Source organism: Shimia sp. (genome assembly GCF_022448905.1).
Taxonomy (GTDB): Bacteria; Pseudomonadota; Alphaproteobacteria; order Rhodobacterales; family Rhodobacteraceae; genus Shimia.
The window spans coordinates 1-181,810 of record NZ_JAKVCW010000010.1; the positions used below are offsets into that span (position 1 = coordinate 1).

173 protein-coding genes, 1 tRNA gene and 2 pseudogenes are annotated in these 181,810 nt (G+C 58.7%); 101 read left to right on the forward strand and 75 right to left on the reverse strand.

What is annotated here, in order from left to right; translation table 11 throughout:
• From MK208_RS13060 to MK208_RS13090, 7 genes are all read left to right on the forward strand, one after another.
• A partial coding sequence (locus MK208_RS13060) for a NosD domain-containing protein (RefSeq protein WP_294117181.1) occupies nt 1-571 on the forward strand: 571 nt, incomplete at its 5' end.
• Nucleotides 564-1,454 (forward strand): ABC transporter ATP-binding protein, encoded by an 891-nt coding sequence (locus MK208_RS13065; protein WP_294117183.1) that lies wholly within the window; start codon nt 564-566, stop codon nt 1,452-1,454. The genes MK208_RS13060 and MK208_RS13065, both read left to right, overlap by 8 nt.
• Complete coding sequence (locus MK208_RS13070) at nt 1,454-2,272, forward strand: ABC transporter permease subunit (protein WP_294117185.1); 819 nt, start codon at nt 1,454-1,456, stop codon at nt 2,270-2,272. The genes MK208_RS13065 and MK208_RS13070 overlap by 1 nt, the downstream gene beginning before the upstream one ends.
• Nucleotides 2,273-2,325: 53 nt before the next feature.
• A complete protein-coding gene (locus tag MK208_RS13075) occupies nt 2,326-2,790 on the forward strand; it encodes a nitrous oxide reductase accessory protein NosL (RefSeq protein ID WP_294117186.1) in 465 nt (154 codons plus the stop codon).
• Nucleotides 2,787-3,680 (forward strand): FAD:protein FMN transferase, encoded by an 894-nt coding sequence (locus MK208_RS13080; protein WP_294117189.1) that lies wholly within the window; start codon nt 2,787-2,789, stop codon nt 3,678-3,680. The genes MK208_RS13075 and MK208_RS13080 overlap by 4 nt, the downstream gene beginning before the upstream one ends.
• 302 nt (nt 3,681-3,982) lie before the next feature.
• Nucleotides 3,983-5,479 (forward strand): globin-coupled sensor protein, encoded by a 1,497-nt coding sequence (locus tag MK208_RS13085; RefSeq protein ID WP_294117191.1) that lies wholly within the window; start codon nt 3,983-3,985, stop codon nt 5,477-5,479.
• Between the two features lie 169 nt (nt 5,480-5,648).
• Nucleotides 5,649-6,833, forward strand: a complete 1,185-nt coding sequence (locus MK208_RS13090) for an NnrS family protein (protein ID WP_294117193.1) — start codon at nt 5,649-5,651, stop codon at nt 6,831-6,833.
• Here MK208_RS13090 and MK208_RS13095 read toward each other — a convergent pair.
• The 6 genes from MK208_RS13095 to MK208_RS13120 all read right to left on the reverse strand — a co-directional run bounded on the left by MK208_RS13095 (nt 6,830) and on the right by MK208_RS13120 (nt 14,432).
• A complete protein-coding gene (locus MK208_RS13095) occupies nt 6,830-7,666 on the reverse strand; it encodes an NAD(P)-dependent oxidoreductase (protein ID WP_294117195.1) in 837 nt (278 codons plus the stop codon). The two genes, MK208_RS13090 and MK208_RS13095, sit on opposite strands and share 4 nt — an antisense overlap.
• 2 nt (nt 7,667-7,668) lie before the next feature.
• Entirely contained in the window at nt 7,669-8,433 is a 765-nt protein-coding gene (locus tag MK208_RS13100; protein WP_294117196.1) for an HpcH/HpaI aldolase/citrate lyase family protein, read from the reverse strand.
• Nucleotides 8,433-9,650, reverse strand: a complete 1,218-nt coding sequence (locus tag MK208_RS13105; protein ID WP_294117198.1) for an FAD-binding oxidoreductase — start codon at nt 9,648-9,650, stop codon at nt 8,433-8,435. Before MK208_RS13105 ends, MK208_RS13100 begins: the two co-directional genes overlap by 1 nt.
• Nucleotides 9,650-11,356 (reverse strand): hydantoinase B/oxoprolinase family protein, encoded by a 1,707-nt coding sequence (locus MK208_RS13110; RefSeq protein ID WP_294117199.1) that lies wholly within the window; start codon nt 11,354-11,356, stop codon nt 9,650-9,652. The genes MK208_RS13105 and MK208_RS13110 overlap by 1 nt, the downstream gene beginning before the upstream one ends.
• A complete protein-coding gene (locus tag MK208_RS13115) occupies nt 11,353-13,440 on the reverse strand; it encodes a hydantoinase/oxoprolinase family protein (protein WP_294117201.1) in 2,088 nt (695 codons plus the stop codon). Before MK208_RS13115 ends, MK208_RS13110 begins: the two co-directional genes overlap by 4 nt.
• A gap of 92 nt (nt 13,441-13,532) precedes the next feature.
• A complete protein-coding gene (locus tag MK208_RS13120; RefSeq protein WP_294117203.1) occupies nt 13,533-14,432 on the reverse strand; it encodes a LysR family transcriptional regulator in 900 nt (299 codons plus the stop codon).
• Nucleotides 14,433-14,643: 211 nt separating this feature from the next.
• On the opposite strand from MK208_RS13120, the gene MK208_RS13125 reads away from it, so the two are divergent.
• Nucleotides 14,644-15,888: a glycerate kinase gene (locus MK208_RS13125; RefSeq protein WP_294117204.1), complete on the forward strand. Its 1,245-nt coding sequence runs from the start codon at nt 14,644-14,646 to the stop codon at nt 15,886-15,888.
• Nucleotides 15,889-15,950: 62 nt separating this feature from the next.
• On the forward strand, nt 15,951-16,667 hold the full coding sequence (locus MK208_RS13130) for an SDR family NAD(P)-dependent oxidoreductase (protein ID WP_294117207.1): 717 nt from the start codon (nt 15,951-15,953) through the stop codon (nt 16,665-16,667).
• Nucleotides 16,668-16,708: 41 nt separating this feature from the next.
• On the opposite strand, the gene MK208_RS13135 is transcribed toward MK208_RS13130, so the two are convergent.
• From MK208_RS13135 to MK208_RS13165, 7 genes are all read right to left on the reverse strand, one after another.
• The gene (locus tag MK208_RS13135; RefSeq protein ID WP_294117209.1) at nt 16,709-17,533 is read right to left on the reverse strand and encodes an aldo/keto reductase; all 825 of its coding nucleotides are present in this window, start codon (nt 17,531-17,533) and stop codon (nt 16,709-16,711) included.
• Nucleotides 17,534-17,610: 77 nt separating this feature from the next.
• Nucleotides 17,611-18,966, reverse strand: coding sequence for a hypothetical protein (locus MK208_RS13140; RefSeq protein WP_294117210.1), 1,356 nt, complete (start codon nt 18,964-18,966; stop codon nt 17,611-17,613).
• A gap of 43 nt (nt 18,967-19,009) precedes the next feature.
• Nucleotides 19,010-20,020: an ABC transporter ATP-binding protein gene (locus tag MK208_RS13145; protein WP_294117211.1), complete on the reverse strand. Its 1,011-nt coding sequence runs from the start codon at nt 20,018-20,020 to the stop codon at nt 19,010-19,012.
• A gap of 11 nt (nt 20,021-20,031) precedes the next feature.
• Nucleotides 20,032-20,859, reverse strand: coding sequence for a carbohydrate ABC transporter permease (locus tag MK208_RS13150; RefSeq protein WP_294117212.1), 828 nt, complete (start codon nt 20,857-20,859; stop codon nt 20,032-20,034).
• Nucleotides 20,856-21,821, reverse strand: coding sequence for a sugar ABC transporter permease (locus MK208_RS13155; protein WP_294117213.1), 966 nt, complete (start codon nt 21,819-21,821; stop codon nt 20,856-20,858). Before MK208_RS13155 ends, MK208_RS13150 begins: the two co-directional genes overlap by 4 nt.
• A gap of 82 nt (nt 21,822-21,903) precedes the next feature.
• Nucleotides 21,904-23,178: an ABC transporter substrate-binding protein gene (locus tag MK208_RS13160; RefSeq protein ID WP_294117215.1), complete on the reverse strand. Its 1,275-nt coding sequence runs from the start codon at nt 23,176-23,178 to the stop codon at nt 21,904-21,906.
• Nucleotides 23,179-23,360: 182 nt separating this feature from the next.
• Entirely contained in the window at nt 23,361-24,389 is a 1,029-nt protein-coding gene (locus MK208_RS13165) for a substrate-binding domain-containing protein (protein WP_294117217.1), read from the reverse strand.
• Nucleotides 24,390-24,555: 166 nt separating this feature from the next.
• Between MK208_RS13165 and MK208_RS13170 the strand changes: the two genes are divergently transcribed.
• From MK208_RS13170 to folD, 18 genes are all read left to right on the forward strand, one after another.
• Nucleotides 24,556-25,242, forward strand: a complete 687-nt coding sequence (locus MK208_RS13170) for a D-lyxose/D-mannose family sugar isomerase (protein ID WP_294117220.1) — start codon at nt 24,556-24,558, stop codon at nt 25,240-25,242.
• 10 nt (nt 25,243-25,252) lie between these two features.
• Nucleotides 25,253-26,182 (forward strand): carbohydrate kinase, encoded by a 930-nt coding sequence (locus tag MK208_RS13175; RefSeq protein ID WP_294117222.1) that lies wholly within the window; start codon nt 25,253-25,255, stop codon nt 26,180-26,182.
• A gap of 58 nt (nt 26,183-26,240) precedes the next feature.
• Entirely contained in the window at nt 26,241-26,867 is a 627-nt protein-coding gene (locus tag MK208_RS13180; protein WP_294117224.1) for a hypothetical protein, read from the forward strand.
• A gap of 143 nt (nt 26,868-27,010) precedes the next feature.
• Nucleotides 27,011-28,543, forward strand: a complete 1,533-nt coding sequence (locus tag MK208_RS13185; protein WP_294117225.1) for a glutamate synthase-related protein — start codon at nt 27,011-27,013, stop codon at nt 28,541-28,543.
• 132 nt (nt 28,544-28,675) lie between these two features.
• Nucleotides 28,676-29,929 carry a mechanosensitive ion channel family protein gene (locus tag MK208_RS13190; RefSeq protein ID WP_294117227.1) on the forward strand — a complete coding sequence of 418 codons (1,254 nt, stop codon included), beginning with the start codon at nt 28,676-28,678 and terminating at the stop codon, nt 29,927-29,929.
• A 72-nt stretch (nt 29,930-30,001) separates the two neighbouring features.
• Complete coding sequence (gene ybgC, locus MK208_RS13195; protein ID WP_294117229.1) at nt 30,002-30,388, forward strand: tol-pal system-associated acyl-CoA thioesterase; 387 nt, start codon at nt 30,002-30,004, stop codon at nt 30,386-30,388.
• 112 nt (nt 30,389-30,500) lie between these two features.
• Nucleotides 30,501-31,178, forward strand: coding sequence for a protein TolQ (gene tolQ / locus MK208_RS13200; RefSeq protein ID WP_294117232.1), 678 nt, complete (start codon nt 30,501-30,503; stop codon nt 31,176-31,178).
• A gap of 3 nt (nt 31,179-31,181) precedes the next feature.
• Nucleotides 31,182-31,673, forward strand: a complete 492-nt coding sequence (tolR, locus tag MK208_RS13205; protein ID WP_294117234.1) for a protein TolR — start codon at nt 31,182-31,184, stop codon at nt 31,671-31,673.
• Nucleotides 31,674-31,682: 9 nt separating this feature from the next.
• Nucleotides 31,683-32,768 (forward strand): hypothetical protein, encoded by a 1,086-nt coding sequence (locus MK208_RS13210; protein WP_294117236.1) that lies wholly within the window; start codon nt 31,683-31,685, stop codon nt 32,766-32,768.
• Nucleotides 32,765-34,090: a Tol-Pal system beta propeller repeat protein TolB gene (gene tolB, locus MK208_RS13215; RefSeq protein WP_294117238.1), complete on the forward strand. Its 1,326-nt coding sequence runs from the start codon at nt 32,765-32,767 to the stop codon at nt 34,088-34,090. Before MK208_RS13210 ends, tolB begins: the two co-directional genes overlap by 4 nt.
• Nucleotides 34,091-34,199: 109 nt before the next feature.
• On the forward strand, nt 34,200-34,709 hold the full coding sequence (gene pal, locus MK208_RS13220; RefSeq protein WP_294117239.1) for a peptidoglycan-associated lipoprotein Pal: 510 nt from the start codon (nt 34,200-34,202) through the stop codon (nt 34,707-34,709).
• Between the two features lie 3 nt (nt 34,710-34,712).
• On the forward strand, nt 34,713-35,552 hold the full coding sequence (ybgF, locus tag MK208_RS13225; RefSeq protein WP_366011021.1) for a tol-pal system protein YbgF: 840 nt from the start codon (nt 34,713-34,715) through the stop codon (nt 35,550-35,552).
• Between the two features lie 59 nt (nt 35,553-35,611).
• Complete coding sequence (tilS, locus tag MK208_RS13230) at nt 35,612-36,769, forward strand: tRNA lysidine(34) synthetase TilS (RefSeq protein WP_294117242.1); 1,158 nt, start codon at nt 35,612-35,614, stop codon at nt 36,767-36,769.
• A 100-nt stretch (nt 36,770-36,869) separates the two neighbouring features.
• Nucleotides 36,870-38,789 carry an ATP-dependent zinc metalloprotease FtsH gene (gene ftsH, locus MK208_RS13235; RefSeq protein WP_294117245.1) on the forward strand — a complete coding sequence of 640 codons (1,920 nt, stop codon included), beginning with the start codon at nt 36,870-36,872 and terminating at the stop codon, nt 38,787-38,789.
• A gap of 181 nt (nt 38,790-38,970) precedes the next feature.
• Entirely contained in the window at nt 38,971-39,570 is a 600-nt protein-coding gene (locus MK208_RS13240; RefSeq protein ID WP_294117247.1) for an MOSC domain-containing protein, read from the forward strand.
• A gap of 184 nt (nt 39,571-39,754) precedes the next feature.
• Nucleotides 39,755-41,431: a formate--tetrahydrofolate ligase gene (locus MK208_RS13245; protein ID WP_294117532.1), complete on the forward strand. Its 1,677-nt coding sequence runs from the start codon at nt 39,755-39,757 to the stop codon at nt 41,429-41,431.
• Between the two features lie 59 nt (nt 41,432-41,490).
• Entirely contained in the window at nt 41,491-41,787 is a 297-nt protein-coding gene (locus MK208_RS13250; protein WP_294117249.1) for a chorismate mutase, read from the forward strand.
• Nucleotides 41,788-41,858: 71 nt separating this feature from the next.
• Nucleotides 41,859-42,761: a bifunctional methylenetetrahydrofolate dehydrogenase/methenyltetrahydrofolate cyclohydrolase FolD gene (gene folD, locus MK208_RS13255; RefSeq protein ID WP_294117251.1), complete on the forward strand. Its 903-nt coding sequence runs from the start codon at nt 41,859-41,861 to the stop codon at nt 42,759-42,761.
• Between the two features lie 154 nt (nt 42,762-42,915).
• Here the strand turns inward: folD and gndA are convergent, their stop codons facing one another.
• From gndA to bhcR, 3 genes are all read right to left on the reverse strand, one after another.
• Entirely contained in the window at nt 42,916-44,316 is a 1,401-nt protein-coding gene (gene gndA / locus MK208_RS13260; protein ID WP_294117252.1) for an NADP-dependent phosphogluconate dehydrogenase, read from the reverse strand.
• Between the two features lie 82 nt (nt 44,317-44,398).
• Entirely contained in the window at nt 44,399-44,953 is a 555-nt protein-coding gene (locus MK208_RS13265; protein WP_294117254.1) for a gluconokinase, read from the reverse strand.
• Nucleotides 44,954-45,001: 48 nt separating this feature from the next.
• Entirely contained in the window at nt 45,002-45,844 is an 843-nt protein-coding gene (gene bhcR / locus MK208_RS13270) for an HTH-type transcriptional regulator BhcR (protein ID WP_294117256.1), read from the reverse strand.
• A 169-nt stretch (nt 45,845-46,013) separates the two neighbouring features.
• Between bhcR and bhcA the strand changes: the two genes are divergently transcribed.
• From bhcA to guaD, 6 genes are all read left to right on the forward strand, one after another.
• Nucleotides 46,014-47,204 carry an L-aspartate--glyoxylate aminotransferase BhcA gene (bhcA, locus tag MK208_RS13275; RefSeq protein WP_294117258.1) on the forward strand — a complete coding sequence of 397 codons (1,191 nt, stop codon included), beginning with the start codon at nt 46,014-46,016 and terminating at the stop codon, nt 47,202-47,204.
• Nucleotides 47,204-48,175, forward strand: a complete 972-nt coding sequence (gene bhcB / locus MK208_RS13280; RefSeq protein WP_294117259.1) for a beta-hydroxyaspartate dehydratase BhcB — start codon at nt 47,204-47,206, stop codon at nt 48,173-48,175. The genes bhcA and bhcB overlap by 1 nt, the downstream gene beginning before the upstream one ends.
• A 37-nt stretch (nt 48,176-48,212) precedes the next feature.
• Nucleotides 48,213-49,376, forward strand: coding sequence for a 3-hydroxy-D-aspartate aldolase BhcC (gene bhcC, locus MK208_RS13285; RefSeq protein WP_294117260.1), 1,164 nt, complete (start codon nt 48,213-48,215; stop codon nt 49,374-49,376).
• Nucleotides 49,377-49,486: 110 nt separating this feature from the next.
• Nucleotides 49,487-50,452, forward strand: coding sequence for an iminosuccinate reductase BhcD (gene bhcD / locus MK208_RS13290; RefSeq protein WP_294117262.1), 966 nt, complete (start codon nt 49,487-49,489; stop codon nt 50,450-50,452).
• Nucleotides 50,453-51,000: 548 nt separating this feature from the next.
• Nucleotides 51,001-52,581, forward strand: coding sequence for a xanthine/uracil/vitamin C permease (locus tag MK208_RS13295; RefSeq protein ID WP_294117265.1), 1,581 nt, complete (start codon nt 51,001-51,003; stop codon nt 52,579-52,581).
• 86 nt (nt 52,582-52,667) lie between these two features.
• The gene (gene guaD / locus MK208_RS13300; protein WP_294117268.1) at nt 52,668-54,026 is read left to right on the forward strand and encodes a guanine deaminase; all 1,359 of its coding nucleotides are present in this window, start codon (nt 52,668-52,670) and stop codon (nt 54,024-54,026) included.
• 34 nt (nt 54,027-54,060) lie between these two features.
• Here the strand turns inward: guaD and MK208_RS13305 are convergent, their stop codons facing one another.
• Nucleotides 54,061-54,819 (reverse strand): sulfite exporter TauE/SafE family protein, encoded by a 759-nt coding sequence (locus tag MK208_RS13305; RefSeq protein WP_294117271.1) that lies wholly within the window; start codon nt 54,817-54,819, stop codon nt 54,061-54,063.
• A 181-nt stretch (nt 54,820-55,000) separates the two neighbouring features.
• On the opposite strand from MK208_RS13305, the gene uraH reads away from it, so the two are divergent.
• Both uraH and MK208_RS13315 read left to right on the forward strand, forming a co-directional pair.
• Complete coding sequence (gene uraH, locus MK208_RS13310) at nt 55,001-55,354, forward strand: hydroxyisourate hydrolase (protein WP_294117273.1); 354 nt, start codon at nt 55,001-55,003, stop codon at nt 55,352-55,354.
• A gap of 191 nt (nt 55,355-55,545) precedes the next feature.
• Entirely contained in the window at nt 55,546-56,781 is a 1,236-nt protein-coding gene (locus MK208_RS13315) for a urate hydroxylase PuuD (protein WP_294117274.1), read from the forward strand.
• Nucleotides 56,782-56,841: 60 nt separating this feature from the next.
• Here the strand turns inward: MK208_RS13315 and MK208_RS13320 are convergent, their stop codons facing one another.
• The 3 genes from MK208_RS13320 to MK208_RS13330 form a co-directional block, all read right to left on the reverse strand.
• Nucleotides 56,842-57,363 carry a hypothetical protein gene (locus tag MK208_RS13320; RefSeq protein ID WP_294117277.1) on the reverse strand — a complete coding sequence of 174 codons (522 nt, stop codon included), beginning with the start codon at nt 57,361-57,363 and terminating at the stop codon, nt 56,842-56,844.
• Between the two features lie 219 nt (nt 57,364-57,582).
• Nucleotides 57,583-57,659, reverse strand: a tRNA-Arg gene (locus MK208_RS13325).
• A 108-nt stretch (nt 57,660-57,767) separates the two neighbouring features.
• Nucleotides 57,768-58,523: a DeoR/GlpR family DNA-binding transcription regulator gene (locus MK208_RS13330; protein WP_294117279.1), complete on the reverse strand. Its 756-nt coding sequence runs from the start codon at nt 58,521-58,523 to the stop codon at nt 57,768-57,770.
• A gap of 144 nt (nt 58,524-58,667) precedes the next feature.
• Between MK208_RS13330 and glpD the strand changes: the two genes are divergently transcribed.
• The 5 genes from glpD to MK208_RS13355 all read left to right on the forward strand — a co-directional run bounded on the left by glpD (nt 58,668) and on the right by MK208_RS13355 (nt 63,830).
• Nucleotides 58,668-60,251: a glycerol-3-phosphate dehydrogenase gene (gene glpD, locus MK208_RS13335; RefSeq protein WP_294117282.1), complete on the forward strand. Its 1,584-nt coding sequence runs from the start codon at nt 58,668-58,670 to the stop codon at nt 60,249-60,251.
• Between the two features lie 180 nt (nt 60,252-60,431).
• Nucleotides 60,432-62,648: an NADP-dependent isocitrate dehydrogenase gene (locus MK208_RS13340; protein ID WP_294117284.1), complete on the forward strand. Its 2,217-nt coding sequence runs from the start codon at nt 60,432-60,434 to the stop codon at nt 62,646-62,648.
• A gap of 154 nt (nt 62,649-62,802) precedes the next feature.
• Entirely contained in the window at nt 62,803-63,015 is a 213-nt protein-coding gene (locus MK208_RS13345; protein ID WP_294117286.1) for a hypothetical protein, read from the forward strand.
• 228 nt (nt 63,016-63,243) lie between these two features.
• Entirely contained in the window at nt 63,244-63,516 is a 273-nt protein-coding gene (locus MK208_RS13350) for a helix-turn-helix transcriptional regulator (protein WP_294117288.1), read from the forward strand.
• A 188-nt stretch (nt 63,517-63,704) separates the two neighbouring features.
• Entirely contained in the window at nt 63,705-63,830 is a 126-nt protein-coding gene (locus MK208_RS13355; protein ID WP_294117290.1) for a hypothetical protein, read from the forward strand.
• A 673-nt stretch (nt 63,831-64,503) separates the two neighbouring features.
• Here the strand turns inward: MK208_RS13355 and MK208_RS13360 are convergent.
• Complete coding sequence (locus MK208_RS13360) at nt 64,504-65,007, reverse strand: Lrp/AsnC family transcriptional regulator (RefSeq protein WP_294117293.1); 504 nt, start codon at nt 65,005-65,007, stop codon at nt 64,504-64,506.
• Between the two features lie 147 nt (nt 65,008-65,154).
• Here MK208_RS13360 and MK208_RS13365 point away from each other — a divergent pair, with 147 nt between their 5' ends.
• The 6 genes from MK208_RS13365 to MK208_RS13390 all read left to right on the forward strand — a co-directional run bounded on the left by MK208_RS13365 (nt 65,155) and on the right by MK208_RS13390 (nt 70,240).
• Entirely contained in the window at nt 65,155-65,571 is a 417-nt protein-coding gene (locus tag MK208_RS13365; protein WP_294117296.1) for an acyl-CoA thioesterase, read from the forward strand.
• A 28-nt stretch (nt 65,572-65,599) separates the two neighbouring features.
• Complete coding sequence (locus MK208_RS13370; RefSeq protein WP_294117299.1) at nt 65,600-66,652, forward strand: pyridoxal-phosphate dependent enzyme; 1,053 nt, start codon at nt 65,600-65,602, stop codon at nt 66,650-66,652.
• A complete protein-coding gene (locus MK208_RS13375; protein ID WP_294117302.1) occupies nt 66,645-67,802 on the forward strand; it encodes a Xaa-Pro peptidase family protein in 1,158 nt (385 codons plus the stop codon). Before MK208_RS13370 ends, MK208_RS13375 begins: the two co-directional genes overlap by 8 nt.
• Before the next feature lie 5 nt (nt 67,803-67,807).
• Nucleotides 67,808-68,551: an Asp/Glu racemase gene (locus MK208_RS13380; protein WP_294117304.1), complete on the forward strand. Its 744-nt coding sequence runs from the start codon at nt 67,808-67,810 to the stop codon at nt 68,549-68,551.
• 82 nt (nt 68,552-68,633) lie between these two features.
• Nucleotides 68,634-69,581, forward strand: a complete 948-nt coding sequence (locus MK208_RS13385; protein ID WP_294117305.1) for an NAD(P)-dependent oxidoreductase — start codon at nt 68,634-68,636, stop codon at nt 69,579-69,581.
• 71 nt (nt 69,582-69,652) lie between these two features.
• The gene (locus MK208_RS13390) at nt 69,653-70,240 is read left to right on the forward strand and encodes a hypothetical protein (protein WP_294117307.1); all 588 of its coding nucleotides are present in this window, start codon (nt 69,653-69,655) and stop codon (nt 70,238-70,240) included.
• Between the two features lie 129 nt (nt 70,241-70,369).
• Here the strand turns inward: MK208_RS13390 and MK208_RS13395 are convergent, their stop codons facing one another.
• From MK208_RS13395 to MK208_RS13405, 3 genes are all read right to left on the reverse strand, one after another.
• Nucleotides 70,370-71,284 carry a tyrosine recombinase XerC gene (locus tag MK208_RS13395; RefSeq protein WP_294117308.1) on the reverse strand — a complete coding sequence of 305 codons (915 nt, stop codon included), beginning with the start codon at nt 71,282-71,284 and terminating at the stop codon, nt 70,370-70,372.
• Between the two features lie 7 nt (nt 71,285-71,291).
• Nucleotides 71,292-72,002: a DUF484 family protein gene (locus MK208_RS13400; RefSeq protein ID WP_294117310.1), complete on the reverse strand. Its 711-nt coding sequence runs from the start codon at nt 72,000-72,002 to the stop codon at nt 71,292-71,294.
• Between the two features lie 187 nt (nt 72,003-72,189).
• Nucleotides 72,190-73,818 (reverse strand): AMP-binding protein, encoded by a 1,629-nt coding sequence (locus MK208_RS13405; RefSeq protein WP_294117313.1) that lies wholly within the window; start codon nt 73,816-73,818, stop codon nt 72,190-72,192.
• Nucleotides 73,819-74,226: 408 nt separating this feature from the next.
• On the opposite strand from MK208_RS13405, the gene MK208_RS13410 reads away from it, so the two are divergent.
• The gene (locus MK208_RS13410; protein ID WP_294117315.1) at nt 74,227-74,832 is read left to right on the forward strand and encodes a Hint domain-containing protein; all 606 of its coding nucleotides are present in this window, start codon (nt 74,227-74,229) and stop codon (nt 74,830-74,832) included.
• Between the two features lie 67 nt (nt 74,833-74,899).
• Here the strand turns inward: MK208_RS13410 and MK208_RS13415 are convergent, their stop codons facing one another.
• From MK208_RS13415 to MK208_RS13445, 7 genes are all read right to left on the reverse strand, one after another.
• Complete coding sequence (locus MK208_RS13415; RefSeq protein ID WP_294117317.1) at nt 74,900-77,098, reverse strand: 3-hydroxyacyl-CoA dehydrogenase NAD-binding domain-containing protein; 2,199 nt, start codon at nt 77,096-77,098, stop codon at nt 74,900-74,902.
• Nucleotides 77,099-77,122: 24 nt separating this feature from the next.
• Nucleotides 77,123-78,334 carry an acetyl-CoA C-acetyltransferase gene (locus tag MK208_RS13420; RefSeq protein ID WP_294117320.1) on the reverse strand — a complete coding sequence of 404 codons (1,212 nt, stop codon included), beginning with the start codon at nt 78,332-78,334 and terminating at the stop codon, nt 77,123-77,125.
• 25 nt (nt 78,335-78,359) lie between these two features.
• Nucleotides 78,360-78,998, reverse strand: coding sequence for a glutathione S-transferase family protein (locus MK208_RS13425; RefSeq protein ID WP_294117322.1), 639 nt, complete (start codon nt 78,996-78,998; stop codon nt 78,360-78,362).
• A 37-nt stretch (nt 78,999-79,035) separates the two neighbouring features.
• On the reverse strand, nt 79,036-79,248 hold the full coding sequence (locus MK208_RS13430) for a hypothetical protein (protein WP_294117323.1): 213 nt from the start codon (nt 79,246-79,248) through the stop codon (nt 79,036-79,038).
• Nucleotides 79,249-79,309: 61 nt separating this feature from the next.
• On the reverse strand, nt 79,310-81,085 hold the full coding sequence (locus MK208_RS13435) for an acyl-CoA dehydrogenase C-terminal domain-containing protein (protein WP_294117325.1): 1,776 nt from the start codon (nt 81,083-81,085) through the stop codon (nt 79,310-79,312).
• A 48-nt stretch (nt 81,086-81,133) separates the two neighbouring features.
• On the reverse strand, nt 81,134-81,535 hold the full coding sequence (locus MK208_RS13440) for a MerR family DNA-binding transcriptional regulator (protein ID WP_294117327.1): 402 nt from the start codon (nt 81,533-81,535) through the stop codon (nt 81,134-81,136).
• A gap of 226 nt (nt 81,536-81,761) precedes the next feature.
• Nucleotides 81,762-82,139: a MerR family DNA-binding transcriptional regulator gene (locus MK208_RS13445; RefSeq protein WP_294117328.1), complete on the reverse strand. Its 378-nt coding sequence runs from the start codon at nt 82,137-82,139 to the stop codon at nt 81,762-81,764.
• Between the two features lie 116 nt (nt 82,140-82,255).
• Here MK208_RS13445 and MK208_RS13450 point away from each other — a divergent pair, with 116 nt between their 5' ends.
• The 33 genes from MK208_RS13450 (at nt 82,256) to MK208_RS13610 (ending at nt 113,222) form a co-directional block, all read left to right on the forward strand.
• A complete protein-coding gene (locus MK208_RS13450; RefSeq protein ID WP_294117329.1) occupies nt 82,256-82,678 on the forward strand; it encodes a PaaI family thioesterase in 423 nt (140 codons plus the stop codon).
• 2 nt (nt 82,679-82,680) lie between these two features.
• Nucleotides 82,681-83,190 (forward strand): PaaI family thioesterase, encoded by a 510-nt coding sequence (locus MK208_RS13455; RefSeq protein ID WP_294117331.1) that lies wholly within the window; start codon nt 82,681-82,683, stop codon nt 83,188-83,190.
• A complete protein-coding gene (locus MK208_RS13460; RefSeq protein ID WP_294117333.1) occupies nt 83,183-84,517 on the forward strand; it encodes an MATE family efflux transporter in 1,335 nt (444 codons plus the stop codon). The genes MK208_RS13455 and MK208_RS13460 overlap by 8 nt, the downstream gene beginning before the upstream one ends.
• Before the next feature lie 159 nt (nt 84,518-84,676).
• Nucleotides 84,677-85,840, forward strand: coding sequence for an isovaleryl-CoA dehydrogenase (locus MK208_RS13465; RefSeq protein ID WP_294117335.1), 1,164 nt, complete (start codon nt 84,677-84,679; stop codon nt 85,838-85,840).
• A gap of 95 nt (nt 85,841-85,935) precedes the next feature.
• On the forward strand, nt 85,936-86,442 hold the full coding sequence (locus MK208_RS13470) for a lysozyme inhibitor LprI family protein (protein WP_294117336.1): 507 nt from the start codon (nt 85,936-85,938) through the stop codon (nt 86,440-86,442).
• 39 nt (nt 86,443-86,481) lie between these two features.
• Nucleotides 86,482-88,089, forward strand: coding sequence for a carboxyl transferase domain-containing protein (locus MK208_RS13475; RefSeq protein WP_294117339.1), 1,608 nt, complete (start codon nt 86,482-86,484; stop codon nt 88,087-88,089).
• 81 nt (nt 88,090-88,170) lie between these two features.
• A complete protein-coding gene (locus MK208_RS13480; protein ID WP_294117341.1) occupies nt 88,171-90,120 on the forward strand; it encodes an acetyl/propionyl/methylcrotonyl-CoA carboxylase subunit alpha in 1,950 nt (649 codons plus the stop codon).
• Complete coding sequence (locus MK208_RS13485; protein WP_294117343.1) at nt 90,117-90,788, forward strand: glutathione S-transferase family protein; 672 nt, start codon at nt 90,117-90,119, stop codon at nt 90,786-90,788. Before MK208_RS13480 ends, MK208_RS13485 begins: the two co-directional genes overlap by 4 nt.
• A gap of 2 nt (nt 90,789-90,790) precedes the next feature.
• Entirely contained in the window at nt 90,791-91,654 is an 864-nt protein-coding gene (locus tag MK208_RS13490; RefSeq protein ID WP_294117345.1) for a hydroxymethylglutaryl-CoA lyase, read from the forward strand.
• 11 nt (nt 91,655-91,665) lie between these two features.
• Entirely contained in the window at nt 91,666-92,451 is a 786-nt protein-coding gene (locus MK208_RS13495; protein ID WP_294117348.1) for a crotonase/enoyl-CoA hydratase family protein, read from the forward strand.
• A 401-nt stretch (nt 92,452-92,852) separates the two neighbouring features.
• Nucleotides 92,853-93,218 carry an NADH-quinone oxidoreductase subunit A gene (locus MK208_RS13500; RefSeq protein ID WP_283427194.1) on the forward strand — a complete coding sequence of 122 codons (366 nt, stop codon included), beginning with the start codon at nt 92,853-92,855 and terminating at the stop codon, nt 93,216-93,218.
• Nucleotides 93,209-93,742, forward strand: coding sequence for an NADH-quinone oxidoreductase subunit B (locus MK208_RS13505; RefSeq protein ID WP_164644800.1), 534 nt, complete (start codon nt 93,209-93,211; stop codon nt 93,740-93,742). The genes MK208_RS13500 and MK208_RS13505 overlap by 10 nt, the downstream gene beginning before the upstream one ends.
• On the forward strand, nt 93,739-94,344 hold the full coding sequence (locus MK208_RS13510) for an NADH-quinone oxidoreductase subunit C (RefSeq protein WP_294117363.1): 606 nt from the start codon (nt 93,739-93,741) through the stop codon (nt 94,342-94,344). Before MK208_RS13505 ends, MK208_RS13510 begins: the two co-directional genes overlap by 4 nt.
• Nucleotides 94,344-95,567, forward strand: coding sequence for an NADH-quinone oxidoreductase subunit D (locus MK208_RS13515; RefSeq protein WP_294117365.1), 1,224 nt, complete (start codon nt 94,344-94,346; stop codon nt 95,565-95,567). The genes MK208_RS13510 and MK208_RS13515 overlap by 1 nt, the downstream gene beginning before the upstream one ends.
• Entirely contained in the window at nt 95,564-95,836 is a 273-nt protein-coding gene (locus MK208_RS13520; protein ID WP_294117368.1) for a hypothetical protein, read from the forward strand. Before MK208_RS13515 ends, MK208_RS13520 begins: the two co-directional genes overlap by 4 nt.
• The gene (locus MK208_RS13525; RefSeq protein ID WP_294117372.1) at nt 95,836-96,990 is read left to right on the forward strand and encodes an NADH-quinone oxidoreductase subunit E; all 1,155 of its coding nucleotides are present in this window, start codon (nt 95,836-95,838) and stop codon (nt 96,988-96,990) included. Before MK208_RS13520 ends, MK208_RS13525 begins: the two co-directional genes overlap by 1 nt.
• A 3-nt stretch (nt 96,991-96,993) precedes the next feature.
• Nucleotides 96,994-97,221, forward strand: a complete 228-nt coding sequence (locus tag MK208_RS13530; RefSeq protein ID WP_294117373.1) for a DUF5337 domain-containing protein — start codon at nt 96,994-96,996, stop codon at nt 97,219-97,221.
• 4 nt (nt 97,222-97,225) lie between these two features.
• Nucleotides 97,226-98,524 (forward strand): NADH-quinone oxidoreductase subunit NuoF, encoded by a 1,299-nt coding sequence (nuoF, locus tag MK208_RS13535; protein ID WP_294117375.1) that lies wholly within the window; start codon nt 97,226-97,228, stop codon nt 98,522-98,524.
• Between the two features lie 9 nt (nt 98,525-98,533).
• Complete coding sequence (locus tag MK208_RS13540; protein WP_294117376.1) at nt 98,534-98,917, forward strand: hypothetical protein; 384 nt, start codon at nt 98,534-98,536, stop codon at nt 98,915-98,917.
• Nucleotides 98,918-99,020: 103 nt separating this feature from the next.
• The gene (locus MK208_RS13545) at nt 99,021-99,425 is read left to right on the forward strand and encodes a DUF5333 domain-containing protein (RefSeq protein ID WP_294117378.1); all 405 of its coding nucleotides are present in this window, start codon (nt 99,021-99,023) and stop codon (nt 99,423-99,425) included.
• Nucleotides 99,426-99,428: 3 nt separating this feature from the next.
• Nucleotides 99,429-101,441 (forward strand): NADH-quinone oxidoreductase subunit NuoG, encoded by a 2,013-nt coding sequence (gene nuoG / locus MK208_RS13550; protein WP_294117379.1) that lies wholly within the window; start codon nt 99,429-99,431, stop codon nt 101,439-101,441.
• A gap of 96 nt (nt 101,442-101,537) precedes the next feature.
• On the forward strand, nt 101,538-101,867 hold the full coding sequence (locus MK208_RS13555; protein ID WP_294117534.1) for a hypothetical protein: 330 nt from the start codon (nt 101,538-101,540) through the stop codon (nt 101,865-101,867).
• Nucleotides 101,868-101,873: 6 nt separating this feature from the next.
• Nucleotides 101,874-102,914, forward strand: coding sequence for an NADH-quinone oxidoreductase subunit NuoH (nuoH, locus tag MK208_RS13560; RefSeq protein ID WP_294117380.1), 1,041 nt, complete (start codon nt 101,874-101,876; stop codon nt 102,912-102,914).
• 1 nt (nt 102,915) lies between these two features.
• Nucleotides 102,916-103,410: an NADH-quinone oxidoreductase subunit NuoI gene (gene nuoI / locus MK208_RS13565; protein WP_294117382.1), complete on the forward strand. Its 495-nt coding sequence runs from the start codon at nt 102,916-102,918 to the stop codon at nt 103,408-103,410.
• 17 nt (nt 103,411-103,427) lie between these two features.
• Nucleotides 103,428-103,835 (forward strand): carboxymuconolactone decarboxylase family protein, encoded by a 408-nt coding sequence (locus MK208_RS13570; RefSeq protein WP_294117384.1) that lies wholly within the window; start codon nt 103,428-103,430, stop codon nt 103,833-103,835.
• On the forward strand, nt 103,832-104,440 hold the full coding sequence (locus tag MK208_RS13575; RefSeq protein ID WP_294117386.1) for an NADH-quinone oxidoreductase subunit J: 609 nt from the start codon (nt 103,832-103,834) through the stop codon (nt 104,438-104,440). The genes MK208_RS13570 and MK208_RS13575 overlap by 4 nt, the downstream gene beginning before the upstream one ends.
• Before the next feature lie 37 nt (nt 104,441-104,477).
• The gene (nuoK, locus tag MK208_RS13580) at nt 104,478-104,783 is read left to right on the forward strand and encodes an NADH-quinone oxidoreductase subunit NuoK (RefSeq protein ID WP_294117387.1); all 306 of its coding nucleotides are present in this window, start codon (nt 104,478-104,480) and stop codon (nt 104,781-104,783) included.
• A 6-nt stretch (nt 104,784-104,789) separates the two neighbouring features.
• Nucleotides 104,790-106,922 carry an NADH-quinone oxidoreductase subunit L gene (gene nuoL, locus MK208_RS13585; protein WP_294117388.1) on the forward strand — a complete coding sequence of 711 codons (2,133 nt, stop codon included), beginning with the start codon at nt 104,790-104,792 and terminating at the stop codon, nt 106,920-106,922.
• Nucleotides 106,922-108,466: an NADH-quinone oxidoreductase subunit M gene (locus MK208_RS13590; protein ID WP_294117390.1), complete on the forward strand. Its 1,545-nt coding sequence runs from the start codon at nt 106,922-106,924 to the stop codon at nt 108,464-108,466. The genes nuoL and MK208_RS13590 overlap by 1 nt, the downstream gene beginning before the upstream one ends.
• Before the next feature lie 14 nt (nt 108,467-108,480).
• Nucleotides 108,481-109,923 (forward strand): NADH-quinone oxidoreductase subunit NuoN, encoded by a 1,443-nt coding sequence (gene nuoN / locus MK208_RS13595; protein ID WP_294117392.1) that lies wholly within the window; start codon nt 108,481-108,483, stop codon nt 109,921-109,923.
• Nucleotides 109,924-110,006: 83 nt separating this feature from the next.
• Nucleotides 110,007-110,759, forward strand: coding sequence for a biotin--[acetyl-CoA-carboxylase] ligase (locus MK208_RS13600; protein ID WP_294117393.1), 753 nt, complete (start codon nt 110,007-110,009; stop codon nt 110,757-110,759).
• 25 nt (nt 110,760-110,784) lie between these two features.
• Nucleotides 110,785-111,561, forward strand: coding sequence for a type III pantothenate kinase (locus MK208_RS13605; protein ID WP_294117395.1), 777 nt, complete (start codon nt 110,785-110,787; stop codon nt 111,559-111,561).
• The gene (locus MK208_RS13610; protein ID WP_294117397.1) at nt 111,558-113,222 is read left to right on the forward strand and encodes a ribonuclease J; all 1,665 of its coding nucleotides are present in this window, start codon (nt 111,558-111,560) and stop codon (nt 113,220-113,222) included. The genes MK208_RS13605 and MK208_RS13610 overlap by 4 nt, the downstream gene beginning before the upstream one ends.
• A 46-nt stretch (nt 113,223-113,268) precedes the next feature.
• Here the strand turns inward: MK208_RS13610 and MK208_RS13615 are convergent, their stop codons facing one another.
• The 6 genes from MK208_RS13615 to MK208_RS13640 all read right to left on the reverse strand — a co-directional run bounded on the left by MK208_RS13615 (nt 113,269) and on the right by MK208_RS13640 (nt 119,522).
• Nucleotides 113,269-113,496, reverse strand: a complete 228-nt coding sequence (locus MK208_RS13615) for a DUF2798 domain-containing protein (RefSeq protein ID WP_294117400.1) — start codon at nt 113,494-113,496, stop codon at nt 113,269-113,271.
• A complete protein-coding gene (locus MK208_RS13620) occupies nt 113,493-114,920 on the reverse strand; it encodes a DEAD/DEAH box helicase (RefSeq protein ID WP_294117402.1) in 1,428 nt (475 codons plus the stop codon). The genes MK208_RS13615 and MK208_RS13620 overlap by 4 nt, the downstream gene beginning before the upstream one ends.
• Nucleotides 114,921-115,089: 169 nt before the next feature.
• Nucleotides 115,090-116,040 carry a glycosyltransferase family 2 protein gene (locus MK208_RS13625; RefSeq protein WP_294117404.1) on the reverse strand — a complete coding sequence of 317 codons (951 nt, stop codon included), beginning with the start codon at nt 116,038-116,040 and terminating at the stop codon, nt 115,090-115,092.
• Complete coding sequence (locus MK208_RS13630; protein ID WP_294117406.1) at nt 116,037-116,792, reverse strand: hypothetical protein; 756 nt, start codon at nt 116,790-116,792, stop codon at nt 116,037-116,039. Before MK208_RS13630 ends, MK208_RS13625 begins: the two co-directional genes overlap by 4 nt.
• 47 nt (nt 116,793-116,839) lie before the next feature.
• Nucleotides 116,840-118,447 (reverse strand): peptide chain release factor 3, encoded by a 1,608-nt coding sequence (locus MK208_RS13635; protein ID WP_294117407.1) that lies wholly within the window; start codon nt 118,445-118,447, stop codon nt 116,840-116,842.
• A 52-nt stretch (nt 118,448-118,499) separates the two neighbouring features.
• Entirely contained in the window at nt 118,500-119,522 is a 1,023-nt protein-coding gene (locus MK208_RS13640; RefSeq protein WP_294117409.1) for a Hint domain-containing protein, read from the reverse strand.
• Nucleotides 119,523-119,670: 148 nt separating this feature from the next.
• Here MK208_RS13640 and MK208_RS13645 point away from each other — a divergent pair, with 148 nt between their 5' ends.
• From MK208_RS13645 to MK208_RS13660, 4 genes are all read left to right on the forward strand, one after another.
• On the forward strand, nt 119,671-120,450 hold the full coding sequence (locus MK208_RS13645) for an SDR family oxidoreductase (RefSeq protein WP_294117411.1): 780 nt from the start codon (nt 119,671-119,673) through the stop codon (nt 120,448-120,450).
• Nucleotides 120,451-120,504: 54 nt separating this feature from the next.
• Nucleotides 120,505-121,623, forward strand: a complete 1,119-nt coding sequence (locus tag MK208_RS13650) for a hypothetical protein (RefSeq protein WP_366011048.1) — start codon at nt 120,505-120,507, stop codon at nt 121,621-121,623.
• Between the two features lie 91 nt (nt 121,624-121,714).
• On the forward strand, nt 121,715-123,100 hold the full coding sequence (locus MK208_RS13655) for a sodium:proline symporter (protein ID WP_294117414.1): 1,386 nt from the start codon (nt 121,715-121,717) through the stop codon (nt 123,098-123,100).
• A gap of 52 nt (nt 123,101-123,152) precedes the next feature.
• A complete protein-coding gene (locus MK208_RS13660) occupies nt 123,153-124,250 on the forward strand; it encodes an ABC transporter ATP-binding protein (protein ID WP_294117417.1) in 1,098 nt (365 codons plus the stop codon).
• A gap of 12 nt (nt 124,251-124,262) precedes the next feature.
• Here the strand turns inward: MK208_RS13660 and MK208_RS13665 are convergent, their stop codons facing one another.
• Entirely contained in the window at nt 124,263-124,928 is a 666-nt protein-coding gene (locus tag MK208_RS13665; RefSeq protein ID WP_294117420.1) for an HTH domain-containing protein, read from the reverse strand.
• 189 nt (nt 124,929-125,117) lie between these two features.
• Here MK208_RS13665 and MK208_RS13670 point away from each other — a divergent pair, with 189 nt between their 5' ends.
• The 4 genes from MK208_RS13670 (at nt 125,118) to MK208_RS13685 (ending at nt 127,745) form a co-directional block, all read left to right on the forward strand.
• The gene (locus tag MK208_RS13670; RefSeq protein ID WP_294117423.1) at nt 125,118-125,333 is read left to right on the forward strand and encodes a twin-arginine translocase TatA/TatE family subunit; all 216 of its coding nucleotides are present in this window, start codon (nt 125,118-125,120) and stop codon (nt 125,331-125,333) included.
• Between the two features lie 15 nt (nt 125,334-125,348).
• Nucleotides 125,349-125,870, forward strand: coding sequence for a Sec-independent protein translocase protein TatB (tatB, locus tag MK208_RS13675; protein WP_294117425.1), 522 nt, complete (start codon nt 125,349-125,351; stop codon nt 125,868-125,870).
• Nucleotides 125,867-126,787 carry a twin-arginine translocase subunit TatC gene (locus tag MK208_RS13680; RefSeq protein ID WP_294117427.1) on the forward strand — a complete coding sequence of 307 codons (921 nt, stop codon included), beginning with the start codon at nt 125,867-125,869 and terminating at the stop codon, nt 126,785-126,787. The genes tatB and MK208_RS13680 overlap by 4 nt, the downstream gene beginning before the upstream one ends.
• A gap of 118 nt (nt 126,788-126,905) precedes the next feature.
• Entirely contained in the window at nt 126,906-127,745 is an 840-nt protein-coding gene (locus tag MK208_RS13685; RefSeq protein WP_294117430.1) for an ATP-binding protein, read from the forward strand.
• Nucleotides 127,746-127,870: 125 nt separating this feature from the next.
• On the opposite strand, the gene MK208_RS13690 is transcribed toward MK208_RS13685, so the two are convergent.
• The 22 genes and pseudogenes from MK208_RS13690 to MK208_RS13795 all read right to left on the reverse strand — a co-directional run bounded on the left by MK208_RS13690 (nt 127,871) and on the right by MK208_RS13795 (nt 151,732).
• Nucleotides 127,871-129,076, reverse strand: a complete 1,206-nt coding sequence (locus tag MK208_RS13690) for a LysM peptidoglycan-binding domain-containing protein (protein WP_294117433.1) — start codon at nt 129,074-129,076, stop codon at nt 127,871-127,873.
• Between the two features lie 127 nt (nt 129,077-129,203).
• On the reverse strand, nt 129,204-129,860 hold the full coding sequence (locus MK208_RS13695; protein ID WP_294117435.1) for a protein-L-isoaspartate(D-aspartate) O-methyltransferase: 657 nt from the start codon (nt 129,858-129,860) through the stop codon (nt 129,204-129,206).
• Nucleotides 129,857-130,639: a 5'/3'-nucleotidase SurE gene (surE, locus tag MK208_RS13700; protein ID WP_294117436.1), complete on the reverse strand. Its 783-nt coding sequence runs from the start codon at nt 130,637-130,639 to the stop codon at nt 129,857-129,859. The genes MK208_RS13695 and surE overlap by 4 nt, the downstream gene beginning before the upstream one ends.
• A gap of 112 nt (nt 130,640-130,751) precedes the next feature.
• A complete protein-coding gene (locus tag MK208_RS13705) occupies nt 130,752-131,426 on the reverse strand; it encodes an SDR family oxidoreductase (protein WP_294117438.1) in 675 nt (224 codons plus the stop codon).
• 95 nt (nt 131,427-131,521) lie between these two features.
• Complete coding sequence (locus MK208_RS13710; RefSeq protein ID WP_294117439.1) at nt 131,522-131,779, reverse strand: pilus assembly protein PilZ; 258 nt, start codon at nt 131,777-131,779, stop codon at nt 131,522-131,524.
• Between the two features lie 139 nt (nt 131,780-131,918).
• On the reverse strand, nt 131,919-132,482 hold the full coding sequence (locus tag MK208_RS13715; RefSeq protein ID WP_294117442.1) for a DUF2199 domain-containing protein: 564 nt from the start codon (nt 132,480-132,482) through the stop codon (nt 131,919-131,921).
• A 4-nt stretch (nt 132,483-132,486) separates the two neighbouring features.
• Nucleotides 132,487-134,016 carry an amidophosphoribosyltransferase gene (gene purF / locus MK208_RS13720; protein WP_294117444.1) on the reverse strand — a complete coding sequence of 510 codons (1,530 nt, stop codon included), beginning with the start codon at nt 134,014-134,016 and terminating at the stop codon, nt 132,487-132,489.
• Between the two features lie 252 nt (nt 134,017-134,268).
• The gene (locus tag MK208_RS13725) at nt 134,269-134,544 is read right to left on the reverse strand and encodes a GlsB/YeaQ/YmgE family stress response membrane protein (protein ID WP_294117447.1); all 276 of its coding nucleotides are present in this window, start codon (nt 134,542-134,544) and stop codon (nt 134,269-134,271) included.
• A 22-nt stretch (nt 134,545-134,566) separates the two neighbouring features.
• Nucleotides 134,567-135,829, reverse strand: coding sequence for a TAXI family TRAP transporter solute-binding subunit (locus tag MK208_RS13730; protein WP_294117448.1), 1,263 nt, complete (start codon nt 135,827-135,829; stop codon nt 134,567-134,569).
• Between the two features lie 135 nt (nt 135,830-135,964).
• Nucleotides 135,965-136,519, reverse strand: a complete 555-nt coding sequence (locus tag MK208_RS13735) for a CvpA family protein (protein WP_294117454.1) — start codon at nt 136,517-136,519, stop codon at nt 135,965-135,967.
• Nucleotides 136,520-136,577: 58 nt separating this feature from the next.
• Complete coding sequence (gene radA / locus MK208_RS13740; protein ID WP_294117456.1) at nt 136,578-137,945, reverse strand: DNA repair protein RadA; 1,368 nt, start codon at nt 137,943-137,945, stop codon at nt 136,578-136,580.
• Between the two features lie 17 nt (nt 137,946-137,962).
• Nucleotides 137,963-138,397 carry a paraquat-inducible protein A gene (locus MK208_RS13745; protein ID WP_294117457.1) on the reverse strand — a complete coding sequence of 145 codons (435 nt, stop codon included), beginning with the start codon at nt 138,395-138,397 and terminating at the stop codon, nt 137,963-137,965.
• A gap of 144 nt (nt 138,398-138,541) precedes the next feature.
• On the reverse strand, nt 138,542-139,720 hold the full coding sequence (locus MK208_RS13750) for an HlyD family efflux transporter periplasmic adaptor subunit (protein WP_294117458.1): 1,179 nt from the start codon (nt 139,718-139,720) through the stop codon (nt 138,542-138,544).
• A gap of 134 nt (nt 139,721-139,854) precedes the next feature.
• Nucleotides 139,855-141,978 (reverse strand): annotated as a pseudogene (locus tag MK208_RS21085) (ATP-binding cassette domain-containing protein).
• Between the two features lie 7 nt (nt 141,979-141,985).
• Entirely contained in the window at nt 141,986-144,388 is a 2,403-nt protein-coding gene (locus tag MK208_RS13760; protein ID WP_294117462.1) for a calcium-binding protein, read from the reverse strand.
• A gap of 112 nt (nt 144,389-144,500) precedes the next feature.
• Nucleotides 144,501-145,247, reverse strand: a complete 747-nt coding sequence (locus tag MK208_RS13765) for an ATP-binding cassette domain-containing protein (protein WP_294117464.1) — start codon at nt 145,245-145,247, stop codon at nt 144,501-144,503.
• Complete coding sequence (locus tag MK208_RS13770) at nt 145,244-146,029, reverse strand: ABC transporter permease (protein ID WP_294117466.1); 786 nt, start codon at nt 146,027-146,029, stop codon at nt 145,244-145,246. Before MK208_RS13770 ends, MK208_RS13765 begins: the two co-directional genes overlap by 4 nt.
• A complete protein-coding gene (gene alr / locus MK208_RS13775) occupies nt 146,026-147,063 on the reverse strand; it encodes an alanine racemase (RefSeq protein WP_294117468.1) in 1,038 nt (345 codons plus the stop codon). The genes MK208_RS13770 and alr overlap by 4 nt, the downstream gene beginning before the upstream one ends.
• Nucleotides 147,064-147,278: 215 nt before the next feature.
• Complete coding sequence (locus tag MK208_RS13780; RefSeq protein ID WP_294117470.1) at nt 147,279-148,769, reverse strand: replicative DNA helicase; 1,491 nt, start codon at nt 148,767-148,769, stop codon at nt 147,279-147,281.
• A gap of 194 nt (nt 148,770-148,963) precedes the next feature.
• Complete coding sequence (locus MK208_RS13785; RefSeq protein WP_294117472.1) at nt 148,964-149,644, reverse strand: orotate phosphoribosyltransferase; 681 nt, start codon at nt 149,642-149,644, stop codon at nt 148,964-148,966.
• A gap of 27 nt (nt 149,645-149,671) precedes the next feature.
• Nucleotides 149,672-150,715 carry a dihydroorotase gene (gene pyrC, locus MK208_RS13790; protein WP_294117474.1) on the reverse strand — a complete coding sequence of 348 codons (1,044 nt, stop codon included), beginning with the start codon at nt 150,713-150,715 and terminating at the stop codon, nt 149,672-149,674.
• A 72-nt stretch (nt 150,716-150,787) separates the two neighbouring features.
• Complete coding sequence (locus MK208_RS13795; RefSeq protein WP_294117476.1) at nt 150,788-151,732, reverse strand: phosphoadenosine phosphosulfate reductase; 945 nt, start codon at nt 151,730-151,732, stop codon at nt 150,788-150,790.
• A 206-nt stretch (nt 151,733-151,938) separates the two neighbouring features.
• Here MK208_RS13795 and MK208_RS13800 point away from each other — a divergent pair, with 206 nt between their 5' ends.
• The 7 genes from MK208_RS13800 to MK208_RS13830 all read left to right on the forward strand — a co-directional run bounded on the left by MK208_RS13800 (nt 151,939) and on the right by MK208_RS13830 (nt 160,113).
• Nucleotides 151,939-152,847: a MoxR family ATPase gene (locus tag MK208_RS13800; protein ID WP_294117478.1), complete on the forward strand. Its 909-nt coding sequence runs from the start codon at nt 151,939-151,941 to the stop codon at nt 152,845-152,847.
• Between the two features lie 60 nt (nt 152,848-152,907).
• On the forward strand, nt 152,908-154,164 hold the full coding sequence (locus tag MK208_RS13805) for a VWA domain-containing protein (RefSeq protein WP_294117481.1): 1,257 nt from the start codon (nt 152,908-152,910) through the stop codon (nt 154,162-154,164).
• A gap of 89 nt (nt 154,165-154,253) precedes the next feature.
• A complete protein-coding gene (locus MK208_RS13810) occupies nt 154,254-155,222 on the forward strand; it encodes an XdhC family protein (RefSeq protein ID WP_294117484.1) in 969 nt (322 codons plus the stop codon).
• Nucleotides 155,219-156,205, forward strand: a complete 987-nt coding sequence (locus MK208_RS13815) for a molybdopterin-binding protein (RefSeq protein ID WP_294117486.1) — start codon at nt 155,219-155,221, stop codon at nt 156,203-156,205. The genes MK208_RS13810 and MK208_RS13815 overlap by 4 nt, the downstream gene beginning before the upstream one ends.
• Nucleotides 156,206-156,348: 143 nt before the next feature.
• A complete protein-coding gene (locus MK208_RS13820; RefSeq protein WP_294117489.1) occupies nt 156,349-156,834 on the forward strand; it encodes a (2Fe-2S)-binding protein in 486 nt (161 codons plus the stop codon).
• Between the two features lie 100 nt (nt 156,835-156,934).
• Nucleotides 156,935-159,298, forward strand: coding sequence for a xanthine dehydrogenase family protein molybdopterin-binding subunit (locus tag MK208_RS13825; RefSeq protein WP_294117491.1), 2,364 nt, complete (start codon nt 156,935-156,937; stop codon nt 159,296-159,298).
• Nucleotides 159,299-159,312: 14 nt separating this feature from the next.
• The gene (locus MK208_RS13830) at nt 159,313-160,113 is read left to right on the forward strand and encodes a xanthine dehydrogenase family protein subunit M (RefSeq protein WP_294117493.1); all 801 of its coding nucleotides are present in this window, start codon (nt 159,313-159,315) and stop codon (nt 160,111-160,113) included.
• Nucleotides 160,114-160,166: 53 nt separating this feature from the next.
• Here the strand turns inward: MK208_RS13830 and MK208_RS13835 are convergent, their stop codons facing one another.
• Both MK208_RS13835 and infC read right to left on the reverse strand, forming a co-directional pair.
• Complete coding sequence (locus MK208_RS13835) at nt 160,167-160,700, reverse strand: hypothetical protein (RefSeq protein ID WP_294117495.1); 534 nt, start codon at nt 160,698-160,700, stop codon at nt 160,167-160,169.
• 150 nt (nt 160,701-160,850) lie between these two features.
• A complete protein-coding gene (gene infC / locus MK208_RS13840; protein WP_366011073.1) occupies nt 160,851-161,396 on the reverse strand; it encodes a translation initiation factor IF-3 in 546 nt (181 codons plus the stop codon).
• 195 nt (nt 161,397-161,591) lie between these two features.
• Here infC and MK208_RS13845 point away from each other — a divergent pair, with 195 nt between their 5' ends.
• Entirely contained in the window at nt 161,592-162,281 is a 690-nt protein-coding gene (locus MK208_RS13845) for a hypothetical protein (protein WP_294117500.1), read from the forward strand.
• A 68-nt stretch (nt 162,282-162,349) separates the two neighbouring features.
• On the opposite strand, the gene MK208_RS13850 is transcribed toward MK208_RS13845, so the two are convergent.
• From MK208_RS13850 to MK208_RS13870, 5 genes are all read right to left on the reverse strand, one after another.
• Nucleotides 162,350-163,198 (reverse strand): ferredoxin--NADP reductase, encoded by an 849-nt coding sequence (locus tag MK208_RS13850; RefSeq protein ID WP_294117502.1) that lies wholly within the window; start codon nt 163,196-163,198, stop codon nt 162,350-162,352.
• Nucleotides 163,199-163,315: 117 nt separating this feature from the next.
• Nucleotides 163,316-163,723 carry a DUF934 domain-containing protein gene (locus tag MK208_RS13855; RefSeq protein WP_294117504.1) on the reverse strand — a complete coding sequence of 136 codons (408 nt, stop codon included), beginning with the start codon at nt 163,721-163,723 and terminating at the stop codon, nt 163,316-163,318.
• Complete coding sequence (locus MK208_RS13860; RefSeq protein WP_294117507.1) at nt 163,720-164,517, reverse strand: phosphoadenylyl-sulfate reductase; 798 nt, start codon at nt 164,515-164,517, stop codon at nt 163,720-163,722. Before MK208_RS13860 ends, MK208_RS13855 begins: the two co-directional genes overlap by 4 nt.
• Nucleotides 164,507-166,174, reverse strand: a complete 1,668-nt coding sequence (locus MK208_RS13865) for a nitrite/sulfite reductase (protein ID WP_294117509.1) — start codon at nt 166,172-166,174, stop codon at nt 164,507-164,509. Before MK208_RS13865 ends, MK208_RS13860 begins: the two co-directional genes overlap by 11 nt.
• A gap of 35 nt (nt 166,175-166,209) precedes the next feature.
• A complete protein-coding gene (locus MK208_RS13870) occupies nt 166,210-166,533 on the reverse strand; it encodes a DUF2849 domain-containing protein (protein ID WP_294117511.1) in 324 nt (107 codons plus the stop codon).
• A gap of 141 nt (nt 166,534-166,674) precedes the next feature.
• On the opposite strand from MK208_RS13870, the gene MK208_RS13875 reads away from it, so the two are divergent.
• Nucleotides 166,675-167,136 (forward strand): Lrp/AsnC family transcriptional regulator, encoded by a 462-nt coding sequence (locus tag MK208_RS13875; protein ID WP_294117512.1) that lies wholly within the window; start codon nt 166,675-166,677, stop codon nt 167,134-167,136.
• A 168-nt stretch (nt 167,137-167,304) separates the two neighbouring features.
• Here MK208_RS13875 and MK208_RS13880 read toward each other — a convergent pair.
• The 6 genes and pseudogenes from MK208_RS13880 to MK208_RS13905 form a co-directional block, all read right to left on the reverse strand.
• Nucleotides 167,305-167,474: pseudogene (locus MK208_RS13880) on the reverse strand (IS5/IS1182 family transposase); the annotation flags it as partial.
• 226 nt (nt 167,475-167,700) lie between these two features.
• Nucleotides 167,701-168,396 carry a DUF1629 domain-containing protein gene (locus tag MK208_RS13885; protein WP_294117514.1) on the reverse strand — a complete coding sequence of 232 codons (696 nt, stop codon included), beginning with the start codon at nt 168,394-168,396 and terminating at the stop codon, nt 167,701-167,703.
• Between the two features lie 340 nt (nt 168,397-168,736).
• Nucleotides 168,737-169,453, reverse strand: a complete 717-nt coding sequence (locus MK208_RS13890; RefSeq protein WP_294117516.1) for a DUF1629 domain-containing protein — start codon at nt 169,451-169,453, stop codon at nt 168,737-168,739.
• A gap of 258 nt (nt 169,454-169,711) precedes the next feature.
• Entirely contained in the window at nt 169,712-170,890 is a 1,179-nt protein-coding gene (locus MK208_RS13895; RefSeq protein WP_294117517.1) for an MFS transporter, read from the reverse strand.
• Nucleotides 170,887-172,113: a sigma-54 dependent transcriptional regulator gene (locus MK208_RS13900; RefSeq protein ID WP_294117519.1), complete on the reverse strand. Its 1,227-nt coding sequence runs from the start codon at nt 172,111-172,113 to the stop codon at nt 170,887-170,889. The genes MK208_RS13895 and MK208_RS13900 overlap by 4 nt, the downstream gene beginning before the upstream one ends.
• Entirely contained in the window at nt 172,110-173,876 is a 1,767-nt protein-coding gene (locus tag MK208_RS13905) for an ATP-binding protein (protein ID WP_294117521.1), read from the reverse strand. The genes MK208_RS13900 and MK208_RS13905 overlap by 4 nt, the downstream gene beginning before the upstream one ends.
• A 194-nt stretch (nt 173,877-174,070) precedes the next feature.
• On the opposite strand from MK208_RS13905, the gene MK208_RS13910 reads away from it, so the two are divergent.
• Genes MK208_RS13910 through MK208_RS13920 form a run of 3 tightly spaced genes read left to right on the forward strand, consistent with a single transcriptional unit; the run spans nt 174,071 to nt 177,626 of the window.
• Complete coding sequence (locus tag MK208_RS13910) at nt 174,071-175,246, forward strand: M20 aminoacylase family protein (protein ID WP_294117523.1); 1,176 nt, start codon at nt 174,071-174,073, stop codon at nt 175,244-175,246.
• 22 nt (nt 175,247-175,268) lie between these two features.
• Nucleotides 175,269-176,432 carry a M20 aminoacylase family protein gene (locus MK208_RS13915; protein WP_294117524.1) on the forward strand — a complete coding sequence of 388 codons (1,164 nt, stop codon included), beginning with the start codon at nt 175,269-175,271 and terminating at the stop codon, nt 176,430-176,432.
• A 27-nt stretch (nt 176,433-176,459) separates the two neighbouring features.
• Entirely contained in the window at nt 176,460-177,626 is a 1,167-nt protein-coding gene (locus MK208_RS13920; RefSeq protein ID WP_294117526.1) for a M20 aminoacylase family protein, read from the forward strand.
• A gap of 55 nt (nt 177,627-177,681) precedes the next feature.
• Here MK208_RS13920 and MK208_RS13925 read toward each other — a convergent pair whose 3' ends face one another.
• Complete coding sequence (locus tag MK208_RS13925; protein WP_294117527.1) at nt 177,682-180,120, reverse strand: response regulator; 2,439 nt, start codon at nt 180,118-180,120, stop codon at nt 177,682-177,684.
• Nucleotides 180,121-180,322: 202 nt separating this feature from the next.
• Here MK208_RS13925 and MK208_RS13930 point away from each other — a divergent pair, with 202 nt between their 5' ends.
• Complete coding sequence (locus tag MK208_RS13930) at nt 180,323-181,621, forward strand: glycosyltransferase N-terminal domain-containing protein (protein WP_294117528.1); 1,299 nt, start codon at nt 180,323-180,325, stop codon at nt 181,619-181,621.
• 9 nt (nt 181,622-181,630) lie between these two features.
• Here MK208_RS13930 and MK208_RS13935 read toward each other — a convergent pair.
• Nucleotides 181,631-181,810, reverse strand: a 180-nt coding sequence (locus MK208_RS13935; RefSeq protein WP_294117529.1) for a hypothetical protein, incomplete at its 5' end; no start/stop codon positions are given.

Genomic DNA, 181,810 nt, shown 5'->3' on the forward strand with positions numbered 1-181,810 from the left:
TCTCTTAGTTCACGCCGCTTTTGGTTCCAAAAACTTTGACGACGGACAGCTGAACTACGCCAACCGCAGCGAGATCACCGGGAATTATGTGAAGGGGGCGAAAGAGAAATGCACCTTCTTGTATAATTCCAACAAGAACGACTTCTCCGACAACTGGTTTGAGGGCTGTGGTATTGGCATCCACTTTACCGCCGGGTCGCAAGACAACCGGATTGTTGGCAATGCCTTTGTGGGCAACCGCACGCAGGTGAAATTTGTCTCTACCAAGTGGCATGAGTGGTCCGAGGAAGGCCGTGGCAACTACTGGAGTGACAATGCGGCCTTTGACGTAAACGGCGATGGGTTTGCTGACAGCCCCTATCGACCAAACGATTCAATGGATCATGTGCTCTGGAGCCAACCGGCGGCGAAGATGCTGCTGGGGTCTCCGGCGGTGCAGATGGTGCGGTGGTCGCAATCGGCTTTTCCGGCGTTGTTGCCGGGCGGTGTGGTGGACAGCCACCCTTTGATGAAACCCAGTCGGCCCCCAGCTGCAATTAGGGCGGCCGAGAAGGGGAACCAAGATGGATAAGATCCTAGAAATCCAAGGCCTCGTAAAAGATCGGGGCAAGACGCGCGTGTTGCATGGCGTGGACCTAACGGTCTCTGCCGGGGAGCGTGTGGCGCTGCTCGGCCACAATGGCGCGGGCAAGTCGACACTGATCAAGACGGTGTTGGGCTTGACCAAACTGGGCGGCGGCAGCGTGAAAATCGCGGGCCACAAACCGGGCAGCGGTGCGGCGCGGGCGGATACGGCGTTTTTGCCGGAGGCGGTGAGTTTTCATCCGGCTCTCACTGGCCGCGAGCAATTGACACTGTTTGCGCGGCTTGCAGGGCAGAAGGCCGATATTCCCGGACTTTTGGAGCGTGTGGGGTTGGCGGATGCGCTGGACCGGCGCATTGGCACCTATTCCAAAGGCATGCGGCAGCGGCTTGGTTTGGCACAAGTGCTGCTAGGCAAACCTAAGCTGGCTTTGCTGGATGAACCGACGAGTGGCTTGGACCCGATTTCGCGCCAAGACCTCTATGCCATCATTGATGAGCTGGCAGCGGGCGGTTGTGCGGTGCTGATCGCGAGCCATGCACTGACTGAAGTGGAAGCACGCACGGATCGGATTGCGATCATGCGCAAAGGGCATCTGGTGGCGGATGACACGCTTGCGGGCCTGTCTGCCAAAGCGGGGCTGCGTACCAAGATGCGGGTGCGGGCGACCTCGGATGCGGACGCGCTTGTGAAAGTTACGGGGGGACGGCGCATGAATGGCGCCTCGGTGGAGATAGAGATTGATGCGGCGGGCAAGATGGACATGCTCCAGAAAATCGCGGCCATGGGGGGCGCGGTTGCAGATGTGGACATCACCCCGCCACGGCTTGAGGATCTCTATCGTCATTACGCCAAAGAGGGGATGCACTAATGCGGTTCTTGGCTATTGCACAGGCGGAAATGCGCATTCTGGCGCGCAACCGTTGGCTCTTTATGGCAACTCTGATCATGGTGCTGTTTGCGCTGGCGTTGACCTTCGCAGGCAGCGCGCCCACCGGCACCTTGGGTGTGGACATGCTGACGGTCTCCGTGACGTCGATGATAACGTTGTCCGTCTATTTGGCGCCTCTTCTGGCGCTGATGATGTCCTTTGACGCCGTGGCGGGGGATGCAGAGCGGGGCTCCCTGGGGTTGCTGCTGAGCTATCCGGCAGGGCGCGGAGAAATTCTGCTGGGCAAATTTGCCGCGCATCTCGCAGCACTGACCATTGCGATGACCGTGGGTTTTGGCAGCGCCGGAGCGATTGCCGCCTATATGGGGGGTGCGGGGCTGGAGAGCGTCTTTGCGCTGCTCCGCCTGATTGGCACCTCCGTTTTGCTGGGCGGCGTGTTCTTGACGTTGGGCTATATGGTGTCTTCGCTGGCGAAGTCCGCAACTTCTGCAGCGGGCATGGCCGCTGGGCTGTGGCTGATCTTTGTGGTGCTTTACGATCTGGGCCTTTTGGGCGCAGTGGTGATGGACAGCGGCGGTTGGTTCACCGAAACGCTCTTCCCGTGGCTGATGGTGGCCAACCCGGCGGATGCTTTCCGCCTGTGGAACATTGCCAGCTCTGAAAGCGTGGCCTTGGCCAGCGGCATGGTTGGGGCGGCTTCAGCCTTGCCAAGCTGGGCGGCACCTTTGTCACTGGCGATCTGGCCGCTCTTGGGCTTTGCCTTCGCTCGGCTGGCCTTCCGGAGGGTAGAGCCATGAGGATTGCCCTTGTTGCCGCAGCGCTGCTGGTACTGGCCGCCTGCAAAGAAGAGGTGGCGGAAGCGCCGCCGGATCCGGTGCCTTTGACTGAAGAGGCGTTAAGCTTTTTTTGTCAGATGAATGTGGCGGAGCATGGTGGTCCTAAAGGTCAGATCCATCTGGAGGGCTATCCCGCACCGCTGTTCTTTGCGCAAACCCGCGATATGGTGGCTTATCTCAAAAGCCCCGAACGGGACGCAAAAATCATCGGTGTTTACGTGAGCGACATGGGTGCCGCGCCAAATTGGGCGCAACCGGGAATCAATAATTGGGTGCTTGCAAAGGACGCCCATTTTGTTGTTGGGGCCAAAGTTGCCGGTGGAATGGGCGCTCAGGAGGTGGTTCCGTTCAAAGAAGTGCAAGATGCTGCAAATTTTGCGGCTCAATGGGGTGGGCAAATAATGCAAATCGATGCTATTCCCCCCGAAGCAGTCCTTGGACCTATAGATTTAGATCAGACGTTGGAGACCCCGTCATGACCCGTTTGAACCGTCGCCGTTTTCTGACCATCGCCGCAGCCAGCGCCGCTGTGCCGGCTGGCATGGCTTTGGCCGCTACTGAAACCGCCACCTGGTCGGGCATCGCGCTGGGCGCACCGGCGCAAATGAAGATTGCCGGCATGAGCGCTTCTGAAGCTGCACCGATCTTTGCGGCAGTCGAAGCCGAGCTGTCCCGTCTGGAAGGCATCTTCTCTTTGTACCGCGACAGCGCGCTGACCACGCTGAACCGTGACGGTGTTCTGTCCGCTCCGGCACCAGAGCTGCTCGAAGTGCTGAGCCTGAGCGACAGCATCAACAAAGCCAGCGGCGGCGCATTTGACCCATCCGTGCAGCCTTTGTGGCTGGCCAAAGGTGGCAAAGGCGACGTTTCTAACGCGCAGGGCCTCGTGGGTTGGCAAAACGTTCAGTTTGACACTGCAGCGGTGAAGTTTGACGCCGACGGCATGGCGCTGACCCTAAACGGCATCGCGCAGGGTTACGTGACCGATCGCGTTGTGGCGCTGATGAAAGACGCGGGCCTGACCAACGTGCTGATGGACATGGGTGAAGTTGCGGCGCTGGGCACCAAAGCAGATGGCGCTGGCTGGAAAGCTGGTGTGTCCACTCCGGAAGGCGACATCGTGGCCCGCGTGACCCTGACCGATCGTGCGCTGGCAACCTCCGCACCGTCGGCCACTGTTCTGTCCGGCACCGAAGGCCACATCTTCCTGCCAAACGGCGCAGCAAGTGTTCATGCGCTGGCCTCTGTATCCGCACCTAAGGCCGCTGTCGCCGACGCGCTGTCCACTGCGCTGTGCCTGATGGATGAAGCCGCTGGCCGCGCCATGGTGGACCAGTTTGAAGGTGCGCGCATCGAAGCGCTGGCTTAAGCCACAAGGGCAATTGCCCACAGAATTTGGGCCTCTCGCACGGGTGTGCGGGGGGCTTTTTTGTGTCTTTTTAAGCTGTATGCGGGTTGCACTCTTCATGCGGAGCGCGTGATTGGACTGGTTTTGAATTCTGTGCCTTTAGGCCAAAATTCAGGATCCAATATGTGAAATCCGTGCCTAAGTGCCTCAGAAAAAATAGTAAAATTTACCAGTTTACCAGTGTGTAGGCGGCGTTATGGGGAGCGTAAGGGATCCGTTAACGATCATTTCCCTAGATTGGTATCGGAATTCTATACCAGGGAATGAAGGTACTATTAACGATGACGACTACTTTGGCTGCCACCGTGACGCACTTTGGACTGGATGGCAAAGACGGCGAGATACTCGCCCGGGCCGGGGTCAAGGTGACCAAATGGTTGGACGAGGTTCTTGACCACTTTTACGACTTTGCGACGGCGCAGGAACAGGCGGCGAGCTTCTTTAAATCTGAAGAGATGTTGGCGCATGCGCGCAGCCAGCAGAAGAAACACTGGACCAAGCTTCTCAATGGCGAATTCGATGAGGATTTTGCCGCCGCAGCCAAGACCATTGGCGAGGTGCATTTCCGGATTGAACTGCCATTTGAACTCTATCTGGCCGGATATGCGCGGGCGACATCCTTTATCCAAGCACTGCTGGTGGCGCGGGCTGGCAAAGTGATTGGCCCGGTGGGCAAGTCGCAGCTGTCCAAACAGCTTTCTGCGCTGGACCGTGCCTTCACCTTGGATATGAACTTGGTGATTGATGCCTATTTCCACGCGCAACAGGCGGAGCAGGCACGGGCGTTCAAGTATCTGCAAGATGGTATGCAGCGGATGGCGCAGAAGGACCTGTCCCAGGAGATTCCTGGCCCAGACCGCAGCGATTTTCCGGCACGACATGATGACATGCGCAAAGGGTTCAATCAGTTGCAAAGCGACATGGGGGAAGTGATGCGCTCCATCAAGATGGCGACCGATGACCTTGATCTGACCGCAGCCGAAGTCAACTCGGGCGCCGATGATCTGGCCCGACGCACGGAAACGCAGGCGGCGACATTGGAGCAGACAACACAATCGGTGGAGGAGATTACCAAAAGCGTGCAGTCGTCCTCCAGCGCCACGCAGGAGACCGATGCGATGATGTCCCAAACCCATCAGAAGGCCAAAACCGGTCAGGAGGTGATGGCGGATACTGTGGCGAAAATGCAGGAGATTGCCGAGTCGTCGTCACAGATTTCCCAGATCACCGGGGTGATTGATGACATCGCTTTCCAGACCAATCTGTTGGCGCTGAATGCGGGTGTTGAGGCGGCGCGGGCCGGGGACGCGGGGCGTGGCTTTGCGGTTGTGGCTTCAGAAGTGCGTGGTTTGGCGCAACGGGCTGCGGAGTCGGCGGCGGAGATCAGCGATTTGATCAAGGCGTCTTCTGATCTGGTGGAAAACGGCGTGGAGATGGTCGATCAGGCCGGGCGCGTGTTGGGTGATATTGTCCAGAAGGTGGAGACTGTGGCCGGGCTGACGTCACAAGTGGCCAACTCCTCTAAAGAACAGTCGGAAGGGTTGAGCCAGATTTCCAGCAGCCTGTCGCAGTTGGATAATGTGACCCAACAGAATGCCGCCATGGTGGAACAAACCGCCGCCGCCGTAGGTTCGATGCAGCGTGATACCATCTCGATGGCGCATCTGGTGAGCGAGTTTGAATTGGCAGAGCTAAATGCGCAGGCCGGTGCGGGCTCCGACTTAGAAGTGGAAGCGCCGGCGGATCAGGTCGCGGCGTAACTGCAGCTTCTTGAGACACAAAGGAGGGCCGGAGCGCGGATGCGTTTCGGCTTTTGATTTTTGTGCTGCGACTTTTTCCCGCTTTGTTGAAACGGCTTGGGTTTGGTCAAGTGGCACCGGCCTGCTTCGGCCTAGGGTGGCGGTGAACAGGTTGTGCAATAGGTGACTGATGGCTGCGATTTGGCGTTTGTTTTCAGAAGGTTTTCGCATTTTCTTCCTTGCGGCAGGCGTGTTTGGCGCTGGTTCGGGGATTCTCTGGACCTTGCCACTGGCGGCCGGCGGGGCGGGCATGGATGCGCTGTCCATGGCGCCAAGCCAATGGCACGCGCATGAGATGATTTTCGGCTACGGGGCGGCGGCAATTGGCGGGTTTTTCCTGACAGCCGTGCCAAACTGGACCGGCACCAAAGGCGCGCGTGTAGGCTATATCGCGGGCGTATTTGCGCTTTGGTTGATTGGTCGGACAGCGCTGTGGCCCCTGGGGGTGGTGTCGCCGATGACAGCGATGGTGGCGGATTTGTTGTTCATTCCGGTTTTGGCGTGGAAAATCTTCAGCCAACTGCTGAAGCGGCCCAAGCCGCAGAATATGGTGCTGCTCACGATGTTGGTGGCACTGTGGGTGAGCAACCTTTTGATGCATCTGGAGTGGACGGATTTGACCGATGACACTGCCCGGCAGGGATTGCTGGGCGGGTTGATGACTTTGGTTGGATTGATTGGCGTGCTGGGCGGTCGGGTGACGCCAGCGTTTACGCGCAATGCGATGAAGCGGGTCGCGGTGCCAGAAGTGGACTGGCCGCATACGCCCGAGTTGCTCAACAAGGCCGCGATAGCAACTTCGCTGGTGCTGCCTTGGGCGGCGATGAGCGGCGTGGATGTGCTTTTGGCAACGGTCGCCTTGATCGCCGGGGCCGTGCATCTTGCGCGGCTCAGCGGGTGGAAAAGCCTTTGGACCGCCGGTCAGCCCATCTTGTGGTCGCTGCACATTGGCATGGCGTTTCTAGCGCTGGGCCTGATCCTCTGGGGGCTGGCCGGATTTGGCATCGGGCAGGAAGTGGCCGCGATCCATGTGTTGGGTATTGGCTGTGTTGGCGGCATGACGCTGGCGGTGATGAGCCGCGCGGCTTTGGGCCACACAGGGCGGACACTGATCGCGCCGGGTCCAGTGGCCTGGGCCTATGGCGTGATGGCCTGTGCCGCGCTGATACGTTGGGTCGGCCAGAGCGTTTTGATGGCGGTCTATGACTTTACGTTGATGTTGTCCGGGGGGCTGTGGGTGGCGGCGATGGTGTTGTTCCTGATCGCGATTTACCCGATGGTGATTGCCCCCCGCGTCGACGGGAAAAGCGCCTAAGCCTTTTTGCTGTCATCCACGATGGTCATTTTTGCGAGGCCGCTTTCCCCCAAAGGAATGGTGGCAAAAGGTCCGCCGATGGTCATCTGCGCAAGATCGGTGGGATCGGCTGGCGGTGCGTCGGCAAGGATGGCCTCGGCAAACTGTTCCGCGTTGTCTTGCGGTTTGTAGCCTATGTGGCCTGCGCCGGTGTTGTGTACCGGGGCGCGGTCGTTGTTGGAGATGCCGTAGACAATGGAAAAGCCTACGGTTTGTGCGGTGATCGCGGCGGTGACCATGCGGATAAGATCATCATAGCTGAGCCATGTGGAGAGCGAGCGCGGGGCCACGACCGGCGCGCAGGAAAAGATGCGCATGTGCACACTTTCCACACCGCGTTTGTCCCAATACATGCGGCCCAGATCTTCGGCAAAGCACTTGGCGAGGCCGTAGAATGTGTCCGGACGGTGCGGCGCGTCGATGCCGATGTTGTCGGCGATTTTGTGCATGCCCACAGCGTGAACGGAGCTGGCGTAGACCACCCGTTTCACACCATTGCGGTAGGCGGCTTCCCAGACGTTATGCGCGCCAATGATATTGGGGCCGAGGATTTCCTCAAACGGGGCCTCATCGCCAATGGCGCCAAAATGCACCACCATGTCGGCGTCTTTCAGCACCTCAATCATGGCCGCCAGGTCAGCCAGATCGGCCTGCACATAGCGTTCGCCGGCATAGAGCGTGCCAATGTCCTCAGCGATGTCGGTGGAAACCAGTTCATCTGCCAGTTTGGTCAGTGGCTCCCGCAGGTAAGAGCCAAGGCGGCCAGCGGCGCCGGTGAGGACAAGTTTCTTCATGGTCAGGGAGCTTTCACGTCTTCTAGTAAAGTGTCTGCGGCGTGGGCCAAAAGACCGGCGTCTGAGCCACAGGCGACAAAGGTGAATCCCGCGCTCAACAGGCGGCGGGCAAAGGACACGTCGCGCACCAGGGTGCCGACGGGGATTTTCTTGGAAATCAGGCGCATGGCGGCGGGCAGGATTTTGGCCCAGACCTCGTCATGCATGGCCTGGCCGAGGTAGCCCATGTCGGCGGCAATATCGGCGGGTCCAAAGAAGACGCCATCGACGCCCTCGGTGGTGGCAATGGCTTCGACATTTTCCAGCGCATGCAGGGACTCGACTTGCACCAGTACGGCGGTTTGGTCGTCCACAGTTGGTGTATAGCACTTGTCGCGGCCAAAGCCGGTGGCGCGCGTGGTGCCGCCATAGCCGCGGACGCCTTTGGGCGGGTAGCGCGTGGCGGCGACCGCGGCGGCGGCTTCTTCGGCGTTTTGCACCATCGGGAACAGCAATCCCGGCGCGCCCATGTCCATTAGACGTTTGATCTTCGCGGGATCTGTCCAGTCTGGGCGCACAATGGCGGTGCTGTCATAGCCTTTGATGACCTGCAGTTGCGCCTGCACATCGGCCAGCTCCCCCGCGCCATGCTCCATGTCCAGCAGCAGCCAGTCATACCCCGCGCCTGCGACCACTTCGGTGGTCAAGGGGTCGCCAAGCGAGACCCAGAGGCCAATTTGCGGTTTGCCATCGCGGATTGCGGTCAGGAATGGGTTGGATTGCACCATCAGATCACGGCCTTCTCAACTATAGGGTCATTGTTGAGGACACGTTCAAACGTAAAGGGCGCCATGTCTAGGGTGCGGAATTCCCCGTAGGTCAGCAATTCTGCCACGGCGCGGCCCATGGCGGGGCTTTGTTGCAGCCCGTGGCCGGAGAAACCGTTCTGGAAGATGAAGTTGGTGATCTCGGGGTGGGCGCCCAAAATCGCGTTTTGATCCAGGGTGTTATAGGCGTAATGGCCGGCCCACTCGGTGACCACTTTGATGGCTTCAAACTGTGGAATACGCGTGGCGATGATCGGCCAGACGTGATCCTGCCAGCGGTTGTGATCCATGTGGAAATCGTCAAAAGCCACGGCTGGGTCCGGATCCGGCGCGGCGCCCGCGAGGTAGGTGGTGGGGCCATCTTGGCGGACATGCACGCCGGAGGGATCAATGGTCAGCGGCAGGTCCATCGCTAGTGGCTGTTCAGCCGAGAAAATCCAGGTGAAGCGCTTGCGCGGTTCCACGGGCATGTGGATGCCCGCCATTTCAGAGGTGCGCGCGGCGCGCGGGCCGGAGGCGTTCACCACCTGACCGCAATGTACTACGTTGCCAGAGGCCAAAGTGACCGAGGTGACCTTGCCGCCATCGCGTGCCATGGCGACCACTTCGCCCTGCACATATTCCACGCCACGTTCGCGGGCGGAGCGGCGGAACCAGTCAAACACCACGCCGCCGTCCCAGTAACCTTCATCTTTGGTGTTGATCGAGCCCAGAAGAATGTCGTCCACATTGTAGAACGGATAGCGCGCGGCGATGTCCTCGGCAGTCAGGAGTTCGGTTTCGGCCCCGGCGGCAAGTTGCACCTTTTGGTTGTCGCGCAGGGTTTGGGCAAAGCCCTCGTTGTCCGCCAGATAGAGGTAGCCGTAGCTTTGGATATCAACGTTTGGCACGCGGTCGTCATCGCCCATGCGCGCGCGCAGGTTTTTCACAAAGTCGGCGGCAAATTGGGAAATCCGCACGTTCAGCGTGTGGGAAAACTGCTGTCTTATGCAAGAGTTGGTGTGGGCGGTCGAACTGAACTCGTAGGTCGGGTCTTTCTCAACCACCAGAACCGAGCCGCTAAAATCCGGGTTGTCAGACAAAAACCACGCGGTGGAGGATCCCATGATCGCCCCACCGATGATTACCACGTCGTAAGATGTTTTGGTTGGCTTGGTGGCCATTGCGCCTGCTGCCATTAGACAATCTCCCCCCGTTTGGCCCGCGAAAGGGCCTCGGCAATCTCGTCTGCCGATATGTTGTAATGCTCTGCGGCGTGCTCCGGGGTGATGTAGCCAAGCGCAACATCGCGTTTGACACGCGCCGGATCACGACGGTTTGGGTTACCGTAGCCTGCGCCGCCGGGGAAGCCCATTTGCACCACCGTGCCGTGGGGGATGAATTGTTTGCCCTTGCCGCGCACCGCCGCGCCATCAGACCGGGCCAGACGGGTTGCGCCACCGGCACCGCCCTCGCGGCGGCCTTGGGCCGGGTGGTCCACGCGGTCCAGCATCAGGGAGATATCAAACTCGTGGCCCTCACGTGCGCCGACGTCCATGTATTGGCCCAAACCGCCGCGGAATTCGCCTGCACCGCCACTGTCCGGGCGCAGCTCTTTGCGCCAGATCAGCACCGGGCCAACCTGTTCGGTGGCCTCCACCGGCATGGTCATCACGCCCGAGGGGAAGGCGGTGGCATTCATGCCATCCAAGGTGGGCCGTGCGCCGGAGCCGCCGGAGTTGAAGGTCAGCACTTCGGCGCGCACAGCATCTTCTGGCGCGTCGCCATCCATGCGGGGGCGCAGGGAAACCTGGAAGTTACACAAACACCCGGCGCCTTCGGCTGGCACGGTGTTGGGCAGCAGCTTGTCGAGCGCGTTGTAGACCGTGTCAGGTACCATATGGCCAATCACGTGGCGCAGCGCGACGGGGGCCGGGAACTTGGCGTTCACAATGCTGTTTTCCGGTGCGGTGATCTCAAACGGGGCCAACGAGGCGGCGTTGTTGGGGATCTCCGGCGCGATGGCACATTTCAGCGCGTAGCAGGCGTAGGCTTTGGTGTAGACCAGCGGCACGTTGATGCCTTTTTTGTCCAAACCGGAAGTGCCGTCCCAATCGCTCAAAATGCGGTCTTTCTCGATGGTCAGCGTGACATGCAGGTCGATGGGCGTGTCGTAGCCGTCGATGCGCAAGTGCCCGCTGGCGCTGCCCGGTGTGAGCGCGTTGATGCGCGCCAAAGTGGCTTCGCGGGAGTTGGTCAGGATGAAATCGGAGATGCCTGTGAGATCGGCCAGTCCAAATTCTTCGACCATGTCGATCAGGCGGCGGTGGCCAATCTCGTTACAGTTTGCCAGCGCGTAGATGTCCCCGACCAGTTGGTCGGGCTCCCGCACGTTGCCCCGGATCAGCGCCAGCAGGGTTTGATCCACCGTGCCGCGATCCGCAAACTTCATGATCGGCAGATAGAGCCCTTCTTCGTGCACGTCATTGGCATCCGCGCCAAAACCGCGCCCGCCGATGTCGGTGACATGGGCCGTGCAAGCAAAGAAACCGATCAGCGCGCCGTTGTGGAAAGAGGGCGTCACAACAGTGATGTCATGTTTGTGGCCGGTGCCTTCCCAAGGATCGTTGCTCAGGTAGACATCGCCCTGAAACATGTTGTCGCGTCCGATGCGGCGGATGAAATGGCCCACGGCGTCGGCCATAGCGTTCACATGGCCCGGCGTGCCGGTCACCGCTTGGGCCAGCATGTCTCCGGCCTCGTTGTAGACGCCTGCTGAGAGGTCGCCTGCCTCGCGTACGGAGGTGGAAAAGGCCGTGCGAACAAGCGCTTGCGCCTGTTCTTCCACGACGGAGATCATGCGGTTCCACATGACCTGATAGGCAACTTTGCTGTGCTCGGTCATTGGGTGGTCTCCTTTGTGCGCACGTCGAGCGTGCCGTCGGCGTGGGTCAGCACTTCGCGGCTGGCGGGCACAACCACGGTGGTCTCGTCTTCGGTCACCACAGCAGGGCCTTGGGCGATGTGGCCGGTTGGCAGCTCAGCGCGGGCGATGACGGCGGCGTCCACAGTTCTGGCCAAAGCCGGATCAAACAGCGGGCGTGTCGTCGTTGGGGCGAGGGATGTCAGTGTGCCAGTGTCTGCAAGGGGCGTGGTGGCTTCCTGTGCGGTGTAGGCGTTCACGCTCCAAACAGTGATTTCCACCTCCATGCCGTCCACGGCACGGCCAAAGAGCGCTTTGTAGTCGGTCTCAAACAGGCGCAGGAATGTGGCCTCATCGGGGTTTGCAGCTTGTTCTGGGGTGAGGGCGATAGGGATTTCCCAGCCCTGTCCGGCGTAGCGCATGTAGATTTTGTGGTCGCGCAGGATGTCGGCATTGGCATCACAGGAGCGCACAAAGCGGGTGGCTTCGTCTGACATGTCGTCAAACAGGGCTTTGACTTTGGCGGGGTCAAAGTCGCTCAGCCGCATGAAGACAGAACGGTTGGCCTCAAAGCTAAACGGTGCGCGCAGGAAGCCGATGGCCGAGCCAACACCCGCGCCTTGCGGCACAAGACAACGGGAGACACCGAGTTTTTCGCACAGCCGGGCGGCATGTAGGGGAGCGGCACCGCCAAAGGCGATCATGGTGTACTCAGACAGGTCTTCGCCGTTTTCCACGGCGTGCACGCGGGCGGCGTTGGCCATGTTTTCATCGACTACTTCGGCAAGGCCAAAGGCGGCCTCGGTGGCGTCCATGTCGAGCGTGTTGCCAATCACGGTGTCCAGCGCCTTGGCCGAATTGTGGGGGTGCAGGGGGATGGATCCGCCCGCGAAGTTGTTGGGATCAAGCTTGCCTAAGATCAGGTCGGCGTCCGTTACGGCGGGGGTGTCACCGCCACGGCCATAACAGGCTGGTCCGGGTTCAGATCCGGCGCTTTCCGGGCCAACGCGGATTTGGTTCATCGCGTCCACATGTGCCAGCGAGCCACCGCCAGCGCCAATCTCCACCATGTCGATCACCGGGATCGAGATCGGCATGCCAGAGCCTTTTTTGAAACGATAGGTGCGGGCAACCTCAAACACGCGGGCGGTTTTGGGAGTCTGGTCTTTGATGAGGCAGATTTTGGCGGTGGTGCCGCCCATGTCAAAGCTGAGCACTTTGGAAAGCCCGTGTTTGGCGGCAATGTCGGCGGCAAAGATCGCGCCGCCCGCTGGGCCACTCTCCACCAGGCGCACCGGGAAGTCCGCCGCGCTTTCGAGCGACATGATGCCGCCGCCGGAGTGCATCAGAAACACCGGGCAGGCCGCGCCTTCGTTGGCCAGCCGGTCTTTCAGGCGGCCAAGATAAGACTTCATCAGCGGCTTGACATAGGCGTTGGCGATGGTGGTGTTGAACCGCTCATATTCGCGCATCTGGGGGGAGACTTCGCAGGAGAGCGAGACCATCACGTCCGGCAGTTTTTCCGCCAGCACCTCGGCGATCAGACGTTCGTGGGCGTCGTTCACATAGGAGTGCAGGAGGCCGACGGCGATGCTTTCGTAGTTGGCGTCGGCCAGCTCGTCGGCCAGTGCCTCAATGTCGGCGCGGTCCAGCGGGATCAGCGCTGCGCCGGTGGCGTCCATACGTTCGCGCAGCACATAGCGGCGGTTGCGCGGCAAAAGCGGCTCCGGAAGGGTGAGGTTTAGATCGTACTGTTCAAACCGGCTTTCGGTGCGCATTTCGATCACATCGCGAAAACCTTCGGTGGTGATCAGCGCGGTTTTAGCGCCGCGCCGCTCGATCAGCGCGTTGGTCGCCAGCGTGGTGCCGTGGATGATTTGATCGATGGCGGCGGGGGAGACACCGGCTTTGGCGCAGACCTGATGCATGCCGTCGACAATAGCGTTTTCCGGCGCGGCGTAGGTGGTCAACACTTTGCTGGAAAAGCGCTTTTGATCTATTTCCAGCACCACATCGGTGAAGGTTCCGCCGATATCGACGCCCAAACGGGTCCTGTGTGATGGCATCTGATCGCGCCTCCTTCTCTCTTGTGAAGGAAGGTAGAGCGCACACTTCATGAAATCCAATTATTAGATTTCATGAATTGAATTGAGAAAATTTATCCTGTGGCGTGGGCCTGCGCCACTTGCTGCGCCAGGCCGGCGGCAGCCCCCACAAAACTTGGGCAGGTATCAGCGTCATAGCGGGCGTAGAAGTGTAGCGCGTCGGGAACCCAGAGGTAGCGCAGGGTGTCCAATGTGCCGTTGGCCAGGTCTTCACGGACCATGGCTTCGGGCAGGCAGGCCACACCCAAACCATCGCGGGTCATTTGGTGGCAGGCGGCCAGATTTGACGAAGACACATGCCGCACGGAGACATCGGAGAAGGCGGCAAAGTGATCTTGCATCTGGTTGTAAGGAATGGTGCCGCGGGCGTGAGTCAGGATTGGGTGTTGTGCTAGTTCATGTAGGCTAAGCACCTTATCGGACAGGCCGAGTTTGGGGCTGCCGACCCACAGCATCGGCAGCGGTCCTAGATCGGCGTTGCCACTGATTTGCCGCTCAAACGGGGCACTTTGCAGGGCAAGGTCAATCCGCCGCTCCATCAGGGCGCGGGACAGATTTACCGACAGATCCACGGTCAGGTCCATGTCGATGTTGGGGAACCGCTCTTTGAGCGCGGTGAAGAACTCGCCGAGCCACGTGTGCACGATCATCTCGGTCACCCCAATGCGCAGGGTGCCATCAAACAGGCTGTCGTCGGCCGCTGTGAGCAGAAAACGGTCCATTGCCAGAAGCACGATGCGCGCCTCTAGCAGGAGTTTTTCGCCCATGGGGGTCAGCCGCACGGAGCCCGCATCGCGGGTCATCAGCGAATGGCCAATTTGCGTTTCCAAGCCTGCGATGCGGGTGGAGATGTTGGGCTGCGTGGTGTTCAGCCGGTCCGCCGCGCGGCGGAAGCTTTGCAGGTCGGCAACCGCCACAAAGGCTTGAAGCTGTTTCAGGCTGATTTGGGCCATGGGGCGCTCTTGGTCTACGAAAGTCGCGGCACAGTAGGGCAGGTTGAGTGGCTTGGAAAGACGGGCGTGTCGGCGCCGCCAAGGCGTTGGCTTGCTCCGCCTGTAAAACTGTGCATGTTAGCGGAAACATCTCCTTTGGTGCAGTTTCTGATACGCATGTGGTCGGGTGCCAAAGGGCGGGAGAACATGTGCATTTGGGGGGAGTATCAGTATGGACATCAATCCAGACAGGTTTTTGCGGGAGTTGTTTGCCAAGGCAGTGGCCGTGGCGGATCCGATGGCGGCTTTGCCGGAAGTCTTGGGCAAAAAAACAGCAGGCCGGTTGATTGTGGTCGGCGCGGGCAAGGCCAGTGCACGTATGGCGGAAGCCTTGGAAAGCGCCTGGGGGCCGTGTGAGGGGCTGGTCATCACGCGTTACGGCTATGAGCGGCCTTGTCAGGGCATCACCATCAAGTCGGCGGCGCACCCGGTGCCGGATGCGGCGGGCGAAGCGGCGACGCTGGAAATGTTGGAATTGATGCGTGGGCTGGCTGCGGATGACACCGTGGTGTGTTTGATTTCTGGGGGGGCGTCGTCACTGCTGACTGCGCCGGTACCGGGCGTGACGCTGGACGAGTTGAAGCAGGTGAATGCGGATCTGTTGGCGTCTGGTGCGCCGATTTCGGCGATGAACGCGCTGCGCAAACATCTGTGTCAGGCAAAAGGCGGACAGTTGGCAGCGGCGGCCTATCCCGCCAAAGTGGTGAGCTACTTGATTTCGGACGTTCCGGGTGATGATCCGGGTATGATCGGCTCTGGTCCCACGGTGGCGGAACCGGAATGTCTGGACAGTGCTCTGGCGGCCTTGGCACCGTTTGGGGTGACTTTGCCGGCGCATGTTGAGGCGGCGGCGCGGGCGCATGCCGGTGTGGTGATGCCGGGTGACGAACGCTTGTCGACCACGGAAAACATCTTGTTTGCCTCGCCGTTGCAATCGTTGCAGGCGGCGCAACAGGTGGCTGAGGCGGCCGGACTGCGGGTGGAAATTCTTGGTGATGCTCTGGAAGGCGAGGCGCGGGATGTGGCGGGCGAGCAGGCTGACTTGGCGAAAGCCAAAGTAGGGCGCGGACCTCGGGTGCTTCTGTCTGGTGGCGAGCTGACCGTGACACGGCGTGGGGATGGCGTAGGTGGGCCAAACGCGGAGTTTGCGCTGGCCTTGGCGCTGGCGTTGGAGGGAGCCGAAGGTATCCATGCGATTGCCTGTGACACCGATGGTGTTGATGGCGCGGCAGAGGTGGCCGGTGCGGTGATTGGGCCGAACACGCTGGCGACCGCTGAGGCGAAGAGTGTGGACGCAGCTTTGGCTTTGGCAGAAAATGACGCCCATAGTTTCTTTGAAAAGATCGACGCACAGGTCGTGCCGGGGCCGACGCTCACGAATGTGAATGACTTTCGGGCCATTCTGATCACCAAGTAATTGCAGCCTGCGGTGAAAGCCGCGTAAAGGTGGTTCACAAATTAACTTGTGGGAGCAAGAGAATGAAAAAGGCGATTATCTCCGGCCATTCCAAGGGGCTTGGCGCAGGCATGGTGTCTTGCCTGATCGCGGCGGGTTATGAAGTTTTGGGTCTGTCGCGTTCAGGTATCGGCTCTGAGATGGCAGGCTTGAGCGAAGTGGCGCTTGATCTGGGCGACACGGCGGCGGTGAGCGCCTTCGCCACAGGCGCGGAGTTTGCCAATTTCCTGGAAGGTGCAAGCCAAGCCGTGTTGATCAACAACGCTGGCATTGTGGAGCCGATCGCGCCGATTGGCCGTCAGGATGCGGGCAAGATTGCACAGTCTTTGGCGGTGAATGTCACAGCGGCGCTGATCCTGAGCGACGCGTTTGTGGCGGCGACAGAAGGCGCGGACCGTCGTGTAGCGCATATCTCCAGCGGCGCCGGGCGCAATGCCTACACCGGTTGGAGTGTGTACTGCGCCACCAAGGCCGCGATGGACATGCATGCCCGCGCGATGGTGGAAGATGCGGTGGCGGGTTTGAAGGCCGAAAGCATCGCACCAGGTGTGATTGACACCGGAATGCAGGCGACCATTCGCTCTGCGCCGGAAGAGGACTTTGCTTTGCTGGATCAGTTCAAATTGATGAAAGCCGAGGGCGGTTTGGCCAAAGCGGAGGACACGGCGGCGAAAATTTGTGCCCACATTCTCAGCGATCGGTTTGGCGCAGAAACAATCACGGACGTGCGCACTTTCTAAAACAAAGAAGGCCCTCGCAGACGTTGCGAGGGCCTTCTTCTTTAGGCGTCGTGATAAGTGTCCGGGGCAGGGCCACAGCGGACGCCTTCTTCCAAGGTCGCCATTGCGGCCATGTCTTCTGCGGTCAGTTCCGCTTGCAGAATTGCAAGGTTTTCGGCAAGTTGTACTTCGGTTTCAGCCCGTGGGATCACGGAAATCCCGAGTTGAAGCTCCCATCGTAAGATCACTTGAACAGGTGAGAGGTTCGTGCGTTTGGCGATGTCCAGCACGACCGAGGCGTCAAAAGACGCGCCGTTGCCCAGCGGGGTCCAGCCTTGGGTGACAATGCTACGCTTTTGGTTTTCGGCTCGCATTGCGATTTGCTGCATACGGGGATTGACTTCGATCTGGTTCAGTACCGGGTTTACCCCAGTTTCCCCTATGATGCGGTCCAGGTGATCGGGCGCAAAGTTGGAGGTGCCGATGGAGCGGACCTGACCGTCTTTCTGTGCGTCTATGAAAGCGCGCCAAGTGTCGACATAGGTGCCAAAATCGGGACAAGGCCAGTGGATCAGGCAGAGGTTCAAATACTCGAGGCCCATCCGCTTGAGGCTGCCCTCAATGGCGCGGCGGGTTTTGTCGTAGCCTTGCTCGCAGTTCCAGACTTTGGAGGTGAGGAAGACGTCTTCGCGGTCCACTTCAGCGGCGCGGAAGCCTTCGCCGACGGCGGCTTCGTTTTCGTAGATGAAGGCGGCGTCGATCAGTTTGTAGCCTTGGGTAAGTGCGCTGCGCACCAAATTGACGGTTTCGTCTTGGGGGATTTGCCACACGCCAAAGCCAAAGGCCGGAATGGCATGGCCATCATGAAAGGGGATCATTGGGGTCATCAAAACACCATGTTGCAGAAAAAGAAGCCCCCCAAAGACAGCGCTTTGGGGGGAGTTGGGGATAATTGGACAGTGATTTACTTGAGGTAGTCCAGCCACGGGCTTTGTTCGGCGATCATGTGATCGACCAGCGCGCCCATACCTTGGGATTTTGTCACAACAGGATCGACCAACAGCGCCTGCACCACCAGATCGCGGCTGCCTTGCAGGATTGCCTCAGCCGTCATGTCGTGCACACCAATCTGGTTGGATAACAGACCACGCACACCCGCAGGGACATCCACTGCTATGCCGTGGAGACCATTGGTGTCAATGTTGGCAGGCACCTCAACCGCAATCCAGTCCGGCAAGTTGGCGATGAAACCTTTGTTCGGAATGTTGACCGCGTACTCTTCGTAGGTTGGCGCGCCGAGCAGGGCTTCCATGATGGGTACCACGCGCTCTTTCAGCACAGGTTCGATCACCGGATCCACCTTGCCGAGGAAGTTGCGGTAGTAGGTGTAGAAATCCAGAATGCCCTGGTGGTCGGAACAGTCATGCGCCCATTGGATGTATTCACCAAAGTGGCTGTCATAGGTGATTGGCAGCGCGCCGAATTTCTCCAGCACCTCGGCAAAGAGCCAACGGTCAGACCATGGGCGAATGGTTTCAATGGAACTCAGGTCCACATCCATCCAACCTTCGGTCTCAATCGAAGTGCCGTGTTTGCGGCTGGCTCGCAGGATTTCGGAATACCCTGGCTTGTTGCCAAAATAAGCCTCCGCCTTGGCCTTCACATCCGGATAGGCGTCGGAGCCATCTTTGGTGTAGGTACAGTCGGTCATCACCGAGAAGTGGTTCAAACCACCCGCGCGGTAGAAGATCTCGTCGCGCTCAACGCCCAGCAGCGGCGCGAGGTGACGCTCGAGGCTGGCGATCTCGTGGCACATGCCGACAAATTCCAACTCAGGGAATTTGCGGTGCACGGTGGTACAGATGCGCGACATCGGGTTGGAGTAGTTGAACACGGTGGCGTCTGGACAGACGTCCATGACCTGCTGACAGATGTCCAAAATTGGCGGGATGATACGCAAGCTGTGGAACAACCCACCGGGGCCGCCGTTCTCGCCATAGACCTGCTGAATGCCGTATTGCTGCGGGATTTTCCAATCCATGTCCCAAAGCGCAAAGCGGTCGCCCACTTCGATGGAGATCACCACAAAACGCGCGCCTTGCAGGGCGGCTTTCAAATCAGTGGTGGCTGAAATGGATTGCTTGAGGCTGTTGGTGCTGATGTAGTCCTCCGCCACTTTCAAAGTGCGCTGGGCCGCCTCAAGATTGATGTCATGCAGCACGAACTCTGCATCGGTGAGATGCGCGCTTTGAAAGACGTCACCAAGCATGCCGGTGCCGAACTGGAGGCTGCCCGCCCCCACAAGAACGATCTTAGTCATTGTGTTTGTCCTGTATTGCGCCCCTCTGGCGCGGTTGCAGATTTCAGTTCCGAATGGCGCGGTCTGCGCCGTCAAAGCGATGGGCGTGTTCGGATTGGGGCTTCAGGCCAATCTCCGTTCCCAAGGCTGTGAATTGCTTGCCCGGCTGGCGCACCACAAGGGGCTCGCTCACGCCGATGTCGACAAAAAGATAGTGATCCGCGCCAAGGTTTTCAGCGTGCACCACGGAGCCTGTCCAAGTGGCCTCATCCTGGGCGCAGATATCAATGTGTTCCGCCCTTATACCATAGGTCGCGCAGTCGTAGGGTTTGGCGTGCTCTCCGGTGAGGAAGTTCATCTTCGGCGCGCCGATAAAGCCTGCGACAAAGACCGAATTGGGCGCATCATAGAGTTCGGCCGGGGTGCCGACCTGTTCGACCAACCCGTCACGCAGCACACAGATGCGGTCCGCCAGTGTCATCGCCTCAACCTGATCGTGGGTTACGTAGATCATGGTCACGTCGTTCATGTCGTGATGCAGCTTGGCGATTTCCAGCCGGGTCTGCACGCGCAGGGCGGCGTCGAGGTTGGAAAGTGGTTCGTCAAATAGGAACACACGTGGGTCGCGCACAATGGCGCGGCCGATGGCGACGCGCTGGCGTTGGCCGCCGGAGAGTTCTTTGGGTTTGCGCTCCAGCAGGTGATCAATTTGCAGCATCTTGGCGGCGTCCACCACCCGCGCTTCGCGCTCTTCTTTGGTGGACCCGGCGAGTTTCAGGCCAAAGGCCATGTTCTCCATCACGTTCATATGCGGGTAGAGCGCATAAGATTGGAACACCATAGCGATGCCACGTTTGGAGGGGATGGTGTCATTCACCCTCACCCCGTCAAACATCAGGTCGCCATCACTGATTTCTTCCAGACCGGAGATCAGCCGCAGCAACGTGGATTTGCCGCAGCCGGACGGGCCGACAAAGACCATAAATTCGCCTTTGCGCACCTCAAGGTCGACGCCTTTGATGACCTCCAGCCCGCCGAAGGACTTGCGCAGGTTTTTGAGTTCGATTTCAGCCATAGCGGGCTCCGTTATCCTTTGACGCCGCCAGCGGTCAGGCCGGCCACAATTTTACGTTGGAAGATCAAGACAAGCGCGATGAGTGGCACGGTCACAATCACCGAGGCCGCCATGAGCACGCCCCAGGGGATTTCAAATTCACTGGCCCCGGACAGCAGCGCGATGGCGACTGGCACGGTGCGTTGGCTTTCGGATGCGGTGAAGGTCAGGGCAAAGAGGAACTCGTTCCAGGCACCGATGAAAGCTAAGAGGCCAGTGGTGACAAGCGCGGGCCACATCAGAGGTAGAAAGACCTGCGTGATGATCACCCAAGGCGTGGCGCCGTCGATGATCGCCGCCTCTTCGATTTCCACTGGAAGGTCACGCATGAACGTGGTCAGCACCCAGACCGTGAAGGGCAGGGTGAAGATGGTGTAGGACAGGATCATCGCCCAAGGTGTGTTGTAAATGCCAAGCGCGCGGATCAGTTCAAACAGACCCGCTAAGACGGCGATCTGTGGGAACATGGACACCGCCAGGATGCAAATCAGCAAAAGACCCCGACCTTTGAAGCGCACACGAGCAAGCGCATAGGAGGCGGTGACCGCAAGGAACATGGCAAAGCCAACGGTGCTGGCCGCGATCAAAACCGAGTTCCAGACAGAGCGCATGAAATTCGGGCTGGAGAGCACGTTGATGTAGTTGGAGAAGTCGAGTTTCGTGATGAAATAGTCGACTTCAAACAGCGCGGTTCCGGTTTTGAAGCTGGTGATCACCGCATAGTAGAATGGGAAGACCGAGACGCCGACAATGACGAACACCAGCGCATAAAACAGAGTGGCATTGAGAAACTTGCTCATTTGCTGTGCTCCCCGGAGAGGTCGACTTTGCCGAGCCAGATATAGGCAGAGACAAAGATCGCAATCAGCGCGAACAACAGCGTGGACTGGGCCGAACCATATGCGAACTTGTCGAAGTCGATGAGATTTTCTCGCGCAATCACGGACATGGTCTTGGTGGCTTTAGAATTTGGCGTCAGGACGTAGATCAGGTCAAAAATTCGCAAGGCGTCCAGCATGCGGAATATGACCGCGACCATCAGGGCAGGGCGGAGGAGGGGCAGGGTCACCTTGAAAAACACGCGGATCGGGTGGACGCCGTCCACTTTGGCGGCTTCGTAGATGTCTTTGGGGATCATCTGCAGGCCTGCCAAACAGAGCAGCGCCATAAAGGGCGTGGTTTTCCAGACGTCCACGGCGAGTACGGCCAACATGGCGGTTTCTATATTGGCGGTCCAGGCGATCTTGGTCTCGATCAAACCGATGTTGAGCAGGATGTCGTTGATGATGCCAAACTGATCATTCAGCATCCAGCCCCACATGCGCGCAGAGACGATGGTCGGGATCGCCCAGGGGATCAGTACGGCGGCACGGACCCAGCCGTGGCCTTTGAAATTCTGGTGCAGCACCAAGGCCACGATCAGACCCAACACGGTTTCCAATGCCACGGAGACCACCGAAAAGCGGACGGTGTTCCAGACCGCGTTCCACCACGCCGGATCGGCCAGCGTTCCGCGCCAGATCACCCGGCCAGAGGACAGCTTGCGGTAGCTCAGATAGTTGTCAAACCCAATCCACTTGCCGTCATACAGCGAGGTCAGCGTGGTGTTGGTGAACGAGAAATAGATGGTGCGCAGAAGCGGCCAGGCGGCCACACAAAAAAGCGCAATCAGCATGGGGGCCAGAAACCACATGGCGGCGCGGCGACGTTGCGCGCTCAGACTGTGGCGGGACGACATGCCTGAAGGGGGCGAAGAGGGCATCGCAAGTGTCCGGTGCGTGAGTGGGGTAAATAAGAGTGGTGGATTGGGCACACCCGCAGGCCCGCCCAATCCCGGAGGAACCTTACCAGCCGGAGCCTTTGAGGTCGGTCAGGTCAAGCTCAAGCAGTTCCAGGTTTTCTGCGGCGGTGCCGTCCCCAGACAGGGTGTTGTGCACAGCGGACCAGAACTTGTTGGACACTTCGTTGTACGCACCTTTGGTTGGTGCGGATGGACGTGGCACCGCCTGCAGGAAGACGTCTTTCCACTGAGGAATGATCGGCACTTCGCGCGCAATGTCGGCGTCTTCATAGAGCGACACGACGGTTGGCAGGTTGCCGGAGTTCAGCGCACGCAATTTTTGCGCCTCGGGGCTGGCAAGATACATGGCCAGAGACAGGGCTGCGTCCTGGTTCTCAGAATACTTGGACAGGGCAATGTTCCAGCCGCCCAGCGTGGCCGCAGAGGTGTCATGCCCACCGCCTGTCGGCAGGGTGGTCACGCCAAACTTTCCTTTAACAGCACTGTCATCCCCACTGCCGAGACGGTAGGCGTAAGGCCAGTTGCGCATGAACACAGCGTTGCCGGTCTGCCAAACACCACGGGCTTCTTCTTCCTGGTAGGCCAATACACCGTCAGGCGAAATTGTGCCCGGCCATTGGGAGACAAGCTCAAGCGCTTTCACGGCGTTTGCATTGTTGATTGAGATGTCGCCGTTTGGCTCCACAATCTGGCCGCCGCCGAAGGATTTCACCCACTCCAACGCGTTGCAGGTCAGGCCTTCGTATGCATTGCCCTGCCAAACAAATCCCCAAAGGTCGTCATTGCCTTCGGCACGCTCCGCATCCTGCACCATCTGCGCGGTTTTGGTCAGCTCTTCCCATGTGGTTGGGACGGATGCGCCATGCTTTTCCAGCAGGTCGGTGCGGTAATAAAGCGCTGGGGCGTCGGTGTAGATTGGCAGTGCCACCAGCTTGTCGCCGACTGTCTGGCTTTCCACGATGGACGGGAAGTGGCTTTTCATCAGCTCGCCGGCTGGCTCAGACAGGTCAACAAATTGGTCGGCCAGTTGCGGTGCCCAGATCACGTCGGTCTGATACAGATCGATGTCCGCATTGCCTGCAGCAAGCCACAAACGGTATTGGCCAAATTGGTCCGTGGTGGACGACGGCATCGGCACCAGAGTTGCTGTGTGGCCAGTGGCCTTTTCCCAAGGGGCGACGATCAGCTTGAAGTTTTCGACGGCGTTGCCGGTGATGCCGGATGCGAGGGTAACCTCGTCCGCAGTTGCGGTCTGGGCCATGGCGCCGAGGGCAAGCACCGCACAGATGTGGCGGGCGTGGTGCATGGGTTTTGTCAATTTTCTTCCTCCTGTTGGGGCGGGTCTCCTTCCCGCCCGTAACGTTTCGGAATCAATTTTGACGCAATCCGAAACGTTTCGGATTTATGGGAGCTGCATGGCGCAGCTGTCAAGTGGATTTCATTAGGAGGTGGTAGGCAAGGGCGCATGAGGTGGCGGCTGCGCGCCGTTAAACCTGTTGTTTATTTGGGGGCAGGGCCGGTCGAGGCGCGCTCAATAAACTCGACCTCAGCCACATGTTGGTGCGGTGGCGCGGTAGGGTTTTGAATGGCGTTGCAGAGAATTTCGGCCAAATGGGACCAGCTGTTTGCGAAGGGAGACCGACTCACTGTGAGGGCCGGGTAGAAGGCTGAGCCGCGAATGTTGTGGAGGACGTCATCATGGGAGACCACCGAGACATCCTCGGGGATGCGGTATTCCATTGCGCCAAGCGCCGTGTAGGCGCCTTTCGCCAAAAGAATGTTGCCGCAGATCAGTGCGGTGGGTCGGTGCACCTTGTCCTCAAACAGGCGCGCGGTGGCGATCATACCGTTACCCTCGGTCATCTGCTCCGACACCAGCAGGGCGGGATCAAACGACACGCCGGCTTCCTCCAGGGCCTTTTGGTATCCTTGAAGTCGATACTCTGAATAGGCGTAACCACGTGGGCCATTGAGCAGCGCGATGCGGGTGTGTCCTAAGGCAAGAAGGTTTTTGGCGTGGGTGTAGGCAACCTGATGATTGTCGATGTCGTAGTAGTTATGATCCGCAGCCGGATCTGAACGGCCGTGGACGACAAATGGCACGCCCATTTCCGTCAATAGCGCCACGCGTGGATCGTCACGCCGAGTGTCGATAAGCACAAAGCCGTCAAAGCTGCCGCTGGTGGCGGCGCTTTGGTAAACCGGCATCGGATCGGTGCCAGGCGGCATGATATTGAGTAGAAATTGCATGCCGCGTTTGTGGAACTCACCGGATAGGCCGGAAATGGTTTCCAAGACACTCATGTCTGCGGGCCCGGACAAGGCGCCGGGGCGAATCAGGATCACCATCCCGGATTTGCCGGTCACCAGGGAGCGCGCCGAGCGGTTCACCGCATAGCCCAATTCCTTGGCGGCCTCCCGCACGCGTTCTTTGGTTTTTTGGCTCACGTCGGCATGATCATTGATCGCCCGGCTGACTTGCGTCACCGAGAGGCCGAGGTGTTTGGAAAGGTCTTTGAGCGTCGCCATGGCGCCTAGCCATGGCACAGGATTGCAGAAAATGAAACGGTGCGCGCAGATACAGCATAAATTTGTTGCTCCGACGTTAGGGGTTTGTCATAGACAGGCCAACGTGGTTGTTAGCGCTAAAATGAGCGCTTCTATTGATGCTTACGCCTTTTCTGAGGAGGATGAAATGAAACGCTCTACGATCAATGACATCATGGCGTCTGCGGATGAAATGATTCAGTCTTTTGGTTTCAAATTGCCTCCCTTTGCCTACTGGACACCAGAGGAGTTCAAAGCACGTGCCAAAGAGGCCGAAGCACTGATTCAGGCGCGCTGTGGCTGGGACATCACCGATTACGGCGCCCGGCGTTTTGATGAAATGGGGTTATTCTTGTTCACCCTGCGCAACGGACGTCTGGCCGATCTGCAGCGCGGTGGCGGCATGTGCTATGCGGAAAAACTACTGATCTCGCGTCAGGATCAGCTGTCGCCAATGCATACCCATGTGATCAAAGCGGAAGATATTATTAACCGTGGTGGGGCCACTATGGTGGTGGAGCTGTTTGGCTCTGATGACGATGGTAACTTTGCTGAGGACCGCGGTGGAATGGTGATGTGTGATGGCATTCCGCGCACCTTTGCGCCGGGAGAGAAGCTCAAGTTCGCGCCGGGGGAAAGCCTGACCCTGATGCCGGGGGACTGGCACGCCTTCTGGGGCGAGGGCGGCGACGTGCTGATTGGCGAGGTCTCCACCGTGAATGATGATGAAACAGACAACATCTTCCGCGAGCCGATTGGCCGGTTTGCCGAGATCGAAGAAGACGTCACGCCCACCCATCTGCTGGTGAGCGACTACGCCAAATGGCTGGCCTGAGGAGGCTCTGATGATCCTGTGTTGTGGCGAAGCGCTGATTGATATGATTCCTCGTGAGACCGTCGAGGGTGGCACCGGCTTTGTGCCCCACGCCGGCGGCGCGGTGTTCAACACCGCCGTGGCGCTGGGCCGTTTGGGTGCCCGTGTCGGCCTGGTCAGTGGCATCTCCACTGACAGTTTTGGCGACATTCTGATGACCGAACTGGTGGCGAGCAACGTCAGCACTTCGGCGCTGATCCGTGCGAAACGCCCGTCCACGATGGCCTTTGTGCATTTGAGCAGCGGACACGCAACCTATTCGTTTTATGATGAAAACACCGCCGGTCGCATGATCCAGCCGTCTGATCTTGTGTCTGTGGAGCCCAAAGTGAAAGCGCTGTTCTTTGGCGGTATCAGTCTGGCTGTGGAGCCCTGTGCAGACACCTATGCCGAATTGCTGGATCGTGAAGGCGCCGGCCGAGCTGTGATGATTGACCCAAACATTCGGCCCGGCTTCATCGCCGATGAGAAGGCCTATCGCGCGCGGTTGGCAAAGATGTTTGCCAAGGCTGATATTGTGAAAGTGTCGGACGAAGATTTGCAGTGGATTGTTCCGGGTGACGACACGATGGACGAACGCGCCATGAAAATCATCGACCAAGGTCCGGCACTTGTGCTGCTGACCCGAGGCGGTGAGGGCGCGGATGCGTATGTGACCAGTGGCCACAAGCTGTCCGTGGCGGCGGAAAAAGCCGAGGTGGTGGATACCGTGGGCGCCGGCGATACGTTTAACGCGGGCGTTTTGGCGAAGCTGGCAGAGCTTGGTGTGTTGACCAAAGCCAAGGTGCGCAACCTGTCTCTGGAAGATGCGGCGCTGGCTTTGGCCTTTGGTGCCAAGGTGGCAGGTGTGACCGTGGCGCGGGCCGGGGCCAACCCGCCCTGGGCCAGCGAGTTGACCTAGGGGCTTGCGTTATAGGCGTCAGAGCGGCACATAGCGGGCGATCTGACAGGAGCCGCACATGACACCGCAGGACGTTGAAGCCCTTTTTACCCGCCACGACGGCAGCTATGGTTTTGCCCGCTGGGGCCGCCCGATTGCGCCGGTGGTCTTCGGGGTGGAAGACGCCACGCTGCAAACTGTGAAAGGCGCGCTGGAGGCGGTGGTCACTTTGGTGGGCCACCAGATGGCGGAGACCGATCCTGAGTTTGGCAGCAACCTGATGATGTTTTTCTTCCGAGAGTGGGGGGAGCTTCTGGAGGTGCCGGACCTGGAGCGTTTGATCCCGGACCTGAAGGCGCTGGTGGGCCGTTTGCAAGACGCCGACGCCACCCAATACCGCGCTTTCCGCTTTGACAACGACGGCGGGATTCAAGCGGCGTTTGTCTTCCTGCGCATGAATGACGCTATGGCGAAAATCCCCGCCGAAGCCTTGGCGCTGGGCGAAGCGGTGCAAACCATCGTCGCTTGGGGCCCAAAAGCCTTTGCCGAACACTCCCCCTTGGCTGTGGTTCCGGAAAGTGGCGCAACCGTTCTACGGCCGGAAATCGCCGCTGTGATTGCTGCCGCCTATGACCGGATGATGCCGGTGGCGGCCGAAGACACAAGCCACGCATTGCGCCTCTTTGCGCGACTGCGATTCGACTAGCTCTCGCAATTTCGCACCTCAGCCCGCTCGTTCCCGCCTTCATGTGCATTTGTGCGGCGCTGCCTGTGCAGCCGCACCTGTTTTGTGACTCCGCCATTTGCGGCACTTTGTTTGCGTAGCCAAACGCGAACAAGGAGAGTGACATGGCAGGTGATGTGCCCATCATTGCGGCGACCCGACCCGTCAAAGTGGAGCTGGAAGAAGGCAAAACCTATTTCTGGTGCAGTTGCGGGAAATCCAAAAATCAGCCGTTTTGTGACGGCAGCCACGCGGGAACAGAGATGAAACCGCAGAAATTCACCGCCGAGAAAAGCGGTGATGCGTTTTTGTGCCAATGCAAAGCCAGCGCCAACGCGCCGTTTTGCGACGGGGCGCACACCCGTATGGGCGACGCTAAGGTGGGCGACCCGGCGCCAAAACCGCAATCGGATGTGCCGCAGGCTGTGGCCACGCCGGAAGAGCCTACTGTGGCGCGCATTCACGAATTGGCCCGCGATGGGCTGAGCAAGCTCGGCCATCACGGCGAGATGGGCTCCATGGGCGTGCCGCGCAAAGACCTGCCGCAATGGGATGACATTCAGATCCTGCCCGCCCAGGTGGCGCGCAAGCCGCTGTTGGATGATGCGCCGGTGGATACTTCGGTGGTGATTGGCCCACGGGCGGCCAAACCGTTGCAATTGGACATTCCGCTGTTTGTCTCAGACATGAGCTACGGCGCGTTATCTGAGGAAGCCAAAACCGCACTGGCGCGTGGCGCAGAGCTGGCCGGCACCGGGATTTGCTCCGGTGAAGGGGGCATGTTGCCGGAAGAGCAAGCGGAGAACTCGCGCTATTTCTATGAGCTGGCCTCGGCGCAGTTTGGCTGGAAGCCCGAGCTGGTGGAGCGCGTGCAGGCCTTCCACTTCAAAGGGGGGCAGGGGGCCAAAACCGGGACTGGCGGGCATTTGCCCGGCGAGAAGGTGCAAGGCAAGATCGCCGAAGTGCGTGGCTTGGAACCAGGGCAAAGCGCGGTGTCGCCGTCGACATTCCCCGAACTGCATACGCCGCAGGACTTTGCCCGCATTGCGGACGAGGTGCGCGAACGCTCTGGGGGTATTCCCATTGGCTTCAAACTCTCGGCCAACCACATTGAAGCGGACATCGATTTCGCGCTGGAGGCTGGGGCGGATTATATCATCCTTGATGGCCGTGGCGGCGGTACGGGCGCAGCGCCGTTGATCTTCCGCGATCACATCTCGGTGCCGACCATTCCGGCCTTGGCCCGGGCGCGGCGGCATCTGGATGCCAAAACCGGTGGCGAGGTCTCTCTGGTGATAACCGGTGGTTTGCGCGTGGCGGAGGATTTTGTGAAAGCCATGGCGCTGGGTGCGGATGCGGTTGCGGTGTCCAATTCCGCCATGCAGGCGGTCGGCTGCATCGCGGCGCGCATGTGCAATTCTAACAATTGCCCGGTGGGCATTGCGACGCAAAAGCCCGAGCTGCGCAAGAAGCTGGATGTGCAAATCGGGGCCGAGAAACTTGCCCGCTACTTTGGCGCCAGTGTCGAGTTGATGCAGGTGCTGGCACGCGCCTGTGGCCACAGCAGCCTGTCGGATCTGAACGCCGATGACATCACCACCTGGAAGCGTGATATGGCCGACCTAAGCGGCGTGCGCTTTGCCGGTGTCGGGCGTTAGGACAATAGTTCTCAATCAATAAGTGAGCGGCCAAAAACCTTGAGTTTTTGGTCGCTTGCAGGAACAGTGTCTGAAGCTTCCCGCATTTGAAGAGGCTTTGACATGAGACTTTTGCACAAACCACTTTCTTTGATGACCTATCTGGCCGTCTGCCTGGTGGTGGGGCTTTGGGCCGCGATAGCACAGGCAGCCTCCGAAGAGATGATGGCCAAAGCCAGAGATGTGACCGTGCCTTCCGAAAGTTTGGAGCTTTACGTTGTTCCGCTGACAACAGCGCAACTGTCTGAACTCGCGGACGTTTGGCAGGGGCACATGTCAGATATTATGGCGCGGTTCGTTGACCTGAATGTTCAGCTGGAAACATTGTCCGGAAGCGAAGCTGAAGCGACGCGCATGCAAGTGGCCAGTATTTCTGACGAACAAGCGCGTATCGGGGCCAACTACAGAGCCATATTGGCGAGTTGGACCGCAAAAGGTGGCGCAACTGAAGAGATTACACCGCACCAAAAGTTTCTGACCGCGATGGCAGGTGCAACGTTGATGGCCACTGATGCGCGTACCTTGGTGGCCATTGTGGTTGGCTGGCTTGGGTCCCGGGATGGCGGTGTTGGCTTGTTGATGCAGGTCGGGGTGTTCCTGATCGCGCTGTTTATTCTGCTGTTTATCGCCCGCTTTGTGCGCAAGTTCGCGGCGCGTGGGCTCCGACGTCTGCCTGCGATGTCGAAGCTTCTACAGGGGTTTGTTCTCACCGTGGTCTATTGGATCACAATTGTTGTCGGACTGATGGTGGCTCTGGGTGTTGCGGGCGTGAACGTTACGCCTTTGTTTGCAGTGTTCGGCGGCTTGAGCTTTATCCTTGGCTTTGCCTTGCAGGACACCTTGGGCAATCTGGCGAGCGGGTTGATGATTATGGTGCTCAAGCCGTTTGACACCGGCGACTACATTGAGGTCTCAGGCGCCAGCGGGGTGGTTGATGACATGTCCGTGGTGTCCACCCAAATTCGTACCTTCGATAACCAGATCGTTGTGGTGCCGAACTCCAAAATTTGGGGTGATGTGATCACCAATGTGAGTGCGGCCAAAACCCGGCGGGTCGATCTGGTGTTTGGCATTGCCTATTCGGACAACGCGCCTGCCGCTGTAGAGGTACTTAAAGCCTTGGTGGCGGCTGATCCGCGCTGTCTCAAAGATCCGGCGCCGGAAATATTTGTGGGCGAGTTGGGGGACAGTTCGGTTAACTTGTTTTGCCGCCCATGGGTGGTCACGGAGGATTATTGGAACGTGTATTGGGGGCTCACCGGTCAGGTCAAAGAGCGTTTTGACGCCGAGGGCATTTCGATACCTTTCCCACAGCGCGATGTGCATTTGGTCCCAGTCGACAGCTGACCCAAAACGGGTGTTGCTCCACGGCTGTTTTCGCCCTACGCCTGTCTCAAGCTGATTTCAGGAGACCTGCCAATGCCTTACACCTTGCCGATCCGCGTCTACTACGAAGACACCGACATGGCGGGCATTGTCTATTATGCCAACTACCTCAAATTCATCGAGCGCGGCCGCAGCGAGTGGGTGCGTGAGATTGGCATGGATCAGCTTGAAATGAAGGCCGAGGGTATCGTTTTCGCGGTGCGTCGGGTAGAGTGTGATTATCTGGGCAGCGCTGTTCTGGACGATCTGCTGACCGTGGAAACCGAAGTGGCCAATGTCACTGCCGCGCGGCTGGTGATGGAACAACGGGTGAAGCGCGGCGATGAGGTGCTGTTTCACGCCATGGTCACGGTTGTGTGTATGAACGAAGCGGGCCAACCGGTGCGTTTACCGGCAAATATCCGCCAAATGGTGCACTAAAGCGGGCAAATTCCCGCGAGCGACGCCAATTTATTGGCTTTCCCCGTAGAAACCCGTTACGTTTGCTTTCAAACAAGGCTCCGACAGAGGGCCACAGAGCAGAGCAGGCTATATGGAACACGCAGCAGTCGATTTCTCGATGTGGGCGCTTTTTGCGCGCGCCACTCTAACCGTAAAACTGGTGATGGTGATGCTGATCGTGGCATCCTTCTGGTCTTGGTCGGTGATTGTCCAAAAACACATAATGTACCGCAAGGCACGGCGCGAGGCGGCTCGGTTTGACCGGGCCTTCTGGTCTGGCGAACCGCTGGACCAGCTGTTTGAGGAGCTGGGGCCAGAGCCCAAGGGCCGTTCTGAGCGGGTGTTTGCCGCAGGCATGGTCGAGTGGCAACGCAGCCACCGTCAGGATGGTGGGCTGATCGCCAATGCCACCAGCCGGATTGACCGGTCGATGGATGTGGCGATCGCCAAAGAAGCGGATGAGCTGCAACACGGTCTGCCGATCCTCGCCACCGTCGGCTCGACTGCGCCGTTTGTGGGCCTGTTTGGTACCGTCTGGGGCATCATGAACGCGTTTATCGAGATTGCCGCGCAGCAAAATACCAACCTCGCCGTAGTGGCGCCGGGCATTGCCGAGGCGCTGCTGGCCACCGGCCTGGGGCTTCTCGCGGCGATCCCTGCCGTGATCTTCTACAACAAACTCAGCGCGGACAGCGACCGCATCGTGTCGGGCTATGAGGCCTTTGCAGACGAGTTTGCCACCATCCTCAGCCGCCAGTTGGACGCCTGATCCATGGGCGCGGGTGTGATGAAATCGGGCGGAGGAGGCGGCAAACGCCGCCGCCGCAATCGCCGCAGCAGCCAGCCGATGAGCGAGATCAACGTCACACCCTTTGTGGATGTGATGCTGGTGCTGCTCATCATCTTTATGGTCGCCGCGCCGCTGTTGACGGTGGGCGTGCCGGTGGAGCTTCCCAAAACCGCCGCCAACCCGCTGCCTGGTGAGCAAGAAGAGCCGCTGACCATCACGATTGATGCCAATCTGGGCATCACCATTATGACCACGCCGGTGGCGGCCGAAGACCTGATCCCGAAGTTGCGCGCCGTGGCGGCAGAGCGCGAGTCGGATCGTGTGTATCTGCGCGCAGACGGCGCCATTCCCTATGAGGCGGTGGTTCAGGTCATGGGCGCGCTCAATGCGGGCGGCTTTAGCGACGTGGGCCTGGTGACCGATGTGGGTGGCCCGGCGCTGGACGGCACGGATGCTGGCGGGACGGACAACTAGGGCGCGCGCGTGCATATCGGCCATTATATCTCGGGCGTTGCCCACACCGGCCTGATTGGCTGGGTGTTGTTGGGCGGGGTGTTTGACTCCGATCCGCCACCTATGGAGGTGGTGGACATCGCGATGATTTCATCCGCCGAGTTTGATGCGCTGACCCAAAGCCAGCTTGCGCCGGAAACCTCCACCGAGATTGCTCTGCCGCAGCCGCCCGAGGAAACAGAGCCTGCACCAGAGGTGGTCGCGCTGGAAGATGCGGTGGTGCCGCAGCCGGAGCCGATTGAACCGATTGAGGCAGAGCCAGAAGTCGTGCCGGATGTGGCGGATATCGCTGAGCCAACCCCGCCGGAGCCGGAAGTCGCGCCAGACCCGACTCCGCAGTTGCCCACGCCTGAAACCGACACCGCTGTAATCGTTCCAGATGCGCCGGTTGAACCCGTGCCCGCACCGGTGGAGCGCGTCGCGCCTGAGCCTGTAGCACAGCCTGAGCCTGACACAGCCATTGCCGACGCCTTGCAAGAGGCAACCAAACCCGATGAAGCCGGTGAGGCGGCAGAAGAAGTGAAAGAAGACACAGCCCCTGAGGCGGCCTCCACCGAAATCGCCACGGAGCCAAAGCAGGAAGAGGTCGCCAGCGCGGCACCAACGCGCTCCCTGCGTCCGCGTATCCGTCCAAATGCTGTGGCTGAACCCCAGCCCACTCCGGCGGAAGACGCTATCGCGGCCGCCTTGTCGGAAGCGGCGGCCCCAACCCAGTCCACATCCTCTGCGCCCTCCGGTCCGCCTCTCACCCGGGGTGAGAAGGACGGCTTGCGCGTGGCGGTGCAGCAGTGCTGGGTGGTGGATGTTGGCTCTCGCGCTGCGGATGTGACCGTGGTGGTGGGCTTGAGCCTGGACCAGAACGGCAAAGTTCAGGGTGACATTCGCATGTTGAGCTACGAAGGTGGCGATGAAGCCGCCGCCAAAACCGCCTTTGCGGCCGCCCGACGCGCGGTTTTGCGCTGCCAAAAGACTGGTTACGACCTGCCTGCCGAAAAATATGACCATTGGCGGGATGTTGAGATTACATTTAACCCGGAGAAAATGAGGTCCAGATGATGAGACTTTTTGCGACCCTAGTGATCGGGATCCTGACGGTGGGCCATTTTGCCCATCCGGTTGCGGCCCAAGGCCAACCATTGCGCATCGAAATCACCGATGGTGTGATCGAGCCGATGCCCTATGCGGTGCCGGATTTTGTCGCGGAAACCCCGGGCTCCAATCAGGTGGCCAAAGACATCAGCCGCGTGATTGCGGCGGATCTCAACGGCACAGGGCTGTTCCGGGAAATCCCGGCCAAGGCGCATATCTCCTCGATCACCAATTTTGGCAGCCCGGTGCAATTTGCAGACTGGAAAGCGGTGAACGCCCAAGCGCTGATCACTGGTGGGGTGTCCGTCAGCGGCAACCAGCTTGAAGTGAAGTTCCGCGTCTATGACGTGTTCGCCGGCACCGAGCTGGGCAATGGTCTGCGGTTCAAAGGCACCACGGATGGTTGGCGCCGCATGGCGCACAAAGTGGCCGACGCAGTCTATGCGCGGATCACAGGCGAAGGCGGCTATTTTGACAGCCGTGTGGTCTATGTTGCGGAGACCGGCCCAAAGAACAATCGCAAGAAACGTCTGGCGGTGATGGATTATGACGGCGCAAACCTGCAGTATCTGACCGACAGCAGCTCCATTGTGCTTGCCCCGCGCTTCTCCCCGACAGGCGACCGCGTGCTCTACACCAGCTATGAAACCGGCTTCCCGCAGGTTTATGTGCTCGACGTTGGCTCTGTACGTCGCAAAGTGCTCTCAAATGAAAGCGGCACCATGAGCTTTGCCCCACGGTTCAGCCCGGATGGCAAAAGCGTGGTGATGTCGGTGACTGAAGGCGGCAACACCGACCTCTACAAAATGGACATCGCTTCCGGAAAACGTCAACGTCTCACATCAACACCGTCCATCGAGACGGCCCCGAGCTACAGCCCGGATGGCAGCAAGATTGTGTTTGAGAGCGACCGGTCCGGCACGCAGCAGCTTTATGTCATGTCCGCATCCGGTGGAGAAGCCACCCGGATCAGCTTTGGCAAAGGCCGCTACGGCACGCCGGTTTGGTCCCCGCGGGGCGATCTGATTGCCTTCACCAAACAGAACAAAGGTCGCTTCCACATTGGCGTGATGCGCACCGATGGCAGCGATGAACGCCTGCTGACCGCGTCGTTCCTGGACGAGGGCCCAACCTGGTCTCCCAACGGGCGTGTGATCATGTTCACCCGTGAAACCCGTGGCGCTGGCGGTGCGGCCTCGCTCTATTCGGTGGATGTGTCTGGACGTAATTTGAAACCGGTGAAGATCAACGGCGGCGGCTCTGATCCCGCGTGGTCCCCATTGCAATAAGGTAAGAAACCCCCGCGTTTTGCTTGCGCAGAAGCTTGTGATAAGACAGCGTCATTAGAAGAGCACAAAATGCAATTGAGGCGACGGGTATAGAGGCGAGGCAATACTCATGAAAACATGGACAAAAGCGGTGCTGACTGTGGCCGCACTTTCCTTGGCGGCCTGCTCGAATACGGGCGGTTTTGGCAACGACGATGACTTTGGCACCGGCACAGGGGCTGACAGCGGTCTGGGCAGTAGCGCCGATCCAACCTCGATCGCCTACTTTCAGGAAGCTGTCGGTGACCGCGTGTTGTTCCTGGTGGATCAGTCCACCTTGAGCGAGCAGGGCCGTCTGACCGTGCTGGCGCAGGCCAACTGGCTAATGCAGAACCCGGACTACATCGCGGTGATCGAAGGCCATGCCGACGAGCAGGGCACCCGCGAATACAACCTCGCACTTGGCGCGCGCCGCGCCAGCGCCGTTCAGGAGCTTCTGGTGACGCAGGGTGTGGCCTCAAACCGCATCCGCACCGTGAGCTACGGCAAAGAGCGGCCGATTGAGATTTGTTCGGAAGAAAGCTGTTATGCGCAAAACCGCCGTGCGGTGACCGTGCTGACCGCCAACCTGTCGGGGTAAGACATGATGCGAGCGCAAGTATTTGCTTCCTTGAGCGCCCTTGCGCTTGTTGTGGCGCCGATGATGGGCGCTGCCCAAACCCGTAATGAAACGCTGGCAGACATTCGCCAGCAGTTGTCTGTGCTGTACGTTGAAATGCAGAACCTAAAGCGGGAGCTGTCCACCACAGGGTCGGCGGGCACCATTGTGACCGGGGCCACGACGCTGGAGCGTGTGGACGTGATTGAACAGCAGCTGCGGGTGCTCACAGGCAAAACCGAAGAGCTGCAATACCGCGTCGAGCGCATTGTGGCCGATGGCACCAATCGTATTGGTGATCTGGAGTTCCGGCTGGTGGAGCTGGAAGGCGGCGATCTGAGCCAGTTGGGCGAAACCACCACCCTGGGCGGAGATGTGGAAACCTTGCCGTCCACCGGTAGCGACGACACCGGCTCCGGTGATGGCGCGCCAACCGAATTGGCCGTGGGCGAAGAGACGGATTTCAACCGCGCGATGACCGCCTTGGATGCGGGTGAGTTTGGCGCAGCGGCGGATCAGTTTGCCTCCTTTGTGCAGACCTATCCCGGCAGCCCGCTTGAGGCCGAGGCGCATCTGCGTCGGGGCCAAGCGCTGGAAGGCAAAACCGATCTGACCGGCGCCGCGCGCGCCTTTCTGGAAGCTTATTCGGGCGCGCCCCAATCCGGCACCGCGCCAGAGGCGTTGTTCCGACTGGGTAAATCGCTTGGCGCTTTGGGACAGACTAACGAGGCCTGCGTAACGCTCAACGAAGTTGGTGTGCGCTATCCCGGCGGTGCTTTTGTGACCGAAGCTCAGGCGGAAATGGTCAACCTGCAGTGCTCCTAACCCAGCTTTCAAACGCCCTTGATCGGGCGTTTGGCACGGATGTTCCCACAAAACTTGGCGTGGCCGTCAGCGGTGGCGGCGACTCCATGGCACTGCTCGACCTTCTACGCCTATGGGGTAAGGCGGAGCTGGCTGTGGTCAGCGTGAACCATGGTTTACGCACCGAAGCGGCTGAGGAACTGGGGTTGGTTGCAAGCTACGTCGCGCAGCACGACCTTTCGCATGACATTTTGCAGTGGCACTGGGACCGCACGGGAAACCTCCAGAACGCCGCGCGCGAGGGGCGGCGGACGGCGATTGCCGATTGGGCCAAAGCGAATAAACTGCAGCACGTGGCTTTGGGCCACACCCAAGATGATCAGGCCGAGACCTTTTTGATGCGCCTGTCGCGCGGGTCCGGTGTCGACGGGTTGGCCTGCATGTCGGAGCTTCGCAATCGCGATGGCCTGACCTGGCTGCGTCCGATGCTGGAGATCTCTCGCGAGGATTTGCGCCAGCATCTGCGCGACAATGGGATCCTTTGGGCGGACGATCCCAGCAACGAAGACCCGCGCTTTGACCGCGTGAAGGCGCGGCAGATGTATGAAACCCTGACGCCGCTTGGCCTGACCACAGACCGGTTGGCACAAACCGCCGCGCATATGGGGCGCGAAAGAGACGTGCGTGATTGGGCGCTCAATACAGCGGCGCAAAACTATGCTACACTGGACGCCGGTGACGTGGTTTTGGAGGCAGAAGCGCAGAAGGCGCTGCCGGAAGCCCTGTATTCGCGTTTGATGGCTGAAGCGTTGTCGGCTGTGTCTGGCGCGGAATACAAACCGCGGTTCCGTGCCTTACGTGCTGCAATCGAAGCGGGTCAGCCAATCTCGCTCCACGGGTGCTTGATCTTGCCGTCAAAACAGTCGGTGCGCATCACGCGGGAGCTTGCGGCCATCCAAGAGACGCGGTGCCACGTATCTGAGATATGGGATGGCAGATGGCGGTTCGTACCACCGGAGGGCCTTGATGTGACGGAGATGGAGATTGCAGCCCTTGGCGAGCAGGGGCTCCGGGAGATTGACGACTGGCGGTCGCTTGGACGCCCAAGGCCTTCGGTGCTTGCCTCGCCGGCGGTGTGGCACGGTGAAAAATTGATCGCAGCGCCGTTGGCTGGCCTCAAGAATGGCTGGCATGTGAGGCATTTGCCCCACACCAGTGTTTTTGGCACGACTTGTTAGAGCCTTTGCCAATTCGCACATTGATTACGGCCTCGCGATCTCTATTTAACTCTGTACGCCCTCGTGATAGGTCACGGGCGTTCTGAAAGGGAGACTTGCCTTGGGCAATGCGAGAAATGTAGCTTTCTGGGTCGTGCTGTTTTTGCTGATCCTGGCTTTGTTCAACTTGTTCAGCGGAGACAGCAGCTCGCTGCAAAGCCGTGAAAGCAGTTATTCGGACTTTGTGGCTTCGGTGGAAGCCGGGCAGGTCCAGAATGTGGTCATTGATGGCGAGAAACTGCGCTATCAGACACAGGATGGCTCGACCAGTTCGACCATTTTGCCTCGGGACGCAGAGGTGACACAGCTTCTGACCGAAAAAGGCATTGATGTGCGCGCCGAGAGCCAGGAAACCTCCGGCCTGCAAGCCTTCCTGATCAGCCTTTTGCCTTTCCTTCTGTTGATCGGTGTCTGGATCTACTTCATGAACCGCATGCAGGGTGGCGGCAAAGGTGGCGCGATGGGCTTTGGCAAATCCAAAGCCAAGATGCTGACCGAAAAGCATGGCCGCGTGACCTTTGACGATGTGGCTGGCATTGATGAGGCCAAAGAAGAGCTGGAAGAGATTGTTGAATTCCTGCGCAACCCGCAGAAGTTCTCCCGCCTTGGCGGAAAAATCCCGAAAGGCGCGCTGCTTGTGGGCCCTCCCGGCACCGGTAAAACCCTTCTTGCCCGCGCGATTGCTGGCGAAGCAGGTGTGCCGTTCTTCACCATCTCCGGGTCCGACTTTGTTGAAATGTTTGTGGGTGTGGGTGCCTCCCGTGTCCGTGACATGTTTGAGCAGGCCAAGAAAAACGCGCCTTGTATCGTCTTTATCGACGAGATCGACGCCGTGGGTCGTCATCGTGGTGCTGGCTACGGCGGTGGCAACGACGAACGTGAACAGACCCTCAACCAGTTGCTGGTGGAGATGGACGGCTTTGAAGCCAACGAGGGTGTGATCATCCTCGCGGCGACCAACCGTCGTGACGTGCTCGACCCTGCGCTGCTGCGTCCGGGCCGTTTTGACCGCAATGTGACCGTGGGCAACCCGGACATCAAAGGCCGTGAAAAAATCCTCGGCGTGCACGCCCGCAAAACCCCGCTGGGCCCAGACGTAGACCTGCGCATCATCGCGCGTGGTACGCCTGGTTTCTCGGGTGCCGATCTGGCCAACCTCGTGAACGAGGCCGCGTTGATGGCGGCGCGTGTCGGTCGTCGCTTTGTCACCATGGAGGATTTTGAATCCGCCAAAGACAAGGTGATGATGGGCGCAGAACGCCGCTCGATGGTGCTGACGCAGGATCAAAAAGAGAAAACCGCCTATCACGAAGCGGGCCACGCGCTGGTGGGCTTGAAGCTGCCAGAATGTGATCCGGTCTACAAAGCGACGATCATCCCGCGTGGTGGTGCGTTGGGGATGGTTGTGTCTCTGCCCGAGATGGACCGTTTGAACTGGCACAAGTCCGAGTGTGAGCAGAAGCTGGCGATGACTATGGCGGGTAAGGCGGCCGAGATCATCAAATACGGTGACGACCACGTGTCCAACGGCCCTGCCGGTGACATTCAGCAGGCGAGCCAACTGGCGCGCGCCATGGTGATGCGCTGGGGCATGTCGGATAAAGTGGGCAACATCGATTATGCCGAGGCGCACGAAGGCTACCAAGGCAACACCGGTGGGTTCTCCGTATCGGCACACACCAAAGAGCTGATCGAAGAAGAGGTGAAGCGCCTCATCCAGGATGGCTACGACGCCGCGCACAAATTGCTGACTGACTACAACGAAGAGTGGGAACGTCTGGCGCAGGGACTTCTGGAATATGAGACCTTGACCGGTGACGAAATCAAGCGTGTGATGGACGGAGAGCCGCCGCACTCTGATGACAACAACGGCGATGATACGGACGAAGGCAACGCCCCAAGCGTGACCGCGATCCCGAAAACAAAGCCGCGCAATAAGCCAAGTGGGGACGGCGGACTGGAGCCGGAACCCACGGCCTAACCTGAGGGATAGGCCCAAGACCATGAAACCCCGGAGCGTGAGGGCGCTCCGGGGTTTTTCTTTTGGGAGGTCCAAATTGGATGGCTCACAGATGCTGAACACCCTCATCACCCATCTTTGATTGTCAGCCAGACTCTCGACCTCTAGGTATCTGCCAAGCACTGTGACGAGGGAGCGCAAAATGCCTGCATTAAAACCAACAACCTTTGAAGCCGAAGTGGTCTGGCTGGGCCGGGTGGCCAATTCGGAAGAAAACCTAAGCGCCGCGCCGGTGCCGTCGTTGGATCTGGCTTTGGGAGGCGATGCGGGCGAGTTTCACTCGGGCATCACACGGCCGTCCTGTGTGCGCGTCAAAGCGCTGTATGAGCGGGGCACCGAAATCATGAACGTGCGCCAGCTGTCGGTCTTGTCTCAGGAAGAACTCGACATGATCGCCAAAGACATGGGGCTTGAAGCCGTGGACCCGGCCTGGGTGGGCGCGTCGATTGTGCTCAAAGGCATTCCGGATTTTACTCATGTGCCGCCAAATTCTCGCCTGCAAGGGCCGGACGGGGTGACCATCACCGTGGACATGGAAAACCGCCCCTGTGTGTTGCCCGGCCGGGTGATCGAGGGCGCCCATCCCGGCCATGGGCCCAAGTTCAAAACCGCCGCCACCGGCAAACGCGGTGTGACCGCTTGGGTGGAGCGGGCAGGCACGCTGTCCGTGGGCGATACCATGCGCTTGTTTGTGCCGGACCAGCCGGTCTGGAGCCATCTGGAGCGCGCCCGCAAATCCTGAGTGTGCAGACATTCCACTAAGGGTGGTCCTTGTGCCCGATCCTGACGTAACGTCTCCAAAACGAAACCGGCGCCTCTTATGCCGACGCTAGAAGCGTCGGATATGTCGGAAACGCATCTCATTGCCGTTTTTTCGGCGCTACAAATGAGGTGAGAGAGCGTCAAATTTTATGACAGGGACCACCATGAGCTTCAAAACCGATATTGAAATCGCCCGTGAGGCAAAGAAACAACCTATCCAGGAGATTGGCGCAAAGCTGGGTATTGGCAGTGAGGATTTGCTGCCCTACGGCCACGACAAAGCCAAGATCAGCCAGGAGTTCATCAACTCCGTGCAGGACCGTGAAAACGGCAAGCTGATTCTGGTGACCGCGATCAACCCAACCCCTGCGGGCGAAGGCAAAACCACCACCACCGTCGGCCTGGGCGACGGTCTGAACGCGATTGGCAAAAAAGCCGCTGTGTGTATCCGCGAGGCCTCCTTGGGGCCAAACTTCGGCATGAAGGGCGGCGCCGCGGGCGGTGGCTACGCGCAAATCGTGCCAATGGAAGAGATGAACCTGCACTTCACGGGCGACTTCCACGCAATCACCTCTGCGCACAACCTGCTGTCGGCGATGATCGACAACCACATCTACTGGGGCAACGAGCTGGAAATCGACGAACGCCGTGTGACTTGGCGTCGTGTGCTCGACATGAACGACCGCGCGCTGCGTGACACCGTGACTTCGCTTGGCGGCGTTGCCAACGGCTTCCCACGTCAGACCGGCTTTGACATCACCGTGGCCTCCGAGGTTATGGCGATCCTGTGTCTCGCCAACAATCTGGATGACCTGCAAAAACGTCTGGGTGACATGATTGTGGCCTACCGCCGTGACCGCAGCCCGATCTATGCGCGCGACATCAAAGCCGACGGCGCAATGACCGTTTTGCTGAAAGACGCGATGCAGCCGAACCTGGTGCAGACGTTGGAGAACAACCCGGCCTTTGTACACGGCGGCCCATTCGCCAACATCGCCCACGGCTGTAACTCCGTGATCGCCACCACCACCGCGCTGAAGGTTGCGGATTATGTGGTGACCGAAGCGGGCTTTGGTGCCGATCTGGGCGCCGAGAAGTTCATGAACATCAAATGCCGCAAAGCGGGCCTTGCGCCGGATGCGGTTGTGCTGGTGGCCACCATCCGCGCGATGAAAATGAACGGCGGCGTTGCCAAAGCAGACCTCGGCGCGGAAAACGTCGATGCGGTGAACGAAGGCTGCGCCAACCTGGGCCGTCACATCGGCAACCTGAAGCAGTTCGGCGTGCCAGTTGTTGTGGCGATCAACCACTTTGTCTCCGACACAGACGCCGAAGTACAGGCAGTCAAAGACTATGTCGAAGGCCAAGGCTCTGAAGCCATTCTTTGCCAGCACTGGGAGAAAGGTTCCGAAGGCACCAAAGAACTCGCAACCCGTATTGCAGAAATCGCCGACGCCGGTGTGAGCCAGTTTGCGCCACTCTACAAAGACGAGCTGCCGCTGTTTGAGAAAATTGAGCGCATCGCAACCTCGATCTACCGCGCGGATGAGGTGCTGGCGGATAAGAAAATCCGTGATCAGCTCAAGGCCTGGGAAGACGCGGGCTACGGCCACCTGCCGGTCTGTATGGCGAAGACCCAGTACAGCTTCTCCACCGACCCAAATCTGCGTGGTGCACCAACCGGCCACTCCGTGCCAGTGCGTGAGGTGCGCCTGAGCGCTGGCGCCGGCTTCATCGTGGTGATCTGTGGGTCGATCATGACCATGCCTGGCCTGCCACGCCACCCGGCGGCGGAGAATATCCGCATCAATGACGAGGGACTGGTCGAAGGCCTGTTCTAACGCATTGCGGTTTGGACTGAGGCGGGGTAGGGCATGCGCAACACTTGCGAGAGGATGCCATGCTGAGCCCCGCCGATTGTCCTGACATGCCCACCCTGCGTGCGCAGATCGATACGCTGGACCGTGAATTGGTCCGCCTGCTGGCGCTGCGCACCACTTACATTGACCGCGCCGTTGAAATCAAAAGCGGCGTGGGGCTTCCCGCCAAAATTCCCGCCCGTGTCGAAGACGTTGTGGCCAAGGTCAAAGCGACCGCGACAGAAGAAGGGCTGGACACCGAGATCGCCGAGGCTCTGTGGCGCCAGTTGATTGACTGGTCCATCGCTCGGGAAGCCAAAACCATCAAGTTAGACTGACGCGCAAGGAGCGGCGCGTGTGAAAGCACCCACCGGGGCGCGCCCCCGGGCAGATCATAAAGGGGAGCGTGATGAGCGCACAGATTATTGACGGCAAAGCCTTTGCGGCCACAGTTCGCGAGAAAGTGGCGGGCCATGTGGCACGTCTGAAAGAGGAAAACGACATCACACCCGGTCTGGCCGTGGTGCTGGTTGGCGAAGACCCAGCCTCGCAGGTCTATGTGCGCTCCAAAGGCAAACAGACCGTCGAAGTCGGCATGAACTCCTATGAGCACAAGCTCGATGCTGACACCTCCGAAGCAGACCTGCTGGCCCTGATCGACAAGCTGAACAACGATCCTGCGGTGCACGGCATACTGGTGCAACTGCCACTGCCCGGCCATCTGAACGAAGATCTGGTGATCAACTCGATCGATCCGGCCAAAGACGTGGATGGTTTCCACATTTCCAACGTGGGCCTTCTAGGCACGGGGCAGAAATCCATGGTGCCCTGCACACCGCTTGGCTGTCTGATGATGCTGCGCGACCATCACGGCTCGCTGTCCGGCATGGATGCGGTGGTGATCGGCCGCTCCAACATCGTGGGCAAGCCAATGGCGCAGCTATTGCTGGGTGACAGCTGCACCGTGACCATCGCGCATTCCCGCACCAAAGACCTGCCAGACGTGGTACGCCGTGCCGACATCGTCGTGGCGGCTGTGGGGCGTCCTGAAATGGTGCCAGGAGACTGGATCAAAGAAGGTGCCACTGTGATCGACGTGGGCATCAACCGCATCGACGCGCCAGAAAAAGGCGAAGGCAAAACCCGTCTGGTGGGCGACGTGCACTTTGAAAGTGCCGCGGCTGTGGCCGGTGCGATCACACCGGTGCCGGGTGGCGTAGGTCCAATGACAATCGCCTGCTTGTTGGCCAACACCGTAACGGCGTGCTGCCGTGCCAACGGCCTGGCCGAGCCGGAAGGTTTGACGGCGTAAGGCGATCGCTGAGATGAAACTGGAAAGGGTCGCTTTGGCGGCCCTTTTTATTTTCTCCTTTGCCAAATCCCTGATTTGGCAGCGCCCGAACCGCCCCCACGGGGCGGGCGCTTCGCTTCCAGCCCCTCGGTTCGGGCGCGATGGCTTTCTACTGTCAGTCAGCCCATGGCCCGTGATGGCCGCTGCCCCCATCGACCCGCGCAAAGCTGTGGCGGCCAAAGAAATCGCGCTGCCCTTGAATCAGATCCGCGGTGCCGCGCGATTGTGTCATGCCGTCAAACCATGCCAACGCGGCCGTCATCACCGGCACTGGATGCCCGGCGGCGATGGCGGCGCCCACCACAGCGCGCAACGCTGGAACCGCGTCTTTAAGCGTCGCCGCCATCTCCGGCGCATAGGCCAGAAGGCCAGCCGGTGGCGCGTTGCGGAAGGCGTCCGCAATGCCGCTGAGCAATTCAGACCGAATGATGCAGCCCGCCCGCCAGATCTCTGCACAGCGCGACAGGTCCAAATCCCAGCCAAACTCGTCAGACGCGCTAGACAACAGGTCAAACCCCTGACTGTGACCGATAATGCGTGTCGCCAAGGCTGCTTGTTCTATTTGCGCTGTTGTCACCGCAACCGTACCTCGCGTTGGCGCAAAAATCTCTTCGCCAACGGCGCGTGCCTCACGACCTGCGGACCAAACGCGCGCGCCCACCGCAGCCTCAACCGTATTGGCAGCCACGCCCAGTTTCTGCGCTTCAATCGCGGTCCAGCGGCCAGTGCCTTTTTGGCCAGCGGTGTCGACAATCACATCCACCAGCGGCTTGTCTGTCTTGGGATCAATCGTCTGAAGAACTTCGGCGGAGATCTCCGCGAGATAACTGCGCATCGGCCCATTGTTCCAGCGCTCAAACTCCGCGCCAATCTCCGCTGGCGATATCGTCAAACCATGGCGCATCAGGCCATAGCTCTCCGCCAAAAGCTGCATGTCGGCATATTCAATGCCGTTGTGCACCGTCTTCACAAAATGCCCGGCACCATCCGGCCCGACATGATCGACACAAGGTTCACCCTCAAACTTGGCCGAGATCGCTTCCAGCATGGGGCGCATTGCCTCCCAAACCGAGGCTGTGCCGCCCACCATCATCGACGGGCCAGTGCGCGCACCAAACTCGCCGCCGGACACGCCCATGCCCATATAGGCCAACCCGCTGGCCTCCAGGTCGGCGGCGCGGCGGCGGGTGTCCTGAAAATCAGAGTTGCCTGCATCAATCAGCACATCTCCGGGCTGCATGTGCGGGCGGGCTTGGGCAATGGCCTCTTCCACAGCCTGACCCGCAGGGATCAGGAAAATGATCGCGCGGGGGGCGGGCATGTCCCGTACCATGTCGGCCAGGCTGTCGTGGCCGGTGAAATTTCCTTCAAAGGCAGGTGCGTTAGCCACAAAACTGTCCATATCGACTTTGCGATAGGAGGCCACATGAAGATTAAAACCGTTTTCGGCGATGTTATGCGCCAGGGCGGTGCCCATTGTACCAAGTCCGTAGAGGCCAAAATTTGCAAGCGTCATCGGTTTGCTCCTTGTCATCAAGGCAATTAAGTGAGTTGGCCGTGCCGCCCGAAACCGCGGTGCGCTGCCCCTATGTCATGCGCTAACAGAGGGATGTCAATCGGTCGTTGGTCGATAACGCCAAAAGCGTTTCTTTGATTTGGCCCACGGATATGTCGGGAGGCAAGCTGGCGTCAACGGTCACGCAGGTCTCATCCGGGGTCGGGGGCTCTAATGTCTCCAGTTGGCTATCAAGCAGGCTTGGCGGCATAAAGTGGTCCGCTCTGCCGGTGATACGTGCGCGGATCGTGTCAGGATCCGCCGCGAGATAGACAGTGATAGCGTCAGGGTTCCTGGCGCGCAAAATATCCCGATAACTGCGTTTGAGCGCAGAACAGGCTACCACCACAGGCGTATCCGGCCGAGCTGTCCGCGCCTGCTGCATTGCGCCCGCCAACGCGTCCAGCCAGGGGTGCCGCATTGTGTCCGTTAATGGCGTACCAGCCGCCATGGCAGCAATGTTGTCCGGGGGATGATATTCATCCGCTTCAATGTAGCGCCCGCCGATCTGTTCCGCCAAAGCCTGCGCCACCGTGGTTTTGCCTACCCCGCTGACACCCATTACGATGAGTGCCCGGCCGCTTATGTCTTGGGTCATGTCGCGCCTCCCTCTCTGCCTCCACATAAATGGTAGCGCAAACATTTTTCAAGGTGCCGTGGCCTCCCCGCCAATCGCAAGGGTCAATTCCCGAGCCGCCGCGGTCACGGCCTTCGCCAGACGGTCAGTTTCCGCCGCACTCACACGACTTGCGGGGCCCGACACGGAAATGCCCGCCACCGCCTCGCCGTTAAAGTCAAACACCGGAGCTGCGATACAACGCATGCCCATGTTGCGCTCCTCGTCGTCTACAGAGTAACCACGCTCCCGAATGGCAAGCAGGTCTTCAAGAAGCGCATCCACATCGGTGATGGTGCGCTCGGTGAATGCTGTGAGCTCTTCGGTGGCCAAAAGCCGATTGCGCCGACCTGCTTCCATTTGTGCCAACAAGGCCTTGCCAATGCCGGAGGCATGCATCTGCGAGAGGGTGCCAGGTGGGAAAAACGCCCGGATGGTGGCGTGTGTTTCCACTTGGCTGAGGAAGAGTACCTGTCCTTCGCGCTCCACGCCAAGGTTGGCGGTTTCCCCGGTCAGCTCCATCAGCTTGCGCATCACAGGCCGCGCGCGGTCCACCAAACTGGTGCGCCGCAAGAAACGGGCACCAATGATGAAGGCGCGGGGGCCAATGTGCCAAAGCTGCTCGCGGTTCTCAAATTCGACCAGCCCACGGGTCTCCAGTGTCACCAGAATGCGGTACACCGTGGCTGGAGATTGCCTCATCTCGTCGGCAATCTGCGACAAGGTCTTGCCCTGTGCCTCGCTCAGATACTCAAACACCCCCATCGCGCGATCGAGTGATTTGATGGTGTTTTGCGCGGTCTTGTCATGCCAGTCACGCGGACGACCACGCGCCTTTGGACCGCCATTTTCGCCATTCCTTTGAGAAACCATAAACAGCCCCTTCGAAATTATTGAAAAGAGCATTCACAATATGAAAAAATCAAGCATCTGACAATATTGAATAATTTCGACATTTTCATTTCTGAAATCATTCTTCAAAAAAATTTCCCGCCGCAAGTTGCCCCGCTATGGTCGTCTCAACGCTTGAAGGAGACCTGCCATGAGCTTCCAAAACCCTGTCTTTATTCCCGGTCCAACCAACATTCCGGAAAGCCTGCGCAAGGCTTGCGACATGCCCACCATCGACCATCGCTCGCCGCTGTTTGGTCAAATCCTGCACCCGGCCCGCGAAGGTGTGCGCAAAGTGCTCAAAAGCGAGAGCGCAGAAGTGTTCATCTTCCCATCCACCGGCACCGGCGGCTGGGAAACCGCACTGACCAACACGCTGTCCGCAGGCGACAAAATCCTCGCTGCGCGCAACGGCATGTTCAGCCACCGCTGGATCGACATGTGCCAGCGTCATGATCTCGACGTGCAGGTTGTGGAAACCCCTTGGGGCGAAGGTCTGCCAGCGGACCGCTACGAGGAGATCCTAACCGCAGACACCAACCATGAAATCAAAGCCGTTCTGGCCACCCACAACGAGACGGCCACCGGTGTGAAATCCGACATCGCCGCCGTGCGTCGCGCTTTGGACGCCGCAGGCCACCCGGCACTGCTGTTTGTCGATGGCGTGTCCTCGATTGCCTCCATGGACTTCCGCATGGATGAGTGGGGCGTGGATGTTGCCGTGACCGGCTCGCAAAAAGGCTTCATGCTGACCGCTGGCCTCGCCATCGTGGGTTTCAGCGCCAAAGCCATGGCCGCAACTGAGACTGCCAAACTGCCGCGCACCTTCTTTGACGTGCACGACATGGCCAAAGGCTACGCTGCCAACGCTTACCCTTACACGCCCGCCGTGGGGTTGTTGAATGGCCTGAACGAAGCTTGCACCATGCTGCTCAACGAAGGTCTGGACAACGTCTTTGCCCGTCACTCCCGCATTGCCGAAGGCGTGCGCGCCGCTGTGGGTGCTTGGGGGCTGGAACTCTGCGCCGCCAACCCGTCGGTTTACTCGGACACCGTGAGTGCGATCAAAACACCGGAAGGGTTTAACGCCACCGACATCGTCACCCATGCGGCGGAGAAATACGGCGTGGCCTTTGGTGTGGGCCTTGGTGAGGTGGCTGGCAAAGTCTTCCGGATCGGTCACCTTGGCAGCCTGACCGACGTGATGGCGCTCTCCGGCATCGCCACTGCAGAGATGTGCATGGTGGACCTTGGCCTGGACATCAAACTGGGCAGTGGCGTGGCCGCCGCACAAGATTTCTACCGTGGCAACACGGCGTCGGTGCAGAAGGACGCGGCCTGATGTTGGACAGCGATATGTATATCCCAACCTATGAGGACATGCTGGAGGCGCACGCGCGCATCCAGCCCCACATCCGCCGCACCCCGGTGCGCGTGTCGGACTACCTCAACGAGCTGACTGGCGCAGAACTGTTCTTCAAATGTGAGAACTTCCAAGAGCCGGGTGCCTTCAAAGTGCGCGGCGCGGCCAATGCGGTCTTTGGACTGGATGAGGAGCAGGCCAAACGCGGCGTCGCCACCCATTCCTCCGGCAACCATGCGTCTTGCCTGAGCTATGCGGCCATGAAACGTGGCATTCCGTGCAACGTGGTCATGCCGCGCACCGCGCCGCAGGCCAAAAAAGACACCGTGCGCCGCTATGGCGGTAGGATCACCGAATGTGAACCTTCCACCACCTCGCGCGAGGCGACCTTTGCCGAAGTGCAAGCGGCCACCGGGGGCGATTTTGTGCATCCTTACAACGATCCTCGCGTGATTGCGGGGCAGGGGACCTGCTCCAAAGAATTCATCGAGCAGACCGACGGTCTGGACATGGTGGTTGCGCCCATTGGTGGCGGTGGCATGATCTCTGGCACCTGCCTGACGCTCGCCACCTTGGCGCCGGAAACGCAGGTGATTGCGGCGGAGCCAGAGCAGGCGGACGACGCCTACCGCAGCTTCAAGGCGGGGCACATCATCGCCGATGACGCGCCCAAAACCATTGCTGACGGGCTGTTGGTGCCGCTCAAAGAGCGCACTTGGCACTTTGTCTCCAACCACGTGAGCGAGATTTACACCGCGTCCGAGCAAGAAATCATTGATGCGATGAAGCTCACCTGGAAGCATCTCCGCATCGTGATGGAACCTTCCTCCGCGGTGCCTTTGGCGACAGTTCTCAAGAACCCCGACGCTTTCAGAGGCAAACGCGTGGGGATGATCATCACCGGTGGCAACGTTGATCTCGATAAGCTGCCCTGGTTGCCAACCACCTGACACACAGACAACTCTATTTTCGACAGAGGATGAGGACATGAAAGACATGACCAATCTCGACACCTATGAAGTGGGCTATGACATTCCGGCCAAGCCGGGCATGGACGCCGCAGACATTCAAACCCCGGCCTTGGTGCTGGACCTTGATGCGCTGGAGCGCAACATCAAGAAGATGGGCGATTACGCCAAGGCCCACGGCATGCGCCATCGCGTGCATGGCAAGATGCACAAATCCGTAGATGTGGCCAAGCTGCAGGAAAAACTTGGTGGTGCCGTAGGCGTCTGCTGTCAGAAGGTCTCGGAGGCCGAAGTCTTTGCCCGTGGCGGCATTAAGGACATTCTGGTTTCCAACCAGGTGCGTGACCCGGCGAAAATCGACCGCCTGGCCCGTCTGCCCAAATTTGGCAGCCGCACGATTGTCTGCGTGGATGACGTTGCCAATGTGGCGGACCTCTCTGCTGCGGCCGTGCTGCATGGCACGGAGCTGGAGATCTTTGTCGAAATCGATTGTGGCGCGGGCCGCTGTGGTGTGACCACCACCGAAGCCGTGGTGGAGATTGCCAAGGTTGTTGAAGCGGCGGACAACCTCAAGTTCACCGGTATTCAGGCCTATCAGGGCGCAATGCAGCACATGGACAGCTACGAGGACCGCAAGGCCAAGCTCGACGTGGCGATTGCCCAAGTGCAGGACGCTGTGGACGGCCTTAAAGCCGAGGGTATTTCCTGCGAATTGGTCTCCGGCGGCGGCACTGGCTCCTATTACTTTGAGAGCAACTCCGGCGTGTACAACGAGCTGCAATGTGGCTCCTACGCCTTCATGGACGCAGACTACGGCCGCATCCTGGACAAAGACGGCAACCGCATCGACCAAGGCGAGTGGGAAAATGCCTTCTTCATCCTGACCAGCGTGATGAGCCATGCCAAAGCGGACAAAGCCATCGTGGACGCAGGTCTGAAAGCGCAGTCTGTCGACAGCGGCCTGCCAGTGATTTTTGGTCGCGACGATGTGGAATACATCAAATGCTCAGACGAGCACGGCGTGGTCATGGACCCAACCGGCGTGCTGAAGGTCAATGACAAGCTCAAGCTGGTGCCGGGCCACTGTGACCCAACCGCCAATGTGCACGACTGGTACGTCGGCGTGCGCGACGGCAAAGTTGAATGCGTCTGGCCTGTGTCGGCCCGCGGCCGTGCCTACTGATCTTCGATAAAAAACCACCTCCGGCGTATGGGGCGCCGGACTTGTGCCCACGTGCTGTCTTACCCTTCCGGCATTGCACGTGGGCACGCAAATTCTAACGTGAGAGCACCATGCTGATAGTACCTGAACGCGAAATTGCCGACCTGATGACCCGCGAGGCGGCGTTTGATGCGGTTGAAAAAGTTTTTGCCGCCATGGCCGCGCGCGATGCGTATAACTTCCCGGTGGTGCGCGAAGCCATTGGCCACGAAGACGCGTTGTATGGGTTCAAAGGCGGCTTTGATCAGGCGGGGCTGACGCTGGGCCTGAAGGCGGGCGGCTACTGGCCCAACAACCTGGAAAAGCGCGGCCTGATCAACCACCAGTCCACCGTGTTCCTGTTTGATCCGGACACTGGCAAGGCCAAAGCCATGGTGGGCGGCAATCTGTTGACCGCGCTGCGCACCGCTGCCGCGTCGTCCGTTTCGATCAAACATTTGGCCCGCGAAGATGCCAAGGTCATCGGCATGATTGGCGCAGGGCATCAGGCCACCTTCCAACTGCGCGCCGCCTTGGAGCAGCGCCAGTTTGAGAAAGTTATCGGCTGGAACTACCACCCGGACATGCTGCCAAACATTGAAAAAGTCGCCACCGAAGCTGGCTTGCCATTTGAGGCCGTGGAACTGGACGGTATGAAACAGGCTGACGTGATCATCTCGATCACCTCCGCCTTTGCCCCCTCCTTGATGGCGGATCATGTCTCCCCCGGCACGCACATCGCCTGCATGGGCACCGACACCAAAGGCAAACAGGAGGTCGAAAGCGCGCTTTTGGCGAAAGCCTCTGTCTTCACCGACGAGGTGGCGCAATCGATCACCATCGGCGAGGCGCAGCACGCGGTGGCCGAAGGGCTGATTGAAGTCAGTGATGTGGCCGAAGTCGGCGCGGTGATCAACGGCACCAACCCGGGCCGCACCTCGGCAGAGCAGATCACCCTGTTTGATGGCACCGGCGTTGGCTTGCAGGATCTTGCGGTGGCCGCGGCCGTCGTCGATCTGGCTGTCGAAAAAGGCATCGCCATCGAGGTCGATTTCTAAGTTCCTCTAACCGCTTGGAAACACACGCCTCCGTTGCTTCTTGGCTGCGGAGGCGCTTTGTTTTTGGCGTTTGCTGCTCCCAACCTTACGCGACGTTTTATTCAAAAATCCATTGAAAGTATCTCCCGATTTGCGCCGTTTTGCGCCGTAGTCACAGCCGGTAAAACCAAGGCCACACGCGCGCGATACCCGCGCGAAAGGGGAGGCCAGATGGCACATTGCTTGGATAGGACGGCTCAGAAAGACAGCGCCCACGCGCGGTCTGATGTCGATCTGTCCCAGTCTCCCTCACGCACCCAATACCGCGACGGCCTGTCTGTCGCGCCCTTGATCTGCCCCTCGTGGGCAGGCGGTAGCCGCACACTGCGGCCTGCTGGGATCGCCGCGCACCGCGTGGCTGAAGTGGCCCCAGCGCTGACCTCTGAAACTGCCGCAACTCCCCAACTTCGGGGCACTGGACCGCATATCGCAGCCCAGTGAGTTCACGCCAAGAGATGTCGCCTAGAGGAGAGGGCGGCATCCCTTCGGTTAGCAAATGGAGGTCCCACATGAGGGATGGTAGCTATACCTACAAGCTGTTTGATCGCAGCGATTTTAGTGCCTTTTGGGCGCTGTTCACCGACAATTTGATCAACCTGATGGTGCTGGCTGGCGTCTGTCAGTTTGTGTTCCAGATGCCTGCCGAGATTGTCTATGGCCGCATCGTGCCGGGCGCGGCCGTGGCCATTCTGGCCGGGATCGCCGTCTATGTGGGCTTGGCCAAACGCGCCGCCGCCCAACATGGCCGTGACGTGACCGCGCTGCCCTACGGCATCTCGACCCCGGTGATGTTTGTCTATCTGTTTGGCGTGATTGGCCCGATTTACTGGTCCACCAATGACCCAATGCTGGCCTGGCAGGTCGGTATCGGCGCTGGCTTCATGGGCGGCATCGTCGCTGCGCTGGGCGCGGTGATTGGCCCATGGCTAAAACGTGTGACCCCGCGCGCCGGTATGCTGGGCACGCTTTGCGGCATCGCGCTGGTGTTCATCGGCACCGTGCCCCTAGCGACCGTGTTTGAAAACCCATTCATCGGCTTTGCCTCGATGATCATCATCCTCTGGGGCCTCGTGGGCCGCTTCCGCCTGCCATATAACATCCCCGCCGGTCTGCTCGCGCTGATTGTCGGCACCGTGGTGGCCTTTGGCATTGGCGAAGCCAAGCTCAGCCTGGATGGCGTCGGCTTCTACCCACCTCTGCCCTATATCGGTGACCTGCTCGCAGGCATCCAGTATCTGTTTGCCAACCCGGAACTGTTCCTCGTGCTGGTGCCGGTGCAGATCTACAACTTCATCGAGACCATGAACAACGTGGAAAGCGCCGAAGCGGCGGGCGACCATTACCCTGTGGCCACCTGTCAGATCACCGATGGCGTGGGCACCATGGTGGGCGCGGTCTTTGGCTCGCCTTTCCCAACCACCGCCTACATCGGCCATCCGGCTTATAAGCGCATGGGTGCACATGCCGGCTACATCATTGGGGTCGGCGCGGTGATCCCGCTGGCGGCCTTCTTTGGTCTGTTGGCCTTCCTCAACAACCTGATCCCGACCGCAGCCGCGGCCCCGGTGCTGGTGTTTGTTGCGCTCAGCCTGATCACCAACACCGCGCATTCGGTGAAAACCGACCACATGGCCGCTGTGACCATCGCGATGATGCCACATGTCTCGGCTTTCCTGATGGTGAAATGGGGCTCACTGATGGGCGCATTGGGGGCCGTGGGTGTGGCAGGTCTGCCAAATCTTGGTGACGAGGCCTTGACCGCCGCGCTGTTGCAGCAAGGCGCGCATTTCGAAGGCCACCTGGCCCTCTCGCAAGGCGCCATCTTGACCGGTCTGATCTGGGGGGCCATTGTCGCCAGCGTCATTGATGGCCGCTTCCGCAATGCTGGTGGCTTTGCTCTGGCCGCCGCCGTGATGTCCGCTCTGGGCATCATCCATGGCGCCAGCCTGCACATGCCGGAACTCTCCGGTGTGACCTCCGGCTACCTGATCGCGGCCGCCTTCCTCTACATCTACCCGCTGTTTCACAAAGAGGATGACCTCGTGAACGAAAACGCGGTGGTGGACGAGGCTCCGGCACCCGCCGAATAACGTCCACTTCCCCGGACGCCCTTGTGCGGGCCAGCCTTGTCCTTCGGCGGCCCGCACCTTTTCATTCCTCCACATTGGACCCGACCATGTCACACACAGAGACTCAAACGCTCCTGCGGGGCCGTATTCTGGATTTCCACGCCGCCCCAACAGATGAGATGGACACCGACGCCTATACCTACATCAAGGACGGCGCGATCCTAATCGAAGATGGCAAGATCAAAGCCACCGGTGTCTATCAAGACATTGCTGCGCGAGCGCCACAAGCCACGGTCAAAGACCACCGCCCAAATCTGCTGCTGCCCGGTTTCATCGACACCCATGTACATTTCCCGCAGGTGCAGGTGATTGCCTCCTGGGGAGAGCAGCTTCTGGATTGGCTGAACAACTACACCTTCCCCGAAGAAACCCGCTTTGAAGACCCTAATCACAGCACGGCGATGGCGGGCCATTTCTACGACCTGCTGACCAGCCATGGCACCACCACGGCAGTGTCTTACTGCTCGGTGCACACCGCGTCCGTGGAGGCCTATTTTGCCGAGGCCGAACGGCGCAATATGTGCATGATTGGTGGCAAGGTCATGATGGATCGCAACGCGCCGGATGCGCTGCGCGACACGCCACAATCCAGCTATGACGACAGCAAAAAGATGATTGCCAGGTGGCACGGCAAGGGCCGTGCGCACTACGCCATCACCCCGCGCTTTGCGATCACCTCAACGCCAGAGCAGATGCAGATGGCGCAGGCTTTGGTGGCGGAACACCCGGAGTGTTTTGTGCAGACCCACCTGAGCGAAAACCACGACGAAATTGCCTTCACCAAAGAGCTCTACCCAGATGCGCCGGACTATCTTGGTGTCTATGAAGGCTACGGTCTGCTGACGCCCAAAACCTTGCTAGGACACTCTATCCACCTGACCCCACGCGAGATTGACGTGCTGGCCGAAACGCAGGCGAAACCGGTGTTCTGCCCAACCTCTAACCTCTTCTTGGGCAGCGGTCTGTTTGACGACGGCGGGCTGCGCGCCCGCGGCATTCAGAACGCCATCGCCACCGACATCGGGGCAGGGACCAGCTACTCTATGCTGCAAACCCTCAACGAGGGCTACAAAATTCTGCAATTGCAGAAGCAGAAACTGCACCCGCTGCGCGCCTTTGACTGGATCACCCGTGGCAACGCCGAGGTGCTGGGCCTGTCGGACAAGATCGGCACGCTGGCGGTAGGTTCGGATGCGGATGTGGTGGTGTTGGATTCCCACGCGACCCACGCCATGGACCTGCGCATGCAGCGCGCGGAAAGCCTGTCCGAAGAGCTGTTCATCCTGCAAACATTGGGCGATGATCGTGCTGTGTCAGAGACCTATGTCGCTGGCGTGGCACAGAAAAACGGCGCGGCGACCATTGCAAACAAGCCAGCTCCAGCGCCGGTTCTCAAGTCCGCCTGATTTCCGAAAACTCTGTCAGCTGGTTCCAATCGGGTCAGCTGACAAACAACCGCGCCAGAAACACCGCGCTCATGCCGTAGCCGATCACGACCACGATCCAGCGCACCACGGAAGCCGGAATGGCCTTGGCGACAAAAGCCCCGCTGTAGCCACCTAAGACCGCAAACGCCATCATCAGCACCGCCATCGGCCAAACCACCAGACCTGCCACTGCAAAGGTGACCACCGAAATGGCGGACAGGGCAAACGACAGCCCGTTTTTCACTCCGTTCATCAGGTGAATGTCGCGCCAGCCCCACATGGCAAACAGCGCCAACAACACAATGCCCAAACCGCCGTTGAAATAGCCGCCGTAAACGCTCACCGAAAACAGCCCCACAGCGCCTTCCGGCTTGAACCATTTGGCCTTTTGCTGTGACCAGACCTGCAGTTTTGCGCCGAGCAAAAACGCCGTGGTGGCAAACATCAGCAGAAACGGCACCACATAGGAAAACACCTCGTTGGAGGACACCAGCAATAACAACGACCCCGCCAATCCGCCCGCCAGCGTGATGGCGGTGAGCCGGATCATCTGAGCGCGTGACAGGGTTTTGAGTTCTGACAGAAACCCAATGGCCCCGCCCAGATAGCCGGGGAACACCGACACCGCGCTGGTGGCATTGGCCGCCACCGGCGGCACCCCGGCCCAGACCAGCGCCGGGAAGGTCAAGAACGTCCCGCCCCCCGCAATGGTGTTGACAACGCCAGCGCCAAATCCGGCCAAAGCCAGCACACAGAGTTCCAGGATCGTCATCGGGGTCTTTCTTTATCAAATTGGGTCTGGCGGTCCGCGCACCGTAAGGCGCATTGCTGGATATGCCAGATAATCGCGCTTGTTTTTCAAGAAAAAGCGGAAAGTGCATCGTCTCAGACAGGCTTTGCCTCCAACGCCCCAACCAGACTAAAACCAATACAAACAATCAGGAGACACATCCATGACCGGCTATCTGACCACCCATGTTCTGGACACCGCCCGTGGCTGCCCTGCTGAGGGCCTGAAAATTGATCTCTACCGGATCGAGGGCGAGACCCGCACCAAACTCAAATCCTTGGTCACCAATGATGACGGCCGCACCGACGAGCAAATCCTGCCCGCCGCAGAATTTGCCACCGGTGAATATGAGCTGATCTTCCACGCCGGGGCCTATCTGGACGCCTGCGGCACCCCGCCGGAAGAGCCACGTTTCCTTGATGTGGTGCCGATCCGCTTTGGCATGTCGGAAGCCTCGCACTACCACGTGCCGCTGCTGCTCTCCCCGTTTGGTTACTCCACATATCGCGGCAGCTAAGGCTCTCGAAAAAAACAGTTTTGCAAAGGCGCGCTCCGGTTTCGGACGCGCCTTTATTCTATGCGACCTGAACTAACATGGCGGGTTTTTATTGTTCTGAATTTTTTGATACTGCTTGGCATTTAGAGGGAATTACGAACAAAGGCCCGGTCGCGTAGACTGTACCAAATACGAATCTAGGGGAGACCGCCATGTACGATATGGCAATTTTGTGGGACTGGATCGCGTTCTCGGTGCGCTGGCTACACGTCATCACCGCCATGGCTTGGATTGGCGCGTCGTTCTATTTCATCGCATTGGATCTGATGCTGAAACCGGCCAAACACCTGCCCGAAGGTGCTTATGGTGAAGAATGGGAAGTGCACGGCGGCGGCTTCTATCACACCGTAAAATACCTCGTGGCCCCGTCTGAGATGCCGGAGCACCTGACCTGGCACAAATGGCAGAGCTACACCACATGGCTCTCTGGCGCGGCGCTGTTGATGATTGTCTACTGGGTCGGCGGTGAGCTCTTCTTGCTGGACCCAACCAAAGCAGACCTGAGCCTGTTCCAGGGCATCCTGATCTCCGGCGGCTCCTTGACTATTGGTTGGCTAGCCTATGATTTTATGTGCAAATCCAAGCTCAGCGAGCAGCCAACCCTGCTGATGCTGCTGCTGTTTGCCATCCTCGTGGTGATGTCCTGGGGCTACAACCAGATCTTCACCGGCCGTGCCGCGCTGCTGCACCTGGGGGCCTTCACCGCCACCATAATGACCGCAAACGTGTTCTTCCAGATCATGCCGAACCAGCGCATTGTGGTGGACGATTTGAAAAACGGCCGCACGCCGGATGCCAAATACGGCAAGATCGCCAAGGTGCGGTCCACCCACAACAACTACCTGACCCTGCCGGTGGTGTTCCTGATGCTGTCCAACCACTACCCGCTGGCCTTCGCCACTGAGTACGCTTGGATCATCGCCAGCCTGATCTTCTTGACCGGCGTCACCATCCGCCACTACTTCAACACCATGCATCGTACTGGCAAAGGCCCGCTCTGGACCTGGCTGATCACCGCGCTGCTGATGGTGGCCATCGCCTGGCTCTCCACTGCGCAAACTGGCGAAACCTACGAGGAATCCGAAGCCCGCGAACTGACCGCGTATGAGCAAAAGTTTGCCTCGGCAGAGGCCTTTGAGGAAGCATACTACGCTGTGCTCGGCAACTGTTCTATGTGCCATGCGCGTGAGCCCTCGTGGGAGGGGTTGCACTGGGCTCCCAAGGGGGTGGTGCTGGAAACCGAGGCCGATGTGGCGCGCCATGCCGAGCAGATCTATCTGCAAGCGGGCCGCACCCACGCCATGCCACCGCCCAACGCGATCGAGATGGATCAGGAAAGCCGTGATTTGATCGTCGCCTGGATCAAGGAGGTTCGTAACGGCGGGTGAGGTCAGACGAATGTATCGGGTAGAAATGGGCGCGCTGTGCGCCCTTTTTTGTGTGAAACGCTATCGGTTTGTTACGGTCGAGCAAGGGGACGGGAAGTCAATGACGTGACCATAGTCGCTTGGCTTTAAGCTCACGCCGACCATCACAAATTCGATTGTGTCCCGGTCGCCAGCCATTGGGAGGTAGAGTTCGGATGTGCTGCGAAAAGATGTGAGCGGACCGGTGTAGGGCAAAGCAATGTGGAGCGGCAGCGGATCTGTCGCAGCCAGCACAAAAGCCCCCCACATTTTTGAGCCGGGTCCTTTGCCGGGGTGGTCGGACAGCTTTGTTCCGGTAAAGACCTTACTCAGCGTCTTTTTGAGTTTGCTGCGTACATAGAGTCCTTTGAAGTCAATTGGTTCCCCGGTGCGGGAGCGCAGTACTTCGTAAATCGATAAGATGCCTGGTTGGGTTTGCGGACATGGCAATCCGATGTTCTTGAGCCGCGGCATTGCAGCACCCAGGGCCGCATCGCGCCAGATGAAATACAGTTGTTTCAGCTCGGGTTCGAGCCTTGCAACCGAGAAGTTGGAGCCTGTCATGTGCTGTGTGGTCTCTTTTTGGTGGTCCTTTTTCTGTCACGCGAACGATGCGCCCTCCCAAAACCCCGGACGCACGCGAGGAATCCCCTTCCTGCGTTGATGTAGCGTAGCACAAAAATGCATCACGCGGACTTTGGAGCGAAATCACATCCGCAACTCTTTGTGAACATTGAGAAAAGGAGGCGGCGAGACCAGCTTACACTGGTCAGTGCTCATAAGTGGCGACCCCTGAAGGACTCGAACCCTCAACCTGCTGATTAGAAGTCAGCTGCTCTATCCAGTTGAGCTAAGGGGCCATCGCCAAACGGCCAGCAGGTCGCCCTGCGCCGTCACCTTTCTAATAGCCGCGCCAGCTTGTCAACGGCGCGGGAAGGAAAAGTGGAAAACCAGTGCCGCAGGCCCTCTTATCCCGGCAACACTTCGGTGCCTTTGCTGGCGCAGACCTCGGCCAATGTGTCAGGGATTTCATCCGTGTAGAGCCGGGCGACGTCGGCAAAATCCAAGATCTTCGCCGGGGCGTTGCGTTGGAACTTGGAGTGATCCGCCAAGAGCCAGGTTTCCCGCGCACCAGCCAGAGCGGCGTGGGACACAGCAATCTCGTCGATGTCAAAATCATAGGCCACGCCGGTCTCCGACACCGCAGAACAGCCGAGGATGGCATAGTCAAAGGCAAAGTCGCGCACCATGCGCGCCGCCACAGGACCTACCAGTCCGCCGTCTTCCGCGCGGGGGCGCCCACCGGTCAAAAGCACGTTGCACCGCGCGTTGCCGGACAAAATCCGCGCCACATTGAGGTTGTTGGTCACCACCAATAACCCATCGTGGCCCAGCAATGCGCTGGCCAGTGCCTCGGTGCTGGTGCCGATGTTTATGAACAGAGCGGAGCCATTGGGGATGTCCGCCGCACAGCGGGCCGCCATCGCTGCCTTGGCATCCGCGTTCACGCGCCCGCGTTCTTCATAAGCAATGTTGCGCACACCGGAGGGCAAAACCGCACCACCATGTACCCGCTCCAGCCGCCCGGCATTGGCCATTTCATTGAGGTCGCGGCGAATGGTCTGCACGGTCACATCAAAATGCGCCGCCAGACCTTCGACGGTAACTTTGCCCTCGCTGCGGGCGATTTCGAGGATTTCTCTCTCGCGAAAACTGCTCAGCATGTTCGTTACTTTTCGTTTGTGCTCCCCCTCAGTGGCAGGCGGATGGCACGTTTTCAACGAAAATTATCCATACCACGCGGAATTTCCTTGACCGAATGCGCGTTTTGGGTTCGTAAAGGTGCGAAAATGTTCGAAGGTGTTCTTATGGAAGCGCAAACAGAAAATCCGGTGGATCTTTTTGTCATTGGTGGCGGTATCAACGGCTGTGGCATCGCGCGGGACGCGGCCGGGCGGGGGCTCTCGGTGGAGCTGGCCGAAATGAACGATCTGGCCTGGGCCACATCCTCGGCCTCGACCAAGCTGTTCCACGGTGGTCTGCGGTACCTCGAGTATTTCGAAGTCCGTTTGGTGCGTGAGGCGCTGATTGAGCGCGAAACCCTGCTGCGCGCCATGCCCCACATCAGCTGGCCGATGCGCTTTGTGCTGCCGATGCACAAGGACATGCGCTTTGAAAACGACACGCCGACCTCCAAACTTCTAAGCTTGGTCATGCCGTGGATGAAAGGCCGTCGTCCCAGCTGGCTGATCCGCATGGGGCTTTTCATGTATGACCACCTCGGTGGCCGCAAAATCCTGCCCGGCACCCGCACGGTGGATCTGACAATCGACGAAGCAGGCGCACCGCTGCAGGAGAAGTTTGTGAAAGCCTTTGAATACTCCGACTGTTGGGTCGAGGACAGCCGTCTTGTGGTGTTAAACGCCCGGGATGCAGAGGCGCGTGGGGCCACCATCCGCACCCGCACCAAGGTGATCTCCGCGCAACGTGGCGACAACTTCTGGCACATCGAGATGGAGGACGTCGACACCGGCGCGCGTCGCACCATCCGTGCCAAGGCGCTGGTCAATGCGGGTGGCCCCTGGGTGGCCGATGTCATTCGCGGCGTGATCCAGCAGAATTCCTCCGCTGGCGTGCGTTTGGTACGCGGCAGCCACATTGTCACCAAACGCCTGTTTGACCACGACCGCTGCTACTTCTTCCAAGGCAGCGACGGCCGCATCATCTTTGCCATTCCCTATCAGGAAGACTTCACCCTCATCGGCACCACCGATCAGGAACACACCCACGCCGACGTGGCCCCAACCTGCACCGATGAAGAGGCGCAGTACCTCTGCGACTTCGCGTCTAACTACTTCAAGAAGCCGGTCACCATGGAAGACATCGTCTGGCGCTACTCTGGTGTGCGCCCACTCTATGACGATGGAGCATCTTCGGCACAGGCAGCCACCCGTGACTACGTCTTGAAACTGGACGAAAGCGGCGCCCCGGTGCTCAACATCTTTGGCGGCAAGATCACCACCTACCGCAAGCTGGCCGAAGCGGCGATGGAAAAGCTTACGCCATTCTTCCCAGAGGCCGCAGCCCCCTGGACTGCGGGCGTAGCGATGCCCGGCGGGGACTTTGAAGTGCATCAGGTGGGTGACAAGATTGCCGAGTTGCAACGCGACTACCCCTTCCTGACCGATGCCTGGGCCAAGCGTTTGATCCGTGCCTACGGCACCGAAGCGCCTGAGATGCTCGGAGCCGCAAAATCTGCTGCTGATTTGGGCGCAGACTTTGGCGCAACCCTGACCGCCGTCGAGGTCGACTGGCTCATGGCGAAGGAATACGCGCGCGCCGCTGCCGATGTGGTTTGGCGCCGCTCCAAGCTCGGTCTACGCCTCAACGCGCAGCAAATTGCTGCCATCGACAGCTATATGGCTGCGGCGCGGCAAAAAGCCTCCGCCTGAGGCCCAACCGAGAATTGATCTTTGCGCCTCATCGGCCTATACGAAGCCCGCACGATGCTGTTGTGCGGGCTTTTGAGTCTGCGCGAGGGCGGAGGAGAACCATTCGGATTTTGTCAGGTCATCCCGACCTGATCCCGCAAGTCACAGAACACCCCTGACGCAAAAAAGGTAGTGAGAAACATGGCTGATAAAAAATCGCCCGACATATTGTATACCATTGTAGACGAAGCGCCTGAGCTGGCCTCCGCCTCCTTCCTGCCGATCATTCGCAAGTTTGTTTCCGCCGCTGGTATCACCGTTGGCACCCCGGACATTTCCCTTGCCGGTCGCATCATCGCCACCTTCCCGGAAAACCTGACCGACGATCAGCGTCAGTCTGACGATCTGGCCGCGCTGGGCGAACTGGTGAAGACCCCAGACGCCAACGTCATCAAGCTGCCAAACATTTCCGCTTCCGTGCCACAGCTGGTTGCGGCCATCGAAGAGCTGCAAGGGCAGGGCTACAACATCCCGTCTTACCCGGAAGACCCGCAGTCTGACGAAGAAAAAGCCATCCGCGCACGTTACGACGGCATCAAAGGCTCCGCCGTGAACCCGGTGCTGCGCGAAGGCAACTCTGACCGCCGCTCCGCCCGTGCGGTGAAGAACTTCGCCCAAAACAACCCACACTCCATGGGCGCATGGGAAGGCACGTCGAAGACCAAAGTGTCTTCCATGCCGGGCAACGACTTCTACGCAAACGAAGTTTCCGCCACCATCTCCGCCGAACAGGAGGGTGACGCGAAGATCGAATTTGTCGCCAAAGACGGCGCCGTGACCGTGCTCAAAGACAGCTACCCGCTGGAAGAAGGCACTGTGGCTGACGCGACCTTCATGTCCGCTTCTGCACTGGGCAGCTTCCTTGCAGACGCGATTGAAGACACCAAATCTGACGGCACCATGTTCTCCCTGCACATGAAAGCCACCATGATGAAGGTCTCCGACCCCATCATCTTCGGCCACGCGGTGAAAGCATGGCTCGGCCCAGTTTGGGACGCACACGGCGAAGCCATCGCAGCCGCTGGCGGCTCCCCGAACTCCGGTCTGGGTGCGGTTCTGGCCGCGATCGATACTCTGGACAACGCCGACGCCATCAAAGCCGAGATCGCCGCGCTGGACCGTCCGTCCATGTACATGGTCGACTCGGACCGCGGCATCACCAACCTGCACGTGCCCTCCGATGTGATCATCGACGCCTCCATGCCGGCTGTGATCCGCGCAGGCGGCAAAGGCTGGGACGAAGCGGGCAACAAGGGTGACACCAACTGTGTGATCCCAGATCGCTGCTACGCGTCCGTCTATGATGAAACCATCAACTTCTTCAAAGCCAACGGCGCGCTCGACGTGACCACCGCAGGTTCCGTGGCCAACGTGGGTCTGATGGCGCAGAAGGCTGAAGAGTACGGCTCTCACCCAACCACGTTTGAAGCCCCAGCAGCGGGTTCCATCCGCATCGTTCTGGAAAACGGCGACGTGCTGCACTCCCACGATGTAGAGACAGGCGACATCTGGCGCTCCTGCACCGTGAAGAAAGCCCCAATCGAGAACTGGATCGAGCTGGCGATGGACCGTCAGCGCCTGACCGGGTCCGAGGCGATCTTCTGGCTGGACGCAAACCGCGCCCATGATGCCGAGCTGATCAAATACGTGACTCCGGCGCTCGAGGCGGCTGGCAAAGCCGACCTGTTTCAGATCATGGCGCCTCGCGAAGCCACCGCGCAGTCGCTGAAAACCATCACCGCAGGCAACGACAGCATCGCCATCACCGGCAACGTGCTGCGTGATTACCTGACCGACCTCTTCCCGATCCTCGAGCTGGGCACCTCTGCCAAAATGCTCTCCATCGTGAAGCTGATGAAAGGTGGCGGCCTGTTTGAAACCGGCGCTGGTGGTTCGGCGCCAAAGCACGTGCAGCAACTGGTCGAAGAAAACCACCTGCGCTGGGACTCCATGGGTGAGTTCTGTGCCCTTGGTGAAAGCCTGAACTTCCTCGCGGACGTCAAAGGCAACGCCAAAGCCGGTATTCTGGGTGTCGCTGCCGAAGCCGCGACCCAAGGCATTCTGGACGACAACCGTTCGCCATCGCGCAAAGTCGGCCAGCCGGACAACCGCGACAGCCACTACTGGTTCGCCCGCTACTGGGCCGACGCGCTGGCAGCACAGTCTGACGACGCCGATCTCGCAGCGGAATTCGCAGGCGTGGCCAAAGCCTTGGCAGACGGCGAAGAGGCTATCCTGGCCGAACTCGCAGCGGCCCAAGGCCCAGCAGCCGACATCGGCGGCTACTTCCGCCCATCGGTGGAGCTGAAAGCCAAAGTCATGCGCCCAAGCGCCACCCTGAACGCGATCATCGGCTAAGGCCGACGCGTTAGGTTGACACAAGGAAGCCGCCCTGAAAGGGGCGGCTTTCTTATGCGCTTTGTCATCTCCGTATGGACTTCCTGATCTGCAAGTGCATCCTTGCCCTACTCAGGCCATTGGCCCCAAGCGGAGTATCGAGTTGCGTCACCTCTTGAGCGGCATTCCTTATTTGGTTGTTTTTCCGGTGCTGGTCTTTGCCGCGACCGGTGTCCTCACTCTAATGTTGATGAAGTTTGATGTCGCGATGCAGGATGCCCTGTTGTCCCCGATGTGGTTGCCCATTCTCGCGGTCTTATCCTTCGGCTTGTTTTTCGGCTGTTGGCGGTGGTGTCTGGAATGGGTGAAGCTTACGAAGCGCTTTTGATGCGCCTCAACAGGGCCAGCGCCCGACTGCGGGTGTGCGCACCGAATCCGCAACCTGTCGCTTAATCCCAGCCAAACGCATCCAAGGTTTCACCCTGTCACGACACGCACAAAAGCGCACGCCCATCTGGTCGGTCGTACGCTGGCTGGGCGGGACACGCCTCTCTTCCAATCCCCCAACATTCCCTCTATGAAACACTATAACACCCCCCATCAGGACCCCACGCCCATGACCACGCTCACCATCGACCCGCAACGCCTCAAAACCGTGCGCAAGGCGCGTAAGCTGGGCCGTCCGAAACTCGCGAAACTGATAAACCTCACCGAGCGCCAGCTGACCAAGCTGGAAACCGCCAAAACCGCGACTCTGCCGGAACCCGCCGTCCTACGCCTCGCCACAGCACTGCAAATCCCGACGCAGGCCCTCACAGGCGAGCTACCCCTGATTGAAGACGACCTCAAACCTGTGCAACACACCTGCACCAGCGGCTGTTGCGGGTAATCTCAAGCATCAAAATCGCTTTGCGCGCGTGACAGGGACATCTCCAGAGTCCTTAGATTCTCGCCCCCACCAAAATATCTCGCACAATGCGCCATTGTCGCCTCTGCTGAATACTTTGACGGGAATTCTGAAGGCGGATTGTGTCGGCGCTACCATGTTTGTTCTGTAACCATTGTGCGAGAACAGACATGAAACAAATAAGAGACTACTGCCGCCGGCATTCCTGGTGTGGCGACCTCAAAGTCGCTGCTGTGTTTCTGGGACTTGCCGCACTCGCCGCACTCATCGTGCTGCAAACCGTGCCGTCAACTTGATCGGCAATTGACACCAAAGCAAAAGGGGCGTTCTGTGCGCCCCTTCGCCTTTTGAGGCGGTGCATTAGCTTGCGATAGTCCTTCGCCACTACTGCAACTTCCGGTTCTGGGGAGAGGGCCGCGTGCATTCCCATGTCGCAAAATTCCGAAAACCGTCATGATCTTCAAAACATGTCCGGCGTGGCCGCTTGCTGCAAGTCAGGCATGAAGGCAGGCACTATCGAGCAGGACCTTACTTGGGACAACTAAAAGCCTTTTGCGACAAACACGCGTGGTGTCGTGGCGTCCTGTTGGCCGCCCTGTTTTTCGGCATCGCTTACGGCGTGGCCTCGTTGGTGATTTACGCAGTACCAAATACTGTAGACAGCCCACCCTAAAGCGCCTCGTGTCCACAAATCACCGAACCTTGTCTTTGGCAAAGCTCCCCCAAACTCTGTCCTCTTCGCAAAATGCAATCTCCGCATTCGCCGCCATCTCTTGTCTGTAGCCACAACGCGAGGACAGACATGAAAAGGATGAAAAACTACCTACAAAGACAATCTTGGTGGGGCGATCTGAGGGTCGCCCTTGTGTTTTTAACAATTGCAGCAGGCGGCGCTTTATTGGTGCTCAAGTCATTTCCAAATACTTTGGCCACCGCGCCATAGCGCCAAGGGAACCCGGCACGTCGCCCCTACACCGGCACCTGTAGCCCAGCCTTCACCCGATCAATCACCACATTGCTGTGAAACCTGCGGATGTTGGGATTGTCGTTGAACACCCGGCGACTGAACTCCTCATAAGCGGTCATATCCGGCGCGGTGACCACCAGAATAAAGTCGGCCTGACCGGTGACGTAGTAGCACTGCTGCACATCATCGAGCTTGAGCATCGAGCGGCGGAACTCATCCAGCAGGTCCGTGCGCTCGCGCTCCATCTCTACCTCCACCACAAAGGTCATGGGCCGCCCCACCGCCTTGGCAGAAACCACGGCAATATCCGCCTCCACAATCCCCTCGTCGCGAAACCGCTTAAGCCGCCGTTGTACCGCAGAGCGCGAGATACCCGCAATCTCGCCCAACTCATCCGCCGTCAGCCGGTTGTTCTTCTGAATGGCGGTGAGCAGACGGCGGTCGATTTCGTCGAGATTTTCGGTCATCTGTATTTCTTTGGTGAGAACTAAGGGCAATTCGCTCATCTAAGGGCAATTTCAGAACATTTTGCCCAAATCTTTGCGCTAGCATTTGGCTCTAAACCCTCTCCTGTCAACCCTGCACAGCCCATTGCCTTTCCCCGCAACCCCGCCCACTCTGGTCAACAAAGAAGCTTCAGTTGGACCCACGCCATGCCTTTCACTTTCGAGAACCACCACAATGTTGTCTTTGGCGACTGTGATCCGGCGGGCATTGTCTACTACCCCAACATCTACCGCTGGATGGACGGCACGTTTCAGCGCTTCCTGCAGCAATACGGCGGCCACGCCGCAGTTTGTGAACACCTCGACGCCGTGGGACTTGGACTGATGGAAACCCATGCCAAATACCGCCGTCCGCTTAAGGATGGCGACGCGCTGACCATCCGCATGGAAATTGCCGAGTGGTCCGCCAAATCTTACCGGGTGATCCATCGCGGTTATGTTGTCGATGATTTGGCCTTTGAAGGCACCGAGGTCCGTGCGCTGTTTGAACAGCGCGACGGTCGCATGCGGGCAGGGGAGGTCACCCGCCTCAAATCCCTTCTGATGTCTCACTCAGAGCCCTGACCCCCTGCGCCACTAGCAAAGGCAGCTTATGACCGAAACACTTCATAATCCCCACCGCGGCACCGGCCTGCCGACCCGCCAATCTGACACGATGCCCAGCCGCGATGCCGCCGCCGTTGCAAAGTTGCTCGCCCTGTGCCCGGCTCATGCAGAAACCCCACTGCGCGACATGACAGACCTCGCCGCCACATTGGGCGTGCACAGCTTCCACATCAAAGATGAACGCTCCCGGATGGGACTTGGCTCTTTCAAAGCCCTTGGCGCCGCTTACGCCATCGCTTTTGACGCAGCCCGCACGGCCCCTACCGACTGGGCCACCGCCTTGACCGGCCGCACCTATGTCACCGCCTCGGCGGGCAACCACGGCATGTCCGTCGCCGCTGGCGCGCGGGTGTTTGGCGCCAAGGCCGTGATCTACCTGTCCCACACCGTGCCAAAAGCCTTTGGCAAACGTCTGGAAGCCCAAGGCGCCTCAGTGGCCTGGGCCGGAGATAACTACGAGGCCAGCATGGAGGCTGCAGCGCAAGCCGCCAAGGACAACGGCTGGACGTTGCTGTCCGACAGCACTTGGGCCGGCTATGAGGACAGTGGCTACCGCGTCATGGAGGGCTATCTGCAAATGGCCTCTGAAGCTGCCACGCAAATCCCTGCGCCACCCACGCATATCTTCTTGCAGGCGGGCGTAGGTGGTCTCGCCGCCGCTGTCGCCGCCTTTGCCCGCGTCACGTGGGGCGACGCACCGCAGATCACCGTGGTCGAACCCGAAGCCGCCCCCGCGCTCATTGAATCCGTCCGCGCAGGCCAATTGGTCGACACCACCGGACCTGTGTCCGACATGGGGCGACTGGATTGCAAAACCGCCTCCATGGTCGCGTTCAACGGTCTTGCCATGGATGCGGACAGCTTTGTGACCATCTCCGAACAAGAGGCGCAGGACGCAGTGGGCGCGCTCAAATCCCACGGCATCGCCAGCACGCCTTCCGGTGTGGCCGGTGTTGCCGCCGCGCTCCTGAAACGCCCCGATCTGCCGTCTGACGCCCGCATCCTGTGCTTCGTCTCCGAAGGTCCCGAAGATGCTTGATCGTGGTTTCCCACCGGAAAAGTTCCGCACCCGCGTCACCCGCCTGCAATCCGCCATGGCAGACGCAGGCGAAACAGCACTCCTGCTGACGTCGCAGGCTGACATCTTCTACACCACCGGCTTCCTCACCCGCTTCTGGGAAAGCCCCGCCCGCCCGTGGTTTGTGATCGTCCCGGCGCAAGGCGACCCCATCGCCGTGATTCCCTCCATCGGCGCGGACCTGATGTCCAAAACCTGGGTAACCGACATCCGCACCTGGGACGCGCCTTGTCCCGGAGACGACGGCGTCAGCCTGCTCACCCAAACCCTTGCTGACATCGTGCCCGAGACTGGCACCATCGGCCTACCCATGGGCCTCGAAACCCACCTGCGCATGCCGTTGGGGGATTACCTTCAACTCACCAACAACCTCGCCCCGCGCCGTTTCGTTGATGCGACCAACACGGTGCAACGCACCCGCGAAATCAAATCTGATGGCGAAGTCGCCAAAATCCGCGCCGCCTGCGCCGTGGCCGACCGCGCCTTCTCTCGCATTTCCGAATACGCCTCCGAAAACACCTCTCATGGACAGGTCTTCCGAGACTTTCAGCGTATTTTGCTTGAGGAAGGCGCCGATTGGGTCAGCTACACCGCAGGCGGCGCAGGGCAGGGCGGTTACGGCGATGTGATCTCCCCGGCGACAGATCAACGCCTCACCGCAGGCGACATCTTGATGCTCGACACCGGCGCGGTGCTGGACGGCTACTTCTGCGACTTTGACCGCAACTTCGCCATCACCCAGGCCGACGCCGCCGCCAAACGCGCCTATGATCAGCTCTATCAAGCCACCGACCACGTGCTTGCCACGCTACGGCCCGGTCACAAGGCGAGCGATGTGCACGCCATGTTTGTCGACAGCCTGACCAAGCAAGGCGCCACCCCTGGCAGTGGCCGTCTCGGCCACGGCCTTGGCATCACGCTCACGGAATGGCCCAGCTTCACGCCGCATGACCACACCGAACTGCGCGCGGGTATGGTGCTCACGCTGGAACCGAGCGTCGAGATCGCGCCCGGCCTGTTTCAGGTGCACGAAGAAAACATCGTCCTGCGCGCGGATGGTCCGGAGCTCCTCTCCTCCCGTGCCGCCGCATCCCTGCCCATTCTGAGGTAACGCCCATGGAGACCGTCCCTTTCACCCTTGGCACCCCGGCGTCCGGCCGGGCCGCCTTGGGCCTGATTGTGCTCAAGTTTGACGAAACGCTGGAACAGGACTTCCGCCGACTGTTCCCGTCCCGTGATCTCTCAATTTACACCAGCCGCGTGCCCTCTGACTCAGAAGTCACCCAAGACACGCTGCTGGAAATGTCCAAAACCCTGCCAGCCAGCGCATCCCTTTTCCCACCCGCAGCAAACTTCGACGTCGTAGGCTATGGCTGCACGTCCGGCACCACCATGATTGGCGCCGATAAAGTGGCCGAGCTTGTCAAACAAGGCGTACAAACGCCTGCCGTGACCGATCCACTGACCGCCGCCATCGCCGCCTGTCACGCGCTGGGGATCACCCGCCTTGGCATGGTCACGCCCTATGTCGAAAGCGTCTCCCTGCCGGTCAAACAAGCCTTTGAGGCCGCAGGCATTGCCGTGCCACATCTGGTGTCTTTTGGCGAAGCCGGGGAGGAAAACGTCGCCCGCATCGATACGGCTTCTGTGAAAGCCGCCGCCCTGCAGGTGGGCCATCTAGGCGTCGATGCGATCTTCCTCAGCTGCACCAACCTGCAAACACTGGATGTGATCGACAGCCTAGAGGCCGACCTCGACAAACCGGTGTTTGGCAGCAACCTCGCGCTTGCCTGGCATATGGCACAGCTCTCCGGTGCCAAACTGGCCGCCAACGCGCCGGGCCGTTTGCTGAAACGCTAAAAACGTCTCCTCTCTGTCGGTATCAGGCCTGCCGCAATGCCACGCCTTGCGCAGGCTGATCTCAACAACAGGGAGACTGGCCATGAAAATCGGCTTCATCGGATTGGGCAATGTTGGCGGTAAGCTGTCCGGCAGCCTGCTGCGCAACGGCAAAGACCTCTATGTACACGACCTCAACCCCGATTTGGTGGCAGAGAAGGTCGCCGCAGGGGCCAAGCCCGTGTCCAGCCCCGCCGAAATGATGCGCCTCTGTGATGCGGTCATCACCTGCCTGCCATCGCCCGCCGCTTCTGATGCGGTCATGCAAGAGATGCTGCCCGAGGTCACCGAGGGCAAAATCTGGATGGAGATGTCCACCACCGATGAGGCCGAAGTCAAACGCCTCGGCGCGCTGGTGATCGCCCGTGGCGGCGCAGCTGTGGACTGCCCTGTCTCCGGCGGCTGTCACCGCGCCGACACCGGCAATATCGCCATCTTTGCAGGCTGTGACCGGGCCACATTTGAGCGCATCCTGCCGCTGCTGACCACCATGGGCCGCCGCATCCTGCACACCGGTCCGCTTGGCTCCGCTTCCGTGCTCAAGGTTGTGACCAACTACCTCGCAACCGCGCACCTTGTGGCCTCCGCCGAGGCACTCACCACCTGCAAAGCGGCGGGTATGGATCTCAACACCGCCTATGAGGCGATCCGCATCAGCTCCGGCAATTCCTTCAGCCACGAAACTGAGAGCCAAGTCATCCTGAATGGCTCGCGCGACATCTCCTTCACCATGGATCTGGTCAAAAAGGACATCGGCCTATTCCAAGACGTCGCCGACAGGGCAGGGGTGCCGCTGGAACTCAACCCGCTGATGGTCTCGATGTTTGACGACGCCATCGCCCGCTTTGGCGAACGCGAACTCAGTCCCAACATCATCAAACGGCTGGAAGAGGCCACAGGCCTGTCTGTTCTCGCGCCCGGCTTCCCGCCGGAGATGGTCGACGATGAGCCTGAGGAACCTGGTTACGAGGTGATCCCTAAAGGGCGGTAACACGCCGGTTTTATTGAGCGCCGTTCTGCGCCATGTTCTTTGCGTGGTAGCAACAGGAGCCGCTAGACCAAATGCTTAAGGACCTGTGGCAGTTTCTCAGCAGCTTGTTTGCCTCAACTGGCGCGGGCAAGCAGGCGTCTGCGTCGTCCAAAGTGGTGCCGCAGGTCGAAATCTTAAAGCTGTGGCAAAAGCAAAGCGGCGCGGGCGGTCCCTCGCTTTGGGCGGAGGTCCACAACCCAAGTGCGCAGGATTTGGTTTTTGGCGACCTGATGTTGCTCCTGATGTACTCGGCGCACCCCGGTGGCGGTTTGATGCAGGGCGGGCATGCCACCATGGCGCTGACCATTTCGCTGCCGCAAAGCGCCACACTGCCCATTCCCGCACATCAAACTACAATCCTGCGCCTTTATGGACCAGGAGATGTTGTGGAAATTGCACCGCCAAAGGCTCGAACCGATGCGCGGCTCAACACGGTGTTGGCGCACGACCATCTGCGGTTTGTGGCTGCCATTCAGGCCGAAGGGCATCTGCTGGGAGCCTTGACCGTTGACCCGCAGGCCACATGGCTTGAACTGCGCGTCCCTGATCGACGTCGGCGCGATGTCAATGCCGGGCGCATGTTGCGACATGACCGCTACAAGCGTCCATCGATGCGATAATCAGGCCTGAGGGTGTCACGCAACGCCCGCCGCCTTAACCTTTGCACGCAACAAAACGCACCTCCGCAAAACAGTCGTGATACCGATAGAATACCGACGTGAATTCGGGGCCAAAATAGAGAGGTTAACTCACGCCTTCGGGTGGGTCTTGTTATAGACTTCCATCAACCGCGCCGAATCGACTTGGGTGTAGGCCTGCGTCGTTGACAAGGACGCATGGCCCAAGAGTTCCTGAATGGCGCGTAAGTCCCCGCCAGCGCTCAATAAATGCGTAGCAAAGCTGTGTCGCATCGCATGAGGCGTGGCGCTTGCTGGCAGGCCCAGCTGCTGCCGCGTTTGCTGCATAACCTTCTGAACTTGTCGTGGATTAAGCGCCCCGCCGCGCACCCCGCGAAACAACGGGAGATCTTCGCTAAGTGCATGAGGGCAAAGGCGAATATACCGCGAAACTGCATCCCGCGCCGCGTCGATCACAGGCACGATCCGCTCTTTGCCCCCTTTGCCGACAATACGCAGCGCGTTGGGCAAAGGCACGTCCGCGCCGGTTAAACCCAAGGCCTCAGAAATCCGCAGGCCGCAGCCATAAAGCATTGATATCACGGCGATATCACGCGCGCCGACCCAATCTTCCTGTGACTGAAACTCCACCGTTTCAATCACTTCTTTGGCGGCATCCTCGCTCAACGGGCGGGGCAGTTTGGCCTGAAACTTCGGCGCACGTGTGGCCAGAACCGCCGTCGGATCACAGCCTTCCTTTTCGGCTAACCACCGGTAAAAACTCTTTACAGACGAGAGCTTACGCGCCAACGACCGCGATGAAATCCCACTGGATCGGGCGCTCGCCATCCAGCTGCGCATGTCCGGCACGCCCAGTTCCATCAAAGGCGCCAGCCCCTGCTGGTCCCCCTTGTGCAGGGTCATAAACGTCAGGAATTCAATTAGGTCCCGCTGATAGGCCGCAACCGTGTTATCAGAAGCGCCTTGCAACGCCATTTTGTGGGCCAGAAAGCGCTCGACTGCATCACTGGCCGCCGCGCTGATCATGGGCGGCTCACGCCAGCCAACGGCGCATCGCCCGTTCAAACACTCCAGCAAAAAACGCCAGTAGATCAGTGCCTTGCTGTGGTGTGAACTGATGCGGGTCTTCTGCGCCCATCACCAACAAACCGGGCAATCGGCCGGTGCCAAGGTCCAGCTTCAGGCAGGCTTCTGAGCGGATCCAGTCGGCATCCTCACCATAGACCACCGAACCCCCACCCTGCACCTGGCGCAACGTCACCTGCCGCTGTGGTATATTACGTCCACCGGTCAAATACTCTTCCACAAACCCAGGAGCCGCTGTCGACAAAACATCTCCCAACCGCGCGATATTTGCGTCGCCTTCGGTCTCTGCCTCGGTTTCCAGAACCAAGCGCACCGCGTCCACGCGCAAAATATCGGCCACTTCGCCGCCCAAATCGTGCAGGAAGCCTTCAAATTCCACCGGATCGAGCATCCGCAGAATGGCGCGATGCACCTGATTGGTGCCCGCAAGATTGTCGTAAGCGGCGGCAATCACGCTGCGATGTGTGTCTTCCAGCCGGTCCAAACGCGCCTCAAGCCGCTCCATGGCGATGCCGCGCAAGTCCACAATGTTGCCACCCATGGTTTTTTCATTGGCGGCAATCAACGCCCGCATCAAATCCCGGTCTTCCAGAATTACATCGGGTTGCGAGATGATTTTCTCGCGCATGTCATCTTCGATTTTTGGAGTGCTGCTCATGTCGTCGCCATTTTTGGTCGTTGCGGCAACCTTATCAGAGCGTTTCAACAAATGCCGCAACTTTTTTGCTATGCAGCGCAGTGGCCGCGGGCTTAAGCCGGCGGCGTCATTTGGCCACAAATATCCCGGGGGAGGCCTGCCAACGGCAGGGCGGGGGCAGCGCCCCCATCCTCACTGTTTTAACCGCTCAGAGACTTTTGGCTTTTTCGCGCAAGGCAAACTTCTGAATCTTGCCCGTGGAGGTCTTAGGCAACTCGCCAAACACGACCTTCTTGGGGGTCTTAAATCCCGCAAGGTGTTCTCGGGCAAAGGAAATCACCTCTTTCTCCTCCGCCGACTGCCCATCCAGCAACTCGACAAAGGCACACGGCACCTCGCCCCATTTCTCATCTGGTTTGGCCACCACCGCTGCCAGGTTCACCGCAGGGTGGTGCATCAACACACCTTCCACTTCGACCGAGCTGATGTTCTCACCACCGGAGATGATGATGTCCTTGGCCCGGTCGGTGATCTGCACATAGCTGTCCGGATGCTGCACCGCGATATCGCCGGAGTGGAAGTAGCCGCCTTCAAAAGCTGCCTTGGTGGCTTCCGGATTCTTCAAGTAGCCTTTCATCACCGCGTTGCCGCGGATCATGATTTCGCCATCTGCGGCCCCGTCCATGGGGATCTGCGCCATCTTGTCGTCCATCACCGTGATGTCGTCCATAAATGGCATGGCGACGCCTTGGCGGGCTTTGATCGCCGCGCGGTCATGGCCTTGCAGATCGTCCCAGCGGGTCTCATCCCAAAGACATTCTGTGGCTGGCCCATAGACTTCGGTCAGCCCATAGACCTGCGTGATGTGAAAGCCCATCGGCTCGATTTTGGCCAATGTGGCCGGGGCCGGGGGGGCGCCGGCGGTGAAGACTTCCACCACATGGCCGAACTCTCTGCGCTGCTCTTCCGGTGCATTGACCAGCATGTTCAACACGATAGGGGCCCCACCAAAGTGGGTCACACCCTCGTCGGCAATCGCGTCGAAGATCGCCGGTGCCGTGATGTCGCGGCAACAGACAATGGTGCCGCCGACCATGGGCATCATCCATGTGTGGCACCAGCCGTTGCAGTGAAACAGAGGCACAATTGTCAGGTAGACCGGATGTAAGGTCATGCGCCAGCTCAGCACCTGTCCCATGGCGTTTAGATAAGCGCCCCGGTGGTGATACACCACGCCTTTTGGCTTGCCCGTGGTGCCGGAGGTGTAGTTGAGCGCGATGCTCTCCCACTCGTCTTGAGGCATGATCCAGTCAAACGCCAGATCGCTTTGGGCCAACAGATCCTCATAGGTCTGATGGCGTCCGGAGGCTGGAAATCCTGCTTCCGGGGCAGCCACCTCGATTAGCGTGGGTGCGGCTGAGCTCATCGCGGCGCAGGCCGCCTCGGCAAGCTCCAGGAAAGCGCTGTCTACCAACACCACTTTGGCTTCGCCATGCTCAAAGATGTAAGTGACCGTGGCGACATCCAGACGGATGTTGATCGCGTTGAGCACAGCCCCGCAGGCGGGCACACCAAAATGCGCCTCGCAAGCTGTCGGTGTGTTGGGAAGCAAGGTTGCAACCACGTCGCCGGGTTTTACCCCCAACTCAACAAGGCCGCAGGCCAATTGGCTGCACCGGGCGTGATACTCACGGTAAGTGCGACGAATCTCGCCATCCACCAAGGCGGGGCGGTTCGGGAAGATTGTTGCCGCTCGTTTCAGTCCGGACAGCGGGGACAAAGGCACATAATTAGCCGCGCATTTTTCCAATCCGGTTTCATCTGACATCCAGCCCATTGGCGAACCCTCCCAAAAAGTCTTGCCAGCACTCTCGTAGATGTTGTTTCAAAAGGGAAGTCGGTAATAATACGCACGCTTCGACGGCATTGTTGAAACAATCATGCGCTATGAGCGACCGACTTAAAGATGGGGCGCACCTAAGGGGCAAACCCGTTGGCAAGGGAAGGCTGTTTCAAATTTCAATCATTTTGAGCCTACTCACAGTTGAACTAAATGCCAAGTAGACCGCTGAAACTGTTTACGAATTGTATAGGCGCAGCCGCAAAATATGATCCAAGCGTTTCCCAAACTTAGTGGCGAAACAGTATGAGTGTTTTTCGGACCCCGTCCTTGGTGGAATAGATGGTGGTAACAATTCGTGACAAAGCTAGGCTGGCTTTAGCAGCCAGGCGCCGCCACTCAAACGTGCGGCCGGTAATCACAACCACGGGTAGTGGGTTTGTGGCGGGTACCCGTGTGGTCACGCCCGGTGGGTGGGCCACCGTGGACAGCTTGCATGTCGGTGATGAAGTGCTCACATTTGATGCCGGATTTCAGCGCGTTACGGCTTTGGCGACCGACCCGATATTCAGCCATGAGCACGTGACCCCACGCCAGCTGTGGCCGATTTTTGTCCCTGCCGGTTCTTTGGAAAACAGGCGTGATCTCTTGGTGCAACCGGGGGAAGGGGTTCTCGTTGAAAGCCCGTCGGTACGCGACAAATGGGGCGATCCTTACGCGGTCATCCCTGGCGCGGCCTTGGAGGTTCTGGATGGGACCTACCGCGTGGAACCTGCCACACCTCTTAAGGCCGTTCTACCGGCATTTGCCGAAGATCAGATGGTGTTTGTCAACGGCGGGGCGCTGCTGTTTTCCCAGTGCATTTGGGGCGTGCGTGCCGGTGTGCGGCCACGCTTTGGGCGGGCGGCGAACTACAACATGGTGCCGGTACAAACAGCCATGACCATGCTGGAAAGCGGCGCGGTGCGGAATGTGTCTGTGAAGCCAGAGATGATGCTGGCCGCAGCGTAGAAAGGGCACAAAAGAAAAACGCCCGATAGCGATTGCTCCCGGGCGTTTCTTGTTTTGTGAGGGGTGCTTAGGCTGCGGCTTTGGCCTGTGGACCAAAGCGGCCATAGAAGGTCTCGCCTTTGTCCGCCATCTCACGCAGCAATGGCGGGCAAGCAAACCGGTCGCCAAACTTCTGTGCCAATTGGTCGCAACGTTCAGCTGCCCAAGCGGCGCCAACGATGTCGAGCCAACTGAACGGGCCGCCGGACCATGGCATGAAGCCCCAGCCCAAGATCGCGCCCACGTCACCTTCACGAATGTCTTCCAGCACACCCGCTTCCAGCGCGCGCACGGCTTCCAGTACCTGGGCAAAGATCAGACGGTGCTGCACTTCGATCAGGTCAGGTTGCTCTTCCAGTAGCGGGAACTTCTCGTTGAAGCCGGTCCAGTAGTCGCCGCGCTTGCCCTTTTCGTCATAGTCAAAGAAGCCCGCTTTCGCTTTGCGGCCCAAACGACCTTCTTCAACCATCCAGAAGGTCACGTCATCCGCGACGGACTTCGGATAGGCGTCGCCCATCGCAGCCATAGTGGCTTTGGCGATTTTGGCGCCGAGGTCCAAGGAGGTCTCGTCCACCAGCTGGATTGGTCCCACTGGGAAGCCTAGAAGCTGCGCCGCGTGGTCCAGAAGCGGACGGCCCACACCTTCACCGGCCATCATCACACCTTCGTTGATGTAAGGAATGATGCAGCGGTTGGCGTAGAAGAAGCGCTCGTCGTTCACAACAATTGGCGTCTTGCGGATCTGACGCACATAGTCGAGCGCTTTGGCCACCGCGCGGTCGCCGGTTTCTTTGCCTTTGATGATCTCCACCAGCGCCATTTTCTCCACTGGGGAGAAGAAGTGGATGCCGATGAATTGCTCTTTGCGTACAGAAGCTTCGGCCAAACCGGTGATTGGCAGGGTGGAGGTATTGGAGGCAAAGATCGCATCCTCAGGGATGATCGCCTCAACCTTCTTGGTCATTTCGGCTTTCACGCCCACATCTTCGAACACCGCTTCGATGATCAAGTCAACGTCAGACAGGTTGTCCAGATCGGTGGTGGCGTTGATGCGGCCCAGCATGGCCTCTTTCTTCTCTGCCGTGACCTTGCCGCGCTTGATGCCCTTGTCGAGATAGGTCTCGGAGTAGGCTTTGCCGCGATCGGCTGCTTCTTGGCTGGTGTCGATCAGCACAACGTCCATGCCGGCCTGCGCAGAGACCAGCGCGATGCCTGCGCCCATCATACCCGCGCCCAGAACGCCGACTTTCTTGACGGACTGATCCGGAACGTCTGGACGGTTTGCGCCTTTCTCCAGTGCTTCTTTGTTGATGAACAAAGACTGGATCATCGCCGAAGACGACGGGTTCATCAGCACATTCACAAACCAGCGCGCTTCGATCTTTAGCGCAGTGTCAAACGGCACCTGTGCACCTTCATAGGCCGCAGACAGCAGAGCCTTGGCTGCAGGGTACACGCCCCAAGTATTGCCGTTCACCATCGCCGACGCGCCAGCGTAGGTCATGAAGCCTGCTGGGTGGTACGGTTCACCACCTGGCATTTTGTAGCCTTTGGCATCCCATGGCTTCAGGATGTCTTTGTCGGTGGCCGACAGAACCCACTCTGTCGCGGCGGCGACTGGATCGTCCACCACTTCATGGATGATGCCTGCGGCTTTGGCTTTCTTCGGATCAACCATCTTGCCTTGCAGCAAGAACGGCGAGGCTGCCATAGCGCCCATCATGCGAATGAAACGTGTGGTGCCACCCATGCCCGGGAAGATGCCAACCATGATTTCCGGCAGGCCAATTTTGGCCTTTGGGTTGTCCGCTGCAAAGATGCGGTGGGTTGCCAAAGGCAGTTCCAGGCCAATGCCAAGCGCGGTGCCGGGCAGCGCGGAGGCAATCGGCTTGCCGCCTTTGTTGGTTTTTGGGTCCATGCCCGCACGCTCGATTTTGCGCAGGAATTTGTGGCCCATCATGGTGAAGTCAAACAGCGCCTGCGCAGGCTCGTCACCGGCATCCGCGCGGATGGAACCAAGCACATTCAGGTCCATGCCACCGGCAAAAGTGTCTTTGCCAGAGGTAATTACCGCGCCTTTGATGTCGTCGTTGCCGAGCACCTCGTCAATGCAGGCTTCCAAGTCGCCAAAGGCCTCCCGGCTCAGCACGTTCATCGATTTGGACTTCACGTCCCAGGTGATGATGGCGACACCGTTGTCGCCGACTTTCATTGTGAAATCAGTCATGTCTCTTATCCTAATGTCAGCCGGTTACACGCGTTCGATGATGGTGGCCGCGCCCATGCCGGACGCGATGCAGAGGGTGGCCAGACCGGTTTCTTTGTCCTGGCGCTCCAGCTCGTCCAGCAAGGTGCCGATGATTATGGCACCGGTTGCGCCCAGCGGGTGGCCCATGGCGATCGAGCCGCCGTTCACGTTCACCAGAGCTGGATCAACGTCAAACGCTTGCTGGAAGCGCATCACAACAGAGGCGAAGGCTTCGTTGACTTCGAACAGGTCGATGTCGCTGATTGCCATACCCGCGTCTTTCAGGATTTTCTGGGTGGCAGGCACTGGACCGGTCAGCATGATGGTTGGGTCCAGCCCAATTTTGCAGGTCTGTTTGATCACCGCACGTGGCTTGATGCCGTATTTCTCACCAAACTCTTTGTTGCCGATCAATACGCCAGCAGAGCCATCCACGATACCGGAAGAGTTCCCAGCGTGGTGGATGTGGTTGATTTTCTCAAGATGCGGGTACTTCATGATCGCCAGCTTATCAAAGCCTGGCATCACTTCGCCTTGCTCTTTGAACGCAGGCTTCAGACCACCAAGGGACTGCATGTCCGTACCCGGACGCATGTATTCGTCTTTGTCCAAAATGGTCAGACCGTTGATGTCTTTCACAGCGACGATGGACTTGTCGAACCGACCTTCATCCCACGCCTGCGCGGCGCGGCGCTGAGATTCCACCGCCAGTTCGTCGGCTTGATCACGGGTGAAACCATATTCGGTGGCGATGATGTCCGCCGAGATACCCTGTGGGACAAAATACATGTCCATGGCCACGGATGGGTCGACTGCGATGGCTGCCCCGTCAGAGCCCATCGGTACGCGGCCCATCATCTCGACACCACCGGCGATATAGGCGTCGCCTGCGCCGCCTTTGACCTGGTTGGCCGCGAGGTTTACGGCTTCCATGCCCGATGCGCAGAAGCGGTTGATCGACAGGCCTGGAATGATTTCGTCTAGGTCAGACGCCAACACGGCGGTCCGCGCGAGGCAGCCACCTTGTTCTTTCACCTGGGTCACGTTGCCCCAGATCACGTCTTCAACGGCGTGGCCTTCTAGGCCGTTGCGCTCTTTCAGGCTGTTCAGAACTGTTTTGGACAAGGCAACGGAAGTCACCTCGTGGAGGCTGCCATCTTTGCGGCCTTTGCCGCGCGGCGTGCGCACAGCGTCATAGATATAGGCTTCGGTCATTGTGGTCTCCTATTATCAGGCGAGATCAGGCGCGGTCCGCGGGGGAGCCGGGCATCAGGTCGTAGGGGTGTTTCCACCCCGGTGTGTCGGAAATATTGGTCAGCCAGCGGTCAATGTTGGACCACTCGGTACGGTCAAAGCCAAAGGGCTCTGGGTAGTAGAGGTAAGAACAGCAAGTTAGGTCTGCGTTGGTCAGGCCGTCGCCCACAATCCAATCACGTCCCTCAAGATGCTTGTTCAGAATGTCATAAGCGCCTTTGAGGCGGCCTTGGTTGAAGGCAATCACCTCTTTGGGCTGTTTGTCTTTTGGCATGAAGTTGATCAGGAAACGGGTCATGCCTGCAAACGAGCTGAGCTTGTGGTTGTCCCAGAACTGCCAGCGCAAGATTTCACGGCGCTCATTGTTGTCGCGCCCCGCAAATTTCCCGGTTTTCTCGGAAATGTAGTCCTGAATGACCGAGGACTGCGTCAGGCTAAAGTCGCCATCCACCAGCACAGGCGCTTCGCCCATCTCATTGACGTTTTGGCGGTATTCATCGGAGCGGGTTTCGCCCGCAAAAAAGTCTACCTTTACTGGTTCCCAGTCGAGGCCCGAAAGTTCCAATGCCAGCGCAGCCTTGTAGGAATGGCCGCTTTCTCCAAAACAGTAGAGTTTGATTGTCATGCCGTCCTCCCCTTGGCAAATTTTTGCGCGGGTTTGATCACCGCTTGCGGTCGTCCAAAGTCGCGTTGAACTGGCGCAAGCGATGCGCCAGTTGGTCGTCGTCTGTTACAGCGTCGAAGTTCTCAAATATAAACGACAGCGCCTCACCTTCGTCTAGACCTGCTTCCGTCGCGAAACTGCGCAGCTTGCGATACCCATCCTCTGTCATGGCAACAGGGAAGCGGCGGGTCAGTCGAAAACGTTTGGGCATCTGTCCTCCAGAATGACGCCGGAAAATGAGGGGAGGGCGGGGAGGTCCCCGCCCAACCGGATCAGAACTGGTCTGCGGCCAGAGCCATTACGGTGTCGCCACCGGACTGGATGCGCGCCAAGTGCATCCCCGTCGCTGGCAGACGACGCGCCATGTAGTAGCGGCCGGTGGTCAGCTTGGTTTCGTAGAAGTCTTTGTCTCCTGCGCCGGATGCCAGCGCTGCGTTGGCAGCTTTGGCCATCTGCGCCCACATCAGGCCGAGGCAGACGTGGCCGAACAGGTGCATGAAGTCGTTGGAACCAGACAGCGCATCGTTCGGGTTCTTCATGCCTGCCTGCATGAAGTACATGCCCGCTGCCTGCAGATCCTTGGAGGCTTGCTTGAGCGGACCAACAAAATCCTTCAGCGCTTCGTCTTCGCCGTTTTCTTTGCAGAAGCTTTTAACCAATTCAAAGAAGGCCATAACGTGCTTGCCGCCGTCGGCCGCGAGTTTACGCCCTACAAGGTCAAGCGCCTGAACGCCGTTGGCGCCTTCGTAGATCATCGCGATACGGGCATCGCGGGTGAATTGGCTCATGCCCCATTCTTCGATATAGCCGTGACCGCCGTAAACCTGCTGAGCTTTGACAGTCATGTCGTAGCCTTCGTCGGTCAGGAAGCCTTTGATCACCGGAGTCAGCAAGGAGATCAGCCCGTCTGCGTCTTTGTCCCCTTTGCGGTGCGCTTCATCCAACATGGTGGCGCCCCAGAGGATGAACGCACGCGCGCCTTCCACGAAGGATTTCTGGTCCATGAGCGAGCGACGGATATCCGGGTGAACAATCAGAGGATCAGCCGGGCCATCTGGGTTTTCAACACCGGTCACGGCACGGCCCTGCAGGCGGTCCTTGGCATAGGCCAGGGCGTTCTGGTAGGCGACCTCAGCCTGTGCCAATCCCTGCATGCCCACACCCAGACGGGCTTCGTTCATCATGGTGAACATGGCACGCATGCCTTTGTTCAAATCGCCAATCAGGTACCCTTCGGCGTCGTCATAGTTCAGCACGCAGGTGGAGTTGCCATGGATGCCCATCTTTTCTTCGATGCTGCCCACGGTCACGCCGTTGCGGGCACCGATGTTGCCTTCGTCATCCACCAGGAACTTTGGCACGATGAAGAGAGACACGCCTTTGATGCCTTGCGGGCCGCCCGGCACTTTGGCCAGCACGAGGTGCACAATGTTGTCGGCCATGTCGTGGTCGCCAGCGGAGATAAAGATCTTCTGACCGGAGATTTTGTAGGTGCCGTTGTCCTGCGGCTCCGCTTTGGTGCGCATCAAGCCCAGATCTGTACCGCAGTGTGGCTCAGTCAGGTTCATGGTGCCGGTCCACTCACAGGAAACCATCTTCGGCAGCCACTTGTTTTTCTGCTCGTCGGTACCGTGCGCAAGGATCGCCGCCGCCGCACCGTGGGTCAGACCCTGGTACATGGTAAAGGCCTGGTTGGAGGCGGAGAACATTTCGCCCACCGCGGTTCCCAGCACCTGTGGCATATTCTGGCCGCCGTACTCTTCCGGCATATCCAAACCGGTCCAGCCGCCTTCTTTCACTTGCTCAAACGCGTTTTTAAAGCCGGTTGGCGTGTAAACCACACCATTTTCCAGACGGCAGCCTTCGTGATCACCGACCACGTTGAGCGGGGACAGCACTTCTCCGGTCAGCTTGCCGGCCTCTTCCAAAACAGCGGAGGTAAAGTCGGCTTCTAGGTCGCTATAACCTGGAATATCGGCGTTGGAGACGTTCAGCATATCGTGCAGCACAAACTGCAGGTCTTTTACAGGCGCGGTATAGGTCGGCATAAGGGGTTCCCTTTTGGATGATCCGAGACGGAATTTGTCTGTCGCCGCTTATTGCGCGGCGTCTTTCTGGTTTGCGAGGTCGGCGAGGAACTGTTCGCCCCATTTGAGCTGTTCGCGCAGATCGTCGATCGCTTCGTTTAGCTCGTCGCGTTGCTCTTCCATGTCCTTGAGGCGGTGTTGTGCCACCTCATAGGTGCGTTGCAGCTGGGTCGCTTGCTGATCGCCCATGTCATAGAGGTCGAGCAGCTGACGGATTTCCTCGAGAGAAAAGCCAAAGCGTTTGCCACGCAGGATCAGTTTGAGACGGGCGCGGTCACGTTTGGTAAACAAACGCTTTTGGCCCTCGCGAATGGGGAACAAAAGTTCCTTGGACTCGTAAAAACGCAGGGTGCGAGGGGTGACGTCATAGGCATCACACATCTCACGAATGGTCATCGTTTCTTCGCTCATCATTGCGTCCTTTCTTACCGGAAGGTGGGTACAAAATGGGCTTCGGGAACTGAGTTACTATACAGCTTGACGTTAACGTAAGTAAGACGTCACGTCACATTTTGAAGTGACGTAGGATCAATTTTTTCTGCTTAGGCGGACTCTTGCGCACCACGCGCCGCGCTGCGGTCGCAAAACAAAAGGCGCCTCGATGGGCGCCTTTACGGGATTAAACTTGCTGGGAAGCTCAGTTTGCTTTGGTCAGGAAGCCTGCGGTTTCATCCCGCAGTTCTTTGAGTTCGCGCATCGCTTCATCCAACTGTTGGCGCTGTTCTTCCAGCTCCGCCATCTGGCGGTCTGCCATCTCCACAAAGGCCTGCATCTGCGCCGAGGTGCCGTCGTTTTCGTAAATCAACAGCCACTGGCGGATGTCTTCAAGCTTAATGCCAAAGCGGCGCCCGCGCATGATCAGGGTCATCCGGGCAATCTCTCGCGGGCCAAAAAATCGGCTGCGTCCTTCACGCTCCGGCTGCAAAAGTTCGATATACTCATAGTAACGCAACGTCCTTGGTGTGACGTCGAATCGTGCGCACATTTCCTTAAAAGACAGGCGAGTATCAGACATTTGCGGGGCCTCCTTAGGCGCGAAACTTAGTTTGCATCTGCAGCAAGGGCAACCGCCCCCTTGAAGCCTATGTCAAATGACGCTCATAAATGGGCCAATACAATCGGAGGGCGGGCATGGAACCGGACAAGGCAAAAATGGCGGAGCATTTTATTAATGCGATTCCCCATTGCAAGGCGTTGAACATGCGGCTGACCGACATTGGTGCAGGCAAGGCTGAGATGGAGTTGCCTTACGACAGTAAGATTGTCGGTGATCCTGAAACCGGTGTTTTGCATGGCGGCGCAGTGTCAGCCTTGATGGACACCTGTTGTGGTGCGGCGGCGATGTGCCATCCGTCGTCTCCCTCCGGCACGGCCACGATTGATCTGCGGATCGACTACATGCGCGCAGCAACACCGGGTCAAAATGTGCGGACCAAAGCGGAGTGCTACCACATCACGCGATCTGTCGCCTTCGTGCGGGCCACGGCCTTTGATGATGACGACAGCCGCCCCGTGGCCACGGCCACCGGCGCATTCACTGTGCAGAGGAAGTAACCATGCCGCGTCCACGTCCAGAACCTGTTCAGGTGGTGAAGCAACGCCGCGACGCCGCGCTTTCTGCGCTTGTACATGGTGTGCCATATATCAATTTCCTCGGCATCGAGTTTGAGCGTCGTGGCGACGAACTTACCGCGATTTTGCCATTTGATAACAAGTTGATTGGCAACCCGCTTTTGCCTGCCATTCACGGTGGCGTAACAGCGGGCTTTCTTGAGACCACAGCGGTCATTGGTCTGGCGTGGTCCGGCCTCTGGGATGACATTGAAAGTGGTCAGATTTCCATGGAAAGCCTGACCGAAGGCCATCTGCCACGCCTACCCAAAACCATCGACTTTACCGTGGACTACCTCCGTTCCGGCCTGCCGCGCGATGCTTATGCCCGTGCGCGGGTCAACCGTTCCGGTCGTCGTTACGCCTCGGTGCATGTCGAAGCGTGGCAGGATCAGCGCGATGTGTTGTTTGCACAGGCCACCGGCCATTTTTTGATGCCGTCCAAGGATGACTGATACGCCGCAAGCTGGCGGAGTCGGCGACATCACCCATCGGCGCATCTTGCACACGGCGCTGCCGATTGTTCTGTCCAATGCTACTGTGCCCATCCTGGGGGCGGTGGATACAGGCGTTGTCGGGCAGATGGGGGATGCTGCACCCATTGGGGCCGTGGGCATCGGCGCAGTTATTCTTGCTGGTCTCTACTGGATCTTTGGCTTCCTTCGGATGGGCACCACTGGCCTAACCGCGCGCGCGAAAGGCGAGGGGCGTTACGGCGAGGTGGCTGCGATGCTGACTCGTGCCGTACTGATCGGTGTGGCGGCGGGGCTGCTGCTGATCCTGGGGCAAGTCTGGCTATTTCGTGCCGCGTTTTGGTTATCACCAGCGTCCCCTGAGGTGGAAACGCTCGCGCGCCAATATTTGCAAATCCGCATTTGGTCTGCGCCGGCGGCCATTTCGATTTACGGCTTGACCGGTTGGCTGATTGCGCAGGAGCGTACAAAGGCGGTGTTGGTCATTCAGCTATGGATGAACAGCGTGAATATCGTACTCGACCTTTGGTTTGTCCTGGGGCTCGGTTGGGGTGTGGAGGGCGTGGCGATTGCTACTGTCTTTGCTGAGGTGACAGGCTGCGCCTTGGCGGTATGGTTGTGCCGCGATGTCTTTCAAAACCCTGCGTGGATGGAAAAAGCGCGTGTGTTGGATCGTACCGCCCTGCGTGAAATGGCTGGCGTAAATGGCGACATTCTGCTGCGGTCTTTGATGTTGCAAGCGATTTTCATGTCATTTCTGTTCCTTGGCGCTGACTTTGGGGATGACACATTGGCCGCCAATCAGGTGTTGTTGCAGTTCTTGTACATCACCGCACATGCGCTCGACGGGTTTGCCTTTGCGGTGGAAACGCTTGCCGGACAAGCATTTGGCGGCAAGGACCGTGCAGGCCTTCGACGCGCAACCTACATGGCATCGATATGGGCTGTGATTGGGTCGGTGCTCATTGCCGCAATCTACTGGATTTTTGGTGGATTGATCATCGATGTAATGACCACCTCTGAGGCATTGCGCTCTTTGGCGCGTGATTTCCTGCCCTGGGTGGTGCTCTCGCCGCTGTTGGGGGTGGCACCCTTCATGTTGGACGGTGTTTTTATCGGGGCCACGCAAACCAAAGACATGCGCAACATGATGCTGCTGTCGACGGTGATCTATTTCGTGGCGCTGGCGCTGTTGGTGCCGTTTTGGGGCAATCACGGGCTGTGGGTAGCCTTGATGGTGAGCTTTGTGGCGCGGGGTGCAACCTTGGCCGTGCGTTATCCAGCCTTGGAGGCGCGCGCGGCGCGGTGATCTTAAGCTTCTGAGACACCTTTGAGATTCTTCAGGGCGGCATGGTTTCATGTCGCCCTTTTTCGTGGCTGCGGAACAGTGCGCGCGAAATTTTCTTGATCCAGCCTCCGACTCGGTCTAGTTATTGAACAACTGTTCAATAACCTGAGGAGATGCCCCATGTTCATGCACACGATGAATTTTGATCTGGGCGAAGACGTCAACGCGTTGCGCGAGATGGTGCATCGCTTTGCGCAGGAGCGCATCAAGCCGATGGCTGCGGACATCGATCTGAAAAATGAATTCCCCAACGAACTCTGGAAAGAGTTTGGCGATCTGGGTCTGCTGGGTGTGACCGTGCCCGAAGAGTACGGCGGGGCAGGCATGTCCTATCTGGCGCATGTGATTGCGGTCGAAGAGATCGCCCGCGCGTCGGCTTCTGTGTCGCTGTCTTATGGCGCGCATTCCAACCTCTGCGTGAACCAGATCAAACTCAACGGCAATGACGAGCAGAAAGCAAAATATCTGCCGCGCCTGATTTCCGGCGAGCATGTTGGTGCGCTGGCAATGTCCGAACCCTCCGCAGGGTCTGACGTGGTGTCGATGAAGTTGCGCGCAGAAAAGCGCAATGATCGCTTTGTGTTGAACGGCAACAAATACTGGATCACCAACGGCCCAGACGCAGACACACTGGTTGTGTATGCCAAAACTGATCCAGACGCGGGTCCACGCGGCATCACTGCCTTCCTGATTGAGAAAGAGATGAAGGGGTTCTCTACCTCTCCACATTTCGACAAGCTGGGTATGCGTGGTTCCAATACTGCCGAACTGATCTTCGAAGACGTTGAAGTGCCGTTTGAGAACATCCTCGGTGAAGAAGGCAAAGGTGTCGCGGTTCTGATGTCCGGTCTGGACTATGAACGCGTTGTTCTGGCAGGCATCGGCACCGGCATCATCGCAGCCTGTTTGGACGAAATCATGCCATACATGGTAGAGCGTAAACAGTTTGGTCAGTCCATTGGCAACTTCCAACTGATGCAAGGCAAAATCGCCGACATGTATACCGCGATGAACTCCGCGCGCGCCTATGTCTATGAATGTGCCAAAGCCTGTGACGAAGGCCGGATCACCCGTCAGGATGCTGCGGCTTGCTGCCTCTATGCCTCCGAAGTTGCCATGACCCAAGCGCACCAAGCGGTGCAGGCCATGGGTGGCGCAGGCTACCTGTCCGACAACCCTGTGGGCCGGATCTTCCGCGATGCCAAGCTGATGGAAATCGGCGCGGGCACCAGCGAGATCCGCCGCATGTTGATTGGCCGCGAGCTGATGGCTGCGCAGGCGTAAGGGCTCTGAAGCGCCAATTTGCCTTGTGGGGTTGGGCGGGAACACCCTTCTCGCTTACCCTCAAGGCAAATCAGCGTTTTGAAAGGCATTTAACCATGTGGAAGATTTTGGCATTTACGGCAGGCGTGGCCATTGGCAGTGCGGCGTTCGCGGAGAGTGGGCCGGGTTTCTCTCCCGTCGCTACCGAAGCCTGCCTGGCGGCAATGACAGACAGCCAAGACCCAACCACATGTATCGGCAGTTCCGCCAATCACTGCATGGAGACCACCGAGGGTGGCTGGTCCACCTACGGCATGAGCCAATGCCTTGATCAGGAGCGGGACTATTGGGATCAGCGTCTCAATGCCGCTTACAAGGCGGTACGCGCGTCACGGAAGGCCACAGACAAAGAAATGGCGGACCTGGGCTCGGCCGCGCCGTCTCAAGGCGACGCCCTCAAGAACATGCAACGCGCCTGGATCGCCTATCGCGACGCCACCTGTGATTACGAACGCTCGCTCTGGGGCGGCGGCACGGGTGGTGGCCCGGCCACGGTGAGTTGCCTGATGTATATGACCGCCGAACAGGCGCTCTATCTGGAAGCGGATGGGCTGGTGGAGTGAGATCACACACCACGCCTTTCACAAGAATGGGATACGACAATGAGTAAGTTGCAATCCAAGGTGATCACTTCGTCCGAGGATTTCGCCGCCAATCGCGCAGCACATCTTCAGATGATTGACGATGTGCGTCAGGTGGCGGAAGCAGCCCGCATGGGCGGTGGCGAGAAGTCCCGCGCGCGTCATGAAAGCCGCGGCAAAATGCTGCCCCGCCGGCGCGTGGCAGGTTTGCTTGACCCTGGTTCTCCGTTTCTGGAAGTTGGCGCCACGGCGGCCCATGGCATGTATGACGGAGCAGCGCCTTGTGCCGGTGTCGTGGCCGGGATCGGCCGGGTGCACGGGCAAGAGGTCATGGTGGTGTGCAACGACGCCACCGTGAAGGGCGGAACCTACTACCCGATGACTGTGAAAAAGCACCTGCGCGCGCAAGAGATTGCAGAGCAGAACAATCTGCCGTGTGTCTATCTGGTGGACAGTGGCGGCGCCAACCTGCCGCAACAAGACGAGGTTTTTCCGGATCGCGATCACTTTGGCCGCATATTCTTTAACCAGGCAAACATGTCTGCCAAAGGCATCCCTCAGATCGCCGTGGTGATGGGTTCTTGTACGGCAGGCGGCGCTTATGTGCCTGCCATGTCTGATGTGACTATCATTGTGAAAGAGCAGGGCACCATCTTCCTCGCAGGCCCGCCGCTGGTGAAAGCGGCGACTGGTGAAGTTGTGAGTGCAGAGGACCTTGGTGGCGGCGATGTGCACACACGCTTGTCCGGTGTGGCCGACTATCTGGCAGATGACGATGCCCATGCATTGGCCCTAGCGCGGGATGCGCTCAAGCATCTCAACCGCACCAAGCCACAGACCGTAGATTGGCAGACGCCAGAAGAACCCGCCTACGACCCAGAGGAGATTCTTGGCGTGGTGCCCGGAGGCTTGCGAACGCCTTATGACATCCGCGAAGTTATCGCACGTGTGGTAGACGGATCCCGGTTTGATGAATTTAAGAAACGCTTTGGAGAAACGCTGGTCTGTGGCTTTGCTCATGTGAACGGCTGCCCTGTCGGCATCATCGCCAACAACGGCGTGCTCTATTCCGAAAGCGCTGCCAAAGGCGCCCATTTTGTCGAGCTGTGCTCTCAACGCGGCATCCCGCTGGTGTTCCTGCAAAACATCACCGGCTTTATGGTGGGGAAGAAATACGAGGCCGAAGGCATCGCGCGCCACGGTGCCAAAATGGTGACCGCAGTGGCCACCACCAAAGTGCCAAAAATCACCATGCTGGTTGGCGGTTCCTTTGGCGCAGGCAACTACGGTATGGCCGGTCGCGCTTACTCTCCGCGGTTCCTGTGGAGCTGGCCCAACAGCCGCATTTCCGTGATGGGTGGCGAACAGGCAGCGGGTGTTCTCGCAACGGTTAAGCGCGATGCCATTGAGCGCCAGGGCGGCGAATGGTCGGCTGAAGAAGAAGCCGCCTTCAAACAGCCCACGCTGGACATGTTCGAAGAACAAAGCCACCCGCTCTACGCTTCAGCACGCCTCTGGGACGATGGCATTGTCGACCCACGCAAAACCCGCGACGTGCTGCACCTGAGCCTAACGGCTTCTCTCAACGCACCAATCGAGGAGACCAAGTTCGGCGTGTTCCGGATATAATCTTCTCTTGGCCCAAAATATCCCCGGGGGTCCGGGGGCAGGCAGCCCCCGGTCCGACGTCTCAACACAAAGGACCGCCCGATGTTTGAAAAAATCCTGATTGCTAACCGTGGCGAGATTGCCTGCCGCGTGATGGAAACTGCCCGTGCGATGGGCGTGAAAACCGTTGCTGTGTATTCTGATGCGGACGCGACCGCGAAACATGTCGCGCTGGCGGATCAAGCCGTGCATATTGGGGGCGCAGCGCCAGCCGACAGCTATCTCAAAGGCGATGTGATCATCCAGGCCGCGCTGGACACCGGCGCGCAGGGCATCCACCCCGGCTACGGCTTTCTCTCCGAAAACCCGGAGTTTGTGGAGGCGGTTGAAGCTGCTGGCCTGACCTTCATTGGTCCCTCCGCCAAAGCCATTCGTGCTATGGGCCTCAAAGACGCCGCCAAAGCCCTGATGGAAGAGGCAAATGTGCCGGTTGTGCCGGGCTATCATGGCGACAATCAGGACGGCGCGTTTTTGACCGAGCAAGCTGAGGTCATCGGTTATCCGGTGCTGATCAAAGCCGTCGCAGGCGGCGGCGGCAAAGGTATGCGCCTTGTTGAGAACTCCGCCGACTTCGCCGACGCGCTGGCCTCAGCTCAAGGCGAGGCCACCACGGCCTTTGGCAACCCCGATGTATTGATCGAAAAATATGTTACCAGCCCACGCCACATCGAAGTGCAGGTCTTTGGTGACGGTGAAAAGGCCGTGCATCTGTTTGAGCGGGACTGTTCTCTGCAACGCCGCCACCAGAAAGTCATCGAAGAAGCCCCGGCGCCGGGTATGACCGAGGAAATGCGCGCAGCAATGGGGGATGCCGCCGTACGTGCGGCTGAGGCGATCAACTACAAAGGCGCAGGCACCATTGAGTTTATCGTGGACGGCTCCAACGGTCTTCGCCCAGACGGCTTCTGGTTTATGGAAATGAACACCCGCTTGCAGGTGGAGCACCCGGTCACTGAGGCGATCACTGGTGTTGATCTGGTCGAATGGCAACTGCGCGTCGCGTCTGGCGAACCACTGCCAAAACAGCAGGAAGAGTTGACCATCACCGGACATTCGTTTGAAGCGCGTATCTATGCCGAAGATGTGCCCAAAGGCTTCCTGCCCGCCACCGGCACGCTCTCGCATCTGGAGTTCCCGGCAGCGGCTCGGATCGACAGCGGCGTGCGGTCCGGGGACACCATCAGCCCGTGGTACGACCCGATGATTGCCAAGCTGGTGGTACATGGATCAACCCGTGAGATCGCCCTCAAACAGCTGGAACGCGCGCTGCGCTGGACGGATGTGGGCGGCACCGTGACCAACGTGAGCTTTCTGGCGTTGCTGGCGGCGCAGCCCAACTTTGTGGCGGGTGACGTAGACACAGGCTTGATTGAGCGCCACATTGATGCGCTGGCTGTGCAACCGTCGGCCTGCACCAAGGCGCGCTCGGTGGCGGCGCTGACAGCTTTGGGATTGAGGCCTCTGGGTGGATCTGCGCCAGCCGAAACGCTGGTTCTGTGGTCTCCACTGACGCACAGCGTGTCCCTGATCCACAACGAAGAGCGTATCGACGTAGATGTGCGTGTGAACGGTACAGGCAACTACAGCGTTCAGGTTGGCGAGGCGGAACACATCGTCACCTACAAAGGTGGCAGCTGGTGGGTCGACACCACCAAAGTGCCTGCGCGCACCGCGCAGAACGGCGACGAGCTGACCGTGTTTTGGGGCAACGGCTATCGCTTCACGGTGGTCGATCCGCTGGATCGAGAAGATGAAGGCGGGGCAGGCGGAAACGTGATTGCCGCACCGATGCCAGGCCTGGTCAAAGCGATTTTTGCAGAAGCCGGCCAAGCGGTGCGCGAAGGCGATCGCCTGGCCATTCTGGAAGCCATGAAAATGGAGCATTCTCTGCTTGCACCGCGCGATGGTGTCGTGGCGGATGTTTTGGCCACCGCGGGTGCGCAAGTTGAGGATGGCACCGCCCTGATCCTTCTGGAAGAAGACGAGGCATGAGCGCGGTTCTGCATTCCATTGCGGGCAGCCGCTCCTTTCGCGTGAACTGGCTGTTGCATGAGCTGGGCGAAGCGGTGGAGATTGTGCCGTATCAGATCATGGACGGTTCACTGCAACAGCCCGCATTCAAAGCCATGTCGCCTGCCCGGCGTGTGCCCGCTTTGGAGATCGACGGACGGGTGCTCTATGAAAGCGGTGCGATCGTGCAGTACCTCTGCGAAACCCGTGAGGGGCATGACTTAAAGCCAGAGGTTGGCAGCGAGGAACGGGCTGACTGGCTGCAATGGATGCATTACGCAGAGACCATCGCGGCGGGCATTCAGAACCTCAACATGCAGCATCTGTTCCTGCCCAAAGACTGGATGAAGTCCCCCACTGTGATGGGGATCGAAACCAAACGGCTGGCAATTGCTTTGAAAGCTGTTGAGGGCGCGTTGGGTGACGGGCGGCAGTTTCTATTGGCGAGCGGGTTTTCGGCTGCAGACGTGATGATGGGTTTCACACTGGAAAGCGCCAGCCGCTATGTGCGGTTTGACGGCTACCCGTTGACCACGGCCTATCTGCGCCGGATCGAAGCGCGTCCGGCCTATCAGGCTGCGCAGGCCGCTGAAGGGGTACAGCAATTTTACACGCAAGACTTCTATGACTTGCTGGAGCAGGGGGCGTGACCATGTCCAACAACGTTGAGCTTTTCGAAATGGGCCCTCGGGACGGGCTGCAGAATGAAAAGCGCCAAATTCCGACATCCGAAAAAATTGCACTGGTGGATTGTCTGTCGCAAGCGGGTTTCAAGCGCATCGAGGTGGCCAGCTTTGTCAGCCCCAAATGGGTGCCGCAAATGGCCGACTCGGCGGAAGTCCTCGCCGGTATAAATCGTGCCGAAGGCGTCAGCTACGCGGCCCTCACGCCGAACATGCGCGGCTTTGAGGGCGCCGTTGCCGCCAAGGCGGATGAAATTGCGATATTTGGCTCTGCCTCTGAGGGCTTTTCGAAAGCCAACATCAACGCCACCATCGCAGAGAGCCTGGACCGTTTTGCGCCAGTGGTGGCAGCGGCAAAAGACATAGGCCTGCCTGTGCGCGGCTATGTGAGCTGCATAACCGATTGTCCTTATGATGGCCCCACGCCGCCAGAGAAAGTGGCCGAGGTCGCGAAACACCTGTTTGATGCGGGCTGTTATGAGATCAGTTTGGGTGACACCATTGGTCAGGGCACTCCGGACAGCATCTCTGCGATGTTGCAAGCTGTCTTGGAGGTGGTGCCTGCGCACAAGCTGGCAGGACATTATCACGACACAGAGGGTCGCGCTTTGGCGAACATCGAGGCGTCGCTGGATCTTGGCATCCGGGTGTTTGATGCCGCCGTTGGCGGCTTGGGTGGGTGCCCTTATGCGCCGGGGGCAAAAGGCAACGTGGCCACGGAGGCGGTGGATGCGCGCCTCAAGGCGCTGGGCTATGAAACGGGGCTTGATACAGCGGTTCTGGCGCAAGCCGCTAAGATGGCGCGGTCCATGCGCGCAGTCGACGCCAAGTGAGAGGAAACATAATGACTTACGAAACCCTCACCATCACCACCGACAAACGCGGTGTTGCCACGCTCACTCTGAACCGTCCGGAAAAGCACAATGCGATGTCCGGTGCGATGATCGTGGAGTTAAAGCAGGCTGCCGAGGCGCTGGGCGCGGATAATTCGGTGCGCGTGGTGGTGCTGACTGGGGCCGGCAAAAGCTTCTGTGCGGGCGGCGATCTGGGCTGGATGCAGGCGCAGATGGCGGCTGATCCGGACACGCGTTTTGTAGAGGCGCGCAAGCTCGCCGAGGCGCTTCAGGCGCTCAACACCCTGCCCAAGCCCCTCATCGGTCGGTTGCAGGGCAATGCCTTTGGCGGCGGCGTTGGCATGGCCAGCGTTTGCGACGTGGCCATTGGGGTGGACAGCCTGACTATGGGGTTAACCGAAACCAAGCTGGGTTTGATCCCTGCCACTATAGGTCCTTACGTTCTGTCGCGCATGGGGGAGGCCATGGCCCGCCGTGTTTTTATGTCCGCCCGCCTGTTCAAAGCGCCGGAAGCGGTCACCTTGGGGCTCTTGGCCAAAGCGGTGCCAGCAGAGGAGCTGGACGCCGCGGTGGAGGCGGAAGTCGCGCCCTATTTGGCTTGCGCGCCACAGGCCGTGGCCCGTGCCAAGGCACTTGCCCGGACGCTGGGGCCAAGGATTGACGATGACGTGATCGACCACACCATTGGCGAGTTGGTGGCTTGTTGGGAAGGACAAGAGGCCAAGGACGGCATTGGTGCCTTCTTTGCCAAGCAAAAGCCATCTTGGGCGTCTTGACCTGGACGCAGGCCCTGTGAAGGCGTGTTTGCGCCTTCACAGCCGTTAACCTCTAAATTACCGATAGATCACGATTTTTGCGATTGGCAGCTGTTGCCAAGCCATTTGTTGTGCGCAGGCCTTTTCCCTAGTGATTTTCTAGGGTTTCGAAGGGCAGCGGAATCAAAGGGTCAATTTGTCCTGTTTCAAGTGGTGGGCCGGAAAAAATGACACCGGCTTAATGCCGCACATGGGTTTGAAGACAGGTTAAGTGACTGAATTTGTGTTAAAAACACCAATGTCACGTCTTGTTCAAAACTTGCGCTAAATATTGACCCCGCCATGGGGCAGGGGTAAACCCCGCAAGGAGTTGATACAGCCATCTGACTGCACCGAACTGGCGTGCATGAAAGGAGCTACCTATGGAAGAGATGCTTCGGGAATATTTTCCCATCCTCATCTTCGCCGCCGTCGCCATCGGCCTCGGCCTTGTCTTCATCCTTGCCGCCGTTGTTTTAGCTGTACGCAACCCGGACCCGGAAAAGGTCTCGGCGTACGAGTGTGGTTTCAACGCATTTGATGACGCGCGTATGAAATTTGACGTTCGGTTCTACCTCGTGTCGATCCTGTTCATCATCTTTGACTTGGAAATTGCCTTCCTATTCCCATGGGCCGTGGCCTTCAAGGACGTCTCGATGGTTGGTTTCTGGTCCATGATGGTGTTCCTCGCCGTGCTTACCATTGGCTTTGCCTATGAGTGGAAGAAGGGAGCTTTGGAATGGGAGTGATGACAGGTGCAAACACCGCGGGTGTCGACAAAGAAGTGGTCACTCAGGCGCTGAATTCTGAGTTGCAGGACAAAGGCTTCCTGCTGACCAACGCCGAAGACCTGATCAACTGGGGCCGCACTGGCTCTTTGCACTGGATGACCTTTGGTCTGGCCTGCTGCGCGGTTGAGATGATGCACACTTCCATGCCGCGCTATGACGCGGAGCGGTTTGGCATTGCGCCACGCGCCTCCCCGCGTCAGTCCGACGTGATGATTGTGGCTGGCACCCTGACCAACAAAATGGCACCGGCGCTGCGCAAGGTCTACGACCAGATGCCTGAGCCACGCTACGTGATCTCCATGGGCTCCTGCGCCAATGGCGGCGGCTACTACCACTACAGCTACTCCGTTGTGCGCGGTTGTGACCGTATTGTGCCGGTCGACATCTACGTGCCAGGCTGCCCGCCCACAGCAGAAGCACTGCTCTATGGCCTGTTGCAGCTGCAACGCAAAATTCGCCGCACGGGGACCATTGAACGATGACCGAAGCCCTGAAAGAACTTGGCGCCCACATCGAACTCAAGCGCCCGGATTGTGTGTTGGGCTGGGACGTGGCCTTTGACGAGCTGACCATCACCGTCACTCCGACCAATATTGCCCCGTTTGTGGAGTTTCTGCGCAACGATCCAACCTGCCGCTTCTCCACCCTCGTGGACGTAACCGCCGTGGACTACCCCGAGCGGTCCAAGCGCTTTGACGTCGTCTACCACTTCCTGAGCATGTATCAGAACCAACGCGTGCGCCTGCGCGTGTCGGTGCGCGAAGATGAAATGGTGCCCTCGATTGTGCCGGTGCACCCCTCCGCCAACTGGTTTGAGCGGGAAGTCTTTGACATGTTCGGCATCATCTTCTCCGACCACCCGGACCTACGCCGCCTGCTGACGGACTACGGTTTTCGCGGACATCCGCTGCGTAAGGATTTCCCGACCACCGGTTACACCGAAGTGCGCTATGATGAAGTGCAAAAACGCGTGGTTTACGAGCCTGTGCAACTGACGCAGGACTACCGCCAGTTTGATTTCATGTCGCCATGGGAAGGTGCCAACTACATCCTGCCCGGTGACGAAAAAGGGGACGCGAAATGATGGACGGCTCCAAATTTGATGACGGCAGCGTGGATGCGCTGAGCGGCGAACAGCAGATCCGCAACTTCAACATCAACTTCGGTCCTCAGCACCCTGCGGCCCACGGCGTGCTACGTCTTGTGCTCGAACTGGACGGCGAAATCGTAGAACGTTGCGATCCGCACGTTGGCCTGCTGCATCGTGGCACCGAAAAGCTGATGGAAAGCCGCACCTATCTGCAAAACCTGCCGTATCTCGACCGCCTCGACTATGTGGCGCCGATGAACCAGGAACACGCTTGGTGCTTGGCCATTGAAAAACTGACCGGCACCGAGGTGCCCCGTCGTGCGCAGCTCATTCGCGTGCTGTTCTGCGAAATCGGCCGCATTCTGAACCACCTGATGAACATCACCACACAGGCGATGGACGTTGGCGCGCTGACCCCGCCGCTGTGGGGCTTTGAAGAGCGCGAAAAGCTGATGGTGTTTTATGAACGTGCCTGTGGCGCACGTCTGCACGCCAACTACTTCCGCCCGGGCGGTGTGCACCAGGATTTGCCAGATCAACTGGTGGACGACATCGAAGAATGGGCCATTGAGTTCCCGGAAGTGATCGACGACATCGACGGGTTGCTGACCGAAAACCGCGTCTTCAAACAGCGTAACGTCGACATTGGCGTGGTGAACGAAGACGAAGTGCTGCAGTTCGGCATGTCCGGCGTGATGGCGCGCTCGGCGGGCCTCGCATGGGACCTGCGCCGCGCCCAGCCTTATGAGTGCTACGACGAGTTTGAGTTCCAGATCCCTGTTGGCAAAAACGGCGACTGTTACGACCGCTACCTGATGCGCATGGAAGAAATGCGCCAGTCGCTGTCGATTATGCGACAGGCGATCCATAAGCTGCGCGAAGCCACCGGCGACGTGCTGTCACGGGGCAAGCTGACCCCTCCCAAACGCGGCGATATGAAAACCTCGATGGAAAGCCTGATCCACCACTTCAAGCTTTACACCGAGGGCTTCCATGTGCCCGAAGGCGAAGTTTATGCCGCTGTAGAGGCGCCCAAAGGGGAATTTGGCGTCTACATGGTGGCCGATGGCACCAACAAGCCATATCGCGCCAAACTGCGCGCGCCGGGCTACCTGCACCTGCAGGCGATGGATCACATCGCAACGGGCCATCAGCTCGCCGATGTGGCTGCCATCATCGGTACCATGGACATTGTGTTCGGGGAGATCGACCGGTGAGAAAGCTTGCACTGACCACAGCCGTTTTGCTGGCCGCGCCCGCTTGGGCGGCGGATGAAGTGCCTGTGTCCCAAGAAATGCTCGATCTGATCATTTCGGTGGGCGAGGCCAACGACTGCTTGATCACCCGTGATCTGGCCAAAGCGGAACTGCTGCCCGCAGGCTTCACCGGACGCAGCTTTGAAAAGTCGCTGCGCTATTTGGAAAAACAAGGGCAGGGTGACATCGACTCTGGCACCTTCAAACTCAATACGGAGGCCTGCAAATAATGCTGCGCCGTTTGTATCATGAACAGCCGGAAAGCTTTGCTTTCACTGACGCAAACCAGAGCTGGGCTGAGTCTCAGATCACCAAATACCCAGAAGGTCGCCAGGCCTCTGCTGTGATCCCGCTTTTGTGGCGCGCACAGGAGCAGGAAGGGTGGCTCTCTAAGCCCGCGATTGAAGCTGTCGCCGATTTGCTCGACATGGCTTATATCCGTGTGCTTGAGGTGGCGTCTTTCTACTTCATGTTCCAACTGCAACCGGTGGGTTCTGTCGCCCACATCCAGATTTGCGGCACCACGTCCTGCATGATCTGTGGTGCTGAAGATTTGGTGGCGGTCTGCAAAGAGAAAATCGCAAACAAGCCGCACGAGCTGTCTGCGGATGGCAAATTCTCTTGGGAAGAAGTTGAATGCCTTGGGGCCTGCACCAACGCGCCCATGGCCCAGATCGGCAAAGACTACTACGAGGACCTGACCGCAGACGGCTTCGCCAAGATGCTGGACGAAATGTCCGCGGGCAAAGTGCCAACGCCGGGTCCGCAAAACGGCCGTTACGCCTCTGAACCTCTGTCTGGCCTCACCAGCCTGACCGAATACGACAGCGGCAAAACGCAGTACAACGCGTCTGCGCAGTTGGCGACGGACATCGGCGACACCATCAAGCGCATTGATGGCACTGAAGTGCCGATCCTGACGCCCTGGATCGGCAAAGACGGTGTGGTTGCCGGTCGTGCTGCCGAAGGTCAGCCACCTGAGCCCGCGCCCACGCCGAAACCCGCTGTGAAGCAGGCCGAAGAGGCAAAGAAAGCCGAGAAGCCCAAAACGAAAAAGGCTGAGACCGCAGAGACTAAGGCCGAAAAGCCAAAGGCCAAGAAGCCTGCCGCCAAGAAAGCCCCCGCCGCAGGCGGCGCCGACGATCTGAAACAGCTGAAGGGTGTAGGACCGGCACTGGAAAAGAAGCTGCACGACAATGGCGTGACAACCTTTGCTCAAATCGCGGCTTGGAACGCTGAAGACATCGCCGACATGGACGACAAGCTGTCGTTCAAAGGCCGTATCGAACGCGACGGATGGGTTGATCAGGCCAAGCTTCTCGCCGCTGGTGAAGACACCGAGTTCTCCAAGAAAGTCGCCAAAGGCGACGTGTACAAGGACTAATCTATGCAGGCCAACCATCAGAAACCGGACACTGCCAAGCAAAGCCGCACCGCGGCGCTTGTAATTGCGGGCACAGGACTGTTCTGGATTGCGGCCATTTTGATCGGGGACTGGCTGGAGCTGCCGCAACGCACACGTGCCCTTCTCGATCTGATAGCCTTGGCGGGCTTTGTGTTCGCCTTTGTGCTGATTTTTAGAATTTGGCGCGCGCGTCAGGCAGATAAAGGGTAACGGGATGCTCAAAGATCAAGACCGTATCTTTACCAACCTCTACGGCATGCATGACCGTACATTGGCTGGCGCGAAAGCGCGCGGTCATTGGGATGGCACCGCCAAAATGATCCAACAGGGGCGGGATGCGATCATCGACACCATGAAGGCGTCCGGCCTGCGTGGTCGTGGTGGCGCGGGCTTCCCTACTGGTCTGAAGTGGTCCTTCATGCCCAAGGAAAGCGACGGTCGCCCGGCCTATCTGGTGATCAACGCCGATGAATCCGAGCCCGGCACCTGTAAAGACCGTGAAATCATGCGCCACGATCCGCACACGCTGATCGAAGGGGCCTTGATCGCCTCTTTCGCAATGAACGCGCACACCTGCTACATCTACATCCGCGGTGAATACATCCGCGAGCGCGAAGCGCTTCAGACGGCGATTGACGAAGCCTATGACGCAGGTCTGCTTGGCAAAAACGCAGCGGGCTCTGGTTGGGACTTTGACCTCTTCCTGCACCACGGCGCGGGTGCCTATATCTGCGGCGAAGAAACTGCACTGCTGGAGAGCCTTGAGGGCAAAAAAGGCATGCCCCGAATGAAACCACCGTTCCCGGCGGGGGCAGGTCTCTATGGCTGCCCGACCACTGTGAACAACGTGGAGTCGATTGCGGTTGTGCCGACGATCCTGCGCCGTGGTGGCGAGTGGTTTGCAGGCTTTGGCCGCCCAAACAACGCCGGCACCAAGCTGTTTGGCATTTCCGGTCACGTGCACAACCCCTGTGTTGTTGAAGAGGAGATGTCGATCTCTTTCGAAGAGCTGATCGAAAAACACTGTGGCGGCATCCGTGGCGGTTGGGACAACCTGTTGGCCGTGATCCCTGGCGGCTCGTCCGTGCCATGTGTGCGTGGCGAAAACATGCGCGACGCGGTCATGGACTTTGACTACCTGCGCAACGACCTGGGCTCCGGTCTTGGCACCGCGGCAGTGATTGTTATGGACAAGCAGACCGATATCATCAAAGCGATCTGGCGCCTGTCCAAATTCTACAAACACGAAAGCTGTGGCCAATGTACCCCGTGCCGCGAAGGTACTGGCTGGATGATGCGCGTGATGGATCGATTGGTACGCGGCGAAGCAGAGATCGAAGAAATTGATATGCTGTGGGATGTGACCAAACAGGTCGAAGGCCACACAATCTGTGCTTTGGGTGACGCGGCTGCGTGGCCTATCCAGGGTTTGATCCGCAATTTCCGTGAGGAAATCGAAGACCGGATCAAAGCCAACCAAACCGGGCGCATGGGCGCCTTTGCAGCGGAGTAAATACGAAGAATGCTCAAGACGACGTTCATTTGCCAGCGGAAGACGCCAGCCATCATTGTCGGGTTGCTTATTGCAGCCACGGCACTTTCAGGCTGTAGCGGCAACTGGCGTGCAAGCTTTAAAAGCAAGCGTGAACGCATCGCCTTTGAAGGCTTTGAGTACAAAGCCAAAGCCAATCAGGTCTCCAAAGAAGAACGCGACCACTTTGAAGTGATCGTCTCCCGTGCCAACCAAAGCCTGGACGGCGCGCGTCAGGCCGGTGGCTATGAAGCGGTGAAATACTGCATCAAGGAATACGGCACATCTAAAATGGACTGGGTGATTGGCCCGGAAACAGAAACCATCATTCCGGTGGACGACAAAATCAGGCTCGAAGGATACTGCCGCCCGTGATCGGTTATCCGACATATCTTGGCTGTTATTGCCTATCACAGGAGCTTTTGACTCTGTCCTCCTTGGCAAAGGGTGTCTTTGCCGTTGCTAAAGGAGTGAGTAAATGATCCGCCTGACCTCTGTTTTTGTGGCCGCAACTCTTGTTTTGAGCACGGCAGCTGTCGCCAAGCCGCCTCTGCGTGAAGTGAAAGAGATCAACGATCCCTTGTATTGGGCGCTTGTGGCTTACGAGCTCAGCGAACACTGCGACACCCTTGAGCCTCGAAAGCTCAAAGGCGCAGCAGATGGCTGGGGGCTTGTGCGCAAGGCGCGCAAACTTGGCTATACCGACGATGAAATCAAAGCATTCATCAAATCGGACGAAGAGAAAGCTCGCATGCGCGCGCGCGGCGAGGCTTTTCTGAAGCACAAAGGCGTCTCTTTGGACAATCAGGAATCTGTCTGTGCGCTGGGACGCGCGGAAATCGAACGAAACAGCGCGATCGGCGTGTATTTGAGGGCGAAATAAGCGATGTCTGACCTCCGCAAGATCATCATCGACGAGACCGAAGTCGAGGTAGAGGGCGCAATGACCCTGATCCAGGCCTGCGAAGAAGCAGGCGTGGAAATCCCGCGGTTCTGCTACCATGAGCGTCTCTCGATTGCCGGCAACTGCCGCATGTGTCTTGTTGAAGTTGTCGGCGGCCCGCCCAAGCCAGCCGCTTCCTGCGCGATGCAGGTGCGTGACCTGCGCCCTGGTCCAGAAGGACAGCCCCCGGTTGTGAAAACCAACTCGCCAATGGTGAAAAAAGCGCGAGAAGGCGTGATGGAGTTTATGCTGATCAATCACCCGCTGGATTGCCCGATCTGCGATCAGGGCGGCGAGTGCGATCTGCAAGACCAAGCTATGGCCTATGGCATCAGCGAAAACCGTTTCAAAGAGCCAAAACGCGCCGTTGATGATCTGGACCTTGGCCCGCTGGTGTCCACCACCATGACACGTTGTATTTCTTGCACCCGCTGTGTGCGTTTCACCACCGAGGTGGCGGGCATCACCCAAATGGGCCAGACCGGTCGCGGCGAAGACGCAGAAATTACCAGCTATCTGAACCAGACTCTGGACAGCAACCTACAGGGCAACATCATAGACCTGTGCCCGGTTGGCGCACTGACCTCCAAGCCCTATAGCTTCACCGCCCGTCCTTGGGAATTGACCAAAACCGAAACCATCGATGTGATGGACGCGCTTGGCTCCAACATCCGCGTGGACACCAAAGGGCGCGAAGTGATGCGCATCCTGCCGCGCAACCACGATGGTGTGAACGAAGAGTGGATTTCTGACAAAACACGCTTTGTTTGGGACGGCCTGCGTCGCCAGCGGCTGGATCAGCCCTACGTGCGCGAAGACGGCAAGTTGAAGCCCGCAACCTGGGCAGAGGCCTTGTCCGCCGTTGCCGGCGTGATGAAGACCCGGAAAGTGGCTGCCTTGGTTGGGGATCTGGCCCCAACCGAAGCAATTTTTGCGCTCAAGCAGTTGGTTGAAGGTCTCGATGGCTCCATCGAATGCCGCACCAACGGCGCACCACTGCCTTCTGACAACCGCTCCGCCTATGTGGGCAACGCCTCCATTGAAGACATCGACACTGCCAAAGAAATCTATCTGATTGGCACCAACCCCCGCGATGAGGCGCCAGTGTTGAACGCGCGTATCCGCAAAGCGTGGACCAAAGGCGCTAATGTCACCGTGATTGGCCAGTCCGACATGGACCTGACCTATGACTACGCCGTGGCTGGCCCCGGTCGTGCACCGCTGGCCAAGCTGGTTGCCACAGCCAAGCCAAAAGACGATGTGGTGGTGATTGTCGGCCAAGGTGCGCTTGGCGAGGGCGATGCCGTGGCGGTGCTCAGCCAGTGTATGGCGGCGACCGAAAAGCTTGGCGGCAAGATGATGGTCCTGCACACTGCCGCCTCCCGCGTGGGCGCATTGGATGTGGGGGCTGTGACTGACGGCGGCATGACCAAGGCGCTTGAGGGCGCGGAAGTGGTCTTCAACCTGGGTGCGGACGAAGTTGAAATCGCCGAAGGTCCAATTGTGATCTATCAGGGCAGCCACGGTGATCGCGGTGCTCACCGTGCAGATGTGATCCTGCCCGCGGCGGCCTACACCGAAGAAAATGGCCTGTTTGTGAACACCGAAGGCCGCCCACAGCTGTCCATGCGCGCCGGTTTTGCTCCGGGCCAAGCCAAGGAGAACTGGGCGATCCTGCGGGCACTGAGCGCTGAGCTCGGCGCGCCGCTGGCCTATGACAGCCTCGCGCAGTTGCGTCAGGAGCTGGTGGCTGCGGTTCCTCATTTGAAACAGATCGATCAGGTTGTCGAAAACGAATGGCAGCCGATTGACCCAATCGCGCTCAAAAACGGCCGCTTCTCTGCGACCATCACCGACTTCTATCTGACAAATCCAATCGCACGCGCCAGCTCGCTGATGGCAGAACTCTCTGCCGCCGCCAAGTCACGCGACGCTGCCCCAATTGCTGCGGAATAAGCCAATAGAATGACCAACAGGCGCCCTCATAATCTTCTTGCCACGGTCGCTTTGGCCGCGCTCTCAGCTTGCACCCCACAGCCTGAGGCAGGGGTGATGCGTGAGGATATGGCATTTGAACCGAAGTACGCGGGTGTGGACACCCGCCTTCTGGAAGGCGACCTGGTGAATTTCCACGTCGCCATGACCGGCGCGCGGGACGAAAAAGATGTGCATGCCTACGCGGAATGCGCAGCAGCACAATACGCGCTCATTCGCGGCTTTGGCTTTGCCCGGCATGTGCGCACAACAACAGACAATCAGGGCGACCTGTGGTCAGGAGATGCGGTTTACACCATCTCCGCCGCACTGCCCCGTGGGCTCAAGACAATCGACGCCGAAGTCATTGTCGCGAACTGCGAAGACAACGGAATACCTACGGTGTGAGGACCCATGACTGAATTCTTTACCACCACATACCTTGGCATCACGCTCCTGACATTGGGACAGGTGCTGGCGGTTGTCGTGCCGCTTTTGGTGGCACTGGCATTCCTGCTTTACGCCGACCGTAAGGTCTGGGCAGCAGTACAGCTGCGTCGCGGTCCAAACGTTGTGGGCGCATTTGGTCTGCTGCAAAGCTTTGCCGACTTCATCAAATATGCGGTGAAAGAGATCGTCTATCCGGCGGGTTCGGACAAAGTGGTCTTCCTGCTCGCGCCGATGATCAGCCTGGTCATGGCGCTGATCGCTTGGGCCGTGATCCCATTTAACGACGACTGGGTGGTCTCTGACATCAACGTTGCGATCCTCTACGTGATGGCGGTGAGTTCTCTGGAAGTCTACGGCGTGATCATGGGCGGATGGGCGTCCAACTCCAAATACCCTTTCTTGGGTTCACTGCGCTCCGCTGCACAGATGATTTCCTACGAAGTGTCGCTGGGCCTGATCATAATTGGGGTGATCATCACCACCGGTTCGATGAACTTCGGCGACATCGTGAACGCACAGGACGGCAAATACGGTATCTTCAGCTGGTATTGGCTGCCACACTTCCCGATGATGTTCCTCTTCCTGATCTCGGCGATGGCGGAAACCAACCGCCCACCGTTTGACCTTCCTGAAGCGGAATCCGAACTGGTGGCAGGCTATCAGGTGGAATACTCCTCCACCCCGTTCCTGTTGTTCATGATCGGTGAGTATGTGGCCATCGTGCTGATGTGTGCTCTGGTGTCGCTGCTGTTCTTGGGCGGTTGGCTCTCCCCGATCCCGGGTCTGCCAGACGGTATCCTGTGGATGCTGCTGAAGATCTGCTTCGTTTTCTTTATCTTCTCGATGGTGAAAGCCATCTCCCCACGCTACCGCTACGACCAGTTGATGCGCATTGGTTGGAAAGTCTTCCTGCCGCTGTCCCTTGCTTGGGTTGTTCTGGTGGCGTTCCTCGCAAAATTCGAACTCTTCGGCGGTGCCTATGCCCGCTGGGCCATCGGAGGCTGATATGACGGCAATCGACTACAAACGCGCCGCCGGCTACTTCCTGCTGAAGGACTTTTTGGGCGGTTTCAAACTGGGCATGAAGTACTTCTTCAAACCCAAGGCCACCGTGAACTACCCACACGAAAAAGGCCCGCTGTCCCCACGCTTCCGTGGCGAACACGCCCTGCGTCGCTACCCCAATGGCGAAGAGCGTTGTATTGCCTGCAAGCTCTGTGAAGCGATTTGTCCGGCACAGGCGATCACCATTGACGCCGAACCGCGCGAAGATGGCTCCCGCCGCACCACGCGCTATGACATCGACATGACCAAATGCATCTACTGCGGCTTCTGCCAGGAAGCCTGCCCGGTGGACGCGATTGTCGAAGGTCCAAACTTTGAGTTTGCCACCGAGACCCGCGAAGAGCTGTTCTACGACAAAGAAAAGCTGCTTGAAAACGGCGCCCGTTGGGAGGCCGAAATCGCGCGCAACCTCGAAATTGACGCGCCGTACCGCTGATCAAGGAACCCAGGACCATGAGCGACAGCAAAAACCCATATGAGGCGATGTTCGCCCAGTATCAGGAGATGGCGAAAGCCTTCAATCCTGCGCTGGAAAGCTTTACGCCCAAAGGGTTTGAGGCGCTCTGGCCCACCATGCCCAAAGACGTCATGGAGATGTTCTTTGGCAACACAATGAACAAAGGCGGCTTGGATGCCAAAACCCGCCTGCTGCTGACACTGGGTGCGCTCACCATGCTGGGCGCGCAAGGCGATGCACAAATCCGGCTCACACTCCGCCATCTGGTGGAAGTTGGAGCCACAAAACAGGAAATCGTGGAGACCATCGGCCAGATGTCGATGTTCGCCGGTATTCCCGCCACCACCCGCGCCATGGAATTGGTGCAAGAGGTTTTGGCGGAACAAGAGGGAAGTGACACATGACCATCGCGGCATATGCGTTTTGGCTGTTTTCGATCTGCGTGATCACCGGTGGGTTTTTCACTGTGATCAGCCGCAACCCGGTGCACTCCGTGCTCTGGCTCATCCTGGCGTTTTTGAGCTCTGCCGGGCTCTTCGTGCTGCTTGGGGCCGAGTTTGTGGCTATGCTTTTGATCATCGTTTATGTGGGCGCAGTGGCGGTGCTCTTCCTCTTTGTGGTGATGATGCTGGATGTGGACTTTGCCGAGCTTAAAGCAGGCATGGCGCAATACCTGCCGCTGTCGTTGATGATCGGTGCCATCCTCCTTATGCAACTTGGCATGGTGTTTGGACCTTGGGAGTTTTCCGACACAGCGCAAAGCCTGCGCGCAGCCCCAACACCAACCGACACTCACAACACCGCAGCGCTGGGTCTGATCCTTTACGATCAGTACTTCCTGCTTTTCCAACTGTCCGGCCTGATCCTGCTGGTCGCGATGATCGGCGCAATTGTGCTGACCCTGCGTCACCGCAAGGACGTGAAGCGGCAGAATGTGCTGGAGCAAATGTGGCGTGACCCAGCTGATGCGATGGAATTGAAAGACGTAAAACCGGGGCAGGGGCTCTAAGCCCGCCGGAAGAGAAAAAAGAACCGAGGGACCAAATATGATTGGTTTGGAACACTACCTAGGCGTGGCGGCAATGCTTTTCGTCATCGGCATTTTCGGCCTCTTCCTGAACCGGAAGAACATCATCATCCTGTTGATGTCGATCGAACTCATCCTGCTGTCTGTGAACATCAACCTGGTGGCATTTTCGTCTTACCTAGGTGACCTCACCGGCCAGGTCTTTGCGCTCTTCGTGATGACCGTGGCCGCCGCAGAAGCCGCCATCGGCCTGGCGATCCTGGTCTCTTTCTTCCGGAACCGTGGCACCATCGCGGTCGAAGACGTCAACGTGATGAAAGGCTAAGCGATCATGGAAACGTTCATTCTCTTCGGCCCGCTTGTCGGTGCCCTGATCGCTGGCTTCGGATGGCGCGTGATTGGCGAAAAAGCCGCGCAATACGTCACCACCGCGATCCTGTTCTGGGCCTGTTTCCTCAGCTGGATTGTCTTCCTTGGCCTTGACGCCGAGCAAGTCAAACAGATCCACGTTCTGGACTTCATCCAATCCGGCCACCTCGACACCGCCTGGTCGATCCGCGTTGATCGCCTGACAGCAATCATGCTGATTGTGGTGACCTCGGTCTCCGCCCTCGTGCACCTCTACTCCATGGGCTACATGGCGCATGACGAGAACTGGGGCGAAGGCGAGCACTACAAGGCGCGCTTCTTCGCCTACTTGTCGTTCTTTACCTTCACCATGTTGATGCTGGTGACCGCCGACAACCTGCTGCAGATGTTCTTTGGTTGGGAAGGCGTGGGCGTCGCGTCCTACCTTTTGATCGGGTTCTACTACAAAAAGCCGTCGGCCAACGCTGCTGCAATCAAGGCCTTTGTTGTGAACCGCGTCGGTGACTTTGGTTTCCTTCTGGGCATCTTTGGCATCTACATGCTGACCGACAGCATCAAGTTTGACGACATCTTTGCGGCTGCGCCTGCGCTGGCCGAGATGGAGCTGCACTTCCTGTGGCGCGACTGGAACGCCGCCAACCTTCTGGCCTTCCTGCTGTTCATCGGTGCGATGGGTAAATCGGCACAGCTCTTCCTGCACACCTGGTTGCCGGACGCGATGGAAGGCCCGACGCCTGTGTCCGCGCTGATCCACGCGGCCACCATGGTGACCGCGGGGGTGTTCCTTGTGTCGCGCATGTCGCCGCTGATCGAATACGCCGGTGACACCAAGGCGTTCATCGTCTTCCTCGGCGCCTCGACTGCCTTTGTTGCGGCCACAATTGGCCTCGTACAGAACGACATCAAACGCGTGATTGCCTACTCAACCATGTCCCAGTTGGGCTACATGTTTGTGGCAGCGGGCGTTGGCGTCTACTCGGCGGCCATGTTCCACCTCTTCACCCACGCCTTCTTCAAAGCGATGCTCTTCTTGGGTGCGGGCTCTGTGATCCACGCGATGCACCACGAGCAGGACATGCGCAACTACGGCGGCCTGCGTAAAAAGATCCCATACACCTACTGGGCAATGATGATTGGCACGCTGGCGATCACCGGCGTCGGCATCCCGCTCACGCACATCGGTTTTGCTGGCTTCCTGTCCAAAGACGCCATCATCGAAAGCGCTTGGGCTGGTACCGCAGGTGGCTACGGCTTCTGGATGCTGGTTGTCGCAGCGATGCTCACCAGCTTCTACAGCTGGCGCCTGATCTTCCTGACCTTCTACGGCGAGCCTCGCGGCAACAAGCACACCCACGACCATGCGCATGAAAGCCCGATGGTCATGCTGATCCCGCTGGGCTTTCTGTCTCTGGGCGCAATCTTTGCCGGGATGATTTGGTTTGGCTCCTTCTTTGGTGACCACGACACAGTGAACAAATTCTACGGCGTGCCATCGCACCATGCGGAAAGCAGCGAGGGTCATGGCGAAGACGCAAGCCACGGTGACGACCATGCCAAAGACGAAGCGCATGGCGACGATCATGCCGCTTCTCACGACGATGCGGACCACGCAGCAGTCAAGGCAGTGCACCATGGCGAGGCCCCCAAAGGCGCGATCTTCACCCACCCGGACAACCACGTTATGGACGACGCGCACCACGCCCCGAAATGGGTCAAGGTCAGCCCCTTCATCGCCATGGTCATCGGTCTGGTGTTTGCGCTGTGGTTCTACATCTGGAACCCATCCATGCCCGCGCGCATGGCTGAGGCCCAGCGTCCACTGTATCTGTTCCTGCTGAACAAATGGTACTTCGACGAAGCCTATGACTTCCTGTTTGTACGCCCAGCCAAAGCCATTGGCCGCTTCCTGTGGAAACGGGGTGACGGGGACGTGATTGACGGTTCCATCAACGGTATCGCCATGGGCTTCGTGCCCTGGGTCACCCGCCTCGCGGGCCGCGCCCAGACCGGCTACGTCTTTACCTATGCACTTGCCATGGTGATCGGCATTGTTGCCCTCATCACCCTGGTGTCGCTCAGCGGAGGAGCGCACTAATGAACGACAGCTTGCTCTCCCTGGTCACGTTTATTCCGACCTTTGCGGCGTTGATCCTCGTGATCTTCCTGCGTGGCGAAGACGAAATGGCTCAGCGCAACGCCAAACGCGTTGCCCTGACTGCGACCGTCATCACCTTTTTGGTATCGATCTTTGTGCTTGCAGGGTTTGATCCGTCTGACACAGGCTTTCAGTTTGTCGAAGAACGCGATTGGTTGATGGGGTTGAAATACAAACTTGGCGTGGATGGCATTTCGATCCTGTTTGTGATGCTCACCACCTTCATCATGCCGCTTGTTATCTGGGCGTCCTGGGACGTGAAGGTGCGCGTGAAGGAATACATGATCGCCTTCCTGCTCTTGGAAACGTTGATGCTCGGCGTGTTCATGGCGCTGGATCTGGTGCTCTTCTACTTGTTCTTCGAAGCGGGCCTGATCCCCATGTTCCTGATCATCGGGATCTGGGGCGGTGCCAATCGCATCTACGCCTCCTTCAAGTTCTTCCTCTACACCTTCCTCGGCTCCGTGCTGATGCTGGTGGCGATGATCGCAATGTTTGTGGATGCGGGCACAACCGACATCCCAACTCTGATGACCCACCAATTTGCCTCTGGCACGATGAAAGTCATGGGCATCACCGTGATCGGCGGTATGCAGACCCTGATGTTCCTGGCTTTCTTCGCGTCTTTCGCGGTGAAAATGCCAATGTGGCCGGTGCACACCTGGTTGCCTGACGCGCACGTGCAAGCGCCAACCGCTGGCTCCGTGGTTCTGGCGGCCATCCTGTTGAAGATGGGCGGCTACGGCTTCCTGCGTTTCAGCCTGCCGATGTTCCCAATTGGTGCTGAGGTTCTGACGCCGCTTGTACTGTGGATGTCTGCAATTGCGATTGTCTATACCTCGCTGGTCGCGCTGGTGCAGGAAGACATGAAAAAGCTGATTGCATATAGCTCGGTGGCGCACATGGGCTATGTGACCATGGGCATCTTTGCCGCCAACCAGCAAGGCATCGACGGCGCAATCTTCCAGATGATCAGCCACGGCTTCATCTCCGGCGCGCTCTTCTTGTGTGTGGGCGTGATCTATGACCGTATGCACACGCGTGAGATCGACGCCTACGGCGGTCTTGTGAACCGCATGCCAGCCTATGCGCTGATCTTCATGTTCTTCACCATGGCCAACGTTGGCCTGCCGGGCACTTCTGGCTTTGTTGGTGAATTCCTGACCCTGATGGGCGTGTTCCAGGTCAACACTTGGGTGGCGCTGATCGCCACCTCCGGCGTGATCCTGTCGGCGGCTTATGCGCTGTGGCTCTACCGCCGCGTGGTGATGGGCGACCTGATCAAGGAAAGCCTGAAGACCATCAGCGACATGACAAGCCGGGAAAAGATGATCTTCGCGCCGCTTGTGGCGATGACATTGATCCTGGGCGTCTACCCATCCCTGGTCACAGACATCATTGGTCCCTCCGTCGAGAACCTGATTTCCAACTATGACACCGCACTGGCCCAAGGCGCTTCCGCCAGCCAGACGGCATCGCACTAAGGAGCGCTTGAGATATGATCCAGGCTGACCTGAACATCATCTTGCCGGAAATCCTGCTGGCCCTCTTCGCCATGCTGGCGTTGGTGGCAGTGGTTTACACCGGCAAAGACAAAATGGCGCCGATGCTGACATGGCTGACCGCCGGTGTGTTTGCCATCCTCGCCGTGTGGATTGGCGTGTCCGGTGACGGCGACAACATCGCTTTCAACGGCATGTTCCACGACGACGCCTTCTCCCGCTTTGCCAAAGTGGCAATGCTTCTGGCTGGTGCGGCTGTGCTGGTCATGGGCGCGGACTACATGAAGCGCCGCAATATGCTGCGCTTCGAGTATCCAATCCTCGTCGCTCTGGCGATGGTTGGCATGATGGTGATGGTTTCCGCGGGCGACCTGATGGCGCTCTACATGGGCCTTGAGCTGCAGTCCCTGTCGCTCTACGTCGTTGCCACCCTGCGCCGCGATGGCGTGAAGTCCACCGAAGCGGGGATGAAATACTTCCTGCTTGGCGCGCTGTCTTCCGGTCTGCTACTCTATGGCTCCTCGCTGGTCTACGGCTTTGCAGGCACCACAACCTTTGCTGGCATCATCGAAGCGGTTAGCCACGGCCACGCCCCGCTGGGTCTGTTGTTTGGCCTGACCTTCGTGATCTCCGGTCTGGCATTCAAAGTCTCCGCCGTGCCGTTCCACATGTGGACGCCGGATGTCTACGAAGGCGCACCAACGCCGATCACGGCTTTCTTTGCCACCGCGCCTAAGCTGGCGGCCATGGGCCTGTTTGCCCGCGTGCTTTTTGACGCCTTTGGTGGCGTGATTGGCGATTGGCAGCAGATCATCGCGCTTCTGTCGGTTCTGTCCATGTTCCTCGGCGCTGTGGCCGCGATTGGCCAAACCAACATCAAACGCCTGATGGCCTATTCCTCCATCGCGCATATGGGCTACGCCCTGATGGGCCTCGCGGCGGGTACCGCGCTGGGTGTTGAAGCGATGCTGGTTTACATGGCCATCTACGTGACCATGAACGTTGGCACCTTTGCCTTCATCCTGTCGATGGAGAAAGACGGCCAGCCGGTGACAGACATCGCCTCGCTGAACCTCTACAGCAAACAGGCGTCCGGCCGGGCCTTGGCGCTGCTGTTCCTATTGTTCTCCTTGGCAGGCGTGCCGCCATTCCTCGGCTTCTTCGGCAAGCTGAACGTGCTTCTGGCTGCCATGGACGCAGGCCTTGCATGGCTCGCTATCGCTGGTGTTGTGGCCTCTGTGATTGGGGCCTTCTATTACCTGCGCATCGTCTACTTCATGTATTTTGGCGAGGAAGGCGACACGCTGGATGCGCCGCGTTCAATGGTTCAGCAAGTGATGCTGATGGCCAGCGCTGCGATCATGCTGCTGGGGATTGTGAACTTCTTTGGCGTCGACACCGCCGCGCAAGCCGCCGCCGCAGCCTTGATGCCGCATTGATCACCAAGTAAAGAACCCACATGTGACGCGTCCCACCGGGGCGCGTTGCTGTTTTTGACCAACTGCTGTGAGACGGAGTGACCATGAGCAACTGGCCTGAAGGATACAGTCGCCGCGTGCTGGCCGAAGTCGACAGCACCAATGCCGAAGCCGCCCGCATTGCGCAGGAATTGGCTGGCCCCGAATGGATTCTTGGCCTGCGGCAAACCCAGGGGCGTGGCCGCCGGGGCAGGGCCTGGGTCGACCCCATTGGCAACTTCGCAGGCACCCTTGTGATGCGCCCGGCGGAAGCCCCCGATCAGGTTGCACTGCGCTCCTTTGTGGCCTCTCTGGCGCTATATGATGCTTTTGTGGCTGTGACAGGCCGCTCTGAGGGACTGGCGCTCAAGTGGCCCAATGACGTATTGCTCAACGGCGGCAAAGTTGCAGGCATTCTGCTGGAGAGCGCAGGCATGGCCGGCGGTGCGGTGAGCCACATCGCCATCGGCATCGGTGTGAACCTCGCCCATGCGCCGGACACCGGCGCAGTCGAAGCCCATGCCACACGTCCGGTTTCCTTGCTTAGCGAAACCGGCGCGGCCGTCACGCCCGAAGACTTCCTCGATGCGCTGGCTCCGGCCTACGCGCATTGGGAAACCCAGTTCAGCACCTACGGCTTTGAGCCGATACGCACCGCTTGGTTGACCCGCGCCGCACGCATTGGTGAGGTCATCACCGCGCGCACCACCCGCGACGAAACGACCGGAACCTTCGAAACGGTAGACAGCGCAGGCAATCTGGTGTTGAAGACCGCGAAAGGCCGCGTGGCCATCCCCGCGGCCGACATCTTTTTCTGACCCGCGCAAAGAGGGACCAAGACCCATGCTTCTGGCCATTGACTGCGGCAACACCAACACCGTGTTCTCGATCTGGGACGGGGAGAAATTCCTCTGCACCCTGCGCACGTCGACCCACCACGCCCGCACCGCAGACGCCTACTTCACGTGGTACTCCACATTGATCAAGCACTATGGCATTAAGGCGGAAATCACCGATGTGATCATCTCTTCCACCGTACCCCGTGTGGTATGGAACCTGCGTGTGTTCGCCGACCGCTTCTTCAACTGCCGTCCGCTGGTGGTGGGCAAACCGGAATGCAGACTGCCCCATGCCCCGCGTGTGGACCAAGGCACACAACCCGGACCAGACCGTTTGGCAAATGCCGTCGCTGCCTACGACCGTCACGGCGGCAATGTGGTGGTGGTCGACTTTGGCACGGCTACGAACTTTGACGTGGTGGCGGAAGACGGCGCTTATGTCGGCGGCGTGATTGCCCCCGGTGTAAACCTCAGCCTTGAGGCCTTGCACTCTGGTGCAGCAGCTTTGCCACATGTCGACGTCAGCCAACCAGAAAAAGTGATCGGAACCAACACTGTGGGCTGTATTCAGTCCGGGGTGTTCTGGGGCTACACCGGCTTGATCGAGGGCGTCATCGCCAGGATCAAGGCTGAATACGGCGCCCCAATGAAAGTGGTGGGCACAGGTGGCCTCGCTCCGCTCTTTGAGCAGGGCGACGATCTGTTTGACACCATCGAAGACGATTTGACGATGCACGGCTTGACCGTGATCCATGATTACAACAAGGAGCAGGGCGCATGAGCGACCGCTTGATCTATCTGCCGCTGGGCGGCTCCGGCGAAATTGGCATGAACGCCTATGTCTACGGCTATGGCCCGGCAGACAATGAACGCCTCATCCTCGTCGACATTGGTGTAGCTTTTTCCGATATGGAAACCAGCCCCGGTGTTGATCTGATCTTCGCCGACATCACGTGGCTGGAAGAAAACAAATCCCGGCTTGAGGCGGTATTCATCACCCACGGCCACGAAGACCACATCGGCGCCATCGGCCACTATTGGGAACGCCTCGGCGTGCCAGTCTATGCCCGCGCGTTTACCGCCAATCTGGCGCGCCACAAAATGGCCGACCGCGGCCAGCCTGAAGAAGTTGTCCGCACCGTCTCCGCATGGCCGGAAACAACCGAAGCTGGCCCTTTCAAAGTCGGCTTTCTGCCCGTGAGCCACTCCATCCCGGAAAGCGCCGCCTTGGTCATCGACACGCCCGCAGGTCGTGTGATCCACTCTGGCGACTTCAAACTCGACGAAACCCCGCTGGTGGGCGAACCGTTTGACCCTGCGCTGTGGGCCGAAGTGTCCAAAGACGGCGTCAAAGCTATGATCTGTGACTCCACCAACGTGTTTTCACCACACGAAGGCCGCTCCGAGGCGTCCGTTGGTCCTGAGATCGAAAAGCTGGTGGCTGCTGCGCCCAACATGGTGGTTGCCACCACATTTGCCTCCAACGTTGCGCGTGTAAAAACGCTGGCTGAAGCAGGTGAGCGGGCAGGGCGCTCCATCTGCCTGATGGGCCGCGCCATGCGCCGCATGATCGAAGCGGCCATTCAAACCGGCGTTCTGTCTGATTTCCCCAAAGTGGTCAGCCCCGAAGACGCCGCCAGCATTCCGCGTGAAAACCTGATGCTATTGGTCACCGGTTCCCAAGGCGAACGCCGCGCTGCCAGCGCACAGCTGGCCCGTGGAAAATACAATGGCATCACGCTGAAAGACGGCGACCTGTTCCTGTTCAGCTCCAAAACCATTCCAGGCAACGAAAAAGGCGTGATCCGCATCATCAACCAGTTCTCCGAAATGGGGGTGGATGTGGTCGATGACAGTTCCGGCAAATACCACGTCTCCGGCCACGCCAACCGCCCGGACTTGGCGCGCCTGCATGACATCGTGAACCCAACCATGGTTATCCCAAACCATGGCGAACACCGTCATCTTCGTGAACATGCCAAGCTGGCCAACGAAGCTGGTCGCGCGTCTATCGTGGCTGTGAACGGCACGATGTTGGACCTCTCTGGTGATCAGCCCTCCATCGCTGGCTACGTGGAGACCGGTCGCACATACTTGGATGGCAACACCCAGATCGGCGCTATGGATGGCATTATTCGCGACCGCATTCGCATGGCACTCAATGGCCATGTGATTGTGACCGTGCTGCTGGACGAGGACGACGAACCATTGGGCGATGCTTGGTGTGAGCTAATGGGGCTGCCGGAATTTGGCCGCTCGCAAGCGCCTCTGGTCGATGTACTCGAAGAGGACGTCACCCAGTTCTTGGGACGCGCCAAAGAGAAAACCCTGCGCGACGACGACAAAATCGAAGGTGACATCCGCCGCATCGTGCGCAACTCCGCCCGTGACGAGATTGGCAAAAAGCCGGAAGTAACGGTGATTGTCAGCCGCTTGAGCTAAGCAGCACGCACAAACGTCAATTGAATGAACACGGTGGTCCGCTTGCCTATGGCTTGCGGACCATTTTCTTGACGATCCGGCGAGTCAAAGGTGCCAAAACCAACACCAGCGGGAAGGCCACCATCCAACTGGCGACCCACGCGCTGAGCCACATCGCGACAAAGCCAGGCACCACCCCGCCGACCAAAAAGGTTGAGATGAACGTGACCACATTGGTCATCATACCAGAGAGAATGAGCCCAAAGAGAATGGGCTCAAACCGTGCAGGTATCATTGCGCGCCCTGTTCGCGGCGCTCTTCAAAGCTCATGGCGATGAAGCTTGGCATATGGTCGCCCATACCGACAACTTTTTTGCCATCATCGCGGCGATCATTGCGCCCACGTCCGCGCCCACGACGGTTGTTGTCGTCCCGGTCGCGCCCACGGTTGTCGTCACGCTTGCGCTTGTCTTCCTTGATCGGCGCTTCAGCCGCTTCCACCACTTCTGGCTTGGCATCTGCCTTCGGGGCGTCCTCGTCCTTGCGCTTGCGCGGTTTGCGCGGCTCGATCTTCACGGGGTTCTCAATGCGCGGTATCTCTTTCTGGATCAGCGCCTCAACCGCATCAAACTGCTTCTCATCACGCGGGCTACAGATGGTGACAGCTTTGCCTTCACGCCCCGCACGCCCGGTGCGGCCAATCCGGTGAACATAGTCTTCGGCATGGCCGGGCACATCAAAGTTGAACACGTGGCTGACGCTCGGCACGTCCAAACCACGCGCTGCCACATCAGAGGCCACCAAGATGCGCAGTTCACCATTGCGGAAGCTTTCCAGCGTGCGTGTACGTTGCGACTGGTCCAGGTCCCCATGGATCGGCGCCGCGTCATAGCCGTACTTTTTCAACGACTTGGCGCAGATGTCCACGTCTGTCTTACGGTTGCAGAAAATGATCGCGTTGGTGCATTTGTCACCCTCGGCATCAATCAACGCCCGCAAAACTTTGCGTTTTTCGCTGCCTTCACGGTCGCGGCGGGAGGCCTTGAACATCACAACGTTCTGCTCAATCGTCTCGCTCGCGGTTGCCTGACGCGCCACTTCCACCCGCTCCGGGTTGGACAGGAAGGTGTTGGTGATACGCTCAATCTCAGGCGCCATCGTGGCCGAGAAAAACAGCGTCTGGCGGGTGAACGGCGTCAGACCAAAGATGCGCTCGATGTCAGGAATGAACCCCATATCCAGCATCCTGTCGGCTTCATCCACCACCATGACTTTCACATCAGACAGGATCAGTTTGCCGCGCTCAAAATGGTCCAATAACCGGCCCGGCGTGGCGATCAAAACGTCCACACCTTTGTCGATGATCAGTTCTTGTTCCTTGAAGCTCACCCCACCAATGAGCAGCGCTTTGGTCAGCTTCAGGTGTTTGGAATAGGTGTCAAAGTTCTCGGCAACCTGCGCCGCCAACTCCCGTGTTGGACACAACACCAGGCTACGTGGCATACGCGCCCGGGCACGGCCGCGCGCCAGCAAAGACAGCATCGGCAGCGTGAAGCTTGCGGTCTTGCCAGTACCGGTTTGCGCAATGCCAAGCACGTCGCGGCCTTCCAATGCCGAAGGAATCGCTCCCGCCTGGATTGGGGTTGGGGTTTCATAGCCCGCTTCGGTAATCGCTTTGAGTACCTTCGGGTTGAGGTTCAGGTCAGAGAATTTTGTCATATGTATCCGTGGTTTACGGACACTCTTTGGCCCGTAGCGGCGTCTCGGATCGGGCCCGGCTGGCCCCGCGTCAATGGCGTTTTTGATCCACGGGGCCTTCTATCGCAACCACGGCGTCAGGTCAATGAAACCGAATATGTATCAAGCCTTTGACGTGATTTCGGAAACACTAATCGACGAAGCCGGGGAAGTGTTCCCGCCGCTTTGCGTCCAAATCCAAGCGATGGCTGCGCAACAGCCCAAGTGACTCTAGCTTCTGCCGCAGCTCAGGTGTGGCGACGCAGACTTCTTCATAAAACTGCCGCAACCCGTCCGGTTCCTCGGCCAGATGCGCAAAAAGTTTGTGCAAGTTCAGCCCGCCCTGGTCCTCCGGCACCGCCGCGCCCAACTCATCGCGGTAAGACCCCTTCTTGTGCCGATAGGCAAAGCTCTGCATCCATTGCTCCCAACTGGTGGTGTGCAGATGCAGCAGCGCCACATCTTGGAGCTCCACTTGGCCCGGATTTTGCCGTCCGTTCTGGGTCACATTGTGGATTTTGATCGCCATGTCTTTTTGTCCTGTACGCAGGAACATCTTTCCGGCGACATGGCTGACAAAGCCGTTTTTCAGATAGGTTGCAAAGTTCGGGTATATCTCCGCGACGAGCCGGTTGCGCAGCGTGCTATCGGCGATGAACGACTTGAAATGCACCACGTCACTGTCATCAATAGAGGCCATCGCTTCCGCTGGGCGCACCCGCGCGACCAGGCACTCCTCCGGCAACTCGGCAAGCTGTTCGGTGATTGACCGATCCGGCCATAAGAACTCGTCCACATCAATGTGCAGCAGCCAATCCACCTTCTTGGCGCGATTATAGGCGTGCCGCACGTTGAAGGACTGCCGGGGCTGGTGCATCGGCGGTTTCTTCCCACGTGTCTTCTGCCAGTAATTGTCGCCGGTGCGGACCACCGTAAGTTGGGGATGTGGCTTAAGCTGCTCTTTGGCTTCGGGATTGGCAGCATCCAGATAGATCCAGACATGCGCAGCCCCCAGCTCCAAATGATGGGCCACGAAGTTCAGAATATCGACGGCGGGCGCTTTGATGGTTGCCACCACACCCCAGATCGGTGAAGTGCTCATTTCCGGGCCTGCTGACGCTCTTTCTTGGACCGCATCTGCGCCAGCCGCCGGAACACGCCGCCGGGCTCTTCAATCAGTTCCTGCAACAAATGATCCACCAAAGGCGCAATCACAGGATCGCTTTTGCCCATCTCCCAGATTGGCGTGATCACGTTGATATCCAGCCCGCCGTGCATCAATGAAAACGGCTCCATATCCAGCGGAAGTCGCGTTTTTACGCGTTTGCCAAAGCCGTACTCTTTGTCGGGCTCCATGCCGCTGAATGTGCGCTCAAACTCATAAAGTTTCATCATGCCAAACAGCATGCGCAATCCTTGGCCAACTTCCCGCTGCGCCGGGGTCTCGCCGTGATCCGCAAAGGTCTGCACCGAACTCACCAGCCAGCGCAGGTTCAATTCTGAAATCAGATGTGCGGACTCCTCGGCCCATATCCGGCAAAACAACGCGGCGGTTTGCGTCGGCTGCGCCCGCTTGCGCAGGTTGGAGATCAACTGCGCATTCAGGAAGGCCAATTCACTCAAGCCGACAAATTCTTCTGCAATCTGCCGTCGTTTGCGCGCCCAACTGGTGTTTGGATCGGCTGGCCCCTTTTGCGTTGCGCGCTCCGGTACAATCGCATTCCTCAGAACCGACAGGTTCACATCCAGGGACGGCAGGTTTTCTGGGCCAAACTCAAAGGGATCACGCCGGCCGTCGTAGCGTTCCATCATATAGGCGTAACCGCCCGGATAGGTGAGGGTTTTTTCTGACATGGCGCGATGTTTGCACGGGGCGAAACCCCGTGCAATCGCAGAGTGTATCAGACCATCATTTCCTTGGTCGCGCTCAACGTGACATCCGGATAATCGCGAGCAACGCGGTCAATGTCCCACTGCAAACGGGTCAGGAACACCACGTCGCCATCATTGTCGTAGCTGATGTGCTGTTTGTTCATATCCGCAAACTTTTCAACCGCTTGCCGCTCACCGTGCACCCAACGGGCGGAGGTGAACTGGCTCTGTTCAAAGCGCACGGGCAGGCCGTATTCCATCTCGATCCGGCTGGCGAGCACTTCAAACTGAAGCTGACCAACCACGCCCACAATGAAGCCCGAACCAATCATCGGCTTGAAGACCTTTGCGGCGCCTTCTTCGGCAAACTGCATCAGCGCTTTTTCAAGGTGTTTGGCCTTCAACGGGTCGCCCGCGCGGATGCCCTGCAGCAGTTCCGGCGCAAAGCTTGGAATGCCCGACACACGCAGCACTTCGCCCTCGGTCAGCGTGTCGCCAATGCGCAGCTGCCCGTGGTTTGGAATGCCAATAATGTCCCCGGCCCAGGCCTCTTCGGCCAGCTCACGGTCAGACGCCAAAAACAACACCGGGTTGGAGATCGCCATCGGCTTTTTTGTCCGCACATGCGTGAGTTTCATGCCACGCTTAAAGTGCCCCGAGGCCATCCGTACAAAGGCCACACGGTCACGGTGTTTCGGGTCCATGTTGGCCTGAACCTTGAACACAAACCCGGCGACTTTCTTCTCTTCGGGCGCAATCTTGCGCGGCTCGGCGTTTTGCACCTGCGGCTGCGGCCCATAGGTGCCAATGCCGTCCATCAACTCTTTGACACCAAAGGAATTGATCGCGGAGCCAAACCAGATTGGGGTCATATGCCCTTCAAGCACCGCTTGCGGGTCCAGCGCCGGCAGCAACTCCTTGGCCATCTCAACTTCTTCGCGCAACTGCTCCAGCAGGTGCTCTGGCACGTGATCGGCCAGTTTCGGGTCGTCCAACCCGTCGATCTGCACGCTCTCGGCCACCACGTTCCGGTCCGCCCGGTCCATCAGCTCCAGTCGATCGTTGAGCATATCATAGGTGCCAACGAACTCGCGGCCCACGCCAATCGGCCAGCTGGCCGGGGTCACGTCAATCGCAAGGTTTTCTTGGATTTCGTCAATAATATCGAAAGTATCGCGACTTTCGCGGTCCATTTTGTTGCAAAACGTCAAAATAGGTAGGTCGCGCAGGCGGCACACTTCAAACAGTTTTTGCGTCTGGCTTTCCACACCTTTGGCGCCGTCAATCACCATCACGGCGGCATCCACGGCAGTCAGCGTGCGATAAGTGTCTTCCGAAAAATCGCTGTGGCCCGGTGTGTCCACCAGGTTGAACCGGAAGGTGCCAAAGTCAAACGACATCGCGGAGGCCGACACGGAGATCCCGCGGTCCTTTTCCATCTGCATAAAGTCAGAGCGTGTGCGCCGCGCCTCACCCTTGGCCCGCACCTGACCCGCCATCTGAATCGCACCACCATAAAGGAGAAACTTTTCGGTCAGCGTGGTCTTACCGGCGTCCGGGTGCGAGATGATCGCAAAGGTGCGACGGCGCGCAATCTCGGGCGGCAATTCGGGGCGGTTTGTCTGCGTGTCCAACATGTCCGCGCGTATAGGTCGCAAAGCGCCAATTCGCAAGGAAAAGCGGCGGGTCCTACTTGGAGGACGCCCGCTTCAAAAGCTCCACCGCATCCGGGCGATCGAGCAGGCTTTCATGCACTTCCAGATGCGCCTGCGGCATGCCGCGCGCCGCGTTTGAGGCCGGACGCAGACGTTCCTTGACCTCTTCAGGCACCGCCGGGCGGGTGCGTGTGTCCATCTGCATGGTTTCCGCCGAAATGCCTTCGGCAAAAATGATCTGATGGGTGTCAAACATGATCTGGTAGTAGTCCACAAACCCGCCTTCGTCGGCGTAGACCGTGTCCCCATTCACCAGATGCCGCGCTTTAATCAGCAGCTCGCTGCGCCCGACACCAATGTGGTCATGGCGTTGGTAGACAAACAGCCGGTGATCCGGGCTCACCCGCAGATCCTGCGTGTTGTTGAGAGTGCCCGCGGTGATCACGATGGGGGCAAACTCGCCACTGGCACGTTGCACGGCATGTCCAATCCAACGCACTTCCTGCGGGCCGTCATCCCGCGTCAGCACGCGATCACCCAAGGTCAAGTCTTCGACCCGACGCTGTTCGCCGGTCGCCATGGTGATCCGGGTGCCGCCGGTGAAACTCACACAAGCCAACTGTGCTAATTTGGTGGAGGCCGCGCCGCGATCGATGCCCACAAGCACGTATTCACATTTGGGCGTCAACGGAGCCAATGGCGCGCCATACACTTCCACCACACCGCCGTCTTCGTCGACTTCGACAAGCACCAGCACTTCAATGGTGTCTCCGCTTGGCGGCATAAACGTGGCCACACAATCGAGGTACACCCGCGCGTCTTTGGTGCCGAGGCTGTAGTCGCTGGCTATGAAGTGCTGCCCGTCGCCGTCGGTGCGCAGCGCAAGGCTCTTTTCTTCCGCATCCTGGTTCAGGGTGTAGATATCATCTGGCACCAGTTCGTCCGCAAAAGACAGGGAATCACCAAGGTTGGCCCCATCCGTCACCACAAAGGCATCTGCCGGATACACCGGTAGGCGTTGGGAGGGTTGGGAGCTGTCTTGGACTTGGGACGTCATAACTTACCTACTTTAGTGTACTGCACGCTTTCTTTGAACAAGTGAAGTGACACGCAAATGTGGCAGCACAATGCCATGGCTCCGGCATTATACTGGCATCATTCCTAATTTGGGTATTTCTTACCCCCACAACAACGGGGAGATTCGCATGGAATTGGGAATTAAAGGTAAACGCGCACTGGTCTGTGCGTCCTCAAAAGGTCTTGGTTTGGGCTGTGCTCGCGCTCTGGCTGCGGAAGGTGTGGACCTGATCATGAACGCGCGTGGTGTCGAGGCGCTTGAGGCCGCCGCTGCCGACATCCTTTCCGAATTTGGTGTGGATGTTCAGGCGATTGCCTGTGACGTGACCACCATTGAGGGGCAAGCCAAGCTGATCGAAGCCGCGCAAGGCGTCGATATTCTGGTCAACAACGCCGGTGGCCCGCCTCCAGGCATGTGGACCGACTGGGATCGTGACGATTTCATTTCCGCCTTGGACGCCAACATGCTGGCCCCAATCGCGCTAATCAAAGCGCTGGTTCCGGGCATGATGGACCGCGGCTGGGGCCGTGTGGTGAACATCACCTCCGTTTCGGTCAAATCCCCGATTCCGGTGCTGGGCCTGTCCAACGCTGCGCGTGCAGGCCTCACTGGCTACGTTGCTGGCACCGCGCGTCAGGTGGCTGGCAAAGGCGTGACCATCAACAACATCTTGCCGGGCATTCATGCCACCGACCGCGCTGTCTCCTTGGACAAGGCTGTGACTGAGCAGCAAGGCATCTCCATGGAAGAGGCAAAGGCCCAACGCGCCGCCACAATTCCCGCGGGCCGCTACGGCACCCCGGATGAATTTGGCGCCACATGTGCCTTCCTCTGCTCCCATCACGCAGGCTTTATCGTGGGGCAGAATGTTCTTCTGGACGGCGGTGCCTTCGCATCTGCTATGTAAGCGCGAGTAAGTAACTAAATGGCGCGAGGTGTGGGGGTGTCCCAGGGTTTTTCATTGAAAGATGAGTTGTTTAACGCGGATAGCCTGGGCGATCTGGCGGCAGAGTTTGCCGCCGGAGTGCCGGGGTTTGATGGTGAGGACTTCCATCTAGAAGTTGTGGCAGGGCTTCAGGGGCGTGAGCTCATGGAGCGTATGGAATGGATTGCCGATTGCATCGAAAAACGCCTCGCGCCAGATTTCCCGGAAATGGCGGATCAACTTGAAGCGGCCATGCCGCCCGCGCTTGATCCAACTCTGAAGGATGATGACTTTGGCCGCTTCATCCATGCGGTGCCCGGTATTCTGGCCACCCGCCATGGCGTTGAAGAGCATCGGGATCGGGCGCTGGATCTGCTGGAGGAGGCGACCAAGCGCTTCTCTATGGAGTTCTACATCCGCGCCTTCATCAACCGCTGGCCCGACGAGACCTTTACCCGCCTGCAAGAGTGGGCCGAGAACGACAATTACCACGTCCGTCGTCTGGTGAGCGAAGGCACACGGCCCAAATTGCCCTGGGCAAAAAAGATCGACATCGATCCTATGTCGACGTTGCCCTTACTGGCGAAACTGCACGCCGATCCAACGCGTTACGTGACACGGTCGGTGTCCAACCACCTCAATGACATCTCCAAACTCTCCACCGACACGGTGGTCAGCCAGCTTTCCGACTGGAAAGAGCAGGGTAAGCAGGCCCCTAAAGAACTGGATTGGATGACGCGTCATTCTTTGCGCACTGCGGTCAAGGCCGGCCATTCCGGCGCTCTGTCGATGCTGGGGTTCCACGCAGACGCGCCCATCACATTGGACAGTCTTTCGGTGGGCGGCGACAGCATCCAAATCGGCGACGCGCTACAGGTCGAAACAACCCTGTCCACAACTGGCACATCCCCCGTGCCCGTGATGGTCGACTATGTGCTGAGTTTCCATCGCCCCAATGGGCGTGGCAGTGACAAGGTCTTTAAACTCAAGCAAGGTAAAATCCCTGCTGGAAAGTCACTCACACTGGCCAAAAAGCATCCGCTCAAAGCCAATGCCAGCACGTTTCAACTGCACCCCGGACCCCACAAACTGGCCATTCAGGTCAACGGCCGTGTGCTGGGGGATGTGGCGTTTGACCTGACGGATCCCACGTAACCCTCTGACGTTTCATCACGTTTCTGTGGGGCGGCTAGCCTGACAACTGGCCGCCTGTTAGGTCGGTTCCAATTCTGAACGGGACACGACCATGCACGCCGCCACACTTATCACCATCTTCGCCGCTATCCTTTTGCTCAGCCTCGTTGTCGCCCCCAAGCGGGCCACAGTTGTGGGCTTCTTTGGCGGGCAGACCGCAGAAGGGCAGGCGCCCTCGCTGTGGACCTTGGTGCTGTCGCAGGTCACCACCTGGATATTTGCGCGCTCTTTGATGAACGCTGCCATCCTGGGCTTCTACTACGGCATCGCAGGCACCTTGGCCTACGCGGCATACTATGCGTCATTTCTAACTGGCGGCTACATCGTGAACCGCATGCGTGTGCAGGGCGCGGGCTCGGTACAGGACTGGCTCACCTCACGCTTTGGCAAACCCGGCACCACTGCCTACAACGTGGTGATCGCCCTACGTCTCCTGTCTGAAGTCTTCGCCAACCTGCTGGTGGTTGGCTTGATCTTCAGCGCGGCTCTGCCGGACGTGGCCAACGCAGGCACGCTCTCTATCCTGATCGTTGGGGTGGTTGCGCTGGCCTATTCCGCTTGGGGTGGCCTCTCCGCTGCTTTGCGCACGGACGTGGTGCAGATGCTGCTGTTTCTCGTGGTGTTTGGCATCGCCTTCATTGCCCTCCTGCTGCGCCCCGAGTTCAACTTTGGCGCTGTGCTCACCGCGCCGGGCGCCTCTGGCCCACACAACGGCTGGGTGCTTCTGGTGGTCGCCGCGCTTCAGGTGTTTTCCTATCCGGTACATGACCCGGTGATGATGGACCGCGGCTTCCTCGCGGACCGCGACACCACCCGCAAAAGCTTCCTGCACGCTTTCTGGCTGTCCACACTTTGCATCATCACGTTTGGCTTCTTTGGCATTCAGGCCTCGCTTGAGGGTGCCTCCTATGAAGGACAGTTGATCGGCACTTGGAGCACCATGTTCCCAACTTGGGTCTTCACCCTGCTGATCCTCTCGCTCCTTGTGTCCGCGCTGTCCACATTGGACTCCGCCTTGAGTTCCGCCGCCCGTCTGGTGGTCGAGGAACTCAAACTCGCCCCGCGCACGTTGGCCGGCGGTCGCATTGCCATGTTGGTCTTTGCCCTCGCAGGTGGCGCCCTGACCCTTTGGGGCAACCAAACCCTTTTTGACGCCGTGGCCGTGTCCGGCACCGCTTCGATGTTCCTCACCCCCGTGCTGGTTGCCAGCCTGGTTTGTGGCCGGGATGTGCCGCTCTGGTCCTACATGGCCTGTTTCTTCGCAGCCCTTTATGGCGCCGCTGCCTACATGTTCCGAGACACAGAATTTGTGGCACAATTCCTGTACGACGGTCACAAATACGAGCAGCTCCTGCAGATCTGCGTCATCGTTCTGGCCGTCGGATTTGCCGCAGTCCTGTTCGGGAGCCGCAGGGTTGAAGCACGGGTAGGGGGCTGATACATCTCGACAAAACCCGATGAAAAGCATCGGGGATTGCAAGAGGCCACCCGTGCAGCCGAATTCTGACCAGACGCCACCACGATTGGAAATCCGCAATCTGCGCCGCCGTTTTGGCAACCGTCAGGTTGTGGATGATGTGTCGTTGACACTGGAGTCCGGTAAAGTCACCTGCCTGCTTGGCCCGTCCGGCTGCGGCAAGTCTACTACCCTGCGCATGATTGCCGGTGTGGACATGCAAGACAGCGGTGAAATCTATGTGGACGGCAAACTGATCTGTGATACCGTGTTCCGCATCCCGCCGGAACGCCGTCAGATTGGCCTGATGTTTCAAGACTTTGCGCTCTTTCCGCATCTTTCAGTAAGCGACAACGTCGCCTTTGGCCTCAAGGGCAGCAAAGAGGAAAAACGCGCCCGTGTTGAGGAACTTCTAGCGAAAGTGAACCTTGGCTGGGCCATCGACAAATATCCGCATTTGCTGTCGGGCGGTGAGCAACAGCGTATTGCCTTGGCCCGCGCATTGGCGCCGCGCCCGCGCATCATGCTGATGGACGAGCCGTTTTCAGGTTTGGACAATCGCCTGCGCGACGGCATCCGTGACGAGACCTTGGCAGTTCTCAAAGAAGAAGACACAGCTGTGTTGCTGGTCACACACGAGCCGGAAGAGGCCATGCGCATGGCCGATGAGATTGCCCTCATGCGGGAGGGTGTCATTGTTCAGCAAGGTGCGCCGTACAACATTTATAACGCGCCGGTGGATAAACAGGCGGTTGCGTTTTTCAGCGACATCAACGTCATCCGTTCGATCAGCAATGGTGCCTTGACCGAAACGCCATTTGGCGAGTTTCTCACGCCCGGATTTGAAGATGGCGCGCCGGTGGAGATCGTGATCCGTCCACAGCATCTGAAGCTGGATTTTGACAGAGACGGCAGAGGACCCCTTCCGACTGACAGCGATGGCGTGGCTGCACGCGGCATCGTCTCTCGGGCAAGATTTATGGGCAATGAAAGCCTCGTTGAATTCCAGATGGACCATAACGGCTCTGTTTTGCACGCCACTGTGCCAAATGTGTTCCTGCCAAAAGAGGGTACGCCACTCTGGCTGACTATCCGTCGAGACCGCTGCTTTGTCTTCCCTGCTGAAACCTGAGACGTCTTAGGCCTATGCGAGGAAATCGTTGAGGCTCTTGCCTGGTTCTTCTACGAATAGGCTTGGCAATACAGTCAGTTCGGCAATTTGATCCACCCGGATTTTTGCAAATCTCCCAAGGGTTTCGTCCCAGACACCTAACGTCCAGACGCGCCCCCAATAGTCGAGTTTCAGTGGGCGCACGTCGCGCGCCATCTCACCCGTAATGGTGATCCGTAGCTTCTGCCGTGTCCGAATGGCTTCGCGCAACGGTTCTAGATACTTCAACGCCTGTGTTGTCTCCGCAAACGGGTAGGCTGCGAAACCAAACCCTTGGCTCACACCGCCAATCTCCTCCGGCAACACCGCATCAATCTTTGCGCTCAGGCTTTCTGCCGCTGCGCGCAATGGCCCCTCCATCCCGGTGCCAACCACCTCAAGACCTATGTGCAATGCCTCCAACTCCTCTTCTGTCAGGTTCAACGGTGGCAATGTTAAAACCGCCTTCGCACGATACCCTGTGCCGCGCTCGCCCTCGATGGCCACGCCGCTGTTCGCCAGGGTTTGCATGTCACGATAGATCGTCCGCAAAGACACCTGCATCGCCGCCGCCAAATCCTCAGCCCGATGCAAGCCGCCGTCTTTCAGGATTTCCATCAATCCATAGAGCCGATCTGAGCGGTTTTGAGAGCTGGCCATAACCTGTGATTCTCCGATTTCCTGCCAAAATAACGACAACTGACATAATAGTGGCAAAATGGGGCGTAAAAACCCCAAATATCCCGTCACACTCCCGTTAATCCGCCTTTTGCCTCCGCGTCCGGCGCGGTAGGTCTTTGCCATGAGACTTAGGCGGCCCTAGTGCCACCGACCAAGGGAGACAAAGTCATGTTGAACAATATCGGCCTGCCCGGCATCCTTCTGATCGCGGTTGTGGTTCTTGTCCTGTTTGGACGCGGCAAAATCAGCGGCATCATGGGCGAAGTTGGCAAAGGCATCACCTCGTTCAAAAAAGGCGTGAACGAAGGCGCCAAAGAACTTGAGGAAGAAGCGGCAGACGCGGCGAAGGACGTGACGCCGGCTGACGAAAAAGACAAAGCCTAAGCCGGGCGATCCAAGATGTTTGATCTGGGTTGGACCGAGCTTCTGCTCATTGGCATCGTGGCGCTCATCGTGGTGGGTCCCAAAGACCTGCCGGTGATGTTTCGCACGGTGGGACGTTTTGTCGGCAAAGCCAAAGGCATGGCGCGGGAGTTTTCCTCTGCCATGAATCAGGCTGCGGATCAGGCGGGCGTCAAAGATGTGACCGACACCCTGAAAGGGGCCACCGACGGGTTGGACAAGGTCACCAATCCTTTGAAATCAGCCACCGATGCGCTCAACGATTCCGTGGGGGAAGTGAAACGCTCCATGTCCTATGAGCCGGGCGCCGAGACCACACGCCTGTCCAAAGAACGCGCGGAAGCGGCGGAGAAGATCCGTCAGAAATCTGCCGAGATGGCGCAAGAACGTCTGGACCGGGAAGCCGCCGAAAAAGCCGCCGCAGAGGACGCCGAGAAAGCCGCCCGCAAAGAAGCGCGCAGCTACGATCCGGCGCCGACGCCCCCGACCAAGACTGCCGCGAAGAAGGATGAGGCATGAGCTCAACTGACGAAATCGAAGACAGCTCCGCCCCGCTGATCGAGCACCTGGCGGAGTTGCGCACGCGGCTCATCCGCTCTGTGCTCGCATTCCTGGTGGGCATGGTGTTGGCCTTTGTGGTCGCGGAGCCGACGTTGCAATTCCTGCTGGGGCCAATTGAGGAAACCCTGCGCGCGCTGGGCGACCCATCCCCAACGATGCAGTACACCTCACCGCAGGAATATCTCTTCACGCTGTTCCGCATCTCCATGGTGGGGGGCTTTGTGCTCGCGTTTCCAGTGATCGCGTTCCAACTTTGGCGCTTCGTGGCGCCGGGTCTCTACAAAAACGAGCGTGGCGCTTTCCTGCCCTTCATGATTGCCTCGCCTTTCATGTTCCTGCTCGGAGCGGCCTTTGCGCATTTCGTCGTGACGCCGCTGGCGATGGCCTTCTTCTTGGGCTTCACCGACGTGAGCTCGATCTTTGCCAACCTGCTCGCCAGCACCACAAGCGACCTGCCTGCGGGGTCCGTTGTGGTTCCTGAGACCGACAGTGGCATCAAGATCACCTTCTTCGGTAAGGTGAACGAAAGCTTGGACATCTCGCTGAAATTCATCATGGCCTTTGGCCTCTGCTTCCAGCTGCCAGTTCTGCTGACGTTGATGGGCAAAGCTGGTCTGGTGAACGCCGAAGGCCTCGGCCGCGTGCGCAAATACGCCATGGTGGGCATTCTGGTTCTGGCCGCATTGGTCACACCACCAGACGTCACCACACAGTTGATCCTATTTGTGGTTGTCTACGGCCTCTACGAAGTCTCGATCTTCCTGGTGCGCCGTGTGGACAAGCAACGCATCGCCAAGCTCAAAGCCGAAGGCGTCTACTTTGAGGACGACGAAGAAGGCGAAGACGACATCGCCGACGCGGAAAGCCACAAGTAAGCCGCTCTCAAGCTAATAATTTCGGCGCATCCCGCTTGGGGTGCGCCTTTTTCTTTGGCCCCTTGTTGTCCCGCCGCGAACATGGTCTGTATCGCCCGAAGATAGCAGGAGGCCCGCCATGGATGACACCACTTTGATCCGCATCGCCGAAGCGCTGGAACGCATGGCACCGGCCCCAATGGCCGCGCCGGATTTTGCGGCTGCAGATGGCTTTGTCTGGCATGTGGACCCGGACCGGCTGGAGCCGGTGTCCAACATCAACCGCGTGTCGCTTGATTTGCTGGTGGGCATCGACCGCTCCCGCGACACGCTTCTGGACAACACTCGACAATTTGCGCGTGGGCTCCCGGCCAACAACGCCTTGCTTTGGGGCGCGCGCGGTATGGGCAAATCCTCCATCGTGAAAGCTGTACACGCTCAAGTCATCGCTGAAGGCCTGCCGCTCAAGATTGTAGAGCTGCAACGCGAGGACCTGCCATCCGTGGCCCGCCTGCTGAACCTCCTGCGCGCCAGCAAAGAGCGTTTCCTATTGTTCTGCGACGACCTCAGCTTCAGCCACGATGACCAGCACTACAAATCGCTCAAAGCCGTGCTGGACGGCGGCATCGAAGGCCGTCCTGACAACGTGGTGTTCTATGCCACCTCCAATCGCCGCCACTTGATGCCGCGCGACATGATCGAAAACGAGCGCAGTTCGGCGATCAACCCATCAGAGGCCGTGGAAGAGAAGGTCTCCCTGTCCGATCGCTTTGGTCTCTGGCTGGGCTTCCACCCATGTTCGCAAGACCAATACTTGGCGATGATCGACGGCTACTGCACCGCCCATGGTGTGACCGTGGATGCAGATCGCCTGCGCGCGGAGGCGATCGAGTGGCAAGCCACACGCGGCGCCCGCTCAGGCCGTGTCGCTTGGCAGTTCTTTGTCGATTTGGCAGGGCGCGAAGGCGTCGCGTTATAATAAAGCATCCGACGTTTTAGCTGAAACATCCAGAGTCACGAATGTCCCGAGAGCGCCGTAGGCGTGGCAGGGTATTCGTGTCTCAGGTTTAAGGGCGGGTGCTATAACGCCGACGCCTTGCCGCGTTATTTCAGGTAGGGAGCAGGGTCGACGCTGTCAAAGCCCTCGCGCACCTCAAAGTGCACAAAGCTGTTCTCCGCAGGCAACACCGCCATGCTCTGCCCGCGCTTCACGCTGGCGCCCTTCTTCACCTTCACACCGTCCACGTTGTAGTAGACCGTCATCAGATTGTTGGGGTGGCGCACCACCAAAATGGTCACGTCATCCGCGTCTTTGGTGATCGCCGCCACGGTGCCATCCGCCGCCGCCGACACTGGCGCTCCCGCGTCCGCGGCAATGTCGATGCCGTTGTTTTTGCCCTTGGAATAAGGCCGGATCACCTTGCCAGACACCGGGTAGCTCATCGCCGCTTTGCTGGCGCTTTGTTGCTGCGCCAGGTTCGGGCTCTCCGGTTTTTCAACCGGTGTCGCGGCCGCCACTGTGTTGTCTTCCGGCAAAGGCTTAGAGGCGCTTGGCGGGGTTGGCGTGGGCGAGCCTTCGCCCGGTTTGGTGGTGGTTGCCGCTGCGGTTGTGGCGGCGGCTTTGCGCTTGGCTTCCGCTTCCGGGTCCACGGGAGGGATCAGCAGGATCTGGTTCTCACGAATGGTGAAATCGCTGCCCAACCCGTTCCATTCTGCCAAAGAGCGCACAGAGACGTTGTACAGACGTGCAATAGTAAAGGCCGTCTCGCCGCGTTTCACCTTGTGGCGCACGGGCTCCACGCCTGTCTGCCCACCAGGTTTTGGCGTCGCAACCGGCTGCAGGGTCTCGGTCTCAACCGATGTATCGGCGTTGTTTATCGCGCCGCCGGCCAGCGCGGCAATGTCCACGCCGCCTGGCGCTGTCACCATGCCGGTGCCGCCGGTCGCCGCAGACGGCTCGGCCACACGGCGGGGCAGGGTGACCACTTCGCCCTCACGCAGCTGCGCGTCCAGCGCGATGCCGTTTGTGCGGCTCAACTCTTCGGCCGGAATGCCCACGCGTTGGGACACATCCGCCAGCGTGTCGCCACGTTTGGCCACCGCCACCTGATAGCTTGGATATGAGATCACACCACGATCATCCGGCTCCGGCCGCGTCGCCGTCGCGGTTTGCGCGGCCTCTGTGGTGTCCAACCCGCCGCCAAGGTCGCCGCGGAAGTCGTAATCCAGTGTGTCCAAACAGCCACTCATCACGGTCAGCGCCAATCCTGCGCCGATCAACCGGGTATTCTTGGATGAGAAAACTGCCATCTCGATGTCCTCACATGCGGCGCCCTGTTACCGGGGGTCTGCTGCCAAAGCCGCGTCTGTTGTTCGCTTCGTTAAGCTTCCAAATGGGCGAGCCGTCACCCTTTGCCAAGGGGAAAGCCCAATCAAATCAATCATTCTCTCGTGCGACGCCCTCAAGCAGAGGCACAAAACGCACCGAGCGCAATTCGTCATAGTCCAGCCCGTTTTCCGTTTTGCGCACCCGAATAAGGCTCTGCACCGCATCCGACTGCCCCACGGGCACCACCATAATACCGCCGATCTTGAGTTGCGCCAAGAGGGGGCCGGGCGGGTCCTCTGCGGCGGCGGTCACAATGATTTTGTCAAACGGCGCCTGATCCGGGAGGCCAAAGCTGCCGTCACTGATCAGAGAGGTGATGTTCACGATGCCCAATTGGTCAAACACGCCGCGCGCCTCTTGCACCAACCGCTTGTGCCGATCCACCGTATAGACCCGCCGCGCCAGATGGCTCAGGATCGCGGCCTGATAGCCCGAGCCGGTGCCCACCTCGAGCACCTTGTCACGCGAGGTGACTTCCAAAGCTTGCGTCATCAGCCCAACTACGGAAGGCTGCGAAATGGTCTGGCCACAGGCAATCGGCAATGGCGTGTCTTCATACGCCCGCTCGGCAAACAGCCCACGCACAAACAGCCCGCGGTCTACCTGTTCCATCGCGGTCAGCACAGCAGGCTCCGTCACCCCACGCGAACGCAGGGCAAACAGGAACTGCATTTTGCGTTCAGCAAGCGCGTCAGGGTCGGTCATTCAATGCCTTTCAGCGCGGCAAGTGTGTCATGTGCTGTCAGGTCCGCGCGCATCGGTGTCACCGAGGTGTAGCCCTTCAGGTTGACGGTCGCATCGGTGCCTTCGCCAGACGGGTTCTGCTGATCGCCGCCTCGGGCCCACAGGAACCGACGCCCAGACGGCGCATTGTGCGGCTCGACCGAAAACTTGGTGCCTTGGCGCAAGCCCTGCGCCACCACCCGCGTGCCTTTGACGTCTTTGGCCAGCACAGGCGGGAAGTTCACGTTGTAAAACAAGCCATAGGGGTGGTCGTTGGCTGGATTTGCATCAAGGATCTTGCGCACAACTTCAGCGCCAAATGCGCCCGCGGCCTCAAACGGATCGTCGGCGGAGAAATTCTTCGGGCCCAGGAACTGCGACAGGGCAAAAGACGGGATGCCCTGCAAAGCGCCTTCAATCGCCGCGCCCAACGTGCCGGAATAAAGCGCATTTTCTGCAGAGTTGTTGCCACGGTTTACGCCGGACAGGATCAACTCGGGTGGCGCGTCTTTCATCACATCATGTACGCCGGCCAATACACAATCCGCTGGGCTGCCTTCGGCGGCAAAGCGGCGCTCGCCCATCTGGGCAATCATTGTGGGGTGGGTGTAGCTGATGCAGTGGCCCACACCGGATTGCTCAAACGCAGGCGCCACACACCAGACTTCGCCGTCAGGTCCGGCCAGCTCCGCTGCAATCCGCTCCAGAACGGCCAGTCCCGGCGCGTTGATGCCGTCGTCATTGGTGATGAGAATGCGCATGTGCCTGCCCCAATTTATCTGCTGACATCCTGTCTAGTGGAGCCATGCAAAGGGGGCAAGGCACGTGGTGTCGCTGGCCGCAACCGTTGCGGCGATGCCAGCGTTTTGAGCCCTAAAGCCCGATCTCAGCCATCAAACGCGCCGCTTCGTCGCGGGGATGCACTAGGTTGTCCTTGTCTTCGCCAGGGAAGAAACGCGCGCGGGTGCCGGTGGGCATGCCCCGAGGGCTTAAGATCGACACGTTTGGGCCGATATTGGTGGTCTCCGCCTGCCAGCTTTTGGCCAGCGCGATCTGAGCGGCTTTGGTGGCGCCATAGGAGCCAAAGAACTTCTCACCGGCGTGATTGTCCTCAAAGAACACCGCATGACCCGCATCGCCCAACAGCGGGCTCATAAATGGGATCAGACGGGCCACAGCATCCACATTGATCGACAGAGATTTCTGCCAGTCCTTGGCATCGATGTGATCGGTGGGGGTCAAAGGCGCGCCATGGGCGGCGGTGTGGATCCACAGGTCCACTTTGCCCCAACGGTCGTGGATCGAGCGGCACAGCTGCGCCATGGCATCGGCATTGGTTATGTCCATCGGTGCCAGGGTGGATTTGCCCCCTTTGGCCTGAATGCGATCGTCCAGATCTTCCAGTGCACCGGTGGTGCGGGCCACAGCCACAACGTGGTACGCGGGCACAAGCGCCTCTGCAAAAGCGGCACCAAGGCCACGTGATGCGCCGGTGATCAGCGCGATTTTCTCGCCGGAGGCGTCGGGGGTGTTGGACGTGTCACTCATAGGCCGATGCAATGCGACCAAAGCGGCACAAGGTCAAGAGGCAAGCAAGTCGCAGGGGGGACGAGAACTGCCATCTCCCCTCGCGATTTAGTTGTTTAGTTGGGCATCGACAGGCGGGTGGTGCCATGGCCTGCGTTGAGCACAATGTTGTCTTCGCCAATGGCCACCACTTTGCCGGAGGGCGTGCGGTCGCCAAGTTCAACGCGCAGGGTTTTGCCCCCTGCGGTCATCAACAAGGCGCGCGGGTTTTTCGGGCTGCCCATCACGCCAATCAAAGTCAGGCGGGAGCGGTTCTTCAGCACACCGGATTGCGTGGCCTGCGCGGCCACGTGGGAAGGAGTCTTGGAGGACATGATACTGCCTGTGTTTGTGAGCGGTGGCGGCTATATAGTTGGAGGGTCGTGAGCCGCCAGACAGACGTAACGTATTTATAGTTAAGGACCGCTAAACAGGCGGTCGATTGCCAAAGAAAAAAGGCCAATGCGGCGGATTTCAGCCCATCAGGTGCGGTCGCAGGTCCTCACCACAAGCCGCGTATATTTCCAGCAGTTGATCAAAGGAAATGCCTTCTGCCTGTGCTTGTGCCAGTGGTCCTGAATTGGCCGTCAGGTGTGGCCTCTCGGCGCCTGATTCTGCCGGTTTTAGGCCGCAAGAAATGGGCTCATCGCTTTCAAACAGCGGCAGGTCATTCATCAACCAGGCCGCGGCCCCTGCAAAGCCGGTGTCCTCGCCAGTTGCATCCAGCACGTAGGCTTTGAAGTCTTCCACCGCCAGGCTGGCCCATACGCCAAACAGAAAGACCTCGTCGCTGCCACGAATGGGCAGGGGCACCACGCAATGGACAAAGCGCAGATCGTCAAGCACACAGAGGTCGGCGGTCAACACATCGTCGCCCACCGTCAGGGTGTCACCATCAGTTAATGGGCCATGCGGCCAGCAATCCGGCTGTCCAAAGCCCATGTCAACAATGCCGCCAAAGCTACGCCCGCAGCATTTGCAGGCGTAGGTGGGATCGTTCAACCGCTGCCAGCGGCTATCAAGCGCCAGCAGGTTCACGCGCTCACCCCTGAGAAGTTGCCAAAGTGGCACCGTTCCAGCTTGCGCCGGGCGTTGGAGCCTCTTCGATCTTCTTGCTCACCCGGCTGCTGCCTTCGAGCGCGGCCAGATATTCCGGCGTCACGCCACCGGTGATGTAGTTGCCGTCAAAGCAGGAGCAATCAAAGCGTTCGATCTCTGGGTTGCCTTCTTTGGCCGCCCAAATCAGGTCTTCAAGCTTTTGGTAGAACAGCGCATCGGCGCCCAATTCCTCGCGAATTTCCTCAACGCTCATGCCATTGGCGATCAGCTCATGCTTGGTTGGCATGTCGATGCCGTAGACGTTGGGGTGCGACACAGGCGGGGAAGCCGACGCGATGTAGACCTTCTTCGCGCCTGCCTCACGGCACATCTGCACAATCTTCTTGATGGTGTTGCCGCGCACAATGCTGTCGTCAATCAACAGGATGTTGCGGCCTTCCATCTCGCGTGGAATGGCGTTCAGCTTCCGACGCACGGACTTCTGACGCTCTTCCTGGCCAGGCATAATAAACGTCCGGCCCACATAGCGGTTCTTCACAAGCGCCTCGCGATAGCGGATGCCGGTGATGTTGCTGACTTCCAATGCAACAGGTCGCGCACTATCCGGCACAGGAATGATCGCGTCAATGTCCAAGCCGCTCTCTTGCACCTGCTTGGCCAGGGTTTTGCCCATGCGGATCTGCGCCTGATAGACAGACACGCCGTCCAGCACGCTGTCTGGGCGCGCCAAATAGACATACTCGAAGATACAAGGCGTCAACTCGCCTTCGACTGCTTGGAACTCGTGCAGATTGCCGTCCAGATCTACCAGCATTGCCTCGCCGGGCTTCAGGTCGCGAATTTTGTCAAAGCCATTGATGCCAAAGGCCACATCCTCAGACGCAAAGGCATAGTCGTCGCCGTCACCCTCTGCATCGCGCTTCGCAACGGACAGCGGGCGAATGCCGTGGGGGTCCCGGAAGGCCAACATGCCCACACCTGCGATCAGGCAGACCACGGAATAGGCGCCTTGCACGCGTTCCATGGTCATCTTCACACCGGCAAAGATGTTGCGGATCGCATCGGCGCTGCCGTTGACTTTGATGGCATCGGCAACTTTGTCGGCCAACACGTTGAGCAGGATCTCACTGTCAGAGGTGGTCCGCAGGTGGCGGGAGTATTTCCCGGTCACCTTTTCGCGCTGTGCCTCGGTGTTGGTGATATTGCCGTTGTGCACCAGATAGATGCCATAAGGCGCGTTCACAAAAAACGGCTGCGCCTCAGACGCCGACAGGCTGCCCGCCGTTGGATAGCGCACATGGCCCATACCAATGCGGCCTGTCAGGGTTTCCGCATCAGACGGCTGAAACACGTCCTTGACCAAACCATTGGCCTTGCGCTCGCGAAAGAAGCCGCCTGTGTAGGTCACCACACCCGAGGCATCCTGCCCCCGATGCTGCAACATCAAGAGACCATCGTAGATCTCTCCAAAGACGTCATGGTTTCGGTTGGCGATCCCCAAAATTCCGCACACGGGCAGGGCTCCCTTCGTCAGGTTAGGCTAATGTGATTGAGGCTGCGCAGCGAGGCACCAAAGGCGCAAATCGTGAAAGGACACATCTCAGGTGGACAAGCCTTTGCTATGCGCGGGGTGCGCCAGCTGAAAGGGTGGGAAAAACCACTGTCCACAGGGAGGCTCCGAATCCTGTTCTCGTGCTAGGGCCTCTCTTAAGGGCTCCCGCCCAGCATGTCACGAAAGGATCACAAAAGCCGCGACAATCTGCGCCTAAGCCTTTTTCACCATGCGGATCAGGACCAGCACAACCGCCGCGCCCAGCATCGATTGAAACACCGAGCTGAAAAAGCCGCCACCAAAAGAGAAGCCCAAGACCGGCAGCACAAAATTGGCCAGGATCGCGCCTCCGATGCCAAGGATCACATTGCCAATCAGGCCAAACCCGCCGCCGCGCACCAGCTTGCCTGCAAGCCAACCGGCCAGGCCACCAATGATCACTGCGCTGAAAATGCCTGAAAAAAGCTGTGCGTCTGTGGTGCCTTCCATAATGTCTCTCCTTAGCAGCCGCTTAGCTCAGCTGCGTTTCCAGATGTTTGATGCGTTTTTGGACCAGATCAATATGCATGCGCGCGTGATAGGCCGTCTGCCGGTAGGCTGGCGGCAATTTTAGCTGCGAAATCCGGTGATCCACCTCTTCCAACTCTTCGGCCATGCCGGCCAGTTCCGCTGCCGTGCACTTCGGCCCCATCTGCGCCTCGATCTCACGTATACGGCCGTAGTGTTTCCACACCTGCCAGCCACGGAAATAGGCATAAACCATGGGCAACACCCGCAAAAGCGGCAAGATCAGGAACAGGATTGGCAGGGTTAGCAGAAACACGCGATTGACCTGCGCCGCCATCCAATAGGGCAGAAGGTTGTGCCAGGTGCTTGGCCCGTCCTCGATCAATTGCCGCGCCACGTTGTTCTCAGGGATGCCAATGCCGCGTGGCTCCGGAAACGTGCCGCGCGACGTCAGCACATCATGCCCGCGATGCAGCTCTTTCGCCGCCATGGTCAATCGGTTCACCAGCGCGGGATGCAGCTTTGGATCAATCACCAACTGCGCCTTTAACGCCAACAATTGCCGCGCCTCGCTCGGCTGCACCGGGTTCAGCGACACGCCCCCCGTAGGGACCTCCACGAGATCCGCATAGTCTAGGTGCCGGGCAATGGCGTCGGTATAGGACAGGCGCAAAATGTCGATGTCGTCATAGCCAAAGGCCTGCCGCAGATAGGGCGCCTCGATGCTGCTGACAAAAAACGCCATGTCGATGTCACCAGACCGCAACGCAAAAATTGCCTGTGAAAACCCGACATCCACCAGCGTATTGGCGTTTTTGTCCATGCCAACCGCGTCCTGAAAATCGGCAAAGGCCACGGCTGTGCCCGATCCGCGTTTGCCTGCGGCAATGGTCAGGCCCCGCCACAACGCTGGGTTGGACGGGATACTGTGTCCGCTATGTGCCAGGAAAATCATGGGCTCATAAAACACGCCGCCAATCGCCTCGGCTGTGCCTGCCGTCACGCCAACGCCGGCTTGTAAAAACGCCGCATCCACCAAATCGCTGGACATCAACTCCGCATTGTCGACCGAGCCATTGGTGTGCACGATCTGCACTTCAATGTCATCTCGCGCCAGAATGTCCCGATACCGCTCCGCCATAAGCGTATAGGCTCCGCCTTGCGTGCCCGCCGCCAGTTTCAGTTTGTTGGGCGGCAGCAACATATACATTACCAGCGTCACACAAACGGCGAGGCTCAAGGTGGTGATGAATATCCAAAGTCGCATGGTAAAGCTGCCAAAACATTCCAGTTTTCGCGACCGTAGCCCCCGCTGGCGGTGCAAACAAGAGATCAGAGCGCCACGCAGCAAAAAGCCCGCAACCGTGTGGCGCGGACTTGAGCGTTTCTGAGCTGGCTGCGCTTATTGTTCGCAGACGCCAACCAGTTCTTCATATTGTGTGGTGATCCAGCCCAGGGCCTGCTGTGGGTCACGGTCATCAATCTTGCGCGTGATGCGGCTGAACACAGCAGCCGAGCGGCTGTCATCCACCATCGCCACAGATTGGCTGGTGATCACGGTTTCATAGACAAAGAAGGCAATCGCCACGAGCAGGATGCCGCGCAGAACGCCAAAGACAAAGCCGAGACCCTGGTCGATACCGCCAAGCGCAGAGCGTTGCACAATCGAGGAAAACAGAGGCGTGAACAGCGACACCACAATCAGCGCCAGGGCAAAGACACCGGCAAAGGCGGCAATGATCGACAGTTCACAGCTGTCCGACAGATACTGCCCCAGCACTGGAATTTCCTTGACCATCGGCTGCAGCGTGCCCGCAAACATAAAGGCCAAAATCGCCGCAGCAATCCATCCCGCGATGGCCATGCCTTCGCGCACAACACCGCGGCTGTACGCCAACAGCGCTGAAACGATGATCACACCCGCGACCACGGCATCAATAATTGTGAAGCCTTCCATGTATTTCCGTCCCCTTCGACCGCCCCCGGCCTGAATTTACTTTTTAACTCTCGGCCTGTCAGCCCGCTCCGAATACCTCTCCCACAAAGCTTGCCAAATCCCCAATGCGGTTGAGATTGATGCCTTTAACCGTTGCGGACTTGCCACCTTTCGGAGCGATTGCGGACGTGAAACCAAGTTTTTGGGCTTCTTTCAACCTATTTTCCGTCTGACTGACCGATCGAAGCGCCCCTGACAGGCTGATTTCGCCAAAAACAACGGTCTCGGCGGGCAGGGCGCTGTCTTCACGCGCGGAGATCAGCGCACAGGCCACTGCGAGGTCCGCTGCCGGTTCGGAAATCTTCATGCCGCCGGCCACATTCAGGTAGACGTCCAGCCCGGCAAAGGGAATTCCGCAGCGTGATTCTAATACGGCGAGAATCATCGCCAGCCGCCCGCTGTCCCAGCCCACCACCGTGCGCCGGGACTGGCTGTGCGGCGATGGGGCCACCAGAGCCTGCAACTCAATCAACACCGGTCGCGTGCCTTCGATCCCGGCAAAAACCACGCTGCCCGGACTGGGCGCGCCTCGATCAGCCAGAAACAACGCGCTTGGGTTGCCCACTTCGGCCAAACCACGTCCGGTCATCTCAAACACGCCAATTTCGTCCGCCGGACCAAAGCGGTTTTTGACGGCGCGCAAAATCCGGAACTGATGCCCGCGTTCGCCCTCAAAGTAGAGCACGGTATCCACCATATGCTCGACCACACGGGGCCCGGCAATTTGGCCTTCTTTGGTGACATGCCCAACCAGCACAATCGCCATGCCTTTGCGTTTGGCAAAAGCGGTTAGCTCATGCGCAGCGGCCCGTACCTGACTGACCGAACCGGGCGCACTGGCCACCGAGTCGCTCCACATGGTTTGAATGGAGTCGATGATCGCCAACTGCGGTTTTTCCGCTTCTAGCGTCGTAAGAATGTCGCGCAAATTGGTATCTGCGGCGAGCAGCACCGGGCTTTCGGTCAGCCCCAAACGCTGCGCCCGCATGCGCACCTGTGCGCTGGCTTCTTCGCCGCTCACATAGATGGTTTTTACACCTTGGCGCGCAAACCGCGCTGCCGCTTGCAGCAAAAGTGTGGATTTACCGATGCCCGGATCGCCGCCCACCAGAATGGCGCTGGCCGGCACCAATCCGCCGCCAAGCACCCGGTCGAGTTCTTTGACGTTGCTCATCGTGCGTGGGGGCGGGGCTTCTTCGGTGCGCAGATCCGAGAGCTCGATCCGCCGCCCCTTGGCGGTGCCCAGCGAGGAGCCTGTGGGGCCCGCGCCAAACGGCGCCTCTTCGACAATGGTGTTCCACTCGCCACAGCCTTCACATCGGCCGGACCATTTTGAAAACTGCGCGCCACAACTGGAGCAGCTGTATTGGGTTTTGCTCTTTGCCATGTTCTCGTTTTGGACCACTACCGCTTGCGGGTCAAATGACTAATCGCCAAGGAGGCCAAAACACAGGCAGTAAAGAGATAAAGTCCCCAGCCGGTTTCCACCGTGACATGGCCAGCGCCTTTGACCAGCACGATGTAAAGCGCGATCAGGAAGACATCCGCCATCGCCAGTTTACCCAACCATTCCAGTACCGGTAAAACCTTACGCCGCATCAGCCCAAATTGGATCAGCGCCAGCCCGATGACCTTCATATAGGGCGCAAAAATCGCCAAAAAGGTCACCAAAAGCGCAAAAGCCACATCTGTGTCCCAAAGCGATTGCAACCCGGACACAATCGAAATCTCGCTCAGGCCAAACAACGGCAACACCCCCGCGCGCATCAGCGGCGCAAACCATGCAATGGGAAACAGAATCAGCAAAGACAGGTTGGTCAGGCGCAAAGCATGGGGCATGCGTTAGAGCTAAGCGCATCGCCTTACAGGTGCAAGCGGCGCAACTCGGGGAATTTTCCCGTCTGATTCCCGGGAAATGATCTCTGACTTGATGACGCTGCCCAAAAAGGGGGGGAACGTATCGCTTATCGTGGTCGGCGCCCCTCAATCCTGCATGGCTTGGCTCAGAAACCGCAAAAACGGCCCCACCAGATAATCCGCAAAGGTCACTTGACGTCCCGTGAACACCAAATGGACCGGCATGTCGCTTGCCAGGTTCAGATGTTGGCCCATTTCGGCTCGCAGGTTTGCTTCGTCCTCGGGGTGCATGGCAGCCACGCCATCATAGCCAACCACGCGCCCTTCGTGGTCCCGCCGCGCCTCTGGAGAGAGGGACGTTAGCGTTATGCGCACCCTTGGATGGTTGCGCTGGGGCAGGCCAGTCACTGTCAGATACCCGTTTATGCCCACCCGCAATTGATCGATGGCTTGCGGGCTGGCGGTGAACGCCACGTCCAATGCTTGCGAAGGCCGCGCCAGTGTCACCACGGTGTCCCCCTGGGCGACAACCATCGCTGCGGTGTCATAAGGCAGGGCCGTTACCACCCCGTCATCCGGTGCCCTGATCTCCGCCTGCGCAATCTGTGCGGAGAGGCGCAAGGCTTGCAGGCGCAACCTTGGTATGGCCTCTTCCAACTGTGCCTGTCGGTCCAGGATCTCCTGACGGAACTCCAGCTTGTCCCGCGCCATTTGCAGTCTGGCCTGCGTGGCCTGACTCTCCAAAGACGCCAGTTCGGCCTGTTCCCGCGCCAGGTTGGCCTGCACGTCCAGAATGCTCTCATGCAAGGCCTCAGTGTCAGCTGTTCTTAAAGTACCTTGGGCGGCCAGAGTGGCATAACGCTCCAATCGGTCTCGCATTGAGTTTTCGCGACTTTGTAGATGCTCCATACTGGCGCGATGCTGCTCCGTTTGGGAGTGCAGAGACGCTTCAAGCTGTAGGGTCATCTCCGCGCCCAGGTCCAAAACGTCCTGTTTCGCTTTCATCCGGCGCAGGGCCAATCGGGTCTGAGGACTCAAACCCTCAGTGTCCTCCACCGTCAGAGTTCCGGCCAGCGCGGCTGCCAACGCGCGGCGTTCTTCCTGCATTGGGGCCAAGGCCGCCTGCAGTTCACGTAATTCCGCCGCCGCGTCGGACACATCCAGCTGGATCAACAGCTGCCCCTGTTCCACGGGTGTGTGCAGTTTTACAAACACTTCGGCAATTTTGCCGCCAAAGCGGTGCTGGATGTCTAGGCTGGGCTGTCGCGCATCTAAGTGACCTAACGCGGGAATTGACGTGGCCAAAGGTGCCAGAACCGCCCAACATCCAAAGGCACCAAGGGTCACAACTATGGCCCAAAACCCAATCCAAAGCGGTCGAGAGACCTGGGTTGGGAGAGCCTGGTCAGGGATTGACCCACGGGTGTCTGGTGCAAGCGTCAATGTGCCATCATCCCACTGAGTGTTTTTGCGGTTGTCGAAACGGCAGCGCGATACACAGCCTGTCCATCAACATTACGCACGTCAAATCCCTTGCTCATCTGGCTGAGCACAGCCATGGCGGCCTCGTCGCGTGGCAGGTCGGACATTTTGGCATCCGGCTGACGCAATAGGCGCGCAATTTTCTGCAACTTCCGGTCGGCCTTGGTAGCCCGGTTTTCGGTTAGGGTGATTTCGCAGCTGCGATCATTGAGGAAGCGAAACTGGAACACTGCGGCTCTTGGAGTGTCCGGTGGGCCATCTGATAAAGCCAGGTTAAAGAGTTCGCTCGCGACCATTTCAGCGCGCTGAGACAAGTCCGCATCGTTGCTGCGAGAAAACTGAGCGCCAACCCAATCGGTCACATCCTGCAGGCTGGCCTCCAGCAGCGGGACGTCCAATCGGCGTCGCCCTCCGCTCATGCGCCCCAACACATCGCTGCGCGGACCAAAATCCGCCATTCGACCGTTTTCCAGCGCCAGTACCTGATCGGCCAACCCCATCAAGCCAGAACGATGGATCACCATCACAATGGTTGTGTTTTGCTTTTTGAGCCGCGCCAAAACAGCGCAGAGCTGGCGCTCGCCTGCCGCATCCAACAGCGCGTTGGGTTCGTCCAGAAACAGATATTTTGGTTGGTGGAAAATTGCGCGGGCCAAAGCCACCCGCTGCTTTTGCCCCGCTGACAGAACATAAGGCGTTGCGCCGATGTCGGTGTCATAAGAGTTAGGCAGGGCTGAGATCAATCCATGCACCCCGGCGGTTTGCGCGGCGGCTACTATGGCGGCATCCTCGGGAGACGCCGCAAAGCCGGCGATGTTTTCTGCCAGAGTGCCGTGAAACAGCTGCGCCTGCTGCGGCAAATATCCGATAAACGCGGTCTGGCTCTGCAACGGCAACGTGGAAACTTCTGTTTCCTCCAGCCAGACCGTGCCAATGGGTCAGGGCGTGACCCCGGCCAGCGCTTCAAGCAAGGTGGATTTGCCGCTGCCTGAGGCGCCGACTATGGCAAGGCAACTGCCGGGTGGAAGGGCAAAGTTGATCCGGTCGAGACGGGGCGGAGCGCCGCCACCTGTTGGGAAAATGAGTCCCTCACAGCGGAGCGCGCCGTTTAACTTGGCAATATTCGTGCTGGTTTTTGTGGTGGGAACAGGCAAATTACCCAGCTTCTTCAAAGATTGGGCCGCCTGCTTTAGATTGTCAACGCTGGCAAAAGCCGCTTCAAGGCTGCTCACAGTTTTGGTGAGGATCAGGCTGGCAGCGATCATGCCGCCCGCGCTGAGATCGCCTTGAACCACTAACGCAGCACCTAGGCTGAGCCCCAAAAGCTGGGTCAAACTGCGCAGGTATGCTTCAAGACTGGCGCTGATAACGCGTAAGGGAGATAGCTGATCCTCAAGGCTGCTGCGCTGGCCAAGAGCGGCCACAAAGCGCGCGAGCAGATTGTGACTTAACTCGCCCAAGGCCGGTTGGCTGCTGACCTGCTGCGCATCTTGCATGCTGCGGGATTCTTGCGCCTGTGCTGACAAAAGCGCGGTGGAAGGCGCGGCGGCCATCGCATGATACGTCAGACGCAGCGCCGCAGCTATGGCAATGAGTGCCGCTGCCAAACCTGCAAACCAGGGATGTATGGCCCAGAGCACCAATGTGAACACCGGCAGCCAAGGTAGGCTGAGCGCGGCGCGTGCAGCAGGTCCGTCCAACGCGGATTTGAGGTGCCCCACCATGGACAGGTAGTCCTGCTTTTGCTCGGGCGGACGGGAGAGCACAAGCGGCGCGCAAAGCCGCTCGCTCCAGCGGGCCACCCGTCCAAGGCTGAGGTCGCGTAATCCGTCGACGATGGCTTGCAGCAGAAGTGCAAGCGCCGCCACGCCCAAAAGCAGCGCGAGCGTGTGTCGGTTCCCGGTTGGCAAAACACGGTCCAACACCTGCATCATGAAGATCGGGCTAACCAGAATGGCAAGATTTGAGATGGCGCTGAGCACAAGCAGCGGCACGATCAGGCGGTTGATTTGGCGCAGCGCCGCGCCCGAGCCGGACGCATTCCGGTCGGGTGGGGAGGTCCCCAGGGTTGGTTCAGACATGATCACCTCACAGCAGGAAGTTGCTTTCGTCCAGATCGCCTGGATCGACCGACTTCAGGATCAGCCGGTCGCCGCTTTCCCCGCCTGTCAAGGCGCTCAGATCGATGACCGTGGCCCAGCCCTTGTCCTGAATATGTGCCACAAGGTCGGCGTACTGCAGACCATAGCTGCTCAAATCGATCACATCGTGGTCCACTTCGAAATCGTGGATCATGTCACGTCCGCCGCCGGCCTGGGTGACAAAGGTGTCGGCATCGCCGTCTTTCCACCAATTGCCGCCCCACAGGTGGTCATTGCCTTCTCCTCCTTGCAGCGTGTCGGCCCCCTCACCGCCAACCAGCTTGTCGGTTCCGGATCCGCCATCCAGCGAGTCATCGCCAGAGCGCCCGTGCAGAAAATCTCGCCCGGCATCACCGTGCCCTTCATCATCACCGGCACCAAGAATAATCCTGTCGTCACCGGTCCCGCCTGAGGCCGTGTCATCTCCGGAGCCGCCAAACAGTTTGTCGTTGCCGCTGTCACCATACATCAGGTCGTCGTCTTTGCCGCCTTGCACTGTGTCATTGCCGCCGCCGCCATGCAGCGTGTCGTCCCCGTCACCGCCGCGCAGCTTGTCGTTGCCACCTGCTGAGCCCATGACAATGGGGTCGCGGATCAGCACGGTGCCGTCCGGATCGACCGGCGCAAAGGGATCGGGTGCGCGCGGATCTACCGCGCCGTCGTTGCTGCCGGTGCTTTGGGCTTCGGCCATGAATTCTGCGTAGGCTGCCTGATCCGCCCAATCGACCTCCACGCGGTAGATGGCGCCTGAGGCACCGGTGCTGCCGTCAAGATCATGGTCGCCGCGGTTCAGGCCAAAATAGAGGTTGCCGTCCCCATCCAGAAACACCGCGCCATAGGCTCCTTTGGGCATGCCGGCTGTCATTTCGTCGTCATAGAGCGTGGCACTTATGTCGACTGACGTGATGTGCGGTGCACCGCCACTGGGCACATCTGACAGGTCGATGCGATGCACGGCGCCGGCCTCGCCATTGCGCCCCGGAGATTCCACCGCGTAAAAGGCATCATCTTTGGCATTATACGCAACATCATAGGCGCGCCCGCCAAACAGGCCATTGGGCAGGTCAAAACTTGTCGCTAAAGGATTGCCACTGGCGTCCAGAGCGTTCACGTCGATCATCGTGACGCGGTTCAGGCTGCTCTGGAAGGTCCAGAGATTGCCCGCGTCATCGAAATCGCCAACGTAATCCGCCACCGGGGTTTCCCCCACTCGATAGGCGTGGCCTTCGGCATCCACCATCACCAGATCGCGGATGCACACAGGGTTGCCCAATGCGTCCACGCCATTGGCCTTGGCGATGCCATAGATCAGATCGTCCTCGGTGTTGAACCCAATGGCATTGATCCGCAAGCCAGTTGGGTCTCCCGCGAGCTCATACTGCTCGGTTTCCGGATCAAACACGTTCAATTGCCCGTCGATCATCTGGAACAGTTTGGATTGCCCTGGCGCAAAGGCTGCCACCTCAACGCTATCTCCACCAAGGTTGATCTCTTTGAGGTAGATAAAGATCGGCCCGTCCATATTGATGTCCGGTCCGCTGTTTTCCGGCGGCACCTCGCGCAGGGTCAATCCGCCCGCATCGCCACTGCCGCTGACCTCAAAGATGTGGGTTTCAAACACACCGGAGGTGGTGGATACGGTGCCAATCACCTCGCCATTCCACAGCAGCTCAACGCTGCCACTGGTGGCGCCGCCTGCCAGATTGGCGGCCAATTCGAAGCTTATGGTATATGTCTCGCCCATCTGCGTGGCGACTGATTGCGACAGCGTGCCTTCCGCGTCCCGGGTCCATCCACCCTCGGCAAGTTGCCCCAATGTTGCGGCGCCCGACGCGCCGCCCGCAAGCAGGTTGCCGTCTTGCAGGTCGCCATAGACCAGATCGTTGCCATCTCCGGCATTCACGGTGTCCGCGCCAAGTCCGCCCTGGGCCAGGTCGTTGCCGGTTTCCAGGTTCAGCACATCATTGCCCGCGCCGCCGTCCACCGTGTCACGCCCGGTGCCCGCGTTCACGGTGTCCGCGCCAGCCCCGGACACCAGGCTGTCATTGCTGCCGTTGCCTAGCACCACATCGTCACCGGCACCTGTGCTGATCACATCATCATAGGCACGGTTTTCGGCGTCGCCGTTGCTGACAATGGCGTCCGGATTATACACCCAACGTCCGTCAATGTAGACCCACTCGCGCCCAACCATGTCGCCCGCGACAAGGTCATTGCCATCCCCGGAGGTCAGTGTGTCACTGCCTGCATGGCCGTTGACACTGTCAACGCCGTCGCCCGTGGTGATGCTGTCGTCGCCGGTTGTGCCCACAACTGGAGTGACCGGCGGCTGCGGCTCGTTCTCTGACATACCCGAATTACCTTTTACCAAAACACAGCGAACATTGTGCGAACAAAAGGTTAGGAAAAGGTGAATCGCGCCTAACGCGCGCGGCTTGTTCAGAGAGCTCGTCAGAGTTCTTCTATCTTACCGCCTCAATCGGCCCTTCTGCTGAGCCGGAAATAAACTGTGTCAGATAAGGATCGCCGCTGGCGTCCATCTGGCTCACCGGGCCGGTCCATTGGATCACCCCGCCATGCAGCATCGCCACGTTGTCGGCAATTGCGCGCACAGAGCTCATGTCGTGGGTGATGGTCATCGCCGTGGCGCCCATCTCTACCACAATCTCGCGGATCAAGTCATTGATCACACCGGACATAATGGGGTCGAGGCCGGTGGTTGGCTCGTCAAAAAAGATGATCTCCGGCTCCGCCGCAATGGCGCGGGCCAGCCCCACGCGTTTCTGCATCCCGCCAGACAGCTCAGACGGGTAAAGATCCGCCACATCAGGCGTCAACCCCACCCGGCGCAGCTTCTCAATGGCGATCTCTCGCGCTTCTTCCTTGGGGCGTTTCAGACTGCCCCGCAACAGGCGGAACGCCACGTTTTGCCAAACGGTCATGCTGTCAAACAGCGCGCCGCCCTGAAACAACATGCCAAACCGCGCGAGAAAGGCATCGCGATCCCCTTGGGTGGCGTTTTGCCCATCCACGGTGATCGTGCCGCTGTCTGGCGTGATTAGCCCAAGCACGGACTTCAACATCACCGATTTCCCGGTGCCGGACCCGCCAATAATCACCATCGAACTGCCCTTGGCAATTTCGAGATTCACCCCTTGCAGCACCCGTTTGGGGCCAAAGCGTTTATGCACATTGTCAAACTGGATCATGAGGCAAAGAACAGGCTGGTCAGAAGGAAGTTGGCTGCCAGGATCATCACCGCGGCGGCTTGTACGGAGCTTTTGGTGGCCCGGCCCACGCCCTGGGCGCCACGACCAGAATGCATCCCGGCATAGCAGCCCATCACGGCGGCAATTCCGCCAAACACGGAGCCCTTCACAAGGCTGGAGACCACGTCATTGACCTGCAGGAAGTCGGCAGTGTTGCGGATATAGGTCGCGGGATTGAAGCCCAGCGTTTCCGTCGCCACCAGAAACCCGCCATAGATGCCAATGATGTCGCCAATGCCCACCAGCGCAGGCACCACCAGAATGGCAGCCATCACGCGTGGGGCAACAAGGTACTTCATTGGATGGGTCGAGAGGGTCACCAGCGCGTCAATCTGCTCGGTCACCTTCATCGTAGCAATCTCGGCGGCAATCGAGCTGGTCACGCGGGCGGCGACCATCAGGCCCACCAGGACCGGGCCAAGCTCGCGCACCATGCCAATCGCCACAATCTGCGGCACCACGCTTTCCACGGAAAACCGCGAACTGCCGTCATAGATTTGCAAAGCCAACGCACCACCGGTGAAAATCGCGGTCATGCCCACCACCGGCAGGCTTAACCAGCCGATGTTAAACAGCGCGCTCAAAAACTCGCGGCCGTAAAACGGCGGGCGGAAAATATGGCTCAGCGCGCCCCAGACAAACAGCACGACCTCCCCAAAGGAGGTCAGCATGCCAAGCGTGCTACGCCCAATCGCATTGAGGGGAGCCACAATCAGCTTCATGAAGATTTGTACCGGCGCTGATAGCGTTGCCCCATGGAGGTCAGGATTTCATAGCCAATGGTGCCGGCGGCATCGGCAAGCGTGTCCACCGACTGATGTTGTCCAAGCAGTTCCACCTCACGTGGCGCCTCGGACAGGTCGGTCACGTCGATGCCAATCAGGTCCATGGAAATTCGGCCAATCAGCGGGCAGCGATCCTCGCCAGCAAAGGTGGCCACTTTGCCGCTCATCGCCCGCAGGAGACCATCGGCATAACCCGCCGCAATCGTCGCAACCTTGCTGTCGCGCTCGGCAATCCAAGAATTGCCATAACCCACGCTTTCCCCTTCGGTCACGTCGCGCACCTGAATCACCGGAATACGCAGGCTGGCCACGGGCGTGGCATCCACAAACGGCATGCCGCCATATAGCCCCACACCAGGGCGGGTCAGGTCGAAGTGATAGTCATCCCCCAGAAGGATACCACCTGTCGCGGCCAGCGAGCGCGGAATGTCCAGCCCATCCGTCATCTCCTTGAACGCCGCCAGTTGTTGCGGGTTCATCGGATGCTCCGGCTCATCGGCGCAGGCCAAGTGCGACATGATTAGGGTCGGCCCGCGCTGCAACACCAGTTCTTTCACCGCTTCCCATTCTGGGGCTTCAAGGCCAAGCCGGTTCATGCCGGTGTCCAGCTGAATGCCAAAGGGATGTGCCGGCAGCGCTTCAACATGACGCACAATCTGATCCACCGAGTTCAACATCGGGGTGAGATGCATGTCACTGATCATATCGGTGTCGCCGCGCATATGACCGCCAAAGATGTTGATCTCCGGATCCGGTCCCACCGCTTGGCGCAGGCTGGCACCTTCTTCGGCGGCGGCGACAAAAAAGCGGGTCACACCAGCGCGCATCAGCGCCCGCGCCACTCGGTCCGCGCCAAGTCCGTATCCGTCGGCTTTCACCACCGCGGCGGTGGTCACTTCCGTCTGTGCATCCAGCGCCCGCCAATTGCTGATCAGGGCGTCGAGGTCGATTGTCAAAGTTGCAGTAGCCATGACGGTGTTTGTTGACGTCTGACCCCGCGAGGTCAAGGCCAAAGGCGGTGCGTTTTTCCCCGTTGCTGCGAACTGTGGCTTAACAATTGCTGCTTGCGGCGCGTCGGAAATACGCACCTCCGCAAAACAGTCGGAAAACCGACAGAATACCGACGTGCAAATCGCCGCTAAAACCGCAGGTTAAAGCGGCGATTCGAGGGGGAGGGACAGGGCGCTTAGAACTCGTCTCCGCCGCCGTCCTGTTGCCAGGGCTGAACAAGGTTGCCAAAGCGGGTGTACTGCCCTTCAAACGACAGTTCCACCGTCCCAATAGGGCCGTGACGCTGCTTACCCAGGATCACCTCGGCTTTGCCGTGCAACCGCTCCATACGTTCCTGCCAGGCCGCCATCTCGTCCAGCCGGTCATCGGACGGCTTTTCCCGCTCCACATAGTACTCTTCGCGGAACACAAACATCACCACGTCGGCATCCTGCTCAATCGAGCCAGATTCCCGCAAGTCACTGAGCTGAGGGCGTTTATCGTCCCGGCTCTCCACCGTACGCGACAGCTGGGACAGGCCAATCACCGGAATGTTGAGTTCCTTGGCAATTGCCTTCATGCCCATAGAAATCTCACCAATTTCCTGCACCCGGTTGTCCGCCGTACCACGACACAGCTGCAAATAGTCGATGATCAGCAGGTCCAGACCATGGGTCCGTTTCAGGCGTCGCGCCCGTGCCGCGAGCTGCGCAATCGGCAGGGCAGGGGTGTCATCGATGTAGAGCGGACAGGCCTCAAGGTCTTTTGCCGCTTGCACAAATCGGCGGAACTCCTCCTCGGTCATGTCCCCTTTACGGATCTGCTCAGACGGGATCTCCGCCGCCTCAGACAAGATACGTGCCGCAAGCTGTTCGGCTGACATTTCGAGGCTACAGAAGGCCACCACGCCACCTTCAACAGCGCCCTCGCTGCCGTCCGGTTTTATGCCTTTTTTATAAGCCTTTGCGACGTTAAACGCGAGGTTTGTGGCCAGCGAAGTTTTGCCCATCGAGGGGCGTCCGGCGAGGATCAAAAGGTCCGATGGGTGCAGGCCGCCAAGCTTCTTGTCGAGGTCAATCAGACCGGTGGAAATCCCGGCTAGACCACCGTCTCGCTGGTAAGCTGCGTTGGCCGTATTCACCGCCTCGGTCACCGCCTTCAGGAAGGACACATAGCCCCGCTCTGCAGAACCTTGTTCCGACAGCTTATAGAGCGCCTGTTCGGCCTCCACGATCTGCTCTTTTGGCTCCAGCTTGATGTCCGCTTTCTTGGCCTTGGACGCGATGTTGTTGCCCAGATCAATCAACTCACGGCGCATCGCCATATCATAGATCATCTGCGCGTAATCCGCTGCGGCAAAAGAAGAAATTGCCGATCCGGCCAGTCGGACCAGATAGGCCGGGCCGCCCAATTCGATCAGGCCAGGGTCGTCTTCTAGGAAGGCTTTAAGAGTAACCGGTGACGCCAGATTGTTCTTCGCAATCCGGGCTGCCGCAATCTCGTAAATGCGCGAATGCACAGGCTCGTAGAAATGCGACGAGTTGATCACAGAGGCAACGCGATCAAAAATATCGTTGTTGGTCAGAATCGCCCCCAGAAGCTGTTGCTCAGCCTCGATGGAGTGCGGCAGCGCCTCAATTTCTGCAGATGCGGTTTCGCCCGAATTGATGCTCGCGATTTCGTTCATGTCTGTCCCCAATTGCCCCACCCGGCTGGTTCTAAACCAGCGGACTCAAACTGGGCAACTTGTATGTTTTTGTGGATCGCCTGTGGATAACTTCGCCCGCCCCGATATTGTCAGGACGGGCGTGGATGCGTCAACATCTAGTGGTTTTGAGGCGTTTTCACGCCTCAAATATGCTCGGAATTCCGCCGAAAATCTCAGGAGCCCTTTCGGGCTTCCTGCCATGCGCGTGGGTCCTTCAAGAAGGTCTCCACTTCGTTCAGCGTCTCTTCGGAGAAGACACCTTGCGCTTTGGCTTCTGCCAGCACGTCCCACCAGGTACAGAGATAGTGCAGCGCCACGCCGTGATCGCCCAATGTCTTCTCGGTTTCCGGGAAGATGTCATAGTAAAAAATCACTGCCGTGTTGCCACAGGTTGCGCCGGTCTCACGGATCGCATCGACAAAGGACAGTTTGGAGCCGCCATCGGTCGTCAGATCTTCCACCAATAGCACGCGCTCGCCTTCGCTCATCGCGCCTTCGATACGCGCGTTTTTGCCGTAACCCTTTGGTTTTTTGCGCACATACGTCATCGGCAGCGCCATGCGCTCTGCTACCAATGCGGCAAACGGAATGCCTGCGGTTTCACCGCCAGCGATGTTGTCAAACGCCTCAAAACCGGCCTCCCGCATCACGGTGACGGTCATGAAATCCATCAAGGTCGCACGGATGCGCGGGAAGGAGATCAGTTTGCGGCAGTCAATGTAGCTTGGGCTCGGGAGCCCAGAGGCCAGCGTATAGGGCTCATCGGTGTTGAAGTTCACCGCACCAATTTCCAGCAGCATGCGGGCTGTTAGGCGGGCGATTTCTTCTTTTGGCGGAAAGGCAGTTGGGATCATTTGGGCATCCTTTGGCAGCGGGATTTCTTAGTCAGCAACGGTCCAGAACACGTCATAGCCCGGATCAAACACGGTGACCGGCCCATTGGCGCTCTCGATTTTGTCAGGGAAGACAGTTGCTTGGTCATTCTTCACAAGCGTGATGGTCTCTTGGTTCACCGGTAGGCCATAGAAGTTTGGACCGTTGCGGCACGCAAAGCCTTCCAGCTTGTCGAGCGCACCATCTTCTTCAAACACATGCGCCAAAAGCGCCATGGTGTTGGTGGCGGTGAAACACCCGGCACAGCCGCAAGCACTTTCTTTGTCACCATCCAGGTGCGGCGCGCTGTCGGTTCCGAGGAAGAACCGCGCATCACCGGAAGTTGCTGCCGCGCGCAGTGCCAAACGGTGCTCTTCGCGCTTGGCCACAGGCAGGCAGTAGTAGTGCGGTTTGATCCCGCCCACGAGGATGTGGTTGCGGTTGATGATTAGGTGGTGCGTGGTGATTGTTGCGCCCAGATCGGTCGCATGGTCCTGCACATACGCAACACCGTCTTTGGTTGTGATATGCTCCATAATCACGCGCAGACCCGGAGCCGCCTTGCGGATTGGATCGAGCACCTTGTCGATGAACACCGCCTCGCGGTCAAAAATATCGACGTCATGATGGGTGACTTCCCCATGCACACAGAGCGGCAGGCCAATCTCGGACATTTTTTCCAGCGAGGCGCGCACGTTTTTGAAATCTGACACGCCGCTGGCGGAGTTGGTGGTCGCGCCGGCAGGGTAGAGTTTGACCGCTTTGATCAGACCGGTTGCATGTGCTGCCGCAATATCTTCTGGGTCGCTGTCCTCGGTCAGGTACAGCGTCATCAGCGGCTCAAAGCTCATGCCATCTGGCAGAGCATCCATAATGCGGTCTTTGTAGGCTGCGGCCTGCGCACCGGTCACAACCGGCGGTACCAGATTGGGCATAATGATCGCACGGGCAAAGTGGCGTGCGGTTTCTGGCAGAACAGCTTGCAGCATAGCGCCATCGCGCAGATGCAGATGCCAGTCATCGGGGCGGGCAATTGTCAGATTTTGGGTCATAGGCGCGGCTTACACAAAGCCGCGTCCAGTGGCTAGTCTTTGTGCGCAAAACTTAGTAGTTTTGCGCCGGTTTTAGCTCGCCAACCTGCCTTGATCGGCATCCTGTACCAACGCGTTCAAGTGGCGCAGGTATCGCGGCTCTTTCAAGCGCCGCGCGACGTTTGCGCAGAGCAAGGCGGTGACAAACGGACGTTTCTTTTGTGACACCTTTCGCAATAGGCGGTTCAGATACGGCACATGGGCTCGCCGCGCTCGGTAAAGTTTGTAAAAGGCTGCCCGGCTCAAGGTTCCAGCCCCCGCTTTCACCAACACCCGGTACAAAATTTGCATCTCCAACAGGTCTTCCTCTGGAACGGCGCCCAAATGTGGCGTTGGTAGCAACACCGTATTTTCACGTGCAAAAAGAGCGGCATGAACGGCGTCCATGGCTTGGGTGGGGTCGTAAATCACAAAACAGCGGTCCGACGCGGCTGCCATATCAGGTGCGAAGCCATACTGCCCGTCAAAAGCAATCTTGCGTGCGCGTGGAAAGCGTTTGTCCCATCCTGCAAGCCGGGGTGACAGCGTGGCTTGCGGGCGGACAGCAACCACTTGCGCATCCGACGCGACAATCGAAAATGCCGCCGCCGCATAGCCACAAGACCCTGCGCCGTAAAACACCACTTCGTCAAACTCATCAAAGAAGCCGTCATCTGACAGGCGATCAAAATAGGCAATCACCTCCGGATCGCGGAACCATGTGTCGCCGTCACTCAGGATGCATAGATGAGACCAGCCCAACTCGCGCACCAATTCCCACCCCAATGGATGGCCTGTGTCGTCGCGTTTCTGAATGCTATCAATGGTTTCAAAGGTGACCAGCAGCACGGGTTTGTCTTCCACCAGGGTCGCCCAGTGGCGTTTTCCAAGGGGCAGAAAATGCCCGTTGGCGTCTGCAACTTGCTCCAATTGCGTCAGCCATTGATCCCGTGACAATCCAAGCATCGGCGTATCAAAGCCGTTTGCGGTGTCCTGCATATCGATGTTTTTCCTTACGCCCCTGGCCGTTTTGGCCTGATGAGTAGGCCTTGTTTTGCGGCCTTTGGAGACACCCTATAGCCCATTTGCGGCGAAAATTGGGAGCGCATTGCGATTTTCTACAACTTTTGTCGTGGGGGGCGGTGCTTGACGCGGCTGGGTCCGCGATGCAGCGTGAGCGAAGCAGATTCAGCCAAAGGCCCCCCATGCAGGACATTCAAAGCATCGACCACATCCAAAGACTTTTGGCTGCAGAAGGCTATGTGTGTGGTCGGCCTCTGGCGACCGTTGTTTTTCTGGCGCTGCGGCTTGGGCGTCCGATCTTTCTGGAAGGGGAGGCCGGGGTCGGCAAAACCGAGATTGCAAAAGCGCTTTCGGCGGCTTTACGGCGCAGCCTGATCCGTTTGCAATGTTACGAAGGTCTGGATGCTTCCAGCGCGGTCTATGAATGGAATTTTGCCGCCCAAATGGTGGCCATCCGCACGGCTGAGGCCAGTGGTGGCGCAGATCGGGGTGCACTTCAGGAAGAACTCTTTGGGCCGGACTACCTTGTTGAGCGCCCCCTATTGAAAGCCATGCGTCCTGATCCCGCAGGAGCTCCGGTGCTTTTGATTGACGAATTAGACCGTACAGATGAGCCTTTTGAAGCTTTCTTGCTTGAGGCACTTAGCGATTTTCAGGTGACCATCCCGGAAATCGGGACCATCAAAGCGCCTCATCCGCCGATCGTGATTGTGACGTCTAACCGGACCCGTGAAGTGCACGATGCGCTCAAGCGCAGGTGCCTCTATCATTGGGTCGATTACCCGGATTTTGATCGCGAAATGGCTATCCTGCAGGCGCGTGCACCGGAAGCCGCTGAAAGTTTGAGCCGCGAAGTGGTGGCGTTCGTGCAACGATTGCGTACCGAAGATCTCTTCAAAAAACCCGGCGTGGCGGAAACAATTGATTGGGCCAAGTGTCTGTTGGCCTTGGATGTTTTGACGCTCAGCCCGGAGGTGATCGCCGACACGCTGGGGGCGGTGCTCAAGTATCAAGACGACATTGCAAAGCTGCAAGGCTCAGAAGTCAAACGCCTGCTGGACGAGGCCCGCGCCTCTTTGGAACCTGTCTGATGCTTCATTTGTCCTCAAATATCCAGGGGGGTATGGGGGGCTGCCCCCCCGTTTTGGTCGATGGCTGAGTACCTGCCGCTTGAAATCCCGGACGACCCAAAACTGACGCAAAACATCACTTGGTTTGCCCGGGCTTTGCGCAAGGCCGGTTTGCCAATCGGTCCAGGACGAGTGATCGACGCCATCCGGGCGGTTGAGGCGTCCGGGTTCACCAGCAAGCAGGACTTCTATTGGGCCTTACACGCTTGTTTTGTCTCACGACCTGAGCATCGCACTGTTTTTTCACAAGTTTTCCGGCTCTATTGGCGCGATCCACGGTATCTGGAACACATGATGTCGATGATGCTGCCTGCCGTGCGAGGTGTGCAGGAAGAGCGCGCGGGGCAAGCAGGAGAGAAACGTGCTGCAGAAGCCTTGCTCGATGGGGCAAACCAAGACCTTCCTGAGGGTGTGGATCAGGAAAAGGCAGGCACTGAAATTGAGATAGATGCGTCTTTGACCATGTCGGCTGAGGAGAAACTGCGCACCTTGGACTTTGAGCAAATGAGCACGGAGGAAATTGCGCAAGCCAAACGAATGCTGTCCCGTCTGACTTTGCCGGTAAAACCGATTGCCTCCCGGCGCACGAAGTCTGATCCCCGAGGGGCCAAAATTGATTGGCGGAACACCATGCGGCAATACATGCGCCAAGGTGGGGATCTGTCTGGGTTGGCCTGCAAAAGCCAGCGCATCCGGTGGCCAAATCTGGTGGTGATTTGCGACATTTCCGGCTCCATGAGCCAATACAGCCGCATGGTACTGCATTTTCTGCATGCGGTTGCCAACCAAAAAGGCGCGGGCTGGGCACGTGTGTATGGCTTCACGTTTGGTACGCGGCTCACCAACATCACCCGCCACTTGGCCACCCGTGATGTGGATGCGGCTTTGGCCTCTGCCGGCGCGGAAGCGCAAGATTGGGAGGGCGGCACGCGGATTGGTGAATGCTTGCACGCGTTTAATCGGGACTGGTCGCGTCGGGTGATGGGGCAGGGGGCGGTTGTGTTGTTGATCACCGACGGTCTGGACCGAGGGGCGCCTGAAGAGTTGACCAAAGAAATGCAACGTCTGCACTTATCCGCGCGTCGGTTGATCTGGTTGAACCCGCTTCTCCGCTGGGAGGGGTTCGCTGCCAAGGCACAAGGTATTCGCGCGATGCTGCCGCATGTCGACAGTTTTCGTGCGGGGCATTCCATTGCCTCGATTGAGGCGCTGGCGGAAGCGCTCTCTCGCCCCGACGACATCGGCGAGAAGGCGAGACTTTTGCAGGGACTTCAATAAGATGCGGCGGGCGGAAATGGTGTTTGTCGAACAGTCTCTCTTGCTGTTTGACCTGTCCACGCCCATGTTTTGCGCTGAGGGAGGATAACATGAGCCAGATTCTAAAAGGCGCGCCGGAATTGGCGTTGGAGTGGCATCGCGCTGGGCGCGGAGCTGCGCTGGCAACGGTTGTGCAAACCTGGGGATCCGCGCCGCGCCGTGTTGGGTCGCAAATGGTGGTTTCAGGTGATGGACAGATTGAAGGCTCGGTTTCGGGCGGCTGCGTCGAAGGGGCGGTCATGGTGGAAGCCATGGACGCGATCGACAGCGGCAAAGGCACTTTGCTTGAATTTGGCGTAAGCGACGGCGACGCTTTTGCCGTGGGTTTGGCCTGCGGTGGCACGATCAAGGTCCTGCTTGAACCTGTCGGATCGGTAATCTCAGAAGAGGTGCTTTCTGGATTGGTCGCCGCAAGGGCAGACCGAAAGGCAGTGGCCTATGTAGCGAATGCCGAAAAAGGGGGCGGTATCCTGATCCGGGAAGGGTTCGAAGGCCGCTTCCGTATGGACCAATCCGGCGTAGAAGAAGACGGTCGATTTGTGGCTATTCACAATCCGCCGCTGCGCTTGGTTGTTGTTGGGGCCGTTCACATCGCGCAGGCTTTGGTCCCGATGGCGCGGATTGCGGGATTTGATCCCATTATTGTCGATCCCAGATCGGCCTTCGGCTCAGAAGCGCGTTTTCCGGGGGAAACCATTTTGGATGAATGGCCGGACGAAGCGATTCAGAAAATTGGTCTGGATGCACGAACAGCATTGGTTTTGTTGACACATGACCCCAAACTCGACGATCCCGCGCTACACATCGCATTGAAATCAGACGCGTTTTATGTCGGAGCGCTGGGCAGCACACGCACGCATGCCAAACGGGTGGAGCGTTTGACGGAGGCTGGCTTTTCCAAAGAAGTCATTGCGCGCGTACACGGCCCAATTGGTCTGGATATCGGGGCGGCGAGCCCGTCGGAAATTGGCGTTTCCATTCTCAGCGAGATCCTATCACTGTTGAGGAAGGGCGCATGAAGTTTGGTGCGGTTCCTGTTGCGGATGCGCTGGGCGCTGTCTTGGCGCACTCTCTGGTGGCTGAGAAACGTATCCCCAAAGGCACCGTCCTTGGGCAAGATCACTTGGCCGCTCTCAAGGATGCAGGGTTTCAAGAAGTAACGGTTGCCCGTCTAGAAGACGCAGACGTCGATGAAGACAACGCGGCCTCAAAACTGGCGCAGGCGATTCTAGCTGGCATCGAAGGAATTCGCGCCACTGGCGCCGGGGCCGGGCGGGTGAATCTCTACGCTGAGCATTGCGGGGTGATGCGGATCAATTCCGCGATTGTGCACAAGATCAATGCGATTGATCCAATGATCACGGTTGCCACGGTGCCGGATTTTCATCGTGTCGACGCAGATGGCATGATTGCGACCATCAAAATCATTTCATATGCCGTGCCGGCCGCTGCGCTTGGAGCGGCAACGTCTGTTGCGAAAGGCGCCGTCTCGTTGTTGCGGCCAGCTTTTTCATCGGCGACGTTGATTGAGACGACTATAGGAGACATCCCTTCCGACAAAGGCCGTCGCGCCATGGCAGGCCGTGTGGATCGCATGGGGATGCACCTAAGTGAGCGGGTTCTGGTCCCACACCAGGAAGTCCCTCTTGCGCAGGCAATTGCGGCAGCACCCGGAGATGTTATTTTTGTGCTGACGGCCTCGGCAACATCGGATGTGATGGATGTGGCTCCAGAGGCACTGCGGAGTTCTGGCGGGACAGTGGAGCGCTTTGGTATGCCGGTAGATCCGGGTAACCTGCTGTTCCTAGGGAGGTTTGGCGAGAAGCCGGTGATCGGATTGCCAGGTTGCGCACGCTCGCCTGCATTAAATGGCGCAGATTGGGTTCTGGAGCGCGTGATCTGCGGGTTGGATGTGTCCCACGATGACATCGCCGCCATGGGCGTTGGTGGTTTACTGAAAGAAATCCCGATCCGCCCGATGCCCCGTGAGAAGGGCATCTAGGAAGGCTGAGGTTTTGTGCTGCATGTGCAGCTACGACCAATGTCTACGCCCCCTCTAGGAATTGTCACAAAAACCGTCTTCTCAAGTTGCGTGGCTGCTGCTTTACTCTTGCCTAATGACAATAGCCAAATCGGGAGGAGCCAATGTCACAGGTCACCATGACCGTGAATGGCAAAGAAATGTCCGGAGACGCCGAAGGACGCACTTTGCTCAGTCAATTTCTTCGAGAAACCCTGGGATTAACTGGAACTCATGTCGGCTGCGACACAAGCCAATGCGGAGCCTGTGTGGTTCACGTAGACGGTGTTGCCGTGAAATCGTGCACGATGTTGGCAATGGAAGCTGAAGGTGCATCAGTTGACACAATTGAAGGCCAAGCGGCACAGGATGGAACTTTGAACGCGTTGCAACAGGCGTTTCAGGATCATCACGGTTTGCAATGCGGTTTCTGCACGCCTGGCATGATTATGTCTGCCGCGGATCTATTAAAAAGCAACCCAAATCCCACCGAAGCTGAAGTGCGCCATCATCTGGAAGGCAATATTTGCCGCTGCACAGGCTACCACAACATCGTCAAGGCGATCATGGCAGCTAGTGGTCAGGATGTGAGCAGCATCGCAGCCGAGTGAGTCGTTTTGACCGCGTTTGAGGAGGCGCGGGCATAACTGGTTTTGATTTCAAGCCGGTCGCGTGTGGCTTCAGCCCGCTCCGGTTTTAGGGAGGAAAGACATGCCTAAGGATAGTGGCATCGGCGCCAGCCCAAAGCGGCGTGAAGACGTTCGGTTTCTGAGCGGAACCGGCAATTACACTGACGACATTCAAGTTACTGGTCAGGCCTACGTGCATTTTCTGCGCTCTGACGTTGCCCATGCAAAAATCAATGGCCTAAACTTGGATGCGGCCTCGGCCATGCCGGGTGTCGTCAAGATTTTCACGGGCGCAGATTTCGAAGGCGTCGGCGGCATCCCGTGTGGTTGGCAAGTGACGGATCGTCATGGTGAGCCGATGCAGGAACCGGCGCACCCAGTTCTGGCGCAAGGCAAAGTGCGTTACGTCGGCGATCAGATTGCGGCCGTGGTTGCGGAAACTCTGGAGCAGGCCCGCGACGCAGCCGAGGCCATTGAGGTGGACCTTGAAGAACTGCCTGCTGTTGTGGATATGAAAGCAGCACTGGCCGAGGGCGCCACAAAGGTGCACGACGATCTGACCAGCAACCTCTGCTATGACTGGGGATTTGTTGAAGAAAACAAGCCAGCGGTTGATGCCGCGTTTGAAGCCGCAGCCCATGTCACTACGCTTGAGCTGCGTAACAACCGATTGGTCGCGAACCCAATGGAGCCTCGTGTGGCGATTGGCGACTTCAACCGTGCGACAGGTGAAAGTACGCTCTATACGACCAGCCAAAACCCACATGTGATCCGTCTTCTGATGGGCGCGTTTGTTCTCGGCATTCCAGAGCACAAACTCCGCGTTGTAGCACCGGATGTTGGTGGCGGTTTTGGTACCAAAATCTTCCACTACGCCGAAGAAGCCTTCTGCACCTTCGCGGCCAAAGCGCTGAACCGGCCGGTTAAGTGGACATCTACACGTTCGGAAGCTTTCATTTCTGATGCACATGGCCGTGATCATGTGACCAAAATTGAGTTGGCGCTGGACGCGGACAACAACTTCACCGCTTTGCGCACGGACACCTATGCGAATATGGGCGCCTATCTGTCGACCTTTGCACCTTCAGTTCCAACTTGGCTGCATGGCACGCTTATGGCGGGTAACTACAAGACGCCGCTGATTTATGTGAACGTGAAGGCGGTCTTTACCAACACTGTGCCGGTGGATGCGTACCGCGGCGCGGGACGCCCAGAAGCGACGTATCAGCTTGAACGCGTGATCGACAAAGCCGCGCGTGAGTTGGGTGTCGACCCAATTGCCCTGCGTCGCCAGAACTTCATCACGGAGTTTCCTTATGCCACGCCTGTGGCGGTTGAGTATGACACCGGTGACTATCACGGTACTATGGATGCGCTTGAAAAAATGGCGGATCTGTCCGGTTTTGAAGCACGCCGCAAGGAAAGCGAAGCGCGTGGTAAGCTGCGTGGCTTTGGTGTGAACTGCTACATCGAAGCTTGTGGCATCGCACCGTCCAACCTCGTGGGTCAACTTGGTGCGCGGGCCGGTCTCTATGAGAGCGCCACGGTGCGGGTTAACGCAACCGGTGGTATTGTGGTTATGACGGGCTCACACAGCCACGGTCAGGGCCATGAGACTTCCTTCCCACAAGTGATCGCGGAAATGATCGGCATCGATGAAAGCATGGTCGAAATCGAACATGGCGACACTGCGAATACGCCAATGGGCATGGGGACGTATGGCTCCCGCTCGATTGCCGTTGGTGGCTCAGCCATGGTGCGTGCAACAGAGAAAATCATCGCCAAGGCGAAGAAGATCGCAGCGCATTTGATGGAAGCTGCAGAGGCTGACATCGAACTCAAGGATGGTGCGTTCAGTGTAGCAGGGACCGACAAATCCGTGGCCTGGGGCGACGTGACCCTCGCTGCCTACGTTCCGCACAACTACCCTCTGGAAGACATCGAGCCTGGGCTGGAAGAAACCGCCTTCTATGATCCTGCGAACTTCACCTATCCTTCTGGCGCTTACGCCTGTGAGGTGGAGGTGGACCCTGACACCGGCAAGGTCACAATCGAGGCCTTTAATGCCGCAGATGATTTCGGAAACATCATCAACCCGATGATTGTAGACGGTCAGGTGCATGGCGGTATTGGTCAAGGCATTGGCCAAGCGTTGCTTGAAAACGCGGCTTATGACGAGAACGGCCAGTTGCTGAGCGCGTCCTACATGGACTACGCTATGCCACGCGCCAGCGATGTGCCTTTCTATGGCGTCGATCACTCGAGCCAAACACCCTGTACCCACAACCCGCTTGGGGTGAAGGGCTGCGGAGAAGCTGGCGCCATTGGGTCTCCACCTGCGGTCGTGAACGCGGTTGTTGACGCATTGCGCTCTGGCGGGCACGACATTCACCATATCGATATGCCAGTGTCGCCGTCGCGCGTCTGGCAGGCGATGAATGGATAACTGGAGGAAATAAAATGTATAATTTCGACTTCGAAAAACCCTCCACAATTGCGGATGCGGTGTCCGCGCTGGGCACAGAAGACGCTCAGGCGCTGGGTGGGGGGCAGACGTTGCTCCCGACAATGAAGCAGCGTTTGGCGAGTCCGTCCAAACTTGTGAGCCTAAAAGGCATTGCGGAGATGCAAGGCATCTGCACTGGCGATGATGGCGCATTGTGCATTGGCGGCGCCACAACGCATGCGGATGTCGCCGCTGGAGCAGGGGCCTACGCTGGGCTGGCTGGTCTTGCCGCGGGTATCGGTGACCCTGCAGTGCGTGCTCGCGGTACCATTGGCGGCTCCTTGGCCAACAATGATCCGGCGGCGTGCTATCCGGCAGGCGCTTTGGCCTCGGGAGCAACCATCGTCACCAATGCACGTGAGATTGCAGCGGACGACTACTTCCAAGGCATGTTCACAACGGCCCTGGATGAAGGCGAGATCATCACCGAAGTGCGCTTCCCTGTGCCAGAAGCATCTAATTATCAAAAGTTTGAGCAGCCTGCTTCACGCTTTGCGCTGGTTGGCGTGTTTGTCGCCAAATTCGCAGATGGTGTTCGGGTCGCGGTCACAGGTGCGTCTGAGGACGGCGTATTCCGCTGGTCGGAAGCCGAGGCGGCTTTGTCGGGTAACTTCTCGGCGGATGCGATTGTCGATATGGCACCAGGTGCGGATGGCATGATCTCCGATCTGCATGGCACTGCAGCCTATCGCGCACATCTGGTGGGTGTTCTGACGCGCCGAGCGGTGGCTGCGGCGCTAAGCCTTCCCACCTAAAAGAAAAAAGCCCCGGCTGTTTGGTCGGGGCTTTCGCGTTTTCAGCTGTGTGATCAGGAAGAAGGCAGATTATTCGGGTCAAAAGCACACCATTCGCCTGCTTTCTGAAGCGCAAGTGCAAAGCCTTCAGGTGAAAACCGCCCCAACAGCATTTCTTCGTTTTGAGCGCTCCGGTCCAACAGGATATCGACGGATTGTTTGGCGTTACTGACGCTGCTGATTAGGTCCGGTAGCATGCCCCCCGTCATATACATGCCATAGCCGCCGATATCGTCACCGGTGAACATTTCGTCGCCTAGCCAGCTCGTTTCCTCGTCAAAAGCAATCGCCGGGTAGTCTTCTTCTCCCCATGGTGCTCCGATTTCGCCAGGCCATGGAAGATAGTCGTAGCCAAAACTCGCGTTGTAGCCGTTTTGATAGAACGTCAACACCAGAGCACCAGAGGTGTGGCGTGCGGCGCGGGTGGAAAAGACGTGGCAGGCGTGGCCTACTTTGGCTGCGCCCCAATCGCCGCTTTCAAAAGTCGCGGCTTGTGCTGTGCCTGCAAGAGCCAGGCTTGCTGCAAAAATGGCAGGTGTGAGTTTCATGAAATGTCCTGTTTTGGTGAGGTTTAAAACGTTGTGCGCGACACAATTGGCGCGAGTTATGAAGAATTGGTTCACTTTTGAGGTGTGATTTCGCAAAAAGAAACCCCGCGCAAGGCGCGGGGTTTCTCACCAAATCGTCAGAATTTGAGATTACTTGGACAGCGGGCCGATCATCATGATCATTTGGCGACCTTCCATCTTCGGCATGTTTTCAACTTTGCCGATCTCTTTCACGTCTTCTGCGACGCGTTCCAGCAACTCGCGACCGAGGTTCTGGTGGGCCATTTCACGGCCCCGGAAACGCAGAGTGACTTTGACTTTGTCGCCGTTTTCGAGGAATTTGAAAACGTTGCGCATTTTCACGCCATAGTCATGGGTATCCGTGTTGGGACGGAACTTGACCTCTTTGACCTCGATGGTCTTCTGCTTTTTCCGGGCTTCGGATTCACGCTTCTGCTGTTCATATTTGAACTTACCGAAGTCCATGATCTTGCAAACCGGCGGGTTTGCGTTGGGAGAAATCTCCACGAGATCCAAACCAGCTTCGTCAGCCATGGCCATGGCTTTGGCCGGGTGCACGACACCGACGTTTTCGCCGTCTGCGCCAATCAAGCGGATTTCGGGCGCGCGGATGCGTCCGTTGACTCGAGGTCCAGTGTCACGCTGAGGCGGTGCGTTATGAGGTCTGCGGGCTATGGTTTTCTTCCTTCAATGGTGAATGCCTTTGGGCGCCTAATTTATTCGGCCTTTTCGGGCGATACAACCGCCGAATCCATGACGATGACGCAAATCCAGCGGGTTTCCCCCTTGAGAGAGGGCGTTGCGCGGCGGAAATTGAGGGAGCGAAGGGCCCGAACTGTTCGGGTGGGAGAGTTAGAGTTGGAGAATTCCATGAAGAATCTTATTTTTGTTGTGATTGCCGGGGCCGTTGCTGTGGTGGCTTATTTTGTTTTGGGGCAGGGCAAAGACGATTCCGTGACCGAGGCGCCTGTGGTTGAGACTTCACCGGCTGTTGAAGCGGTTGAAGAGGTGCAGCAGGCCGCGGAAGAGGCTGTTGACGAGGCCGCGGCTGGTGTGGCGGCGGCCACTGACGCGGCACAGGAGGCCGCAGATGAGGCGGTGCAGGCTGTGACCGAGCAGGTTGAAGCGGTGCAGGACGCAGCTGAGGAAGCGGCCGACGCTGCAGAGACAGCCGTAACAGAGGCGGTTGAAGGTGCCGCAGATGCGGCAGCTGACGCCACTGCGGCAGCTACTGACGCGGCGGAAGACGCTGCTGCAGCGGCAACAGACGTCGCCAGCGAAGCAACAGATGCAACAACTGAAGCGGTCTCAGAGGCTGCTGAATCTGCCACCGACGTCGCGGCCCAAGCTGGCGACGCGGCAGCGACCGGTGTTGCGGATCTGGCGAGCGTCTTTACGGCTGACGGCTTTGATATGGCCAAAGTTTCTGAGGTGATTGACGGCTCCTCTTTGGGAGCGCTGCAGAAAGCCTCTCTGAAAACGGCCATTGAGAGTGCAGTGAACAACCCGGAGATGCTGACGCAAGCGCTGGACACGGCAAAGCAGGCGCTTGGTTTGTAAAAACGGATTTAAAAACGAAAAACGCCCCGACCAATGTCGGGGCGTTTTTGTGTCCGATGGCAAAGCCCTTAGTCGAGGAAGGCCTTCTCAACCACGTATTGGGCTGGTTTGGAGTTGGCGCCTTCTTCGAGACCGGCCTCCTCCAGCATTTCCTTCAATTCCAGGTTGAACGCCAGGTTGCCACAGATCATGGCGCGGTCGCTTTCTGGGTTGAGCGGCTCAACATCCAGATCAGCATAGGCTTCACCAGACCGGATCAGATCGGTGATGCGTCCCATCTTGGCGCTCTCTTCACGGGTGGTGGTCGGGTAGTATTTGATCTTCTTCCAGAAGTCTTCGCCGATCACTTCATTGAGCAACTCGTCGTCCTTGAGGGCTTCAATCAGGTCCCGGCCATAGGTCAACTCACCCGCTTCGCGGCAGGTGTGCGTGATGATGACTTCGTCGTAATCCTGATAGGTTTGCGGCTCACGCAGCAGGGAGGCAAACGGGGCAAAGCCAGTGCCTGTGGCAAAGAACCAAATCCGTTTGCCGGGGATCAGGGCGTCATGCACCAGGGTGCCAACAGGCTTTGGACGCAGGATGACTTCATCACCTGGTTGGATGTGCTGCAACTTGGAGGTCAGCGGGCCGTCTTGCACCTTGATGGAATAGAACTCCATCTCTTCATCCCAGCTTGGCGAGGCAATGGAATAAGCGCGCAGGAGAGGCTTTTGTTTGCCTGTTTTGGGGTCCGGGCCGCCCATCAGTCCAATCATCACAAACTCACCAGAGCGGAACCGCAGGGAGGCGGGACGGGTGCATTTGAAGGAAAACAGACGGTCGGTGTAGTGCTTCACCTCGGTGACGGTTTGAGCGTCAGGCAGGGCGGGCACTTTCTGGGCGGTGGATTCGGTCACGGGTTTTTGCTCGGTCATATCAACTATTGGGCGGGACTGCCCGCTCCTCATGTAACATTTCTGGTGAGGTTTTGAAGGGATAGCAGCGATGCGGCTTTGACATAACGCAAGCTCGCATTGCTTTTTTGCGATGTGTTAGCCGCGCATGCGGGCTTGGTAGTTGTTGGCTTGCCAGTTGGCGCGGAATTGCCATTCGCCTTCTGGCTGGCGCTCGGCGAGATCGTCGGAGATCTCCACCTCGTCAAAGCCACAGCGGCGGGCCATGGCGTATTGGTCGGAAATCACGTGGCCTTTGGCGCGCAGGCGGCCTTTGTACCCTGCCAGGCGCAGTTGACGGGCAATGGTGAAACCACGGCCATCTGCAAAGCTGGGGAAATCCACACGGATCATCTCTGCGCCGGTGATTTGCTTGATCACGTCCGCTGGGTCCGCGCTTGACGGCACATCGAGCGCCGCCACGTCATTGGCCGCTTCGTCCAACGATACAAAGCCCAGCGTCCAGTCGTCAGAGCCAAAGCCAGTGTCTGTTACAATCACAGTCATATTTTTTCTCCTGTCCGCACCATTTTGCCGTCAACAAAATGGATGCCACATTCGTCTTTGTCCTGGCCGCGCCAGCGCCCGGAGCGCGGGTCTTCGCCTTCTGCTACTGGGGAGGTGCAGGGGGCGCAGCCAATTGAGGGGTAGCCTTGCGCGACCAACGGGTGGCGCGGCAGGCGGTTTTCTTCCATGTAGGCGCGCACGTCTTCCGGCGCCCAATGGGCCAATGGGTTGACCTTGATGCGGCCGGTAAAGTCCTCGACCTCAAAGAAATCCAAAGCGGCGCGGGTGCCGGATTGGAACCGCTTGCGGCCGGTGATCCAGCCGTCATAGCCGCGCAGCGCCTTTTGCAAGGGGCGCGTTTTGCGCAGGGAACAGCAGGCGTCAGTGTCAAACTGGTGCAAGGTGCCGTCCGGGTCTTCTGCCGCCAAGGTGGCGTCGCTGGCGCGGATGATCTGGATGTTGTCCAGATGCAGGCGTTCGGCCACTTCTTGTTGATACACAAGGGTTTCTGTGAACAGCATTTCCGTGTCGACAAAGATCACAGGAATGCTGCGGTCTACCACAGCGGCCATATGCAAGAGCACCACGGACTCCGCGCCAAAGGAAGAGACCAGAGCCAGTTTTCCGGCTTGGGGGTCCTTTAGAGCAGCCTCCATGACGGACGTTGCGGAGTGGTGGCGATAGCGCGCGTTGAGCACGTCCACCTTGGCTTGCAACGGGTCCTTCCGCTCTGACGCGGGCGAAATCGCCGACGTCAGAGGGGAGGTCAACGGGGTTATGCCATTATGCTGCATTGGCCTGTGTCTCTGGATAGAGGTGCGCCTTGAAGGGCGCGAGGCCAAGGCGGCGGTAGGCTTGCAGGAAGGTTTCTTCCGGACCTTCGCGCAGCTCCAGATAGCCTTTCACCAGGCGTTCGATGGCGGGCACAATCTCGTCATAGGCAAACCCCGGACCAGCGCGCTGACCAATTTCTGCGTCCCAGGTGGCGTCACCGCCAAGCGTGATCTGGTAGTTCTCCACGCCAGCGCGGTCGAGACCAAGGATACCGATGTGGCCCACGTGGTGGTGCCCGCACGCGTTGATGCAGCCTGAAATCTTGATCTGCAGGTGGCCGATGTCGTGTTCGAGTTTCAGCTCGTCAAAGCGGGTCGCGATCTGTTGCGCCACGGGAATGGAGCGGGCCGTCGCCAGGGCGCAGTAGTCCATGCCCGGGCAGGCGATGATGTCGCTCACGAGGCCGATGTTGGCGGTGTGCAGGTCTGCTTCGCGCAGCGCGGCATAGACCGCGGGCAAGTCAGATTTGTGCACATGTGGCAGGATCACGTTTTGCTCGTGGCTGATGCGCAGCTCGTCGTGGCCGTATTGGCGCGCGATCTCGGCCAATGCCCGCATCTGATCTGCGGTGGCGTCGCCTGGGGTTTCGCCATGCTTTTTGATCGAAACGGTAACAATTGCATACCCCGGCGCGCGGTGCGTTGTCAGATTGGTATCGACCCAGCTGCGAAACAGGGGATTGGCATCATACGCGCTGTCGAATTCGACGGTGGGTGCGTTGCGGAATGCTGGAGGTGCAAAGTGGGCTTTGATGTCCTCAAACAGGTCTTGATCGACGCCAGAGAAGGTTGGACGCACAGTTGCGTAGCGCTCTTCTACTTTTGCGCGGAACTCTTCCAGACCGGTTTCATGCACGGTGATCTTAATCCGCGCCTTGTACTTGTTGTCACGGCGGCCGATCTGGTTCCAGACCGAGACGGTGCTTTCGATGTAAGGCAGCAAGTCTTCGCGCGGCAGGAAGTCATTGAGAACCTTGCCGATCATAGGTGTCCGGCCCAGGCCGCCACCTACGATGATCTGGTATCCGATCTCACCTTTGCCGTTTTGCACGATGCGCACGGCAAGGTCATGGGCTTTCAGGACCGCTCGGTCTTGATCCCCTGCGCTCACCGCGATCTTGAACTTGCGGCCCATGAACTGGAATTCCGGGTGGTCAGTGGACCATTGGCGGATCAGTTCAGCCACGGGACGCGGATCTTCCAGCTCGTCCGCAGCGGCACCGGCGAAATGATCTGCGGTCACGTTGCGAATGGTGTTGCCGGAGGTCTGAATGGCGTGCATACCAACTTCGCCCAACGCGTCTAGCATATCCGGCACGTTGGTCAGTTTGGGCCAGTTGTACTGGATATTCTGGCGTGTGGTAAAATGGCCGTAGCCTTTGTCCCACTTCTCCGCCAGCAGCGCGAGCGTGTCCATTTGCGCGGAACTCAGCGTTCCGTATGGAATTGCCACGCGCAGCATGTAGGCGTGCAGTTGCAGGTACAGGCCGTTCATCAGGCGCAGTGGTTTGAACTCATCTTCGGTCAGATTGCCTGCAATGCGGCGTTCGACCTGTGCGCGGAACTGACGGTTGCGCTCTGCCAGGAAGGCTTTGTCAAAGTCGTTATAGTGATACATGGGTGGACCTTTGTGTCTGCCGATGTGGGGGCGGTTTAGGCCGCCTGACCATCCTGTTGTTGCGTCTCTGCTTGCTTGCCGTGGAAGTAGTTTGATGGGCCGGTCCGGCGGAACTCTTCGCGGAAATGCGTTGGTTCGGGACCGTTTTCACCCTCTGCGGCATCCGCCAGATAGGCCCCCACCACCAAATCAACCTGTTGCGATGCTTCCAACAGGCGGACCTGCGCGTGCGCTTCATCCGTGAGATACTCGGCGCAGGCCAGGTCACGGGTCCAAGTGTCGTCTTTGGTGAAATAAATCACGTCGCCTTCGATGAGGGCGTTGGCGGTGATGACTTTGGGTGTGAATGCGCGTGGCATGAGACTCTCCCGGGGTTTGACTTCCCAGTGAATATAGGAAATTGTTCCCCTTAACCGCCAGATGTTGGCGGAAATAGAAACGTGTGTTCCGGTGTGTTTGGGGAAATACGCCGGTGTTCCACAAAGAGCGGGGAAAATGGGATGGCGTTGCGTATTGACGATATGGATAAGAAAATTCTCGGCGAGCTGCAACGGGATGCGGCGCAATCTCTGGACGAAATTGCCAAACGTGTGGGCTCTTCCAAGACGCCTGTATGGAATCGCATACGCAAGCTCAAAGAGGCCGGGGTGATCCGACAGCAGACGGTGCTGCTTGATGCCGAAGCGCTTGGTTTTGATGCCTGTTTCTTTGTTCTGATCCGCACCAGCGAGCATGAGGCGGATTGGCAGCAGAAGTTCCTCAAAGCCCTGCGCGAGCGCCCTGAGGTTTTGGAAGCGCACCGGCTGGCGGGGGACATAGACTATATCCTGAAAGTTCAGGTGCAGAACGCGCGCGCCTATGACACCTTTTATCAAGCTCTGATTTCAGAGGTGAAGGTGCACAACGTTACCGCCTTGTTATCTATGGAAGAAATCAAATCCACCAGCATGCTACCGCTCTGAGCGTTAAGCTTTGTCCGAAGGGCGCTTTGCGGCAAATTTCACGTCGGTATTCTGTCGGTATCGCGACTGTTTTGCGGAGGTGCGTTTCGGACTGGCGAGAGCTTAACGGGGCTGCGGCTTTTTCACGGTTGGATTCTTTGAATGCGATCTTCATGCCCAACGGTTTTAGGGTGACTTATGCGCACCAAATGCAGTTGGAGCATCTCGCCACCATAAGCCATACGATTTATGAAAATAGGCGCGCTCATCACACGCCTATCGTCACTGCGTGGCGTGCCGTGCTGCGTCCGGAAGAGGGGATGTAGACGCGCTTCTGTCAGCCAAAAGAGGTGAGACATATTCGCCGCTCAGTTTTTTGAATCGTGAATCACGCCGCTCAACGGAAATCAATGGGGCCTATCTCGCAAGGCCATCAGGCTTGGACATCTTGAGCAGTATGAAAGAAAAGCCCGTCTGCATAGGGCGCTCTGATGGGTGCCCCACCTCGAATTGTCCGAAAAGCTGGGTTGGACGAAGGCGTATTTTTGTTAAGTGAAAACTCAGGCAAAACGAAGTTTCAAAAAACTACTTCTCGGACCATATCGATTTTGCGGCGAACCCTTGTAAGTCGCCACTACCTAAAGTCGAAAACAACTTATCCGAGACAAAAACGCATTTGGACGCAGATATTCTGAAGTCTGTCCAAGCATTCAACCCTTCGATTTGGGACTTATGCAGAGAAAGCCTGTCTGGCGTAGGCTCCCCTTGCGTAGTCCAAAGATGATTGCCATCCTTCGGCTTGCTGACCAGTTTTACACCTTCCGACGCTTCATCGACCGCGTCGCAGACACGATCAATCCACCAAGCATAATAGGTTCCATATTCCGAACCATCTTTTCGCAGAATTTTTACGGGGAAAAACTTCCAGGCATCGTTTTCCGAACGATGCGATTCAATGATGTCCCGCACATTGGAGGTGACAAGACTGGCGTGGGAAAATTGATAGCTGCCACCTGGGAAAGCATGCACCCAATCCGGTAATGCCTCACCTTCTGTTAAGGTCAGTTGTTCAGGTAAGAACTCGGCGTGCCAAGGAAGCTCTACCGCGCCAAATTGGATAAGACCGAACTTTCCCTTTCCGGCAATGATCCACTCTTTTCGCTTCTCAGCAAAATAGTCTTTTCCCGCTTTAATGCGCGCTGCATCCTGATCTCGGGTGACCTGCAAACGGTATTTGTAGACAAATGGGCCAAACATGTCCTCGTCGATCAAAACCGCCATCAGCTGTGCCTTCTTTTTCAGTGGCCGACGTTATCTCCTTTAACGTCTCATCTCGTGCCACCTTATAAACCAAGGGTTGTGGGGGCAATTCACTTTCCTTCACCACTTAACGGAATTGGCCAATCGGGACGCCGGGAAGAGGGGCTTTAGATGTGTCATCTGGTTCAGCGGGGGATTGATCCCCCGGATCAATCTCTGATCCGCCTCACTCCTTCAGCGGAAAGAGATCGACATGTTCATAGTTCAGTTTTCGCACCGTGACCCACGTCTCTTAACGGCAATCAACGGGGCCTGACCTCAGTCAAAACGTCCGCTCGAGCGATGGCGAAAACCAATCCAGTTACTCGGATAAAAATGGTCCGCCAAATCGTAGCGCCGGGCCCACGCCAATTAACCCACTGTCTTCAATTGACCGTTTCAGTTCGTCAGACATAAAAATAAACCCACCAAACTCCCCGTCGCAAAACAAATGGCGTTCTCCGATCTTGTTCCGAAAAAAGGCGGGCTCCCAAGTTGAAGAGGACTGCCGTTTATCCATTCGCATCGCGGGGCGATCATCATGAGGGTTATGCCACCCAGGACCGGTTTTGTAGGGGACCATGGGGGGGCGCGTTTTGGAAGGATCTAGCGCAAAAATCCTATTTCCCGGCGCAAACCAATAAAAATCGTTTCGCGCGATGTTTCCCGCCTCAACCTGAATGGAGACTTTTTCAAATTGATGCACACCGGGGTCGAATTTATTGACCACCTCTACGAACTTCTGGGAACAAAGTTGGGCACCTGTACCAACTTTCATATAGTCTCGCACCGGAGTCGCTTCTCCTTTTGGCATCCCAGGACCAAGCCTAATCAACAGTGATTTTGGAAGGCTTTCGGTGTCAATAGGACGTCCAGATTGCCAAATCTCCGTAGAAACAATGGGCCACTTACCGATGTCAACGCTGGGATCCGCGAGCCCTGCGTTCCGCAAATCGCCGTCAAGTGGCTCAACGTCATACCAACATCCCTCGGCCTCATATCCTGCAACGGGTAAGTCGCCTAGACGCCAAATAGTCATTGACTTTTGCTCCCAGTGGCCGACGTTATCTTCTTCGCCGTGTTTTATGCATCATCCTATCAATCAAGGGGTGTTGGGGCAATTCACTTACTTTTGCCACGTGACTGAAATTGGCCAATCTGGACACCGGGAAGAGGGGCTTTAGAGGTGCCATCTGGTTCAGCGGGGGCCTGATCCCACTGATCAATCTCTGATCCGCCTCACTCCGTCAGCCAAAAGAGATCAGACATGTTCACCGTTCAGTTTTCAAACCGTGAATCACGCCTCCCGCTTCAGCGCCCCACTCAACACGGCAATCATCAGCGCCAGCACGGCCAGCACGCCGAAGGACACGCGCAGGGTGGTGGCGTTGGCGATGAAGCCGATCACCGGTGGGCCCAACAACATGCCGCCGTAGCCGAAAGTGGCGGTGCCCGCGAGGGCCTTGCCGGGGCTTTCGTGGGGGTCGTTGGCGGCGCGGCTGAAGGCGAGGGGGAAGATCAGGGCGTAGCCGATGCCCATCAGCACAAAGCCCGTTAGGATGAGCGGGGGTGTCGGGAGGAGCACGGTGAGCGCGGCGCCCCCGGCCGCGATGAGGCCGCTGACGCGGGCGGCCATTTCCGGGGAAGTCATGCGGGTGATCATGTCGCCAAGCAAGCGCATTGCCACCATGGTCACCGAGAAGATTGCATAGCCCATGGCGGCCCAGTTTTCAGGCGCGCCGCCGATATCTACCAGATAGACCGCGCTCCAGTCAGCGATGGCACCTTCGCCCATCGAGGCCCCAAACGCCAGCAGGCCGACCAGCACAAGCTGACCTTTTGGAATGGAGAAGATCGGCGCTTTGCTTTCACGGTTGGTGGGGGAGGTCCAAGGAATATTGCCGAGCCAGCAGAGCAGGGCGACCACCGGCAGGCCGATCAGGGCATAGTGCACAAGCGGGGTTGCGCCAAGAGAGATCGCCACAAAGCCGGTGCCTGCCGCCAGCCCGGCGCCAAGGCTCCACATAGCATGATAAGAGGACATCTGTGGGCGTTTGGCCCAGCGTTCGACCTCTGCGCCCCAGGCGTTCATGGTGACATCCATGCCGCCATGGATCGCCCCAAAGAGGAAAAGCGCGATGGCGAGCATGGGCACGTTGGGGGCAATTGCGAGCGCTAACAGTGCGGTGATTTTGATAATTGCCAAGGTCTTTGTTACACGTGCCGCGCCGTAGTGATCGGCCAGACGGCCCGCCAATGGGAAGGCGCAGATCGCCCCACCTGCAAGCAGCAGCAGGAGCGCGCCGAGACCCGCATGGCTTAGCTCATGGGTGGCCTTGAAAGCGGGGATACGGCTGGCCCAGAGGCCAAACAGCGCGCCGTTGAGTCCAAACATGGCGGCAATGGCCAGCCAGCCGGCGCGGCGGGTGAGATGTGCGGGGGCCGGGGCGTGCGATGGATCGGTGGTCGCGGTCATCGGAAGCTTTCGGGCTTGAGGCCGTATTTGGCAAGTTTGTCATACATGGTTTTGCGCGGCAGCTTGAGCGCCTCGGCGGCGGCTGCGGCCCGACCTTGGTGCTTGCGCAGCGCTTCTGCAAGTAGAGATCGCTCAACCTGCGCCATTTGGTCGGCCAGTCCCAGGCCCGCAGTTTGGGTTTCCTCGCCGGGCAGCCCAAGGGTGAAGCGCATGGCGGCGCTCATCAAGGCGCGGGCGTTGCCGGGCCAGTCCTGTGCCATCAAAGACGAGATCACTTCGGGCGTGATGTCGGGTGCGGCGATGCCGGCCTGTTCGGCGGCTTGGGCCACGTAGTGACGGAAGAGCACGGGGATGTCCTCGGGGCGTTCGGACAATCCGGGGATGCGGACTTGCAGCGCTTCGAGGCGGTAATAAAGGTCGGCGTGCAGGGCGCCGGATTGCACGGCGTCATCCAGCGGCGCGGCGCTGCCAAAGATCAGGCGCGGGAGTTCGTCGGTTTCCAGCAGGGTGAGCAGGGCAAATTGCGTCTGCATCGGCATGGATTGTACTTCGTCCAAGAAGAGACTGCCGCCTTGTGTGTCTTCGATGAGAGCGGCAAAGGCGGCAGGGTCCATGCCTGCGGCGGTGTGTTTGGCAAAGGGGCCTTCGGGGTGGGCACCGCAGAGGTGGATGACTTCGGCCACTTTGGAGATGCCCGCTCCGGGCGGGCCGGAGATCAGCACCTCGGCGTTGATGCGGGCGACCGAGCGAGCGCGGTGGCGCAGGGCCTCGGCTTGGGGCGAGGTACCGTAGATGATGCGGGCGGCGGCGTCGCCGGTTTCCAGCTGGGCTTTGAGGCGGCGGTTTTCCAGCGCCATGGCGCGGGCCTTTTGGGCGCGTTCGATCACGGCGATGAGTTCGGCTGGGGCGCAGGGTTTTTCCAGGAAGCCAAAGGCGCCCTGGGTCATGGCGCGCACGGCCATGGGAATGTCGCCTTCGCCGGTGAGCAGGATCACGGGCAGTGCGGCGTCGGTGTCGCGGGTGAACTGCAAAAGGTGAAAGCCGTCGCGGCCGGGCATGCGCATGTCCGAGAGGATCACACCCGCGAAGGATGCGGTGATGTGGTCTTTGGCCTCGACAAAGGAGCCTGCGGAGATCACCGGAAACTCCTCGAGCTCCAGAGTCTGGGTCAGGGCTTCGCGCACGATGGGGTCGTCATCAACCACCAGGACAGGCGCTGTCATGACGGGCTCTCCTCTTGCCATTGGTCCAGCTCGACGGTGAAGAGGGCACCGCCGGAGGGCAGGTTGGTGCCGCGGATGTTGCCGCCGAAGCTTTGCACCAAGCCATAGCTGATGGAGAGGCCGAGGCCCATGCCTTCCGAGCTGCCGACTTCCTTGGTGGTGTAGAACGGGTCAAAGATCTTGTCGGGGGCGTCGATGCCGGGGCCGGTGTCACGGATGTTTACGCAGAGGCGCGGGGCGGTGACGATGGAGATGTCGATCTGGCGTTCTTCGCTGTCGGACATGGCGTCGGCGGCGTTGTTGATCAGGTTGACAAACACTTGTGCGAGGCGGACCTCGCCGCCCAAAGCATAGATAGGAAAGTTGTAGGAATGCGCTGCCCAGCTGAGGTTGATGTGGTCCTGGTTGAGGCGCAGCTCGGTGAGTTCCACCGCCTGACTGATGGTGGCGACAAGATCGACCTTGCCCATGGGCTCGTTTTCGTTGCGGGCAAAGGCGCGTAGGTTTTTGATGATGCGGGCCATGCGAGTGGCCATTTGTGAGATGCGGGCGAGGTTTTCACCGGCTTTCTCGGTGTTGTCCCGTTCCAGAAAGCGGGTGCCGTTGTCGGCAAAGGTCTGGATGGCCTGTAGCGGCTGGTTGAGTTCGTGGCTGATGCCGGCACTCATTTGTCCAAGAGCAGAGAGTTTGCCGGCCTGCACAAGATCGGACTGGGCTTTCTTGAGGGCAGCTTCGGCCTCCTTGCGCTCGGTGATCTCGCGGCGCAGGGCTTCGTTGGTGGCAGACAAGGCCTTGGTGCGGTGGGTGACGCGTTCTTCGAGTTCGGCGTTGGCTTGGGCCAGTACGCGGCGGCGTTCCAGCACTTGCAACAAAATCAGGCCAAACACCATGACCACGGCCGCGATGGCGCCCGCCTGAAGGCCTGCGATGCGGCGGGCGAAGCTGACGTCGACGATGGCTTCGGCCACGAGGTCGATAATCGGAAGGTCCTTGATGATGTGCAGGCCGCGTTCGGGGATGTAGGGACCCCAATCCATTTTCCAGATTTCATAGCCTGTCGTTGTGCGGCTGGAGAAAGCTGGAGCGGGGCTGTTTGGCGGCACAAGGCCAGTGCCGCCTGCGGGGCGCTGCCAGAACAGGAGTTCGGAGCGGTTGGTGATGAAAACTTCCTGGGCGTCGTCGACAAAGTAGACGGCCGGGCCGTCGCCGCGCCAGTTGCCTTCGACATCGGCCATATCCACCACCACCGTGAGGACAGCGGCCACTTTGCCGTCGGCACCAAAGCTGGGAGCGGAGAAATAGAAAGCGCGCTGGTTGAAGCGTGTGTCAACAGCGTGGTGGGTGCCAATGGCCCCGTGCAAGGCGCGGGTGAAATAGGGGGTGCCGGTGAGGTTTTGGGAGGGAATGGCGTCTTCTTGGGCGGTGGCCAGAATGGTGCCGTCGGCGCTGGCATAGATCAGGTCGAGCGCAGCGGTTTTGTCAGCCACTTCCAGAAGGAGGTCGGCGCTGGGCTGGGGGTTTGTTTGGTCTTTGCTCAAGGCCAGCAAAGTAGGATGCTCTGCCATCAGGACCGCAAGCTCTTGATAACGTTGCAGCTGTGCCGTGAGCCTGTCGGCGGCCAGTGCAAGGTCAGCTTCGCCGCGCCGGGCCAGTTGATCCAGCGCCTGCACATAGCCATAGCGCCAAACGCCGCTGGCGAGCGCAACAAGCAGGATGATGAAGAAAAGGAGAATCGTGGCCCGGTGGCGTATCCAAGTTCGCATGGGTGCAGCTTAGCGCTTTGTGCCTGGCGGTGCGAGCGTTGCGGCGCGGTTTTGGCTGACTCATGTTGACGCATGGGGAGGCGGGGGTTTGCTTGATAAGTGAATTATTTTCGCGGTGGCTCTTGCCAGTCATTGAACATTGGTTCAGTCTCGCCGAGCGATCAGCAAATCATGTTTTTTTGGAGGAAGTGCCCATGCCTATCCGCAATCGTATTGCGCAAATGCACGATGAGATCACCGGTTGGCGGCGCCACCTGCATGAGAACCCTGAATTGATGTTTGATGTGCATGAGACCGCCGATTTTGTGCAGGCGCGCCTAAAAGACTTTGGTGTGGATGAGATCACACCGGGCATCGGGCAGACTGGTGTTGTGGCCGTGATCAAAGGCAAGACGGACACAAAAGGGCGGGTGATTGGGTTGCGGGCTGACATGGACGCGCTGCCGATTCATGAGGCGACCGGTCTGGACTATGCCTCCAAAGTTGACGGCAAGATGCACGCGTGTGGCCATGATGGGCACACCGCGATGTTGCTAGGCGCGGCGAAGTATCTGGCGGAGACACGGAACTTTGACGGCACGGCTGTGATGATCTTCCAACCTGCCGAAGAAGGCGGCGGCGGTGGCCGCGAGATGTGCCGGGATGGCATGATGGACCGGTGGAACATTCAGGAAGTCTATGGCATGCACAATGGACCGGGCATTCCGGTTGGCGAGTTTGCCATCCGCCCAGGGGCATTGATGGCGTCTGCGGATGAATTCGAGATCGTTGTTACAGGCAAGGGTGGTCATGCCGCAGAGCCTGCGGCGGCGGTGGATACTACTCTGGTCGCTGCCCAAATTCTTGTGTCGTTGCAGAGCATCGTGTCGCGCAATGTTAAACCGATTGAGCGGGTTGTTCTGACTGTGGGCACGCTCGAAACCGATAGCAATGCGTCAAATGTGATTGCCCATACGGTGCGTATGAAAGGCACCGTTCGCACGTTGGACAACAACAATCGTGAGTTGGCAGAACGGCGTATTCGCGAGGTCGCCACCCATACGGCATTGGCGTTTGGCGCGACGGCGGAGGTGATCTGGGAAGAGGGTTATCCGGTCACGGTCAACCATGATCGTGAAACGGAGTTTGCGGTGGAGGCCGCGCAAGCGGTTGCTGGTGAGGCAAATGTAGACGCTAATGTGCAGCCCATAATGCCGGCGGAAGATTTCTCTTTCATGTTGGAAGAGCGCCCAGGTGCTTACATCTTCCTAGGCAATGGCGACAGCGCGCAGTGCCACCATCCGGAATACAACTTCAATGATGAGGCAACCCCACTCGGTAGCAGCTGGTTTGTTGAGATGATCGAGCGGCGCATGCCGAGCGCGGACTAAAGCAGGGGCAGGGGAGAGAGACATGCCGGTCAAGAACCGTTTTGCGGAGTTGCACGCCGAGATCACCGAATGGCGGCGGGACATCCATGCGCACCCAGAGGTGCTGTATGAAACCCATCGTACGTCCGCTTTGGTGGCAGAAAAGCTCAAGGCGTTTGGATGTGACGAAGTTGTCACCGGCATTGGCCGCACAGGTGTGGTTGGGCTGATCAAAGGTAAGAGTGACACCAAAGGCAATGTGATTGGCTTGCGCGCTGATATGGATGCGCTGCCGATGGCAGAGCAGACCGGGTTGGACTATGCCTCCAAGCACGAGGGTGCGATGCATGCTTGTGGCCATGATGGGCATACGGCGATGTTGCTCGGCGCTGCCAAGTATCTCAGCGAGACGCGCAACTTTGATGGCGCGGTTGCGGTGATTTTCCAACCTGCTGAAGAAGGCGGAAATGGCGCTTTGGCCATGGTGGAAGACGGCATGATGGAGCGCTTTGACATCAAAGAGGTCTATGGCATGCACAACTACCCTGGCTTGCCAGTTGGCGAGTTTGCACTGCGCAAAGGACCGTTGCTGGCGGCGGTGGATTTCTTCACCATCGAGATCGAAGGCAAGGGCGGCCATGCGGCGCAGCCGAACAAGACCATCGACCCAACCATGATGGGCAGTCAGATACACCTAGCGCTACAATCCATTGTCAGTCGCAACGCTGACCCGATCGACCGTGCGGTTTTGTCGGTCACATCTTTTCAGACCGGGTCTGACGTCTACAATGTGATCCCGCACACGGCGACGCTGAAGGGGACCGTGCGTACCTTCAATCCGGATACGCAGGATATGGTTGAGGCGCGCATGAAAGAGGTTGTTGCCGGAGTTGCGGCGACGTTTGGCGGCACGGCCAAGGTCGACTATCAACGGATCACGCCTGCGACCATCAACTGGGATGAGCAGGCCGCGTTTGCCGAAGAAGTGGCGACCGCGGTGTCTGGCAGTTGTCATGAAGCGCCCCTTAAAATGGGCGGAGAGGACTTCTCCTATATGTTGCAAGCGCGGCCCGGGGCCTTCATCATGGTGGGTAACGGCGACAGCGCGGCGCTGCACCACCCCGAATATAACTTTAACGACGGGGCAATCCCGCACGGGAGCAGTTTTCTGTCGGAAGTGATCGAACGCCGCATGCCTGCGGCCTAAGAACGTACTATTGAGCGAGGAACAACTATGCCCACCAAGAACCGTTTTGCAGAGTTGCACGACGAAATCACCGCTTGGCGCCGTGATTTGCATAAGAACCCGGAGATCCTGTTTGAGACCCACCGCACCAGCGCGCTTGTAGCGGAAAAGCTGGAAGAGTTTGGTCTGGACGAAGTGACCACCGGCATTGGCCGCACCGGCGTAGTTGGCGTGATCAAAGGCAAAGAGACCGGCTCTGGCAAGGTGATTGGCCTACGTGCCGACATGGACGCGCTGCCGATCCACGAGCAGACCGGTCTGGAGTATGCCTCCAAGACACCGGGCGTGATGCATGCCTGTGGGCATGATGGGCACACGGCGATGTTGCTGGGGGCGGCGAAGTATCTGGCGGAGACCCGCAATTTTGATGGTACCGTTGTGGTGATCTTCCAGCCTGCCGAAGAAGGCGGCGGCGGTGGCCGTGAGATGTGTGAAGACGGTCTGATGGAGCGTTGGGGCATCCAGGAAGTCTACGGCATGCACAACTGGCCGGGCGTGCCGCTGGGCACCTTTGCGATCCGTCCAGGCTCGTTCTTTGCAGCAACGGATCAGTTTGAGATTCACTTTGAAGGCCGCGGTGGTCATGCGGCCAAGCCACATGACACAGTCGACACCGCCGTGATGTCCGCGCAGGCGGTGCTGGCGCTGCAAACCATTGCCAGCCGCAACGCTGATCCTGTGGACCAGGTGGTTGTGTCGGTGACCAGCTTTGAGACTTCGTCCAAAGCGTTCAATGTGATCCCGCAGAAGGTGCACATCAAAGGCACCGTGCGCACCATGTCCAAAGACATGCGTGCCTTGGCGGAAGAGCGGATCAATGAGATCTGCAATGGCATCGCAGCGACCTTTGGTGGCACGGTTGAGGTTGTTTATCACCGTGGTTACCCGGTGATGGTGAACTCTGAGGCACAGACCGAATTTGCCGCTGAAGTGGCCAAATCGATTTCCGGTCAGTGTGATGAAGCGCCATTGGTGATGGGCGGCGAGGATTTTGCCTTCATGCTGGAAGAACGTCCTGGGGCCTATATCCTCGTTGGCAACGGCGAAGACGGCGCGATGGTGCATCACCCGGAATACAACTTCAACGACGAGGCCATTCCGGCGGGCTGCTCCTGGTGGGCGGAGATCGTTGAAAAGCGGATGCCCGCTGCCTAAGTAATCAGGAAGGCGGCGCCAAAGGTTGCGCCGCCGTTCCCGGAATGTCGACAGGTCAGGAGGCCTTGCGGTGTTCCAACTGGGTCGACAGGGCCTGCAGAAGGTGGGCCTTGTTGATCGGCTTGGACAGGAAGTAATCCATTCCCGCGTCCAGGCAAGCCTCTTTGTCACTGTCAAATGCATTGGCTGTCAGCGCCACAATCGGCGGCTGATGGATCGGCAGGGAGCGGATGATGCGGGTGGCTTCCACCCCGTCCAGTTCCGGCATCGACATGTCCATAAGCACCACGTCCGGATTAAAAGTCTTGCAGAATTCGACCGCTTGCAGGCCGTTTTCCACTTCAATCAGTTCCACCGCAAACTCAGCCAGGTATTTCTGCACCAACAGCCGATTGGTCTTGTTGTCCTCGGCCAAGAGAATGCGTGCGCCGTCCAGATGTTCAGAGGCAAAGAGTGGCGGTGGCGCCGCGGTCGGGGCGCTGCCTTCCACCGGTTGGGTGTCAATGGTGGCGACAAAGCAGGCACCATCTTCATAGTCGGTGCACAGCGAGATATTGCCGCCCATGCGCCGTGCCAGCATGGCGGAGATCGTCAGGCCAAGGCCGGTGCCCCCAAAGGCGCGGGTGGTGGCTGCGTCTGCTTGCGAGAAACGGTCAAAGATGTGTTGGGCCTGCTCGGCAGTGATGCCGATGCCGGTGTCACACACGTCGATTTGAATGCCATGCTCAGACGCGTCATCACGTTTCACAACCACTCGAACGCCGCCCTCGGAGGTGAATTTCACGGCGTTGCCCACCAAATTCACAATGATCTGACGCAGGCGGCCATCGTCGGAGCGGACTTCTGTCGGCAGATCGTCTTCATACGCCACCGTCAGCGAGATGCCTTTTTGCTCAGCCTTACGGCGCAACAGCTCTACGGCCCCTTCCACACATTGGCGCAGATTGAAGTCCACCTCGGACACTTCCAGTTTGCCACTTTCCAGACGGGAAAGGTCGAGAATGTCGTTGATGATCTTGAGCAGGGCGTAGCCGCTGTCGCGAATGGTGTCGACGCATTGGCGATCATCAATGGAGAGATCGCTCTCATTCAGGATGTCGGCCATGCCCAAGATGCCATGCATCGGTGTGCGGATTTCATGGCTCATGTTCGCCAGAAATTCGGATTTGGCGCGGTCCGCCTTTTCGGCTACGAGCTTGGCTTCGGCCAGTTCCTTCTCGTGGTTCTTGGTTAGCGTGATGTCGCGTTCGATCCCGATGTTCATGGTGACGTTGCCGTCTTCATCCTTGATCGGGAAGATGTTGGTGCCGACCCAGATATCGCGCCCGTCTTTTGTTTTGTTGATGATCTGACAATGGAACCGGTTCCCCAGATTGCGCTGGGTGATCATTTCCTGAATCGCATCTGGGTTGGTGTTCGCGGAATTGAGCAGTTGGCCGACATGTTGTCCGACAGCCTCATCGAACGAATAGCCGGTCATCCGCGTAAAGCCTTCGTTGACCCATTGAATGTGCCCATCAGGGGTGCTGAGGATGATGCTGTCTGAGGCGTGTTTGGCAACCAGCGAAAGGCGCTCGAGTTCCGCTTCCCGCCGTTTCAAAGTGTTGATGGCAGTCCGGCGGGTGTCAGACAGGCGACCCGCGGCAACTGTGGGGATCAAGATCAGAAGACCCACGATGAAGAACGCGATCCGGCGTGGCCACATGTCGTCTGCGGTCAGGGCCCAGCCACCTTTGGGGCGGGTGGCCAATTGCCAGGAACCACTTGGCAGTTGGATGTCCATGAGTATGGGAGAATCGTCCAGAACAGCGGCATCTCCAAAGAAGAGTTCTCCGTCCGCGCCTTTGCCGTCTTTGCCGACCAGGGCCACGTCGATGGGCAGATCAGGGTCAAGAAGCCCAGCCTCCTGGTACAGGAGATTGGCGTCAATCACGGCGGCGACCAATCCCCAGAACTGGCGTTGCCCATTGCGGGTGTCCCAAACAGGGAAGCGTGCCACAAATCCCGTGCCGCCCTGCACAAGGTTGATGGGGCCGGCAAGAACCATTTCCCCTATGTCCCGGACTTGATAGGCGGCGGCGCGTTGCGCCTCGTTTTTATTGTAGTCTAAACCGAGGGCTGCCTTGTTCTTTTCATAGGGGAAGACTCGGTTCACAATCAGTCCCGGCGCGGCAGCGATGTTCAAGAACTCCTGATGACGGCCCATCACCAGCTCGACCAATTGACTGTATTCCGCCTGGGACATCTCCAAATTTGCGGTGAGCGCGGCGATCATGCCGCGCACCAGCTGAATGTCGGCGCTGACATAGCCTTCGACTTGTGCCCGCAATCGGCTGGTCTCGCTGACCGCCAGTGTGTGCTGCTCCTGTTTGGTGATAAAGGTTTCGTTGCGTTCGACATAGACGGCGAATGACACCCACACCACCAGAGCGATGAGTGATGGGAGATAAGTCGGTCCGCCCATGGAGCGCGGGATTGCGCGCAGAGAGGTCATCAGGGGCATGTTATGTCCGGACATTGGTTACGCAACAAATAGTGGCTTCTCGCGCACTGTTTCAGAAAGTCCTTCACCACTTATTAACGCCGGTTTTCCCGGTATCGTTGTTTGCGGGCAACGCAAAGCTGCCCCCATGGCCATGTGAGGTGGCCTGTGGTTAAAGTCCTGGGAGGGGCAATCAAGGCATAGGCAGAGGATTATGCAGAAGACATTCCGGCGCAGCGGTCCAGCTTTGGGCTGGCAATTGCGGTGTTACCTGGCGCTGCGCCCCTGCTTGCAGCCGTTGATGCGGCGGGTGGTGGCGCGCCGCGTGGCGCGGGGCAAAGAGGATCCGGCCCGGGCGCAGGAGAAACTGGGGCAACCAAGTCTGGCGCGGCCTTCGGGCCCCTTGGTCTGGATTCACGCGGTTGGGCTTGGCGAAGTGCTGGCATTGCGTCCGTTGCTGGCGAAGATGGGCGAGATGCGCCCGGATGTGCATTTCCTTGTGACCTCCACAGCGCGCAGTTCGGCGCAAGTGTTCGGTCAGAATCTGCCACCCCGCGTGATGCATCAGTTTTTGCCTCTGGATGGACCGGCCTATGTCACGCAGTTTCTGGACCATTGGCGGCCGGATGTCTCGATCTGGTCGGAACAGGACCTCTGGCCCGGAATCATCTGTGATGTGGCGCGACGGGGTATTCCGCTGGCGTACATCAATGCACGTCTCACGGAAGACGGGTTTGAGAAACGGCGCCGGTTCCGCTCCGGCTTTGCGCATCTGATGCGGCTATTCTCTTTTGTGGCGGCGCAGGACGCCCGCACCGTCGATTTTCTTCAGCAGCTTGGGGCGCGGAATGTGCACAAGATGCCGTCGTTGAAACCCGCGGCTGTGCCTTTGTCGGTGGACGCGCAGGCGCTTGCGTTTGTGAAAGTGGCTGTGGGAGGGCGGCGTGTCTGGGTCGCAGCATCCAGTCATGCGCCGGATGAGACGGTTGCTATCGCAGCGCAGGTCCGCGTTTTGGAGGCAGATCCCGACGCGCTGTTGATTGTGGTCCCGCGATTACCGGAGCGTGGTGCTGAAGTTTGTGCGGCTTTGGACGCCGCAGGGCTGCGATATGGACAGCGCAGTACGGGACAGGACGTGAAAGCGGTACATCAAGTCTATGTCGCGGATACACTTGGAGAGCTGGGGCTTTGGTACCGGGTGGCGCAGGTGGCTTTGGTAGGGGGGAGTTTTGGAGAAACGCAAGGCCACAATCCTTGGGAAGCGATCACATTGGGCTGCCCAGTGGTCAGTGGCCCCATGACAGACAACTTCGCGGCGGACTATGCCCAGTTGCAGGAGGCGGGGCTGGCACGGCGTGTGGAAGAGGGCGCCATGGCTGGGGAGCATTTGGCCGCACAGGTTTTGCAGGCAGGGCAGGGGGGCACATCTCAACGTGCCGCGGCCCTGGTGGCGGAGGCGCGGGCTGCGATCAGCCCCCTGGCAACCCGGATGCTGACATTGCTTTCGAAGTAGCAATTAAGCTCAAGGATTATATTTTAAATTCAGGTACTTTTGGTGACTTGCGGCGGTTGGGCAGCACTTTTTCTCCGAGAAAATGATTTTTTCTCCAAAAACCGCTTGCGACTCATTGGGGTCCTCACTAAATACCCCTTCACCGGCGGCGCTGAGGCGCACGACGGCGGGACGGACCGGAGCGAGGCG

Bases quoted from the DNA above. Each gene is read 5' to 3' on its own strand.
- MK208_RS13065 (WP_294117183.1), top strand. From the start codon at position 564: ATGGATAAGATCCTAGAAATCCAAGGCCTCGTAAAAGATCGGGGCAAG.
- MK208_RS13070 (WP_294117185.1), top strand. From the start codon at position 1,454: ATGCGGTTCTTGGCTATTGCACAGGCGGAAATGCGCATTCTGGCGCGC.
- MK208_RS13080 (WP_294117189.1), top strand. From the start codon at position 2,787: ATGACCCGTTTGAACCGTCGCCGTTTTCTGACCATCGCCGCAGCCAGC.
- MK208_RS13085 (WP_294117191.1), top strand. From the start codon at position 3,983: ATGAAGGTACTATTAACGATGACGACTACTTTGGCTGCCACCGTGACG.
- MK208_RS13090 (WP_294117193.1), top strand. From the start codon at position 5,649: ATGGCTGCGATTTGGCGTTTGTTTTCAGAAGGTTTTCGCATTTTCTTC.
- MK208_RS13095 (WP_294117195.1), bottom strand. From the start codon at position 7,666: ATGAAGAAACTTGTCCTCACCGGCGCCGCTGGCCGCCTTGGCTCTTAC.
- MK208_RS13100 (WP_294117196.1), bottom strand. From the start codon at position 8,433: ATGGTGCAATCCAACCCATTCCTGACCGCAATCCGCGATGGCAAACCG.
- MK208_RS13105 (WP_294117198.1), bottom strand. From the start codon at position 9,650: ATGGCAGCAGGCGCAATGGCCACCAAGCCAACCAAAACATCTTACGAC.
- MK208_RS13110 (WP_294117199.1), bottom strand. From the start codon at position 11,356: ATGACCGAGCACAGCAAAGTTGCCTATCAGGTCATGTGGAACCGCATG.
- MK208_RS13115 (WP_294117201.1), bottom strand. From the start codon at position 13,440: ATGCCATCACACAGGACCCGTTTGGGCGTCGATATCGGCGGAACCTTC.
- MK208_RS13120 (WP_294117203.1), bottom strand. From the start codon at position 14,432: ATGGCCCAAATCAGCCTGAAACAGCTTCAAGCCTTTGTGGCGGTTGCC.
- MK208_RS13125 (WP_294117204.1), top strand. From the start codon at position 14,644: ATGGACATCAATCCAGACAGGTTTTTGCGGGAGTTGTTTGCCAAGGCA.
- MK208_RS13130 (WP_294117207.1), top strand. From the start codon at position 15,951: ATGAAAAAGGCGATTATCTCCGGCCATTCCAAGGGGCTTGGCGCAGGC.
- MK208_RS13135 (WP_294117209.1), bottom strand. From the start codon at position 17,533: ATGACCCCAATGATCCCCTTTCATGATGGCCATGCCATTCCGGCCTTT.
- MK208_RS13140 (WP_294117210.1), bottom strand. From the start codon at position 18,966: ATGACTAAGATCGTTCTTGTGGGGGCGGGCAGCCTCCAGTTCGGCACC.
- MK208_RS13145 (WP_294117211.1), bottom strand. From the start codon at position 20,020: ATGGCTGAAATCGAACTCAAAAACCTGCGCAAGTCCTTCGGCGGGCTG.
- MK208_RS13150 (WP_294117212.1), bottom strand. From the start codon at position 20,859: ATGAGCAAGTTTCTCAATGCCACTCTGTTTTATGCGCTGGTGTTCGTC.
- MK208_RS13155 (WP_294117213.1), bottom strand. From the start codon at position 21,821: ATGCCCTCTTCGCCCCCTTCAGGCATGTCGTCCCGCCACAGTCTGAGC.
- MK208_RS13165 (WP_294117217.1), bottom strand. From the start codon at position 24,389: ATGGCGACGCTCAAAGACCTTTCCAAACACCTCGGCCTCTCGGTGACG.
- MK208_RS13170 (WP_294117220.1), top strand. From the start codon at position 24,556: ATGAAACGCTCTACGATCAATGACATCATGGCGTCTGCGGATGAAATG.
- MK208_RS13175 (WP_294117222.1), top strand. From the start codon at position 25,253: ATGATCCTGTGTTGTGGCGAAGCGCTGATTGATATGATTCCTCGTGAG.
- MK208_RS13180 (WP_294117224.1), top strand. From the start codon at position 26,241: ATGACACCGCAGGACGTTGAAGCCCTTTTTACCCGCCACGACGGCAGC.
- MK208_RS13185 (WP_294117225.1), top strand. From the start codon at position 27,011: ATGGCAGGTGATGTGCCCATCATTGCGGCGACCCGACCCGTCAAAGTG.
- MK208_RS13190 (WP_294117227.1), top strand. From the start codon at position 28,676: ATGACCTATCTGGCCGTCTGCCTGGTGGTGGGGCTTTGGGCCGCGATA.
- ybgC (WP_294117229.1), top strand. From the start codon at position 30,002: ATGCCTTACACCTTGCCGATCCGCGTCTACTACGAAGACACCGACATG.
- tolQ (WP_294117232.1), top strand. From the start codon at position 30,501: ATGGAACACGCAGCAGTCGATTTCTCGATGTGGGCGCTTTTTGCGCGC.
- tolR (WP_294117234.1), top strand. From the start codon at position 31,182: ATGGGCGCGGGTGTGATGAAATCGGGCGGAGGAGGCGGCAAACGCCGC.
- tolB (WP_294117238.1), top strand. From the start codon at position 32,765: ATGATGAGACTTTTTGCGACCCTAGTGATCGGGATCCTGACGGTGGGC.
- pal (WP_294117239.1), top strand. From the start codon at position 34,200: ATGAAAACATGGACAAAAGCGGTGCTGACTGTGGCCGCACTTTCCTTG.
- ybgF (WP_366011021.1), top strand. From the start codon at position 34,713: ATGATGCGAGCGCAAGTATTTGCTTCCTTGAGCGCCCTTGCGCTTGTT.
- MK208_RS13240 (WP_294117247.1), top strand. From the start codon at position 38,971: ATGCCTGCATTAAAACCAACAACCTTTGAAGCCGAAGTGGTCTGGCTG.
- MK208_RS13245 (WP_294117532.1), top strand. From the start codon at position 39,755: ATGAGCTTCAAAACCGATATTGAAATCGCCCGTGAGGCAAAGAAACAA.
- MK208_RS13250 (WP_294117249.1), top strand. From the start codon at position 41,491: ATGCTGAGCCCCGCCGATTGTCCTGACATGCCCACCCTGCGTGCGCAG.
- folD (WP_294117251.1), top strand. From the start codon at position 41,859: ATGAGCGCACAGATTATTGACGGCAAAGCCTTTGCGGCCACAGTTCGC.
- gndA (WP_294117252.1), bottom strand. From the start codon at position 44,316: ATGACGCTTGCAAATTTTGGCCTCTACGGACTTGGTACAATGGGCACC.
- MK208_RS13265 (WP_294117254.1), bottom strand. From the start codon at position 44,953: ATGACCCAAGACATAAGCGGCCGGGCACTCATCGTAATGGGTGTCAGC.
- bhcR (WP_294117256.1), bottom strand. From the start codon at position 45,844: ATGGTTTCTCAAAGGAATGGCGAAAATGGCGGTCCAAAGGCGCGTGGT.
- bhcA (WP_294117258.1), top strand. From the start codon at position 46,014: ATGAGCTTCCAAAACCCTGTCTTTATTCCCGGTCCAACCAACATTCCG.
- bhcB (WP_294117259.1), top strand. From the start codon at position 47,204: ATGTTGGACAGCGATATGTATATCCCAACCTATGAGGACATGCTGGAG.
- bhcC (WP_294117260.1), top strand. From the start codon at position 48,213: ATGAAAGACATGACCAATCTCGACACCTATGAAGTGGGCTATGACATT.
- bhcD (WP_294117262.1), top strand. From the start codon at position 49,487: ATGCTGATAGTACCTGAACGCGAAATTGCCGACCTGATGACCCGCGAG.
- MK208_RS13295 (WP_294117265.1), top strand. From the start codon at position 51,001: ATGAGGGATGGTAGCTATACCTACAAGCTGTTTGATCGCAGCGATTTT.
- guaD (WP_294117268.1), top strand. From the start codon at position 52,668: ATGTCACACACAGAGACTCAAACGCTCCTGCGGGGCCGTATTCTGGAT.
- MK208_RS13305 (WP_294117271.1), bottom strand. From the start codon at position 54,819: ATGACGATCCTGGAACTCTGTGTGCTGGCTTTGGCCGGATTTGGCGCT.
- uraH (WP_294117273.1), top strand. From the start codon at position 55,001: ATGACCGGCTATCTGACCACCCATGTTCTGGACACCGCCCGTGGCTGC.
- MK208_RS13315 (WP_294117274.1), top strand. From the start codon at position 55,546: ATGTACGATATGGCAATTTTGTGGGACTGGATCGCGTTCTCGGTGCGC.
- MK208_RS13320 (WP_294117277.1), bottom strand. From the start codon at position 57,363: ATGACAGGCTCCAACTTCTCGGTTGCAAGGCTCGAACCCGAGCTGAAA.
- MK208_RS13330 (WP_294117279.1), bottom strand. From the start codon at position 58,523: ATGCTGAGCAGTTTTCGCGAGAGAGAAATCCTCGAAATCGCCCGCAGC.
- glpD (WP_294117282.1), top strand. From the start codon at position 58,668: ATGGAAGCGCAAACAGAAAATCCGGTGGATCTTTTTGTCATTGGTGGC.
- MK208_RS13340 (WP_294117284.1), top strand. From the start codon at position 60,432: ATGGCTGATAAAAAATCGCCCGACATATTGTATACCATTGTAGACGAA.
- MK208_RS13350 (WP_294117288.1), top strand. From the start codon at position 63,244: ATGACCACGCTCACCATCGACCCGCAACGCCTCAAAACCGTGCGCAAG.
- MK208_RS13355 (WP_294117290.1), top strand. From the start codon at position 63,705: ATGAAACAAATAAGAGACTACTGCCGCCGGCATTCCTGGTGTGGCGAC.
- MK208_RS13360 (WP_294117293.1), bottom strand. From the start codon at position 65,007: ATGAGCGAATTGCCCTTAGTTCTCACCAAAGAAATACAGATGACCGAA.
- MK208_RS13365 (WP_294117296.1), top strand. From the start codon at position 65,155: ATGCCTTTCACTTTCGAGAACCACCACAATGTTGTCTTTGGCGACTGT.
- MK208_RS13370 (WP_294117299.1), top strand. From the start codon at position 65,600: ATGACCGAAACACTTCATAATCCCCACCGCGGCACCGGCCTGCCGACC.
- MK208_RS13375 (WP_294117302.1), top strand. From the start codon at position 66,645: ATGCTTGATCGTGGTTTCCCACCGGAAAAGTTCCGCACCCGCGTCACC.
- MK208_RS13380 (WP_294117304.1), top strand. From the start codon at position 67,808: ATGGAGACCGTCCCTTTCACCCTTGGCACCCCGGCGTCCGGCCGGGCC.
- MK208_RS13385 (WP_294117305.1), top strand. From the start codon at position 68,634: ATGAAAATCGGCTTCATCGGATTGGGCAATGTTGGCGGTAAGCTGTCC.
- MK208_RS13390 (WP_294117307.1), top strand. From the start codon at position 69,653: ATGCTTAAGGACCTGTGGCAGTTTCTCAGCAGCTTGTTTGCCTCAACT.
- MK208_RS13395 (WP_294117308.1), bottom strand. From the start codon at position 71,284: ATGATCAGCGCGGCGGCCAGTGATGCAGTCGAGCGCTTTCTGGCCCAC.
- MK208_RS13400 (WP_294117310.1), bottom strand. From the start codon at position 72,002: ATGAGCAGCACTCCAAAAATCGAAGATGACATGCGCGAGAAAATCATC.
- MK208_RS13405 (WP_294117313.1), bottom strand. From the start codon at position 73,818: ATGGGCTGGATGTCAGATGAAACCGGATTGGAAAAATGCGCGGCTAAT.
- MK208_RS13415 (WP_294117317.1), bottom strand. From the start codon at position 77,098: ATGACTGATTTCACAATGAAAGTCGGCGACAACGGTGTCGCCATCATC.
- MK208_RS13420 (WP_294117320.1), bottom strand. From the start codon at position 78,334: ATGACCGAAGCCTATATCTATGACGCTGTGCGCACGCCGCGCGGCAAA.
- MK208_RS13425 (WP_294117322.1), bottom strand. From the start codon at position 78,998: ATGACAATCAAACTCTACTGTTTTGGAGAAAGCGGCCATTCCTACAAG.
- MK208_RS13430 (WP_294117323.1), bottom strand. From the start codon at position 79,248: ATGCCCAAACGTTTTCGACTGACCCGCCGCTTCCCTGTTGCCATGACA.
- MK208_RS13435 (WP_294117325.1), bottom strand. From the start codon at position 81,085: ATGCCGACCTATACCGCGCCTGTAAAAGACCTGCAGTTTGTGCTGCAC.
- MK208_RS13440 (WP_294117327.1), bottom strand. From the start codon at position 81,535: ATGAGCGAAGAAACGATGACCATTCGTGAGATGTGTGATGCCTATGAC.
- MK208_RS13445 (WP_294117328.1), bottom strand. From the start codon at position 82,139: ATGTCTGATACTCGCCTGTCTTTTAAGGAAATGTGCGCACGATTCGAC.
- MK208_RS13450 (WP_294117329.1), top strand. From the start codon at position 82,256: ATGGAACCGGACAAGGCAAAAATGGCGGAGCATTTTATTAATGCGATT.
- MK208_RS13455 (WP_294117331.1), top strand. From the start codon at position 82,681: ATGCCGCGTCCACGTCCAGAACCTGTTCAGGTGGTGAAGCAACGCCGC.
- MK208_RS13460 (WP_294117333.1), top strand. From the start codon at position 83,183: ATGACTGATACGCCGCAAGCTGGCGGAGTCGGCGACATCACCCATCGG.
- MK208_RS13465 (WP_294117335.1), top strand. From the start codon at position 84,677: ATGTTCATGCACACGATGAATTTTGATCTGGGCGAAGACGTCAACGCG.
- MK208_RS13470 (WP_294117336.1), top strand. From the start codon at position 85,936: ATGTGGAAGATTTTGGCATTTACGGCAGGCGTGGCCATTGGCAGTGCG.
- MK208_RS13475 (WP_294117339.1), top strand. From the start codon at position 86,482: ATGAGTAAGTTGCAATCCAAGGTGATCACTTCGTCCGAGGATTTCGCC.
- MK208_RS13480 (WP_294117341.1), top strand. From the start codon at position 88,171: ATGTTTGAAAAAATCCTGATTGCTAACCGTGGCGAGATTGCCTGCCGC.
- MK208_RS13485 (WP_294117343.1), top strand. From the start codon at position 90,117: ATGAGCGCGGTTCTGCATTCCATTGCGGGCAGCCGCTCCTTTCGCGTG.
- MK208_RS13490 (WP_294117345.1), top strand. From the start codon at position 90,791: ATGTCCAACAACGTTGAGCTTTTCGAAATGGGCCCTCGGGACGGGCTG.
- MK208_RS13495 (WP_294117348.1), top strand. From the start codon at position 91,666: ATGACTTACGAAACCCTCACCATCACCACCGACAAACGCGGTGTTGCC.
- MK208_RS13500 (WP_283427194.1), top strand. From the start codon at position 92,853: ATGGAAGAGATGCTTCGGGAATATTTTCCCATCCTCATCTTCGCCGCC.
- MK208_RS13505 (WP_164644800.1), top strand. From the start codon at position 93,209: ATGGGAGTGATGACAGGTGCAAACACCGCGGGTGTCGACAAAGAAGTG.
- MK208_RS13510 (WP_294117363.1), top strand. From the start codon at position 93,739: ATGACCGAAGCCCTGAAAGAACTTGGCGCCCACATCGAACTCAAGCGC.
- MK208_RS13515 (WP_294117365.1), top strand. From the start codon at position 94,344: ATGGACGGCTCCAAATTTGATGACGGCAGCGTGGATGCGCTGAGCGGC.
- MK208_RS13525 (WP_294117372.1), top strand. From the start codon at position 95,836: ATGCTGCGCCGTTTGTATCATGAACAGCCGGAAAGCTTTGCTTTCACT.
- MK208_RS13530 (WP_294117373.1), top strand. From the start codon at position 96,994: ATGCAGGCCAACCATCAGAAACCGGACACTGCCAAGCAAAGCCGCACC.
- nuoF (WP_294117375.1), top strand. From the start codon at position 97,226: ATGCTCAAAGATCAAGACCGTATCTTTACCAACCTCTACGGCATGCAT.
- MK208_RS13540 (WP_294117376.1), top strand. From the start codon at position 98,534: ATGCTCAAGACGACGTTCATTTGCCAGCGGAAGACGCCAGCCATCATT.
- MK208_RS13545 (WP_294117378.1), top strand. From the start codon at position 99,021: ATGATCCGCCTGACCTCTGTTTTTGTGGCCGCAACTCTTGTTTTGAGC.
- nuoG (WP_294117379.1), top strand. From the start codon at position 99,429: ATGTCTGACCTCCGCAAGATCATCATCGACGAGACCGAAGTCGAGGTA.
- MK208_RS13555 (WP_294117534.1), top strand. From the start codon at position 101,538: ATGCGTGAGGATATGGCATTTGAACCGAAGTACGCGGGTGTGGACACC.
- nuoH (WP_294117380.1), top strand. From the start codon at position 101,874: ATGACTGAATTCTTTACCACCACATACCTTGGCATCACGCTCCTGACA.
- nuoI (WP_294117382.1), top strand. From the start codon at position 102,916: ATGACGGCAATCGACTACAAACGCGCCGCCGGCTACTTCCTGCTGAAG.
- MK208_RS13570 (WP_294117384.1), top strand. From the start codon at position 103,428: ATGAGCGACAGCAAAAACCCATATGAGGCGATGTTCGCCCAGTATCAG.
- MK208_RS13575 (WP_294117386.1), top strand. From the start codon at position 103,832: ATGACCATCGCGGCATATGCGTTTTGGCTGTTTTCGATCTGCGTGATC.
- nuoK (WP_294117387.1), top strand. From the start codon at position 104,478: ATGATTGGTTTGGAACACTACCTAGGCGTGGCGGCAATGCTTTTCGTC.
- nuoL (WP_294117388.1), top strand. From the start codon at position 104,790: ATGGAAACGTTCATTCTCTTCGGCCCGCTTGTCGGTGCCCTGATCGCT.
- MK208_RS13590 (WP_294117390.1), top strand. From the start codon at position 106,922: ATGAACGACAGCTTGCTCTCCCTGGTCACGTTTATTCCGACCTTTGCG.
- nuoN (WP_294117392.1), top strand. From the start codon at position 108,481: ATGATCCAGGCTGACCTGAACATCATCTTGCCGGAAATCCTGCTGGCC.
- MK208_RS13600 (WP_294117393.1), top strand. From the start codon at position 110,007: ATGAGCAACTGGCCTGAAGGATACAGTCGCCGCGTGCTGGCCGAAGTC.
- MK208_RS13605 (WP_294117395.1), top strand. From the start codon at position 110,785: ATGCTTCTGGCCATTGACTGCGGCAACACCAACACCGTGTTCTCGATC.
- MK208_RS13610 (WP_294117397.1), top strand. From the start codon at position 111,558: ATGAGCGACCGCTTGATCTATCTGCCGCTGGGCGGCTCCGGCGAAATT.
- MK208_RS13615 (WP_294117400.1), bottom strand. From the start codon at position 113,496: ATGATACCTGCACGGTTTGAGCCCATTCTCTTTGGGCTCATTCTCTCT.
- MK208_RS13620 (WP_294117402.1), bottom strand. From the start codon at position 114,920: ATGACAAAATTCTCTGACCTGAACCTCAACCCGAAGGTACTCAAAGCG.
- MK208_RS13625 (WP_294117404.1), bottom strand. From the start codon at position 116,040: ATGAGCACTTCACCGATCTGGGGTGTGGTGGCAACCATCAAAGCGCCC.
- MK208_RS13630 (WP_294117406.1), bottom strand. From the start codon at position 116,792: ATGTCAGAAAAAACCCTCACCTATCCGGGCGGTTACGCCTATATGATG.
- MK208_RS13635 (WP_294117407.1), bottom strand. From the start codon at position 118,447: ATGTTGGACACGCAGACAAACCGCCCCGAATTGCCGCCCGAGATTGCG.
- MK208_RS13640 (WP_294117409.1), bottom strand. From the start codon at position 119,522: ATGACGTCCCAAGTCCAAGACAGCTCCCAACCCTCCCAACGCCTACCG.
- MK208_RS13645 (WP_294117411.1), top strand. From the start codon at position 119,671: ATGGAATTGGGAATTAAAGGTAAACGCGCACTGGTCTGTGCGTCCTCA.
- MK208_RS13655 (WP_294117414.1), top strand. From the start codon at position 121,715: ATGCACGCCGCCACACTTATCACCATCTTCGCCGCTATCCTTTTGCTC.
- MK208_RS13665 (WP_294117420.1), bottom strand. From the start codon at position 124,928: ATGGCCAGCTCTCAAAACCGCTCAGATCGGCTCTATGGATTGATGGAA.
- MK208_RS13670 (WP_294117423.1), top strand. From the start codon at position 125,118: ATGTTGAACAATATCGGCCTGCCCGGCATCCTTCTGATCGCGGTTGTG.
- tatB (WP_294117425.1), top strand. From the start codon at position 125,349: ATGTTTGATCTGGGTTGGACCGAGCTTCTGCTCATTGGCATCGTGGCG.
- MK208_RS13680 (WP_294117427.1), top strand. From the start codon at position 125,867: ATGAGCTCAACTGACGAAATCGAAGACAGCTCCGCCCCGCTGATCGAG.
- MK208_RS13685 (WP_294117430.1), top strand. From the start codon at position 126,906: ATGGATGACACCACTTTGATCCGCATCGCCGAAGCGCTGGAACGCATG.
- MK208_RS13690 (WP_294117433.1), bottom strand. From the start codon at position 129,076: ATGGCAGTTTTCTCATCCAAGAATACCCGGTTGATCGGCGCAGGATTG.
- MK208_RS13695 (WP_294117435.1), bottom strand. From the start codon at position 129,860: ATGACCGACCCTGACGCGCTTGCTGAACGCAAAATGCAGTTCCTGTTT.
- surE (WP_294117436.1), bottom strand. From the start codon at position 130,639: ATGCGCATTCTCATCACCAATGACGACGGCATCAACGCGCCGGGACTG.
- MK208_RS13705 (WP_294117438.1), bottom strand. From the start codon at position 131,426: ATGAGTGACACGTCCAACACCCCCGACGCCTCCGGCGAGAAAATCGCG.
- MK208_RS13710 (WP_294117439.1), bottom strand. From the start codon at position 131,779: ATGTCCTCCAAGACTCCTTCCCACGTGGCCGCGCAGGCCACGCAATCC.
- MK208_RS13725 (WP_294117447.1), bottom strand. From the start codon at position 134,544: ATGGAAGGCACCACAGACGCACAGCTTTTTTCAGGCATTTTCAGCGCA.
- MK208_RS13730 (WP_294117448.1), bottom strand. From the start codon at position 135,829: ATGCGACTTTGGATATTCATCACCACCTTGAGCCTCGCCGTTTGTGTG.
- MK208_RS13735 (WP_294117454.1), bottom strand. From the start codon at position 136,519: ATGGAAGGCTTCACAATTATTGATGCCGTGGTCGCGGGTGTGATCATC.
- radA (WP_294117456.1), bottom strand. From the start codon at position 137,945: ATGGCAAAGAGCAAAACCCAATACAGCTGCTCCAGTTGTGGCGCGCAG.
- MK208_RS13745 (WP_294117457.1), bottom strand. From the start codon at position 138,397: ATGCCCCATGCTTTGCGCCTGACCAACCTGTCTTTGCTGATTCTGTTT.
- MK208_RS13760 (WP_294117462.1), bottom strand. From the start codon at position 144,388: ATGTCAGAGAACGAGCCGCAGCCGCCGGTCACTCCAGTTGTGGGCACA.
- MK208_RS13765 (WP_294117464.1), bottom strand. From the start codon at position 145,247: ATGATCCAGTTTGACAATGTGCATAAACGCTTTGGCCCCAAACGGGTG.
- MK208_RS13770 (WP_294117466.1), bottom strand. From the start codon at position 146,029: ATGAAGCTGATTGTGGCTCCCCTCAATGCGATTGGGCGTAGCACGCTT.
- alr (WP_294117468.1), bottom strand. From the start codon at position 147,063: ATGGCTACTGCAACTTTGACAATCGACCTCGACGCCCTGATCAGCAAT.
- MK208_RS13780 (WP_294117470.1), bottom strand. From the start codon at position 148,769: ATGAACGAAATCGCGAGCATCAATTCGGGCGAAACCGCATCTGCAGAA.
- MK208_RS13785 (WP_294117472.1), bottom strand. From the start codon at position 149,644: ATGATCCCAACTGCCTTTCCGCCAAAAGAAGAAATCGCCCGCCTAACA.
- pyrC (WP_294117474.1), bottom strand. From the start codon at position 150,715: ATGACCCAAAATCTGACAATTGCCCGCCCCGATGACTGGCATCTGCAT.
- MK208_RS13795 (WP_294117476.1), bottom strand. From the start codon at position 151,732: ATGCAGGACACCGCAAACGGCTTTGATACGCCGATGCTTGGATTGTCA.
- MK208_RS13800 (WP_294117478.1), top strand. From the start codon at position 151,939: ATGCAGGACATTCAAAGCATCGACCACATCCAAAGACTTTTGGCTGCA.
- MK208_RS13805 (WP_294117481.1), top strand. From the start codon at position 152,908: ATGGCTGAGTACCTGCCGCTTGAAATCCCGGACGACCCAAAACTGACG.
- MK208_RS13810 (WP_294117484.1), top strand. From the start codon at position 154,254: ATGAGCCAGATTCTAAAAGGCGCGCCGGAATTGGCGTTGGAGTGGCAT.
- MK208_RS13815 (WP_294117486.1), top strand. From the start codon at position 155,219: ATGAAGTTTGGTGCGGTTCCTGTTGCGGATGCGCTGGGCGCTGTCTTG.
- MK208_RS13820 (WP_294117489.1), top strand. From the start codon at position 156,349: ATGTCACAGGTCACCATGACCGTGAATGGCAAAGAAATGTCCGGAGAC.
- MK208_RS13825 (WP_294117491.1), top strand. From the start codon at position 156,935: ATGCCTAAGGATAGTGGCATCGGCGCCAGCCCAAAGCGGCGTGAAGAC.
- MK208_RS13830 (WP_294117493.1), top strand. From the start codon at position 159,313: ATGTATAATTTCGACTTCGAAAAACCCTCCACAATTGCGGATGCGGTG.
- MK208_RS13835 (WP_294117495.1), bottom strand. From the start codon at position 160,700: ATGAAACTCACACCTGCCATTTTTGCAGCAAGCCTGGCTCTTGCAGGC.
- MK208_RS13845 (WP_294117500.1), top strand. From the start codon at position 161,592: ATGAAGAATCTTATTTTTGTTGTGATTGCCGGGGCCGTTGCTGTGGTG.
- MK208_RS13850 (WP_294117502.1), bottom strand. From the start codon at position 163,198: ATGACCGAGCAAAAACCCGTGACCGAATCCACCGCCCAGAAAGTGCCC.
- MK208_RS13855 (WP_294117504.1), bottom strand. From the start codon at position 163,723: ATGACTGTGATTGTAACAGACACTGGCTTTGGCTCTGACGACTGGACG.
- MK208_RS13860 (WP_294117507.1), bottom strand. From the start codon at position 164,517: ATGCAGCATAATGGCATAACCCCGTTGACCTCCCCTCTGACGTCGGCG.
- MK208_RS13865 (WP_294117509.1), bottom strand. From the start codon at position 166,174: ATGTATCACTATAACGACTTTGACAAAGCCTTCCTGGCAGAGCGCAAC.
- MK208_RS13870 (WP_294117511.1), bottom strand. From the start codon at position 166,533: ATGCCACGCGCATTCACACCCAAAGTCATCACCGCCAACGCCCTCATC.
- MK208_RS13875 (WP_294117512.1), top strand. From the start codon at position 166,675: ATGGCGTTGCGTATTGACGATATGGATAAGAAAATTCTCGGCGAGCTG.
- MK208_RS13885 (WP_294117514.1), bottom strand. From the start codon at position 168,396: ATGGCGGTTTTGATCGACGAGGACATGTTTGGCCCATTTGTCTACAAA.
- MK208_RS13890 (WP_294117516.1), bottom strand. From the start codon at position 169,453: ATGACTATTTGGCGTCTAGGCGACTTACCCGTTGCAGGATATGAGGCC.
- MK208_RS13895 (WP_294117517.1), bottom strand. From the start codon at position 170,890: ATGACCGCGACCACCGATCCATCGCACGCCCCGGCCCCCGCACATCTC.
- MK208_RS13900 (WP_294117519.1), bottom strand. From the start codon at position 172,113: ATGACAGCGCCTGTCCTGGTGGTTGATGACGACCCCATCGTGCGCGAA.
- MK208_RS13905 (WP_294117521.1), bottom strand. From the start codon at position 173,876: ATGCGAACTTGGATACGCCACCGGGCCACGATTCTCCTTTTCTTCATC.
- MK208_RS13910 (WP_294117523.1), top strand. From the start codon at position 174,071: ATGCCTATCCGCAATCGTATTGCGCAAATGCACGATGAGATCACCGGT.
- MK208_RS13915 (WP_294117524.1), top strand. From the start codon at position 175,269: ATGCCGGTCAAGAACCGTTTTGCGGAGTTGCACGCCGAGATCACCGAA.
- MK208_RS13920 (WP_294117526.1), top strand. From the start codon at position 176,460: ATGCCCACCAAGAACCGTTTTGCAGAGTTGCACGACGAAATCACCGCT.
- MK208_RS13925 (WP_294117527.1), bottom strand. From the start codon at position 180,120: ATGACCTCTCTGCGCGCAATCCCGCGCTCCATGGGCGGACCGACTTAT.
- MK208_RS13930 (WP_294117528.1), top strand. From the start codon at position 180,323: ATGCAGAAGACATTCCGGCGCAGCGGTCCAGCTTTGGGCTGGCAATTG.